This window comes from Ihubacter massiliensis (genome assembly GCF_024125305.1).
Classification (GTDB): domain Bacteria; phylum Bacillota; class Clostridia; order Peptostreptococcales; family Anaerovoracaceae; genus Hominibacterium; species Hominibacterium faecale.
Genome location: NZ_JAMXVH010000001.1, coordinates 2,760,676 through 2,991,361 on the forward strand (window position 1 = coordinate 2,760,676; position 230,686 = coordinate 2,991,361).

The window sequence follows — 230,686 nt, forward strand, 5'->3', positions numbered from 1 at the left end:
TGCCATAGTACAGTGCGGCTCCCCCGCCCCCTTTCTTCACCCTGACTGCTATCCTCCCAAAAACACAAATGCGCCGGACTTTCAACGCCCCTTGAAAAGCCCGGCACCCAAAACGTGCTTACTCACGCACCAACTGAAAATCCTTCCTTTCTGTCAGAAAAGATACTGAAATACCAAAAACAATAGCCCACACCGGCGCACCGATCCCCAGGATCGTAAGATGGGACAGCCCGACCACAAAAGCGGTCAAAGCCCCCAGCACAAACCGTTTTTCACCGAAAGCCGCAGTCAGCGAACTGGTCAAAAGCCCGATCATCGCCAGACCGCAGACAATATCGATGATCGCAGCAGGCAGCAGCGATACCAGACCGGTGACAATGCTTGCCAACAGCGCCACTGCTGCGGTTATCCCGCAGAGCACCATCGATCCGAAATATCGATGCTCTTTTTTCCCCGCGTTTTCACCCGCCAAAATGGCTATGGTAGGCCCGGCCAAAGAAATGGTATGACTCAAACCAAAAGAAACGATCATGGAACCAATCCCGCAAAAAGCGACGACTTCGTCCAGCGGCAGATCATACCCGTTAGCCTTCAGCACACCGTACCCCTTAAACAGATCCGATACCGCCATGATCACCAAAGGCAGGCTGACATAAACAAGGACGTTGAGGTTTACAACTGGAACAATCCCAACAGGCAGGCTCCACCCCAGCTCCAGCGATCCGGCCCCGCCGCCTTTCATAAGGCAGGCAGCTGCAATGGCCATAACCAACGCTGCAGCTTGGGGCGGCACCTTGGAAGAAACCAGATTGATCAGGAAATAGGCTGCCACAATACACCCGCCGGCCAGCGGCAGTTCCCCCACACCGTTTATCAAATTTAACCCATAGTTCATATACACCCCTGCAACCATGGCCAAAACAATGGGAATGGGTACATACTGGATGATCTTTCCGATCAGTTTCAGGCGGCCCATCAGAAACAAGGCAGCGCCCGCAGCCAAATAGCCGAACACCATCTCCCCCAGAGAAAACTCCTGGAGCAGCGGCCCCGCCACAGCTACCGCTGTAATGGACGGAACCGCGTAAACAGGCATTTTAAAGCGTCGGGAAAGATACACGCTCATAATTCCGCCGGCAAACATTCCGCACATGAGAAGAGAAGTAATTTCTACAGCCGTCAAACCCGCAGAAACTCCCATGGCCGTAAAGATGGGAACAGCCCCTGCGATCACAAAGATCAGCGCCGTCAAAACCGTACTGATGCTCTCAGAAGTCATCCGACTTTTCTTCAAAGATACGCCTCCTTTCCTCCCGGCCTCAGAATCATCTTTCAAAAACAATTTTGCCGTCCATGATGGTCATTTCCACTGCCGCATCCTTTATTTCCATAGGGGCAATGGCAAAGAGATTGCGATCCACCACAATAACGTCCGCCAGCTTTCCTTCTTCCAGCACTCCGATATCATCTCTACTGTATGCTCTGGCTGCGCCGCTGGTATAGGCAATCAATGTATCGTCCAGCCCTATGCACTCTTGAGGATTTACCCCTGTCGGATTGCCATCATCATCACATCTGGTAACAGCGGAATAGATATTGGGGAATGGATTATATTCCACCACCGGATAATCGGTGCCGAAGGCCAGCTGCCCGCCATGGTTGAGAATCGTCTTATGGGGCCATTCCCAACGGCACCGCTCTTCGCCCACCCGGCGGATCTTTTCATTGAAATCCAAGGTGAGGTGATAAGGCTGCATGGATGGAATCACATCCAGCTGTGCGAACCTAGGAATATCATCGGGATGGATGGTCTCAATATGCTCTACCGTATTGCGCAGTCCATGTCTGCCGTTCTTCTCTATGGAAGCCTGGAATAAATCCAGCGCCATGCGCACCGAACCGTCGGCGATGCAGTGCAGTCTTACCGGAAGGCCATAGCTGTTGGCCGCCGTCACATAACGCTTATTATCCTCCCAGGAAGCCAGGGGCACACCGATCCCGCAGGTTTCCGGCTTGTCCGCATAAGGTTCCAGCAGCAATCCGGTAAAAGTGGAGGTCACCCCATCGATAAAACCCTTGACTCCGGAAAACCGCAATTTTTCTGACGCGTACCTTTTCTGCATGTCCAAAGCCTTAGTAAAATCCGTATACCCGTCCATACGTCCGAATATATGGAGCCTCAGCGTAAGTTCATCATCTTCCTCCAGCCGCATGATGGAATCGTATTTTTTGTAAGTAGCTGCATCATAGTCATCTCCCATCATCTCGCTGGCAGACGTGATGCCGCAGGCGTTGAGACCGGCGATGAAATCCCGATTGATCTCTTTCATTATTTCCGGTTCTATGTCCATGATCTTATCCATAGCCGGCTTGTACGCCTCCGGCTCGAAGAGGAGGCCAGTCATCCGTCCCTCTTCATCCACGCCCACCGAACCGCTTTTGGGCTTCATATCAGGCGTGATGCCCGCTTCCGCAAGAGCCTTTGAATTGAGCCAGCAGGTATGGGCGTCTGCCGCCAGCAAATACACCGGCCGATCCGGAACTGCCGCATCCAGAGAAGCCTTTGTCGGCAGAGGTGCATCCTGCCAATTGGCAGGGAACCATCCCATTCCCCGAATTCTTTTTTCATCAGGATGCGCCAGAGCATACTGGCGTATCATCTCCGCGCATTCCTCCTCGGACTGAGACTGACTGATTTCCGTACACATATGGTCGCTGGACGAGATTGCCCCGGAAAAATAATGGGTATGGGCATCGACGAACGCCGGCATGACCAGTTTGTCACCGCAGTCAATAACCCGCGTATCCGCGCCGATCAGCTCCTCAGCCGCTTCCCCCGCGCAGAGAATTTGATTTCCCCGGATAGCCACCGCTCCTGAAAAGACCTTTTTATCACGGCCATTAAAAATAGCCTTGCTCTTTAATACTAAATCTGCTTTCATATCAAACCTCCTAAGTCATAATAAGTCCCGCAGCAGCAAAGAAAATCACTGCCAAAACCGCTGACCCCAAAACATACGGCGCCACGACCTTAATCTGGGTCATGTTGGAAATCCCCGTCCCTGCTGATGTCATAAATACCGCATCGGAATAGAAACAGAATTTGCTGCCAAAGGCCACGCCGGACATGATCGCCGCAACGACCAGCGCCGGGTCGATCCCCATGGTCGTGCTGAGCGGAACGAAAATGGGAATGGTGAGCAGAATCAGCACCCAGAAGCTGGCTGCTGCAAAGGCGACCAGACCAACGATGATAAATACAAAGGCCGGCACCAGAGCATACATGCTTTCCGGAATCATCCGCTGCATTCCGCCGATCAGGTATTCGGCAAACCCCATCTCCGTGTTGGCAATATTCAATACATATGCGAAACAAATGACGACTGCCAGCGGAGCCATTGAAGAGATACCTGCGAAAAGATTATCCATAAACTCTGTCAGCGTCATGATCTTCTGTACAAGATACAGGACCAGCTGTACCGCCAGCGCTATGAGAATTCCGCTTACTACATCATTATTACAGAGAAACATACCTGCGATCAAGGCAATAATAGGAATAAAAAAGTTCAGCGGCGAAGATGGTTTTACATCTCCATTGTCTTCATCACCCATATTGACGATGGAAGCGCCCACTTTTTCTTCCACCAGGAGCGGACCGCCCTCATCGACCCGCTGGTAAGCCTTTTTCAGCCGGCCCACTTTGGGAATGATCCCCAGTCCCACCAGCAGGCAGACCACAACAGCAACCAATGGGAAAAACATAAAGGGAATCGCCCGCAGATAGTCGCCAAAGCCCAGGCCCTGGTCTGCCATACAGCCTACAGCAAACGCCGCCCAGCTGGTAAACGGAATCAAGACGCAGACGCAGGCGCCCATCGAGTTTACTCCGTAAGCCAGATGTTCTCTTGGAATCCGGTTTCTGTCGGTCGTTTCTTTCATAGCAAAAGACACGGCCAGAACATTGAGGTAATCATCCACAAACATGATGATGCCCATGAGCCAGGTCAATAACATGGATTTTTTCCGCGTATTGGCGAACTTGCCTATAATATTGGAAAACCCCTGAAGTGCTCCTGATTTCTCAAAGAGCCTGATCATTCCTCCGAAGCCCAGAAGAATCATCAGCAGGAATTGGTAGGATTCATTGGAAATAGCCGAGTAGATCATTTGCAGATAATTGGGGAAAAAGTTTTGTTTATAGACCAATATTGCCCCCACCAGGGATGACAAGATAATCATCTCCGGCATTTTTTTCGTGATTAGTGCGCCAACAATTAGTACAAGGATTGGTATACAGGAAATTATCCCATACTCCATAGGTTCCACCTCCTCCGTTTGTTCGTATAAAGCTAAAACTGTTATGCATAGCCGCGACGCTGCAAATAAATAGTATCAAAAGTCAGAATATTTAAAAATTATTACTTTTGACCATTTTTTTGCCCTTTTGGACGGAAAAAAGTCCGTAAGGAGTAGGTTTTTAATTATTTAGGAGTATGGGCGGAGCAGTTATTACATTCCAGACGTCACATAATCGCGTGGAGACTGATTGTAATATGCTTTAAAGGTTTTATAAAAGTTGCTGCTGTTACTATAACCCAGCAGCCGTGAGATTTCTTCAATCGGTAGATTGGTCCCTCTTAAAAGAATGACCGCCCGCTCCATCCGCTGCTCTAACAGAATTTCGGAAAAGGATTTTCCGGTCTCACGATGCAGCAGGGTGGAAATATAGTTGGGGTGATAAGAAAATCGGTTAGCGATGTCTTTAAGCGTAACCGTATCAAAATGCTGGCTCATGTAATGAATAATTTTATCGGAAAGCCGGTCAGGAAGGAATTCATTGCTTGCCGCCGAATATTGCCGGGCAATCTGCATTAAAAAAGACAGCACCAGGGGTTTCAAAACGGCTTGTGTGTCCTCTTGCTTGTTTGCATATTCAATGACCATCATTTCAAGCAATACCCGGATGTTGCAATCGTCTTCTATTTTAAAATGAATGTACTCGTCCGAAAACTGATCGGTGGAAGGATCCAGAAGAAAATGAAAAAGTCTGGAATTTGCGGATAGCATTGGTTACAAATCAGGGCCGGAAAGAATTCCGGTTTTTACCGTAAGCTGTTTGCGCTGGTTTTACCCATCGCCTTTCAACAGTTTATGCTTGCAGCAGTAAACGCATCCGATGCGCTCATGCTTGGTTTTGTCAGCCAGGAGTCACTTTCGGCTGTATCGCTGGCCACGCAGATCACCTTTGTTTTTAATCTCTTTATGGGCGGCCTGACCATGGGAACAAGTATTCTAGCGGCACAGTATTATGGGAAGGGTGATACGCTTTCGATTGAAAAAATCTTTGCCTATGTTACGAAAGTGTCGTTTTTAATCTCCGCCGTTTTCTTTTTGGCCTCACTTTTTGTTCCCCAATTGCTGATGCGGATTTTTACGGCAGAACCCCGGCTTATTGCCGGAGGCATTCTTTATCTTCGCATTGCGGCCGCATCTTACCTGTTTACCGGCATCTCGCAAATCTATCTCTGCATTTTAAAGAATACCGGGCACGCCGTGAAAAGCATGATCATTGGCTCTACGGCTGTGGTAATCAATATTTTTTTGAACGCTGCGTTGATCTATGGCATCTTCTTTTCTCATAAAATGGGAATTTCCAGTGCAGCCCTTGCCACCTCTATTTCAAAATTGATCGAACTGGCCTGGGTCCATGGGGAGTCTTTACGGAAAAACCATGTACGCCTTCATGGAAAGTTCTGCTTTACTGGCGATCGAATTTTGTCAGGCGATTATTGGAGATACAGCCTGCCCATGCTTGGCGATTATCTGGTATGGGGCATGGGATTTACCATGTATTCTGTCATCATGGGACACTTGGGAAGCAATGCCGTTGCCGCCAGCTCCATTGCCAACATTGTAAAAAATCTCACAAGGGAGGTAGCATTATGAAGCATAACCCATTTATCCGTTCTGAGCTTTCTTTTCTCAAAATCCCCTGTCCTCATTTCTGAACCAACGTTTCCAGAAAATCACGGAAGGTCTGCAGCTGATGCTCATCCAGACGATCGAGCATATGAACGATATCCAGAATGGAATCGGCACTTTTGCGATCAATGCCTAAAAGAGTATCGACGCTCACATCTAAAGCGTGGCTGAGAAAAAACAAGTCGGTCAGATCCGGCTCAATGATGCCTGTCTCCCACTTCCCCACAGTACTGGCGCTGATTCCAATCTGTTCCGCCAGAGCCTGCTGGGTAATGCCTTTTTTCTCTCTGGCTGATTTTAGCTTTGCCGAGAAGGTTTTTCTGATATTCTTCGACTTTCCTTGTGACGAATCCCGAATGAGTGTATCGGCCGGCACTCCCAGAATATCGGAGATTTTAAGCAGTGTTTCAAAATCCGGCTGCCGTCCGGAATTTTCGTAGCCCCTGTAGGTTGTAGCCGGAATATTTAAAAGCTGGGCCATTTTCGTACCGGACAAGCCTGCAGCTTGACGAGCCTTCCTTAAATTTTTTTGAAATTGGTTTCTTTGCATAAGTTTTTCCTCACCGTTCATTTATCCAGATGCTACTTTAATAAAGTATAGAAAGAAAAGAAAATATAAAGGTATTAACGAAATATGCGTTTGTTATATTTACATATAACTCAAAACAGGTTAAAATATTGAGGAAAGAAGTAGCAATAAACAGAAAAAGTACAGACTAGGGTATACCTACAAACACTACTATTACACAATCCGGGGAGCCTGAGCTATGTTAGAAAAAAACGATATCATGCTGTTTGATTCCATCATTCATAAAATCTACAATATCGACGATTTCGATGAGATGCGGTTTTCTGTTCTGGAAGCCCTTCAGTTCCTGATTCCTTATGACGCAGGGACTTTTTTTCTGGCCTCATCAGAAACGCCGTATGAGCTGACCGACCCTGTGGCAATCAACGTGAGCGATCAGGATCTCCAGCTTTATCTGGAAGAGTATCAGGAGCTGGACTATACCAGGTGGACCTTTGCCGCCCCTTCCGGCAAAGCCTATCGGGAAACCGATCTGCTCCAGGACAAGATCCGGGTGGCCACCCCTTATTACAGGGCGCTCTTTTCCCCTACCGGGCTGCATTATTCCATGCTCCTTACCATCATTCACGAGGGGACTTTTTTAGGTGTGATTAATCTTTTCCGCCATCGGAAACACGGAGACTTTTCCGATAAAGATCTGTTTCTCTTCGGGCTTTTGGGAGATCATCTCAACTGTCTTTTGTTCCGTTCCATCTCTGCTTCCGCGCCAGTGCAGCGCAAACATTTTCTAGGAAACAAAAAACTGATCGATACGTATCATCTTACCCGGCGGGAAGCTGAAATTACCTCTATGCTGCTGGAAGGTTTTCAGCGGGAAGCCATCGCCGACCAGCTATGCATCAGCCCCAATACCTTAAAAAAGCATTTGGTCAACATTTACAAAAAGCTCAAGATCAGCAGCACGCTGGAGCTGTTCCGACTGTTCAAGTAATTTCTCTAATCCACCACATATGCACTTTTTTGAGAAACCTCTATACAAAATGTAGTGTTTGGGTGTATAATAAATTCGATTTGTTGTTTCATCACCCCAATTGCGGGCATATATAAATTATCAATTTCAGGAGGTGGGCTTACGTGAACGTAGCAGTTACAGGAAATGCTGATCCAAAAGAAGCACAAGCTTATGTGAATTATTTAGAGGAAAAGTATGGGAGAAAATTAGAGAGCCTGGATATTCAGGTTGACGGCGAATATGCGGATTTAAACTATAAGTTTTCCCACGTACCATTTGAACGGATTCGGCGCATTACCGGTTATCTTGTGGGAACCATGGATCATTGGAATGACGCCAAGACGGCCGAGGAAAAAGACCGGGTAAAGCATTCTCTGGGAGATACCAACCCGAAAGCCGCCATGGAACAGTTTTAAGATTCCTAAAAACAGCAATTTTGCTTCAAGCTTTATTCATCATCATAAAAAGGAACTGCCGGCATAATGCAAATGCGCCGGACAGTTCCTTTTATTTTTCTTCTTCAATCACTGCCAGCAGAGGCCGCTTTCCATCTGCTTCCATCTGCTCCCGTCCCCAATCAGTAATTGCCAGGACAGCCGGCACGGCGGCCTTCCCTTTACCGGTCAAATGGTATTCCACCCGAGGCGGCACTTCCTCAAAATCCACCCGCCGGATCAGTCCATCCTGCTCCAGCTCCTGCAGGGCGCGGGTCAGCACCGTATTGGTAATCCCTGCGTAGGCCTTGCGTATCTGACCGTAACGCACTCCCGGATACTGATGGATCAGCCAGATTAAAGGCATTTTCCACTTGCCTCCGATCCGGTCCATCGCGTACACAATGGGACAATGTCTGCTCATAGGATCGTTTTTCATTGCATCCTGCTCCTTTCTTTTCAATGTCTGCTCGTTGCAGGCAGGAACAAAAAAGTGCGTACTTGCGCACAGCCTTTTTTTCATCTATCTTTTATTATATAAACAATGCCGGCTGCCGTAAAGAAATAAAGGAGAAGAATATGAAATACGAAAAATTATTTTCACCCATAACCATAAATTCCCTGACACTGAAAAATCGCATCGTCCAGTCCCCTTCCCATATGATCTACACCACCTATGAAGGCTATGTTACCGATCGCTTTAAATCCTATTACTGGAAGCGGGCTGAAAATGAAATAGGCCTGATCATGACTGGCGGCTGCCGCTTTGACGACAGCGGCTGTGTCTACGGTATGATGAGCCTGTCAGATGACTCATTCATCCCGGGATACCGGGAATTCACAGACGGGTGCCACCAGCGGGGAGCGAAAGTAGGCGTTCAGCTATTCCATGCGGGGGCATATACAAAAAAAGAGAACTGTCTCAACGGAGCATATCCCATGGCGCCTTCTGCTGTTCGGTCCGGGTTTACCAGGGAAATTCCCCGGGAGATGACCCTGCAGGATATGGAGCAGCTCATCGAAAAATGGGCTGCCGCAGCTCTGAGAGCGCGGGAGGCGGGATTTGATCTGGTGGAAATTCTCTGCTCCGCCGGCTATCTTCTCTGCCAGTTCCTGTCCCCCCTTACCAATCAGCGCAATGACCAATACGGAGGCAGTTTTGAAAATCGCTGCCGCTTTCCGCTGGAAGTGATCGCGGCGCTCAGAAAAGCATTGGGGCCGGACTATCCCCTCACCTTGCGTCTGGCAGCAAACGATCTGGTTCCCGGCGGAAATAATCTTGAAGATGCGGTGCGATTTGCCAAACTGGCCGAACACGCAGGCATCGACGCCATCCACGTAACAGCCGGCTGGCATGAGTCCAAAGTTCCTCAGATCACCGGCGATGTCCCCAGAGGTAGTTTTGCTTATCTTTCCCAGGCAATAAAAGACGCCGTATCCATCCCGGTCATCGCAGCCAACCGCATCAATGACCCGGTCATTGCTGAAAAGCTAATCGCCCTGGAATCCTGCGACATGGTAGGGCTGTGCCGGGCGCTTGTGGCCGACCCCCGGTGGGCATCCAAAGCAAAAGCAGGCGAAGAATCTTTGATTCGCCGGTGCGTAGGCTGTAATCAAGGCTGTCTGGCCAACATCTTTCAGAACAAGCCGGTCCAATGTCTGGTAAACGGAACCGCCGGGCGGGAATCGGCGTTCACAGCCAGCCGGAGGTCTGTCAAAAAAAAGCTCTTGGTCATTGGCGGCGGTCCGGCCGGATGTACCTTTGCCATCGCTGCCGCTCAGCTGGGACATCAGGTGGCGCTTTGGGAAAAGACGGATTCCCTGGGCGGCCAGCTGACAGCAGCGGCTGCTCCTCCCGGGAAACACGAATTCAGCTTCCTGCCCGCCTACTATGCCGCTGCTCTCAAGCAGGCCGGCGTCGAAGTGCTGCTGGGACAATCGGTTGAAAAGGAAGCAATTTCTTCCACGAACGCAGATTCTATTATTGTTGCCTGCGGCAGCCACCCCAAGGCGCTGAACTTAGAAGGCCTGGATCCGCAAGCCCTTGTTTCTGCCCAGGACATCCTGCTGGGCCGCCGTATGGCAGGGCGGCGGGTCCTCATCGTCGGCGGCGGCTCAGTGGGCTGTGAAACGGCACAGTTTCTGGCCCGTGAAGGTTCTATTTCCCCCGACCAATTCTATTACTACAGTGCTCAAAAAGTGGAATCTCCGGAAAAAATCGCTTCGATGGCAAACTCCACTAGGCGGGATATCGCTATTATTGAGGCGCTCCCCCGGATCGGCGGCGGCTATGCGCCGGGGACAGGCTGGCCGGTGCTGGCGGATCTCAAACGTCTGGGCGTCCGCAGCTATACGGAGGCAAAGATTCTATCCATCAGAGATAACCGGCTCCGCCTGGAATATACCGTTCGGGACCGCAGGCTGGACCAAACTGAGACTTACCTCGCAGACCTGGAGTTTGATACCATCGTCTCTGCCATTGGTTCCAACCCCTGCACTCAAGTGTTTCAACAACTGCAGCAAGCCTTTCCAACGAAGGATATCCGCTCCCTGGGCGACTGCCAGCAAATCGGCACCGTACTCAGCGCCGTACAATCGGCCTGCGATCTGGCATTGAAAGTTTAAGAAAGTCTTTTGCAAAGCAAATGACCCGCTTTTTCAGCAAAGAGAAAGCGGGCCTTTCTATGTCAAGTACCGTTTTTCTTGTGTTTACACGCTAAAAATGCTATACTGTACTCGGTGTTTTAGCGAATAAAATAGGGAGGAGATTTTAATATATGAAAAACTATAACAGCCCTTTATCCGAACGGTATCCCAGCAAGGAAATGAAGTATCTTTTCTCTCCGGAAATGAAATTCAGAACCTGGAGAAAATTGTGGATCGCCCTCGCCGAAGCTGAAAAAGAGCTGGGGCTCGATATCACCCAGGAACAAATAAATGAGCTTAAGGCCCACGCCGATGATATCAACTACGATGAGGCCAGGCAGCGGGAAGCCATCGTGCGTCACGACGTCATGTCCCATGTGTATGCTTACGGTGTTCAATGTCCCAAGGCAAAGGGGATCATTCATCTGGGAGCAACATCTTGCTATGTGGGCGACAATACGGATCTGATCATCATGGCCGAAGGCCTCAAGCTGATCCGCACAAAGCTGATCAATGTCATCGCAAAGCTCTCACAGTTTGCAGATAACTATAAATCGCTGCCAACTCTGGGTTTCACCCATTTTCAGCCAGCTCAGCCAACGACGGTAGGAAAACGGGCAACCCTATGGATTCAAGACCTTCTTATGGATTTATCCGATGTGGAATACCTGCTAAGCACGCTGCGCCTCTTGGGCTCCAAAGGAACCACCGGCACCCAGGCCAGCTTCCTGGAGCTGTTTGACGGCAGCAGGGAAAAGGTAAAGCAGCTGGATCAGCTGATCGCGGAAAAAATGGGTTATGAAGGCTGCTACCCGGTTTCCGGGCAGACCTATTCCAGAAAAGTAGACAGCCGCGTTCTCAATGTACTCAGCGGAATCGCCCAGAGCGCCCATAAATTTTCCAATGATATCCGCCTCCTGCAGCACTTGAAAGAAGTCGAAGAACCCTTTGAAAAGAATCAGATCGGTTCTTCCGCCATGGCCTATAAGCGCAATCCTATGCGCAGTGAACGGATCGCGGCCCTGGCCAATTACGTTATGTCCGACGCTATGAACCCGGCGCTGACGGCTGCAACCCAGTGGTTCGAACGAACACTGGATGATTCGGCCAACAAGCGGCTCAGCATGTCGGAAGGCTTTCTGGCCGTTGACGGAATCCTGGAGCTGTACATCAATGTGGCATCGGGACTGGTCGTTTATCCAAAAGTCATCGAAGCCCGTCTGATGAGCGAGCTTCCTTTCATGGCTACGGAAAACATCCTCATGGACGCTGTCAAAGCCGGCGGCGACCGCCAGGAGCTCCACGAACGAATTCGCACCCATTCCATGGCCGCGGGCAAAGTGGTTAAGGAGGAAGGCAAAGAAAACGATCTGCTGGATCGAATCGCTGCTGACTCCGCCTTCAACATGACAAAAGACCAGCTGCAGAGCCTTATGAAGCCGGAAAATTTTGTAGGCTGCGCACCTGCCCAGACTTCCGAATTTCTGGAACAGATGGTCAACCCGGTACTTGAAAAAAATAAGCATTTGCTCGGCATTTCTGCCGAAATCAACGTATAACGCAAACGTTCGATAAAGCTCGGGCCGCATCAATTGCAGACCCGGCCCTCAGAACAGATAAAGGAGATAGTTTTAAATGGTAAAAGCAATAGTTGGCGCCAATTGGGGCGATGAAGGAAAAGGGAAAATCACGGATATGCTGGCAAAGGAATCGGATATTATTGTCCGTTTTCAGGGCGGAAGCAACGCAGGCCACACAATCGTCAACGATTACGGCAAATTTGCGCTCCACATGCTTCCATCAGGCGTCTTTTATGACCATACCACCTGTGTTCTCGGTAATGGCGTGGCGCTGAACATACCTTACCTTTTTAATGAAATCAAAGAAATCGTAGATCGGGGCGTTCCGGCGCCGAAAGTGCTGGTTTCCGATCGCGCACAGATTTTGATGCCTTATCATATTCTCTTCGATCAGTATGAAGAAGAGCGGCTGGGCGGCAAATCCTTCGGTTCCACCAAGTCGGGAATCGCACCCTGCTATTCTGACAAATATGCAAAGATCGGCTTTCAGGTCAATGAGCTGTTTATGAATGAAGCAGATCTGCGGGAAAAGCTGGACGGGATCTGCCAGCAGAAAAATATTATTCTGGAGCATTTATATCATAAACCGGCGCTGGATGTGGATGAGCTCTTTAACACCCTTTTGGAATATCGGGAAATGGTTCGCCCCTATGTATGCAATGTTTCTTCCTATTTATACGGCGCAATTAAGGAAGGAAAAAAGATCTTGCTGGAAGGCCAGCTGGGCGCCCTCAAGGATACGGATCACGGCATCTATCCTATGGTTACCTCATCTTCCACCCTGGCAGGATACGGCTCCATCGGCGCCGGAATCCCGCCTTACGAAATCAAGGAAGTAATGACGGTCGTCAAAGCTTATTCCAGTGCAGTAGGCGCGGGCGCTTTTGTCAGCGAACTCTTTGGAGAAGAAGCTGATGAACTGAGAAAGCGCGGCGGAGACGGCGGCGAATACGGCGCTACCACCGGCCGGCCCCGCAGAGTGGGCTGGTTTGACGCAGTAGCCACCCGCTACGGATGCAGAATGCAGGGCGCCACAGAGATTGCCCTCACTGTACTGGATCCGCTGGGATATTTGGACGAAGTTCCGATCTGCGTCGGATATGAAGTGGATGGAAACGTGACAAAAGAGTTTCCCCACACCACTGATCTGTACCGTGCAAAACCGATTTTAAAAAAGCTGCCCGGCTGGAAGAGCGACATTCGCGGGATACGGGAATTCGACCAGCTGCCTCAGGCATGCCAGAATTATGTCAACGAAATCGAAAAGGAAATCGGTTTTCCGATTACTTATGTTTCCAATGGGCCTGGCAGGGACGACATCATCAAACGTAAATCGCTCATACAGCTTTAACAGCAAAGGTTGGCGACCGCCCTATTACAAATTTTTAGGAGACTGAACGATGTATAAAGACGCGATCCGATCCGCCTGGGTTGAGATTAATTTGTCCAATCTGGACTACAATATTAAGAATATCAAAGCCAAAGTGGGGAATCATGCGGATATTATCGGTGTGATCAAAGCGGACGGCTACGGTCACGGCAGTGTGCAAACGGCAGAGGTGCTTCGCAGAAACGGGGTTAAGACCTTTGCTGTGGCCGCCCTTTCGGAGGCGATCAAACTTCGAGAAAGCGGGGCTGGTGAGGAAATCATTATCCTGGGCCTGACTCCCGACTTGTACGCGGATACCCTCATCACTTATGACCTCACACCGGTTGTGTGCAGTGCGTCCAATGCACAGGCTATATCACAGGCTGCGAAAAACGCAGGAAAAACGGTCGAAGGCCTGGTGGCCATCGATACCGGTATGGGGAGAATTGGCTATCTTCCTCAAGATCCTGACACCATTGGGGATATTAAAAGGATCGATTCGCTGGAACATTTTAAGATCAAGGGGATTTTTTCTCACTTCGCCACTGCTGATGCTTCGGATAAAACCTATGCAAAAGAGCAGGAGCGGCGATATAATGATTTTTGTGCCAAACTGACCGCCGCCGGAGTGAAGGTTCCTATGCGTACTTTTGCTAACAGTGCGTCTGTGATGGAATTGCCTTCTGTATACTATGACGCGGTACGCCCTGGGATTATCCTTTACGGCTGCTATCCCAGCGCAGAGGTGGATAAAAGCCAGCTTTCCATTAAGCCGGCCATGTCGGTAAAGGCAAATATTATTCATTTGAAGAAGGTGCCTGAAGGTACCACCATAAGCTACGGCAGAGCCTTTACCGCTGCCCGGGAAAGCCTGATCGCCACATTGGCCTTGGGTTATGCCGATGGACTTCCCCGTCCTTATTCGCAGGTAGGAAAGGTCATTGTCAATGGAATGTTGGCCCCAATTGCCGGAAATATCTGTATGGATCAGTGCATGGTCGATGTGACGGATGTACCGGATGTAAAGTTGGGGGATGAAGTGATCATCATGGGTTCTGACGGGCAGAACACGATTCTAGCAGATGATATCGGCGATGCTACTGGGACGATCAATTATGAGATTGTCTGTGCCTTTGGACAGCGCCTGCCGAAAGTCTATATTGAATAAAAACATAAACGGAGGTAAGATAAAAATGGGTAGGGGAACTAGAGAAAAAATAATGGAACTAGCAATCGATATGTTTAATGAAAAAGGCGCCACGAATGTGAGCACCGTTCAGCTTTCTCATGAAATGAACATCAGTCCGGGCAACCTTTACTATTATTTTGATAATAAAGAGCATCTGATCCGCACCATTTGGCTGGAAATGCTGACGCCAAAAATTGAAGAGCTTTTTAACCAAGCTGACCTTGAGACCAGTGAGGAAGGCTTGATGGATTTTTTTCTGCAGCTTTCACGGATCACATATGATTATCGATTCTTTTATCTGGAACTTTCCGCCATGCTGGTTAATGATCCGGAGCTGCGCCGACTATACAGGGAACAAGCGGACAAGCTGATGCAGCGAATCGACAAGATTATGCAGGCCTGGACAGAAAACGGAATCATGGATCCGATCGAACCTGTTGCAAAAAAAATGCTGATACAAAATTGTTGGACTTTGTCTCAGACCAGCATTACTTATGTTACAATTCTTGCTTACAGCGCATCGGCACAGGAAGCCTGTGATAACATCATTCAGCATCTATACGCTTTAATAAGGCCTTATTTCTCAGATAAAAGCCATGCTAAATTGCAGCAGCTCTTTGCTGAGAACAATCTGGACTTTCATAAATATGCACAGTAAAGATAAAGGAGCAACCTATGAAACATGTTAATACAAAAAAAATGACAGCGCTGGCGCTTGCTTTTCTTTTGATCCTGTCCTTATCCTCATGCGGCGGCGATCCTTCCGATGACGGAAGTGATGTCAATACGATCAACGTGACCATGAGTATTCTTTATCCGGAAAGCCAACAAAAGGAGAACTTGATAGACTATAGTATGCAGATTCAGGAGGATGCTACCGTAATGCAGATTCTAGAGTCCTATTCCAACCAGGAGGGTGTCAATATCGAGGTTAACACCTCCGATGCAGATGCCCCTTATGTGACTTCCATCAATGATGTGAATGCAGACGGCACAAGCCAGTGGGTTTGTGAAATGAACGGAAAGAAAAAAATAACCAAGGAAATCTCAGAATACGAAGTGAAAGACGGCGATAAAATCGTGTGGAAATACGAAGCACCATAAAAAATCGACAAAAAGTAACAAATTCTTAAATAAAATTAATATTTTTTGAATTTCTTCATAATCCCATCACAAAACATGGCTATAATTGAAAATGTAGATAGGGACATAGAAACATTGTTTCTATGCGAACTTTCCTTCTTTTATTGAATACACACAATACACACTTGTAAAACACCTTGGTCCCCCCAGGGTGTTTTACTTTTTTGGAAAAAGGAATTATTTGGTCAACCCATAACTTGCCGGAATTAAGTTTTGGGTAAATTTTTTAAAAAAAGTGAAATCTCTTTTCGCTTTTTTCCCGAACCCCCACACCCTATCCTCAAACCGCAACCGCCCCGCAGCAAAAACAACACAGGAGACTTCATATGATTTATTTTTTACAGGGCCTGACAATGGGACTGGCCTATGTAGCCCCCATTGGCCTGCAAAATCTTTTCGTCATCAATACGGCCTTGACGCAAACAAGAAGCCGTACATACATAACGGCTTTCATCGTCATTTTCTTCGATATTACATTAGCCCTAGCCTGTTTTTTTGGAGTAGGCGCTATCATGCAGCATTCCCGCCTGCTGTCCCTGATCGTCCTTCTGATCGGCAGCATCATCGTTATTTACATTGGAATCAGTCTGCTCAGAAGTAAAGATTCTATGGAAAAAGGACGGGATGTGGATATCCCCATACCAAAAGTCATTACAGCGGCCTGCGTCGTTACCTGGTTCAATCCACAAGCCCTGATTGATGGAAGTATGATGCTTGGAGCCTTCAAAGCTACCCTCCCCTCTGACCAATCAGCTGCGTTTATAATTGGTGTGGCCTGTGCTTCATGCTGCTGGTTCTTAGGTTTATCCACTGTCATCACCTGTTTCAGCGCCAAGATTACGCCCAAAGTCCTGAGAGTGATCAATTTGATCTGCGGAGCAGTCATTATCTTTTATGGGGTCAAGCTGGGCATCTCTTTTGTACAGCTTTTTTGGCAAATTTTTTAATTATTGGTTGACAAAAACAGCCCGAGCCGATAAGATGAATATAGAAATAAAAGGGAGTAGCCGGCGCCGTCAGGCGTTTACGACATCGTCAATCCCGATGAGGCCATCGCCTTATCCGGTTCGTAATGAAACAGCAAGACTTTTATTGCATGGTTTATATGCAGTAAAAGTCTTTTTTGATTGTATATATTCCCTGCAAGATCTGCAAAATAAGGTGGAGAAAGGAATTTATATGCAAGACTATTATAAAATGACAGGCCAGCAGGTCCGGGAGGCTGTCAACGGAACGGCAGAGCCGCTGAGCGACAGCCAGGTTCAGGCCAATGTTGAAAAATTCGGACCCAACGAACTGGCGGAAGAAAAGAAAAAATCAATTCTTCGTATTTTTCTGGAGCAATTTAAAGATTTTCTGGTCATCATCCTGATTGCGGCGGCCATTATTTCCGGAGCCCTCAACGATCTGGAAAGTGCGCTGGTTATTCTGGTCGTAATTACCATAAACGCAATTTTGGGAACCGTTCAGACCGTAAAGGCTGAGCAATCGCTCACTGCGTTAAAGGCCATGTCCGCGCCGGAAGCCAAGGTTCTCCGGGGCGGACGCGTGGTCCAAATTCCCTCCCGTGAAGTCACGGTAGGCGATCAGATTTTTCTGGAAGCCGGTGATTTCGTACCGGCTGATGGAAGATTGCTGGAAAACGCAGGCCTGAAAATAGATGAAAGTGCCCTGACAGGGGAGAGCCTGGGCGTGGAAAAAGATCTCGCGCCAATCGAGAAAGAAGCGGCATTGGGAGACCGGATCAACATGGTTTATTCTGGCAGCTTTGTCACTTACGGCCGAGGCTCCTTCCTTGTCACTTCAATTGGTATGGAGACCGAGGTGGGCAAAATTGCCACTCTGCTCAAGACCACATCAGAGAAAAAGACCCCGCTTCAAATCAATCTGGATAATTTCGGGAAAAAGCTTTCGATTTTAATTCTGATCTTTTGCGGAATCCTGTTCGGCCTCAGCGTTTATCGGGGAGAATCGGCTGGAAACGCCTTTCTCTTTGCGGTTGCTCTGGCTGTAGCCGCCATACCGGAAGCCCTCAGCTCCATCGTTACCATCGTCTTATCCTTTGGCACGCAAAAGATGGCCAAAGAACATGCCATAATACGAAAGCTGCAAGCCGTGGAAGGGCTGGGCAGCGTTTCGGTCATCTGTTCGGATAAAACAGGAACTTTGACCCAGAATAAAATGACTGTGGAAGATTATTACGTGGAAGGCCGGCGGATTCCGGCAGCGGAAATCGATACCGACGATCCGGCGCAGATGCAGCTTCTTGTTCACAGCGTGCTCTGCAATGACTCCACGATAGATGAAGAGAAAGAAATCGGCGATCCGACGGAGACCGCGCTCATTCATATTGCTTGCAAGGTGGGAAAAGATTATGCGGCCATACGGTCGGATTCCCCCCGCTTCAGCGAAATTCCCTTTGACAGCGACCGCAAGCTGATGTCCACATGCCATCAATTAGAAGGTAAATCACTCATGGTTACCAAGGGAGCCGTAGACGTTCTGCTCAAACGGATTTCCCATATTCAAGAGCATGGCAAGAGCCGGAGTGTTACTGACCAGGACCGCAGTGCGATCGAAGAACAGAATATGGAATTTTCACGAAACGGCCTGCGGGTGCTGGCCTTCGCATATAAAGAAGTGGCGGAAAACTTTGAGCCGGGGACTGAGGATGAAACAGACCTTACCTTCCTAGGCTTGATTGCGATGATGGATCCGCCGCGGGAAGAATCCATGGCTGCCGTAGCAGAATGTATTGACGCCGGTATCAAACCAGTGATGATTACAGGGGACCACAAGATAACGGCTGCTGCCATTGCAAAGCGGATCGGCATTTTGAAAGATGATTCCGAAGCTTGCGAGGGGGCTTCCATCGACCATATGTCCGACGAAGAGCTGAAGAGCTATGTCGAGAAAATTTCTGTTTATGCACGGGTTTCGCCTGAGCACAAAATCCGCATAGTCCGTGCCTGGCAGGAGAAGGGCAACATTGTAGCCATGACCGGAGACGGTGTCAACGACGCTCCGGCGCTCAAGCAGGCCGATATCGGCGTTGCCATGGGCATTACGGGCAGCGAAGTTTCCAAGGATGCGGCTTCCATGGTCCTGACCGATGATAATTTTGCCACCATTGTGAAAGCAGTGGAAAACGGCCGGAACATTTATCAGAATATCAAACATTCGATTCAGTTCCTGTTGTCCGGCAATTTTGGGGCGATTTTGGCAGTTTTGTATGCTTCCATCGCAGCGCTGCCGGTACCCTTTGCACCGGTCCATCTGCTGTTCATCAATCTGCTGACCGATAGCCTTCCGGCGATCGCTCTGGGGCTGGAACCTCATACCAAGGATTTGATGAAGGAAAAGCCGCGGCCTTCCAACGAATCGATTCTGACCAAATCCTTCCTGACTAGAATCGGCGCCGGCGGACTCTCCATTGGCATTACCACAATGATCGCCTTTCTGATCGGCTTCCACGGTGTATTTACTGCTGCCGGTGAGGGCAGCGCATTGCTGGGCAGCACCATGGCTTTCGGTACTTTATGCACAGCCAGATTGTTTCATGGGTTTAACTGCAAATCCAACAAACCGGTGGTCTTTACCTCCAAGGTATTCAATAACGTTTATCTCATCGCCGCCTTTTTCATCGGTCTCATACTCATCACCGCAGTATTGACCATTCCGGGGCTGCATGAAATCTTTAAGGTTCAGACACTGGCACTGCCCCAGCTGTTCACCGTATACGGGCTGGCCTTTATCAATATTCCGGTCATCCAGCTGTTCAAGCTGATTAAAATAAAAAACTAAGGGGTTTTATATAAAAAAAGATCCGGCATGGCGGCTGCCTTCCGGATCTTTTTTGCTGCCGTCTAAACTGATTAGCGTCCCAGCGCTATGGTTCCTGTGGCCGCTTTTTCAATAAAGGCCAGATCGTGTTCTACCAGCAGCATGGTCGGCTGCGCGGCCAGAATCAATTCTTCGATCTGCATTCTGGAAAAGAGATCGATATAATTAAAGGGTTCATCCCAGATATACAGATGAGCGCTCTGGCATAAGCTTCTGGCCAGCATGACTTTTTTCTTTTGCCCCCGGCTGAACACTTCCATGGGTTTGTCAAACTGTTCTTTGGAAAAATCCATCTTGTTGAGAATGGCCTTAAACCGGCTTTCGTCGATTTTCCACATGCGGGCATATTCCCTCAGAGTTCCTGTCAGCAACCCGGTTTCCTGAGGAACATAGGATATCATCAGCCTGCTGCCAATGTGCAGTTCCCCGGTATAATCCAGGGGTTCCCCTGTGATCAGCTTGAGGATACTGGTTTTTCCGCTGCCGTTGGGCCCTGTCAAAAGAATTCGCTCTCCCTGACAGATCTGTGCTGTTACTGGACCGCACACCGGCTGGTCCTGGTAGTATATGGCCAGATCATTCATCGTTATTAGGCTTTGAGTATGATATTGCAACGGTTCCAGTTTGAGAGAAAAGATTTTTTCCACATCTATAAGTAGGGTTTTCTTTTTCTGAATCGCTTTGTCTTTTCTGCTTTCAGCAGCTTTCGAGCGCTTCATCATCTTAGCGGCCTGATGCCCAATATAGCCTTTATCCGGCTTTAATCCAGATACTTTGTGCCCTTTTTTCGTTTTCTCAATTTTGTCCGACCATCCGGCCGTTTGGCGGGCAGCCTTTTCCAATTTATTAATCTCACGCACCTGCTTCTTATGCTCATCCCGCTCATAGGCATCCCGCTTTTGACGGTTCTCATACCAGGACGAAAAATTCCCTTTTTGAATCTCAATCGTTGCCCGATTAATGGCAAGAATATGGTCCGTACAAGCGTCCAGTAAGGTCCGATCATGGGAGACGAGAATGAAGCCCTGTTTTTTATTCAAATATGCGCCCACCTGCCTCCGGGCTTGAATATCCAAATGGTCCGTCGGCTCGTCAATTAAGAGAAAACAATTTTCCCGCGCGAAGAGCACCGCCAGCATAACCCGGGTTTTTTCGCCTCCGGACAAGGTCTGAATCGGCCGGTAAAGCAGTTCCTCTTCCGTTCCCATGAGGGAAAGCTCCCGCTGAACTTTCCATAACGGCACGCCTTCCGGAATCAGTTCCATGGCCATCCAAGTGTCCTCCTTGATCTCCATCGGAAAGTAAGCAAAATTTCCATCCGACGAAATCGTTCCGCTGTACGGGTATTCTCCCATCAGCAGTTTGAGAAGGGTCGTTTTTCCCTTCCCATTTCTTCCCACAAGTCCCAGCTTCCATGTGCTGTCCATGCGCAGGGATACCTGATGAAAGATCGTATCATCGCTGCCTTCGTAGGCAAACGTTAAGTTTGAAAGATTGATCAGTGACATGCTGCACCACCTCCTGTATGCAAAAAATCCGCAGGAAAGTCAATTCCTGCAGATCATAACAGCCATGCAGCGCCGCCGAATGGGCGGGCAGACACAGAGAGGCGGCACACCTTAACATTGGCGTTCCGCGCATATTATGAAAATGCGTTCAGATGGTAACTTTCCTGCTTACAGGCATAACAAAACAAGCACTGTCTCATTATGCATTCTAATGTTAGCAAGAAAAATTACGCATCTTTTCACCTCAATTCTTTTTTGTTACCAAAAGGCATTGTAACACACGCCGCCGATTTGGTCAACGATTTGCGTCTCTTTCTTTCAACAGATCCTTTGCCGCCGGAAGTCCATAGGCGGGGTCTGCCGCAAAGACGGCCCTTTTAATGGCCTCCGCAGTCACCTGGGCTGCCAGAGTTCCCACCCCGTTAATATCCGCCGTCACATCGCCTGTTGACAAAGCGTAGATGGTATCGCCATCCGCTTCCGTGTGGACCGGCCGAATGGCTCTGGCGTATCCATTCTGTGCCATGGCCGCAATTTTGTTCATCTGCCCTTTGTTGAACCTGGCGTTGGTGATCACAGCGCCGATGGTGGTGTTGCCGGTGAAGAGATCTTTCACTTGACCGCACTGCTTATACATTTCTTCTTCCGTAGAAAGGTAGCCGTCTTTCTCCTGGTTGAGCAGGCCCGCGATCTGCTGTCCAGTCCGGTAATCAAAGATATCCCCCAGGGCGTTGACTGCCACAATGGCTCCGATCTTCAACTCACCCAGCTGCACCGCATAGCTGCCGATCCCGCTCTTCATCATAAATTCCGTGCCTTTGTATTTGCCGACTGTAGCGCCGGTACCCGCGCCGTAGTTGCCATCCTGATAACTGCCGCTGCAGGCTCTGTATGCCATCGCCTTATCGGGGCGAACCCGTTTGCTTACCAGCTGCAGATCAAAGAGACAGGAACAGCAGACCAGAGGCACCTTGGCAACGCCTGTGTCCACGCCCACATTCTTTTGCTCCAGGTATTCCATGACGCCCCCTGCCGCATCCAATCCAAAGGCGCTGCCTCCGCTGAGCAGTATGGCATGGATCTTATCGGCGGCAGCAACCGGGTTAAGCAGCTCGGATTCCCTGCTGGCCGGGCCGCCGCCCCGCACGTCGATTCCTGCCGGCGCTCCCTTCTCACATAAGATCACAGTGCATCCAGTGGCATTTTCCCGGTCCTCTGCGCTTCCAATTTTTATATCTTCAATGTCTATAATTGATATTTCTTTCAAATTCATTCTCCTCGCATAGCTCCTTCCAGCTCACCTCTCCGCAGGAGTTCCAGTTTCATTTCCTGGTAGCCCCTCCCGTAGGCCACCAAATTCATCCCCGCGATACTGGCTGCGAAATTATTCATAATCTCTTCCTCCACAGTTGGATAATGCAGCTTGGGGAGTAATTTGGTGAGAGCACCCAGCATAACCATGTTGATGACAAACGGTTTTCCCATTTCCTCAGCAATTTGCGTAGCACGGACTCGGTAATAGGATGGATTGTCTGCATCCACCAGGGTGCTGTTGATCAATACGATAGCATCCGGTTTGACCGTGCCAATATAACGGTCGAATCCCATTTGATTAAAAGCGATGAACACATCCGCCCGGTCAACTTTCATGTAATCAATATTTTCATCCGATATCACCACTTCCGCCTTGCAGGCGCCGCCTCTTGCTTCTGGCCCGTAGCTTTGGGTCTGGGAAATATTGTAATCCTCTCCAAGTCCGTAGGCCTTGGCCAGCAGTACCGACGAAAGGATGACTCCCTGACCTCCCGCTCCTGCAAATCGCACATTGAGTCTCATGTATCCGCCTCCTCTTCCACATTGATCGCTCCATCCGGGCAGAGCCGCTCGCACATCCGGCAAAGGATGCAGTTTTCCGCTCCCAAAATATCCGGCATATTGGTGCCGTAATTGTTCCGCTTCTTAGAATGGATAAAAATTTTCTTGGGGCATACTGTCAGGCAAATATCGCATCCTTTGCAGCAAGCCTTATCCACTGTGATCATAGCCATGGCTCTATCCTCTCTTTATACCCTGGGAGATCAGCTTCTTGTTCACCTTCTGTATGTACTCCTCAGCGTTTTTATCATATTTCAGTGTGCCGATGGGGATCTTCCCCTCTGCGATTTCCTTTCCTTCTTTATATGAATCGGTTTTTTCTCTATAATATTTCAAGATTTTGGCCGGCTCTTTCTCTCCATAAACGCCCTTTCCGGCCTGCACCGGACATTGGCAGAGAACCTCGATGAAGGAAAATCCGCAGTGTTCCATTCCCTCGCGGATCGCTTTAGCCAGCTGCACCGGATGGGCGGTGGTCCACCTGGCTACGTAACTGGCGCCCATGGTCATTGCCAGCTTGCAGCCGTCGATGGGCTCGTCGATGCTGCCGAAAGGCGTCGTTTTGGTGATGGAGCCTTTGGGTGTGGAGGGGGATTTCTGGCCGCCGGTCATGCCATAGATATAGTTATTGGCCATAACCACGGTCAAATCGATATTCCTGGCTGACGCATGGAGTAAATGATTGCCGCCGATGGCCAGGCAGTCCCCGTCGCCGGTGAACACGAGAATTTTTTTGTCCGGCTGGGCCAGTTTGAGCCCCTGGGCAAAGGCCAGGGCCCTGCCGTGCATGGTATGCATGACATCCAGCTTATAATAGCAGGGAATCCAGGATGAGCAGCCGATTCCGCTGACACAGGCCACTTCCTCCTTGATTCCCAGCTTGTCAATGGCATCGATGGCTGCATACTGGATGATGCCATTGCCGCAGCCGGGGCAAAAAAGGGTGGGCAGCAATTCGGTTTTAATATACTTTTTATACAACTTATTCATGGACCCCCGCCTCCTTTAAAATTTCATCTAAAATTTCATGGGGCGTATGAATGTCGCCGCCGCTCTTGGGCATGGATATGACATGCTTATCTTTTAAAGCCCGTTCCACTTCCTGGCAATACTTACCCACATTCATTTCCGGCACGATGACCAGTTCCGTGTTTCGGGCCGCCCGCTTCAGCTCTTCTTCCGGGAACGGCCACAAAGTGTTGACTTTGACCAGCCCCACCTTAAGATGACTGTAATCAGTACGCATGGTGGCCGGCACACCCCGTTTGACCAAATCTCTAAATACCCGCAGCTTAGGCAGGATGCGCTCATCCTTAATTCCCCTGGCCAATTTAACCGCATCGGCCGCCGGCCGCGCTACCGATCCATAGGCGACGATGGCGATATCGGCGTCCTCCATACAGTAAGTTCGGATATCGGCGATTCGATCAGCGTTGTCCTGTATTTTTTTATTAATATTGCGGATGAATTGTCCGCTCTTCTCAGCCACGTGGCCGATCCTGCGTCCCCATTCATCGTGGAGCTGGCCTTCAACCAGAGAGTTCTGCCCTTGGAAAAAATCAGCGTGGGGCGAAACCACGTAGGTTCCTTTTCCGGTCTTAATATTCTTTGAGCCGTCGTGAATGGTAATCTTTTCTCTCATGTGCCCGACCACTTCATCGGACAGTAGGATAACGGGAGTGCGGAACTGTTCCGCCAGTTCAAAAGCCCGCACAGTAAAATCGTACATTTCCTGCACAGAAGAAGGGGAAAGGGCGATGATGCCATAGTCCCCATGGCTGCCGTATCTGGCCTGATAAACATCCTCCTGGGAGGATAAGGTGGGCTGTCCGGTGGAGGGTCCTCCCCGCTGTACGTTGACGATCACAATGGGCGTCTCGGTCACAGCCGCATAGCCGATGGCCTCCTGCATCAAGGTATATCCCGGACCGGAAGTCGCGGTCATGGCTTTTTTGCCGCCCCATCTGGCGCCAATGATTGCGCATGCGGATCCGATTTCATCCTCCATCTGAATGAAGGCCCCTCCTGCCTTCTGCATTTCTGAGGACATCAGTTCTATAATTTCTGTGGAAGGGGTGATGGGGTAGCCGGCAAAAAACCGGCATCCCGCATAGAGAGCTCCCTTTGCGCAGGCTTCATTTCCCTGCAGTACAACTTTTTTTGGATCGCTGGCGTTTAGTTCCATAACAAACCTCATTTCGCCTTTCAGATATCAGGGACGGCTCCGCTCCGTCATGGCAGAGCAGGTTCTTTTACTACTATATCACAACAAATGGTTTTCAATAACCTGTACGTCCGGTTTAAAGTCCTCAATCTGTAAATAATATTCGGCCGCGTCGAAAAGAGCCTGCATTGGAGTGAGTCCGATCAGCTCCGTTCCAATAACAGCGACGCCATAGCGGGCCGCTTCCGCTTTGACCAGTTCATTGACCCGATACAGGGGGGTCACTGTGAAATCGGTCATGTTGATGGATACCTGGGCGATGTTTCTGTCCTCCAGCATTACGCCCATGGCCTTTACACAATCCAGACCACCGCCGGATTTGCGGATGATCTTGGCGATTCTGCTGGCAATTTCCAGATTATCGGTTCCCAGATTGATGTTGTAGGCGATGAGCGGCGGCCTTGCTCCTACGCAAACGGCTCCGCCGGTGGGATGAATCCTCTGGCCGCCGAAATCCGGGATCCAATCCGGGTCCTTGACCTTATCGGCCATGCCCTCGAACTGTCCTTTGCGGACCTTGGCCAGATTCTCCCTGTGGGGCGCGGCAGCTGACCGCTCATATAAAAATACTGGAAGATCCGCCTCTTCAGCAATCCGTTTTCCCACTTTCTGAGAAAGAGCCACGCACTCCTCCATCGTTGCCTCTTTTATGGGGATGAAGGGCATCACGTCAACGCATCCCATGCGTGGGTGTTCACCGGTGTGTTTGGTCAGATCGATCAGTTCCACTGCTTTTTTCGCCAGTTTGACGCTGGCCTCTTCACACGCCTGGGGGCTTCCCATATAGGTTATGACGCTGCGGTTATGGCTGGGATCGGATGAATAATCCAGCAGGGTGCATCCCGGTGTGCTGCGGATCTGGTCCACACACGCTTCGATGACTGCCTGGTCTCTTCCTTCGCTGATGTTTGGTACGCTTTCGATAATCTTTGCCATTGTTTTCCTCTCCTTTTTATAACTGGTTTAAAATTTCATCATACAGCTCTCTTGCCATGGTCTGGGCATCGTCGTAGATCGTTTGTCCGCCCTTTTCGAAGGCTGCCGCCTTATCCTCGTCCTTGACCCCCGGCAGATTGATTTTTACGTTGAGCCAGGCTCCCTTGATCGCCGCCATCAGGTTTAGGATGGAAACACCCAGGTCGCTGGCCGCGTTGGGGTTGGATCTGCCCACCATGGTTTTTGCCAGCATCATACCCTCATACGCATATTGCATGACATTGTAAGGCACTTCGGTGGCCGCCAGGGTTGCATCGGCAATGGCCTTGCTTCTGGCCGCTTTTTCTTCCGGCGTAGTTTTGGGCATTTTGAAGGCGTTGGAAACCAGGTTAAAAGCATCCGTATCCTTGTCAATGGCAGCGGTCAGCTCTCGATACAGCTCACTGCCTCTGCGTTTGGCCGTCTGGCAGACATCCTGGTACTTAGCGTATTTTTCTTTGCCGATGGTCAAATCGGCGACCATCATGAACAGGCCCACTGCCTGGGCTCCGGCAAGGGCGCTGACCGATCCGCCTCCCGGCGCCGGTGCGTCCGATTTGAGTACATCCAGATATTCGCTGACTTTTAAGTCGATTAATTTCATCATACCAATTCTCCTTTTTTAATTACTTGCAGGGCCATGTTGGAACCGAAGCGGTAGCAGAGCATTTCCATGTCAGGCGCATCCCAAATAACCAGGTCGGCCTGTTTGCCCGCTTCCAGGGTTCCCACCTGACTGCCCCTCCCGATGGCGCAGGCCGGATTGATGGTCACTGCTGTCAGAATCTCCTCCGGTGTCATCTTGTATCTCAAGTATCCCAGATTCATTGCCAGCTGAAGGTTGAGGGACGGACAGGAACCCGGGTTAAAGTCGGAGGCGATGGCTACTGGAATTTCTCTTTGGATCAGCTCTCTGGCCGGCGCATAGCTTTTTCCCAGGTAAAAAGAGGTAGCGGGCAGGAGCATGGCTGTCGTCTTTGCCGCGGCCATGGCTTCCATTCCTTTTTCCCCGATGGCGATCAAATGCTCGGCAGAAATGGCTTCCATCTGTCCGGCCAGCTGGGAGCCGCCGATCTCTTCGATTTCATCGGCATGGATTTTCAGGCCCAGTCCGTTCTCCCGGGCGCACCTTAGATACCTGCGGCTCTGCTTTACGTCAAAGACCGAATCCTCGCAGAACACATCGCAGAATTCGGCCAGGCCGTGTTCCTTTACATAAGGAATCATTTCCCTGCACAAAAGGTCGATATAGGCATCGCCCCGTCCTTCATATTCCGGAGGCACCGCATGGGCTCCCATGAAGGTGGCAACTAAGTCCACCGGATGGGAGTCATTCAGCTCCCGGATCACCTGGAGCATCTTGACTTCCGTATCCAGATCCAGGCCGTAGCCGCTCTTGGCTTCGCAAGTGGTCACGCCCAGGCTCAGCATCTCATCCAAAAATCCTCTGCTCTTTTGATACAGTTCGTCTTTGGAAGCTTCTCTGGTTTTCTGAACCGTATCGAGTATTCCGCCTCCGGCGCGGAGGATATCCAGATACCCAGCCCCCTTCAGCTTGAGTGGTATCTCTGCCTGGCGGTATCCGCCGAACACCAGATGGGTGTGGCCTTCCACCAGGCCGGGGGTTACCAGATTGCCCTGGGCATCGATGACCACATCCGCCTCTTCCTGGGGCAGGGTCCCATTTGATGTAATCTCCTTGATCCGGTCGTCTTCAATCAAGACTGCCGCCTGATCCAGCTTTTGGTTCTCACCCTGCTTTGCTCCGTAATGGCTGCAGCTCCCCAGAGGGGTTTGCAGCCGCCCGATATTTTTTATCAATAGTTTGCTCATAAATGTCTCCTAATTGTCTCTTTTGCCTGGATCGGTGTGTTTGATGTGGCCCGCCAGCCCATAAAATTTACACGAATTCCACCAAAAATTTCCCATCTTCATTACGGTAAACCAAAAAGTGGTGGCAGCGCCGTACTTCATGGTAAAAATAGTATAGCACGCCGACCAATTGCTACGGCGCTGCCGAGAGCGATTTCTAAAATTGTCGAATTGATAAAAATACTATACATATTTCTTCACAACTCCGTTCACCAGCTGATCATCAGCGATATAGGGGATGGTGATATGGCCGCTGCCGCCATAATTTTCGTTGTATGCGACGGATGTTTCCAGAGCGTGCTGGTTTCTGGCCCAGTTTCTCCTGGCAACGCCGCCCATGACATCCCACATCATCGCCGAACGGATGATTTCATCCACGCGCTCGCTGCCGTCCAGAACCAGGCCGAATCCGCCGTTAATGGCCTTGCCGATTCCTACGCCGCCGCCGTTATGGAGCGCGCACAGGCTCATTCCCCTGGCCGCATTTCCGGCAAAGCACTGGACTGCCATATCCGCCATGACGTTGCTCCCGTCTTTAATGTTGGCCGTTTCCCGGAACGGGGAGTCTGTGCCGCTTACATCGTGATGGTCTCTGCCCAGCATGACCGGTCCAATTTTTCCTTCCCGCACCAACTGATTGAAACGAAGGGCAATCCTGGTCCTTCCTTCCGCGTCCTGATAGAGGATCCTGGCCTGGGTTCCAACCACCAGCTTATTGGCTTTGGCATCGCGGATCCAAACCCAGTTGTCCCGATCCTGGAACCGTCTATTGGGGTCGATGCAGTCCATGGCCGCTTGGTCGGTGGCATCCAAGTCCTCCGGTTTTCCCGACAGGCACACCCACCGGAACGGTCCGTATCCGTAGTCGAAGAGCATGGGGCCCATGATATCTTCCACATAGGACGGCCAGATAAACCCATCCTTTTCATCGTGTCCGTTCTTGGAGATTTCCTTTACGCCGGAATCATAGATGGCTTTCATGAAGGAGTTTCCGTAGTCAAAGAAATACGTGCCTTTTTGGGTCAGAGCCTTGATTGCGCGGAAATGTCTGTGGAGCGATGCATCTACTTTTCCGCAGAAAGCCTGTCTGTCCTCATGGAGCAATTGGGTTCTCTCTTCAAAAGTCAGCCCTGCGGGACAGTATCCGCCGTTATAAACATTATGACAGGAAGTCTGGTCGGAGAGAAGATCTATTTTGAAGTTTTTTTCAACAGCGGCTTCCAGCAGATCGACAATATTGCCGTGATAGGCGATGGAGATGCTTTCTTTGGCTGCCAGCTTTTCTGCGGCCAGCTGGAAAACTTGGGAAAGATCATCCAGAATCACATCCACCCAGCCCTGGTCATAGCGGGTCTGAATCCTGGAGCGATCCACTTCGGCGAAGATGCCCACGGCCCTGGCAATGTTGGCTGCTTTAGGCTGAGCGCCGCTCATGCCGCCCAGACCAGATGATACGAATAGATGGCCGGTCAAATCGCCTTGTTCCGGGACCCCCAGATATTTTCGCCCTGCGTTGAGGATGGTGTTGAAGGTGCCGTGAACGATGCCCTGGGGGCCAATGTACATCCAGCCTCCGGCTGTCATTTGCCCATAATTAGCCACGCCCATCTCTTCGGCAATCTCCCAGTCGTCCAGATTATCAAACATACCCACCATCAGGGAGTTGGTGAGTATGACCCGGGGCGCCGTGGGCTTTGAAGGGAACAGTCCCAGCGGATGTCCCGATTCCACCACCAGAGTCTGGTTTTCCGTCAGTTCCTCCAGATACTTTTTAATCAATCGGTATTGGAGCCAATTCTGACATGGCTGTCCGGTTTCACCGTAAGTAACCAGCTCATAGGGATACAATGCGATTTCAAAGTCCAGGTTATTGTCAATCATCACCTGAAAGGCTTTTCCTTCCAAACAGTTTCCTTTGTATTCATGGATGGGCTTTCCGTAAATTCGTCCCTGAGGCCGGTAGCGATAGGCGTAAATTCTGCCGTAGGTCACCAGCTCCTCCATGAATTCCGGCGCCAGGGTTTCATGGAGCTCTTCGGGCACGTAACGAAGGGCGTTTTTCAGCGCCAGCCTGGCCTGCTGCTCGGTCAGGCGAAAACCTCTGTCCGGCGCTCTTCGCCTTCCCTCTTCAAATTCGGGATATTCGGGCAAGGTATTGTCCAGTTTGATCGTCATTGCACCTGCAATGGTTTTATTATCCAACATAATTTCCTCCTATCTTATCTCAACGGCCCGGTTATCCGTTCCGCCGCTTCTGCGATTTCATTCTTCTTGATCATTTCATCGAATTTGACCAGCTCATCGTGCATGATCACATCCCGGTCCACAGGATCGACTGTTTTTCGTATGTGATCGTAAACGCTTCTTGTGGCCGGGGCCAGGCCGGCAATCCCCCGCTCGCCCCTCAGCCAGATGCCCTGGGAAGCGGCGAAGAGTTCGATCCCAAGCACCTTCTGTGCATTGTCCAGTATCATGGCCGCCGTCCTTGCGGCAGTGGTGCCCATACTCACGTGGTCCTCCTGATTGCCTGAGGAAGGGATCGAATCCACGCATGCGGGATGGGCGTATATTTTATTTTCGGAAACCATGGACGCTGCTGCATACTGAGCGATCATGAACCCGGAGCATACGCCGCCATGCTTGGTCAAGAAGGGTGCCAGCCCTTCAGACAGCTGGGGATTGATCAAGCGTTCGCTGCGCCGTTCGGAAACGCTGGCAAATTCCGATATGGCCATTTTCAGAAAATCAAAGGCGAGGGCCATGGGCTGTCCGTGGAAGTTTCCTCCTGATATAACCTCGTCCTCATCGGGGAAAATCAGCGGATTGTCAGTAACCGCATTGATCTCTCTGGTCACTGCTTCGTATACGTACTCGATGGCGTCGCGGGATGCACCGTGGATTTGAGGCACGCATCGCAGTGAGTAAGGATCCTGAACCTTGTTGGGATTCACGACCTTTGCGTTGCGGCTGCCTTCAAGGAGCAAAAGCAAGTTAGCCGCCGAATCCTGCTGGCCCTGGTGTCCCCTTACCTGATGCACCTTAGGATCATATGCTTTTTTAATTCCCCTCAGGGCTTCCGCTGTCATTGCAGCGGTAATATCAGCTGTTCTGGCAAGGTTTTGCGCATCCCAAAGGACGTTGATTCCAATGGCGGTCATCACCTGGGTGCCATTGATTAAAGCCAGACCTTCCTTGGCTGCCAGCTCTACCGGCTGTATGCCCGCCAGTTTCATCGCTTCTCTGCTGGGCAGAATCTGTCCCTGGTATTCCGCCTGGCCCTCGCCGATCAAAGTCAGCACCATGTGGGACAATGGCGCAAGGTCTCCGCTGGCGCCCAGCGAACCTTTTTCCGGAATCTGCGGATGAACGCCTTGATTGAGCATGGAAAGAAGCGTATCCAAGGTCTGAGGCCGAATCCCCGAGTTACCCCTTGCAAGGGCGTTGCAGCGCAGCAGCATTACGGCCCGCACTGCTTCTTTGGGCAGCATATCTCCCATTGCGCAAGTATGGCTGATAATGAGATTTCTCTGCAAATCGGCGGTCTCTTCTTTTGAAATCAAGGTATCGGAAAACTTTCCGAAACCAGTGGTCAGGCCGTAGATCACCGCCCCCTCTTCCAATTTTTTGTCCACGTAGTCCCGGGCCTTTTTTACCGCTGCCCTGGCCTCCAGGGAAAGCTCTACCGGTTCTCCTTTTCGCGCTACGCGGATCACTTCATCAACCGTCAAATTTTGTCCATCAATTACGATTGCCATAGTTTTTCTCCAATCTAATGTCCGTTTTAATTTTTACAAATTATTATAAATAAATATTCATAACCAATTTGTACAACATTTTCGATCATTTTTTCCTTTTCCAGCCTCATTATCCAAAGGCCTCAGCCTTTTCGCTGCGACTGCTTTTTCAGTCATTGGTAAGTATAGTATAATAAAAAAGCCGATTTTTTTCTACTGTTTTTTTAAGAATCCTTTGTATTTGTATGTTTTTAATTTGCGCAAATTACCGGCAGGTCTATAGCAAACTTGTTGTTTTCTTATATTATTGCGTTAAAACATTATCCCTTTACAGTGAATAATTATTAAAGTCAGACAATTCAGGAATTGTCTTTGGCCGCGGAGCAGCTTCTACGCAGACCTTGGGCATCCCTTGTACAAGCTGTAGCCTTGACTTTCAGTGATCCTCAGGCTTGGTTGAATCCAACAAGGTCCACAGTTGACATCCTCATCGGCTTCCTTTAAACTGTAAGATGCAGGCTGGGACGGGGAAGCGGCCTGACGATTTGTATGGCACAGTAACTTTAGCAGCGAGCGCAAAGAGGCTGTTGCATTAAAGCTAATTTGGCGCACGCGGCCGCCCCAAATCAATCCGGGGCAGAACTGGAGGAAATCGCCCATGACCGTGAAAGAATACGTTCTAAAAGCACTGGAAGAAAACAAAGGAAACTGCCTTTCCGGAGAAGCTCTGGCAGAAGAAATCGGAGTCTCCCGGGCAGCGGTGCACAAAGCCATAAAAGCGCTTCGGGAAGAAGGTTATGATATCGAAGCAGTAACCAACAGAGGGTACAGCCTGTCCGCCAGCAGCGACATGCTTTCCGCCCAGGGCATCGCCGCCCATCTGGCGCCTCCTTATAGGGATCTGCCGCTGCATGTATTTAAGACTGTGGATTCTACCAACAATGTGGCGAAAAAACTGGCTGTCGACGGCGCGGCCCACGGTACCGCAGTTCTTGCTTTTCATCAGAGCAGCGGCAAAGGGCGGCTGGGCCGCACCTTTATTTCACCTGCAAACACTGGCATCTATATGAGCGTCCTCTTAAAGCCGCTCTTTGATATGAGCAAATCGGTCCTCATCACCACAGCCGCTTCCGTTGCCGTCGTGAGAGCCATTGAAAAAGTCTGCGGCCTTGCTCCCCAAATCAAATGGGTTAACGATATTTATGTCAACGGAAAAAAAATATGCGGCATTCTGACCGAGGCGATCACTGGCTTTGAAACAGGACAGATCGAATATTTGATTGTCGGCATCGGCATCAACTGCAGCACCAAGGAGTTTCCTGAGGATTTGCTGGAAATTGCAGGTGCTTTAGAAGGGGCCTTTTCGAAAAACCAGCTGGCAGCAGAAGTGCTCAACCAGCTCCTGCCCCTTATGGATCATATGGAGGATCGCTCCTTTATCGATGACTACAAGATCCATTCCATGGTCATCGGAAAGACCGTTACCGTCTATAAAGGGGGGTATTCCCCGAAAACGTCCGGAAAGCAGGCGCGGGTTCTTAATATCGACCAAAATGGAGGGCTGGAAGTTCTCTATTCCTCCGGAGAGCGGGAAACCCTGTCTACCGGGGAAATCTCCATTCGAATGTGAGGAATCATACATGGAAAAATACTCGAAAACAGCCAACTTGATGCTCTGCGCGCTCTTTGCCGCTTTAACCGCGGTTTGTTCCTTTATTTCGATTCCCCTGCCGTTCACACCAGTGCCTGTCAATTTGGCCACACTGGCCGTTTTTCTGGCAGGCGGACTGCTGGGATACAAATATGGCACCATCAGTCAGCTGGTCTATATCGTTCTCGGCGCTGCCGGCGTCCCTGTTTTTCATAATTTTACAGGAGGCGTGGGGATTCTCGCCGGTCCCACAGGCGGATACATCATCGGCTATGCAGCCGCAGCTTTTTTGGCGGGAGCTGTCATCCACCTGGCGAAAAAAAAGGATTCTTTCCTGACCCTGGCAGGCGCCATGCTCGTCGGCCTGGCATCCTGTTATTTGCTGGGAACCATTTGGTTTATGGTGTCCAGCGGTTCAGGACTTTTTGTCTCCCTTGCCGCCTGCGTCATCCCTTTCCTCCCCGGTGACGGGCTGAAAATTGTCGCAGCTTGTCTTTTGATAAAAAAGCTCAGGCCTGTTCTTGCCAGGTCATTTGTGTTAAAATAAACTCATCTAAGAGAGGTGGGTATTTGGTGAGAAAACGAATAATAGCAGTTGCTGCTTTTGTTATCTTGGCAGGAGCGGGGCTTTTTTTGGTTCCCGGAATGCTGGGGGCTGCTTCTGATGATTCTGTTCCCGCGGAACAGCAAAGCAGCGCCGCAAAAATTTTAAAATCAATGACGCTGGAAGAAAAGGTGGGTCAGATGTTCCTTGTCTGCGTTTCAAGCAGTACGGCCAGCAAGGATGACATTGCCGCTTACCATCCGGGCGGCTACCTTTTTTTCGCGGACTTTTTCAAAAGCCGTGACTGGGATTCAGCCAAGGAGGCGATCGCTTCTTATCAGAAAGCGTCTGCGATCCCCATGCTGATGGCCGTGGATGAAGAAGGTGGAACGGTGGTGAGGGTGAGCAAGTTTCCGGCTTATAGGCCAGCCCCCTTTGATGCGCCGGGAGATATCTATCAAAGAGGCGGATTGGAAGGGCTCCGCGCAGATGCCAGGGAAAAATCAGACCTGCTGCTTTCTCTGGGGATTAACGTGAACCTGGCTCCGGTATGCGATATGACCGAGGATAAGGAGGACTTCATCTATCCCCGCACATTGGGCCAGGACAAAGGTAAGACTGCCGATTATGTGTCGGCGGTGGTCGAGGAGATGAATGCTAAAAAAATAGGCTCTGCTCTGAAACATTTTCCAGGGTATGGCGGAAACGCGGATACCCATACAGGAATTGCTGTGGACCATCGTTCCTATGAAGCCTTTGTCTCCGGGGATTTTTTGCCTTTTGAGGCGGGAATCGCCGCCGGAGCCCCCTGCGTACTCATGAGCCATAACATTGTCTCATGTATGGACGCGGACAAACCGGCATCCCTGTCCCAAAACGTGCATAACATCCTGAGAAAGGAATTGGCTTTTGATAAGGTGATCCTGACCGATGATCTGAGCATGGAAGGCGTACAGGGATATTGCGGCGGAGATAATATTGCCGTGGCTGCGGTGAACGCCGGCAACGATCTTCTTTGTACGGCTGACTATAAGGAGCAGATCCCTGCCGTCTGCCAGGCAGTGAAAAGCGGCAAAATTTCAATGGAGCAAATCGATCAGTCGGTTCTCCGGGTCCTGCAATGGAAAGAGGACCTGGGCTTACTGGATGACATATAATGTGGACAGGAGGGTCGCACAGTGGAAAAAAAGCAAATTGTAATAGGCTACGAAGATTTTCGGGAGTTGATTGAAAAAGGATATTATTATGTAGATAAAAGTCACATGATTAAGGAACTGTTGGACCGTACTGATAAGGTGAACCTGTTCACACGACCCAGACGATTTGGAAAAACATTGAACCTTAGTATGCTTCGCCGTTTTTTTGAATTTGAAATGGACGAGGATGGAGAGAAAATAGATAATAGGAACCTATTTGAAGGTCTTAAAATCAGCTCCTGCGGGCAAACCTATTTGTCCCATCAACAGCAATACCCAGTCATAAACCTATCCCTTAAATCTGCAAAGCAACCAAATTATAGTTTAGCATACACCATGTTAAAAAGAGAAATTGCGGCGGAATATGATCGGCATCGTTATGTACTGAGCTGCCAAAAGCTAACGGAAAAAGAAAAGGATCAATATCAAGGAATCATGGGCTTGGGAAAAGATCCGGCGCTTTATATTGATTCCCTTAAATTTTTATCCGCTTGTCTCTCAAAGTACCATAGCGAGAATGTAATCATCCTGATCGATGAATATGACGTTCCGTTAGAAAACGCATGGGCTTCAGGTTTCTATGAAGAGATGATTACATTTATTCGCTCCCTATTTGAGTCTGCTCTGAAGACGAACCCTCACCTGGAATTCGCAGTGATTACCGGATGCCTGCGCATAAGCAGGGAAAGCATTTTTACTGGCTTAAATAATTTGGCAATACACTCCATCTTAAGCCCTGGCTATACAGACGCTTTTGGATTCACGGAGAATGAGGTAAAACGGATGCTTACCTATTATGAACTAGAGGATAAATATCCGGAAGTGCAAAGCTGGTATGATGGCTATCGATTTGGTCAACAAGAAATCTATAATCCCTGGAGCATTATCAACTATGTGCAGGCTGCCACCATAGACCATGAATCCTTTCCAAAGGCATATTGGTCCAACACATCATCAAATAGTATCATTCGGGAACTAGTTGATGATGCGGACCTGGAGACAAAAGCAGAGATTGAGTCTCTAATTTCAGGCAATACGATTGAAAAACCAGTACACGAAGACATTACTTATGGGGAAATACATAAGTCAAAGGATAATCTCTGGAATTTCTTGTATTTTACCGGCTACTTGAAAAAAATAGATGAGCGTAAGGATGGAAGAAAAATATATCTTACATTGGCAATCCCAAACGAAGAAATCATATCCATTTACGAAGATACGATTCTGGCTTGGTTTGATGAAAAAGTTCAACAGACTGATTTATCCACTTTTTTTACTGCAATCGAGTCAGGCGACTGCAAAACCTTTGGCCGTATCCTTTCCGGATTATTACTGGAGACGATTAGTTTCTACGACTATACAGAAAATTATTACCATGGGTTTCTGGCCGGGCTGCTCAAGACTTCAAAAGAATATCGAGTTTATTCCAACCGGGAAAGTGGCACTGGGCGGCCAGACTTGATCATGAAGACACCTACTGTCAGGGATGGAACAGCCGTAATTTTTGAACTAAAAGTGACAGATGAATATCATAAGATGGACGAACTGTGTCATGCCGCGCTCAAACAAATTGCGGACCGGGATTTTGCGGCAGCATTAAGAGCCGAAGGATATCAAGAGATCAAGAAGTATGGTATATGTTTCTATCGAAAAGAGTGTTTGGTGGTAAAAGAGTAAATACCATCTAAATAACTACACGCGAGACCTGGATTTTAAATCCGGTTCTTTTCAGAAAAGCTTTAACAATGAGATGGGAAAGTTCCAACTGGCTGTTGGGTGCTTGAATCCTACACTTATATATTAGGAGGAGTGATTGTAAATGATCAAATATTGTCCTGCGTGCTACACAGAATTTGAAACAGAAGATCTCGTCTGCCCCCAGTGCGGAACCAGGCTGGAGGACCCTTTTACAGAGGATGAGGCGGATGAAATGCTGGAATTATTGTTGAACGAAATACGGGCATAGGCTGCCGGGGCGGCCTATGCTTGCAGCTGGGTTCTAGAAAAAGCACCTCAAGTCAGCGAGGCGCCGGATCCCGGAAAACTTCTGCGAAATTTTGCATTTTTTTCGCAAAGTTGTGGGGTTGCGGGGCCTGATCCCGGCAACTTGGCGGCCCAAGGAGCCTCCAGGCGAATTTGAAAGCGCCTGACCGTTGAAAACTGCGTAAATTTCACATTATTTTTTTGTTTTTTTCCCACATTCTCATCCCCTAAACTTTTTAACCCGCACATTCCCAATCCAAAAAACCATCCCCCTATACAAACAAACTCAAATATCGTTCCCCTGTGTCAGGAAGAAGGATAACGATGTTTTTCCCTGCGTTTTCAGTCCTCTGTGCCAACACCAAGCCTGCCTTTAATGCGGCTCCTGAAGAAATTCCCACAAAGAGGCCTTCTGTCAGAGCCAGCTCTTTCATCGTTTCAAAGGCATCCTCATCGGTCACTGTAATGATTTCATCGTAGATGGTGGTATCCAGAACCTGCGGCACGAAATTGGCGCCGATGCCTTGGATTTTATGAGGACCCGCCTTCCCCTCCGATAACAGCGGCGAAGAGGCCGGCTCAACGGCAACCACTTTGATCTGGGGATTCTTTTCCTTGAGAAATTTTCCTGTGCCGGTAATGGTTCCGCCTGTGCCCACGGCAGATACAAAGATGTCTGTCTTGCCATCGGTGTCTTTCCAAATCTCCGGTCCCGTGGTTTTATAATGGATTTCCCAGTTGGCCGGATTGACGAATTGACCGGCGATCATACTGCCGGGAATCTCTTTTTTCAGCTCCTCAGCTTTTTCCACAGCCCCCTGCATCCCCAGAGCTGCATCCGTCAGAACCAATTCCGCCCCATACGCCTTGAGCAGATTGCGCCGTTCCATGCTCATGCTTTCCGGCATGGTCATAATGGCCCGATAGCCCCTGGCCGCAGCCACCATCGCGATCCCCACCCCGGTATTTCCGCTGGTGGGCTCAATAATCGTCCCACCCGGCTTCAGCCGCCCTTCCTGCTCTGCTTCCAGAATCATATTGTAACCCACCCGGTCTTTGGCGCTTCCGCCGGGATTAAAATACTCCAGCTTGGCAATGAGAGCCGAGCCTGCGCCCGTTTTCTTCTGATAGCGGTTCAGCCTCAACAGAGGCGTTTTTCCGATCAACTCAGCAATATTGTTCTTAATTTCCATAACATCCTCCTAAAACGCTTCATACCTTACAATCTCGCTTTTTTCCAGGGTCAGAGTGTACCCATGTCCAGGATCGGGGATCCACTTAAAAAAATGCTCCCTTTGCCCGGGAAAACACACATCCATAATCGTAGCAATGGTTCCGCCATGGCAGACCATGACCGAAACGGCATCCCCTCCGCTGTGTCTGACCGACAGCTCCTTCAGCTGATGTTTTCCATGGAGAATCCGCAGACCTTCCTTGATTCTCATGGAAAACCCGGCGATGCTCTCTCCGCCGGGACTGGCCGCGCTGCCGCTTTTGTCGCTGATCCACCCCACATATTCGGGCACTTCCTTCAAGTCCTCATAGCTTTTCATCTCAAAATCGCCAAAGCCCATTTCCTTCAGCTCCGGGATCACCTCGTGCTCCCGATCCCCATAAATGAGCGCCAGCGTCTGCTCAGTTCGTTTGAGCCCGGTGGTATAAAAATCCCCTTCATCCGCCTGGGGATAGATTGCCTCTTTTACCAGCTTTTTCAGCTCCGCAACACCTTCATCCGCCAGGGGAATATCCGACGCGCCGTAATAGAGCCGCCTTTGATTCCCCTCGGTGATCCCATGCCTGATTAAATGTATCTGTGATTTCATAATTCCCCTCTTCATTTTAATGTTTGTCCCAGCCCGCAGAAAACACGGGTAACGCTGTCCGCTTCTTTTGCCAGGTAAATCATGGTCCTTCCCGTCATTTCCCGCAGCGCCCGAAGCTCCCGGTCAATCGGCACCACGCCTTGAGAAAGATCAGTGCAGATCACCGTCTTTGCACGCAGCTGGTCAATGTGCTCCCGCAGGTAATCCGCCGCTTCCACGCCCGCCCGAAGGCAGGCCAGCACAAAATCCTCCAGACCGTATATAGTATCCTTGGAAAAGTCCAGCTCAGCCCGTTTTTCATCGCATATATAAATTTCTTTTACTGAAAAGTTTTCTTTCGCATAATCAAGTTTCCCCTGATATGCTCCGCCAAATACAAAATTCATATCAAATCACTGCCAGCGAAATCACTGCCGCAAGTTCGCTCCAAACCAGAGCAAACCCGGCAACATCGCCGTTCATTCCTCCTAACTGCCGCCTCGCGTAAGCGCCGCTCAAAATGGATGCGCAGAATTCTGCCGCCGTCAAAGCGGCAAAGGTGCAAAAGAGCCCCGGGCCTCCCTCTGGATTCAGCTCCGCTTCCAGCAGCCCGCCGCCGCCGATTAAAAGCAGCGCCGCCAGGAGCCAAATCAGGCTGACTGCCCATTTAAACCTCCGTCCTTTGGAAGAAGCAAAGATCTTTTGATACTGGCTAGTGGACAAAGGCTGGTGGACGATGACCGCTCTTGCGGACATGGTTCTTGCGAGAACAGGAATCAGGATCAGGCTCCACATAATATGAGGGTTTTCCCGTTCCAGCGCCGAACTCATGGATGCATAAAACAGCAGAAACAGTAAAATTGCCGTGATAACCGCAAATGCTCCCACGTGGGAATCCTTGAGAATACGGCGTCGTTCTTCCAGCGGCCGCCTGGAGAGGATGGCATCATTGCAATCCATAAATCCATCCAGATGGATGAAACCGCTGACGACAAAGGGATATGCCGTCAATAGGGCGGCCGCCAGCGGCCTGGGAATACTCGCCGCATCAACCAGCAAAAACAATCCATACCACAGGATGCCCATGATAAGCCCGACCACCGGGAACATGACCAGCATATGGGGCCTTGCCTTTTCATCCCACTTTTTGCAGGGGCAGGGGATGGCGCAGAAATTCCCCCAAGCCATAAAAAAACCAGTTATTGCTTTCATTCTCATCCTACCTCTTAAAATAATGAAAGCTTCCGTATGAAACTTCCACTACTTGGTCGCAGATCCGGGCCAAACTCCGGTCGCACAAAGCCAGGCCGCTGCGATAGCTTTCCGTCAGATGCTCATAGCGGGCAGCATCCCCATAAATATAGTCGGACACAAAGATCGTATTTCCTGTCCGCTGCGCAAATTGGACCAGCTCCCTGCTCACCCGCCGGGGAGCATCTTCATCTGCCCCGCCCTGCTCGTCGAACATTTCATTGGACAAAAGGGCGGTCACGCTGTCCAGCAGAAAAACGCCGTCAGGATCAGCCTGCCCCAGAGCCTGTAGGATATTTTTCCCCTGCTCGATGGTGGCAAAGCCCCAGCCTTCCCGTTCCTTGAGATGGCGCTTGATCCGCTCCCGATCCTCCCCATCCGCGGGGATCATCGTCGCTAAATAATAAAGTGGCACCCCCAGCTCATCCGCCTGCTGCCTGGCCTGCTGCTGAGCGAAAAACGATTTGCCGTTTTTGCAGCCACCGCTGATAAACAAATTCATCAGAAACAATCCCCTCTGCGGATTTCTTCCAAATAATCATCGTTGATTTCAGCCTCTTCAAAGGTTGCCATCCGGTTCATAACCCCACACGCCCCCTCAATGATCTTGAAAGCCAGCGGGCACCCGCTGCCTTCGCCCAGGCGCATCTTCAGATCCAGATAGGGCATCAGCCCCAGACCTTCCATGGCTAAACGGTAACCCCTTTCATAAGAGCTGTGAGACGGGAACATATAGGAAACGCAGGCGGGGGCGATTCTGGATGCTGTCAGAGCCGCTACCGCCGATATGTAACCGTCGATCACCACTGGAAGCCGGCTGACCGCCGCTCCGAGAAATGCACCGGTCATGGCCGCCAGGTCAAAACCGCCCACTCGGGACAGCACCGAAAGAGGCGATAAGCCCCGACAGCGGCTCAGGGCCTCATCTACGATCTCTTTCTTACGGGCAAAGCTGCTATCCACGATGCCTCCGCCCTTACCAACTGTCTTTGCTGCCGATTCTCCGGTAAGCGCGGATAAAACCGCAGCGCTGGTGGTGGTATTTCCGATCCCCATTTCCCCAATGCCAAAGATATCGTAGCCTTTCTCTTTTACCGCTGCCGCCATCTCCAGCCCGATTTCCACGGCCCGCAATGTCTGTTCTTCGGTCATGGCGTTTTCCCTGGTCAAATTCCGCGTTCCCTTTGCAATCCTTCGATTGACGATCTTGTGGGTGTCGGAAAAAGGTGTTTCCGTATATAGATTCTGGGGAATCGATCCGTTTATCCCCACATCCACAATCAAAAGTTCGCTGCCAAAGCTTTCGCTAAGGGCCCCAACGCCGGTCAGCCTCCTGGTAAAGTTGATTGTCTGGGCCAAGGTAACGCTCTGAGGCGCTGAGGATACATTTTCTTCCACAACTCCGTTATCGGCACACATGACAACTACGCAGGTTTTTTCGATGTGGTTGTTCACCTTTCCCGTGACCCCGGCCATCTGAATGGAAATATCCTCTAAAAGCCCCAGGCTTCCAGGCGGTTTGGCCAGGCTTTGCTGACGGCTGCGCGCCTTTTCCATGGCCTCCTGGTTCAAAGGCGCAATCGTCTTGATCACATCTTGCAATTCTTGATTGGTCACTTCCAAACTCCTTCCTCATCCGCACCATGAGCAAAATCGCCGCAAAACCATACGGACGGCTCACTGCTTACAATTTTATCACAGCCAGCGCCTTTCGTACAGGTTTTCAACCTTGAAAACACTTGAAAGTTACCGGCAAACCCGATAGAATAATCTTGCATGTAAAAAAGTTTTCTTTGGAAACATTATTCGCGCTTCGCGCTCACTTTCACAAGGTAAACTTTTTTGAAATACAGGAAATGCTACGCAATCGATATTTCCTGTATTATGAAAAAACAAATTGACGATAAGGAAGGTTTTTATGAACAAAAAATTGCGCGGCAATCTTTTGCTGCTTTTAACGGCTCTGATCTGGGGTACGTCTTTTGTGGCTCAGCGGGCTGGAATGGACTATATCGAACCATTCACTTTTAATGGAATCCGCTCCCTGATCGGCGGCATTGTCTTAATCCCGGTTATTTTTTTCTTAGGAAAAATGAACCCAGCAGATGACAAGGAAGAATCCACAGAGGAAGAAAAGAAGGCGGAAAATAAGACGCTCATCCTGGGCGGAATTTCCTGCGGAGTCATTCTCTTCGTCGCCAGTTCCCTCCAGCAGTTCGGAGTCGTGTACACCACTGCCGGAAAAGCTGGATTTATCACAGCGCTTTATATTGTCATCGTACCCATACTCAGTTTTTTTATCGGCAAGAAAATTCGCCCCATCGTTTGGCTCTGCGTCCTTCTTTCACTGGCTGGACTGTATTTGCTGTGCATGAAGGACGGTCTGTCCATCAATAAAGGCGATTTTCTGGTACTGCTGTGTGCCTTTGGCTTTTCCATACATATTCTGGTCATCGATCATTTTTCGCCCAAAACCGATGGCGTGAAAATGTCGTGCATCCAGTTCTTTGTCTGCGGGATCATTTCGCTGGTGCCGATGGCCATCTTCGAAACCCCCGTTTGGTCCGACATTCTGGATTGCTGGTTTCCCATTTTATATACCGGCGCCATTTCCTGCGGGGTGGCTTATACGCTGCAAATTATCGCACAAAAGGATACGGATCCGACCATCGCGTCCCTTCTTTTAAGTTTGGAATCGGTGCTTGCGGCCATCTCCGGCGTACTGATTCTCCATGAACAGATTTCGCCCAGGGAACTGATCGGATGTATTGTTATGTTTGCTGCCATTATTATTGCTCAGCTGCCTTCCAAGACGGAACGGCTGTCAGCGAAAAATCATGAATAGAGAGGTGTTATTATGATCACAAGAGAAGAAGCGTTTGCATTACTGACAACATACAACAAGGAAGAATTCCACATTAAGCATGCCCTGACGGTGGAGGGTACCATGCGCTATTTTGCGGAAAAGCTGGGGTATGATCCCGAGTATTGGGGGCTGGTGGGACTGCTCCACGATATCGACTTTGAAATGTACCCGGACGAGCACTGTCAGAAAGCGCCGGAGCTGTTAAAAGAAGGCGGCCTGGATGAAGATTTTATCCGTTCGGTATGCTCCCACGGCTACGGCATCTGCTCCGATATCGAGCCGACCCACCAGATGGAAAAGGTTCTCTTTGCCACCGATGAATTGACAGGGCTGATCGGCGCCTGCGCCCTGATGCGTCCATCCAAAAGCGTCCAGGACATGGAGGTCAAATCCGTCAAGAAAAAGTTTAAAGATAAGAAGTTTGCTGCAGGCTGCTCCCGGGATGTGATTCGCCAGGGCGCGGAAATGCTGGGATGGGAGCTGGACGAGCTGTTCCAGGAAACTATTTTAGCCATGCGCACTTGCGAGCAGTAGGGGCTGCCATGATGAAGTATGAAGAAAAGCTGCTCTCACTGGAGCGGATTATAAAGGACTATGGGCAGATGGCCCTGGCCCTGTCCGGCGGCGTTGACAGCACATTTTTGCTTTTATTTTCAAAGAAAGTTTTGGGCGATCAGCTGATTGCCGTCACTGCCTCAGCCCCCAACTTCGCGCCCGATGAGATCGCTTATGCCCGTGAGCTTTGTCAAAAGGAGGGCATTCGCCATTTGATCGTCGATCTGGGTGCGGAAATCCTTTCCCAGTTCTCCCATAATCCCACGGACCGGTGCTATATCTGTAAAAAAGCTATTTTCAGCCAAGTGAAACAGCAGGTGGCCGCCCAGTTTCCCCATGCAGTCATTGTGGACGGTACTAATTTGGACGATATGAAGGACTACCGGCCCGGCCACAAAGCTCTGGCCGAGTTGAGCATCGCCAGTCCTTTAAAGGAGGCGGGACTGACCAAGGCGGAAATTCGGCGAGCTCTAAAGGAGCTGGGAGGCGATATCTGGGACAAGCCGGCCTTTGCCTGCCTGGCTTCCAGAATTCCCTATGGGGAAACGCTCACGCCGGAGAAGCTGGCAGCTGTATACAAGGCCGAATCAGTGCTGCGTGATCTGGGATTTCGCCAGGTGCGGGTGCGCTGCCATGGAAACCTGGCAAGAATCGAAGTGGCTCCTGAGGACCGCAAGAAATTCTTTGATTTGCAGTTTATGGACCGGGTGAGCGCTCTGGTCAAGGAAGCCGGTTTTTTCTATGTTACACTGGACTTGATCGGCTATCGCATGGGAAGTCTCAACGAAGAAATACAGGAATAGAGGTTAACAATTATGGAGATTTTTGATGAATTTGTAAAAACAATCGCCACACTGCGGGGAGAAAACGGCTGCCCCTGGGACATCAAGCAGACCCATGAAAGTCTGAAGGAATGCCTGATCGAAGAGTCGGGCGAGGTGATCCAGGCCATTGACAATAAAGATGACGCCAATCTCTGCGAGGAGCTGGGGGATCTGCTGCTGCAAGTGGTTATGCACGCACAGATCGCGGCGGAAGAAGGCCGCTTCACCATGGAAGATGTTGTCCGGGGCGTCAACGAAAAAATGATCCGCCGCCATCCCCATGTCTTTGGCGATGCCAAGGTGGAGTCTGTGGAAGAAGGGCTGTCTCTTTGGGAGCAGATTAAAAGACAGGAGAAGGAGATGAAATAGTTGCTTTTTGATAGCATTTATGCTATCACACCATTAAGAAATAACTCACTCGCTTTGGAGCATACTAAGAATGTATACAATCGAATTCTATGAAGAAAGCAATGGAGAATCCGACGTTTGGGAATTTCTTGAAGCATTGCGGCAAAAAGCATCCACAAATAAAGATGCCCGTATACAATATAAGCAGGCAGTTTTCTACATTCAGCTTCTGCAGGAGAATGGCACCCGCCTTCCGGAAAATGTTACGAAACACCTCGGGGATGGTATATGGGAACTGCGCTCCGGAAACAACCGTGTATTGTATACCTTCTTTGATAATAACACCTTTGTTCTTCGCCATCAGTTCCGCAAGAAATCGCAAAAGACACCTCGCCGCGAAATTGAAAAAGCCAAGATATCGAAGAAGCTGAAAATCTTGCCGCTATTGTAAGCGCAATGATAGAAACACGCAATGCACTTGGAATCAGCCAGAGGGAACTAGCTGCCATCTGTGGAATTCCTCAGTCTTCCGTTGCAAGAATTGAATCTTTCAAGACTATGCCAAACTTAGCTACCTTGCTGAAAATTTTGCAGCCGCTTGGTTTAAAGCTTACCGTATCCTCATCAAAGCAATCTGGAGGACGGTAATGGCAGTTATGCAGCCCGCCTATCGTCACTGACAGGGATACTTATGTTATAGTTCTTTCTTTTGCAAATTATATCTTGCTTGTAACGCAGCGTAACAAGTTATAATAAAAGCAGGGGGAATCGTTTATGCAAAAAGAAAGAGCGATACCCGAAGGGTATATGACTGTCGGAGAACTGGCAAAGAAAATGGGTACGACAGTCCGTACTTTACAATATTATGATCAAGAGGGAGTGCTTTCTCCATCGGCTGAAAGTATCGGAGGACGCAGATTGTATACTTACAAGGATATGATCCGTCTTCATCAGATACTTTCTTTAAAATCCTTAGGTTTTTCTTTAAGCGATATTAAAGACCGGCTCATATCATTGAATACGCCCGCTGAAGTCGCAGATATTCTCGCCCAGCAGGCTTCTGTTGTGAAAGAAAAGATCGAAGTTCTTTCCGAATCCTTAAATGCAATCGAAGCACTGAAAGAAGAAGTGCTGCAAATGCAAACCGTAGATTTCAAAAAGTACGCTGATATTATCATCAATTTGCAATTGGATAATGAATATTATTGGCTGATCAAGCATTTTGACAGCGATACCTTGGACCATATTCGCAGCCGCTTCGATATTGAAAGCGGCAGACTTTTTATGGATCGATTCAACCAGCTGAACGAGGATATTATAGCTCTCAAGAAGAGCGGCATTGCGCCGGATGACGAAAAGGCGCAGCGACTAGCGGAACAGTTTTGGAATATGGTTATGGAGTTCACCGATGGCGATCTGCGCATGCTGCCAAAGCTCATGAAGTTCGGAAACCTGAAAGGGGAAAATAGGGATTGGGTGCAAAAACAGACAATTGTTAATGAATATATTCAACCGGCATTGAATATCTATCTTTCGAAGATCGGAGTCAATCCTTTTAAGGAGGTACGGTGATGGATCATGCGATACAGGTTGAGAATTTGTACAAGAGCTATGGAAATGATCTTATACTTAAAGATTTGAATTTTCATGTGGAAATTGGGGAAATCTTTGGAATACTAGGTGTTAACGGCGCGGGAAAAACAACGCTTCTTGAATGTATGGAGGGACTTAGAAAATATGAGCGGGGAAAAGTCTCCGTAAACGGACAAGTAGGGATTCAACTGCAATCTGCCTCTCTGCCCGCCTGCATCAAACCTATGGAAGCGATCCATCTTTTCGCTAAATGGAAAAAAACAAAGGTTGGACCGTCGATTTTATCCGCACTTGGAATCGATGAACTGGCTAGAAAGCAATATTGCCAATTATCAACCGGGCAGAAACGCCGTCTGCATTTAGCTCTGGCTTTAATCGGAGATCCGGATATTCTTTTTCTCGATGAGCCGACGGCCGGGCTGGACGTAGAAGGACGGATTGCCTTGCACAATCAAATACGCCGGTTGAAGGAGCTGGGGAAAACGATTATTCTGGCCAGTCACGATATGGCAGAGATAGAGGCCTTATGCAGTCGAATCGCCATACTCAATCATGGCTGTATCGCTTTTTTAGGAACCGTCGATGAATTGACTGAGGAAGTCGGCACCCAGTATAATATCGAAATTATAACCGAGTGCGGCAAAGACGATTATACGGTTGATGATATTGGAGAGTCTCTGCCGGCCATATTGGAACAATATAAAAGTAAAAGCCTTACGATTCTGGATATAAAAATAAATCGAGGTTCTTTCCAGCAGCATTTTATTGAGGTAGCGAAAGGAGAATGACCGATGGGCGCATTTTTATATGGGATTGCTCTCCAATTCAGGTTGGATATCAGGAGTAAATCTTTATTAATTACTTGTTATATTGTTCCTCTCATGTTTTTTGCGATCATGGGCGGTATATTCACTTCATTAATGCCGGAGGCAAAGGACACATTAATTTCATCCATGACCGTCATGGGCGTATCTATGGGAGCTCTCATAGGCGTTCCGCCCTCGCTTGCAGAAATTTATGGATCTGATATTAAAAAAGTGTATAAAGCAAATGGAATGCCGCTGTGCTTTGGCTTGCTATCTTTAATACTGTCGGCATTTATTCATCTGCTGATTATGAGCAGTATCATCTACATCCTATCGCCCATTGCTTTTGATGCGCAAATTCCTTCTAATCTTCCACTTTACTTTGGAAATGTGATCGTTTTTATCCTTGTGTCGCTGAGCATAGCCTGCGTCTTGGGATTGTCCATCAAGAGCCAGGCAAAGCTAACCATGTTCAGCCAGTTAGTATTCTTACCCTCCATCATGCTGTCAGGCATTATGTTTCCAGCAAATTTACTCCCCGAATTTTTGCAAATTATTGGAAAGCTGCTGCCGGCAGCATGGAGCTATACCTCGCTTTCCAGCCAAGTATTCGAACTGAGCGACTTTATCCCATTAATGGTTATCTTTTCAATCGCAATTGCTCTTTGCGCAATCCTGCTAAAAAAGCTGCGTTCCGAGTAAAACGCAGCTTTCAGTTTGCTTTTAAAACATACACCTTGGCTCCTTATTCTCTTGTTGGAACCACTTCCATCCAATATCCGTCCGGGTCCTCAATGAAATAAACGCCAAAATTGGGATTTTCAAAGCAGACGCAGCCCATTTCTTTGTGATAAGCCAGAGCCGCATCGTAGTCGTCAACCCGAAAGCCCACATGAATCTCATTATCTCCCAGATCATATGGTTCTTTTCGATCTCTCATCCAGGTCAGCTCCAGCTGGCACGGATTTCCTTCTGTGGCTAAAAACACAATTTTGCTGGAACCATCCTGGGCCTCGATGGTCCGTACCGGCTTGAGGCCCAGCGCTCTTTCGTAAAAATCCAGCGATTTTTCCAAATCCAAAACGGTTATACAGCTATGATACATTTCAAATTTCATGTTCGTTCCCTCCTCGTTTTAACTAGTCAAATTATACCACGATTATTTGTCCCTCGGCCACAGATAATAGAACTATGAGTATATTTATTTTCACTGTCGGCGCTCTTGGCTATGGAGCACTGGAAGTCCTTTTCCGCGGGTTTACCCATTGGACGATGATGCTTACCGGAGGAGCCTGCCTGCTTACTCTATACTATTTGAACCTGCAATTTCATAAGGCGCCTCTAATGCTAAAAGCCGCTTGCGGAGCTTTGGTCATCACCCTTTATGAATTTGCAGTGGGATTGATTGTAAACCTTTGGTATCACTGGAACATCTGGGACTATTCTCAAATGCCCGGCAATGTATTGGGCCAGATATGCCCGCTGTTCACCCTGATCTGGTTTTTCCTGTGTCTGGGGATACTTCTTATTTCCAAAGGTCTGTATTATGGATACCGATTTTTTCGGCCTTAAATACAGGGTCCAATCCCTGTGCTTTCTGCTCCTGGTAATCCTTTAAAACTTTCAGGGCAATACCGCCCAGCAGTATGATCGCAATGATATTAACGGTTGCCATGCAGCCCATTATTACATCTGCGAGGCCCCAGGCAGTTTCCAGGTCATTCTGCGCGCCGACAAAAATCATCAGGATTGCCAGGATGCGGAAAATGAACATAAAAATCTTATTTTCACTAATAAATTTAATATTCGCCTCTGCATAAAAATAGTTTCCAATTAAAGATGTGAATGCAAAGAGGCAAATCGCTACTGTTACAAAATGGATACCAGCAGAACCGAACACAGAAGCAACTGACTGCTGGACCAGCGGAATGCCATTGAGTTCCCCGCCCACTGTGTACTGATTAGTCAGCAGAACGATAAACGCAGTGGTCGAGCAGAGGAGCAAGGTATCGATAAATACCGATAATACCTGTACCAGGCCCTGCTTGGCCGGATGGGATACATTGGCAGCGGCAGCCGCATTGGGCGCCGATCCCATACCTGCTTCGTTGGAAAAGAGGCCTCGTTTGATGCCCAGCACCACGCAGGAGCCGGCAAATCCGCCAAAGATCGAATCCCAGTCAAAAGCAGCCGCAGCCACTTCCTTCATTGCTTGAGGAAGATATGTGATATTGGCGAAAAAAATAATCAGTCCGATGATGATATAAAGCACTGCCATAATGGGTACCAGCACTGACGAAACTCGTCCAATTTTATGGGTCCCTCCAAAGAAGAGCACGGCGGCTCCAACAGCCAGGATGATGCCGATAACCATGGGAACATTAGACTGGGCAAAGTTGGGCACATAATATTCAAAGGCAGAACTGATATTGTACGACTGCAAACCGTTGAACCCAAAGGCGAACGTAAGGATCAGCAATATGGAAAAAATAATTCCCAGCCATCTGGCGCCCAAAGCCCGTTGAATATAGTAGGCCGGCCCGCCTTTAAAGATTTTGCCGTCCCGCTCTTTATAGACCTGTGCCAGGGTACTTTCGATGAAAGCTGATGCTCCTCCGATCACGGCCATGATCCACATCCAAAGCAGCGCCCCGGGGCCGCCCATAACAATAGCTGTTGAAACGCCGGCAATGTTTCCCGTTCCTACTCGGGAAGCTGTAGCGATCATCAATGCTTGGAAAGAGGATAAACTGCCCTCTTCATGGCTCTTTTCCCGAACGACCCTGAGGGAATCAGGGAACAGCCGAATCTGAACAAATCCCGTGCGAATGGTAAAGTACACTCCGACAATAATCAGCAAAATGATTAAAAACTTGCTGTACAGAAACTCATTTGCTATATTCAGAACCTCTGTAAATTGCTTCATTCTCTCACTCCTTTAAATTCTGGCAAAAAAATCTTTTACTGCAAACACTTTTCTTTTATAATGGTTCTAGGGGTAATAAAACCCACACGCCTTTAAATTTAACATAAATACATAGCATATTCAATCATGGAATTTTTATTGCCGCAAAGTGGAATATGCCAAGGCATCTATGTACAAGGAGAATACTTTATGACGAACTATAATTTTAAAAACTTACAAAACGGCAGCGATATCCGCGGAATTTCCCTAACCGGCGTTCCAGGACAGCTGCCAAATCTGACCGATACGGAAGCGGAAAGGCTGGCCAAAGGGTATCTACTCTGGTTGTGTAAAAAAACGGGCAAGAACACCGATACGATAACCATCTCCGTAGGACGTGATCCAAGGATGTCCGGCCAGCATTTGAAAAACGGATTGTTCATGGGGCTTGGACCTTACGGTGTCCGTATTCTCGACTGCGGTCTTTCTTCCACGCCGGCAATGTTCATGTCTACCGTCTTTCCTCAATACAACTGCGACGGTGCAATTATGATCACTGCCAGTCACTTGCCTTTTAACCGCAATGGCTTTAAATTCTTTGATAAAGAGGGCGGTCTTAACAAGAGCGATATTGCTCAGATCATTGAGTTTGCCCAATCAGATGAAAAACTATCCTCACTGGGTGAACCGGACTGGAACAGGCAGATTTTCGTTTTTGGCAAAAAGAGCTATCCCACTGAAGAAGCTGATCTGATGGATACCTATTGTTCTCATCTGCGAAGCATAATTCAAAAGGGAGTAAACCACCCCGATTTTTATGATAAACCCCTTACCGGTTTAAAAATTGTTGTTGATGCGGGCAACGGAAGCGGAGGCTTTTATCCGCGCAAGGTGCTGGCGCCCTTGGGTGCTGATATCAGTGCCAGCCAGTTTCTTTCACCGGATGGCAGCTTTCCCAATCATCCGCCCAATCCGGAGGATCGGCAGGCCATGGAGTCCGTTGCTCTAAAAACTATTTCAAGCGGTGCTGACCTGGGGCTCATCTTTGATACGGACGTTGACCGTTCGGCGGCAGTCGATCACCGCGGCCGCGAAATCGCTAGGAATGGAATCGTAGGGCTGGCTGCTGCGCTGATTGCAGAAGAGCATCCTGGAAGCACGGTTGTTACCGATAGTATAACCAGCGACCCCCTAACCGTATTCCTGGAAGAGGGGCTGGGGCTTAAACATTTGCGTTATAAACGCGGTTATAAGAATGTCATCAATAAAGCCATCGAGCTGAACGAGCAGGGAATTGACTGTCAGCTGGCCATCGAAACTTCAGGTCATGCGGCGCTCAAGGAAAACTATTTCCTCGATGACGGCGCTTATCTGGCCACGAAAATTGTTATTAAAACGGCCCAGCTGCATCTGGCCGGCAAAAATTTGGACAGCTTAATCGAAGGCCTTAAACAGCCGGAAGAAGCAATAGAAGTCCGGATTCCCATCACTGCCTCCGATTTTGCATCCTACGGTGATCAGGTCCTTGCCGATCTGAAGGCTTTTGCTGATCAGGATCCGGACATGACGGTGGTGTCTCCCAATTATGAAGGCGTGCGCATCGCCTTTGCGGGCGGTTGGTGTCTTCTCCGAAAGTCACTCCATGATCCGATTATGCCGCTGAATGCAGAGTCGGAAAGAAAGGGGGGCTGTGCGGAGATTCTGGAAAAGGTTCGAAGCTTTTTATCCGCTTATCAAGAGCTGGATCTATCCCCTATGAATTATTAAAAGAAGGTGGAATCATGAAAGATTTTGTGACTTGCGGGCAAATGAAAATCCTAGAGAAACGTGCTAACGCGGCAGGTCTGTCCTATTATGAGATGATGGAACGGGCGGGTACTGCCGCTGCCGAACTAATTGCCGCTAAATTTGCCGCCAAGTATGGAAAACCACTGTCTAAGGTAAAGATCATCCTCTTCTGCGGCAAAGGCAATAATGGCGGAGACGGCTTTGTCGCAGCCAGAAAATTTATGGAACAGGGCGCCTCCATTACCATTGTCCTGGTAGATGGCGCACCCACTGCTGATGATGCTGTCACCAATTTTTCTTTGATAAAGGATCAGGTCCAAATTATCGATATGACAAAGACTGAATCACCTTTTATGGAAATTCGAGGCAGACAGGATATTCTCGTGGATGCGATCTACGGGACCGGGTTCCACGGTAAATTGCGGCCCAATGCTTTAAAAGCCGCCGCTTTTATCAATCAATTCTCCGATAAAGCCTTGATCTGCGCCTTGGACATTCCGTCAGGTTTGGGCGGCGATGCCATTCAAAGGCAGCACATCGATGCCAACGCGGTGCAGGCGCATTTGACCGTAACCTTTCACAATAAGAAGCCGGTACATCTCAAGTCTTTTGCCAGGAAATACTGCGGCGAAACGTTCATTGCAGATATCGGCATCGATGAGGACGCGCTCTGGTAAACTGTTGCGGGTATATCGTATAACATTTTGACTTATTGTTGATATTAGTCTGTGTTTTAGCTCAACAATCGAGTTGTTCTCCTCGATTGTTGAGCCTAACTCTTAATGATCGCCTTACAGCAACGCCGTACAGATGGTAAAAATACTATACCTCCAGCTCCAGAACGACTGGGCAGTGGTCGCTGCCCATGACATCCGTCAGAATGGAAGCATCTTTCATCTTATCTTTCAGCTTTTCAGATACCAGAAAATAGTCGATCCGCCATCCGGCGTTATTCTTTCTGGCGTTAAAACGGTAGCTCCACCAGGAATAGATGCCTTCTGCTTGCGGATAGAAATAACGGAAACTATCGACAAATCCTGCGTCCTGCAAAATGGTCATTTTTTCCCGTTCCTCCGGTGTGAACCCTGCATTTTTCACATTGGTTTTTGGATTTTTCAGGTCAATTTCTTTATGAGCCACATTCATATCGCCGCAAATAATAACCGGCTTTTTTTGGTCAAGACCGCATACATAGGCGCGGAAGGCATCTTCCCATTCCATCCGGTAGCCCAAGCGCTTGAGCTCGTTCTGCGAGTTGGGCACGTACACATTAACCAAATAAAAGGTTTCATATTCCAATGTGATCACTCTGCCTTCATGATCGTGGGCATCGATCCCCAGTCCATAAGCTGCCGAGAGCGGTTTTTCTTTCGTAAAAATCGCAGTGCCTGAATATCCTTTTTTTTCTGCGGAGCACCAGTATTGATAATATCCTTCCACCGGCACCTCTGCCTGCCCTTCCTGCATCTTGGTTTCCTGAATACAAACGATGTCTCCATCTTGTTCCTTTATGATATCCACAAATCCTTTGCCCATACAGGCTCGGATTCCATTTACGTTCCATGATATGAGTTTCATTCTTTTTCTCCTTTGTTATTAATCGCCAGCTCCGCCAGGAAGCTGGAATGATTTCTATTATAGCACAAATTCTCATCCTGCATAGCGCCGGTGTGTGCGCAGCCGGACTGGCATCTGATTACGGGCCCGCAAGATTTCAGCCAAAACCAGTTCCAGACTGATACTTTTCCCCTCTTTGGCTTGGCAGAAGGCCACCTGAATATCCTAAACCCGGTGACTTTCAACCCGTTCTTTAACACTTCTCCCACTCCCTTCTTGCCCTCGAAGCCATCTGAGGTCCAAACTATCAGAAATAAATACGTTTTGCTGCTATTCCGACACTCCCGGCCGGCGGAGTCGCTGACCAGCGTTTTGCAAAGCCGCCGTTCTTATACCACAAAAAAGGTACACTCCAAAACATTCATAGGTTTTAGAATATACCTTTTCATAACTTCGTGTGATGCCCGGCTTATATCCCGGTGCATTGTTTCCGGATTTATCGAACCCCTTTTGGTCTCGTCTACGATGTCTTTATTGGGCGAGACAACTGCGTATTGAAACTTCTAAGTAATCGACTTTCCAGGCTCAAGCCGCCTCTGCCAAAGGACTTGTTCGGCCCCGCTAGAATTGATCTACCTTTGACTTCACATAGCTGTATGTCCGCGGCCGTTCGCTTTTCAGCCTGCTCGGATTCTCCGTATAGTTTTTAAAGGATTCGGCGAAGTACTCACCCGAACTCTGGGTTACATAGGCCTTGTCGCTATAGTTGTACTTGCTCTTCTCATCGTTATAAATATCCTTGAACTCGCTGGTGCTGTCCGCTCTTCCTGTCCGATAAGAGACAAAATGCCCCAGTTCATGGTAGACAACAGCATTGGCAGCCTTCAATTCAATGGTCTTAGTCGCAGAGCGGAAAACGCCGGAATAGCTTACCTTTGGATTAACCACAACTTTGTAGCCGCCGCTCTCAAAAGCGTTGAGAACATCTGGATCTGCCTTTGGCGCGATGCTTCTTATCTTCACTTCGCCGCCGGCAGCCGTAGTGGTCTGTGTCGTAGTCGTAGTCTTGATTGTCGTCTTAATCGTCGTTTTGATCTTTTTCTTTTTCGATTTCTTCTTGATTATCGTCTTTGTTGTCGTTACGACTGTCTTCTGAGTTTTTACCGTCTTTGTGCTGTATTTCTTAGTACTTGTGCTCTTCTTTGTCTTTTTCTTAGTCGTCGTTTTGCTCTTTTTGGCTTTTTTCTTTAATTTCTTAACCTGAGTTTTCTTTTTTACGGTTGTCTTTGTTGTGGTTTTAGAAACAGTGGCAGCCAAAGGCGGCGCGTCATCCTCAATGATCACAACCTGGCCGGAGATGATACAATCCGTTCCTGCCTCTTCATTGGGATTGGCGATGCAAAGTCCGATCATAGATACCATGATCAGAGCAATACAAACCTTCGTTAAAGCTTCTTTTTTTGTCGCACTCATAATTACACCCCTTCCTCTTCGGATGTAACCTTATTCTATACTTTTCCGCGCCTGTCTGTCAACACTTAAAAGCAAGAACTTTCAACGTTTCTAAGAATTTCACTGTAACCTTTTGTAATTCCGGTATCTCTGGGCATTACGGACAAGATTGGGCGCTCTTTTCTTACTCCTTTTTTCTCTTTTTATATTGCCCCAGAAGTCCGTCGTACCGTTTCCCGGTAATCCGGAATGCAAGCTCAAAGCTCAGCGTGAGAACAACCGTGATTGCGATAAAGATTCCGATAAAGACGACCCAATTTATCATCCGGTCTGCCGGAAACCAATGAAAGATCAAAGCAAAGGCTGTCAGCAGGATCAGAAACGGTATGATAAAAATAATCAGCCTGGTCGTATATTTGGCATTTTTAATCACCCAGCCCGGGTAAAAGGCAATCCCTTGGATCAGCGTGCCCAGCGCCGATAGGATTATCAATTGCAGCAATACCCATATATTGAGGCTATCTCCTCCCTGGGCAAGCGTAATTGCACCGTAAAGGCACACGCACCCTGTGAACATCATGCAGGCGTAATTTTTCCACGTTATTACTCCAGATATAAACTTTTTCATTTTCCATACCTCCTCATAAAAGTCCCAACTTTTCTTTAATCGTTGAGACATACTGCCGAGAAACGTTGAGATTCTCCCCATTGTTCATCTGCACCAGCATGCGGCCGCCGAAGTCCGGTCTCAAAGACTGAATTTGGTTAAAATTAATAATCGTGGATTTGGATGCCCTGAAAAAGTCGCTGCTGATCAGCTGTTCCTCCAGCTCGTACAGCCGCAGCGGCGTCTCATAGACCTCTTTGGATGTATAGAAAAATGTCTTTTTATCCACAGTGTCTATGTAAAGTATTTTCGAAGCTTCCAAGATATAGGTCCGGCCTTCCCTCATTCCAGTAATTTTTTTATCCGAAGCCCGTAGAAGTGCGATCACCTTAAGTATCTGGGGAGTGGTCTCCCTGCAGTTGATAATGACCTCTGTCTCCTGAAGCTCCTGATTTTCGTTGATTTGAATTTTCATAAGCCCTCCTTCCGAGATGGCCCTCTCTGTTTTCTAATACTATCTTATCCGGCAGTCCGTCCCCTTGCAAGGCAGTTTGCCTATGGTGCGCAGATTTCTTTCTAAGATGCAAAAAGACCGCCTACAAATATGTTTGTGGGCAGCCTTAAAGTCATTGCAACTTTATTCGGTTTTATTTCGTTCCGCCAGTTTTCGCTGAATCTCTTCAAAGCGCTCTTTGGTAATCGGATACCTGGAGAGCGCAATCATCGCCAGGATTAGAAATCCGGCCGGCAGGACCGTTACCGAATTCTGCACCCAGGTAAGGGCCGTCTCTGTCTGTACCTGCGCGCTGCCGTCAAATCCCGCCAGCTGCAAAACAATACCCAAAATCTGCGAACCCATGCCAGTGGCCAGAGCCTCCACCAGTCCCTGAAGAGAAACAATTGTCCCCTGACGTTTTTTTCCGTTTTCCAGCTCGTCGTATTCGCACACATCATAAATGATGGAAGGCATCAGCTGCCAATAGACAGAGGTGGACACCGCCACAAAGAAAACAAATACATAAAGCTGCCACATCGACTCCACACCGATGATTCTGGCAATGGTAACCGATACGGCTCCAATGACGAACACCCACATCAAAGCTGTCCGCTTGTCAGTGGCAGCGCTGATTTTGCGCATAATCAAAATAAGGACCAGACAGGCAAATGTACGATATAAGAACATCCCCGATACCTGTTCTGGGGAAAGACCCTGATTATATGTAAAGTAATAGACCAAATCCGAGGTAAACATGGCGTAACTCACAAGGGCGAAGAGACTGGTAAACAGCAGTGACTTCACTGGCTTGAGTTTGAGCACCTGCCAGTATTCCCGGAAAATTTTAACCAGATTGGGCCTGGGCAGGCCGGTCCGCTCCCCGCAGGGAGCAGACTGATCCGTATTCTTCGCCGCACGGGCGGTAATAAAAATCGACGCCATGGATGTAATCCCCACAATGGCCCCTGTGGCAGACCATGCTCCGGGCGTGGAGAGGCCCCTGTCTGTAAGGAAAGCCACGAGAATAGAAGGCATAACCATAGCCACCACATTGCCCAGCATGTTAAAAATCGAGGCATAGGACCGCAGCTCAGTGCGTTCGTTGTAGTCTTTGGTATATTCTGCTCCCAGAGCCAGATAGGGAACAAAGAAGCCTGTGTAAGACGTCCAGAAAATCAGCAGGATCGCCCCATAATAAAGGGGCTTGATCTGAGGCAGCAAATCCACCGCAGTAAAAAGCATATAGGTGGATGCGGCCATAGGCAGCGACATGATGACCATGAACGGTCTGCGCCGCCCCCATCTGGTCATGGCATGATCGCTGAGATAGCCAACGATTGGGTTGATCAGAGTATTCCACAGCGCTCCTACCACTGTGATCGTTCCTGCGAAAGCGGGTTCCACACCAGCGACTGTGGTAAGAAAAAACAGTAAAAACGCACTGATAAAACCATAAGATGCGGCATCTCCGTAAGCAGCTGAAGCATATTCAATTTTATTCCGAAATCTTAATTTTTCCATACCACTATAATACCCTATCGTGCTACCGGATAGTCAATGGGTTTTGCCATCTTTTTTTGTTGCATTTTCGCACATTCTAAAAATCAAACAACTTCAGCTGCTCCATATTGGGAGCGGATTTCTTTTTGAAAGCCTCTTTCACAGTCCGATGGTTTTCTGGTATTTCCGCCAAGAAAGGGGATGGCTGTCCGGATACGGACAAAATTAATTCCTCCTTAGCCCGGGTCATGCCCACATAAAAGAGCCGGCGCTCCTCCTGGATGTCCCCCTTCGCCATAGGAATAAAGTCTTCATTGACGCCGCATAGAAAAATCACAGGAAATTCCAGGCCCTTTGCTGCGTGAAGGGTCATGAGTCTGACCGCGCCTGAGTCGTACCGTTTGCCGGAAGCGCTTCGCTCCAAGTCCTGCTCCTCACCCAGCAGCAGCTGGTCTAAAAAGGTCCTCATATCATCATAAAAGACAGCCATGCCTGACAAACGCTCCAGGGGTTCATGAGAAGAAAGGCCTGTTTTCTCCGCCCAGGTCCGCAAGAGGGTTTCCGGCTTGGTTCCTTTTAGTTGGGGCAGCAGCAAGTCTTTTAGATATTGGCAAGTTTCTTGAAGATCAGTCTCAAAGATCCCTTTGCAAACCCGCTTCATCTGCTCCTCATAGGCCTTTGGCTCCAAAAGATAAAGGAAAAACCAGATCGCCGCCTGCACCGCCGGATCTTCTTGAAAGGGTTCTTTACCCGTGATGATGCAGGGTATGCTTTCTTTTTTCAAACATTGTTCCAGAAGCTTGGCCTGAAAATGGGTACGATAAAGAACCGCCATATCGCTGAAGCTTCGATGATGCTCCCTTGCGGATGCGAAATTCTGGGCGTCCATCATATCCATACCGCCAGTCATACGGTTAATTTCTTTGGCAATAAAAACGGCTTCCGCCATACGGCTTTCCGCTGTGACCAGCCGCACCTGCTGTCCGACGGCCCCACTTGCGAGCAGCGTTCTGGGTTGGCCGTCGTTATGGTCAATCACAGACAATGCACAGTCGATAATCTGAGGCGTGCTTCGGTAATTTTGGGTGAGGCGGATTCTGTCAATCTGGGAATATTCCTTTTCAATCCGGCCAAAGACGCCGGGATCGGATCCGCGAAAACCGTATATGGACTGATCCGGATCTCCGATGACAAAGAGGGTATCGGCCTGGGCGCTCCAGGCCCGAATCAGCTGATACTGGATCTCATTGATATCCTGCAGCTCATCCACCAGAATATGTCTGCCGGCGGAAAAGGCCGGATGCCGGGGAGATTGCTCCCAGCGCTTAAGCACCTCCAGCAGCAGATCGTCAAAGTCTAGAAGCCCCGTATCCTGAAGCCTGTTCGTATAGTCCTCGCATGCTTGGAGAATTTTTTTATCTTCCGGGAGCATCCCCATCTTATATGCAGAAACCTGGCGCAGCAGCTTGACCGGCGATACGGAAACCCCGCACGCCACTTTCGCCTGTCCGGCCAGCTCAAGCTGGATGGTTTCGTCCGCCAAAGCGGCAGCCAAGCCCGCCTGAATCAGCATTTCCCGGCAAATCCCATGGAAGGTTCCCACCCTCACAGACCTGCCCCGATTCGATCCCAGCTTTTCCACCAGCCGCAGCCGCATCTCCGCCGCCGCTTTATTGGTAAAGGTGACCGCTGTTATATCCGAAGGTTTCTGATCCAGTTTCTCAATCAAAAAGGCGATCCGCTCAATTAATGTATATGTCTTGCCTGTGCCGGGACCTGCAATCACCGCTGTCACAGACTGTTTTGTTTCGATAGCCGCTAGCTGCTCGCAATTGGCACCTTTATGAGACGGTTCTTCTTTTGCAGGCTCTTTTTGAGGCGCCGCCGCTGGCTTAAGTTTCTTTTTAGGCTTCTCTCCGGCCGGGAGGGGACATCCGGCAAAGAGGCTCATCTGCCCGCACAACTCCTCGATTTCCTCTTTTCCAATAATCTTGATCTTTCCATACTCTCCGTCATACCCGGGAATCCGCTCCACCTTGCCCTGGCGAAGCCGCCTGATGCCCTCTTCAATGCACGGACCTGCCATTCTGCCGATCTCCTCCAGGGGCATCTCCCGCAAGATCGTGAATTCCGTCCCCAACTCCTTGAGCATGGCCTCATACTGGCGCTGCACTTTCACGCTGGCCGCCGACTTGTCCGTGGACGCGGCGATGACCTCCGGCAGGGGTACCAGGCTTTCGAAATATCCGCCCTCCGGTTTATAGCAGCCCTCTTCCCGATCCGCCAGCTGCTGTACCCTATGGAGTACGCCGATGGTGATCTTTTTTCCGCATACCGGACACCTGCCGCCGTACTGATCGGTTTCCGCCGGGCTCAGGCTCAGCTCGCATTTCCGATGGCCGTCCATATGGTATTTGCCTTCCTCCGGGAAAAATTCAATGGTGCCGCAAAGCCCGCTGCCCTTCTCCAAAGCTTCCTTCATTCCCTCATAGGATAGGGGAATATCCAGCAAATTGGCTTCCCGCCCCAGTTTTGACGGGGAGTGGGCGTCGGAGTTGGACACCAGATTGTACCCATCCAGCGCCGACAGCTGCCAGTTCATCGGCGGATCGGAGGATAATCCCGTTTCCAGCGCATGAATGTATGGGGTCAAGTCGCCGAAGCATTCTCCAATGGTATCAAAACCGGAAAAAGCGCCGAACAGGGAGAAGTGAGGCGTCCAGATATGCGCCGGGATGAAGATGGCCTGCGGGCAGACATCCAGGGTGATCTCCAGCAAGTCTCTGCTGGAAAGGCCCAGTATAGGCCTGCCGTCGGAATGAATGTTTCCAATAGCCGCAAGCCTCCGTGACAATTGCTCCCCATCCTCCAGGCTTGGCAGCAAAATCAGATTATGCACCTTTCTCGTTTTCCCATCCTGCTTATAGATGGAGCTGATTTCACCGGAAAGAATGAAGCGGGGCTGTTTTTCATCAGCTGTCACAGCATCCCGGATTCGATATTCGTCCTTGAGTATATAAAGCCCATCCTCCGCAGGCAGAAGCTTTTCTTTCAGCTCCTGCCTCCAGGCCGGATGGGTAAAGTCTCCGGTCCCCAGGATATCGATGCCTTTCCTCCTGGCCCAAAGGTCAAGATGTTCCGGCACGCATTCTCTACTGGTCGCCCGTGAATATTTGGAATGAATATGTAAATCGGCAATGTACATGTTGCTTCACCTGCTTTTCCCAAGATGCTTTTATTATAAATCGCTCCTGGGAAATAGGGAAGCAAAATATTTCGCCAGTTCTATCCTCTGGTCGCTTTTCCGCTGATCTTCTCGATATCCAGCCTAAGAACATGCAGCTTTTCGAACGCGGAATTGATATAGTCCTCACCCGCTTTTAAATAGTCCGGTGACAGTTTTTTTAAAATGGCTGTGATCCCCTTTCTCTTTTCCTTTTGATCTTCCACCACCTGAACGGTTCCAAAGACGATGACCGACCTGTACTGGGTATTGAATTTCTCAGGCATCAGCTTTACTGAGTCTGTAACCGTCAGACAGGCGCTGCTGTTGGCTGCCAAGTTTTCCAGTCTGTGCCCTGTAAGTGCGCAGTGAAAATAGATGGCGCCATCCTGATAGACAAAATTCATCGGTGTTCCGTATGGCGTCTGGTCGGTACTGATTGTTGAAAGCACGCCGTATTCCGCTTTTTCCAAGACCTCCATCGACTCCTCACGAGTCATAGCTTTTTCACTTCTTCTCATACCTTTATCCATATTGATACCTCCTGTTTTTCTTGATTTCTTCTTGCCATGAGTATACAATGAAATTGGCTTTAACGTAAGCACCAATTTTCAAATTTTGACAGGATCCAATTACAAAAGGAACATTTATGTTATACATTGACCGCGACAGCGCATCGCCGCTCTACGAACAAATTTACGCCGCCTTTGTCCGTGAAATCCTTACAGGGGCCCTGGCCGCAGGAGACCGGCTTCCAGCTACCAGAAAACTGGCCGAAGAACTTTCCGTAGGAAGGAATACCGTGGATAAAGCCTATCAGCAGCTGGCCGCTGAGGGCTACATCGAATCCCGAATCGGCAGCGGATTTCTTGTGTGCAAAATCCCTCTCCAGCTGGATGCTGGAGCGCCGGCCCACAGCCGCAGTAGGGAGGAAGGGCCTTTATATAAGATGCCTGCCCGCTATGATTTTGCATACGGCTCTGTCGATAACTCCGTTTTTCCTCATGGGCAGTGGAGGAAAAGTGTGAATAATGCCTTGACCACAATGGAACTTAATCCGGCGATCCAATATCCCTGCCGCCAGGGAGAACCGGCTCTGCGCCTCGAAATTGCCCGCTATCTGCAGCGTTCCAGGGGAGTTGTCTGCGACCCGGACCAAATGGTCATAACCTGCGGTCAGCAGCATTCCATGGAAATGATCGCCAACATCTTTGAAAACACAGGGAAGCGGTTTGCTATGGAAGAACCGGGGTACGACGGCATTCGGGCGATTTTTGCCAACCATCGTTTTCAGCTCCAGCCGGTGCCGGTGGAGTCTGACGGCATTTCCATGACAGCTGTGGAAAAACTAGACACCGACCTTTTATATGTTACACCCTCTCATCAGTTCCCTACTGGCGCCGTTCTACCTGTCGGAAAGCGAAGGCAGCTGCTGTCATGGGCCCAGGAAACCAATACTTATCTGATCGAGGACGACTATGACAGTGAGCTGCGCTATTATACCAACCCCATACCGGCCCTCCAATCGCTGGACATCCACGATAGGACTATTTATACCGGTACCTTTTCCAAGTCCCTGGCTCCGTCCATGCGCACCGCCTATATTGTCTTTCCCAAGTCCTTGATCCCGGCCTACAAGGCTTATTATCAGCGGTATAATGCCCAGGTATCGCCGCTGCATCAGCTGGCTCTGGCAGACTTCATATCAGGCGGCCATTACGAGCGCCACATCAACCGGCTGCGCACGGTCTATCGGAAAAAGCAGGCTGCACTGCTTTTTGCCCTGGAGGAAATCTTCGGAGATTCGGTCTCGGTCTGCGGAGGCGGCGCCGGCATCCACCTTTTGCTGGATATAAAAAGCCCCTTCTCTCAGGATCAGCTGATTGAAAGGGCTGAAAGCATTGGCATTCGTTTTTATTCCACACAGATTCTTTATATTGATCCGCAAAACTGTCCACGCTCCCAGCTGCTGCTGGGGTTTCCAACCATTCCAGTAGAGGCCTTTACGTCCATACTGACAGAGCTGAAAAAGGTGTGGGAAATTTAAAACAGAAACAGTTCAGGCTCTTTCCGATGGGTAAACTTAGACTCTAGCATGGCTTTTATCTTGAGAATCGGTTCTGCGTCGATAATCTTGGCCTCCTCAGGACAGCACTTTACACAGGCGCTGCACAGAATGCAGCCCGAATCAACCACCCGCGGGTTTTCTTTATGAATAACCTGCATCGGACATTTTTTTACGCAGATTCCGCAGTTTGAACAGGCGTCCGTAGTCTTAGGAACAAAAGGCAGGTCAGGCATCGGGTCTTTATATGGGCGATTTCCCTTGATTTTGATTTCCGCTGTGCTGCCCTGCTCCAGCTTTTCTGCAAATTGGCGGCCGAATGCTTGAGCCTTCAGGATATCCGTTTCATCGGGCCGCCCGGCAGCCACCTTCTTGGAATAGGAATGTTCACCGATGAATGCTCCTGCGCCGATGACCGAGAATCCGGCTTTTGTAAGAATGTCCTGTCCTTCTACTAAGGCATCCTCATAATCCCGATTTCCATAGACCGCGGCCAGTACTGCCGCATTACCACTGCCCTTTAACCTGCGCAGCGGCGCCTGCAGCACCTCGGGAACTCTTCCTGCATATACCGGATAGCCCAGTACCAGTAAAGCATCCTCCTCAAACTCGTGCTCCCCGTCTCTAATTTCTTTCTCAGTTAAGTTTATAGTTTCCATTTCACATCCGAATTGGGCACAGATCGCACTTGATATGGCTTCTGCAATCTTTCTGCTGGTACCTGTTGGGCTAAAATACATTGTGATTACCCGTTTCATTTTATTTTCCTTTCCTTCGCTTAATTTTACAGGAGTCCTCAAAGAAGAGCGGGATTTAATTCTGCAGTCAGCAAGCCCGGCGGCCGCTGATCTCCTGTCTCAGCTTCTTGTGCCCACTGGCTTTTAATCAGAATCCGCCGCAGCCTTGCGATTGCTCTTTGATGGCGGCTTTTCACTGAACTCTCAGTCTCTCCGATGATCTGCGCAATTTCTTTTAACTTGTAGCCTTCATAATAATGGAGTCTAAGAAGCGTTAATGATGCCCGGCTAAGCTGTCTTAAAGCCTGAACCAGCTCTTCATGGCGAAAGCGCTCACTTAGTTCAGGTATAAAGCGTTCATATGCAGCATCATCGAAGATATCCTGGTTCTTTTCATCCATGCCTTCGATGGAAATCTTTGATTTGCTGCTTGTTCGAATCTCTTCCCAATAATGATTGAGCGTGTTCCTGGTAATCGTCCAAAGCCAAGCTTCCATTTTTTCGGTATCCCGAAGCTGGGACAGATGCCGCAGCGCGTTCATAAAAACTTCATGCAGTAAGTCTTCCCGGTCTTGCGGGCTGACCCCGTATATGGCCAAAATCCGATTAATACGATTATATTTGCTGCATAGTAAAGTTTCTTTTTCTTTCTCGTCCATATTTGCCTCCCTTTTTTACTTGATTCATCTTTTCTTAAAGTATAACCAACTAGAGAAACAAATGCTACCTAATAATTACGAGCAGTACCTGGCGGCTAGTTATCCGTTCCCCGTTTCCGATACAGCAGTATCAGAATGATAGCCGCAATTACGATCCAGGCCAAGATCACCGCCGCGTTCATCAGAGACTCCCCGGATGCCAGCTTCCCCGTCTGCAGCCGAAAGACCAAATCCAGCGTCGGCTGGCAAGGGGTAAAGGCCGCGATCTTATCAACCGTGCTGTTGATACCGCTAAAAACCGTCGGCAGCACGAAGAGCAGCATGACCGGAACTTCATACACGCCCGCATTCATCTGATCTCTGGCCAGGATGCCTACCGAAGCTCCCAGCAGGATTAGTGGTATTCCCCCGATGACAGTTATCACGATGTAAAGGGGCAGCAGGCCGATCTCAACCCCGGAGATCAGGAAAATGAGCGTATTGCTGATGAGCATGATCAGGCTGGTTACCAGCATTTTAGAGGTAAACACTTCGACGCCGCTCACATTGGAGAGCATCAGTGTCCGCAGGGTGAACTTTTCTTTTTCTTCGGCAATCGTGGTCGCCGTCAGCATCACTGAAATCATGGCCAGATTCAGCCCCAGGATCATATTCATCAAATATAGCGCACCCACACCCATATCCGCCAGCATATACTTATAAACTACAGCGAAGATCACCGGAATGATACAGCTTACAAACACCGCCATATTCTTAAAAAAGTCTGTAAAGTCCTTTTTAAATAAAACGCCAATTTTTCTCATTGAAATATCCATTTAAAACTCCCTCCCTGTTAACTGCAAAAAGATTTCTTCCAGGTTTGGTTCATTGCTGTGGATGGTCACACAGTCCCCTGCCTGAATCAGTTCCGCAATCCGTTTTGCGCCGGCTTCGTCTTTTTTTACTGTGATGTACTGTCGGTCTCTTTTCATAACACGGATCTCATCCCTGGCGAATTCCAGCTTCAAGTCCCGGGGAGCACCGCAGGCGATCAGTTTTCCTTGGTTGATGATCCCCACCCGATGGCAGAGCTTATCGGCTTCTTCCATGTTGTGGGTTGTGAGGAATATTGTTGTGCCGGTCTTGTTGAGCTGCAAAAGCAGCCGGTGGATCTCCTGGCTGGTGGCCGGATCCAGGCCGCTGGTAGGTTCATCTAAAAACAAGAGCCTTGGACGGTGTAATACCGCTGAGGCCAAAATTGCTCTCTGCTTCATACCTCGTGAACATTTTTTAAATACTTGTTTCCTCTGCTCTTTGAGTCCGACCCGCTGCAGTATGTCCTCTACCTGGCCGCGTCCAATGCCTCTCAGACCAGCGAAAAAGTTCAGATTATCCTGGATGCTCATCCGCTCATAAAGATTGCTGGTATCGGATAAAATTCCGATCTGGTCATAATCGCTGCGGGTTACCTGATCGATGTCCTTTCCCAGCAGGGAAATACTGCCCGACTTTCGTTTCAGCTGCTTGGTCAGCAGCTTAATGGTCGTGGTCTTACCGGCCCCGCTTGGCCCCAGGAAGCCGAAAATCTCCTTTTCTTTGACACCGAAGGTCAGGTTTTCGATGGCAAAGCCCAAATCAAACTGCAGGCAAACCTTTTTTAGTTCAATTAAATATTCCATACTTGTTCCTCCTTCTATCTTCTGAACCCGATTATGGGGGAAGCTTCCTTTCTTTGCAATAGCGCAGTAACCAGGGGAGTCGAATCTGGGACCAGGGGAGCCATAAGGCGACCAATGGAGCCTCTTCTCACCAGTTATAGGTTTTCCGCATCTGGGCGACTCGGCCTTTGGCCAGAGGAACCTGGCTGTGCTGGGGGTTATTCAGGCGCAGACTGTAGCTATTCTTGGTCCACTTTTCAATTTCTTCTACTTTTTGTACATTGACGATATAGGACCTATGGCAGCGGAAAAAACCGAAATCTTTCAGCATCTCCTCCAGTTCATCCATGGTATATCCAACCTGATAACTGGAATCTCTGACGGACAAAAAATTGGCTTTATTAAGGCTTTCAATAAAATCAATATCCTTTGGCTCAAAGAGCAGGGTTTTGCTTCCGGATTTGGCTGCTATCTTCTTATGGACGGCTCCATCGGAGGAGGCAGTCTCTTCTTCATCGGGGACTTGGACGTACCGTCCTTCTTCCTGATAGAAGGCCATTCCCGGAAGCAGCAGCGCATGGCGCAGGGAAGAAGTGGTGGTAACGAATTTAACTTCTGCTTCCGCTTGTTTTCCCATCCATTCCAAAATAACCTTTTGACTGAGGCCGTCCAGGTCGGAAATGGGATTTTCTAAAAAACACAGCCGATTTTCTGCCAAGCGAATCCTGGCAAAATTGACCCGCATGTGTTCGCTCACCGTACATTCCCGCAATTTTTTCCTTCGAATGTGCTCCAGCTGAAAATCCCGCATCGTTTCTTTGCAGCTCAAACGGCTTGCAGACAGCTTTTCGAAAAATTTCAGATATTCTCCCACCGTTTGGCGGTCATACCCCCTGTCTGTCCGCATAATATAGGATACGCCTCGCCTGCCGTAGAGCCGCAGAAACGTTTTGAAGATTTCTTTTTCCTCATCCTGACTGCATTCAATGTGGATTCCCTGAAAGATTGTTAGACTTTGTAATAAATCTTCAATATTGGTGTATTCCCTTGGCATTTTCCCAATCCTCCTTACATGTTCGCCTTATTGTATCACAAATTGGCGCTGCCAAAAACCTGGACGCATGCAAAACGGCTGCCGTTTTATGCAGCCGTCTTACCGGTACCGTAAGTCTCACTATTCTGGCCCAGGGGGTAGTGTTATAAAGTCGGGAGGCCGGACCTCGGAGCCCATCTTCCGTATCCCGGAAAAAGTTTCACCTTTTTTTAACGCAAAATCGTGGGTTTGCTGGGCTTGATCGTGGCAGCAAGTGGAAAGTCCATTCTGAAAAAAAATTTATCTGACAATCGACTTCGAGCGGCGGCTTGAGATCGCCCCAGGACGCCTCAGTGTTTTTCAGGCTGCCGCACTCAATGGAAAAAATACTACGCCTCGTGTCTACAGTAAAAGCGAATGGTTAGAATGATAAACAGCGGCAGCTGGATCGCAGCTGCGATCAGGATTACGTAAGGCGACCAGAACCCGGTGTCTCCCGCTGGCAAGAAATTCGTTCCCAGCAGCTCGAATAAGAAGCTGTGGGTCAGTCCGGCCCCGCCCGCGGGCATAAGGCAGCAGATCCATTGGATGATGCTGCCGCTGCCGATCGTTGAAACCAGTGACGGCAGAAAACAGAATACCAGCGCCAGAATCATGGAAACCATGGCGGTTTTGGTTTTGGACGAGATCATGAGAATGAAGCTGATCATCGCAAGGAAGATGAGCAGACCGGCTCCTGCCGTGAGTTTTTGCACGCCTCCTGCCGTCAGCGGAGCGATGACCGTCACATTATAAGTAAACTGGATGGAGGCTTTCAGGCTGTCCCAGCCAAAGGCCGTATTGACGATCAGCAGGTAGATGGTCATACAGATGATAAAGCAGAGCCCGGAAAGAAGGAAAGCGGAAAGAACTTTCGCTCCGGCCAGCCTCACCCTTCCATTCTTGGTGCAGCGAAGGATATCATCTGCTCCGGTCTGGTAATCCGATGAAAATACCGGAGCTGTCAAAATGCCGCAAAGGAGCATCAGCACGATCAGCAGCATCAGCACATAATCGGCGCTGTCACTGGTAGCATAACCGTAAAGAAAGGTAAAGGGCTTTTCAATTTGATCGTTGAGGGCAAGCGCCTTTTCCTGGATCAGAGGGCTCTTGGGATATTTGGAAGCAATCGCATCTGCCACGACCCCATCCCGTACCTGGTAAAAATTCCGGGCGTCTTTATCATCGATCTGGCTCAGCGATCTGGGCATTCCTTCTTTATCAAAATATACCTGCCGCAAGGATCCTAAAATCCGTTTAGCAGGATAACGCTCTTTCTCCTGGCTATCCGCCGGAATACCTTCCTCGTATGTCTTTTCAGCTTCCCGGTTAACACGGAATACATGCTCAATCTTTTCTGGGGTCAAGGGTCCTTCATAAGGTTCCATCATTTCCTTGTTTTTTTCAATGGCTTTAAATCCGGTGAGCGTTACTTCCTTCCCCTGTGCATCCTGGTAAGTATAGTTTGCATAGTGAATCACAGCCAGGGCCATGACTACTGAAAGGATCAGAGCCAGGGATAGAAGAATCTTGGGCATCCTGCTCTTGAGCACCTTTTTCATTTCCAATCTGATTAAACGAATCATTATGCACCCTCCTTTTCCGAAAACAGAAAGAGATACAAATCTTCCAGCCTCGGGGAAACGGACTGGGAGCCCGCAACCGCAGAAATATCCGACAAATAGCGGACGCGGACCCGCCCCGTATCCTCGTTGCGCACGTTGATGATATTGAGGCTGATTTCATAGCGGGGTAGATGTTCCGGCTCCAGGCTGGCTTCCCACACTTTTCCTTTCACCAGCTTTACCAATTCCTCTGTGGTGCCGATGTCGATAATTTTTCCATTCTTCATCAACGCGTTGCAGGTGGCGATGTATTCCACATCGGGCACGATGTGGGTTGAGATCACCACGATCCGGTCCTTTGCGAACTCGGACAGCAGATTGCGAAACCGGATCCGCTCTCCAGGGTCCAGACCGCTGGTGGGTTCATCTAAAATCAGCACTTCGGGTTCGTTGAGCAGTGCCTGGGCGATTCCCACCCTGCGCTGCATACCTCCAGAAAGCTTTCGAATCTGTTTATTTCGAATCTCTCGTAGGGTAAGTTTATCCATCAGCTCATCGATCTTACGAGCGGTATCTTTCTTTGACAGCCCCTTCAGCGCCGCCATATATTCCAGGTAATCCTTTACTCGAAATTCCGGGTAAAATCCGAAATTCTGAGGCAGGTAGCCGAAGATGTCCCGGTAGGCTCCGCCCAAATCTTTGATTTTAACCCCGTCATAAAGAATTTCTCCCTCAGTCGGAGTCAGAATCCCTGCGATCATTCGCATCAGCGTCGTTTTGCCGGCGCCATTGGCTCCCAGAAGCCCCCAGACTCCCGGCGTAATTTCAAGGGTAACGCCGTTAACAGCCGTCTTATCTTTATACGTTTTCTTTAAATTTCTGATTTCTAGTTTCATGATCGTCTCCTATTCGTTTACACGGATACGCCGTCCATGTGGGAAGGTTTTTTTATCAGGGCTCGTATCTGTATCGAAAGCCCTGCGATGATAACAATACACACGATGTTCCAAAGCATTGCCGCATCCGGCCCAAAAGCCCGGGGCGCCAGCTGGTGGAGCCCAAAGAGCGAGGCGATTATGAGGATGCTGAAGGCGCCGCAATAGAGAGGAAGAAATTTGTCGCAGGCCCTTCGAACCAGCAGCATAACTCCCATCCAAACGATGAAAAAGGGCAGCAGCATGTAGGAAGCTGTATTCAAAGGCATGGATAATTTTAAATGGGCCAAAGTAAAAAAGGCTGCCAGCATGATTAAATTGCCGGCCCCGGTAATAGCCAGCCGTGCGCAGAGAAGCCCGGAAAAAGACACCCTGGAGGCGGTTTCCATCTCATACATGCCCCATCTGGCTGACCGGCAGATATAAGGAATTCCTGTCATCGCTGTGACTGCGGACACCAGGCTGAAGGCAAACCCCAGAGAGCTGTAACTGCCCGAACCAGTCTTAAGCTGCAGATCCAGCACCAGGCAGAGCGCGATCAGCACTCCGGCCTGAAGCATCCAAACCCTGCCGGCGGTGAACCGGACCTGCCTCAGCAGGAAGGTTCCGAATCCGATCCGGCGGCGCTGTTTTTTCTGTGTGTAAACATCATGGGCCGCAGCGCAGGTCTCCTTCAAGGCTTGTTCTGACCAGTCTCCCCGGCCATAATTCATTAGTTCTTGTCTGATTTTTTTATTTAGATTCATCTTCGATCCCCCTTTTTTGGATCTCCATTTTTATTTTTTTCAGTGCGCTGCGCAGTCTGGATTGTACTGTGCGCAGAGGAAGCCCTGTTATCTCGGCGCACTCGCGAATCGTAAGGTCTTGTCCGAACCTGAGAACGACCAAGTTCTGCTGATCCTTTGGCAGCCGGCGGACCAGCTGAAGAAAATCCGCATTATGTTCCGCGTCTTCATATCCCGGTTCGCAGGCAGGCAGCTCTTCTGGCAGCTGGTCCATGGGAGGCCGTTTGCTCAGATCAATGCAAACGTTGACAGCGATCTTGTACAGATAGGCGCGGATTTTTCTGCCATAGCTTTTGCGGTCATAGTAGCGGACAAATTTAAGAAAGGTCTCCTGAGCCGCATCTTCAGCCGTCTGACGGCTGTCCGTATGCCACAAGCAATAACGGAAAATATCTCCGTAATAGTGAGTGATCAGCTGATCCAGACGCGTTAAATCGTCCTCTTCAATTTTTTTAAGCAGACTAGCCTCTCTGGTCACAACGGCTTCCTCCTGAAATCCTATCCTTTTTGTGCATGCACGCGTCATATGGCATGACAGATGCGGCCTCACCGCAGAGACTTTTTCACATCCATCATATTATATAACCTTTTCTCCCTTCAAAAATGATTAAATTCTGCAAAATTTTTTTCATATGAGCGTGGAAAAAAGACAAACAGTTTCCTTATCCACAGCATCTTTTCTGTTATTCACATTTTTATCCCATTGGTTTTGTGGATAAGTATATGCCTTTAACTTCTTAAATTTCAACGTTTCTATGTATTACTTCTTTTTTCTATCCACAGATTTTCCGTATCGCAAATGAACGTTGTTTCAAACATCTTAATAAAGGGCTGTTCAAATTGTTAATATCCGCATCAACTTTCAAAGATCTGCCTTTTCAGGTCATAAACAGACAGTTTTTGAACAGATTTTTGTTTTTTATCCCAAGGATAGATGTGGACAAATCATCCTCCTTATATATTGAAATTACAATGTTTTTGAGAATCTTGATTTTATTTTATCCACATAATTTCAACCTTTTTCCCAATGAAAGAGGCTGAACAAGAAAACGTTTCATGCTCAGCCCCTTTTGCCATCTGTGCGCCTGTTTCTCTGCGCACAAAATTTTTATAAGACCGCGGCTCTTTTCTTATTGGAAAGCCGGCGGTTTTCCTGCAATTCCGTCCAGAGTCGTATTTTTCGGAGAAGGCTCCGACATGCTAAAGTACATTTTAGCCGCCTGAGTGGTTCCGAAGTCTCTGTTGGAACCGGTATCCTGCACTTTGTTAAAGGCTTCTCTGAACATGGCGTTGTGAGCCTCTTCCCGATTGAGCAGGAAGTCGATGGTTTCCTTCACCTTTTTGTCGTCGATCTGGCGATACAGATATTCATACACCACCTTGGCCCGCTGCTCAGATGCGATGTTGGAGAGCAGGTCAGCGCAAAGATCGCCGGTTACAGACACATAATCTGCGGTCCACGAATAGCCGGAAGCGTTAATGAGCCCCGGATTTAATCCCAGCAGCACGTGGGTCTGGATTTCCCCGGCATCGGTCTTGGTGAAATCCACATCATGTCCATTGAGAAGATTGATGGTTTGGGCGACCATTTCCATATGGCCCAGTTCTTCAGCCGCAATGTCCATAAACAGATCTTTAATCTCCGGATCTTTGATACGGAAACTCTGGGACATATACTGCAGCGCCGCTTTCAATTCGCCGTTTGCTCCGCCCAGCTGCTCTTGCAGAAGCGCCGCATACTGCGGGTTTGGCCGTTCGACTGCCACTGGATGAAACAATGGTTTTTCATGTTTAAACATAAGATTACCTCCATTTTTTTATTCATTTTTAGCTTTCCCTAAAAAAACAAAAAAACTCCGGCCTGGTGTATTTACAAATTTTTTATGCGGTTTGTCCGCTTTTTTTGTTACAATAAAGAAATCGCGCTATATCTTTGTACAGGAGGTGAGATATACGTGGAACGTTTTAATGTATTGTGTGATGAAAATTATAAACGAATTTACCGCTACATCTATGTAATGACAAATAACCAAACCTTAACTGAAGATCTCGTGCAGGACGTTTTTTTGGCGGCTTATGAAAAGGGAGACCTGTTTTTGTCCCATGAAAAACCGGCGGCCTTTCTCTACAAAACAGCAAAGTTTTTGACCTGTTCTGCGCTGCGCAAAATTCAAGCTCGCGGAGAGGAGTCGCTAAGCGAAGGGATCCCTTCTTTGGATAAAGAGCCGGCAGAGATCCTGGCCTTGGAAGAAGACAGGCAGATCGATGAGATGGATCATGTTCCGGAAGTGTTAGGAAAGCTCAGCTTGGAACAAAAAGAGCTTTACAATCGCTACTATTTAAACCATGAACCAATGAAGGACATCGCCGCGTCTCTGGGATTAAAGGAACCGGCTCTGCGCATGCGTTACGTCCGTCTTAGAAAAGAGATCCGCAAAATTATTTCCGAAATTGATTTTCAAGAGTGTAAGGGAGGCTGTTATGAAAGAAAATATGAAAAGAAAACTGAATCAAGCTATTGATGACGGCGACATCGCTCTGGCCGATCAGCTGGCAGCGGATTTGGTCTCCATTGAGATACCCGATATGCCCCAGGACTTTGTCGGCAGAATCCAATCTTTATCCAAACATAAAAAAAATGAAAATGCTGCCTTACGAAAAAAGAAAAACCGCAGACGGCCTGTGGTTCTGGCAGCCGCTCTGGCAGCGCTGCTGGCCTTTGCCACCGTTGCATACGCGGCGGGATTGCTCTTTCCTGCTGTGGGATTTAACGATGGCACCGCCAATTCGGTCAACGCAGCGCTTGATTCCAATGAATACAAGGCCGCCAGCGACTATGCGTCTTATCTTAATCAAAACTACAAGACGCTGGAGAAGTCGGTATACGATCCGGTGGATTATCCCATCTACGCTGATGCAGATAAGGTGAAGGAACTATCCACAAAATATCATCTAAAGTATGCTTCCCGCAGGACGGATATCACGTCTTTGGACCAAGTAAAAGAGGCAATGAAGAAGAACCATATTCCTGATTTTCTAGGAACTTCCTTAGCAGGAGCGTTGCCTGATCCGACTCTTTTTGATAAAGAAACCGCTTTTATTTTTGACGACGGCAATTTCTTTGTTTCCTATGTTCTTCCAAGCAAAGATCAGACTTTAGGCAACACTCCGGTGTCCATTTCTTATACGCCTAAAGGATCCTTTCCCTGGAACGGATTCTGCCTGGCCCCCGGTGAAGGCACCGATCTGTTGAAGCAGGATCAGGCCTTTACTCATACGACTAAATCCGGTCAAGATTTTATCTGTGTTCCCAAAAAGGCGAATAATGACAGCAGTAAGATCATCGGCTACACTTGCTTTGCCGATACCGGCGGCGGCTATGTTACGGTTTCCATTGACCGGCTCACTTCAGAGGCTGATGAAAAAGAGTATCAGCGCTTGTGCAGTGCTATTGATGAAAAATTTGAGAAAACATCCCAAAGTGAGCTGGGTATTGATCTGGATGAGCTGCAAACCCGGGTCGTGACCCAGTGGACTGAGGCGGCATGGGATCATGATTATAAGGCTATGGAAAAAAGTTGTCTTGCTACCACCGACCCCAAAGAAGCGGATCGCCTATCTGCTCAGCTGGAAGCCAAGTACAGCACAGCTACGGCAGCGGAAAAAAAATTGTATCAGGCGTGGCAGGATAGCCTTAAACAATGTTGTGACGATTTCGATTGGGATTCGCCGGTGAGTGAGAAGGATTTGTCGGATATCCTTGGGAAACTGGCCTTGTAGTTTTTAGATGTTCGTGATTGAAGGGCGGCTGGAAAGATTCCAGCCGCCTAATTGCTATGATCGTGCCGGTTGTATCGCGGCTTAGCTGCCTTCCAAAAAAGTATTTTTGGCCGTTTCTATTCGAAATGCCCTGTTTTGGAAGCAATGTCCATATAGATTTGGCCTTTCGCGGCGTTTTAAGATAAATATTTGCGGGAAACTAGTCTGGCGGCGCGGAGTTAGTGCAAACTTTTGCGCATTTATTAAGGGATTTACCGCAAACAAGTTTCTGTCAGGAGTTTTGTAAAGAAGGATTTCCCCTTTTTATATAGACCTTGCTGCCTATTTGGGCCATTTCGAATAGAAACTGAGAAAAAAACTGAAATCGAGCTGTCATTTTGACTCCTGCATCACTGACGCAACTGCAATCACGACACCAGGCGCCTTCAAGCTCTGCGGCCGCTGCCAGCCGGCCGCCTTCTCAACCTCTAAATGTACTACGTCTCCCCATCCGGTCGTTATTCGAAAAATCCCCGGATATAGTCAGTATCCACAGCAGACCGCAGTTTATAATATGACGTCTGGTTTGTGCCGCTGTTTTCCACACTGAGAAACGTTTCATTTAACGATAAATAAAGCATACCTTCTTCCGCTGCGACCTCCCAGTCCACCACCGGTCCTCCTTCATAAGACCAGCGACCGCTGCTGAAAAGTTTATCTGCCTCCAGCCCCTTTATATAGGCAAGCAGCTCTTCACTGCAAGCATGCAGCGTATGCCCCTGGTCTTCTTCATCCTTCAGATTATCGTAATAAGAAAGAGCATAAACGTCTTCAGCGGCAGTGCCGGACAGAAGCAGGTCTCCAACCGTTCCCCGCTCGCTGGCCATGGCAATGCTGCCATAACTCATGCAGCATATAAGCATCATAACCACTAAAAGAAGGATACCCGCCCGGCGCCGGCGGCGCTGCATGACGCATTTCAGCCGATATCGCAGAGAACCAGCCGCGGCCGATAAGCAGGTGGTAAAGCCCCTGGAACTCCCGGCAGTATGCAAAAGCAGCTGGGCGTATCGCCGCCGCTCCTGGTCCCCGGCATCTTCCAAAACGATCTCATCGCAGGAAAGCTCCAGATCATCGCTGGCTTTGCGAATGGCGATCCATACCAGCGGATTGAACCAGCACATGGCCCTGCAAAAGCTCAAAAAAACTTTGGTATCCACGTCCCGCCGCTGGATGTGATGGAGTTCGTGGCGAAAAATGAGCCGCAGTTCATCCATCGTATAAAAGCGCTCCGGCAAAAGGGTTACCTGGCTTTTCGCAAACATGCCCATGGACAAAGGCGTGGTAATATCCGCGCTGGTCATAAGGCGCACTGACTTGCTGTAGCGAATGGCTCTTTTCTCCTCTTCCCACAGCTCCAGGATCCTTTTATCCTCAATCGGCCCGGCTCCTTTGAGCAGCTTGCGGCGGAAAACCAGGCCGAAAAGGATTTCTCCAGTAAATATGGCAGCAGCAAAAGTCATCCAAATATAGCCGAATACCTGCAGAACATTTCCCGGGATATAGAAGGTAAACAGCGGCACAAAGGCGCTGTCCGCCAATGTGACCGGCTGGTAAAAGAGCAGCACCGGCAGCAGCCATAGGGTCGCACAGGCTCTGGCGCTGAAATATCTGCGCAGTACCGGCAGCAGGATCATTAGAAAGAAAAAATACACACTCATACTGATAAAAATGTCCACCGCCAGCCGCATAAATTGTTTGATCTCGCCCACTCCGCCAAGTATAAAATCGGCCAGGAAGATAATCACAACAATCATAGGAAAGATCAGGGGCGTTATCCATACGACGGCTTCATCCGTGTCCCCGATCAGCTTTTGCGTTTGTCCATGTTCGATTCTCCATGAGCGGCGAAATCCGTAGGCAAGCATAGAGGCCAGAAAAACGGACCAGAAAATTCGAAGTCCCATCATCGTCATAATTCGCCCCTTTCCAGAAGATCATGAAGCTTTTTCAGTTCTTCCTTGCTGATTCCGCTGTCGCACAGGGCAGTGGCCAGTGTGGTCAGGGAGCCGCCGTAAAGCCGGTCCAAAAGGTTGCGGCTCTCCGAGGCCAGGTATTCCCGCTCCGTGACCAGTGGTGTGTAATAATTGGTACGGCCCTTTTTTTCAATGGCGAGGAAGTTCTTGTCGCACAGGCGGGTCAAAAGCGTAAGAATGGTGGTCGGCGCCAGCTGGTGCGATTCCTTCAGCTCGCTTTCAACGACCGCCCTTGAGACCGGAGGCGTGCTGCGCCAAACGATCTGCATGATCTCCAGCTCACTTTCCGGCAGTCTTTTCATATCACCCATTGTTATCCCTCCCTTCTGCAGGCATTAAAAAACATCTTCTACATCTGTAGTAATTATATACTACGTTTGTAGAAGATGTCAAGGACCACACCATTTTTTCCTATACACGCGCCAATTTTAAAAGTTTATTTTGCTGGCAGATACTTTAATCGTTCTTCCCCAAGTTTCGTAAGTGCATACTCAATTAACCCTTCGCCCTCACCAATTCAATCGCTTCTTTTCCAGTCAAGTGTTCAATATCGATCTCAACCATGCGCACCTGCTCAAATTGACTGTCTATTTCCTGCTTGCGGCCCTCTTCAAACTCCGGTGAATATTTCTCCGCCAAAAGCTCTATGGCCGCCCGTTTTTCCCCTTCGTCTTCCAGCACCCTTGCCTTTCCAAAGGCGATTGCGCTCCGAAAATAAGTGGTGTATTTTTCGGGAACGATCTGGTCCTGGTCGATGACGCAAAAAGACACTTTATGGTTCCTTGCAATGGCATCCATCTTATGGCCTTCCGCTGCACAGTGGAAAAAGATCTTTGAGTCTGCATACACATAGCTGAGGGGAACTGCGTATGGATATTCATCATCCCCTGCCGCGGCCAGCACGCCAGAAGTGCCTCTCTCCAAAATCGCCGCGCTTTCTCCAAACGATAACTCCTGATTCTTGCGTCTCATAGGTCGAAACATATGGATCACCTCTTTCTTATGTTTTGAATTATTATATCTCATTTAGCCCGGCAGGTACAAAAAAAATTTCCCACCCGACACCAAGGCAGTAATCGGAAAAAGTCCTTCGGCTGTATTCCAATGACGGATCCATTTCCTATAACAGGATAGCGGTGATTGTTTCAATTAGATAAAGAAACTGGTCGCACAGATTTTATCCGATGCGATCAGCTCCGTTCAAATTACCTATATGCAATTTTATTTATCAGAGGGTACTTGGGACAACTTATAGAGCCATAGCAGCATTGTAAGCCTCTGCGGTAGCCTGTTCAACAGTACGGGCGCTAATGCAGTCGCCCGCCTGTGCCCACTCTGGCACATCGCAGTCAGTAATGAAACTGTCAGCCAAAGCAGTACGTGCCTTCATGCCGGCAGCCAGAATAACAGTGTCGCATTTCGCAGTGCATTCTTTGCCTGCAGCATCGATGTAGGTTACACTATTTTTAGTCATTTTAATGCACTTCGCACCGCATATAGCGGTAAAGTTCGGATTTTCATCCAGCAGAATACGGATTTCATCGCCGCAGCTCTTGGAAGCATCCGGACACAGAGACTTCTGTATTTCGATGACAGACACATCCAAGCCCTTGTCGGCCAGATACAAAGCGGTTTCGCAGCCTACCTGCCCGCCGCCGATGATCACTACTGTCTTACCCAATTTATCTTCGCTGCAGTAAGCATCGGTAGCCACCATACCATTATCTGTGTTGTAGCCTGGAATTGGAAGCATGACAGGTTCCGCCCCCACTGCGATGATTACGGCATCATAGAGGTCATTTAACATTTCTGGCGCAGCCTCTGTCTTCAGTTTCACATCGATGGCACGTTTTCCTACCTGATGAATCAGATAATTTTTATAGCTGCATAGAGCATATTTGAATTCCACATATTCGGAGAATCCCAGAGCGCCGCCCAACTTGTCAGCCTTTTCATAAAGAGTAACTTTGTGCCCCCGGTCAAAGGCAGTGATAGCCGCTTTCATTCCTGCAGGTCCGCCTCCGATAACTGCCACCTTCTTCTGCTTTTTTGCTGCGGCGGGGAACATCTGCTGATGGATACTGTCAAAACCGATGAGCGGGTTAACCGCACAGCGGAACAGGTGCTCATAACAATCGGAGTCGTGACAGCGCATACACTTGATGCAAGGCACCACATCGTCAGCTCTGTTTTCCACGGCCTTGTGGATGGTTTCAGGATCTGCAATGAACTGACGGCAAACAGCTACAAAGTCACACTTACCTGCAGCAATAGCATCTTCAGCAGCCTGGAGACTTTCGAAGGCGCCGATCGCCGTAACAGGTTTGTGGATTTTTCCTGACTTTTTGAAAGCTTCAGCCAGCCACAGGTTCGGATGAGGACCCATATGCTGGCAAGGATGGGTCACGGTCATATATTTCTCAGTAACCATACCGCAGGAAGCCTGAATGATATCACAGTGCTCCTGGAAAATGGAAGCGATCCTGATGCCTTCTTCCAGATCGATGCCGCCTTCTTCAAACTCTGTAGCAGACATGCGGATTTCAAAGATCACCTTTCCCTTTGTAGCTTCACGGCATGCGTCCAGAATTTCCACCAGATAGCGGCAGCGGTTTTCTGTCGAGCCGCCGTATTCATCCGTACGACGATTTGTCAGAGGGGAAAGGAACTGTGCTAAAGGAATGGAGTGGCCAAAATGGAACAGGAACTGCTCATACCCGCATTCCATAAGGTTTTCACACATCTGTGCAGTAGCTTCCTTAAAACGCTCCATTTCCTCCTTTGTGATTTCCTGGGTAATCGGCTGCGACTGGAAAACCCGGTTGCCGTCGGAGCAGCCCAGAGGAGGACCCGGTCTCCAGGAGGCAGGAAGAAGTCCCATGATTTCCATGCCGGGACGTGCGCCGTGTGACTTAATACGCGCCGCAAGCAGCGTCAGTGCATTCTTGTGATTAAATGCGGAAGTGTCCCAAGCACAATGTTCGCCATCATCAAACACATCCGCAGCCTTTGTTCCGCCGCAGTATACTACAGCAGCGCCAGTCTTGGCACGATCTTCAAAGTAGGTCATGATTTCCTCATTTGGATATGGTTCTCCGTTGCTTGCGGAGTGAGGAGTAATCGGAGCAACAAAAATACGGTTTTTCAGAAGCTGGCCGCCAATACGAACAGGCGCCAGCACATGGGGAAACTGTTTATTCATAAATTTCACCTCTACTTTATAAAATATCCATGGCTGCACAGAAGCCTTCGTAAGTAGCCCATTTAACGATCCGCGCCTGTTTCGCATCTCCGACAGTAACAAACCATGGTGCGCTTGCCTTTAATGCCTCTACCGTTTCACGGTTTGCGCGGTTTCCGCATGCATAGATAACGGAATCATACTCCGCAAACCGTTCCTGCCCCTGAGCATCCAAGTACTTCACGCCCTTTTCGAGAATTTCTTTAACATGTACGTTGCATTCCCAGGTCATTCCTGCCTGTTTCATACGTGGAAGGAGCGCCTGCCGCTGTGAGAGACCCGAATCCATGCAGATGTCTTCCCGCATTTCCAGAATCTTGATTTCGACGCCCCATTGATCGGCGAAGAAATATCCGCTTTCGCATCCAATGGCGCCTCCGCCAACAATAACGGCTTTCCGGCCCAGCACGCTGAAATCCCTGTATACATCCACCGCATGAATGGCATGCTCGATACCTGGGATGGGCGGTACATAAGGATGGGAACCAACTGCACAGATCACTGCATCCGGTTTCATATCTTCAATGAAGTCCGGCGTCACTTCCGTGTTCAGACGAATTGCAACATCTGTGCGCTGACATCTTACTGCAAGAGAATCCCTGTAACGGCGCAATGATTCTTTATGATCATCCATATCGGTAAACCACAGCAGCCCGCCCAGCTTGCTATCTTTTTCACACAGCGTCACATCATGCCCGCGTTCTGCGGCAGTCAAAGCAGCATACATTCCGGCCGGCCCGCCGCCAACAACCAGGACTTTTCTCTTTCCTCCCGGCTTTGGTGCGTTTCGCCAACGCAGCTCCCTCTGTCCCCACGGATTTACGGCACAATGCCAGAGTTCCGGAATGGCCCGCTGGTCTGGGTCTGGCGGCAGCGGATTGAAGCAGGAGCACCTTAAACAAGGAGCTATTTCATTTTCCCGCCCCATCCGTGTTTTGTTTACAAAATCTGGATCCGCAAACTGCTGTCTTCCCAGTGCCACAAAATCGCACTTTCCCGATGCAATCGCTTCCTCGATCTGCTCCGGTCCATTGAAGCCGCCCACAGCCACCACAGGTACGTTAACGTGTTTTTTAATGACTTCTGCCAGATCCAGATTACAGCCATGTTCATCATACATAGACGAAAATGCCTTCGTCTCTACATGAGAGTGATAAATACCCGAAGTGACATGAATTAAATCCACATGGTCCTGAATTATTTTTGCAAATTCAACCCCGTCTTCCATTGTCATCCCGCCTTCAATTCGTTCAGAACCGGACATGCGGTATTCAATGAGAAAATTCCTGCCGCAGACCTCTTTGATCCGGTCACATACACGTACAGCGAAACGTGCCCGGTTTTCCATACTGCCTCCATATTCATCGTTTCGATGATTAAACAGCGGCGACATGAACTGGTTAAGAAGCCATCCATGCCCTCCATGAAGATTGACCATCTGAAATCCCAGGGATTTACACAGCCAGGCAGCTTCTGCCCATTTCTCAATAATCCGATCCATCTGCTCATACGTCATTTCTTCAACTTGGACGCCATCTTCACGAACAAATGCAGACGGGCCGATTGGATTTTTATTCCCGGCAATTGTATTGGGATGATTCATTGCACCTGTGTGATTTAACTGAATGGACGCGACTGCACCATGGGCTTTAACCGCCTCGGTCAGCACCATGATCGACTCCATATGGAATGTGGTCATGGAATTCTCCCAGACATTCAGTCCATGTTCATGTCGAGCGGCATAATCTGCATCGATAAAACTTTCAGTCACAGTCACGGCGGAGAACCCGCCCCGCGCCTTGGTTTCGTACGCGTCGATGCCTTCCGGTGTCGGATAGCCATGATCCACAATACGATTGGTGGTAATAGGCGCTGCAATAACACGGTTCTTAAATGTAACGTCTCCGATGGACATTGGTTGAAACATCATCGGGTATTTTTTACAATACATTTATATCATGCTCCTTTTTCAATTATGAAACCTGCTTCTGACTGTAGTCACGGTCTTCCAGATTGGCGTCCGGCAGCTTTCTCATGGTATACAGAATAACCAGAGCAACAGCAATCAGAACTGCAAATCCGATATAACCGGCTTTTGCAAATTCAGACTGCATGCCATGTGATTCATTTGGCATAGCCATATCATATAGGAGATTCATAATGGGAAGAACACTGGCCTGCAGGATCCCCTGAAATGTCATGATCCACTTGTTAGCAGCCTGATAACGACGACGTCCGTAAACATAGTTTGTGATCGCAGGGTGCAGAGTTGCACAGCCGCCTGTCATACAAGCAACGCCAAAGGCCCACACTAACATTAAGGCAGAGGATGCGCCGCTAGTCATATCCCATGGCATGATGATGAATGGGATTACACATATGAAAAAACCCACACATAAAATAATTGATGCATATATGGAACCAAGCTTATCGTCAATCCATCCTAAAATAAAGGACATTGGAATACCTAAAGCAGCGCCGATGGACAGATACAGCATTGGAGTTGTTCCTGCACCGAATCCGTCTCCAGCCATAACGTATCTTAACGCCATGGTCCCCATCATACCGGTAATAATCGCCTGTAAAATTCCGAATGCAATAATCAGCTTCCATGCCTGAACATCCCGCAGAATTTCACCCAGGGAAATATCGATGTCATTCTTGTCCCCATCTTCCGAAATCGGCGCATGATCCAGGCCATCCGGATATAAATTTATGTCTTCCGGCTTATCTCTTAAAAGGACTGCCGCTGCAATGGCAATTACTACCAGTGCACCGCCAAAGATCATGTAACCCTTGTCGATCCCTTGCATGCACAGTCTGCTGAGGAGGTTGATACCTGCTACGGAGAACAGTGGGGCGCCAATTGTAATCCAGCCCATCATGCGGCCGCGATACTTGATGTACCAGTTCGCGCACATCATGAAGCAGCCCATCTGTAATGGAACAACGGCACAGCGAACAATACACAGCAGAACAGTATAAAGGGTCAAATTTCCACTGCCGCCTGCTATACCTAAAAACATTGCAGCAACGCCTAAAACAACTGCAGACGGAAGCATGGTTTTCTTTACCCCAATCTTGAGCAGGGAAATACCGCAAAGCAGGTATAAGATAACCGTGATATAACCACCTATGTTGGAACCCAGATAAATCTGGCTGGTGGTCCATCCAGTTTCACTTAAAGCTACAGAAAGTACATTCAAATGGTCGTTCATGAATCCGGCATAGAAGAAGAATAAAATCAGTCCGAGTACACAAAACGCGACATGATGTCTAGCAAATCGCTTATTTTTTAACATTTTTTTCCTCCTAAATAATAACAATTACTATAAATTTTTTAATGCTGTGTTTATGATAAGTTTTGCCGGTATCACACCCTTTCGATCGCTATTTTGCCATGTACGTATCATGGCATAAATTCACGCGACATCCTATTACACATCAAAGGCTCGTGAGAACCCCTCTAAAACAGCGTTCATAATGGTCATTTCTTTGCCTGAGCAGTCTCCGATCGCGTAACTTCTTGGGATGATATTCAGCAATTCATCCGCTGCATCCTTATCGTAAGTCATTCCCAATGCGTTTACAGCAGAGTCACATATGATCGTATGTTCCGCCCCATCCTTATCTATGTAAACAACACCCTCCTCAGTAATAGCCTTCAGAGATGCTTCAAAGATGAAGGTAACATCCAGGCTCTGAAGAAGCGCCATGATCGACAGGTTAGCCGGACCTGGATTTCCCTTTAAGAACAGTTCCTCAGGGATCTTGTCAATTACAGTTACCTTCTTTCCGCCCTGTGCAAGCGCTATGGCCGTCTCTGTTCCGGTTAAACCTGCGCCGACAATCGTAACAGTATCGCCAACCGTCTTTCTTCCGGTATCCACATCGCCGGCCCAAATGAACGCTCTTTTTCCTGCCGTTGGAATATTCAGCTGAAGTGGGACTGCACCGGTACCAAGCAGAACCACATCCGGACTTTCCATCTTGATGATTTCTGGGGTTGCTTCTGTGTTAAGATGGATGACTGCGCCGGTGTTCATAGTTGTTTCAATCATCCAGTCTAAATATCTGCGCATATCGCCCTTGAACGGAAGCGCTGAGGCCGTATGCAGCATACCGCCAAGCCGGCTGTCCTTTTCATAGAGTACGACTTCATGTCCTAAGTCAGTCGGTCATTTTTTGCGGACAGTTCATACATGCTATCCTTTTCTGTTCTCTGCTCCTGCGTTTGCTCTCGTTTGATTTCTCCCTCCGTATCTTCTTGGCACAAGCAGGACAATACCTTGATGCACCAGAGCCCGGGACATATTCAACGCCGCACACCGTACAATTTTTAGCGGGCATTGCTGCCCACCGTTTTGTAGGTATGATATGTAATTCATCGACAAAGCCGATGAATTTATAGTAAATCTTGATTTCCTGCTTCACTGTTCCGTCTGCCATCTTCTCACGCTCCGAAACAAGTATCTTGTCTATGAGTGCGTTTATAACTGTTGCATCCAGTTCTTTTAAGCCTTGATAATTTCGGATAAGGGCGAGGAAGTCACGGATTCCCCGTGATTTCTCGTAGCTTTCATTAAGAGTTTCCGTCACCTCTTTCAGCCTTGCTTCAATTTCAAGCTGCTCTTTCTGGTATTTCCCCGACATCATCTCAAAATTCCGCTCGGTAATACGCTCCATGACCTTATCCTCGTAGAGAGAGGAAAACAGCCTGTCCAGTTCCGCAAGGCGTTTGTTCAGCTTCTTACGTTCTTTCTCTAATGCTTTCGCCCTGCTCTGGTCTGTTTCCGTGAGCCGCTTTTCTATGGCCCTGACCGCCTTTTCATCATTCACTGCCATATCCGCAAAACAGTTGATGTCGGCAAGAACGGCATTGAATAAATCCCTTGCTTCTATATTGTGGGCACTACACTCGCTTCTTCCGTTTCTTGCATAATTATTACATGAATACTGTACACAGTCGATAATCTCTGGGCGTTTCCTCCTGTGTACGTTCATTGCCCGCAGAGCACATCCGCAGTCCACACACTTGATAACGCCTGCAAAAATATTTACAAATCCTCCCTTGTTCTGTGGAAGCCTACGACTTGTAATAAGCTGTTGGACAATATCAAATTCCTCCTGCGTGACTATTCCCTCATGGGTATTGGGTATCACTTCCCATTCTTCGGGCAGCTTAGAGGGGCGTTTCTTGCTTTTCATATTGGCGGCAATCCGTTTGTAGCCTACAAGATTTCCCGCATATATCGGGCTTCTTAAAATGCTCCTCACGCTGTTCCCACTCCAAATATAGCGTTTGTCCTCGTTCCCCTCAAAATGACGTTCAAAGCCTGTTTCGCCACGCTCCGCCGCATAAGCGGCAGGGCGTAGGATATGCTGTTTATTAAGATGTCTGCAAATTTTGGCAACTCCATTCCCTTTTAATGCAAGGTCGAATATCTCTTTTACAACATGTGCCACTTTATCATCTATCAGCAGATGGTTGTGGTCGGCAGGGTCTTTGATATAGCCATAAGGGGCGGTAGTTCCCATGAATTTCCCCTGTTGAAACCTCGCCCGATATGCCGATTTTATCTTAACAGATATGTCAGCGGCATACATTTCGTTTAAAATGTTGCGGAAAGGCGTGATGTCCATAGCAGATTTATTCAAGGTATCTACGCCGTCATTGACCGCTATATACCTCACGTTATGCTCTGGGAAGAAAACTTCCAGATATAACCCACAATCAAGATAGTTTCTCCCCAGACGGGATAAATCTTTCGTAATCACGCAGTTTATCAGACCGCTTTCAATGTCTTTTATCATATTCTGGAAACTTGGTCTTTGGAAATTTGTACCAGAATAACCATCGTCCACATACGTTTTTGCTATGTGCCATCCCTGCTTTTTCACATAATCCGTGAGGATGGATTTCTGTGTCGCAATGCTCGCACTCTCGTTATCCGTACCATCGTCTTTAGATAAGCGGCAATAAATGCCGACTAAATAGATTTTCTTTTCTTCTTTGATTCCTGCCATACTGTAAAACCTCCGTATCTGTCCTATCTGTTTTCATGTCCCATTGCGTACATTCTAAGCGGACAGCCCCTCATTGTCGAAGGTGTCGCCCTCGGCAATCTTCTTCCGAATATCCTCGGAGATAATCGGGACAAACGCTTCTGTAACGGTCTGTGTGCCGACATATTCACGGCTGATTATCATCTGCACTGGTGCTTTTGGCACGATACGCTTTCTCTTTTTATCTGCTTTCTTATCCTCGCCCATACTTAAATCTTCCTTTCCAGACAGGGCAGGGAAGAGTTTGGAAATGTCCCCGCCCTGCCAATCAGATACCATTAATCCTCGCTGTTTAATTCTTTCTGTAATGCTTTAAGGAGTGCCGCCGCTTCATCAGCGTTCAGCGTGATTCCCTTGCCGCACTTTTCACGGTTCGGGGAAAAGCTGCGGATGTCATACTTCGGCTCTTTCCCATTCCATGAAATGAGATTGATTTCCTTTGTGTAGCCACTGTCGCCCGTAGACAATACTGCGATTTCCTTTACGATTTCATACTGGATTTCTCTCATTCTCCATACCTCAACTCTCTGTATTTACTTCCCGAAAAAAGAAGATTAGCGGCTGTCACGGTTGCGTTTCCTCTGCAACTCACGCTCCAAAAGTTTGATGATGGTTTCCTCCATCTGCTTCGGCGTTGTGTTCTTCGGAAAGTATTTTTTCAGCTTGCTTGTGTTGATTTTCAAGGTTTCTTTCTGGTTGCCCTTTTCCTCCGTCATAATCGCAAATATCGTATCCATGTCAAGCCGCCCGCTCTGGCTTAACTGTTTCATCCGCTGTGCCTGTGAGAGTGAGGGCGTTGCTTCTTCGCTCTCCATCGTGGCAAAGAGGTTTTCCTGCTCGTCTTTCTTCAAGAAGGACAGTTCCACCGCAGGCGTGAGGGCGATTTTCCCCTCGTCCACCATCTGCAAAATCGGCGGTATCAGTTCCGTCAGGCGGATAAAACGCTGCACGGTCATCCTGCCCACGCCGAAGCCCTGTGCCACCTTGTCGTCCGTCCGCAACTTCGTCACAACTTGTGACGAGGTTAAGTCTGTGCGGAAACCCTGCCGCTTCATGGCTTCGGATTTCATCTTGTAAGCAAACGCCCGCTCCGATGGCAGGATATTCTCACGCTGCAAATTGCTGTCTACAAGGGTGATGATGGCTCGGTCACGGTCTAAGGGCAGGACAAACGCAGGCACGGTATTTATCCCTGCAAGTTCAGAAGCACGGACACGCCGCTGTCCTGCAATCACTTCATAACCGTCCCCGTCCTCTTTCGGGCGTGTGATTATCGGCGTGACAATGCCAAATTCCTTGATGCTTTCCGCTAACTCTGACAGTGTTTCATCTTCTGCCACATGAAACGGATTGTCGGGGAACGGGTACAAGTCTTTGGTCTTTAACACCTTAAAATCCTGTTTCTTCATTCACATATCTACCTTTCTTTCGCTCTGCTTCTATGATTTTTCTGCAATTCTTCCAACACTTCGGGCGGTATTTTTGACAGCAGCCGCCCCATCTGCTCGTTGGTTCTCTGCAATTCAAATATCTTCTGATTCGCTTTCTGCACCTTTAGTTCCTGCTCGTACTTTTCATCACGCATACGCCCCGCATAGTCTGATTCCTGCCCAATTCTCTCTTTCAAACTGTCGATATACGCCTGCTGTTTCCCGATTTCCTTAGAGAATTTCTCCACGTCTGGCAGCCATGCAGAGAGTAAATCTAACGCTTTATCCCTTTTCTTCCCTGCGTTAAAGGCGTTGATGTCGGATAGGGCAGACACGATTTCTTCATACTGTTTATCAAGCCTGCCGCCTAATTTATAGAGCCATGTGGGGACGTGTTTCCGCTTGGTTTCCATTGAGGACTGCCCCCGTTCAAGCTGATTCCACCGTGAGGACATCCGCTCATGGTAGGCGGTCTGCCACTCGGATAATGATTTCTGGTTGCCTAAGATAGCTTTCGCTGACAGCTTATTGTCTGGCGTAATCGGCACAAAGCAGAGGTGCATATGGGGCGTTCTCTCGTCCATATGGACGACAGCGGAGAGGATATTCTGCTTTCCAACACGCTCCGAAATGAAGTCAAGAGCCGTCTGGAAATACGCTTTTTGTTCTTCGGGCGGTAACTGGTTCATAAATTCTGGTGAAGCTGTGATGAGCGTTTCCACCATCATCACGCTGTCTTTCCTTGTCCTGCACCCCGCTTCGGCTACCATGCGGTTAATCTCTTTCTTGTAGGTGTACTTTGGTGGTGCTATGAGATGGTAATTGTTTTTAGAGCGTTCCATATCTATATCTGGGTTGCTTTTGTAGGCTTCTTTCTTCCGCTCGTTGTGGCGTTCACAAGCCGCAACGCCGCCCGCTTTTCGTTTCTGGAAACGCAGGATTGCATAAGGCATAGGCGGATTCCTCCTTTCTTTCGGCGGGTGACCGTCCTTTGGGGTGACAGCGGTGACGGTGGTGACAGCAGTTTTGGGATACCCCCTGCCGACTGCCGCAACTGTCACCCTCACCCCCTGCATGACGGTCATGTCGATGATGACGGTGTTTTTGGGATACCCCCCTCGCAAGAGCCGTCACCGTCATGCCGCCATTCTTTTATCCGAAGCCGTAAGGCGTAGGATAGCAGGGCACAGCCCTGCCTTAAGGGAGTCCAGAGGGAACGTCTGGCACACGACTTTGCAGGGCAAAGTGTAGTGTGTTACACCCTGTAAACGCAGTCGGAAAAATCGGAATGATTTTTCTGACCGCAGGGGTGGTTTTACACGACCGAAAAGGGCGAGTAAATCTCACGCCTGCATTTTGCGTTTACGGGGTGTTCTCCCGTAGGGATGACAGCGGCAGGGTATCCTAAAATCACTGTCACCACCGTCACTGCTGTCACCCGCAGGGCAGAGCCGCCAGCTTTACATGGCTTTAAGCGTCAATGACAGTAACAGGGGGGTATCCTAATATCGCTGTCACCACCATCACCGCTGTCACCCGCCCTCCTTGCAAGGGCAATCCGCCTGCCGTCTTTCCTGCGGCTGTACTGGTAGCAGATACGGTTCTCGCTTAAAAATGTGGTGCGGTATTCATTCAGCCATTTCGTAATCACCGTGGGTATGGTTTCCGTTTCCCCCATAGCGGCTAACAGTTCCGTTGCCGTGCCTATCCATTCTTCCTTATCCCTCATAAAATCCACCAACCGAAAAAGGACATCTGGTATCGTTTCTTTCGCAAGCTGCTCCTGCGTTTTCCGCTCCACAAGCTCCCAACGGCAATCACGGAAACGCAGCGTGTATTCCTGATAAGGCGTGTCCCTGCCCGTCACATACAGCTTGGCGGTGTCAGACGCACGTTTCTCCTTTTCCAGAACAAAGGTAGCGTCCGCACTCCCCGTTAATCCTGTCGTCCCAGACACCTTGTTGAACACGTCGCTGTCATTCTGCTTTCGGATGTGGTGTACGACAATGACCGCCAGAGAGTGCCTGTCGGCAAAGTCTTTGATGAGGGAGATGTCCCCATAGTCGCTTGCATAGGCATTGTCTTTTGAAGCTGTACGGACTTTCTGCAAGGTATCAATGACAATGAGCCTGCTGTCTGGGTAATCTTTCAGATAATCTTCAAGCTGCACGATAAGACCGTCTGACAGCTTGCAGCTTGCCACGGCAAAGTGGAGCCGCCCGCTTGCTTCGTCCGTCAAACGAAATAACCTGTCCTGTATGCGGCAGAACGTGTCCTCAAGGCAGAGGTAAAGCACATCGCCCTCCATTGTCGGCATATCCCATAAAGGGATTCCCTGCGACACGCATAAGCATAGCTTCAGCATGAGCCAGCTTTTGCCTATCTTCTGTGAGCCGCAGAACAGCGATAAGCCTGTCGGGATAAGGCTGTCCACCACAAAGGATGGTTTCTCAAGCGGTTCATAAAGGAGCGTTTCGGCGTTGACTGTCTGTAACTTCTGCATGGCTTTCCTCCTTTCGGGCGGTGTCTTTGTTTTCGTTGCACATAGGCGTTGACCTCCTTAAAAATAGATTTACTCCCACGGAAAAAAGTGAGAGTATGTAATGCCGCCAATCCCACACAAATAAAAAACAGATTTCTTTTTCGGGCGGTGTCGGTCACGGTTGGAGATATTTCTTCAATTTCCGCCTTTACTTTCTCCTTTGCAATCGCAACAGATTTCTGTATTGCCGAAGCGGTGCAATGCTCCATAGCGGCGATTTGGTAAAAATTGAACTCATACTCGTAGTAGAGCAGGAAACGCCGCCTTTGTATCTCTGGAAGGCTCCCAACCGCCTTATAGAGCGTTTCATTCCGTTCTTCCTCAACCATGCGTTCATCAAGGCTCTTAGGCACACGCAACGCCCGTCTGTAAAGGGTTTCGTCCCATACCTCGTTAAACTCCCTGTGCCGCTCGTCCCATTAGAAAAGATTCCTGTTCCTGCGCTCCATCTGCCGAAACTCCATAAAGAACTGTTCCGACACTTCCAACTCGTGGGATTTGCCCTGCCCGTCCTTAAAGCTGATAAAATACCTTGTGCCGCTTTCCGTGGATTCCTCCCGAAGCGTGTATGCCTTAACCCTGTATGCCATCCTGTTGTCCTCCTGCAAAAAATGAGTGAGGGGATTTCCATCCCTCACCCAGTAGCCCGCAGGATGGCAGGCTGTTTTAGAAGCTATAAAATTTTCCGCAGCTTCTTCCGCAGATGGTCTAACCTCGCATAGATGGCACCAGTCGTCAAATGCACAAGCGGGGCAATCTCCTTTGTGGAATACCCCTGCATTTTCAGCAGGACGATTTTCAAGGTACGCCCGTCCACCGTGACTAATACTTGATAGAGATTTTCGCTCTCAATCTCTTCCAGTAACTCCGCAACCGTACCCACTTCCGCCTGCCGCTCCCTGCCTGCCATGTCCTCAAGATATTCCGCAACGTCATTCGTCCATCGGTAAAACCGCCTGTTGGAATTGAAGTCTGCCCTGTCCGCCATGCGTATCTGCTCAATGGTCGCTTCATCAACGCCGCACTCACGCAGCAGCTTTTCCTCCGCTTCTTTCCAGATACGCCATTTCCTGTCCTCCCGTCCGTGGTTGTATGCCATTCTTACTTCCTCCAATCAGAATTGATTGAGAGGGCAGAGAAAAGCCCCCTCATCTTCCCAAAGGAAAAAACAAGGGGGCTGAACGCCTTAAATTTTAATTTTCTATTATCTTTCTTAGTTTTATTAGGATTCTGGCTTTGCGTTTGTTTACAACGCTCTGGGTTATGCCCAACCTCGCCCCGACTTCACGCTCGGAAAGTCCGTCAAAAAAGATTGCCTGTATCAGCTCCTGTTCACTATCCGACAGCAAAGGCAGGGCGGCTTTCAGCCTGTCCACCATGACCGCATTGACAACGGTTTCTGCAATGTCCACCGCTTCATCAGTGATAAAGTCCAGAGGATTCCCCTCGCTGTCCGTAAATCCGTCGAGAGATAGCAGTCTATTCTTTGTATCTAATTTTTGCAGATAACGCCACCGTTCCTTGTCACGGTAGAAGTCTGTGTATTGCTCCCTCACGACTTCAAGCAGACAGCCTTGAATGGGGATAAACAGCTTGTCCATATAGGTCTGGTCGGATTCCCTGCAACGGCAGAACTCCGTGTAGGATAATTCCACATAGCCGCCACTTTCTCTGATATATACCTTTCTTGGTGCATATTTCACCATAAATACCTCCCATCTGAATTTTTGAAATGTAAAAAATCCAGATGGAGAGGCGGAGAACGACACCGCATATCAGAAACAGCCCTACGGCACTTTCCAACAAAAATCGACAAAAGAAAAACCGCAAAGGCTCTGTGACCTTTACGGTTATAGGAAATAGTAATTCTATTGTATGGAGATTGTACTTCTACTTTCAAGGTGAGAAGTACCGTTGCACTGGCAGAAATTTTTTTAACTGGTTTCCTGCCGTTCTCTGATATGCTATGTATTGATAAATTTTGCTTCGTATGAGCAGATAGATAACTGCCCGAAAAAAGGACATAAAAAAATCCCTCCAAATTTAAAAACAAATTCAGAGGGTAATTTAGGGTATAACAAAATAACCCACCCGAATATCGTTTTTTTTATTTGGTGAGTTTGTTCTTTCAAATACGAAACAAAAAGAGCCGATGATTCGTGAATTGTTCCACAATTTCATCGGCTCTGCGTCTTAAGCGTCTGGCTCTTTGATGACAGTTATCTTCAAGTTGTCAACTTTAATCAATCTTTCTTGTCTGCATTTTGGACAATAAAGGGGATAATTCTCCAAAACAGTGTCCTTCCTAATTTTATTACGGGTTTTGCTCCCACAAACAGGACACAATATCCATTCGCATTTCATCATAATTAGTCTCTAATCCTTTCAAATCTCATTTTATATGACTTTTGCAAGCTGTTAAGCTAACTTGTGGAACATATGCCGAACCTTATCTATACGGCTATTCGGGCGGCGGGGTTGGCAAATAAATTTACCAATAGCTGGCTGGTATCCTTTTAACTCTGTCAAGCAGACTCCCTGCCCATTTGTGAAATAAGTTAAATCGTTCCTGTATTCTTGAATACATCTAGCAGGGATTTCTCCTTTCAGAATGACCTCGTCATTCTTTATCTGAGTACTTACAATATCTGCACAATACCTTGGAGCATCATGATACGCCCGTGAGAGATATTCCTGCGGTGCATAAATTTCAAAGTGGAGATATGGCTCTAATAGTTCTGTCCCTGCTTTTTTTAAAGCCTGCTCCAATACGATAGGGGAAAGCAGCCGAAAGTCTGCGGGGGTACTTACAGGACTATAATACAATCCATATTCAAAACAGATTTTACAGTCTGTCACTTTCCATCCATACAGCCCCTGCTCGCAGCCATAAAGAACCCCCTCCATAACCGCATTTTGGAACGATTGATTTAAATATCCAAGTGAAACTCTGCTTTCATACTGCACTCCGCTTCCAATAGGGAGCGGCTCTATGGACAACCCGACAGAAGCCCAGAAAGGATTTGGCGGGACTTCTATGTGGATGGTATATTCTGCTTTTCTAAGCGGTCTTTCCATATATATAACAGTAGGCTCTTTTATTTCTGCCTCCACATGATATTTTTCCTCAAGGATGGCACAAATGACTTCCATCTGCACATTCCCCAAAAAAGAAAGTATAATCTCATGCGTTGTAGTATCCACATAATATTTTAAAAGAGGGTCGCCATCTGAAATTTCTGTAAGTGCCCCAAGCAATATTTCCCGCTGTTCAGATTTCTTTACTGCAATCGTTGTTTGGAGCATAGGGAGAGGATTTTCAATAAATTTTCTCTGCGGCAACAGTATTTCGTTCCCCAAAATACTGTTTAGCTGCAAAACATCATTTGGTAAAATTACAATATCACCAGAGCAGGCTGTATCGGATGAATATAATTCACCGTTTGTCGGAACACACATCTCTGTGATTTTTATTTTCTCTTTTTCAGATATTCTAATAACATCCCTCAAATGCAATGTTCCGCTATATATACGCACATAAACAAAACGCCGCCTTTTCTCTGAATATTCAATCTTAAAAACCTGCCCGCATAGTTCAGATTGACCTTCAGGCGTTGATGAATAAAATTTACTGGCAATTACTTCTATAAGCTGCCGAATCCCCAGATTGTTTTTAGCGCTTCCGTGATAAACGGGAAATAACGTTCCGTTTTGGAATCTCCTGTTTTCTTCCTGTTCCAGTTCTGACATTTTAAACGGTTTCCCTGACATATATTTCTCTAATAGTTCATCGTTTCCCATAATTACCGCATCCCACTGTTCCATATCGTCATTGTCCGTTACATTTATATGGGGATGCTGCCCAACCTTTTGCTTCACTATAATTTCCGAAGAAAGCTTTGCTTTCATTTCCCGATATACCATTGGCAAATCAATCCCCTCTTGGTCAATTTTATTGATGAAAAAAATTGTCGGAATCTTCATTATCTGTAGTGCATGAAACAGTATACGGGTCTGTGCCTGTATGCCATCCTTTGCAGAAACTAATAATACTGCTCCGTCTAATACGGATAAAGAACGGTATACTTCCGCCAAAAAATCCATATGGCCTGGCGTATCTATAATGTTGACTTTTACATCCTCCCACTGAAAAGATGTCACTGCTGTCTGGATAGTGATTCCCCTTTGACGCTCCAAATTCATTGTATCTGTCCTTGTTGTGCCTTCATCTACGCTCCCTAGTTCTGCAATTGCACCACTGGTATACAATAAACTTTCCGTTAATGTTGTCTTTCCTGCGTCAACGTGAGCCAGAATGCCTAAGTTAATTATTTTCATGTGATTTTCCTCCTATCAACACCCAAAAAAGGGCATAAAAATACCCAGTGATAAATACTCCTATCACTGGGTAAATAACTCCAATAGCCCCAAAACACTTATATGTTTTCGGGCATATAAAATTACATGATAAAAGTATTCTTAAACTGGGTACAAAAAACTAAGCCCCATATTAAAAGTGAAACGGGACTGCTACTTTTTGTTCCCACTATCAAATTGACAGTTTATTTAAGAATACCTTGCCGCATATTTATTAACTCCTTGTATAATACTGAATCTAATTATATTCCTTAACCCTTTATTTGTCAAGCTGACAAACTAAAGCAGAAAAAGCGGCAGGATTTCCCCCTGCCACTAATCATCTGTTTATGCAAAAATAATTTCCTTTTCCACAATCTCCCTCGCACAAGCCCTTATGTTATTGAGGCATCCTGTCCATTCTAAGGCGTTTTCTGCCTTTAGCTGTTCCGTTATGCCCTGTGCCTGTTTCATACCCTCTATGAGCCTTTCAAAGCGTTCCTGTGCCTGTCTGTTGATGTCGGCAAGGTAGGCGTTTAGCCTGCCGCTTGTAAGAAGATTGGTGTATGTAACTTTACGGTACTGTTTTAGATAATCTAAATGCCGTTGCCCCCAGATGCCTATTGCCTGTTCTTCTTCGGCGGGTACAGTTAAGCACGGTATCAAATAATCCCCTTGCCTTTCGTATTTGCCGCCCAGTTCCTCAAATAATGATTTTGCCATTGTCTGTTACCTCCACATTCTTTTTTATTTTGAATGTCCGCAAAATCCGTCCTACATCGCAGCAACGCTGGCAAGCTTCCATTCCTGCCGGTCCGCCTCCTACAATGAGGACTTTCTTCTTTAATGCTGTCGGTATGAACGGATATTGCAGTTCTCTTCCTACTGTAGGATTTACCGCACACTGAATTCCCTTGTATGCGGGCGGTTCGATTCTCGCACTGCAGCGGCAGCAGCGCAGGCAAGGTCTTATCTCAGCTTCTCTTCCCTGCTCGCCCTTTGTAAAGCAATCCGTGTCAGCAAGGCCGGCACGACCCATTCCAATGAGGTCTGCTTTTCCATCTTTCAAGATGCTTTCCGCTTCATCCAGCGTTGAAATAGAGCCTGCAATTGCAACCGGGATATTTACTTCTTTTTTTATACGCGCAGCGAATTCCACATTTGTCATATGGGGCAGCATATATGACTGGATCATATAATTTAAGCTTGGTAAGAACGGAATGAATCCCGCCGAAATGTTGATCATGTCCAGATATGGTTCTGCAGCCTTGACAAATGCCAGAACATCCTGAAAATCTTCTTCTACTGGACGGATTTCGTCCGGAACACCGGAACGTCCCGATACTCGCATATCAATGCAGATCTGATCGTGATATTGATCGTAAATCGCCTTTAAAACTTCCAACGGGAACCTCATACGGTTTTCCAGGGAGCCGCCGTATTCATCGGTTCTTGTATTAAAGTACGGAGACAGGAACTGCCCCATTAACCAGCCATGGGCACAGTGGAACGTAACCATATCAAATCCTGCTCTTACAAGTCTTCCTACTGCATCCACATAATTTTGCTTTACATGTTCCATCATAGCCTTATCCATGATTTCAACAGAACATCCCGCATAGCCCGGGTGCATATACGGCGGAACAGGAGACGGGCTGATCCCCTTTTCTCCATCCTTTAGAAGGACCGATTCTGCGCAAGCGCCGGCATGATTCAGTTCGATGCTGATTTTAGCTCCGAAACGATGAACCTCTTCTGCAATTACTGCCAGACCCGGAATGGACTTATCATCGCCGATATTCAACGCATTTACATGGTCGTAAGATCTTTCGTTATCCACATTGGTTTCACCAAATACAACCAGGCCCGCTCCATTTTTAGCCAGATGTGATGTGTAGGAAATGAGCTTTTGTGTAGTCCTCCCATCTGTATCAGCAAGGCAGCACAGCATTGGCGGAACCATAATGTGATTTTTTAATTTCATCCGTCCGATTTTCATTGGTTGATACAATTCGGAATATTTTGTTTTTATGTTCATGAATCAGTTGCTCCTTTCACAATCTCCGTTTAGGGTAAGCATCTCTGCCTAAATGGTATATAACGCCGCTTGCATGGTCAAATGCGAATTACGCATAGATGGCACACTAGTGTAATGTCCGGCTGATCATTTGGCAAATAGCTTGCCGGACACTACACTAACAAAAGAGCGGACACTCGCCAGAGTTGTCCGCTCTTCCTTGGTCACTGTCTTTGTTACACTTCCAGCGACTGAACGTACGCTTGCTGAATAGCAGTCCCCGTAGTTCCCACCTTAGCGCAGTCGCCAATGCGGTATACTTCCGGGGCTGCGTCATATAATTCTGCGTAAGCTGCCGTATTGGATTGCATACCAACGCTGTATACAACAGTATCGGCCTTTATAAGCTTTCTCTCTCCGCCTGTTTCTACAATTACCCCTTCGCCATTTATGGAAATACAGGCGGTCTCTGTCAATATTTTTACATTGTGTTCTTTAACGGCAAGTCTTATTTCTTCGGCATGGAGTCTGTTGGCATCAGCAAAAGCTGTGGATGTCATTTCGATAATAGTTACGTCTTTTCCTTTATCTGCGAGGAATAGTGCAGTTTCTACGCCGACTAGCCCTCCGCCGATTATGACAACCTTCGCGCCCACTTTTTCCATTTTATAATAGGTATCAATCGCACCCATTACCTTACTTCCGTTTATCCCCTTAATCTTGGGAATGATCGGAACAGCGCCGGCTGCCACGAAAAGCACATCTGGCTTAAGGCCAGAAATGTATGCCCTGTCTGCCTGGGTGTTCAGTCTTATATCAACGCCAAGCTTTTGGACCATATATGCCAGATGATTCTTCTGCGCTCTCAGATCGGATTTATGCGCGTCAAAATCCGTAAAGTTGAGCTGCCCACCAAGTTTCGCACGATTGTCTGCCAGTATGACTTCGTGGCCGCGTTTCTTCGCATTGATAGCAGCTTTCATTCCGGCGGGGCCTCCGCCCAATACTACGATGCGTTTGCTTTTAGGTGCAGATGGTACTTCAGCGGGATACCGGTTTTCTCTGCCCGTCCTTGGATTTACAGAACAGGAAAAATGCTTATGGGTATCCATGTGTCCTCTGCAGTGGAGACATCTTGTACAAGGGCTGATTTCATCATCCAAATTTCTGCGGGCCTTGACCGGAAAATACGGATCGGCAATCAGCGCACGGCACATGGCAACTACATCTGCTTTTTCCGCCGCCAGAACCTCTTCCGCCATCTGTGGACTGCTTATGGCGCCTACGGTAACAACCGGAATATCCACAGACTTTTTCATTGCTTCTGCAAGAAATACATTACATCCGTGTTCCTGGAAGATTCCGGGGTGTGCCTTCAGCGTCAGATCAAGCCGAGTATCAATTCCCCCGGAAACATGAACCAGGTCAATTTTATCCTGAATTGATCGTACGAAAGGAATGGTCTCATTTAAAGTCAGCCCTGCAGGATCATATTCCGTCCCGCTGATTCGATATTCAAGAATAAAATCTTTTCCCACGGCCTTGCGCACTGCATCAATAACCATTTTAGGGAATCTGGCTCTGTTTTCTTCGTTTCCACCATATTCATCTGTGCGCCGATTCACCATCGGAGACAGAAATTGCGCCAGAAGCCAGCCATGTCCGCCATGGAGAACAGCAGCCTTAAATCCGCATTTTTTGATGAAAGCGGCAGATTTTGCGAAGTTATCTGCCACTCGTTTCATCATGTCCTCGTCCATCTGAATGACTTGGACTCCATCTCCTCTCATGAAGCTAATGGACGAGATGGGAGAGCTCCCCGACAATTCCGGGTTGGCCATCCAGCCCGCATGGTTCAATTCGAAAGATGGTACTGCTCCGTACGCTTCGATATTAAACGCCAATTCCGCCAGAAACGGCATGTTTGGCTTGATCAGGCATAATCCTGGAAAAGCCGGCGCATGCTCCTGATCCACCGGCGTATCGCCCACAGTCACCTGCGCAGCCCCGCCCTTGGCCTTTTCACGATAGTAGCCTATTAAAGCATCCGTTGGTTTTCCGCCATCAATCACCTGGCTCATCATTGATGGCGACGCAAACAATCTGTTGCGGTATACTACATTTCCTACTTTTAAGGGTTCAAACAGTTTGGGGAATTTTAACTTATAGTCTTTCATGAAATCACCGTTATTCTGTTATTCGCTCAAAGATACCGGCCGCGCCCATTCCGCCTCCGATACACATGGTAACAAGGCCATATTTTTTCTGGTTGTCTTCTAAGTAATCCAGAGCCTTGGCAGTCAGGAACGCTCCAGTGGCGCCCATCGGGTGGCCCAGCGCGATTGCGCCGCCATATGGATTTACTTTTTCGGGATCCAACTTCAGCTTGCGGATGCAGTACAGGGACTGGGAAGCAAAGGCCTCATTGAGTTCAATGACATCCATGTCATCAATCTCCATTCCTGCACGTTCCATTGCTTTTGGTACAGCATACACAGGACCAACACCCATTTCCGCAGCGTCGCATCCGGCCACAGCAAAGCTAACCAGTCTGGCGATCGGCTTGATTCCAAGTGCCTTAGCTTTAGCCCTTTCCATAAGCACTACGAATGCCGCCGCATCTGAAGTCTGAGAGCTGGTTCCTGCAGTTACTGTACCTTCTTCAGGCGGAAGGAAACAAGGTTCCAATCCCGCCAGACTTTCAACGCTTGTATGATCACGAATTCCTTCGTCTTGGGTAATCATCTGCTCGGTGCCTTCAAAATTGATGCCCTTGACAGGAATGATGGAGGGCGCCAGTTTCCCCTCATCACGGGCTTTGCTGGCCCTAACGTGGGATTTCACGGCGAACTGATCCATTTCTTGTCTGGTAATCCCGTAGTGCGACGCTACGTTTTCTGCAGTAACGCCCATAGGCATATAGGCGCCCGGATCGTTTTTCAGCAACCATTCATCACAATCCTCTACCGGATATGGTGCAAAGGTACTGGTCATATCTTCGATCCCGCCTGCTACATACACATCGCCCTGACCTGCCAGAATCGCATTGCTGGCCGTAGCGATCGCCTGCAGGCTGGACGAACAAAATCTGTTGATGGTCTGCGCCGCTACGTTCTGCGGCAGTCCTGCTCTTGCGGCCAAAAGCTTTCCCATATTCATGGAAGTTTTCCCTGTCTGGACTGCACAGCCAACGAGTAGATCTTCGATCCCGGATCTGTTAAGCTGCGGGATCTTATTCAAAACGCCGTCCAGGGTCTGAGCCGCATATTCCAGAGGATGCATCCCCGAAAAACCGCCTTTTCTGGATTTGCATACCGGAGATCTTCCGTATGCAACAATTACTGCTTCTCTCATGTTTTCCTCCAATCTTCAGGTATTACCGTTCAAAGGGTTTCATTCCCAAAATTTGTCTCGCCTCTGCGGAAGTGGCAGGTTTCTTGCCAAATGTCTCTACCGCCTTAACTGCTCTTTCCACCAACATCTTGTTGGTAGCCATGATCTTCTGGCCGTTATCGTCTCTACCGAACACGACGTTGTCCTCCAGGCCAACGCGGATATTTCCTCCCAGCGCCAGTGCTGCATACATGATCGGCAGATGTGCGGCGCCTACACCGAATGCAGACCAGGTTGCGCCTTCCGGAATATGCTTGGTCAGGTACAGCAGATTTTCAACCGTTGCCGGCATACCGCCCAGAATGCCAAGGCAAAACTGATAGTGACGGTCCTGAGGCAGGTGGCCCTTCTTTGTGAAGTATTCCACAATATCCAGCATCCCAGTATCAAAGATTTCATATTCAGGTTTGATCCCGCGTTCCATATATACGTCGCCCAGTTCTTCAAGAAACTTCGGCGTGTTCATGAAAACGCCGCCCGGCATCCAGTTGAAGGAGCCGGCATCATATGAACCCATTTCGATGCCATCCAGCGTTTTCATGTGCTTCATTCTGATGGCGTTTCCTTCCGCATCGCCGCCGGATACTCTGGCGTCCCCGGAGGAGGTACAGTTGATGACAACGTCACAGTCCTCATATGTACGGATCAGGCGGATGGTTTCTCTGAACCGCTGCTCATCCATAGTACCCAGGCCCTGTTCATCACGCATGTGCAAATGAACGATGGCAGCACCCGCCTTCCAGCATTCATAAGCATCTTTGGCAATCTGTTCCGGAGTTTCCGGAATATTGTAGCCTGGAGGCGTTACAGCTCCGGTAAGCGCAGCAGTAACAATTACCTTATTATCTAAATTGCTCATTTTTATCTCCCTTTTCATCTAATTTCTTTCCATTTTCGTCAAGTTTAGTTGATTTTGCCGTCTGCATATTTCTTGTCGTTAATCAAAATTGTCAATCCCGCACCGATAATCGCCATAACGCCAAACAAGATGTAAGCGCCGCTCAGAGAGCCTGTAGTGGAAATGAAGAAGGCAAGCACTGCGAATGCACAGCAGCGGATAAATGTATAGATTGGACAAACCAGGCTGTATACCTTGGCAAAATTCATATGTCCAAATACACTGGAACATAAGGATACCGGCCAATTGGCGTTTCCGCCCAATGCGAATCCGATCATAAAGATGGAAATATATAATGGTATACTTCCGGGAACTACATTGAGGAATGCGGCAATACCGTACCATACCATGTAAATCGCAGTTGCTTTTTTTGTAGTAATCTTCTGATCCAGCACTCCCCATAAGTAACTGCCAACAATGCCGACACCAGCAGCCACGGACAATGCCGCTACAGCTTTTGGCTGTTCCCAGCCGATTTCAGAACTGGTCAGCCGGGTTACCATCTGGCTTACAATTCCTACCGTAATCATCATGGTTATGCCCAGTACGAGAGAAATCAGCCACATTTCCTTATTCAGCAGCAGCTTCTTATAAGTCCATGGAGATACATATGCATTTGCTTCTTTGCGATACTGCTGTATTTCATCCGCACTCATCGGCAAATTGTCAGGGGTCATCCCTGCATCTTCCGGCTTATTCGGAAGCACGAAACAGAATCCAATCAAAGCCGCGATTACAACGCCCAGAATCAATGTGGTATTGCCCATGCCGCCAAATGCAGCAGTCATCATGGACAGAAGCGGAACCATAGCCAGAGTGCACAGATTGTTACCCATGGTTGCCCAGCCTAACGCCAAACCTTTTTTACGGGGGAAATACATTGCCAGATAGGCGCCGCCGCTTACCCATGCGGCTCCGGTCGCAAAGGTGGACATTAAAGTCAAAGCGATGAAGTACTGGGTTGGGCTCTGCGCATGGCCATACCATATATACGAAGCAGCAGCAATCAGAAGGCTTATAATTGTAATCAACTTAGCTCCAAATTTATCAGTAAGGACACTTAATACGAGTACACCGATAACACTGATGAAACCTGCCGGTGTGCTGTATGCCAAAAGCTGTGCGTAGTCCCATCCGTTTTCCCCTGCGATGACAGGGATTACAATATTTAATCCGTCATTGGTCAATGCGGAGCAGAACATCAGCATTAAGCCAACGAAGATGATCAGAAGCCAACCTTTCGCTCCAAAATTACTCTTCGTATAAAATTTCTCGTTTATTTCTTTCATAAATTCGTTCCTTTCTCCAATCATGGATTACTGAATGATTCTCTTCAGCAGATGATTGCTTCGCTCTATAAATTCTGCCATCTCCTGTGCCTGAAGGGATTCCTGTCCCAGTCTGGCCAGATCGTACAGATGGGCTGCAATCAGCTTTTTTTCCTCCTGCCGCTCACAGGAAAACATATAGTCAACTACCATATTGCTCATATTCAGAAGCAGAACGTCCTTTCCCTGTTTAAAGCGGCTGATGTCAATTCCTTTGGTCTCATACAGCTCAAGGGTATCTCTTACCCTGCGTTCCTCTTCGTCGATTATCATGATGGAGGAGACTGTATCGGTCATTAGGCACCCGAGTTTGACTTCAATCTGCTTGTCGCCAAACAGCGGTGCAAAAAGCTCTGACGCAGCCGCGCTGTACTTTTCCATTTCTGCAGCCATCGCCTCTTCTGCCTCTGCATCTTTTAAGGCTTTATAGCAATCGGAGTCGATGCGGTTAAAATGCAGGTCTGCATGCAGGCTTTCCTGCTTTCTGATGTATGGCGTATCCACTACATGGGTCATATACAGTGCATTCATTCCCGCATTCTGAAACATCTTGATGTAATGAGCCTGCTGGATGTCATCGGAAATATAATACACCGTATTTTCGTGACTTTCACTGATTTCTTCCAGATGCTCTGCCATTGTCACATATTTGCCTATCAAATCCTTAAAAAGTATGAATTTGCTGATATAGCTGCTGAACAGCTTGTCTTTGAGACAGCTGAACTTGATAAACGGATTGAGGTCCTCCCAGATGCTTTCATAGAACGCACGCTCACACTCGAACGTGCCATAGAACTTGTATGCGACCTGCTCGGTGATGTATCTCTGAATCTTTTCGACATTCTCACCTTCCTGAAGCGCAGAGCGGGAAACCATCAGCGGCGCATTCTCACAGTCTATGATCCCGTTCTGGAAAAACAGATAACTGGGAATTAAGCTCTTGGCCTGATCGGTGATATAAACCTGCTTGCAGTAGAGCTTCATGGCGCCATCGATGGACTGTTCCATCTGTTCCTTTGTACGAATATAAATAATTCCTTTTACGCCCAGCTCTTCATTATAGAGGTGAATCCAAAGCTTCGGTTCTTTTTCGATTCCAAAGGCCTTTTTGTAGAATTCCACATAGTCTTTCTTCGTGCAGTTTTCCGGGTTTCTTGTCCAGAGCGGGCTGCAGTCATTTACAACGTTGGCAGCTGCCATTTCCTCCTGCGTATTGCCAACAACCTGCACTTCAATCGGTATGGAAAAAAAGGCAAAATATTTTTTGATCACTTCCTCCAAGTATTCCCGGTTCATGTATTGGGAAGTTTCATTCAGGTGCAGGATTACATCTGTACCGACTTTCGTGCGGGTTCCTTCCTCCATTGTAAACTTCATGTCGGAGGTGCAGTCCCAGTAAACGGCTTTCGCATTTTTTTTATAAGATAGCGAAGAAATACTTATATGGTCAGCAGCCATGAATGCAGAGTAAAATCCCAGTCCGAAATGACCGATCATTTGTTTACTATTGCCCTGCTTATATCTGTTCAGGAAATCGGTTGCTCCGGAAAACGCGATCTGGTTGATATACCGATCGATTTCCTCCATATCCATTCCCAGCCCGTTATCCGAGAAAATCAGCCGGGCGCTTTTCTGATCGATGGTAATTTGGATTTTAGCCTCTTTAAAAGCCGCGGCCTTTTCCAAATTGACCAGTTTTTTTCTCTTGCTGATAGCATCCGCACCATTTGAAATCAGTTCGCGAACGAAAATATCCGCTTCTGTGTACAGCCACTTTTTTATAATCGGAAATATGTTCTCACTGTTTACAGATAAACACCCATTCTTGCGTTCCATGTCACTGCTCCTGTTATCAATATGGCGGGCAAGTACATCTCGCCCGCCATCACTAGAATCATTTTATTTCAGGCATTTCCTTTACTTCAAAACACCCTTTTCTCTTGCAGCTTCTGCATACATATCTCTGGAATCGATATCGGAGTGCAGCATTGAAGTGTTGCAGAAGTCGCCGAACATTTCAGTACCGAACGTCATATCCAGATCGTCCACGATTCTCTGCTTCCAAGGTCTTCTGGCTACCTGAGCAGTTAATCTTCTGATGGTTCTGTGCTGCGCCATAATCACGTCAGCAATTTCGTAAGCTCTGTCGATCAGTTTGTCCTTAGGGACAACTTCGCTTACTAAACCGTACTTTAAGCAGGTTTCAGCGTCCATCATTTCGTTCATGAACATGGCATAAACAGCTCTTCTGGTTCCCATCAGTTCGAAGAAGCAGCTGTGGATACCATCGCCGGGAACGATACCGTTACAATAGTGAGGGTCAGAGATTACAGCATCGTCTGCCATAATGCAGATATCACACATCAGCGCCAGTTCGGAATGGCCGCCTCTGCCAATCAATGCACCAATGGTAGGAACCTCTACGTCCTGAATCATGGCAATAAGCATTCTTCTGCCGTCGATGAACATGTGATCGTATCTCGTGCCGGCAGGGTCAGTCTTTTCAGGAGCCCAGCTTTCATCCTCGAACACGCTGATCCAGTTGTCGCCGGTACCGGTGAAGATGATACATTCCGTTTCTCTGTCAGTACCCAGTAATCTCCACATCTTACCGATGGCGTCGTGCAGTTCCATACTCCACAGCTGAGATTCGCCCTTGGTGTGCATCCTTACCAGAACTACGCCGTCCTCTCTTCTTTCCATGATAAAGTGTTCCTTGAACATTTCCTTCAGTTCATCAAATGTAGGCCAGCCTACGAATTGTGTGTTTGTAGCCATTTTATTATCCTCCTTAACAGCTTAAATAATTTTACAGGCATTCCGCCTTACCGTGAATTAAGCATAGCAACGATGCCATGCATTGTCGAATGCAAAATCTGCATAAAAACGGTTGTCCCAGCTTTCGATTTGGACAGCCGGCTGCAATACATGCAATTTTAAAAATAGCCTAAGCTTCTTTGATAAAGAAGTTCATGGCCAGCGTAATAATACCCAGTACGATCACCATAATAAATGTAGTATTGTAGCTGCCTCCCGCCATATCCAGCAGCCTGGCCGACAGCAATGGACCTGCAATGGATGCAGGGATCAGGCAAAGATTACAGATCGCAAAATTTGAGGCATAATGCCTTTCCCCGTATAATGTGCGAATGAGGGATGCAGAAATCGTAATGCCACCGCCATAACAGATCCCCATAATGAGCATCCCCGCCAGAGCTACTGCTCCGGCAGCAATGCGGTCCCCGGAAAAAAGCAGTACTCCTGCCAGTATCATCAGCATATTGTTAAGATACATTGTGAATTTCCATCCGCTCTTATCCATAATGCTGCCGATCAGCAGTCTTCCGCAGCCATTGAACACAGAAATAACCAGTCCGAGCACAGCCGCGTATCCGAAATATACTGCGATGGACGATGCGGAATTGATGATCAGCATTCCTCCGGCTGAAACGCAGATATTCCAAAAGAAATACATCCAGAATGTTTTTCTGCGCAGCATTTCCTTCGTAGAATATTCCTTGTTGATCGGATCCCATGCCGCCCCGGCAGCTGCCGTTTTCATTTCTGAAGGTTTATGGATAAAGGGTATTGCGAGAACCATGATCAAGATCATCAATATGGCAAAGATGCGGAAGGTCATGGCAACTCCCACATGCCCGATCAGGATGTCTGCCACATTGCCCAGAAGCAGGGCGCCGAAACCCATTCCCATCAGAAGCATACCGGATACCAGACCCACATTCTTCGCCCATGGCTGAATATTGGACAGCACCGTATTATATGCGATTCCGATGCCTGTCCCAGTACAAACTCCGTAACAAATATACATTTGGTACAATGCCGTCCTACCCTCTTCGGGAAGCAGCGACATCCCCAAAAAACCAAGTCCTACCAGTACAGCTGCCAGCGCCATTTCCATGCGGGAAGTAACTTTCTTAGATAAAGTTCCGGCAAGCAGTCCGCCCAAACAGAAAGAGATCATCATAATGGTAAAGTTCAGCGTGATCTGTGTCTGTGACCATTCTATATAGACACCTTGAAGAGCCACCTTAAAATAAGTCCACGCATACATGGCACCGAGGAAAAACATGGTGACGGTTCCCGCTCCGATACACATGTAACCATTGTTAAACAAGGATTTTCTATCTTTCATCACCGCTTCCTCTATTCTGTTCTTACTTTCAGGTTTTCTGAAATGATCAATGCAGGCTCAGTCACTTTCTGAATATCTTCAACGGTATACCCTTCTGCAATTTCTTCCAGGATCATTCCCTGCTCAGAAACGCGGATCACGCTAAGCTCCGTTACGATCAGATCCACCTTTTTCACAGCAGTGGCCGGAAGCGTAAGCCTTTTGATAATTTTAGCGCTTCCGTCCTTCTGCGTGTGCGTCGTAGCAACGATTACTTTTTTGGAGCCCATAACCAAATCCATGGCGCCGCCCATGCCGGGAACCCGCTTGCCTGGGATCTTGTGGCTGGCAAAGGATCCGTCTTCTGCCACTTCAAGCACGCCAAGCACTGTAACGTCCACATGACCGCCGCGGATAATTCCAAAGGATGTGGCACTGTCAAAGAAGCAGCCATATGGATTCACATCTACACACTTACAGCCTGAGTTAATCACATTGGCGTCCATGCTTTCTTCTGGCACCATGCCGCCCATGCCCAGAATACCATTTTCAGACTGGAAACAAACCGTATATTCAGGAGCAATATAGTTGGCAACCAGTTCAGGCATACCAATACCCAGATTTACAACATCGCCGTCATTGATTTCCTGTGCAACTCGTCTTGCGATACTATCTTTTAAACTCAACAGGCTCACCTCCCACAATATAGTCAACAAAGATCCCTGGTGTAACAATATTTTCTTTCTCCAGTTCTCCGATTTTCACAACTTTTTCTGCCGCTGCCACAACCAAATCTGCAGCAGTCGCCATAACAGGGTTAAAGTTTCTGGTGGTACCTTTATATGTAGTGTTGCCGAATTCGTCCACAACAGAGCCGCGGATCACCGCCATATCAGCATGGATTGGCTTTTCAACTAGATACGTTTCACCATCGATCACGATGGTTTCTTTGCCTTCCGCAACTTCTGTACCAAGACCGGTTTTGGTAAGAACGCCGCCCAGTCCGGCACCGGCAGCTCTGATGGATTCAGCTAAAGTTCCCTGCGGCACAAGCTGTACCTCCAATTCACCTGAATTGTATTTTTCTCCAGTCTGGGGATTCATTCCGATGTGTGATGCAATCAGCTTCTTTATCTGATTATTGGCAATTAAAAGCGAGATTCCTTCGCCAGGATGTGTGGAATCGTTGGAAATGATGGTCAGGTTTTTCACCCCTGATTCCAGAATTCCCTGAATCAGAACATCCGGAACGCCGCATCCGGCAAAACCTCCGACCATAATACGCATATCATCCTTAAGAAAAGATTTGAAGGTCTCTATGTCTATTATTTTCTTTTTCATACGCATTGCTCCTGTCCTCTTATATTTTTATATTTTAAGATTAACAAAGCAACTATGCATTGTCGAATGCGTAATCTGCATGAAAAGACGCAAAAAAAAACCGAAAGCCTGAATGATCAGACCTTCAGCTTCTGCTGCGATTGCAGTCGCAAAATCAGCTGTTGGCAAGCTCGATGCACTTGCTGATAAACGACTCCATTCCCGGCTTCACATTTTTCTTGTTATATAAAATAACATAATTCATTGCATCATCAATGCCCTCGACCTCAATGCTTTTTATATTATCGGACGGATTTCTCTCCACAAGCAATCTCGGCAAAATTCCGATCCCATTCTCAAGGGATACCTCCATCACCATGCTCTCATAATTATTGCAAAAGATCGGCTCCGTCATCTTCTTCTGCCCGATCTGTACCAGCAGGCGAGCGATAAATTCCGGCTGGGCCAGCTTGCTGCTTTTCCACAAGACCAAAGGCTTGGAATATAAATCCTCGATCACAACATGCGCTTTACCGCATAATTCGTCCTCATCATGTACGATAAAGGCAACCTTGTCTTTGAAAAACGGCTTTTTCACGATCTCCTCTGGAATCGTTTTTGTTAAATGGTCCAACGTTATCGCTGCGTCAATGTCTCCGTTTTCAACTGCCGTATTCACTTCTTCAGGCTGAAGAGATATGAAGGACAGCTGCAGGCTCGGGTATTCGGTTCTTAAAGTCCGGATCATTCTCCGCTCATGGAGTCCAAGTATATTAAACGGCATTCCGATGATAAGTTTCCCGGCTTTTCCTATGCTGATGTTTTCAATCTTACTATGCAGGGCATTTATACGCCTCAAAATTTCCTGTCCTTCTTCATAAAAGATTTCACCAGCTTGCGTTAATTCCAAAATTCTGGAATTTCTCTTAAATAATGGCATTCCCAGCTCGCTTTCCAGCTCTGAAATTTTCCGGCTGACGGTGGACTGATTTGTATATAGATGGGTTGCGGCAGCTGTAAAGCTTCCATGTTTCACGATTTCAAAAAAACATTCAAACTGTTTAGTATCCATGCTTCACCTCTACTTTTGGAAATGCACTATCTTATAACAATATTAACATATATTCACCAGCCACACAACGCAGCAGGTATAAAATAACCCGCTTGAATGCCTTTATACTAATTTCTGCACAAATAGCTCATTTCTGCGGCCGGGCCATCTAAAAACCCCTTCCGGATAGCTCCCGGAAGGGGTTTGATGATAGTTCGAATTGCGGTGCAGTTCTTAACGTTTTGAGAACTGGCTTGCTCTTCTGGCTTTTTTGAGTCCGTATTTCTTTCTTTCCTTCATCCTTGAATCTCTTGTCAGGAATCCGGCAGCTTTCAGCGGCGCTCTGTAGGCGTCTCTGTCCGCTTCGCACAGTGCTCTTGAAATACCATGTCTCAGAGCTCCGGCCTGTCCGGTGTATCCGCCGCCGCTCACGGTAGCGATTACGTCAAACTTGCCTTCGCAGCCTGCGATTTCGAAAGGCCGTTTAACTTCTCTTTTTACGATTTCCATTGCCAGATAATCGTCCAGAGGTTTTCCGTTTACTGTCACGTTTCCAGTACCAGGGATTAATCTCACTCTAGCAACTGAAGACTTTCTTCTTCCTGTTCCGTAATATTGCGTTTTTGCCATTGTTCAATTCCTCCCTTCTCTAAATATCCAAAACTTCCGGCTTCTGCGCTGCGTGATCGTGTTCCGGTCCCGCATAAACCTTCAGTTTCTTGTACATCTGTCTGCCGAGTTTGCCGTTTGGCATCATGCCTTTGATCGCATGTCTTACCACTTCAGTCGGATGTTTTTCCATTAACTGCTCGAAAGTGACCTCTCTCAGACCGCCCGGATATCCGGTATGTCTCTTGTAGATCTTTTCTTTTCTCTTCTTGCCTGTCACTTCCACTTTGTCAGCATTGACGATGATCACATAATCACCGCAGTCAACGTGAGGTGTGTAAGTCGGTTTGTTCTTTCCTCTTAAAATAGCCGCGACCTGCGAAGCCATTCTGCCGAGGTTCTTGCCTTCTGCGTCTACAACGTACCATTTACGTTCAACTTCATGAGGCTTTGCGATAAATGAACTCATTTTCCTTTTCCTTTCTACCTACTGGGATCCCTGCGGGATCTGGTTCGGCTCTGTCTACTCGAATTCTAAAGAATTGGTTTCGACGAACTAAAACGATTTTTAGCCGCGCTCGCTCCGGACGGCTCTCCCATCCTGCTCGCGCGAAAAACGTGCCACTGTTTGCGACACGAGGATATTTTACACTTACTGGGCCTGAAAGTCAAAGGTTTTTGCACCTTTTGGGCATTTTCTTTTCCTTTCAGGCCCAATTACCGCAAATCGGACTAAAATCAGGCCATATCGTCACGGAGCACATCGATAATATTTTCTTTTTTGATGCGGCTGATGGCATAGAGCATGGTGATAAAAATGACCAGGAACACCCCGGCTATACTGATGCCCATGCTGCTCCATGGGAAGATGAATTCCAGATCCAGCCCGCCCGCTGCCATCACCTTGTAAATCAGAAAGGAGAGGACCGCTGCGATGGGAAGTCCCAGCAGCAGGGTGCGCATGCCATAAAAGGCGCATTCAAAATTCATCATTTTCTGGAAATCCCGATCAGACATTCCCACAGAACGAAGCATAGCCAGTTCCCGCCTGCGTAGTCTGATATTAGTGGAAATGGTATTGAACACATTGGCAATGGCAATCAGCGAAATCATGATAATAAAAACGTATGCGAACAGATTTACCACAAAGAGCAAGCTGCGGTTTTGCTCAAATATTTTATGCACATTGTAAAGGGTATATTTGGATGCAAGTCCCGCACCCTGGATCATCTTTTCCATTTCCGCCGTCGACTGAGCCGGGTTCTTTGAGAGGAACGTCAATCCCATCTGATTTTGGACCCCGGCACTATCGAATCGATCCTTTAACTGATAAGGAGCCACTGCGATAAAAACATACGGCTTTACCTCAGAAGGATCTGTTGGCAGCGTATCCGACGGGATGGTATCGACAAAGGTGATGCTCACATCCTGTCCCTGCTTTGCCTGGGGCTTACCGTCTTTTTCAGGCGCAATGCGCACGTCAATTGAGTTTTTTGCGAACAAATCGATCAGGGAATTCTTTTCATCCTGCTTCTGCCTGTCATTTTTCACCTTGGCAGCAGCGATCAATTTGGCGTTTTCCCCGGTATATTCTGTTGGAGACAAGCCCAGGCTTTTGATAAAATCCAGATATATGCTGTCCTCAATGAATTGGATATCCATGGACAGATCAACCGTTTCCTTTGTCCCATCAAGTCCGGCAGCTTTTTGAGACCCCTGGGAAAAATCCCCGGCTGCGGCCGGACATCTGTACTTTAAAATGCTCTGATAAGAACTTTCGTAAACACCTCCCGCAGTCCGAAGCCGGTCATAAAGTCCAAATAACTCGTCGTCATTTCCATTTTGTGTATAGAGACAGATATCATAGTCGCTGTTTACCGCCGACCGCTCCGCTCCCTGCTTCAGATGAGCACCGAACGTTCCTGCCGAAACGAACAGAACCACGCTCAAAGTGAGAGAGAGGACAATGCTCCGATAACGCCCCTTGTTGCGTTTAAAGTTTTTCAAAGCCAGTGTGCCCTCCAAACCGTAAAGCCGCTGCGCCAGCTTTGATGTTTTAACGGCTTTTGGGTCCACTTTCACCTCATTGGTCTGCCGAATGTTCTCCATCACAGGAGTGCCGGCAGCTTTCTTAGCCGGGATATAAGCGGAAATCAAAATGGTAATCATGCTCACCACCGCCGCAGCGATAATGGCCGGAACGGACACCATCAGTTTCAAAGGTACGCTGCTGTAAGCAAAGCTGGCAAAGTTTTTGGAGATTATGGAAATGACCAGGCTGATGCTGCCGATTCCCGCCAGCACGCCGATGGGTATGCCCACCGCGCCGATGCAAAATCCTTCAAAGAGCACCGAGTTTCGCAGCTGTCTGGCTGTAGCTCCTACCGATGATAAGATTCCGAACTGCCGCGTGCGTTCATTCAGGGAAATGTTGAAGGAATTATAGATCAAAAAGATCGAGCCGATCATGATCATAACGACCAGAATTCCCACCACTGAATACAAAAGCATATTGAACAAGTTGTCGTTTGAGAGACCCATGAACCGCAGCACATCGTCGTTAAAGACGCAGGCATGGCTTCCGGCCGCGCTGGCTGCATAATCCCGGGTTCCCTTGGGATTGTCCAGGGTGACAAAGACACTGAGACTGCCTGCTGGGTGCGCCGAGTCCGCCGCAGTAATCAGGGTATAGCCCGGTGAGGAAAACTCTTCAAAAGCCGGTCTTTCGCAGATTCCGACGATTTTGTAAGTCCTTTGGTCATTTGTTTCCAGATGTTCTCTGACCGCATTCTTCTCATTGCCAGCAGCGTACGGGTCGTGCTGGCCCAACTCCTTTACGCCCGCTTCCCGATCGCCGACAGCCAGGGACAAGGTATCGCCCACTTCGTATTTCACGCCTCCGTTTGAAGCCACGTGGGCAGGAAGAACAACTTCCCCGCTGTTTTCAGGCATCCGCCCGGAAAGAAGATCAATCGGCAGGGTATCAAAGGCTTCCTTAGAAAATCCCGCCACAAACAAATACGGTTTTTCCGGGTTTTTTCCGCCCTTGAGCGCTGCATAGCCAATATTTTCAATGGCCGCGGTATTTTTAACTTCTTGATCTTTGGCCTGTTCCTTGACAAAAGCGTCATTTACGTCCAGAAACTCCACATGCCAATCTCCGTATTTCTCCATTGCGCCCTTTACCATATAGGTTTGCAAAGAGACGGCAAACGCGGCAACCGCCGTAATCATGGCGGCGGATAGAATCACGCCGATCACCGTTACGATGGTACGGGTCGGACTCTTTTTCATGCCTTGGAGGGCAACTTTATTAAAGATGTTCATAGCCGTACCGCCTGCCTCTCGTCCCGCACGACTTTTCCGTCCGCGATGGAAATAATGCGGTCTGCCTGCAGAGCAATGTTCTCATCATGGGTAACCAGGATCAGGGTTTGGCCGTATTTTCGATTGCTCAGCTTGAGCAGGCTTATGATTTCCTGTCCGTTCTTGCTGTCCAAGCTGCCGGTTGGCTCATCGGCAAGGCAGACCTGCGGGGCGTTCATCAGAGCCCGCCCGATGGAAACTCGCTGCTGCTGGCCTCCCGAAAGCTGATTGGGCAAATGGTTCCTCCGATCCTGCAGACCCAAAAGCTCCAGCAGATCGCTAAGCCGCTCCTGGTTTACCTTGCGCTTATCCATCAGGATGGGCAGGGTAATGTTTTCCACCACATTGAGGGTTGGAATGAGATTGTGAAACTGGTAAATCAGCCCCACCTGACGACGGCGGAAAACAGCCAGCTTTTCATTGTTCTGAGCATAAACGTCCTGTCCGTCCAGGTACACTTTGCCGCCTGTGGGCACATCCACGCCGCCGATGATGTGCAGCAAGGTGGATTTGCCCGATCCTGACGAACCGATGATGGCAGTAAATTCCCCCTTTTGGATTGTCAGTGAAACGTGGTCCAGGGCGATCACTTGGTTGGCGCCCTTGCCGTAGACCTTACTTAGATTTTCAATTCTTAAAAAGTCCATTATGTGAGTCTCCTTTCTCTTGGTTTACCCATATAATAGAACCTTAAACTTACATCTCCGTGACTTTCAAGTGAGAGATCCGTCACTTTGGAAAACGGATGATGAAAACCGCCCCTCCTTTGGGATGATTCTTGGCTGTAATCGCTCCGCCCTGGCGCGTAAGGATGGTCTTGCAGAGGGCCAGCCCAATGCCATATCCGGCTGCGTTTTCGCTTTTTCCCCGGTAAAACCGGTCAAACAGATGAAGCAAGTCCTCTTTCTCAAAGCCTTTGCCGCTGTCGCGGATGGTAATCTGGGCAAACAGCGGGTTATCTGCGCAATAAATCTGAATTGTCCCCTTTTCCCCAGCGCTTTCCATGCAGTTTTTGATAATGTTCTGAACCGCTTCTGAAAGCCAGCCGCCATCTCCTTCAATCACCATTCCTTCAGGCACGTCCACCGTCAGATCGATATCGCGCAGCTCCATGGAAATGGCCAGCGGCCGGACGGCGGCGGAGATCATTTCTCTCACATCCACCTGCTGGCACTGAAAGACAACAACCCCTGCATCCAGGCGGGACAGCTTTAATAAGGAAGTGAGCAGCCAGTCCATCTGCACCAGGAGTTCTTCTGTTTCCCGCACAAAGGCTTTCCGCTCCTTTTCATCCGTGCAATTGTCCAGCAAGGATAAAATCAGGTTTACCGAGGTCAGCGGGGTGCGGAGCTGGTGGGCGATGTCGGCCAGGGATTCGGCAAGATGTGCCTTTTCTTTTTTTAAAATATCGTTCTGCTCCCGAATCCGCAGCGTCATTTTTTGGATTTCGCTGCTGAGGATGGAAAGCTCCCCCTCTTCCGAATCGCTGATAAACAGATGCTCCGCATTATGAAGCACCTGATCGATCTGGTCGGAGATTCGAGCTATGTTTTGATACCGGGCTTTGGTAAACACACAAAAAGCCGTCGCAAAAGCAGCGGCTCCGCCCAGGAAAAGGATTCCCGCGGCCGCCTTTATGGAAAATCCCAGCGCTGTAAAAATGGCGGCGATCAGGGTAAACACCAGGGCGAACCTGCGAAATTCTCTATTCCGAAGCATATCCGTCCCCCAGTCTGTAACCGGTCCCGCGAACAGTGAGGATGATCTGCGGGTTTGCCGGGTCCCTTTCGATCTTTTCCCGCAGGCGCTTGATGTAGACCGTCAGTGTGTTGTCATTGACGAATTCGCCGGCTGCATCCCATAGTTCGTCCAGCAGCCTGCCTCTGGTAATAATGCTCTTGGGATTGCTGATAAAGATCAGCAGCAGGCGGTACTCCAGGGCGGAAAGAAACACCTCACTGCCGTCCTTTCGAACAACGCCGCTGGCCGTATCCACATGAAGTCCTCCGATCTCAACCTCCGATCCGGGGCGTCCCCTTTTCCGCAGAGCCGTCTTGATTCTGGCAATCAGCTCGCGGGGGCGAAAGGGCTTTGTGATATAATCATCCGCTCCCATATTGAGCCCGGTAACCACGCTGGCTTCGTCGCCGGAAGCCGTCAGAAAAATCACGGGAATGTCCTGGGACGCCTTAATTTCCGTGCAAACGGTGAAGCCGTTGCCATCGGGCAGGGAGATGTCCACAAGGGCCAGATCAAACTTATTTTCCTCCAGTGCCTCCAGGGCTTCTCCGCGCGAGCCGGCGCAGGTAACCGTAAAGCCCTCGGAGCGGAGCAGCAGCATTAGATTTTTGGAAATGGCCTTGTCGTCCTCGACTAAAAAAATTCGTGGCATTGGATCCCTCCTTACATGATTTTGCAGCACCTCTTCAGACGATTACTTCTTTATGTGCAGATTCTGATTGTGCAGCTTTTTTTTCATCCAAAAGCAGATTTCTGAGGAACGCTTCAAGGTACTCCGTTGTCCCGTAAATACCTTGCTGCAGGTCGGTATAGTTGGCGCGAACAAGGGCATTTCTGAAATACCACGCATGTTCTGCAAAGATATCATTTGCCGCTGAAAAGCCAAGTGTTCTCAGATACTTAATAAAGAACACGGCCGTTGTTCGCGTATTGCCCTCTCCGAAAATATGGATTTGCCACAGCCTTGAAACAAACACCGCAAGATGAATATTCCCTCAAACAGTTTGCAGTGGATTGAAATATACTCGTTTGGCGAAAACGAAAACGCCGTTTCAGAAAGTATGTTCTTTTCAGAAGTGCTTCAAACCATTTTATACATGCAGTTTATCATAAAATCACAATTCAATCACACAATTATTGATAATTCTGTGTGCATCATCACACTTTTATAAGTTTTCATGTGACAGCCCTGTTTACAGGAGTGAAGATAGGCCGCCCGGCGCTTCGGGAAAAAACTGAAACAAACTTTCGCTTTTTACGCAAGTTCCAACGACCAGGCGCTGTCAAATTCGCTATGAGGCCGCGAGGACCGCAAGCTGCCGGGATCAGGCCCTGCAAACCCACAACTTTGCGTAAAGAATGCAAATTTTTACAGAAGTTTTCCGCAATGCCAGGCTGCGGCGGCTTGGAGATAGGCTGTGGGATCTTCGGGAAAAAACTGAAACAAACTTTCAATTTTTACGCAAGTTTCAACGATTTGGCGCTGTCAAATTCGCTATGAGGCCACAAGGACCGCAAGCTGCCGGGATCAGGCCCTGCAAACCTACAACTTTGCGTAAAAAATGCAGATTTTTACAGAAGTTTTCCGCAATGCCAGGCTGCGGCGGCTTGGAGATAGGCTGTGGGTTCTTCGGGAAAAAACTGAAACAAACTTTCGCTTTTTACGCAAGTTCCAACGACCAGGTGCTGTCAAATTCGCAGCGAGGCCACGAGGACCGTAAGCTGCCGGGATCAGGCCCTGCAAGCCTACAACTTTGCGTAAAGAATGCAAATTTTTACAGGAGTTTTCCGCAATGCCAGGCTGCGGCGGCTTGGAGATAGGCTGTGGGTTCTTCGGGAAAAAACTGAAACAAACTTTCGCTTTTTACGCAAGTTCCAACGATCTGGCGCTGTCAAATTCGCAGCGAGGCCACGAGGACCGTAAGCTGCCGAGATCAGGTCCTGCAAGCCTACAACTTTGCGTAAAAAATGCAAATTTTTACAGGAGTTTTCCGCAATGCCAGGCTGCAACGGCTTGGAGATAGGCTGTGGGTTCTTCGGGAAAAAACTGAAACAAACTTTCGCTTTTTACGCAAGTTCCAACGATCTGGCGCTGTCAAATTCGCAGCGAGGCCACGAGGACCGTAAGCTGCCGGGATCAGGCCCTGCAAGCCTACAACTTTGCGTAAAGAATGCAAATTTTTACAGGAGTTTTCCGCAATGCCAGGCTGCGGCGGCTTGGAGATAGGCTGTGGGTTCTTCGGGAAAAAACTGAAACAAACTTTCGCTTTTTACGCAAGTTCCAACGATCTGGCGCTGTCAAATTCGCAGCGAGGCCACGAGGACCGTAAGCTGCCGAGATCAGGCCCCGCAAACCCACTGCTTTGCGTAAAAAGCGAAAACTTCCAATAAAATTTTCCCAATTTAAGCCAAGGCACGGCAAAGACGGAACTGCAAAAGTCCCGTCTCATTTCAACAGATTTTCAACACTTTATATCCCCGAATATACAGTTTTTCCATCCATCACCGTCAACACAACGGAGGCATCCTTGATTTCACTGGCATCCGCTGCGAACAGATTCCGGTCCACCACTGCAAGATCCGCCAGCTTTCCTTCCTGCAGGGCTCCGATATCCTCCCTTCCATACGCCCTCGCCGCCCCGGATGTATAAGCTTTCAATGCTTCCGCCAGACTGATGCGTTCTTGCGGATTGACCCCTGCGGGCTGTCCCTGATCGTCCATCCGGGTGACAGCCGCATAGATCGATGGAAACGGATTAAAATCCACCACCGGATAATCGGTGCCAAAGGCCAGCTGGCCGCCCTCATCCAAAATGGAACGGTGAGGCCATTCCCATCTGCAGCGGGCTTCTCCGATGCGGCTGATTTTTTCATTCTGATCCAGAACCAGATGGTAAGGCTGCATGGAAGGGATCACGCCCAGCCGGGCAAAGCGGGGAAGGTCTTGAGGATGGATGCTTTCAATATGTTCAATGGTGTTCACCTGGCCGTGGTTTCCATTGGCTTTCAGCGATCCTTCATACAGGTCCAGTGCCATACGAACCGCGCCGTCTCCGATACAATGAAGCCTCACGCCAAGCCCCGCCTTGTTGGCCGCCGTAACGGATGCCTGGTTTTCCTCAAAGGGAGCACCCGGCACCCCCTCCCCGCAGGTCTGAGGCCGATCGGAATAAGGCTCCAGCAGCAGACCCGTATAGGTGGAAGTGACCCCATCAAGAAACCCCTTTACTCCCGACAGCCGCAGCTTTTCCGAGCAGTACCTGGCCTGCAGTTTCTTAGCTTTTTCAAAGTCCGTATAGCCATCCAAACGGGTATAAATGTGCAGACGGCAGGTGAGTTCTCCAGCCTCTTCCATTTCCTTTATGATCGCATAATTCCGATTTGCCGCCTCGTTGTAATCATCGGCGGACATTTCGCTGATGGAGGTAACACCGCAGGCATTGATGCGGGATAGGAATGTTTTATGAAACTGTTTCATCTCTTGGGCATCAAAATCCATGACTTTGGCCATCGCAGGACTAAAGGCTTCCGGCTCAAAGAGCAGTCCACTCAGCTCACCGTTTTCAAATTTACCGACAGACCCGCTCCTGGGACGCAAATCTTCCGTAATCCCCGCTTCTTCCAGGGCCTTGCTGTTGAGCCAAAAGGTGTGGACATCCGCGGAAATGAGATAGACCGGCTTGTCTGTAAAAATTGCGTCTAAAGATCGTTTATCCGGAAGGGGCGCATCGTTCCAGTTGGCCGGAAACCAGCCCATTCCCAGAATGCGCTTTTCCTCCGGGTGTCGGGCGGCAAAGGCTTTCACCATCCGCAGACATTCCTCTTCAGATGCGGCCTTTGCGATTTCCGTACACATACGGCCGCTTTCTGCGATCGCTCCCAGGAAATAATGGACGTGGGCGTCTACAAAACCCGGAAGAATCAGCTTGTCTCCATAGTCCAAAACCACATCGCAGTCATATTGGGAAAGGTCCGTTTCTCCCACTGAGAGGATGCGGTTTCCTTTTATGATCACCGAGCCGGAGATGGGAGCATCATCAAGTCCCGTAAAGATGGTCCTGCTTTTCAAAATCAAATCTGCTTTCACTTGCTTTCCACTCCTTCATTGTCCGGGCAATATTTTCTTTTTTTAGTGGTACTGAAGCCACGGATCACAGCTACCACTGCCAGAATAGCCGCCATGATCAGCCATGGAATCTGATAGGAACCGAAATGTTCGTACAAGGCTCCCAGCCCGGCGGCTCCAAAGGCTCCGCCGATTCCAACGAACATGTTGACATATCCGATGAGCCTGGGCATATCCTTTTCGCCGTACATGTAGTTCATCAAAAGCGGGGAAATGATATTGATGCTGGCAACACCGAAGATATAGAAGGCGCTGTACACGATGACCGCGCTCTTGGAAACGCTGAGAAGGGACAGTCCCACAGCAGATCCGGCAAAGCACAGGGCACTGCCTACTGCAGCGATGGACAGACGCCACCGATCGCAGATCCATCCTACTACGGGTCCTGTTACCACCATGATCAGGGAAAGGATAGAGGTGATGGCCGTGGCCTGGGGCGCGGAGAATCCGGCAATTACCATGGTGGGAATGCCGTGCTGTAAAATGGAGCTGGACGCGATCACAGCCAGGCTGCATGAAATCAGCACCAGCCAGGTAATGGGCCTGCGAATAGCGACGCTGAAAGCAATTCCTCTGGTTCCCGAAGCTTGCAGCTGCTCCCTTTCTGCGTCTTCCACATCACCGATTCGTTTTAGACCCTTTTTCTCCGGACTCCAGACGACCAGCTTTGCTGCGATTAAAACGGCAATTGCCACACATACAGCCAGGACGATGTATCCTGCGCGCCATCCCATTTTGCCGATCACCAAATTGAGGATATTGAGCTCTGCGATGTAAACCAGTGTCATACCGGTGAGCAGCAGGCTGATCGCCCTGCCCTTTGCTTTTTCGCCAAACCAGTTGGACACCAGCAGCTGGCATGGAGTCATGGTCATGGCAGCAAAGCAAAAGCCCTGAGGCACGGCAAAGATATAAAACATGGTCAGACTTTTAGCTGAAGCGAACCCAATAAAGGAAATGACCCCGATGATTCCCGCGGTGATCATGATTTTTTTAATCCGCTTTTCGTCCAAGAATTTTGAGACAATGGCCAGGGTAATGATTCCGGTGATGGACATGATGGTCAGGTAAAAGGAATAGGCTGCCACCGAAAGGCCCAGGTCCTGGGTGACCGGCAGCATAAAGACGCCGGTCACGGACACAATGCCGCTGTAAACCAGACCGGTAATAATGGCACCGGTGATGACGATCCACCATCCGTAATAAAATTTTCCGTTTTCATCTTTGAACGAGAATGATTTCATAATACTTACCTCCTATTTCTGTTTATATACAATCGTTCCATCCACCATAGTCAAGCAAATCCGCGCTTTTAAAAGCTCCCTGGGCTCCAGTTGGAAGAGGTTTTCGCTGAAAACGGCTATGTCGGCCAGCTTTCCCTCCTCCAGGGTGCCCAGCTGCTGCTCTGCATGAAGGCAGTAAGCGCTGCCATAGGTGTACGCCCGAAGTGCCTGCGCTAACGTGATATTTTCCCGAATCGGCTCTTCCACCTGCTGTCCCTCTTCATCGCACCTTGTTACAGCAAAATAGGCATTCGGCAATGGCTGGAAAGGCGCCACCGGATAATCGGTGCCGAAAGCTGCATTGGCGCCGATTTCCAGCAGGGACCTGACTGCATATTGGTATCTTGCCCGTTCTTCGCCCAGCTTATCTTTCAAACCGCTGCCGATGGCCATTAAATGAACCGGCTGCATGGAAGCGGTAACATCCAGCTTGGCAAATCGCTTAATATCGGATTCTTGGAGCGTTTCCACGTGTTCGATGGAATTTCTCACCGGCAGCGGTCCGTTGGCCTGACGGGAAGCTTCATATGCATCCAGAGCCATTCTCACGGCCCCCTCGCCAGTACAGTGGAGCTTGACGCCAAGACCGCACCCATTGGCAGCGGTGACCTGCCTCTTGTAATGTTCAAACGGGTAAAAGGAAGCGCCTGCTCCGTCCGCCTGATCCGCATATGGGCTTAGCAGCAGCGCCGTATGGTTTCCATGAACGCCGTCCACAAATGCTTTCAGACCGGCCACGCGCAATTTATTCGAATGAAACCGCTGCCGGTATTCCTCAATTGTGGTGAAGTCCGGCGATGTCCCCAGGCTGGGATAAAGATGGAGCCGTATATCCAGATTTCCCTCCTTTTCCAGATCCCCAACGATCTCCAATTCTTCGCTAACAGGACCCGGCTCCGGGAGCACGGTGATGTCGGTGGTGCTGGTGATTCCATGGCTGGAAAGCTGGCGGATAAAGTCCACAATCAGCTCCCGTTTCTGCCCTTCCGGCAGGGCCTGAGCCGCCGCCGCACAGGGCGCGCAGGCATCCATCTCATGGAGCAGGCCGTTAGGCTCGCCCGTTTCATCCACCTCGATGGAGCCGAAAAGCAGCTTTCTGTTGGGATCGACCCGGCATTCTTCCAGGGCTTTTGAGTTGAGCCAAAAGGAATGTCCGTCAGCGCACATCAGGTAAACAGGCCTGTCCGGGCAAATTTGATCCAGCATGTTCTTGTGGGGCGGCTCCCCATCTTCCCAGCTTGGAATAAACCATCCCATTCCTGTAATCGTTTTGTAGTCGGGATGCTCTTCTGCAAATTTTCTGATTACCGACACGCATTGGCGGGCGGATTTGCAGGCGAAGAGTTCTCTGCACATGTACTTGCTGTTTTGAAAAATGCCGTCAAAAAAGTGCATATGTGCATCGATCAGTCCCGGCATGATGAGCCCGCCGCCGCAATCGATAACCTGGGTATGGCTGTCAATAAAATTCTGCTCATCCGCGTCTCCCCGGCCGACTTTGATGATTCGCCGGCCTTTGACTGCAAGAAAACCTGCGAAGGGTTCATCCGCAACCGCATCAAAGATTGCGGCTCCTTTCAATATGTAATCTGCTCTCTCCATAATTGCTTCCTCGTTTCCTTTGTAATGTTCAACGAATTCGTTTAATTAAAGTTTAAATCTTTTGAAAATTTTTAAAACACTTAGAATCTGTATTTTTCTACTACCGGTCGTACCTCTTTTTTACCAGAATACTTCGATGGAAGTATAAGGGGTATTGAAATTTGCTGCATAATGAAAAAAGCCCCCTGTAGTCTTTCGTAACTACTTTAGGGCTTAAATAGTCTTTGGGTATTCGCGCAAGAAATATGCACTTTATTTTAATTGAGGTAACGAACATTACAAAAGTAAAAAATAGGTGGAACCCCGGTCTGAATGAAGGATGCACCCCCTCAGTTTCTCTTTCCCGATTCACCTCTTCGCGTCTTTCAGAGCCTCGATGACCAGTTCCTGATCGTTATGGGGACTAACGGCCACCCCTACGATCGTTCGACCGTACAAGTCCATAATTGCCGCTAAATACAGCCAGCCTTCTTCCGTTGCGATCTAGGTCGTGTCGCTGACGAATTTCCGGTTTGTTCGTTCTGGCGCGATTCTTCTTGCTCCCATGGAGCACCTGCTGGCAAGAAAGCTCTCCAGAAGGTTATGATAAATCTTCTCGTTTTCTTCTTCTCTTGGACTGACCTTTACCATATTATCAGTGCCTTGTCCCTTGGTGTCCGTTTTTTGGGGTCCACATTAGTTTTGACTGTACCCAATGAAACGGAAAACCACTGGCTGACTTCCTCCATTTTGGGCAATGGGTCTTTGTATCGATATGTACCGAACTCAATCTGCGCTGCCAGAAGGCCGTATATGATTTGATGTAATTCCATCACTTTATCCAAGTCTAAATCGCGAATACCCCATCTGTGCTGTCTGAAGCAAGCGATTTTCCCAGTATCAAGGTTTAAAGTTCACAAAAACCTCGCCCGCTTCTGCCCCTGAAAAACTCAGCTTTAAAGCCGCGGAAGTGTAGAAACCTACAATGAGAAAGGCAATAATGTGAATTATCCGACAATTGTAAAAGCTTTTTTTCAGAGCTAGAATGAAGAGAATTAAAAGGAGGTGAAACAGCGATGAATTCAAACAATATCACAAATGCGCCCTACCCAAAATTGATCGTCGATCTGAAAAAACTCAGGCACAATATTGACGTGGTTTTGGAAAATTGTAATCAGGCAAACATTAGCGTCTGCGGAGCCATTAAAGGATTTAACGGCCTTCCAAAAGCCGTAGAAGAATTTGCCCAAGCCGGCTTTTCCCAGTTGGGAACATCCCGCATGCGGACGATAAAAGAACTTACCATGCTGGGCCTAAATGCCAAGTACCTGCTCCTTCGAGTGCCGATGCTCAGTGAAGCAGACGATGTGGTAAAATATGCGGATATTAGCCTGAATAGTGATCTGCAGGTGATCCGGGCGCTGAATGATGCGGCCGCGAAAGCTGGGACGTCCCACGAGGTGATTCTTATGGCTGATCTGGGCGATTTGCGCGAAGGGTTCTGGGACCAGGAAGAACTGGCCAGCTGCGCGGAGGTTATCGAAACAGAGCTGGACCATATCGTTCTCAAAGGTGTGGGAACAAATCTGGGATGCTATGGGTCCATCAAGCCCACTGTCGCGAAAATGAATGACCTCATATCCATCGCAGAGCTTGTGGAAACACGAATCAGTCGAAAGCTGGACATCATTTCGGGCGGAGCGACCAGTTCCTACGTCCTTGTCCTGGATCAATCCATGCCGGAGAGAATCAACCATCTGAGGATCGGAGAAGGAATCCTGAATAACTACGATTTACCGGAAATATGGGGCCTTGATATAGAAAACATGTACCAGGATGTCTTTACCTTCCAGGCTGAAGTCATTGAGGTAAGGAATAAACCGTCCCACCCGGTCGGTGAAATATGCATCGATTCTTTCGGCAGAAAGCCTGAGTACAAGGACAGGGGCATTCGAAAGAGAGCACTTTTGGCGGCAGGCAAGCTGGACTTTACCCTTGATGATAAAATATTCCCCAAGCTGGAAGGAGCCGCGGTAATCGGCTCCAGCAGCGACCACATGATTCTCGACATTGAAGACTGCAAAGAAGAAGTCAAAGTTGGAGATATCGTCACATTTCATATCAGCTATCCCTCAATGATGTATTTGAGCAATGATCCATATGTGAATGTAATTTATAAGTGAAAGGAGGAAAAAAATGAAACCACTTTTAATAATTGTGAAGCTTTCACCCATATTTCTTCTCTGCGGTTTGGTAATGAAAGGCTTTGATACCCTGATGGCTGCCCCGATCGCTCTGCTTTACGCGGCAATCATTTGCTGGCTTACCACGAAGCGGAAAGTGATGGATATATTGGAGAGCGCATTAGGCGGCGTAAAAGATGCCATGATGGTCTTTTTCATTTTTATGCTGGCCTACGCAGTCGCGACATTCTTTATGACCACAGGCGTTGGTGCCAGCGTTATTCTAGCGGCAATTAAAATGGGCGTCAGCGGCCGGAGCATCGCCGTCGTAGCCTTTCTGGTCAGCTGCGTGTTATCGATGGCAACCGGGACTTCCTGGGGGACCTTTGCGGCAACCATTCCAATTTTTATGTGGCTCGGCCATATTGTGGGCGGCGATCCGGTAATGACCATGTGCGCATGCGCCGGCGGAGCGGCGTTTGGTGATAACGTAGCGCTCATCTCCGATACAACCATTATGACATGCGCCATCCAGAAGGTTGAGGTCGTTGATCGGTTTAACAAGCAATTGGCATGGTCCCTTACAAACGTAGCCCTTGCATCCGTTCTCTTCTACATCGTCGGAATCGTAAAAGGATTGCCCACGGAGGCGGCTGAGGCATCCAACGCGATATCTGATATCCCTGCGGCTGCATGGAGTACGCTGGAAGAAGAAAGGCCCGCGGCGGTTGAACTTCTCCATCAAGTCGAAGGAGGCAGTATCCCGATTTGGATGATCATTCCCATCATCATAATCATTGCTATGGCAGTGCTGCACTTCCCTACCCTCGTTTGTCTGGCTTCCGGAATTATCAGCGCGGCAGTCATGGGCGCATTTATCGGAACCATTACCTCCTTCACTGAATTTACGCAGATGATGTACGATTCATTTGCCGATGCAGGAAGCTGGATTCTGATCATGGTTATGTGGGTTATTTTCTTTGGCGGAGTCATGCGGGAGATGGGCGCCTTTGAACCGTTAGCCAAACTGTGCATGATGCTTTCAAGAAAGGTCCGCCATTTGATGTTCTGGAATGCGGTTCTTTGTATCATCGGCAATATGCTCTTGTCCGACGACCAGGCGCAGATGGCGACCATGGGGCCCGTTATTAAAAATATTGTTGACGAAGGCGTTGAGGGCAGCGAAGAGGATTTGTACGATCTCAGATGCAGAAACGCGATGTACGGCGATGCCATCGGGGTCCTTGCAGGCGAACTGATTCCCTGGCATGTATGCAATATCTATTATGTAGGACTGGCGGGAGCCGTCTATCCACTGGTTAAGTTCGGGGCCTTTGATCTGATTCCGCTCAATTTCTTTGCATGGATTTCGGTGCTTTCACTGCTCGTTCTCACACTTACAGGGTTAGATCGAATCTTCCCCAAATTTGGAATCCCCAAGGAACCTGCAGTAAGGCTTAAAAAATATGCAAATGAAAAAATAGCTGAAAGGAGTTGATATGATAACGGTTCAGGATATCATGGCGGACCCGCTGTTCAAAGGGTTTCGAATCGTTGCAGGCCATAAAGGGCTGTATAATGAAGTTCTGGGGACAGGAATCTTTGACTGGGAAGAGCCGGAAGACATGGCGAGGACCTTTTCCAGGAGAGAATTCATAATCACCACATTGAGTGAAGCCAAATACAGGCCCGACAATTTGCTGCGAAGATTCAAGGCACTTTTGGAAAATCACGCATCTGTCGTATGTATAAAAACCCTTTTTTATAAGTCCGTGCCAAAGGAAATCATCCGATTGGCAAACGAAAAACATGTTCCCATATTTTTATTTGAAGACACTTACACGGATGACATTATCTTTGTTGTCAGAAACGCCCTTCAGGAAGATGTGGTAAGAGATGTTGCGGCGGAAAAGATCGAAGAGCTTCTTTGGAGTGAAGAGCCATCCCGCGAGGACTCCGCAAAGGCTATGAACAGGGTCAGTCCCTTCCTTTATGAACATTATCTCTGCATGTATGCAACGCCAAGATATCACAAAGACCAGAGGATCGGCACTCTGGTCGTGGAGCAGTGTGAACAAGCCAGAGAATATTTCCAAACCCAGTGTTCAAATTTTGAAAACAGCTTTTCTGCTGCAATCAAGCTTAGAGATTCCTTTCTTATTATTTTCTCTATGAAAGCAGAAGCAGGTGATCAGTCGGTTTTTCAATGTGCGGAAAAAATTCTTTCGGCGCTGGCCATGAGAAAAAAACTATTTATCGGTTTTAGCGATGTCCATCATAAGCATAATGAGTTTAGCTTTGCGCTGAAAGAAAGCATGTACGCCAACATATCGGCTTCCGTGGACAGAGAGGCCGTGCTCAGATATTGTGATCTTGGAATGGATTCGCTTCTGATTCCAATTTGCAATCATAGCTGGATCCGGACGGTCTATGAAGGGGAGGTAGATAAACTCAACAAGTACGACAGAAAACATAATGCACGGCTGTTTGAAACTCTGATGACCTATGCGGAAAGCGAGGGAAGCATCTCTCTGACTGCGGCAAAGATGCTCCGGCACGAAAATACGATTCGGCACAGGCTGGAGCGGATAAGATCGATCATTGGAACGGACAAGCCGGAAGATGCTTATGTGCATATGTATCTCTTAGCAAGACTCTATAAGATATTGCAGGTAATGATAAATCTATAAGGAGAAAGAAATGAAAAAGAATTTTAAATTTGACGTGGACTACATCAGGGAGCAGTTCCCGGCATTGGCGAAAACAGTAAACGGATATCACGAAGCATTTCTGGACGGCCCCGGAGGGACACAGGTGCCGCGCAGAGTCGCCAGGGCCGTATGCGACTATCTGTTTTACTACAACGCCAACGAAGAAGGCGCATTCCGAACATCCGTCAAGAGCGACGAACTGGTTGTAAACTGCAGGAAAATTTTTGCTGAGTTCTTTAACTGCGACCCCTGCGAAGTTGCTTTCGGTGAAAACACTTCATCCAATAACTTTAAGATGGCCTTTTGTTTCGCAAGGATGTTTGAGCCCGGAGATGAAATTTTAATTACCAACATCGATCATGAAGCGAACCGGTCGCCATGGAGACTTTTGGAGCAGCTGGGTTTTGTCGTTAAGGTTGTCGATATTCATCCTGAAACAATAACACTGGATTTTGAAGATTTCAAGTCAAAGCTTTCCCATAAGACCAAAATCTTTGCCATCAACTGGGCCGCCAACTCATGCGGGACGATTACAGATGTTAAAAAATTTATCGCCGAGGCTCATAAGTACGGAGCGATTACGATCGTAGACTCTGTACACTACGCGCCTCACAAGCTCATTGACGTGAAAGAGATCGACACCGATATTTTACAGTGTTCCGCCTATAAATACTTTGGCCCCCACCTTGGCGTTACATACTGTAAAAAGGAACTGGGCGACAAGCTGAATTCAACCAGAGTCCAGGCATATGATAATACCCGGATGCCGCTCAAGCTTGAAACCGGCACCCTAGCCATGGAGCTTGTAAACGGCGCAGCAGAAGCAGTTAAATTCATCGCAGACGCAGGGAAACATCACATGAATCAGTTGGAAGATGAGGTTAAGAATTATTCGGGCCTGAGAAAAGAAATCGCAGCAGGCATGAAGGCCTTCGAATATTATGAGGACGAACTGGCGGATGCGCTTAGGGCAAAGCTAACGGATATCGCAGGGCTCAAAATTTACGGCCCGGGAGAAGGGGCTCCAAGAACACCCACTGTTTCCTTCCGGATCGAAGGCGTCCATGCCCATGACATTGCCGCTGCCCTTGCTGATAAGGGGCTTAATGTCTGGGATGGAGACTACTATGCCATCGCCACCATAAGAGATGTTCTGGGACTTGAACCGGTCGGCGGGCTTGTCCGAGTCGGATTCGCGCCATATAACCTCATGTCTGAGGTTGACCGGGTGTATGAAGTGGTAAAGGAGTTTGGAAGATAAGAGAAAGGATTCCTGCCTCCATCTGACACCTAGAATTGCACTAATTTGCGTCAAAAATCCCGTTTTCATTACGGTAAACCAACAGCACCGGCAACCCACCGCCTTCACACCGCCGCCCGGACATTTTCACCCTTGCGGCTTCTTTAGTCGTTTCAGCAGTTCCACCCGGTTGTTAATGCTGAGCTTGCTAAAAATATTGCTGATATGTTTTTTCAGAGTGTTTTTGGAGATGGAAATTTCCTGGCAGATTTCACTGTCTGTCAGGCCTTTGCTCCACAGATCAATGACTTCCAGCTCACGATCGGTAACTGCGTAAGCTTTTTTTAGAGCATACAGGGAGGGACTGAATTCCTGGTTCAAGATCTGCGGTTTCCTTTGCTTCCAAAGCCAGAGGTTGAGATGGGACTTTAAAAGATTCAGGATCAGGATTTCTTTGTCTGAAAACTCCTCTCCCTGTCCTGTCCGGTAAAGGCTCAGGGAGCCAAGGGGCCTCCCCTCATATCCCAAACCGGTGAACAGAGAATATTGAATGTTTTTCGGTTTCCAAGTCCGCTGATAGTATTCGGTCTCTTCGATTTCCCGATTTAGAACATAGTCGCTCACTCTGATGGCAGAATGTTTTGGGTCGGAAAGCAGGGACCATAAGGGCCGAAAAGGATCGATCGGCTCCAATTCCCGGATATAGAATTCCAGCTCTTCCCTGGATAGCCCCACGCCTACAGGCCGGGCAGGCTTTCCCTCTTCCTCTAGGTAAAAGGACGCATAATCAAATCGGATCAGCGTTTGCAGCAGGGTCAGAAACTCCTTTCTCATTTGATCCACATCGTCATGGGTATGAACTTTTAATGTGATCTCATGAACAAAGTTCCATTCATTGTTTAAAAGTGTTTCAGCCATTTTCAAATTCTCTCCCATCGGGCTTGTAATGCAAAATCAGCCGTCCGGCAGGAACTTCCTTCCCCGGACGGCTGATTGTTATTTATACTAACTCAACGACCAGTTTCTTCTTCTTTCCTTTTTCAACCAGCAGTTTTCCATCCTTAAAGGTGTCAGCTGTAATCATCATCTTTTTGTCCGTCACCTTTTCGCCGTCCAGCTTCAGTCCGCCCTGTTCGATGGTCATGAAGCCTTCCCGGTTGCTGGGCACAAGCCCCAGTTCCTTGATGAAAGTAACGACGCCGATGCCTTCACCCGCCAGGTCTTCTGCCGCTTTCTGCACGGTTGGAATGTTTTCCAGGGATCCGCCGCCGCCAAAGGCCGCACGAGCGCCCTCCTGAGCTTTCTTTGCTTCTTCCTCGCCGTGAACCAGCTCGGTAACCTGGTAAGCCAGAATTTCTTTCGCTTTATTCAGCTCAGCTCCTTTTAGAGCGGCCAGAGCGCGAACTTCATCCATGGGCAGGAAGGTCAGCATGCGCAGGCATTTTTCCACATCTGCGTCAGCGACATTTCTCCAGTACTGGTAGAATTCATAGGGAGACGTTTTTTCCGCATTGAGCCACAGAGCGCCTTTCTGAGTCTTGCCCATTTTCTTGCCTTCACTGGTGGTCAGCAGGGAAAAGGTCATTCCGTAAACCTGTTTGTCGCAAGCTTTTCTGGTCAGCTCGATACCGCCCAGCACGTTGGACCACTGGTCATTTCCGCCGAACTGCATCTTGACGCCGAAGTCCCTGGCCATAACCATGAAGTCGTAGCTCTGCATCAGCATATAGTTGAACTCCAGGAAGGACAGGCCCTTTTCCATTCTCTGCTTAAAGCACTCGGCCCGCAGCATGTTGTTGACGCTGAAATGGCAGCCGATCTCACGGATAAACTCAATATAGTTGAGGGGCAGCAGCCAGGATGCGTTATTGACGCAGACCGCTTTTCCCGGCTCAGGCGTCTTATTCTCTTTTCCCGGGCTATATACGCCGTTGTTGCCGCTGTACTGCCACTCTTCATCAAAATCGATAAATTTCTCGAAAAGTTTTTTAAAGCAGCTGCAGTTGTCCTGAATGGTGTCCGGCGTCATCATCTGCCGCATATCCGTGCGGCCGGAAGGGTCGCCTACCATTCCCGTGCCTCCGCCGATGAGAACCACCGGCGTATGGCCGTACTTCTGCATGTACATCATGATGATGACCTGCATGAAATGCCCTACGTGCAGGCAGTCGGCCGTCGGGTCGAAGCCGATATAAAATTTTATCTTTTCTTTTCCCAGCAGCTCCCGAATGGCTTCGTCATCGGTGGTCTGCTCGATAAAGCCTCTTTCTTTTAATACATCATATACGTTGGTATGTTGGCTAACATGATCAGGTATAAAATTCATTCTTTTCCTCCAGTTACTTTGTTCCGTACAGCCGGTCCCCCGCATCTCCCAGGCCTGGAACAATGTATGCGTGTTCATTTAATTTTTCGTCCTTGGCGGCGATGAAGATATCAACGTCGGGATGGGCCTTCTGAAGCACTTCGATGCCTTCCGGAGCCGCGATCAGGCACATGAAGATGATCTTTTTACCGCCTCTTGCCTTGATGAAATCGATGGCTGCGGCCGCGCTTCCTCCAGTGGCCAGCATCGGGTCCACAACGAAAATCTCTCTCTTTTCAATATCATTGGGGAGTTTGCAGTAATATTCAACCGGTTCATGGGTATCCGGATCTCTGTATAATCCGATGTGTCCAACTTTCGCATTGGGTACCAGCGCCAGCATTCCGTCTACCATGCCCAGTCCTGCTCTCAGGATCGGTATAATGGCGATGTCCTCGCCTTTTAACATATTGACCATTGTATCGCAAATAGGCGTTGTAATTTTCACTTCCTCCAGCGGAAGCTTTCTCGTAGCTTCATAGCCCATCAGCATGGCGATTTCTTTAACCAGTTCGCGAAAATCTTTGACGCTTGTTTCCGATTGTCTTATCATTGCTGTTTTGTGCTGAATTAACGGATGATCGAATACATATACATTACCCATTTTTTTACCTCCCTGCAAGACCTGTTAAAGTCCTCTTGTGCTTGAATTAATTTATCAACTGCATCGAGTACATTTCAACAGGCTCTTTCTGGCTGCGTCCTGTCGAAATGATTTCTTTATCTGAATGCGGTATCCCGCATTAGTAACGATTGAGCATATCGACACGGCGCTGATGGCGTCCGCCTTCGAACTCCGTATCCAGCCAGGCGGCCGTGATCGCCAGCCCGGTCTCGGTATCGGTTATTCTCCCGCCCATGGCGAGAATATTGGAATCGTTGTGCTTCCTGGTCAGTTCGGCCATAGTCACATTGGTGCACAGGGAGCAGCGGATTCCTTTCACTTTGTTGGCAGCGATTGAAATTCCAATGCCAGTGCCGCAGCATACGATGCCCCGGTCGGCTTTTCCCTGAGCAACCGCTTCGCCGCAGGCATATCCAAAGGCTGGATAATCCACCGATTCTTCAGAATCGGTCCCCAGATCCAGGACCTCGATTCCCCTCTCTTGCAGATATTTTTTTACTTCTTCTTTTAACTGGTAACCGCCGTGGTCGCTGGCAATGGCTATTTTCATCGGCCTTTCTCCTTTATTCTATACTCTTACAATATTGTATCCCGCTGATTTGAGCATTCGGTTCATGACTGCAAAGCCCACACCGTCGGTGTCACTCATGGCTCCCGCCAGGATCAAATCTACTTCCTGCTTGTCCAATTCTCGCAGCTTTGCGAAGAAGTCATGGGCTGCCTCGATAAAGGCTCTTTCTTCAAAGAGAATGACCCCGACTTTATTTCCAATTCGCTCGTTGAGAACGCGCAGCCGTTCAATCTCGGTTTTCACTTTGTCCCGGCTGCCTTCGATGATGGTCATATCCGCCTTGGGCGCATAATGCTTGTACTTCATTCCCGGGGACTTGGGTTTAAATTCCTCGTCGCTCACATCCCGGGGCCGATTGACGTACAGCGCCGGATCCACCGCCACTTTTTTGCCGATGGCTGCTTCGATGTTCTCTGCAGTAATGACCCCTGGCCGAAGAATTGTCGGCGTATCGCCGGTCACGTCCAAGACTGTGGATTCAATGCCGACTCTGCAGTCGGGGCCCTTTATGATGGCGTCAACCTTGCCCTGCAGATCCTCGATCACATGCTCTGCCTTGGTGGGACTGGGCTTCCCCGATAGATTGGCGCTGGGAGCCGCAATAGGGCATCCGGACCAGGTGATCAGATCCAGTGCGATTTTGCTGTCGGGCATGCGAACGCCCACAGTGTCCAGGCCGCCGGTGGTTCTGTCCGGAACGCAGGACTTGCGCTTGACCACCAGGGTCAGAGGACCGGGCCAGAAGTTCTCGATCAGGGCTACGATATCCGGGCTGAGCCTGGGCGTCAGTTGTCCGATATCGCTGGCTCTGCCGATATGAACGATCATTGGATTGTCGCTGGGACGGCCCTTTGCCTCATAGACCTTGGCAACCGCCTGGGCGTTGAGCGCATCGGCGCCCAATCCATATACGGTTTCCGTCGGGAAAGCGACCAGCCCTCCGTTTTTAATAATATCCGCCGCTATTTTTATATCTTTCTCAGTTAATAGTTTCGTATCCATTAGAAATTCTTCATCTTTTCCGCCTGGTCGCTGGTGATCAGGCCATCAATAATTTCGTCCAAATCGCCGTCCAGAATATAGTCCAGCTTGTAGAGGGTGACGCCGGTTCTGTGTTCGGAAACCCGGCCCTGGGGGAAGTTGTAGGTACGGATTCGTTCGCTCCGGTCACCGCTTCCAACCTGACTCTTTCTCTGGGCGGAAATTTCGTCGTTCTGCTCCTGCATTTTCAAATCGTACAATCTGGATTTGAGAACCTTGAAGGCTTTATCTTTATTTTTAATCTGCGATTTTTCGTCCTGACAGGTTACAACAAGTCCGGTGGGCTCGTGGGTCAGCCGGACAGCGGAGTCCGTCGTGTTTACACATTGTCCGCCGTTTCCAGATGCGCGGTACACGTCTACCCGCACATCATTGGGATTGAGATCCACTTCCACGTCGTCCACCTCAGGCAGCACCGCCACCGTAGCCGCCGACGTATGAACTCTGCCGCTGGATTCGGTCTCGGGTACTCGCTGGACGCGATGGGCGCCGCTTTCGTATTTAAGCCTGGAATAAGCGCCTTTGCCCTTGATGAGCATAACCGCTTCCTTGATGCCGCCAAGACCGGTATCGTTGATTTCCATCAATTCGGTTTTCCAGCCCTTTCTTTCCGCGTACCTGCTGTACATGCGCAAAAGGTCGCTGCCAAAGAGAGCCGCCTCTTCGCCGCCGGTTCCGGCGCGGACTTCCAGGATTACGTTTTTCTCATCGTTGGGGTCCTTGGGCAGCAGCAAGACCTTCAAATCTTCTTCCTGCTGGCCGATGGTCTCTTCCAGCTCGGAGATTTCCATCTTGGCCAGTTCCCGCATTTCCTCGTCGCTCTCTTCCAGCATTTCCTTGGCGTCAGCCAGCTCGGATTTTGCCTTTTTATACTCTTTGTATTTTTTTACGATGGGTTCCATTTCCCCCATCTCTTTCACATACTTCTGCCAAACCGGCTGATTGTTAATGATGGCCGGATCGGAAACCTTCTGTGAAAGCTCTTCATATTTTTCCAAAATGAAGTCTAATTTATCAAACATGTTTAACTCCCGCGATTCTGTATTTTTTGGGCTTTCAAGCCTACTACTTCAACTTAATATTATAGCACCATATGGAAAAAAAACAAACCAAAAATTTGATTATCTTCGATCATTCTCAACTTTTTTATCAATTATGCATATTTCTCCCGCCTGCGGCGTTTTTTATACGGCCGCATTGACAGCTCTTTCCGGCTTTTATACAATAGAGCCATCTTTGAAAATGAGGCGAAGGAAATGATACATAACCAAATAAACGGCGCGCCCATGCCGCCGGAAAAGATAAACGCATATTTGAAGCGGATCGGAATGCCGGCTCCGGAAAGCCTGGATCTATCCTATCTTTCCCGTTTGCAATGGGCCCATATGCAGCACATCCCCTACGAAAACCTGGATATCATGGCAAACAAAAAAACGTCCCTGGAAAGGGAAGTTCTATATGGGAAAATGATCCGAGGCAGCCGGGGAGGCGTCTGTTCGGAGATCAATACCTTGTACAACTGGCTGCTGGAGTCCCTGGGCTTTGAAGTGGTCAGCTACATCTCCCGCATCATCGCCAAAACGCTGCCCATTCAGCCACAGAGCCATCGGGTGATGGGCGTGAAGCTGGACGGCAGGATTTATCTCACTGATGCCGGGTTTAACTATGAGCATCACCGAATCCCCTTGCTCCTTGAGGAAAACCTGGTCCAGTCGGATGGAGAATGCGAGTACAAGCTGGTCCGCGATGAATTCTGGGGCTGGGTGATGTGGCAGAACCGGCCGGGCCATGGATGGCGCAGAAAGCTGGGCTTCACCGAGGAGCCGCATATTGATCTGGATTTTGTGCCCGCCACCTTCTATGCAGAGGCTCATCCCGATTCCAGGATCAATAAAGGGACGAAAGTTTCTTTGTACATAGACGGCTGTTTTTATGCCCTTCGCTCCGGGTCCTTTCTCAAAGAGCGGGGCGGTGTGGAGGAAATCATCGAGGCCGATCTCACAAAGGAGCGGGAGAAAGCGCTGCTGGCGGAGGTCTTTCATCTTTAGGTTGGTGCCGCGTTTGCAATCCGCCTTCGCGGTGCATTGGCTTCAATCGGGAAAACTTTATAGAAAGTTTTCTGTTTTTACGCAGAGTTGTGGGTTTGCGAGGCCTGATAGTAAGAAAAAGCAGGCTTTGCTGCCTCTGGCTGAGTTTGAGGGGGCGCAATCGTTGAAAAATGCGTAAAAACTAAAATTTATTTTAATTTATTTCCGAAAAACCGCAGCGCTGGAAATTAAAAAATATGCTGCTGGGCGTACCACAAAAAGGCTGCTGCATGAAAAGCGATTAGCTTCACGCAGCAGCCCAATGTCCGAACGATTCTTTTAAAATGTTTTCTTTAATCTTCTTTTGGAATCGGGTCACACTTCTTTCCAACCAGGAACAAAACAGCGCCCAGAGCCAGCATGGCTACACCGCCCCAGCGAGCGATCTTAATCATTCCCCAGAAATTGCTCATGATGCCGGAGCCGTAGGTTTCCAGAGAATAATCAGGTCCCCATGACCCTTCGTACCATACCAGAAAGAAGGACCCCAGGAAAGCAATGATGCCAAACAGAAGGAAAAAGATTCCAAATCTTCCGATGTCGCCCTTGGCCAGCTTGGTCTTGGGGTTGATCGGATTTCCTTCCGGGTCGGTTTTGCTCAGACCGCCATAAATCCATTTGAAGATGGGGTAGAAGATGACAACCGCAATGATAGCGATGAATCCCAGAAGGAAATATTCAGTTCCGTTTACCAGGAAGCTGATAATTCCTACGATCAGCGGTCCTCCGCATATGTAAAGGGGAGCCAGTTTTCCTTTCATATAGTACAGATTTCCTCTTTTTTCAACCGGATAATCCTTTCTGATCTTGACATATGCAAAGCTGAGGCCCACATACAAAACGAACAGAACCGGCGACAAGATGGTAACCAGGATTTCAAAGTTCAGGTTTACCAGCACCAGGTTGAGCGCTGCCAGGATCAGGATCGGCCAGACAGGCACTCTTCTCTTCTTGGAAACAGTGGATAAGAATTTGGGACAAAGATTATCCTGACACAATACAATAAAGCTCCTTGATGCCGCGGTAATCGCTGCGTTGAAAATCGCACATTGGGCGATAACGGCAACGATCATGAAAGCCGCGCCTGCCCAAGGTCCTACATGCTGGTACAGTACCGATGAATAGTCGATGCTGACGCCCCATTCGGTCCACGGTCCCGTAGATACGATACCGCCCAAGGTAGGCAGAATGTAGCTGAGGGCGATGACAACGATGCCGATTTTCATTCCTTTAGGGATAATCTGCGGATTTTCAATCTCGCCGCCCAGGAAGGAAACCGCCACATAACCGCAGTACATCCAAACGCCGATGGCAATTCCGGTTCCCCAGCTGGACAGAGCGTTCTGTCCCTGGATAACGATTGGGTCCATAGGATTATACTGCCAATTGGCCATACCTACGAAAGCCACAGCCGCAAAAGCGATCAGAATAATGATACTGAAAATCGTACTGGCTGTACTTACCTCTTCCAGTCCCATCAAATTGACGATGGTAAAAATAATGATGATTGCTGCTTTAATGGCAAAAGACATCAGGGGCGTAAGATTTACGAAAAGCCCGATATAGTCCGCGGCCAGCACGACATAAGCCGCTCCGGTCAAATACATGGCCAGGGAAATCCAAAATCCGAATGAAAATCCCCAGAATTCGCCGAAGGCCATCTTGGCCCAAACATATGGGCCGGATTCTACCGGAGCCAGGTTTGTAAGCTCTGAGCAATAAAGCCCGATGGGCATGGCCCATAGAATTGGAATCAACACTAGCAGAATCAATGTAAGTCCCGGGCCTGCCGATGAAATCATTGACTCGATACCAAACGCACCGCCCGCGCACGCGCAATAAATGAAGAACGTCATGGCTGCCAGCGTGAAGGTCTTTTTCTTTAACCCAGGTGTGGCATCAAGTAGTACCTGTCCCCCTGTGTAACCTTTTTTGGACATCGTTTGTCTCCTTTCAACATGATTAAAATAATAAAATGATTGCCCGATCATTCAAAAATTCGAATGATCGATATACATAACCAAACTGGTTTGTAACTGTAATAAATGTCCACTACGCTTTGTAAGTGGTTACTCCGTCCATAATCGTCTCGCAAACCTTGACTTTATGAATGTTTTCTGGAGGTATCTCTAAAATATTTTCTTCCAGGATCACAAAATCAGCATATTTACCCGCTTCGATGGATCCAATGACATCTTCCATATGCATCTGATAGGCATTATTGATGGTAAATCCTTCGATGGCCTCTTTCACAGTCGCGGCTTCGCCGCTGGGTTCCAGCACCGGAGCCTCCGGCTGTCCGTACATTTTTCTAGTTACGCACATTTCAATGCTTTTAAGAGGCTGCCTGCCGTATTCGTCCACCGGGAAGTCGCTCCCCAATGCCATGCGGGCGCCGCTGTCGATAATGCTCCTCATGCGGAAGGTTTCATTGTTGATGTGACCCAGCACTTTATCCATCAATGGATTGCCATACATCCATACACCTGTGGAATTAGCAATTATGTTGTATTTGCCGAACAGCGGTATGTCATCGGGCGCAATATACTGAGAATGGGAGCATGTGATGCGGCAATCGTCATAACCTGCTTCTCTTACCGCCTTAGCCATTGCGATCACCGACTTGGCCGCCACATCCCCGATGGCATGCATATTGATATTCAGACCGGCTTTCGCCGCTTTTACGCCCACCTCAGCGGACAGCTTTTCATCCATGAGGGGTTTAACCACAGAGCCGTCTTCCGGGTAGGGCTCACTGATGGCCGCTGAGCGGCTTTCCATGGTACCGTCATTTATGATCTTGAGAAAGTTCATTCTGAACTTATCATCGTTGTAAATCTTCTGTGCCTTCAAAAGTTCGGAAATTCGAAAATCTACCATCTGCGTATCATCCACGTGGCAGGTGCAGCCCACAAATCGCTGCAAATATCTGCCGCTGCCTTTTATGGCATCCAGAGCTTCGAAATACTGCTTCTCCAAGTAAGTATACATTCCCATATCCGCAGTGCCTGTAACGCCCATGGCCGCATAGTCCTCAGAGTTTTTGGCCATGAGGTTGATCACGCTTTCTTCATCAAAGAAGTCGATCTTGCTCATAATCATCGCTTGAGGCTGACCTTCCACAATATGACCTGCCGGATTTCCTTCCGCGTCTCTTGAAAAATAATGAAGTCCTGGCACAGGATCGGGCGTGTCTTTGGTAATTCCCGCAGCCTCAAAGCATTTGCTGTTTCCCCAAGCCTCATGAGCGCCGCTTCCCAGGAAAAACATCGGTTTATCCATACAGATGGCGTCCAAAAGTTCCTTGCGCGGCCCTTTCTCATCGAAAATCCATTCCGCATAGCCCAGGCCGAAATAAGTTTTGTTATCGGGATGCTCTTCCACATATCGTTTAATCTCTGCAAGGCACTCATCCAGGGTCCAATCGATATCGAATACGACTCCAGACAGCACATGGGCCGCCATCACCGGGTGGCAATGTCCGTCGATGAACCCGGGCAGCATCATTTTGCCCTTCAAATCGCAGACTTGCGTGTTGGCATCGCAAAATGCGTCCGCACCGGCCTGATCGCCTGCGTAAACGATTTTATTGCCGCGGGTAACCACGGCTTCGACCCACTCGCAATCCTTGTTTACTGTGAAGATCCTGCCGTTTGTGTAAAGTTTATCTGCGCTCATGATATCCTCCTTTTATAATAATCATTTAAATTTTTTAAAAATTTCAACTTTTCATTTATTATATTATCTTGCCTAGGGGTTAGGTCAAGGTGTTTTTTCAGGTATTTTCTAAAAAACGCAAAGTAATACTTTACATTTGTGCTATAATGTCCCTCAGTAGTTGTCGTTTTAGGGTGGGGGTGCGTCATGAAAATCGGGGAGTTCTCGAAAAAGTTCAATGTTTCTGTTTCTACGGTCCGTCATTATATCAATCTTGGGCTGCTGGTGCCTGAAAAAGATGGATTCCAATACCGATTTACTGCTTCTGATTGTAAGGAGATGGAAATTATCATTTCTATGAAGGATGCCGGATTCAAGCTGAATGAATTGAATAAATATCTGAGTATCTTCCGTTTTTACAACAAGGACGATTACTTTCTCTATGAAAAGCTTGTGGAATACTTGAATGATAAAAAGAATCGTTTGTATGAGGAACGCAATCAAATTAATACCTATATCCGGATGATCAATAAGAAAATCAAAGAAATAGAAGCCGATCACATCTATTCGGCGGGCAAGACCGTATATACGGCTATGCCTGAACAGAACGGCCAGCTGCCAGGCTTTCCTCTCAGCGCGGTCACTTTGCTTTATTGTCCTCACTGCCAATGCAAGCTCACACTTTCCAATGTGGATATTTGCGGTGATTCAATTGTGAGCGGCATTCTGACCTGCAGCTGCGGATATCATGCAGCGATTCGAAACGGAGTGGTGTTTACTGAGAATTTAAAGGATTTGGAGAATGACCCCAAGTTCCTGGAATGTTATTTTGGTGAAGAAAATCTAATCACTAATGAGGATGGGATGCTTTTAATGGGGATGAAAGAGCACAGCAATGAGTATCTGACCAACTTATATAAAAGCAGTCTCTGGATATATAATGCGCTGTCCAGCTACGATTTTCGCGGAAAAACGATCCTTTTTCCGGATCTGTCCTGCCAGTATTTATACAGCCGCCATAACGGAGAGAATGCCCGTAATTGCATCTTCCTGGTTACGGCTTTATCCGAACGATCAATCCGCTCCATGAGGCAGCATATCGCAAATGCCAATCCCAATCTAAAGGTGGCGTATATCATCAATCAAAATGGACGTCTGCCCCTTAAAAATGGCTGCATCGATGTCATAATCGACTACATGGGTTCCTGTAATTTGGGATTCTTTCAGAAAACTCACTATTTGGATACGGTTATCCCTTATATCGCGCCGGATGCACTAGCGGTAGGTACAGCAGAATATTATTGCCCCGGCAGTCCTTCCATTAGGAGAATTCACGAGCTATATTCCAATGCGGCCGCTGATGTCTTTACCTTCGATTTTGTCAAAACGACCTTGGAGAAAAATGACTTTATCATGGAAAAAATCGAAAAAATAAGCAAGGGGTACAACCCCGGCCGATTTTTTGAATATCATATCGCCGGGGACACCAGAACCAACATCGTCTATCTTGCTAAACGCAGGATTCTATAGCCGTTTTGGTTGGATTGAACGTACCTTGCCTCGATGTATCTTTTGATTGCTAGCTCTTATATACGGTTTTGCCGTCCATAATTGTTTCACATACTTTAACCTTATGGATTTCGGACAGCGGAACATCAAAGATGTTCTTTTCCAGGATAACCAAATCTGCATATTTACCTGCTTCTATGGAGCCGAGCCTATCATCCATGTGCATCTGGTAAGCATTATTTATGGTGTAGCTTTCGATCCCGTCCTTGACGGAAAGCTTTTCTTCGTAAGGTTTCAGCACCGGCAGCTCGGGATGATTGAACAGCTGTCTCGTGCATCCCATTTCAATGCCTTTGAGGGGTTCTCTTCCGAATTCATCCACCGGAAAGTCGGAGCCCTGTCCCATGCGGCAGCCGCCTTTTATCATGGTTTTGATCCTGAATGTATGATTCTGTCTGTCGCCGATTACTTTTTCCATGTCCGGGTTTCCGTAATGCCATACGCAGGTAGTGTTGGCGATCACATTGTATTTGCCGAACAGCTCCAGCTCTTCGTCCTTCACATAATCGCAGTGGGAATTGGTAATGCGGCAATCTTCGTACCCCGCTTCCCGGACTGCCTTTGCCATGGCCAGAGTCCCGCTGATGGCTTCGTCGCCGATGCCGTGGACATTGATATTCAGCCCTTCCTTTGCGGCCTCCACGCCCAGCTGTGCGATTTCTTCTCTTGTAAAAAGCGGCTTTACCATGCTGCCGTCCTCGTCATAAGGCTGGCTCAGGGCTGCGGATCTGGTTTCAAGGGTTCCGTCATTAATGATTTTCAGGAAGTTAATTCTGAATTGATCGGTGTCATAGGTTTCTTTATACCTTCTAAGCCTGGGCATCACGATTTCCACATCGCTCTTTTCGGAAACCATGCGGCCGCAGCCGACGAATCTCTGTTTGTAAGAGCCTTTTTCAATCATTTCCGGCACAGTCTCAAAATAGGCTGGCATAACAAATTCCGGCGCGCCCATGTCGCAGGTCGATGTGACGCCCATGGCCGCATAGCCGTCAGAGGCCGCTGCCAGCACTTCTTCGATCTTGTCCGCATCAAAGAAATTTATGTTTTCCATAATCATATTCTGCGTGGCCATCTCCAGCAGGTGGCCGGTGGGATTTCCCTCCCCGTCTCTGTGGAAATAATGAAATCCTGGGATGGGATCCGGCGTATCTCTGGTGATTCCCGCCAGTTCCAGTGCCTTTGTGTTGACCCATGCCTCGTGGGCGCTGCTGCCGAGAATCATCATCGGCTTATCTGGGCAGATGGCATCCAGCAGTTCTTTCTTTGGTCCTGTTTCATCGAACATCCACTCCGCGTACCCGATGCCAAAATAAGTGTCGCTTTCAGGATGTTCTTTCACAAACCGCTGGATTTCCGCCAGACATTCCTCCGGGCTCCATTCGATCTGAAGATATACGCCGCAAAGGTAATGGGCTGCCATCACAGGGTGGCAGTGGCCGTCGATGAAACCTGGCAGCATCATCTTTCCTTCCAGATCGCAAATCTTCGTATTCTCGTCGCATAGCGCTTCCGCTCCGTCCCTATCCCCCACGTAAACAATCCTGTTTCCTTCTACGGCGACGGCCTGCGCCCACTCCTGGTCCTTGTTCACTGTGTAAATTTTGCCGTTTATAAATAGTTTATCCGCGCTCATTTTTTCCTCCTCTTTTTTTCAATCCCGGGCTCTCTTGGAAATATCTTATAATTGTCAGCCGCCGGACCGCCCAACGCCTTTTCATGAAATCTATCACAGAGCCCGCCTTGTTATGCTAATTTTTTAAAAATTTTTACTATTTAATTAATTATAGTATCTTCTCTAGGGGTTAAGTCAAGATGTATTTTGATTTGTTTTTGTGAAAAATCTGAAGTGATGCTTTAGGTTTTGGGGAAATGAGGCGGCGCTCGTTGAGCCGCCGCCAGGTTGGCGGGGAGGCGAGATGCGCAATTCGGTTTATTATCGTGATCTTCCTTTCCTACATTGCGTTACGAGGTGGCCGCAAAAGTATGAATATCGCAGGATTTCCGGCTGGTTTCTGATAGTCTGCTGATTCACCAGCTATAAGTAAAGGTTTTCCTGGGAATATAATTTTCCTTCCGTTTTCCCTCTTCTCCACAAAAAAATAACCACCTCCCAGCGCTATGCTCCCCTGCATCTCTGCAGAAAACAGCGCCCAAAAGATGGCTATCATAATAATCAATTTGCTTTGAACTAGTCCAATTTGTACTTGTTCTTGAACTTCTCAACACGTCCACCACGATTGATGAACTTCTGCTGACCTGTAAAGAATGGATGACACTCTGAGCAAACGTCCAAACGGATTTCTTCCTGTGTGGACTTTGTAACAAATGTGTTACCGCATGCGCAAGTTACTTTACATTCCTTATAGTCAGGATGGATTCCTTCCTTCATGCTTCTCACCTCTTTCCTGCTCGGGTCTTACCACCCTTTGCAAAATTACTGATATACAGCTTATATAATATACCACAGCTGGCTCTGAAAAACAAGTTTTTTTTTGCAATCCTTTCATTCGTCAAGGCAAGACATAGTGATGTTCATTTTAAATTATTACTTATTACGAATCAAGACTAAATTTATTGTCTATATTGCAGATTTAATGTATAGTAATGGAAAAGAGCCTTACCGAAGAGTGGTGACCGGCTGTACATCTTTCAAGGAGGTGGTTTCATGACCAAATCTAATGAAAGGAGAGGCAGCCATCGTGTTTGAGCTATTGTCGTTATTATTTACGGCTATCGGCATGATGTTTAGCTATGCTTCATACATAGCTAACAAAATCCGGTAAAGTAAAAACCACTCATTGCTCTGCCAAGCTGAGTGGTTTTTCAAATCATTCGTTATAGTTTTGGTGAGCCGGTTATCACTGGCTCTCTTTCTATTTTTATTATACACCAAATTTACAGAAAGACAACAAAAATTTTCATTGCCAATATACTCCGCCCCGCCTAATCCCGGTTCATCACTTTCCGCTCAAAGCGATCGGCGTCGGCGAACTTTCCGATGACTAAAATGGCGTCATCCTCTGTCAGCATCTCGTCCTGACTGGCGCCTGGCAAAGTTATATTGGGCTCTTTCTCCAGCGCGATTAAATTTAAGTCATATTTATCCAAATGCAGATCCCGAATCGTTTTGCCATAAAGATGCTTGTTGACTTTAATCTCCGAGATCACATAGTCATCGTTGAGCCGCATCATATCCAGCGCCTTCGATCCCAGCAAAACAGCAGCCAGACGGGTAGCCGTCTCCATTTCCGGATGAACCACTTCCGCGCCGATCCGCTCCAGTATGATTCCGTGCTCCACGCTGTCAGCCTTGGCGATGACCCTGGGCACGCCCAAATTTAAAACATTGAGAGTGGTCAAAAGGCTTACGTCCACCTTCTCACCAATACAAACCACAACCGTCTCGCATTCTCCAATACCTGTCTCTTCAAGGGCGTCCTTGGTCAGCTTTCCCAGCCTGAACGCATCCTGAACATGATTTCGGATCAGCCGCAGTTTATTTTCATCGCCATCAATAGCAATTACCTCGGCGCCTGACTCCGCCAGCGTTTTTGCTAGCGCCAGGCCGAAACGGCCTAACCCTATGATCCCGAACCCGGATCTTCTTCCTTCCTTCATCCTAACTAACCTCCTTATCCGATCGTCACATCTTCTTCCGAATAGGTAACGGCCGGGGCATCTCTATTGAGCCAAATCGTCGCAATTGTCAAAGGCCCCAGTCTTCCTACAAACATGGTTATAGAAATAATAATCTTGCTTGCCGCGCACAGGGAAGGGGTAATTCCCGTAGAAAGCCCCGTAGTCGCATATCCGCTGATGATCTCAAAAAAGATCTGCTGAAAGGTGAATTCCGGCTCCAGAACACAAACAAGAAAGGTACTGAATATAATCACGCCCACCGCCATGGCGAAAACCGTGAATGCCTTCATCACAACCGCCTCTGGGATCTTTCGTTTAAAAACCGTACAGTGCTTATTAAAAATAACACTGCGCGCCTTCTGAAATAAAACAAAAATCGTAGTTGTTTTCACACCGCCTCCCGTTGATCCCGGAGACGCCCCAATGAACATTAGTACCATCAGAACCAACAAGCCGGCCTTGCTCATAGCGCCGATCTCAACACTGGCAAATCCCGCCGTCCGTGCGGATACACTTTGAAAAAAAGCGTCCAGCCAGGTAAAGGAACTGCCTTCCGTAAATTTGAGCAGAACCGTTCCGCCTGCCAAAAGAATCAGCGTTGTGGAAAGAACCACTTTCGTCTGCAGTGACCATCTTCTAGGGGATTTACCTGAAACCATCTCGCTGATCACAAAAAAACCCAGCCCTCCGAAAATGATCAAACCGCTGGTCACCAGGCAAAGCCACACATCGGAATGGTATCCGGTCAGACTTTGAAAATTGCCCAGCACATCAAAGCCGGCATTGTTAAAGGCCGCGATGGAGTGAAACAGGCTTACCCCAATAGCATCCCCGGTGGAAAAATCTTTGGAAAACGATATATAACTGCACACTGCCCCTAAAAGCTCAAAGGCTACCGTCACATACAATACAGCCCTCACCACCACAGTCAGCCCCTTTCCCGAAGAAAGGTTGAGAGATTCTTTAATCAGCCGCTGCTTTCCGATACCAAACCGGCCGCCTGCGCTCAAAATGACAATTACACCGATGGAGGTAATACCCAGGCCCCCGATTTGTATCAGCGCCGCCAAGACCACCTGTCCGAACAAGCTGAAAGATGTTCCTGCATCGACACTGACCAGCCCTGTTACGCATACGGCGCTAGTAGAAGTAAACAAGCTGTCCACAAAGGAAATGCCCCTGTCTGTCGCAGAGGCAGCAGGCAGCATGAGAAGAACCGTCCCCAATAATATTACGCATAAAAACCCAAGAACGACCATCCTCCTGGGCTTCAACCTTTTCGATTTCATGTTCGTTTGACCTCTCCTTAAAGTCTATTTCTGGCAGACGGGATTATTATAGCACAATATGGGCAAATAAAACATATTTGCCCATGTAATTTATTCCTATTATGTACTTAAAAGTCCTTCCCTATTCCGGCATCTGGATTTTATCCAAAATCCCATTGAGCTTAGCCATTGTAATGCCATAGTTGGTGATGGCTACCCCTGCGGCCTGGGCTTCCGAAATCCGAGAGAGAAGATGCCGTCTGTTGAACATACAAGCTCCGCAATGTATGATTAAATCGTATTTGCTTAAATCCGAAGGAAACTTTGCTCCGGCTGTCATATCGATCTGCAGATTTTCTCCAAAACGATTTCGCAGCATGCGCGGAATTTTCTCCCGGCCGATATCCTCTTCCAACGGCGCATGGGTACAAGCCTCAGCGATCAGTACCTTGGAACGAGCCGTTAAGTTGTCTATAGCCGCTGCTCCTTCTGCGAAAACATGGATATCCCCTTTATAAGCGGCAAAGAGAACAGAGAATGATGTCAGGCGGCTTTCTCTGGGTTTATGTTCGAACACTTCCTTAAAGCACTGAGAATCGGTAATAATCAGCCCAGGCGCGCGTCCCAGTGCTTTAAGGCTTCGAATGAACCCATCGGCAGTCGTACATACGGTAGTGCACTTATTATCCAAAAGCTCGCGGATCGTCTGCACCTGCGGCAGAATCAGCCGCCCCTTCGGCGCCTGAATATCTTGAGGCATGACCAGCATAACCAGTTCACCATGTTTAACCAAGTCCCCCAAAATTCGTTTTCTCTTGAAGTCTTCCGGCACCGCCTTTTCAATCGCCTCCTTAATCTCGTCCATCCCTTCTCTTCTAAGGGCACTTACAAAAATAGGGTCAATCTCCATTTCTTCCTTTATGGCCTTTGCCAGCGAACTTTCTCCATAAATCTCGTCAGCCTTTCCGATCACCGGGATTACCGGAATTCCTGCTGCCTCCAGTTTTTGTACCCAGCGTTTTTCTTTGCTGAAATCTACGTCTTCAAAGAGCATAACAGCCACATCGGTCTGACTAATTATTTCACTGGTTTTTTCAACCCGCAGCAGCCCCAGTTCTCCATCATCATCATCAAATCCGGCAGTATCAATGAATACAACCGGTCCGATGGGATGCAGCTCCATAGCTTTGAACACCGGGTCTGTCGTCGTTCCCGGCCGGTCGGATACCAAAGAAATATTCTGACCGGTCAAAGCATTGATCAGCGAAGATTTTCCTGTATTTCTCTTTCCGAAAATGGCAACATGCAGTCTGTCCGCTCTCGGTGTTTCATTTAAACTCATCATATCCTCCTAAAAGTTACAGTCTGAAATCGCGGCGCCCCTCATGGATATCGCCGAGGTGTTCCCTCACGACTTCTCTCACCTTTTCGTTGGGGATCATTTCCAACCTCTTGGCAATGATCTCCTCGCCTTTGGCTTTCGTCTCCGGTGAAGCATAGTCTTCCAGATATTCCTTTAAGGTCATCAGCGCATTAGGCTGACAGATATTCGCGATTTGCCCGTTCTTTACCAGGCTCATAAAACGGTCACCCGTCCGGCCTTCCCGATAGCAAGCTGTGCAGAAGCTGGGTACGTGTCCTTCATCGATCAGCCAGTCAACCACTTGGTTCAGCGTTCTTGTATCGCTGACTTCGAACTGGGCGGAATTATCCTCTTCCGCTTCTTCCTCCACATATCCGCCCACGCTGGTACGGCTGCCGCCGCTGAGCTGGGATACTCCCAGATGAAGGGCTGCTGCACGCATTTCTTTGCTCTCTCTTGTGGACATGATAATTCCCGTGTAAGGAACTGCGATTCTAAGTAAGGCAATAATCCGCTTAAAGATTTCATCGGGTACCCCGTTGTCAAATGCATCCGGATCGATATCGTCTGCCGTACGCACCCGCGGCACGCTGATCGTATGGGGTCCGCATCCGAAGGTGTCTTCCAAATGCTTGGCGTGCATCAGAATTCCCACAAAATCATATTTATATAAGTTAAGCCCGAAGAGAACACCGCAGCCCACATCATCGATGCCTGCTTCCATGGCCCGGTCCATGGCTTCGGTATGATAAGCATAATCGCTCTTTGGTCCCGATGGATGAAGGTCTTCATACGCTTCTTTGTTATAGGTTTCCTGGAAGAGGATGTAGGTGCCGATTCCTGCTTCCTTGAGCTTTTTATAGTTTTCCACGGTGGTAGCGGCAATGTTGACGTTCACCCTGCGGATGGCGCCATTTTTATGTTTGATTCCATAAATGGTTTTTATGGATTCTAGTACATACTCAATCGGGTTCATCTTGGGGTCTTCGCCGGTTTCTAGTGCCAGCCTCTTATGACCCATATCCTGCAGGGCCGTTACTTCCTGCACGATTTCTTCCTGCGTCAGTTTTTTGCGGCGAATGTGCTTATTCTGTCCGTGATAAGGGCAGTATTTGCAGCCGTTAATACAGTAATTGGAAAGGTACAGCGGAGCAAACATCACAATACGGTTGCCGTAAAACTTCTCTTTGATCCGCTCGGCCAGGCTGAAAATCTCCTGGTGAATTTGGGGATCTTCACATTCCAGGAGCAGGGCGGCTTCCTCATAGCTAAGTCCCTTACAGTCTTCCGCTCTCTTCAGAATCCGGCGCATGGCGTCCAGATCGTCTTTATGCTCTTTGGCGTATTCCAGGGTGCGTTTAATTTCTGCATCATCGATAAATTCAGTTGCGATTTTGGATTTACTGTTGTACATGGTTCTTCCTTCCTTTTTTCTAGAGGGGAATTCTTCCCAGCCCTCTAATCTGCTCCTCTAATAAATTCCTGTCTTTTTGAATATCGGTTTTCTCCAGCTTTGCCGGATAGATTTGGTATGCCTCTTTATAAGGATCCGGCGTTACTTTTTTCATGATGACGTTAGCCCCGCAGGCAAAGGCGTTTTCTTTTTCCTTTTGATTAATCACGCCCAGGGAAGTGGTCACTGGCAGGTTGGCTTTGGGCAGAACCAGCCTGGCCAGGGCCACCGCCCGCTTGGTCAGTTCCGGACTTCCTTCTTTTTCATTCCAAAGGGGCGTATCCGGGTGGGGAATAAAGGGGCCGATTCCCGCCATTTTGCAATGAAGCTGCTTTAGCAGCAAGAGATCATCGGCAATGGTCTTTAGGCTTTGCCCGGGCAGACCAATCATAAATCCGCTGCCTGTCTCATACCCAAGACGATCGATGGTCCGCAGGCATTCAATCCGATCTTCTAAGGTGCCGCACGGATGAAGCTTTCGATAGAGAATCGGATCGGCTGTTTCATGTTTTAAAAGATAGCGATCAGCGCCGCATTCCTTCAGGTACGCCAGCTCGCTGGAGGTGAGCTCGCCGCAGCTAAGGGTCACGGCCGCTCCCATTTGCTTGATTGCTTTGACGATTTGACCCATCGTCTCTTTATGGAAGCACGGATCTTCCCCGGACTGTAAAACAATAGTACGGTATCCTGCCGACACCGCCTGCCTTGCGGTTTCCACAATCTCCTCCGGGGACATGCGGTAGCGGATGATGCTTTTGTTGGTGCTGTTTATTCCGCAGTATCTGCATTTTCTTCCGCAGATGTTGGAAAACTCGATGATGGCTCTGATCTGTACTTCATCGCCCACATTTTCCCGCCTCACCTGGTCGGCTCTTTCATAGACCGGGCCGAAATCCTCCAGGGCCAGCAATCTTACCAACTCGTTTTTGTCCATAACTTACTCCATTCAATCAAAAAATCTCTGCCCAGGCTATGGCTGTACAGAGATTGTTCCTTTTATACATATGCCACCGCCTTTCCATAAGAATCCCTTCTTTCTGGTTCAGTACGATTTATATTTCTGTCCCTTTGAAATCGGTTAATCCCTTTTTCTCAGGTGTAATATGATTTTACCACAAAAATGGAAATTCAACCACCTCATTTTCAGTACAATGTTGCTGCATATACGACCCGATCATGCCCTGCCAGGTCCTTCACCACATTGACTTTGGTAAACTTCCTTGTCGCTCTAATCAGCTCGGACACGTCTTTTGCCTGGTCATGGCCGATTTCCAGCGCCAGGATTCCTTTTTTGCGCAGACGGGCCGGCGCTCCTGCGATGATCCTGCGATAGAAGTCCAGACCGTCCTCTCCTCCGTCCAAAGCCATCAGAGGCTCAAAGGATTTTACTTCATCCTGTAAAATGGGAATCATATGGGTGCGGATGTAAGGCGGGTTGGAAACGATCATATCAAATCGTTTCTTGGCCACCGCTTCATAAAGGTCGCCCTGCGCAAAACGGATTTTTACCCGGTTTTTCTCTGCATTAAATCTGGCTGTCTCAAGGGCCGGTCCGCTGTAATCGCTGGCGGTCACTTTTATGTTTTGGCAGATCCGGGCCAGGGAGATGCCGACAGCGCCGCTTCCGCAGCAAAGATCCAGCACTCTCCAGCTCCTTCTGCCTGGGATGCGGGGGTTATCTCCCCGTAGAATCTTCGCGGCCTCTTCAACTAGGATCTCTGTATCCTGTCGGGGAATCAGAACATCGGAATTTACCTGAAAGGTCAAGCCCATGAATTCCTGCGATCCGGTAATATGCTGCAAAGGGATCCGCTTTTCCCTCTGGCTGATAAGATCAAAGTATCTGCGCTGCAAATCCGGATCCACCGGCCTGTTGGAAGCCAGAAACAGATCCACCCGATCCTGTCCGGTCAAATAATAATACAGGAGTTCCGCATCCAGCCAGGGATCCATGCAGTGGGCCTCGATGAGCCTGATCTCTCCAGCCTTTATCATTTCTCTAACGAGCATGTATCGTCTTCCTTCTCTCCTTCATTTTCTTTCGTTTGCGCCTCCTCTTTTTCAAGGGGTCTGCCGTCCTTATCGCACAAGCCTTCAAAGCAAGGCGTTTCGGGGTCAACCATCACCGCTTTCATGGCTGCAATCGCCACTTCCAGCTGCTCCTTGTCCGGTTCGGAGGTTGTCAGCTTCTGCAAGTACAGTCCTGGCAGGCTGAGAACCTTGACCAGCCAGTTATCGCTGCGGCCCGCCCATCTGAGAAGCTCATATGAAAGGCCGGCGATCACTGGAATGAGCAGCAGCCTTGAGGCAATCCTCCAGAACAGATTGGGCCATCCTAAAAGGGAAAACAGTACCAGGCTGATTACCATGACAAACATGAGAAAGCTGGTTCCGCATCTGGGGTGAAGGGTGTAAAAGCTCTGACAGTTTTCCGGCGTCAGCTCCAGTCCGTTTTCAAAGCAATGGATGCACTTATGCTCAGCTCCATGATAGCGGAATACAGTCTGGATATCCTGCATTTTGGAAATCGCCAGCACATAGATGATAAAGAGCAGAATACGAAGAACGCCTTCTACCAGATTGAGCAGGATGCCGCTGTCGGTAAAGTGCCCCAGCCAATTGACCGCTGCCGTGGGCAGGATGATAAAGATGCCGACGGTCAAAAGCAGAGCGATCACTACGGAGGCGTAAAGCATCACATTCCATGCCCCCTTTTCACCGAACCGTTTTTCCAGCCACAGACTCAATTTATCATCTTCATATTCCACTGCATCGGGGCCGTCATAACCTTCCAGGACCTCTGCCGAATACATCAGCGTCTTTGTTCCTGTCACCAGGGAAGACACAAAGACGCCCACCCCTCTAAGGATCGGAATCTTCATCCATTTGGCAGGTTTTTTCAATTTCTCAGTTTTGAGGTGTATTGATTTATTGGGAAAGCGCACGGCAACTGCTGTTCGGTCCTCCCCCTTCATCATGATCCCGTCTAAAACGGCCTGTCCTCCCACCTTTGTCGGACAGGCGTCTTTTACAAATATTCGTTTCAGATCCATGTTTACCCCTCAAGCCTTACCTTCCTGATTACCTGGATAAAGTCCCGATTGTTTTTGGTATGTGCCAGATTATCGATGATAGTCTCTGTCACATCCTGGGTGCTGCCGTTTGACAGGGCTCTGCGCATGGCCCATACGGCCCCCAGCTCTTCCTGGTTCATCAGCAGGTCTTCTCTTCTTGTTCCCGATTTGTTGAGATCGATGGCCGGGAAAATCCGTTTTTCGGAAAGCTTTCGATCCAGATGCAGCTCCATATTTCCGGTGCCTTTAAATTCCTCGAAGATAACGTCGTCCATGCGGCTTCCAGTCTCCACCAGGGCAGTAGCCAGAATGGTGATGCTGCCGCCTTCTTCCATGTTTCTTGCGGCGCCGAAGAATTTTTTCGGCTTGTGAAGCGCTCCCGGATCCAGTCCACCTGACAGCGTTCTTCCCGATGCCGGTACCACCAGGTTGTAGGCTCTGGCCAATCTGGTGATGCTGTCCAGCAGGATAACAACATCTTTTCCGTGTTCCACCAGGCGCTGAGCGCGGGCCAGCACCATTTCTGCTACCTTGACGTGATGCTGGGGCAGCTCGTCGAAGGTGGAATAGATCACTTCACCGCCCTGGAGCGAGCGTTTCATATCCGTAACTTCCTCCGGCCGTTCATCCACCAAAAGCACGATCATTTCAACATCGGGATATTTTTTTTCAATGCTGTTGGCCACCTTTTTCAAAAGCACCGTCTTACCCGCTTTGGGAGGCGCTACAATCAGGCCCCTCTGCCCTTTTCCGATGGGGGCGATTAAGTCGATGAGGCGCATGGACAGATCTCTAGTTCCATCTTCCAGCGTCAATCTTTGGTTGGGAAAGATCGGCGTCAAATCTTCAAAATGAGGGCGCTTTATTGCCACTCCCGGTTCGTCTCCATTGACCGTTACCACGTAGAGCAGTGCGCCGAACCGTTCTCCTTCATTGGGTTTCCTTGAGATTCCGCGGATTTTATCACCTGTTTTCAGATTGAATCTGCGGATCTGAGCAGGGGACACGTAGATGTCCTTGTCGCTGGTGAGGAAGTTGGAAAATCGCAGAAAGCCGAATCCCCCTTCGGCCAGCTCCAGGATGCCCTCTACTTCCGGCCGGTCCTCTTTATCCGGTACAATTTTTCGTTCGTTTTTTCTCGGTCTGGTTTCTCCAGTTTCTTCTTCTGGCGGAGCGGTCGCTTCCGTTGCTTTCTCAGTTTCCTTTTCTTTCAGCTGCTTTGGTTCAGCCTTGGGCTTGGGCGCTTTAGCCCTCTTCCCGTCCCTGCCCTTTTCGTTCCCAGGCTTTGCCGTGTTCTTATTGGTTCTTTCTTTGGTTTTAGGTTTTTCCTCCGGCTTCTCTGCTTTGGCCTCCGGCTGGGCAGGCTCCTGCATGAGAGCAGCAATCAGTTCCGCTTTCCGCATGGAATCGCAGCCTTTCATTCCCAGATTCTTTGCCATTTCCCTCAGTTCGGCCACTTTCTTTCCCTTTAGCGTCTTTTCTTCCATAAATCACATTTCTACGCACATCCGAACGGTGCGTTCCTTTCTTGCTTTTGTCATCCTGTTTTGGTGATTTCACTAGATTTCGTGTAAATAGATAAAACAGATAAGATTTTGAGACATTCTAATATTAATAATATATACCAATTCGAGAATTGGTACAATGGTTTTCTTGCGTTAGAAGGAAAAATATGCCGGGGCTGGGGGTTGTGAGCAGAAGCCGGGCCGGAAGGCGGCCACTTGGGGTGTTGAGGTGTGGCCCGGGATGAATAAGGGCCGGGCGGGGCGGAATTATCGTGATCTTGCCTTTTCGGTGCGGTTCACGATGAAATTTTTTCTGGAGAGGCTTCGGCTGGGGCGAAAGCTGCAGCGAGGCGGTTTAGTACGGCTGGAGCGGAACGGGAAACTTGAGGAGCTGCAGTTGATTGGGGGGGTGCGGCCGTCGAGGGATCGGCGCGGCGCATAGAATCAAAAAGAGACTGAACACAAAATGAACAGTCTCTTTTTCGTTGCTTTATATTTATGCGATTGTTTATGTATCGGTTTATTTGCTGTAGTCGTAGAAACCAATGCCGGTCTTTCTACCCAGCTTGTTGGCTCTAACCATTTTTCTCAGCAGCGGATGCGGTCTGTATTTGGTGTCGCCGAATTCGCTGTACAGGGTTTCCATGATAGCAAGGCATACGTCCAGTCCAATCAAATCGCCCAGTGCAAGAGGTCCCATCGGGTGGTTGGCGCCCAGCTGCATTGCAGTGTCGATTCCTTCCACATCAGCAACTCCGTCTGCAAGAATTCCGATTCCTTCGTTTACCATCGGGATCAGGATTCTGTTTACTACGAATCCAGGAGCTTCCGCTACATCTACCGGTGTCTTTTTCAGTGACTTGGTCAGCTCGATGATGGTTTCTCTCGTTTCTTCGGATGTGGTCAGTCCCTTAACAATTTCTACCAGCTTCATGGCAGGTACCGGGTTGAAAAAGTGCATTCCGATGATTTTGTCCGGTCTGTTGGTTGCCGCAGCGATTTCTGTGATGGACAGTGCAGAAGTATTAGTAGCGATGATTGTATCCGGCTTGCACAGTTCGTCCAGTTCCTGGAAGAGTGCTTTCTTTGCTTCCATGTTTTCTGTGGCAGCTTCGATGATCAGATCAGCGTCCTTAACGATGCTGATATCTGTTGATCCATGTACTCTGCTAAGGATTTCATCTTTGTCAGCAGCTGTAATCTTTTCTTTCTTTACCATTTTGTCCAGATTCTTTGTAACAGTAGCAAGTCCGTTATCAACGGAAGTCTGTCTTCTGGCTCTCAGTACAACTTCGTATCCGTTCTGAGCAAGAACCTGAATAATTCCGGCACCCATTGTGCCTGTTCCTAATACTCCTACTTTTTTCATTGTATGTCCTCCTTGTAGTGTAACAATCCGCCTTCTCGGAGCCGATTGTTAAAAAATTAACTTTATCCTCATGGTATATTATATACCACACACTCATCTATTGTAAACTATTTTTGCCTTCTTTGCATTAGGAAATTTCTTTTTTCATTTCTTTTTTATATGCTTCCACGCCCGGCTGGTCGAAGGGGTTTACTTCCATCAGCATTGCGGTAAGAGCGCAGGTGGTTTCAAAGAAGTAGATCAGCTGGCCTAGATGATAGGCGTCAAGCTTTGGAATGTCAATGCGGACCATGGGGATCTGCGCCCCGCTGTGAGCCTGGATGACGCCCTTGACCGCCGCCTTATTGAGCTGGTTCAGCGTCTTTCCCGCCAGCGGCCCCGATGGAATGGTCAGATCGACGTCCGCTTCCATCACATTGAGTACCGTTTCAAAGAAAACCTGGTTTCCCTGCTGCAAAAACTGCCCGATGGAATGAAGGTCGGTGGTCAATTCCAGACCGGACGGAAAGAGGCCGGTTCCGTTTTTGCCTTCGCTCTCTCCGTAAAGCTGCTTCATCCATGAAACAAAGGATTTGAGCCTGGGTTCAAAGTACTGAATCCCTTCAATGACTTTTCCTTTTTGCAGGAGCAAATACCTTGCGATGGCATAGTCCTTGGCGTCAAAATCCCAGTCCGTAGAAAGAGCCGCAGCCGCAGCGCCGTCCAGCATGGCCTTGACGTCGGCTCCCGCAGCCGCGATGGGAAGCAGTCCCACAGGAGTCAGAACCGAGTAGCGGCCGCCGATGTCAGAGGGAACAGAAAAGCTGATATAACCTTCCTTCTCCACTTCTTCCCGCAAAGCGCCTTTTTCCGGATCGGTTATCACATAGATCCGTTTTCTCGCTTCTGCTTCTCCATATGTACGAATCAGCTCTTTTTTGAAAATGCTGAATGCGGCGGCCGTCTCTACCGTAGTGCCGGATTTGGAAATCACGCAGAGGCAGACTTCTTTTCTGCCCATTTCCTCCAGCAGCTGTGCATGGTAGGCAGCGCTTAGATTGGTTCCCGCAAACTTCACCTCCGGCGCGCCGGGTTCTTTGGGAAGGGCCTCGATCGCAGCTTTCGCGCCGAGGTAGGAGCCGCCGATGCCGATTACAATCAAAAGCTCGCACTGGAGGCCAATGGCGTCGGAAACAGCCAAAAGGCTTTCCAGCTCTTGTTTATCATACTCCATAGGCAGTTTTACCCACCCTGTAAAATCTTCTTTTCCTGACCATAGCCTTTCCAGGGCCTCATCGGCCTTTTCTCTTTTGCGGTCTATATCCCCTTGTACCAAACAGCTTCTGGAAACGTCTATCTTTATATCCATAGAAAACCTCCTTTATCCCTATCCTTTTTATTGTAATCTGCCTGTTCCTGTTATTCAAGAAAATGTTTTCCTGATTTATCTTCAAGTCACTCAAAAAACAGTATTAATTTGTGTTTTTTCCCTATTATTCTGTCACCTCTTTCGGCTTTTGACCAAAAAAAAGACAATGCGACTTTGCGGTCCTTGCAATTCATTGTCTTCATAGCTTTATAACGATAAATTGATTTCACGTTATTTAATTATTCTATTACACATTAACGGAAAGAAAGGTAAGGTAAAAAATGAAAAGAAAATGTCTATTTCTCGTTATTGCATTAGTGCTGGTGTTTGGATCGGTCAGTGTGGTCAGTGCGTACTCGTGGAGTGCTACCGTAAATGCCAACCGCACAAGTAATACGTCTGCTCGTGTATCCGCAGATATTACTTATACAACAACTGTAGATTCCGCTACTAACAAAATTACCCTTCAGGAGAAATATAACGGTTCTTGGAGAACCGCTACTGGTGTTCCTGTAAAAACTGTATCTCGGACAAAATCCAATGTACGTTCTTTGTCCTTGCCATATACTTTTACTCTTGTAAAGGGCAAAGTATATCGGGCAAAAGCGGATTTTACAAGTAAAAAGGGGAGTTCCACAATAACTAAAACATTTTATAGTAACGTCTTTTAAATTTATTTAATGCCTTAAATTTTAATTTAAGGCATTTCTATATTATTCAACATTTTTATTATATCCTCTTTGCTAATATCTCCATTAATATTTAGTTGTCCATTCGTAAGGTAAACCGTTGCTAAGATTGGTTCATTTTTATTGTTTGATAGGTATACTTTTCCTAAATTGCACTCTATAATTTCAAAGTTTCCTTTAGCCCTCGTTACCTTTGAATCGTCTCCATTATACTGTCTTTGGTTTATGTATAGTTCTAAGTTATTATTCTTAAAAGTAGTCCCTGCAGAAAACCCATCCTCTTCGTAAATTTCTACATTTATTTTATCAAAATTATACCCATCAGGGATATATTTAGGAATAGCCAATTTAGGCGCTACTTTTCTTAAATCTTCAACTTTATTCCAATCTGTTTCCTCATATGCGGTAATTCCACTATCGCCCTGGATTTCCCCTTCATTAATCACAATCTCTCCATCCCCTGTCTCAACCCGCTGTTCCGTATTTTTGTCGGCGTCGACCGGAACTACTGTTTCCGGCCACGCCATATAAACCACCGCTGCACACACAATTACCGCAACTGCCGCTACACTAGCACACCTCGCCGCTCGTTTTCTGCGCTTTTTTTATCTGCAGCGTCCAAAGCTTTGAGCTCCTCTACCGTAATCGACACTTCCGGGATTTCCTCCATATCATCAGATAGGGCCTTTACCAATGCGTTCTCAACTGCGCTTCTTGCCGTCGTTCTTTCATCCTTATTTTTCTCAGCCATGTTCTTTCCTTTCTTTACGGTGTTACCCCTTTATCTGTAGTTGCCACTGCGGTGTACTTAATAGGTTTATTATAATTCAATCTAATGTTCTATGCAATTCTTTCAAATGCTTCGATACGGATCACTCTTCCTTGCCGACAATTCCTTCCACATAATATCTTGCAATCTGCTCCATACATTTCAACTGTTCTACCGAGCAGGCCGAGAGCGGACCCATAATATTTTCCTTAATTCTCTCTATTTCCGGATCTGCAGTATCTGTGGCGGCCTTGTCTCCAGCCAGAATATAATCAGCACTCAAATTCAAAATCTGCGTCAACCGATATAAGGTTTGAATAGATACCCCTTTATCTCCATATTCAATATCTGCTACAAACTTACTGGAGACGCCTAATTTGGCTGCCAGCTGCCCCCTGGTCATATGAATCGCTTCACGCTGCGTCCGGATCCGCCGCCCCATTTTCTTAAGATCGATCTCCTTTAAACTGGTCTTTTTCTTCATTCTTCTCCTCCCAGGAACTGTTTCCACTCACAGTTACAATTATCTCTACTTATAGTCTAGTGTTCTCAGCTCCCGCGGAAATAAACTATTGGTGTAATTAAGTATATCTTTAAAGAGAATTTTTGGAAAATTTTATATCATTTGTCGAAAGTTGCGTCTTTTTGTCTAAATTTGTAGTCTATAATATCGTGTTTTTTGAACCCTAAATTACGGAAAGAAGGTGTTTATGAAAATCGATGATCATTTAAGACTTTCCAGGAACTTAAAAACATTGAGAAGGACTGTCCGGCTCAACCAAGCAGAGCTGGCCGCAAAAATCGGATTATGCAGATCTTCTTACAGCCTGCTCGAGCAGGGTGAACGGCTGCCGGATCTCAATACACTTTACTCCCTTTCTCAATTTTATCATGTGGAGATGGATGCTTTGGTAAAATGTGATGTGCAATCGATTTTAAGCGATTACTTTCTGCACCAGAACATTACCAAGGACGAACACCAACTTCTGAATCTTTATTCAAAGCTTTCGGAAGTATCAAAAGGACAACTCCTGGAACGGGCGGAAGAGCTGGCCCGGCTGGACATTCGGAAAAGACAAGAGGCTCTGCAGGTGGATTATTAACACCAAAAAAATTAAAGCCGGTACTCATATTATGAGGCCGGCTTTCATAATATTGCATTTAGGTTTATATCGTTGAGAGGAAGAAGGTGACACATGGCCACATACAACTTTCCGGACAGAAATGCACTTCGTCTTTTTGAGCAGGGCGATTATATCTTTTGCTATCAAAGTTTTGGCGCCCACAAGGATCGAAAGGACGGCCAAAGCGGTTACCGATTTACGGTCTGGGCTCCAGGCGCAAGAAGTGTACGGGTCATCGGCGACTTCGACGATTGGCAGGGACGGGAAACCTCCATGCGGCAACTAGAGGAAAGCGGGGTATGGGAAACCTTTGTTCCACATGCAAAAGAAGGCATGCTGTACAAATACTTAATTGAGACGCCCTCCGGCGGCCTGCTGTATAAAGCAGACCCTTTCGCCTTTTATGCCGAAAAGCGGCCGGGAACGGCATCCAGACTGACAGACCTTTCATACACGTGGTGCGACTCCAGCTGGATGGCACAGCGAAAAAAACAATCTCATTTTAAAAAGCCCCTGAACATCTATGAGGTCCACCTTGGTTCTTGGAAGCAGAAGCGAGGCATACAAGAGGGGGAGGAACCGGTCTTTTATACTTACCGGGAGCTGGCCAAAGAGCTGACCGATTATGTGAAAGAAATGGGGTACACCCATGTGGAATTGATGCCGGTAATGGAGCATCCCTTCGACGGTTCTTGGGGCTACCAAATCACCGGCTATTATGCCCCTACCAGCCGCTATGGACCGCCGCAGGATTTCAAATATCTGATCGATTGCCTGCATCAGGCCGGCATCGGCGTGATCTTGGATTGGGTTCCAGGCCATTTCTGCCGAGACGGACATGGGCTCTGCAGCTTCTGCGGCTCAAAGTTATATGAATCCCAGGAACACGCCCACTGGGGTACGTTTAATTTTGACTACAGCAGACCGCAAGTAGCTAATTTTCTTATCAGCAACGCCGTTTTTTGGCTGGAGGAATATCATGCTGACGGGCTGCGGGTGGACGGCGTCAGCAGTCTGCTCTATCTCAACTATGGAATCGATAAGCCCAGCCTAAAGCGATATAACGAGCGGGGAGGCGAAGAAAATCTCCACGCACAGGCCTTCCTGCAAAAGCTCAATCAAACCGTAGGCCAGCTCTTTCCCGATGCCTTTACCATCGCAGAAGAAAGTACAGCCTGGCCCCTGGTTACCTATCCGCCGGAAGAAGGCGGCCTGGGCTTTCATTACAAATGGGATATGGGCTGGATGAACGACACCCTCAAATACTGCTCACTGGACTTTCCTTTCCGCGACGGCAGCCATAACCTGCTGACCTTTTCCATGATGTATGCGTTTAATGAAAACTTTATCCTGCCCTTGTCACACGATGAAGTGGTCCATGGTAAAGCTTCTTTAATCGGCCGCATGCCGGGCGATTACTGGCGGCAATTTGCGGGGCTGAGACTCTTGCTCCTTTATCAAATGTGCCACAGCGGCGCCAAACTTAACTTTATGGGCAGTGAATTCGGCCAATTCATCGAGTGGCGATTCTACGAAGGACTGGAATGGTTCCTGCTGGACTATGAAGCCCATGCAAAACATCAGCAATATGTAAAAGCGCTGAACCACTGTTATCTTCGTCAGTCCGCCCTTTGGAAAGAAAACTATACTTGGAACGGTTATCAATGGATCGATGCTGATAATTGCCGGCAAAGTATTTTGATATTTAAACGGCAGGGTGAGAAAAAAACGGATTTTGCTATCATCCTCCTCAACTTTCAGCCTCAAACCTATAAAGACTTTAAGATCGGCGTACCGGAGCCGGGCATCTACCGGGAGGTATTCAATTCAGACGATAAAGATTTCGGGGGAAGCGGCTGCGTCAACCGCCGTCTCCTAAGAACAAGAAAAGGCGAGTACCACGGGCAGAAGCAGTATCTATCGATCTTAGTTCCTCCGGTCGGCGGGATGATCCTTACTTACTGTCCGCCAAAAAAAGGATCGGAGGAATTAAAGGAGGATAACAAGAATTATGTTTGCAAGCAAGGATGACTTTAAGGAACAATATCTGGCGGAATTTACTAAAACCATGGCAAAGCCCTTTGAAGAGTGCACCAAGCGGGAAAGATACGAAGTACTGGCAAAAATGATCTGCAGCCGAGCAGCAAAGCTTCACACTGAAACCAGGCTGCGGCACATAAGCCAGCAGCGAAAGCAGGTCTATTATTTTTCCATGGAGTTTCTCATCGGCAGGCTGCTGAACAACTACCTGATTAACTTGGGAATCGAAGAAACAGTTCGTCGAGGACTCAAAGAACTGGGAGAGGATTTGGATCAGCTTCTTCCCATGGAGCCGGACCCTGGCTTGGGCAACGGAGGACTGGGACGGCTGGCAGCCTGTTTTTTGGATTCCATGGCCTACCTGGATCTTGCGGGGATGGGTATGGGCGCCCGTTATCGATTCGGACTATTCAAACAGACCATTGAGGACGGCCGTCAGACCGAAGAACCGGATCCCTGGCTGGTCAACGGGTATCCCTGGGAGATCCGCAATTCGGATAGCGCCGTTTCCGTACACTTTGGCGGTAAGGTGGAACGGACCTATGAAGATGGTAAAATCAATTTTGAGCACACGGCTTATCAGACCGTCCTGGCCGTTCCTTACGATGTACCCATTGTGGGATATGACGGCAAAACTGTAAACATGCTGCGGCTCTGGCAAGCCGAACCAGCAGAGGAAAAGATTGACCTTGCTGCTTTTAACAACGGTAAATACAGTGAAGCAGTCCGTGAGCGGAATGAGATTGAAGCGATCACAGCCATCCTTTATCCCGACGACAGTACACCTGCCGGAAAAGAACTGCGCTTAAAACAGGAATATTTTCTCACCGCTGCCGGAATCGCTTCCATCATTGATAACTATAAGCATCAATACGGCGCAGATAACTGGCGCGCCTTTTCAGACCGCACAGCCATCCATACCAACGATACCCATCCGGCGCTGTGTGTTCCGGAGCTGATGCGGATTCTCCTGGATCAAGAAAACCTGGAATGGGATGATGCCTGGGACATTGTAACAAAAACAATTTCTTTTACCAATCATACGATCATGCCCGAGGCTCTGGAAAAGTGGCCCATTGATCTCATACAGCGATTGCTGCCGCGGGTCTACATGATTATCGAGGAAATCGACCGACGTTACCGCGAAAATATTGACCGCAGCCAAGCAGATTGGCAGGACCGGACCCGTTCCTCTGCGATCCTCTGGGACGGCCAGGTGCGCATGGCCAATTTATCCATTATCGGCAGCCATTCCGTCAACGGCGTAGCCTCCATTCATACCAATATTCTTAAACACGATGTTTTTCAGACCTTTTATCAGGAGAGCCCCGATAAATTCAATAATAAAACCAATGGGGTCAGCCACAGGCGCTTTCTTCTAGAGGCCAATCCAGCTCTAGGCAGGCTGATCACCACTTCAATCGGACCGGAGTGGATTTCCAATGCCTATCATTTGGAAAATCTGCTCCCCTATGCCAATGACGATTTGTTTCTGAATCAGCTGGAAAAAATCAAATATGTCCAAAAGTGCCGTCTGGCGGAATATATCAAAGAACATAACGGAATTACCGTCGATCCGGCATCCATCTTTGATGTACAGGTAAAGCGAATTCACGCATATAAACGCCAGCTGCTCAATATGATTAAAATTATATACCTTTATAATCGGCTGAAAAAAGAACCGGATCTGGACCTCCATCCCCATACCTTTCTTTTCTCAGGAAAAGCAGCCCAAAGCTATGAGTTCGCCAAGGAAGTGATCCGTCTGATTCATGCGATGGCGGATGTGGTCAATCATGATGCGCAGATAGGCGGAAAGCTGAAGGTCGTTTTTCTTGAGAATTTGAGCGTCAGCATCGGCCAGCTGATCTATCCGGCCGCCGATATCAGCGAACAGATTTCCACTGCCGGAAAAGAGGCCAGCGGCACCGGTAATATGAAATTCATGTTCAACGGCGCCCTCACCCTGGGAACCATGGATGGGGCCAATGTGGAGATTCATCAGCTTGTAGGCGATGATAACATGTTTCTTTTCGGCCTTACTTCCAGTCAGGTCACGGATCTTCGGGGGAACTATCGTTCTTTGGACATTTGCGAGCATTCTTCTGCACTCATGGAAATCATCGACCAACTGGTCAATGGATTTTTTGGCTCCGATAAGGACGCCTTTTGGAGTATACACGATGCCCTCATCCGCTACAACGACGAATATTTTGTACTTGCGGACTTTGAGGATTACATGAGGGCCTTCTTTGAGGCAGACCAGGCTTACACTGACAGGCGGCGCTGGAACAAAATGGCCCTTACCAATATCGCAATGGCCGGGCATTTCAGCAGCGATCGCACGATTTCCCAATATGCGAAAGAAATCTGGAAGATAAAATAAAAGGTCGTATCGTTTAAGTACTTGTTTACTAAGGAGGGTTTATTATGCGAAAGCAAGAATGCGTAGCGATGCTGCTGGCCGGCGGGCAAGGCAGCCGATTGGGCGCGCTGACCAGAAATATTGCCAAGCCGGCTGTAGCTTTTGGCGGAAAATATAGAATCATTGACTTCAGCCTGTCCAATTGTACCAATTCCAACATCAATACGGTGGGCGTGCTGACACAGTATAAACCTTTGCTGCTCAATTCCTACATTGGTACCGGCGCCGCCTGGGATCTGGATGATGCTTACGGAGGCGTATTCGTGCTGCCGCCCTACGCCACCGAGGCAGGCGGTCAATGGTACCAGGGAACTGCAGATGCCATCTTTCAAAACATAGATTTTATTGATAACTACGATCCTCAATACGTTTTAATTATTTCTGGCGATCATCTTTATAAAATGGATTACAGCTTAATGCTGGAAGAACACAAGCAGACCGGAGCCGACCTGACCATTTCCGTAATGAAAGTGGCCTGGGAAGACGCCTGCCGATTCGGCATTCTGACTGCCGATGAGAAGCATCAAATCGTCAAATTTTCCGAAAAACCGAAGAATCCCGACAGCAACCTGGCCTCCATGGGCATTTATATGTTTAATTGGAAGGTTCTAAAAGAGGCCCTTATAGGGGATCATCAAAATTCCCGCTCCGACCATGATTTTGGCAAGAATGTGATTCCCATGCTCCTAAATCAGGGCAAAAGGCTCTGTGCCTATACCTTTTCCGGCTACTGGCAGGATGTGGGAACAATCGACAGCTATTATCATACAAACATGGAGCTTCTCAATCCCCAGTCCCAGTTTAATATCTTTGAAGAGGATATGCGAATCTTCAGTAATTCCAATATTTATCCGCCCCATTACATCGGCCGCGGCGCTGTGGTGGAAAACAGCCTCATCTGCAATGGCAGCCGCATTTTGGGTGATGTAAAAAATTCCATTCTCAGCTTTGAGGTCTCCATTGAGGCGGGAGCCAGTGTATCCGATTCCATTCTCCTGCCCGGCGCGTCCGTGAAAAAAGGCGCCCAGGTATTCCGGACCATTGTCGGCGAACATGCCGTAGTAGGGGAGGACGCTGTCTGCGGAAACAGAAAAGGACAGGAAATCACGGTCATCGGCGACAATCAGACCGTGTTCAAGCAACAGGAAGGAGGAAGCCATGAATAAGGTTATCGGACTGATTACCACCAATTATACCAACGGCCATTTCGGCCCCCTGGCCCAGAACCGGCCGGCAGCTACCATTCCCTTTGGAGGCAGATACCGGCTGGTGGATTTTCCTCTCTCCAACATGGTTCATTCCGGAGTTCGTTCTGTGGGCATCACCACTTCTCACTGCTACCGCTCCATCATCGACCATCTGGGAGATGGAAAGTACTGGTCTTTAGATCGAAAATCAGGAGGCCTGTTTTTCCTGCCGGGTTCCATCTATGGATTAAAGCGGTTTGAAGGAAAGTTCCTGCTGCGGGACTTTATTGACAATCGTCCGTATCTTGCTCGGGCCAATGGGCATCTGGTCGTTGTAAGCGCTAGCAATAAGATCTATAACATGGACCTCCAGCCGCTGATTCGCCAGCATCGCCAATCGGGCGCCCAGATCACCATGGTTTACAAAGAGATCGCAGACGCCCATATGAAGCAGGGCCCCTTCCTCGATCTGGGACAGGACGGCAGGCTGGTGGGAATCCGCAGGCAGACAGCCGGTCACGCCGCCTGGTTCATGGACTGTTTTGTCATTAACCAAGAAGATCTGCTGGCCTTGATGGATTGGTATGAAACCATGAGCTATGTTGATCTCATGGAAATTATTTATGAAAATATAATTGATATGAAAATCGATTCCTATCGTTTTGACGGCTATGTGGGTGCAGTTGACAGCACTTATGACTATATGCGCTGCTCGCTGGATTTGCTCAAGCCCGAAATCAGCGACGAATTATTCAATAACGGCCGCAAAATTTTTACAAAGGTGCAGGACTCGCCGCCGTCCAAATATCGATCTGGATCCCATGTGTCCAATTCGCTGATTGCAAACGGCTGTGTCATCGAAGGAACTGTCGAAAACAGCATCCTCTCAAGGAGCGTCCGCATCGGCAGGGGAGCAGTGGTCAAAAACTGTGTGATCATGCAGCAGAGCAATATTAAAACCGGCGCCTTTATGGAAAATGTGATCTGCGACAAATTCGTGCGGATTAACGAGGATACCCGCCTCAGCGGCAACCGCTATACGCCGCTGGTAATCGAAAAAAGTAAAGAAGTTTAGAGCAAAGGAATTCAATATGACCAACAAAAGCAACCATTCGCAAAAGACAAGTCCGATCAAAGTTCTATACGCCATATTCGAAGCCGACCCTTTTATTAAAACAGGCGGCTTGGGAGATGTAGGAGGATCCCTTCCCGCTGCCTTATGCAAAACCGGCGTGCAGGTAAGGGTCATCCTGCCCAAGCTGGCCTCAATCCCGCAGGAATTTAAAAGCAGGATGATCACCATTACCCAGTTTGAAGTTCCGCTGGGCTGGCGGCGGCAGTACTGCGGCATCCAAATGCTGCGGGAAAAAGGCGTCACCTATTATTTTGTGGACAACGAATATTACTTTAAGCGGTCCGGACCTTACGGCTATGAGGATGATGGTGAGCGTACCGCTTTTTTCTGCAAGTCAGTACTGGAGTGCCTCCAGCATCTCCCGGATTTTTTTCCAGATATCCTCCACTGCAATGATTGGCATACGGCTCTAATTCCGGTATTCCTCCGTGAACAATACATGGAAGCCCCAAAATATACGCGGCTACGCACCGTATTTTCTGTACATAATCTTAAATTTCAAGGTATTTTTCCCAAGTCGATGCTGGCTGATGTCCTGGGGCTTGCCCATAGCAGATCCGCCTCTGACCAGCTGGCCTTTGAGGGGAGTATTAACTATCTTCAGGGAGCCCTTTATTACAGCGACCGGCTCACCACAGTCAGTCCTACCTATGCCAAAGAAATCCGCACTGCATATTACGGAGAGCACATGGAAGAAATCTTTCGACGACGAAGCTCCGTTCTCACTGGAATTCTCAATGGAATCGACCAATCAAAGTATTCTCCGGCTAAAGATCGATGCCTTTATGAAAGGTATCGGCCGTCTTCCTTTCAGCAGGGAAAGGCCGCCAACAAACGTGCTCTTCAGGAAGAACTGGGGCTAAAAAGGGATGAAAGCATACCGCTTCTTGTCATCATCAGCCGTCTGACTGAGCAGAAAGGCCTCGATCTGGTCCTGGGAATTCTCGATGAGCTCCTCTGTGAGCGAGTCCAGCTGGCTGTCCTGGGAGTTGGGGATGCCAAATACGAGGATGCTTTCCGCGGCTATCAGGCCCGCATGCCTCAGAAAGTTCGGGCCTGCATGACTTTTGACGCTCCCATGTCATCTAAATTTTATGCTGCTGCTGATATTCTGTTGATGCCGTCCAAGTTCGAACCTTGCGGCCTGTCACAAATGGCAGCTATGCGTTATGGCACGATTCCCATAGTACGGGAAACCGGAGGGCTGGCGGACAGCGTCATCGCCTATAACCAATATGAGGATACCGGCGACGGATTCAGCTTTGCCAACTATAATGCTCATGAACTGCTGTTTACCATCAAGAGCGCCTTGGATCTTTACACCAACCGCAGAGCGTCTTGGGATGCTCTGGCAGTGCGCGCTATGAAAAAAAATTTTTCCTGGAAAGCTTCGGCAGAAAAATATGCTGCCCTTTACCGGGATTTAATCCATCTATAAAAGGAATGATTTATGAACGTTTATCACAATTCACAGGATCCGGCTTATCGGTCTCCAAAAGGCGCTGTAGCTGCAGGAACGCGCATTTGTCTTTCCCTGGCGGTGGAAGGGGAGTGTCCGTGCCCCGGCTGCTTCTTGTACTTGTATATGGACGGGACGAATGCTGAGCCTGCTGCAATGGAAGGTGTGCGGCACTCCCGGAATCTGCAGCTTTTTTCCATAGAAATCGTCGCTTCTGCCAGCCCGGCATTATGCTGGTATTATTTTTCTATAACCGGCACCGACGGATCTCCCCTTTATTATGGGAACAATCCCCAGCAGCTCGGCGGAGAAGGCCTCCTGTACGACCATATTCCGCCGCCCTTTCAGATTACCGTCTATGCGCCGTCTTCCGTTCCTGACTGGTATACTCATTCCATTCTTTATCAAATTTTTCCTGATCGATTTGCCCGAGATGACGCCTGGCTTTCCAGACAGGCCGATGCCGCCGCCGAGCCATTCGCAGAGACTTTCCCTTCGCGGCTGATTCAGCAGAACTGGTACGATCAGCCCTTTTATAGCCGGAATACAAAGGGAGAAGTAATTCGCTGGCCTTTTTTCGGCGGCAGCCTGGAAGGAATTCGCAGCCGGCTCTTGTATTTAAAAAGCTTGGGGGCGGGAACCATCTATCTCAATCCTATTTTTTTGGCACGCAGCAATCACAAATACGATACGGCCGACTACCTGCGCATTGATCCGTCCTTTGGCAGCCTGGAGGAGTTTTCCCGCCTAATCCGAGATGGGGAGCGCCTGGGAATCCGCTTCATACTGGACGGGGTTTTCAACCACACCGGCGCCGACAGTAAATACTTCAACCGCTTTGGCCGCTACCGAGAGCCCGGCGCTTGCCAGGGGCCGCAATCGCTTTATTACGATTGGTATTCCTTTACCAGTTTTCCCGATGAGTATGCCAGCTGGTGGGGGGTTGCCGATCTTCCCGCGGTTAATAAAAGCAATTCCTCCTATCAGGAATTTATCTTCGGCGGCAGAGACAGTGTCATCCGCCGCTGGCTGAATGAGGGGGCAGGCGGCTGGCGACTGGATGTGGCTGACGAGCTTCCCGATTCCTTCATTGCCGGCATCAAAAAAGCCATGGAGGATTATGATCCCAAGGGCGTCCTCATCGGGGAAGTGTGGGAGGATGCCAGCAACAAGATCAGCTATGGGCAGCGGCGGCGGTATTTTCTGGGAGGAGAGCTGGACGCGGTGATGAACTATCCCTTGCGCGGTCTTCTAATGGATTACATGTGCGGCCGGTGTTCTGCGGAAAACGCAGTGCGCCGCCTTTTGAGCCTGGCTGAAAATTATCCGCCTCAGAACTTCTACGCGTCATTTAATCTCCTTGGAAGCCACGATCAGCCTCGTATTCTCACTGTGCTGGGCGATGCTCCCCAGGATTTGGAATACGACAAGAAGGAGGGATACCGACTGTCAAAGGATAAATATGCCCTGGCAAAGCAGCGGCTGAAGCTTATCAGTCTGCTCCAGTTCATTCTGCCGGGAGTTCCCGCTGTCTACTATGGGGATGAGGCTGGCTGTCAGGGATACGAAGATCCTTATAACCGGGGCACCTATCCCTGGGGCCGGGAGGACCAGGAACTGCTGGCACATTATCGGATGCTGGCTGCTTTGAGAAAGCAGTATGCCTTTCTTGCTGATGGAGACTACCGGTTTTCCTGGGAAGGGGAACATGTTTTTATATGTACCAGGTGGGAAAAAGGGGACGGCCGCAGGCTAATCGCCGCTGTTAATCGTCATATCTTTGGAGCGGTCTCTTTTCAATTGTCCCTGCCCGAAAAAACGACCTATGTACTGGAGCTTCTTACTTCGAGGGTCTTTTATCCAAAGGATGGCAGCCTCTTAGTTAATCTGCCGCCGCTATCGGCCATGGTCCTCGACTGCCGTACCAATCCGCCCCAAAAGCGTTCGCTGAAGCGGCGGGCAGGCGTGTTATGCCACATCTCGTCCATACCTTCGGCAAAGATGGACTCTGGAGCAAAGCAGTTTATTGATTATCTGTCCGATTGCGGTCAGAAATTATGGCAGATCCTGCCCCTCAACCCCGCGGGAGGGGAGGGAGATTCGCCCTATTCCAGCCCAGCAGTCTTTGCGGGAGATGAGCGTCTTATGGATGAGGATGCTCCCCTGGATTGGGACCGTTATCAAGCCTTTTGCCGCCAGGAAGCCTTTTGGCTGGAGGACTTTGCGCTATATATGGTGTTAAAGGAAGAGTTTTCGGATTTACCCTGGCAGAAATGGCCTCAGCCCGAGCGGGATCGAACGAACCTGGATTCTTGGAAACAGCAGGCGGGACAGCGGCTGGAAGCAATCCGCCGCCGTCAGTTCTGCTTTTGGTCCCAGTGGGAACATTTAAAGACCTATGCCAATAAAAAAGGAATCTCGGTCATCGGGGATCTGCCCTTCAGTCCCGGGACCGACAGCGCCGATACCTGGGCCCACAGGGACTTGTTTCTCCTTGGGGATGACGGTCTCCCACTGGCTTATGTCGGGGCGCCCGCCGATGAATTTTGCCCGGACGGACAGAGTTGGGGTAATCCATTATGTGATTGGGATCGGATGAAAAAGGAAGACTATTGGTGGTGGCGCCGGCGCATTTCCCAGGCAATGAGGCATTATGACTATATTCGCTGCGACCACTTTCGAGGATTTTCAGCTGCTTACGCCATTCCTCCTGGTAAAGCAGCCTGCGAGGGCGTATGGCTTCCCGGTCCGGGCGAGGATTTTTTCCGCTGTTTAACAAAGCATCTGGGTCAGCTGCCCCTTTTAGCGGAGGATTTAGGTTGTCTGGACATCCAGGTTAAAAACCTGCTCCATCTTTGCCGATATCCGGGGATGATGGTCTATCAGTTTTCTCATGGCGAAATGGAGTGCCTGCCCGATAAGGCGGCGGCAGAAAAACTTTACTATACCGGCACCCACGACAACCGGACTCTCGCCGCATGGTGCGCAGAAAATACTACCCAGCCCCGGGGAAGTGATGCTATAATAGAGTCATTATATAAAGGCAATGGCGCCTGGATCATCACGCCTCTTCAAGATTTGCTGGGGCTGGGGGATGAAAGCCGGATGAATGTGCCGGGCCGGGCACTTGGCAATTGGACCTGGCAGGCCCAGCCCTCTCAGTTGACACAGGAGCTGGCAGCAAAAGTGCGAAGATGGGCGTTAGACAGTGGCAGATAGCCTGGCTGCGTAAAGGGCCGCTCCCAGCGATGGGGCGGTTTCATCCAGGATGAGACGGATGGGGATCTCCTCCAGGAGATCTCGTACCCGGCCCTTATCTAGAAATGCGTTCAAAAAAGCATTCTGGTCCAGCAGAGGATGGATCTTTGGAAGAATGCCGCCGCTGAGATAAATGCCCCCCGATGCCATGAAGATCAAGCCAAAGTTACCGCAGGCAGAACCTAGGATCTGAGAAAACACCGTCATGGTTTCCATGGCATCGGGTTCTTGCTTGAAAGCTTTGTCAGTGATCTGCGCAGGGCTCAGGCCCCAGGCACCGGTCAGTGCACCATAGATATTGACAAGTCCCTGGCCGGATAGCAGCCGTTCACAGCTGAGACGGCCATATTGCTTGTGCAGTGTATCGCAGATTTGCTGCTGGCGCAGGTCTCCGGGAGCAAAATCCATATGGCCGCCTTCTGATGGCAGTACTTCCCCTACAGGGGTAATCACACAGACCCCCAGGCCGGTTCCCAGAGAGAGGACTGCCTTTGCGCCTTTTTGGGGAGAGCCTTCTTTTAAAGATAAGAGCTGCCCCGTCGCAATGGCAGGCAATGCGTATCCCACCGCTGCAAGATCGTTCATGAGTATAATCGTCGGGATTTGGGGAAGCGCATTTTTCAGGGAGTCCCGATCAATACGCAGCCCCGTGCCGGTCAGTTCCACCGTCTGCCTGTGGACGGGGCCAGCGGCTGCAATGCAGAGGCATTCCACGGTCCTGCCGCAGGCCAGCTGGGATATGAGACGGCCAAGGTCATCGATTGATGCGGTGGGGATCCGCTGTCTCTCCGCCGGCCGGCCGTCCTCCCAGAAGGTGCATAAGGTTTTGGTTCCGCCAATATCCATTGTCATGATCATAGGTAAGGCCTCCGTGTCTTAATTATATTCAGTATATCACAGATCAACTCAGGAAGTGAGGGAAATGCTATGTTAAATAAAGAAGTCGAAGACCGTTATCAGCAGTGGCTTACCAGCCCGTATTTTGACGAAGCTACGAAGGCGGAGCTCAAGGCTATAACCGATGAAAAGGATATCGAGGATCGCTTTTACTGCGATCTGGAGTTTGGAACTGGAGGCATGCGCGGTATGCTTGGAGCCGGAACCAATCGTATGAATCTATATCTGATCCGTAAACTGACAGCCAGCTTTGCCCGCGTCATTGCAGACCACGGCGAAGATGCGAAAAATCGGGGAGTAGCAATCGCTTATGATTCCCGCCGGTTTTCAGAGGATTTTGCTATGGAGACGGCCCTGGTACTTGCAGCTCATGGTATTCGGGCATACTTGTTTGAATCTCTCCGTTCAACACCGGAATTATCCTTTACCATTCGCCACAAGCATGCCATTGCCGGCGTCATGATCACCGCCAGCCATAATCCAAAAGAATACAACGGTTATAAGGTCTACTGGGAGGACGGCGCCCAGCTTCCTCCGGCCCAAGCCGATGAGATCATGGCCAAGATGGACGAGTGCGGATGGGATGTTTCTGTCCTTTCCCGCGAGGAAGCCCTTGCTTCAGGGCTGTTGGAAATGATCGGCCAGGAGGTGGACGATTGTTATATGACTTGCGTCCAGGAGCAGCTGCTCCATCCCCAGCTGGATCAGCAGAAGGGCTGCGGACTGAAGATCGTTTACACCCCGCTCCACGGCGCTGGCCGGGTTTTTGTTGAGCGCATCCTTTCCCAGAACGGATTTTCCCAGATCTTTACTGTCCCTGAACAAGCTGAGCCCGATTCGGAATTTTCTACGGTTCACGTTCCCAATCCGGAAGATGAAGGTGCATGGGAACTTGCTTTGACCTATGCTAAAGAACTGCAGGCCGATCTGCTGCTGGCTACGGATCCGGATTCGGACCGTCTGGGAGTTCAGTGCAGGACCAGCAAAGGGGAATACCAGCATTTGACTGGCAATCAGGTAGGAGTCATTTTAGCCAATTACATCATTGGATCGCAAAAAGCGGAAAAGGGCCTGCCCGCAGATGGTATCATGCTGCAAAGCATCGTTTCCACTGCCCTGACCGAAAAGCTGGCGGAGGAACTGGCCGTACCACTGAAAAAGGTACCGGTCGGCTTTAAATTTATCGGGGAACAGATTAAAGAGATGGAAGAGACGGGCAAAGGAAGTTTTTTGTTTGGCTTTGAGGAAAGTCTGGGTTATCTCAAAGGCACATACGCCAGGGACAAGGATGCGGTCCTGGGCGCTGCACTTGTAGCGGAAGCCGCGCTCTATTATCAGGAGATCGAGGGAAAGACATTGACCGATGTTCTGGACGGACTCTTTGATACCTACGGCTATTTCCTCGATGAACAGGTTGCTTGTACGCTCATGGGAAAAGACGGAAAAGAACGGATCGACCAGATTATGAAGTTCTTAGCAGCCGATGATCGCTGCCGGATCGGCGGCCAAAAAATCATCAGCCGGGAATATTATGACAGAGGCAAGCAGTTAAAAAACGGCTGCATGCTGGATTTGGATTTTCCAAAGGTCAACATCGTCGGACTGACTTTTGAAAACGGCGGATTCATCAAAGCCAGACCGTCGGGCACGGAACCCAAGATTCGCTTTTATTTCTGTGTCGCCGGCAACGGCCGCCGGGATGCGGAGGAAACTCTGGAGCGGACAAAGAAGGATTTCTTTTCCTTGATCGAGCAGCTTTTGTGACATATTGACCAAATTGTTGAGATTTTTCCAACGGCTACAGGCTGCAATTCCTGACAAATGCTTTGTTATACAGGGTGATTTCCATTTGGGCAGCGTTCCGAAATCAGGTTCTAGGCCTGGAGGCCATGGCCCAGGGCCGGGAAAATTTTTATAAAATTTTTTATTTTTTACGCAGAGCAATGGGTTTGCGGGGCCCGATCTTGACAGAGAGTGAAGACTTCTGCTTCAAGCCGGATTTGAGGTGGATCAATCGTTGAAAACAGCCGACCGGCATCAGAATCCGATTCTGACCCTTAGCGCCAAAATTCTTACAAAAAAATTCGGCTGAGCAGCTGAATGGACAGGGGTATGGTAATAACCGAGATCAGGGTGCTCAGAAAAAGGATCTTGCTGGACATGGTCTGATCCTCCCCTTCCTGTTCCGCCAGCATGGATACCATAGCAGCCGCCGGGAAGCAGCAGCCCAGCACCAGCATCGCCTTGATCAGCGGGTCGATGGGCAGGAAAACAGCCAGGCCAAAGGTCAAAAGCGGCAGCAGAAACAACTTGTTGACCGTCGCCTCGATCACAATATGATCTTTGATAATCTCCAGCAAATTGCAGTTTGCCAGGGTGGACCCGATGAAGATCATGGCCATGGGCGTTGAAACATTTCCGATATACAGCAGATATTCATCCACCGGCTCGGGCAGACCCACATGGGTAATGCTGATTAAAAAGCCTGCTGCCAGAGCAATAATGTTGGGGTTGAGCAGAACCTTGAGAACCGCACGGGCTGCAGCCCGGGGCGTCCGCTTTCTCACCTCGTCCTTATTGCGCCTCATCAGCCGCACGCCGTAAGCGAAAAAGAAAAAGTTCATTGCAGCATTGTGGGCCAGCATCAAAAATAGCCCTTCTTCCCCAAAGAAGATCAGGGTAATGGGAAAGCCCATGAATCCATTATTAGGGCAGAAAGAGGAAAACTCCACAATATGGGAGAATTCCCGAGGGGTCTTGCGCAGTCTGCAGTACCAGTACATATATGCGGCGTAAAGGAAAAAGCAGACCAGCGTCAGAATCAGCATCAATAAAAAGTTGAAAATCAGCCGTCTGTCCATGGTGAGGGTCCCCAGATTATGTACGATCATACAGGGGTATGCAAAATAGACGATGAACTTATTAAGTCCATGGTTCATGTTATCGTCTAAAAAATTGATTTTTCGCAGAAAATATCCTGTGAACAAAATCGCAAACAAGACAAAATATTTGGCGTACATACTCGTTCTTCTCCCTAATAGAATCCGGTCTATTTCTTAAATGGCACAAAGGTTCCAGACGCAGTGGCCACGATTTTTCCGCTCTGCTTTTCCCGTGCAATGCAGGTGGCACGGATCAGTGTCTTGCCCATACTAGTAATCTGCGTGGTAAAAATAAACGCTCCGCTGAGAAAAGGCCGGATAAAGCTGACTTGAAGATCGGCGGTAGAAACACTGCCTTGTTTTTGAAATGCGGCAGCGCTGACACCCATCGCCGTGTCAAACATGGATGCGATGGCGCCTCCATGAATTTCATTTCTTTGATTCCGCTCCCATTCTTGTGTACAAAACAAGATGTCGGCAATCATCTCATCTTCGTCTGCCCCCAAAAAGTACGGGTCCAGCATATTGTTCAATCTGACCTCTTTTGGATGTTTGATATAATTTAAAATTTCTTGAAAACGTTCTTCCATATATATAAAATCCTCCTTTAAATTGTTTCCTGTCGTTTTGTCCGCTTTTTGCGTACTCTCTATTATAAAACAAAAACCCTGATCGGACCACTATTTCTTTTGCAATCCCGGCGAAAGCAAAGAGAATGTCTCCACTCTTTTTCCGTGAGGCATTCTCCTTGACTGAATATTGTTAATGTTAAAAGAAGGAACGATTATTAGAAATACAACTGGCCTGCTGACTTGCAGTAGTCCTGAAACTCTTCTCTAAGCTGGTCCCTGAATTTTGGATGGGCGATGTTAATCAAAGCTTCGGCCCTCTGCTTGATGGTCTTGCCAAACAGATAGGCGATTCCATATTCGGTAACCACATAATGTACATCCTGTCTGGTCGTTGTCACTGGGGTTCCTGGCTTGAGTACGGCGGAAATTCTCGAAATTTCACCGCCCTTAGCCGTTGACGGCAGGGCAATGATCGGCTTGCCGTTCTTTGCCTGTTCTGCGCCTCTGAGGAAATCCAGCTGGCCGCCTACACCGCTGAAAGTCTTGGATCCAATGGCATCGGCCACGACCTGACCCATCAAATCTACTTCCAGAGCCGAGTTAATGGCAACCATGTTATCATTTTTTGCGATCACCGCCACATCATTGGTATAGTCCACAGGCATCAGCTGAATCATATTGTTGTTATCTACATATTCGTACAGCTCTTTTGTACCCTGTACAAAGGTAGAAATGATCTTGCCCCGGTTGATGGATTTTCTTCTGCCGTTGACGATACCTGCCTTTACCAGCGGGATCAGGTTGTCGGAAAACACTTCCGTATGAATGCCCAAATCTTTTTTGTCTTCCAAAAATTTGAGAATGGCGTTGGGAATGGTCCCCTGACCCATTTGAAGCGTAGCTCCATCCTCGATTAAAGTCGATATATTATATCCAATTTTCTCTGCAACCGGATCATCACTGCTGATCAGCGGAATCTCATAGATATCCTCGTCGTATTCGACAAAATAATCAATATCCGATACATGTACCAGCGTATCTCCGCACAGATGAGGCATATTCTGGTTTACCTGGGCAATGGCCACTCTGGCCTTTTCAATAGCTACCCGTGTCTGGTCGCAGGAGGTTCCCATATTGACATAGCCGTTTTCATCCGGCGGCGTCACCTGAACCAGCGCGATATCACAGGGCAGGATCCCTTCCCGGATCGCCCTTGGCTGGGCGTAGAAATGGATGGGCAGGAACTCGCCCCGGCCCTCCTGGATGCACTTGCGGTTATTCTTTCCGCAGAAAAAGCTTACGTTTACAAAGGCGTCTTTGTATTCCGGCGCTGCGTAAGGCGCATCGCCGATGTTAAGGCCCTGAGTAATTCTCACGCCTTCCAGCTGATCTTTGCGTTCCAGCAGCTTGTTGATCAGGTACTGCGGCTCTGCCGCAGCATGAGCGGGAACGACGCTGTCGCCCGATTTTACATGGCTCAGCGCTTCTTCTGCGCTGACGGTTCTTTCTTTATATATCGTTTTCCAGTCCATCTTCTTTTTTGTATCCTTTCTGTCTCATGCTGTTCAACGCATAGCTAGTGTTACCAGTCCTGTCGTGGAAATTTCGCCCTTATTATATACGACAGCTTCACAGGTAACCACGGCTTTGGGTTCATTTACCTTAACGATCTTTGCTTCTATTTCAATTTTGTCGCCCGGTTCGATCTTTCTCTTGAATTTCACCTGATCGATGCCGATGAACAGAGGCACCTTGCCTGCGTATTTTTCCATGGACAAAAGCAGCACATCGGCAGTCTGGGCCATGGATTCCACGGTCAATACTCCCGGCATAACCGGCTCACCCGGAAAATGTCCGCGGAAAAAATCCAGTTCCGGATCCAGGTAAAACGCCGTCTTAATCATTTCACCCGGCACCATTTCTAAAACTTCATCGATTAAAAGCATCGGTTCCCTATGGGGGATGACTTCTTTGATCTGATCTTTGTTCATTGTGATTGTTTCCATTTTATTTCTCCTCTTTATGGCTGATTTCATATGCAAAGACTGCCGCGCCGATGGCTCCCACCGCTTGACAATGGGGGACAACCGCCACATCGCAGCCCATTTCCTTTGACATACATCTTACCATATCCTGGTTGAGGGCGACACCGCCAGTCATAGCCACTTTTGGTTCATAGCCTACTCTTCCAGCCATACCCATGACCCGTTTGGCAATAGCCATATGGGCCCCTCTGGCAACATCTTCCACCTTTTCTCCCGCCGAAAGCCTGGAAATGACTTCACTCTCGGCGAATACGGTGCATACGTTACTGATCGATATTTCTTTCGTGGATTTTTCGGCAAGAGATGAAAGCTCATCAATTCCGCAGCCCAGGACTCTGGCCATTACTTCCAGGAACCGGCCTGTTCCGGCAGCACACTTTTCATTCATAACAAAGTTCGCTACCTGGCCGTTTTCACCCAGCTTGATGGCTTTTGCATCCTGGCCCCCGATGTCAATGATGGTATGAATGTCATCCATCAAGAAGCCCGCGCCCTTTGCATGACAGGTAATTTCTGTAATCTGCTTGTCCGCGCCTTTTAAGTTGATTCTGCCGTATCCCGTAGCGACAATATATAAAATATCCTCTCTGCTGACGCCGGCCTGCTCCATTGCATCTTTTATTACATCTTCATACGCATTCGTCCCGGTTCCCAGGTTGAGAACCGAAACAGCAGCAATCTGTTTTTGTTCGTCAAGAATGGCAACTTTTGATGAAGATGAGCCAATATCAATTCCTAAATACATGGTATTTTTCCTTCCACATTTATTTGATCGGTTAAATGAGCATTTCTGTGAAGCTCTGGACTCTGGTCCGAATCTGTTCAAAAGAGTCGATCTGCTGATCAATTTCCAGGTACAGCATCGGAATACCCGCGGCTTCCAGCTCCTTCTTATAAATCGGGTAATCGAACTCCTCCGGATCGCAGAATTTCATCATAAAGATCACAACTGCATCAGCCTTCTTCTCTTTTACCAGGTCAATGAGCATTTGGCCTCTTGTCTTTTCTGCTTCATAGAGGAAGGTATCCCCTTTTTGATCACAGATTCTGCCGGCCATTTTTTCAAAAAAACTTCCCTGGCTTCTTCCCGGCGTGCGGAACTGTCTCGATTCCTGGGCCAGGTCGTCGGCCGCAAAGGCAACCTGATTTTCTTCAAAGATATCAAGCAGCTCAACCGGTTCTGCCAAAAGGCCGGTTGCTACCACCCGGTTTCCTGCAAAGGGTTTCTTTTCCTCTGCGTTAAGTCCGGCAATGATATCCCGGATGTCCCGCATATATGCCTTCTTATCCATAAAGTATCCGGCTTTTATGATGAGATGCCGCGTTTTGGCCCCGATAATGTGAGGATACTCGGCTGCTGCGTCCGTGAATTCCCGCATCGTTTTCCGATACTCCTCATAAAGTTCCCAGGCGGCCTCCAAGTCGTCGCTGCTGACGGGCTTGCCTGTTAGTTTTTCCAGCTCTCCTTTTACCCGCTGCAGTTCTTCTACGATGTAGGTAAAGCCTGCATCGATATTGCGGTTCTGCGGATAAACGATGGGCACGATGGGTACCTGGGGCACCGCTACCTTCCAGTTTTCGCAGATGCATTTCAACGTATCGCAGAAGGTGGGAAGGATAATTCCTTTGAGCATATTATAGGTGCCTTTCATCCCATATTCGATATTGGATCGCATGATGGAGCAGCAAAAGCTCTGTAAATAGCGATCCGCCAGCTTCAGCTCTGTTTTTCCTCCCCACATGCCTATGGGCAGAAGCCCCGCTGCGTAGATGATTTCCTCCGGCGTATAGATGGGGAAGCATCCGAAGGCGTCTTTTCCGGTTTCTTTGATCTGTTCCGTAACCGTCTTAGCCGGATGAAGAGCAGCCTGCTCTAATTTTTTGACCGTATCCTGATAGCTCATCTTAACCCCTCCTCTTTGCTTCCTTATTTTTTTCCATCATTTCAACTAAGGCCTGAATCCTCGTTTCGTACTGTGCTTCGGAAAAGTTTCTGGGGTCGGTCTGATCTCCATCAAATACAACGGAGGGGACTCCTGTAGCCTCGGCCACTCTCCGCTGTACCTCGTACTGTCTGAAGTCCATCAGCTTGCAGCTTCGATTGGAGTGATAGACGATCCCGTCCACGCTGAAATCTTCTACGAGCGTTTTCATATTATTCGTATCATAGTCCAGGTTACGGTTGGCGTAGTTGGATGCATAAGCCTTTGCCATACCGGAAAGATCGTTGGTTTCATAACGAACGTTCCAGGACTCAGGATAAGTGGACGTCACCATATTGATGCCGTATTTTTTCAGCGTCTTGAAGGTCACGGCCAAGTGAGGCCAGCATGCGATGCCGTCCCAGATCACCCGGTATACTTCCTCTGCGGAATTCCACGGCCCTTTGCCGGCTTTGGCCTTGGCTTCCATCTCATCGTGCCACAGCTTGAAAAGCTTGTGTCCGTCTTCGTTGCCCCTCATGCAGACGATCATGGCCATGTAATTAAACATATCAAAGCCATTGAGGGGCGATGGTTTTACTTTGGCCCAGTCAGTCGCCTTTTTCCACCATTCACAGGTGGCGTTGGAAAGCTCCATAACCTGGCCGAATTTATCGTAATCAAATTTTTTCTTTGTAAAGTCCTCTAATTGTTTAATGGCGTGTTCGATCTGTCCCCGCATATACTTTACACTGTGCTCGGGCACTTCGTACGTATGGTTAAAGGGCATATCAAACATAATCAACGGAATGTTGAGCTTTTTCGCAAGATTTTCATACCACTTGATAACCGTATTGCAGATATTGCTGCAGCAGAAAATCAGATCCGGCAGCGGTATATCCTGTGCCTCTGCGTGCTGAATATCCGCATATCCCATATTGACTCTTGCATAAGAACAGATATCCGCCGAATAGCCTTCCGCTTCGGAATGTTCGATAAAGGGCAGCGCCTCTTTTCTTGCTCCGATAGCCGCAGCATGGTTCTCCGGATAAACGGTGGTAAGGTCCATTGTTTCAAGCAGCTCCTGCGGGCAGATTGAAGTGGCCCAGACAACGGGTCTGCCTTCTTTTTTCGCCTGCAGAGCGCCTTCATAGTGTTTTGCCACCAAATGATTGAGCATTTCTTTTGATGTCATAGGTTTGCCATCCATCATGTCTCCTCCTCTTAACTATTTATTCTGAAAGTCCGGTTTTCTCTTTTCAAGAAATGCACGCATGCCTTCTTTCTGATCTTGGGTTGTGAAGAGTTTTGCCCAGTTGGCGGCCTCAATCTCAATGCCTTTGTTATGACTTTGCTCTTCCTGTCCGGCCTTGATCGTCTTCTTTGCCATAGCCATTGCGATGGGAGCCCGTTTTGCCAGCTTCTTTGCCAGTTTCATCGCTTCATCCAAAACATGATCGTCCTCGGCCACCCGGTTAACAAGGCCCATGGACAGAGCCTTTTGTGCTGTTATCACATCGCCGGTAAAGATCAGTTCTTTCGCTCTGGCCTCTCCAATAATTCTGGGAACGCGGATGGTACCGCCGGCTCCGGGCATGATCCCCAGTGTAATTTCCGGGAAACCCATCTTGGCGCCCTCACCGGCAATGCGGATATCCGCAGTCATGGCCAGCTCCATACCGCCGCCCAGCGCATAGCCTTCAATAGCGGCAATGACCGGTATACTCAGATCCGCAATCTTGTTGTAGGTGGGTGAAAAGAGGAAAGCCCGTGCTTCCTCTTCGTTGCACTCGACCATTTTCTTGATATCTGCACCTGCGGCAAAGTTTTTTTCACTGTGAAGAATCAGGCAGCGAATCTCCTTATCCTTCATCACCTCTTCTACCAGCTCATCCATTTCATCGATAATGCTCCGGCTGAGAGCGTTGAGAGCTTCCGGCCTGTTTACTCGGATAATGGCAATATTTTCTTCTCTTTTTAATAATACCTGTGCCATGCTCTCTTCCTCCTATTTCTCGTAATTATAAAAGCCGGCGCCTGACTTTCTGCCCAGTCTTCCCGAGTCCACCAGCCTTTGAATGACAGGGCTGGGTCTGAACCTTTCCCCATATCCCTCAAAGAGGATTTGGTCGACGCTCTGATTCAGGTCATGGCCGGTGATATCAAGCAGTGCAAAAATGCCCATCGGGTGGCCCAATCCATATTTACAAATCTTATCTACATCTTCCGGCGTGCAGACGCCTTCTTCTACCAGTCTGCATGCCTCCAGGTAAAAGCAGTGGAATAAGCGGTTAAGCCCGAAGCCTACCACGTCCTTCACTTTTACCGGTTCTTTCTCAATGTACAAAAGCAGCTCTTTGGTGATATCTACGGTTTCGTCATCGGTGAGCAGCGCCGGTATGATTTCTACCAATTTCATCACACTGGCCGGCGAGTTAAAGTGGGTTCCAATGAACTTCCCTCTTCTGCTTTCGCTGACAGCTGATGCCAATTTTGTGATGGAGATGCTGGAAGTGTTGCTGGCAATAATGGTACTTTCTTTGCAGATCCTATCCAGCTGTTTATAGATGCCCTGTTTGATCTCCAGGTTTTCCAGAACAGCTTCTATGATAAAATCGCAGTCCGCCATATCGGAAAGATCCCCCGTTGGCGTAACCTTTTCCAGGGCAGCTGCTTTGGCCGCTTCATCGATCTTGCCCTTCTTTATGCTCTTATCCAGCACTGCGGCTTGTTTTTCTTTTCCTTTTTCTGCAATTTCCTTAGAAGTGTCGCTGAGAACGGTCTCAATCCCGGCCCGCGCAAAGCACAGGGCGATTTCCGCACCCATCATGCCGGCGCCTACAACTCCTGCTTTTTTTATATCCATGTCTTTGTTCCTCCTGCTTCTTATTTGCAATTCTCCACGATCATTGCCATTCCCTGACCGCCTCCGATGCAGAGCGTGGCCAGACCGTATCTTGCATCCCTCCGCTTCATCTCATAAATCAGGGTTGTCAGGATTCTGGTGCCGCTGTTTGCGAGAGCATGACCGTGGGCAATCGCTCCGCCATTGACATTGACCCGTTCCTTGTAAAAATCCGTGTCCATGCCGATCCCCAATTCTTTCAGGCATCCCAGGCTCTGGGCGGCGAACGCTTCATTGAGCTCCACCAGGTCCATATCTTCCAGGGTCAGAGCGGCTTTTTCCAACGCTTTTTTAACGGCCGATACAGGTCCGATTCCCATGATTCTGGGATCGCAGCCCGTCGCACTCATGCTGAGGATTTTTACCAAAGGTTTTTTTCCCAGTTCCCTGGCTTTTTCCTCTGACATGACAACGACTGCGGAGGCACCGTCGTTCATGCCGGAGGAGTTTCCTGCTGTAACCAGGCCGCCGTCCCGTTTAAAAGCGGGCTTCAGTTTGGCCAGACTTTCCATTGTTGTATCCGGTGTGTTATGTTCATCCTCGTCGACGATAAAATTGCCTTTTCGGTCTTGTACCTCGAAAGGAACGATCTCCTCTTTGAATTTGCCCGCAGCTTTTGCCTCGGCCATTTTTCTTTGGCTGTCAACGGAAAAAGCATCCATCTCTTCCCTTGTAATTCCGTATTTTTCAGCAACGTTTTCTGCTGTCAGTCCCATGTTGAGACCCGGATATTTTTTAGATGATACCATGGTCACACCGTGGTTGAAGGTATCAAACAGTGGTTTGTCTCCCAGCCTGAAGGGTTTGTATCGGGCTGATGGATCAAGGTAGAAGGGCAGCCTTGACATGACCTCTACCCCGCCTGCCATGACGATATCCGCTTCGCCTGCCGCGATCTCATAGCAAGCACTAACCACTGCCTGCAATGAAGATGCGCACTGACGGTCGACGACATAGGCAGGAACTTCTTCAGGGACTCCCGCAACCAGAGCTGCACATCTGGATACGTTGGGCGTGTATCCGTATACATCGCCCATGATTACTTGATCCAGATCCCCCAGTTCTATATCCGATCTCTTTGCCGCAGCTGTGATGGCCGCAGCGCACAGATCCTGAGCTTCAACTGTCTTTAAGCTTCCCAGATAAGCTCCTACGGCTGTTCTTGCCGCACCTGTTATTACGCATGGTTTCATTGTTTTCCTCCCTTAAATTGTTACGCCTGATCCCAGGCTTCGATGATTTCCGGAATGACCTTCTTCAGATCGCCGCAGACCGCGTAGTCAGCCAGCTGCATCATCGGCGCTTCCGGATCCTTATTAATGGCCACGATGATATCCGAGGTCTGCATTCCAGCCAGATGCTGGATGGCCCCCGATATCCCGCAGGCGAAATAGATGTTCGGCTTCACGGTGGTGCCCGTCTGTCCAACCTGATGCGACTGATCGATCCATCCGGAATCTACGGCTGCACGAGAGGCGCCCACCACGCCGCCGACCTTCTTAGCAAAGGCTTCGATTAATTCAAACCCGGAGGCATCCCCCAGGCCTCGTCCCCCGGAGCAGATGATCTTGGCATCGGTCAGGGATACCAGCTCCTTGGCCTCCTTGACCACGTCCAGGATCTCCACCTTTATGTCCGCTTTGCTCAGCTGGGGCTGTATCCGCACCACTTCGCTCTTCAGGCTCAGGTCCTTTTCCAGCTTCTCCATGACCCCCGGGCGGACCGTGGCCATCTGCGGCCGGGTTCTGGGGGTGACGATGGTGGCCATCAGGTTGCCCCCGAAGGCCGGACGGGTCTGCTTGAGGCCTTTGTCCCCGTCACCTGCGCTAAGGCCCGCCAGGCTGGCGGTGGTGTTCTTCTCCAGGTAGTCCATGTAGTCGCCCGTGTCGATGTCCAGTCTGGTGCAGTCGGCGGTCAGGCCGGTGTCCAGTCTGGCCGCGATCCGCGGCGCCAGGTCCCGTCCGATGTGGGTGGCTCCAAAGAGCACGATCTCCGGCTTGCGCTCCTCAATGGCCTGGGTGATCACCTTGGCGTATCCGTCGGTGGTGTAATGGGCCAGCAGGGGATCATCGATCTGATAGATCCGGTCCGCTCCATAGGCGGTCAGCTCTTCTGCCAGGTGGTCCGTTTCATGGCCCACCAGCACGGCGCACACTTTGGCGTCCCCGCTGATCTCCCGAGACAGCCTGCGCCCTTCTCCCAACAGCTCCAGCGCCACGTTCATCAGCTTGCCGCCCCTCTGCTCGGTGTATACCCACACGTCCTTGTATTCGCTAAACTTTGTCATCGTTTCCTTCCTCCCTATATGATGTGTTTCTTTCTCAGTTCCGTAAGCAGGTTCTCCGCCAGCTCCCTGGGCGTGTCCCCGTCCACGGCCATGCCGGCTCCTTTGGGCTTGGGCGTGAAGGAACGGAACACGTTGGTCGGGGAGGCCTTCAGCCCCACCACGCTCTGGTCCACTCCGATGTCCTGGGCGCTCCAGACCTTGACCTGGGTCTTGGCCGCCTTCAGGATGCCCGGTACCGACATGTATCTTGGAACGTTCAGCTCCTTGATGGCCGTCAGCACGCAGGGAAGCGTCAGCTTCAGCTTCTCATAGCCGTCCTCCAGGGCCCGCTTGACGATGACCGCTTCTTCCTCCAGCTGGAATTCCTTCACGTAGGTCACCTGCGGCAGGCCCAGCTTTTCGGCGATCTGGGGCCCCACCTGGGCCGTGTCCCCGTCGATGGCCTGTCTGCCGGCGAAGATCAGGTCATAGTCCCCGATCTTTTTGATGCCCGCCGCCAGGGCGTTGGAGGTGGCCCAGGTGTCCGAGCCTCCCAGGGCCCGGTCCGACAGCAGGATCGCATCATCCGCTCCCATGGCCAGGCATTCCTGCAGCATCTCTTTGGCCTGAGGCGGCCCCATGGTCAGAGCGATGACCTCCGTGCCCGGATGGGCGTCCTTGATAGCCAGGGCCTGTTCCAGCGCGTTGGCGTCGTCGTAGTTCAAAATGCTGGGCACCCCGTCCCGAATCAGCGTCCCCGTCTCCGGGTTGATCTTGATCTGGTTGGTGTTGGGTACTTGTTTTACGCATACGATGATTCTCATGTTCCTTCGTCCTCCCTATTTAAAGATGTCTCCGGAAATCACCATTTTCATGACTTCCGACGTGCCTTCGTATATCTCCGTGATCTTCTGGTCCCGGTACATCCGTTCCACCGGGTAGTCCTTGATGTATCCGTAGCCTCCGTGGAACTGGACCGCTTTGTCCACCACATAAGACGCCGTCTCCGAGCAGGACAGCTTGGCCTGGGCCGCGGAGGCGGTGCTTGGCAGCCCCCGGTCTCTCCGGTTGGCCGCGTTGTAGAGTAGGAACCGGCTTCCGTCGATGCGGGTTTTCATGTCCGCCATCTCGAAGGCCAGCGCCTGGAACCGGTCCAGACTGCGTCCGAACTGCTTTCGCTGCTTCATGTATTCGACGGTCTGGTCGAAAGCGCCCTGGGCGATGCCCAGCGCCTGGGCCGCGATCCCCAGCCGGCCCACGTCCAGCGAGCTCATGGCCACCTTGAAGCCTTTGCCCAGCTGGCCCAGCAGGTTTTCCTTGGGCACGATGCAGTCCTCGAACACCAGCTCCGCCGCGATGCTCCCCCGGATGCCCATCTTGTTTTCTTTCTTGCCCCGGGAAAAGCCCGGCATTCCTTTTTCCACGATGAAGGCGCTGATGCCCTTGTTTCCTTTGCTCTTGTCGGTCATGGCCATCACCACGTAGACGTCGGCGATTCCGCCGCCTGAGATGAAGATCTTGCTTCCGTTGAGCAGCCAGTGGTCTCCCATGTCCTTGGCCGTGGTCTGCTGCATGGCCGCGTCGGTTCCCGCGTTGGGCTCGGTCAGGCCGAAGGCTCCCAGGTGCTCCCCGGACAGCAGCTTGGGCAGGTATTTTTCCTTCTGCTCTTCGGTGCCATAGGTGAAGATGGGCCAGCAGCACAGGGCGTTGTGGGTCTGGACGATGACGCCGTGGGAGGCGTCCACCTTGGAGATCTCCTCCACCGCCATGATGTAGGTCAGGTAGTCCGACCCCGCCCCGCCGTACTCGGCTGGAAAGGGCATGCCCATGATCCCCAGCTCGCCCAGCTTTGCCACCGTTTCATAGGGGTATTTGGCTTCCGCGTCGATTTCCTCGCTGATGGGCGCGATTTCCGTCTCCGCGAACTCCTTCAGCATTTTTTTTACCATCTCTTGTTCTCTTGAATAACTGAATTCCATTTGTCTTCCTCCTGTATGGTGTGGAATTTTCCATTCTATTTCCGTAAATGGAACTTTACCTGGTTACTTATATATCAAGAAGCGTGCCAAAGTGGTAAAATTTATACATCAATTTTTTTATCGTTGAAATTTCAACGATTATTTCTACCGGACAATCCTTTTGAAAGCAGTGACATCATCTGGTTTGCTTGATGCAAAATTTGGATTGATGCGCAAGAGCATCAATCCATGATGCAAAAAAATGTTCCGCAAATGAACTTTGATATCATCTGCGGAGCATTTTTTTCGCTTTGTATTAAATTAAGTTGGGAAGGAACAACGCTACCTGCGGTACGTAGGTTGTGATCAGAAGTACAATCACACAAGCGATAAAGAATGGGACCATGAACGGCAGTACCTGGTCCATACTCACTTTGCCCACCCGGCAGCCGACGAACAGGTTGGCGGCAAAGGGCGGCGTGATCATTCCGATTTCCAGGTTCAGCAGCATGATTCCCGCAAAGTGAATCGGGTCCACACCAAAGGATGTGGCTACCGGAATGAGAATCGGCCCTAAAAGCAGGATGCTGCTGTTGGTCTCCATAAACATACCGACAATAATCAGCAGGATATTTAAGATCAGCAAAAAAATGATCTTGGAGTCGGTCAGAGAAAGCATAGCATCGGTCAGCATTGCCGGAATTCTGGTAAACGTAATCATTTTTCCGGCAACCGCCGCAAATACGTTGAGCATGGCAATGGTCGCCGATGTTACACCTGCTTCCAGAACCAGCGTACGGAATTTTTTCTCCGGCCATTTTTTCTTGAAAATGGGCAGGATGATCCATCCCACGATCAGCCCGTAGGCCACTGCAACCGCTCCCGCTTCCGTAGCAGTAAAGATGCCTCCGTAGATTCCGTAGAAAATGATAACCGGCATCAGCAGAGCAAGCAGAGACGACCAGGTCGCCTTTCCGATTCCTGCGAAATAGCTTCCCACTCTGAAGGGTTCTTTTACCTTTTCCTGCTTTCTTCCGTACTTAAAATAGTTGATGAGGATGTACGCCAGCCCAAGCATAATCCCCGGCCCCACTGTGCAGAGCCATACCTTCATAAGATTCTGGCCCGACATCATGGCATAGAGGATGCCGGGGATGCTGGGCGGAATCAGGATTCCCAGAAAACCGCAGGCACTGATGAGGGCGGTCCCGTATTTGTGGTCATACCCTTCTTTGTCCAGCTCCGGCAGCATCATGCCGCCGATACCGGTGATGGTAGCCAGAGATGAGCCGGTGATCGCGCCAAACAGCATACAGGTCACAACCGTTACCGCCCCGGCGGCTCCCCGCAGCCTGCCGATGAAGGACTTGGCAAAATTCATGATGGCGCTGGAAATGCCGGTGGCCGCCATCAAGTCTCCGGCAAAAATGAACGCCGGGATTGCCAGCCAGGTGAACACGTTGAGCGAATTGGACACAGCCATAGGAACGGAATCCAGATTGACTCCCGCATAAAGCATGGTTACCACCGAACCGATACCCATTGCAAATGGAATCGGTACACGAATTAAGGCCAGCCCTAAAAATACCAGCAGAAAAATTCCCAAATAGATCATGATAATTCGCCCCCTTTCGCCGCACCGTCTTTCTTAAAGGACATTGCCGTTTCGATGCCATTCATGATGTAATGGAAAATAATAAGTATCCCCGATGCCAATACGGGAACAAAGACGATCCACATCGGCCATTCATTAGCCGTTGACAACATGGCCTTTTCCTTGACCTCCGCTGTATAGCCCAACACGCCATAGCTGATAAAGGTCCAAAATACCGCACAAATTCCATCGGCTGTCAGGTCGAGAACCTTCAGCACGCTCTCTTCTCGGTTCGGGTTCTTTAATAGCTTTTTAAGAATGATGGGAATGATGTTGATACAAATATGTTCGTTCTCCCGCACAGCAACGATTGCTCCGGTATAGCTGACCGCCACATAGATAAAGCGGACCAGCTCCTCGGACCAGGCCAGCGGAAAATGAAAACAGTATCTGCAGGCTACCTGAATGACCAGCAGTCCCAGCATAACGATAAACCCAATCCAAGTAATCTGCTTTTCCACCCAGCAAACTCTGTCACTAATGGCAGTGATTTGGTTTTTCTTCTCCATGATTAACCTCCATATTCATATGATAAATAATTCCGGGACCCAGCTTCTGCAGGTATCCCTTGCGCAGTATATTCATACATTTTCTTATGAAAGTCAAGTGCTAAAAAACAGGTTTTTTATTCTCATATTTTAGGACTAGTCTTATAATCATCCTCTCAAACTTTTATTAATTTCATTGAAATTTCAGCAATGTTCGTTTTTCTTGTTTTGTTTCGTTTATAACTTCTTTCTATTTATATTTTTACTATATTAAGAATAATTATTCTTAATATAGCAGTCCTCAGGACTAAAAAAAGAAACTACCAAACGGGTTTTCCGCATGATAGTTTCTTTCATTCTGTCGATTCATTCTAGCAAATTATACATGTTGAATTAGCATAAAGCTTATTTCAGACCTGCTTCTTCCAGAATCTTATTTACAGCATCCTGATCGAAGTTCTTTGTAACTTCTTTATCCTGCCATACTTTTTCAGCTGCAGCTCTCATAGCCTTGTCCAGTTCAGGAGTAACCTCAATAATTTCACTGGTTTCCGCCATTGCTTTACCGTCTGCCTCATATTCCGCACGAACTAATTCTTTAACCTTTTCCGCATAAGCCGCACCGCATTCTTTGATGACCTTCTGCTGATCTTCAGGCAGGCTTTCCAGTTTTGCGGTATTAAATCCAACTAATGCCGGAGCAAACGCGTGATTGGTCTCAGTCATATACTTCTGGAACTGATTCAGCCCTGCCGTATAAGTAAGGATCGGACCATTATCCTGGCCGTCTACGACTTTCTGCTGCAGTGCGGACGGCAGATCGTTGAATGCGATGGAAGTTGGGGTAGTTCCCAAATTCTCAAAGAATTTGAGATACATTGGAGCTTCAGGAACTCTCATTTTCATACCCTTCAAGTCTTCTACTTTTTTAATCGGATGCTTGGAGTTTGTCATCCATCTAAAGTCGCAGTCTGTCCATCCTAATACGGTAATGCCCTGTTCTTCAACCAGCTTTGTGCAAGACTCGCTCATCCAGCCGTTATAGAAGTTCTTGTCTACTTCATCGAAAGAAGTCATCAGATACGGCAGGTTAACAAATCCCAGCTTTGTAACTACCGCATCCACACCAACTGTTGAGTCAATCTGCATATCCAGTGTACCGGAAGCCGCTGCCTCAACATGTTCCTTGTCGGAACCATGTACACCGCCGAAGTCCAGCGCTACCTCAATCGCTCCTCCTGATTTTTCCTCAACATCCTTTTTAAATTCTTCCGCCGCTTTGTACCATGGGTGAGTTGTGGCTACTGTGGACCCAAAGTGGATCACCGTCTTGTCGCCGGAGTCGGAATCGCCGCCGCCGCCACATCCAGCGAAAGCGAATACCATCAATAAAGATAATACCAATGCTACTACTTTTTTTATTTCGTGTTTCTCCTTTTCTAAAAATTTACACTCAAATCCATCATGTATATTGCCTATTAATATTGCAAAAGCCGTACCAGTTGTATAAAATTTAACAAATATATTCGGATTATTTGAAGGATTGATCAGTCAAACCTTGAAAAGTCAGCATCCTAAATTTTACAGAATCATCCTGTCCGCTTGACACAGACTTTCTTTATTCTTCACAAAGCCCTCACTTTTGATGCACCTCGGCATCGACTTGTAATTCTGCATCAGATGATTGTTAATTTTCAGAATTTTTTATTTTATCCAGGTGAAACCTTTTGTTTTCATAAAGCGGCGGTAATCTTCCGTGGACATCCATAAATCCTTTTTCAAGTAGCGGCAGCCATAATACCACTGGTACGGCCCTATTAGATCCGCCTTTTTTAAATATTCTCTGCAAACAGCGCCATAGTTCTCTCCTTGGTCCTGCTGGGCGGTCCTTGCAATCTGTTCTGCTGCCCTTTCATTAAAAGGCATACGCCAGTCTTTGTATTTCTCATCAAAGGCCCGAAGCAAAATCTCAATTGGAAGATCTTGATACTGATTTGTGTGAACGAGTACTTCCGCCGGATATTTAGGGCTTGGTTTCCCTGAAAATCTGGGATATCCTGCACATACCATGATTACTGGCATTACATATTGGGGCAGATTCAGCAGTTCTGACACCCTTTCCATGTAATGAATGATATTCCCTATGTATACTGTTCCCAGGCCTTTTTCTTCTGCTGCCAGGCAAAAGGTCTGGGCGCAGATGACAGCGTCAGCCATATACATCATAAATTGAATGAACTGGGATTCAGACTGACTGGGCGAAGGCCTCTTTTGAATAATGCGCTTTTCTCTGCGCAAGTCAATGCAAAAGATCAGTCCTGCCGGAGCATTGGCGATAAATTGCTGAGGGCCGCTCAACTCTGCCAATTGTTTCTTAATCGACTTCTGTTCAACTACAATAATTGAATAATTTTGAAACCCACTGGATGAAGGGGCCTTTACGGCGGTTTCCAACAGCTCCTCCAAGTCTTCTTTTAATACCGGTCGTTTAGAAAAAGCCCTGCAGCTGCATCGGCGCTCCATGATGCTTTTAATCTGATCCGCCTTTCCTGTCTCCATAACCATACAAACTTATAGCCCTCTGTAGCAGGCTCCATAGGGTTTGGCTTTTATAAACGTTCCCTGCCCTTTTTTCCCTGTGAAGCGGGCATTTTCTACGACGACCTTTCCTCTCAGCAGAACGGTTTCCGGACGTCCAATCTGTTCTCTGCCTTCAAAAATATTATAATCGATTCCATTGGGATTATCTCTCTGCCTGACCACCCCTTTGTATTGGGGATCGAAAATCACCAAATCCGCATCAGAACCGATGCCAATGTGCCCTTTTCTGGGATAAATTCCATTGATCTTTGCAGGGTTAGTGGCACAGATTTCCACGAACTTGGTCTTGCTGATCCTTCCTTTAGCTACACCATTGGTCCATACCATATTTAGGCGGTCACCGGCTCCTGGAGCTCCGTTGGGCACCTTTGTAAAATCATCTTTTCCCGCCAGTTTCATTTCTTTCAGACTGATGCCGCAGTGATCGGAAGATACGGCGCTTAGGAGTCCACTGTCCAGCGCTTCCCACAGAGCCTCACAATCCTTTTCGTCCCTGAGCGCCGGCGAACATATGTATTTTGCCGCTTCCATAAAATCCGGATTATCCAGAGCAGCTTTTGTCGTCACCAGATAGTGGGTGCAGGTCTCTCCATATACGTTAAGTCGCCCGCTTTTTGCTATGCGCAGTTCTTCTAACGCTTCTTCACAGGTCATATGAACGATAAACAAAGGAGCCGCCGCTGCTTTTGCCAGGTAAATCGCCCGCCTGGCTGCTTCGGATTCGGAGACCGGCGGTCTGCTCAAGTAGTGGTACTTGGGCGCCGTATTGCCGCTGCGCACGCATTCATCTCTGAGAAATTCAATAATTTCGCCGTTTTCTGCGTGGACAAAGGTCGTTACTCCGACATTTTTACTTTTCTCCAGAATCCGCATTAAAGTTCCATCATCAGCGTGGAGATAAGAACCTGGGTATGCCATAAAAACCTTGATTGTGGAAATTCCATATTCAGGAAGTTTTTCTACTTCATCAAAAATTGCCGGCTTGACATCGGTCACCAATGCATGCAGCGCATAATCCACACAAATCTTTCCTTCTGCCCTGTGTTTTTTTCGATATTCAGCCGAATCAATCAACCCCATCCCCTCTTCCTGGGGAACAAACTCGACAAAGGTCGTTGTCCCTCCTACGATTGCATTGTCCGTGGTCTCGTAACCCGCTGTATTCTTATCTCCCACAGTACCTTGGGCGTCGTAATGGGTATGTTGATCAACGCCCCCAGGAAAAACCAGTTTTCCTGATGCGTCAATTATTTTATCGACTTTTACGCAGCTTGCTGCCAAATCCTTTCCTATATCGACAATTTTTTCTTCTTCAATGAGGATATCTCCTTCAAATTCTTCATATGCAGTGATAATTGTCCCGTTTTTAATTAGTGTTTTCATTTCGTCTCTCCTTGTCTTTTTCTGAAGAGCTCAAATCCCCTCAGTTCTTTCTTTTCCGGATAACCCCAGCTGTTTTGTTTGCTTGTATTAAGACCCATTCCCACGAAAGCTTCCGCAAACTTCACGGCCGGTACTACCCCATCAATTACAGGAATGCCCAAGTCCTTCTCCAATTCTTTCGCGAAATCCACAAAGCCGGCGCATCCCAATACGATGCTTTCAGCGCCGTCTCTTTCGAGGGCACATTTACTTTCTCTGTGCAGAGCCCTGCGTCCTTTTTCCGGATCCCGTTCAAATTCCAAAACGCTGAGTCCTGTAGCGCGGACAGACCGGCACGCCCGCTCGGCTCCATATTGCAGAATCAAATCTTCCGTAATTTTTTTAGACCGTTCCAGAACCGATATTACGGAAAAGGACGGAGCTGCCATTTTCACAGCAGCTATCGCAGCTTCCGCGATACCCAGCACCGGCTTTTGCGTGCATTCCTTCGCCGCCTGCAGCCCCGGATCTCCGAAACATGCGATCACATAGGCATCCATCCCGTCTTTTTCTCCCTGATAGATTTCTTGTATTACGCCGGGGACCGCCAAATAATCATCGACAAAACACTCAATGCTTGCAGGCCCCCACTCAGGTGTAGCAGCATAAATTTCCGTCCCGGGAAAAGCGCAAGCGGCGGCGGCCTTTTCTATTGCATCGGTCATACTCGTTGTGGTATTGGGATTGATTACTTTGATTTTCATTTATAGTCCTCTCTCTTTATTCAGCTCCAGAAGATTGTTCAGCAGCACATTGGCTCCATCCGCCATGCTTTTCATACTGCTGTATTCGTCCTTGCAATGACTAATCCCGCCGCTGCTGGGAATAAAGATTAGCGCAGAAGGCGTAATCAATGCCATATTGATCAAATCGTGTCCCGCCCCGCTGAACATTTCCAGTTTTGTAAGCTTTAGTCTTTTAACGCTTTCGCGGGTCGTATCCTGCAGCCGCTGATCGCACTGGGTTGGAGGTTGATTCACGTACTCTTCTATTTCCAAACTATCGGCATACTGATCCTGCAGCTCACGGATTAACCGCTGCATAAGTTCCATATCCGGACCCCGCAGATCGATCGTGAAGCGGACTTCTCCGGGAATAATATTATAGCTGCCTGGTGAGGCTTCAATCTGCCCAACGGTACATACCATTTCCGGGTGGCTTTTCACTTCATCCAAAAGCTGCAGGATAATCCGGCAGCTGCCTTCCATCGCATCCCTGCGCAGGTTCATCGGCGTCGTTCCCGCATGATTGGCAAGACCCTTTACTCTGGCCTGGTACCTGAGAATTCCAACAATTCCTTTAGCTACGCCGATCTCTTTTTTTTCATATTCCAAAACGGCGCCCTGTTCAATATGTAACTCAAAATATGCCTGATAGTCCCTGCCCGAATTAGCGCATGCGGCCAAATCACAATCTGAGATACCATACTCTTTCATCTGCTCATGCATACCATGTTCGATGGACATTCCTATAAAACACTTACTTCCAAACGTACCACCGACAGCAGTTCCTTCTTCATCAATGAAAGCAATAACCTCCATCGGAAACCTTAACCGTATCTTTTTTTCCGTAAGTGTTTTGACGCATTCGATGGCTGCAAGAACGCCATAGGCCCCATCATAGATACCGCCCTCCGGTACTGAATCGATATGCGATCCCATGGCAACGATCTTTTCACCGGGCACGGTACCATCCAAGCTACCAATCAGATTTCCTACAGGATCGATGCGGGTTTTCATTCCCGCATCTTCCATCCATGCTTTGACCAAGTCTCTTCCTTTTTCATATTCGGGCGAATATGCAATTCGAGTCGTTCCCCGCCCTTCTTGAAATCCGATTTTCCCTAAATCTTGTATATTATTTTCCAGTCTTTTTTCGTCAACTTTCAGCATACTGCTTTGATCTCTCTTTCCTATTTGATTTCTGGCTGCGGATATTTTTTTACAATCCACGTTTTCATAAGAATGTAGTATACAATTCCTCCTATCACCAGACCTACAAAGAAAACATAGTCCCAGAAAGGAATGCTGACTACCAGCCCTATGATGTTCGCAATCACGCCTGCCGGATTGATATTATTCCAGTACTTATATTGACCCCCAAAATGATAGAGCTCTTCCACATTCAACTGGCGTTTTCTCAGAATGTAGTAATCGACGATCAATATCCCGGAAATGGGCGCTAACAGATAGCCGATCGCCGTAATGACGGTAAGGATATTGCCGCCTACGGCCCATGGCCGGATTACCAGCCCCAATGTGCCGGCGATCAGAACGCCCAGGGCAAAATTGATTTTTTTCGGCACCAGGGACATGAACGCATATGCCGCGGGATAGAGGTTGCCTGTATCATTGGTAGCCCAGGTAGCCAGCAGCACAAAGATTAGACAGATAACCAGCATAATTTCATTCTGTGGTCCGATTACTTTGACCATAATGGAAATTGGGTTCCATTCGCCGGTCAATGCGACGCCAATAGCCCCGATCGTTCCAAAGAACGCAGATACCGGAACCAGGCCGACCCACTGAGCGATCATATACTTTTTGGTGGACTTCCAGAAATCTTTTGTGTCCTCTTCCTCTACCTTGCATTCTCTGGTGATGTCTGAGATGCTCAGCGCCATTGTGATCCATCCGCCGATGTAGACTAAGATCGCGCTGACCCATGTATACGAGCCTTCACCAGTACCGGTCATCTGAAATACGCTTCCGATTGTTACGTGGTTTTTTGTCAGCAATGCGTAAAGCATGTAGATCATGACCGCCAGCAGCAGCGGGCTGGCTAAGTTACTGAGCCGCGATACTGCGGATATTCCGAAGCAAGTATGAATGATCTGTATAGCCCCCATCAAAAGGATAAAGAGCGTTATGTTGGAAAATCCCCATACAGTGCTGGTCAGAGCGTTGATCGCTTCCGCCCCTACCCAGGTCTGATAGCCGAACCAGAACAAGCCGGGGATCCCCCTGAAAAAGGTGGGAAAAATCGACCCCAGATAGCCAAAGCTGGGCCGCAGGGAAACGGAAAACGGTATTCCGTATTTAATGCCCATATCCTGCGTAAACCACATCAGTACACATAGCAAGGTATGAGCAATGATTAAAATGACAAAGATTTCCCCAACGGTTAATGAATCAAATAAGTCCGCAGATTCAATAAATAATACGAGGGAAACGGCCATGGCAAACCAGATGGCAATCATACGGAAGGGTGTTACTTTTCTTTCTTTATACGGTCTGGGAGCAAAGTCTTTACCTCCTGCATGCTTCTCCGTAAATCGTTTTAAATTCATAGAATTCTCCTTTCCTGAAATTCTATCTGCATTAACGGTCAAGCGCTTTATTTACAAGGTTGCGGGGGATCTGACCCCGCAGTGCCCGGACAACCTCTTTTGCAGGTGTGGATTGCAGAATTTCCTGAGATTTTTTTGAATACCACCCAATATGCGGGGTAAGAACCACATTCTCCATGTCCAGCAGAGGGTTATCAGATGCTATCGGTTCTGTTTCCAACACGTCCAATGCCGCGCAGCCAATTTCTTTCTGCCTAAGCGCATTGATCAAATGGTCCTCGCAAATGAGCCCGCCCCTGGCCACGTTGATCAGCCCTGCGGTAGGTTTCATTATTTTAAAGGTATCTTTGTTGAACATATGATAAGTATCATCGGTCAGAGGCGCATGGAGGGAAATGTAGTCGGCTCCGCAGATCAATTCTTCAAAGGATTTTGGCCGGACTCCTGAATTTACCATGACCTCTGGCGGTACAAATTTATCGTATGCCCAGATCTCTTTGCATAAAGGTTTTACTTTTTCAATGTAAGCTTGGGCGATTTTCCCAAATCCGATTACACCCACGATTTGTTCCTTTAACCCTGAAAAGGGGAGTCCGCATTGGTAGCCCCATTTCCCTTCCCGGGTCCAGCGGTCAAAGCGGCCGGTCTTCTGAACAAGCTCCAAAAGCAGCGCCAGCGCATGGGTCGAAACCTCCTGACTGCAATAATCATTTACATTTGTTACGAAAATTCCTCTGTCCGTAGCCGCCTTTATATCAATTCCATCGTATCCGGTCGCATATCGGGCGATGATTTTGCATTTGTCCAGCTGGCCGATTACCTCTTTCGTTATCTTGGCGTACTGGACGATCATTGCATCGCAGTCTTTCGCCACCCGAATAATATCTTCTGCGTCTTTGACCTGATAATCATAAAGGTCGGCGTCAATTTCCTTGAGAATTCTCCGCTCGTGATCGATTGTTTCATATTCTCTGTCTGTAATTACAACTTTATACGTTCCCATATTTTCCTACTTTCTTCCAAACTCTTTTTCCAGCCGCAAAAGCATTTCTTCAATGTCTTCCCGGCCCGCGCAGAAGGAGATCCGCAGAAAACCTTCCCCGTCTTTTCCAAAGCTGCTGCCAGGAGCCATTGTAATCCTTGTTCGATCGAGAATCATCATTGCCGCAGACAGGGAATCCATCCCCATTTCTTCGATATTGGCAAAGACGTAAAAGGCTCCCTGTGGCTTTATACAGGAAAAGCCGGCAATATGGTTCAGCCCTTCGGTCAGTAAATTTCTGCACGTTTCGTATGCTGCTTTCATTGTTTTTATTTCGTCCTGCGGACCTGTCAGAGCAGCGACCGCTCCCTGCTGGGCAGCTGCGTTTACGCAGGAGGAAACGCTTTCCTGAAATTTTGTCATTCCCCGAATTACTTCTTCCGGTCCGGACGCATATCCTACCCGCCAGCCGGTCATGCAGTACGTCTTTGAAAAACTGTTGATGGTTACCGTCCGCGCCGCCATTTTGGGCAGGCTGGCAAAGCTCACATGTTTCTGTTCATCGTAGATAAACTTTTCGTAGGGTTCATCCGCTAAAACTGCCAGATCGTATTTTTCTGCGATTTTAGCTATTTCGTACAGTTCCGATTCTGGAATAACGGTTCCCGTGGGATTTGCAGGCGTGTTGAGGATCAAAACTCTGCTTTTCTCCGTAAGGGCCTCTTCAATAGCCTGTGCCCTGGGGCAAAATCGATCCTCTTCTTTCGTTTTAACGGTCACATTATTGAGACCTGCGATGCCCAGGTGTCCATAGTAATTGGTCCACCCCGGCGCCGGGATCAGCACATCATCACCTGGATCGGCCAGCGTCAGTAATGCTAAGAGAATTGCCTCACCGGCGCCTGTGGTACATATGATGTTTTTCTCCGGATCAACGTCCAGGTGGTTCTCTCGTTTCAGCTTGTCCGCAATCGCTTGTCTCAGCTTCAGGACCCCCGCATTATGGGTATACTTGGTGCATCCCTCTAAAAGGGCCTTGCGCGCGGCTTCTACAATATGCTCCGGTGTCTGAAACCCCGGCTCGCCAATACAAAAATTGAGCACATTTTCGTATTTGACCGCTGCGTTATACATGAGGCGAATTCCCGATGAGGGCGTATTCAACGCTTTTTTACTAATCATAACTACCTTCCCATCCAGCCGCCGTCTACGGTCAGGATTGTTCCATTCACATAATCAGATGCCTTTGATGCCAGAAAGATCAGTGCTCCGGAAAGATCGCCGGGCGTCCCATACCTTCCTGCTGGAACCCGTTCTAAAATTTGCCCGTTTCGAACGGGATCCGCTTTTATTGCTGCGATATTGTCCGTATCCATGTATCCTGGCGCAATGGCATTTACATTGATGCCTCTTTGTGCCCACTCGTTGGACAAAGCTTTGGTAAGCTGCGCGATACCACCCTTGCTGGCCGCATAGGCGGGGACTGTATAGCCGCCGGAAAAACTCAGCAAAGATGCTGTGTTAATGATTTTTCCCCTTCCTTTTTTCAGCATCTCCTTTCCAGCAAGCTGGCATAGAATAAAGGGTGCGGTGAGATTAACCATGAGAATTCGATCCCAATCCCTCAGCGGGAAATCCTCGCTTTTATGGCGAATCTGCATCCCTGCGTTATTTACTAAAATATCCACTGATCCCATATGGTCTATGGCCTGGTAAAATGCTCTTTCTACCGCATCCGCATTCTGAAAATCCGCCTTAACCGCATAGACCTTTCCATCCTTTCCGGACAGTTCTTCAGCAGCGCTGAAAATACGGTCGTTGGTTCCCGTTATGGTTACTTGGGCCCCGGCTTGATACAGTGTCTTTGCCATTTCCCTGCCCAGTCCCCGGCTTCCTCCGGTGACGATTGCCTTTTTTTCTCTTATATCAAACAACTCATTCATTCCTGATCATGCTCCTTTTCCACGTTCACCATTGCCTCTAAAATCAAATCGGGCGTAACTTTAAAGGGCATATGTTTTACCAGCGGGCTTGCCTCGCAGACTGCCTGGGAAATTTCCTTTAGCAGCGTCTCGTCTTTTGCGTCAATGCCCAGATCCTCCAGACATAGCGGCAGTTTGACCTTTTTATAAAAATTTACTGCTTCCTGCCATTCCTCTTTGGACGCCTTTTCCGCTTGCAGCTGCACCAGCGTCCCATATGCGACCCCCACTCCGTGGCTCACAGGGAATGGCACGAGAACTGCGCTCATTCCGTTATACACTCCGTGGGAAATGGCGCATCCATTGTTTTCAAACCCAACGCCGCTCAGGTATATGTTTGCTTCCACACAGTTTTCCAGAGCTTCGCAATATTGCTTTTTTCTCACTGCGTTCCAAGCGTCTTCACCATATTGGAGAAGAAGTTCTTTGCATAGCTTGGTCAGAGCAAAGGCAGTCTCCGTTCCCATGTTATCCTCACTATTGGTCGTTCCTGAGGCCCGGCAGGCTCTGGCTTCATAGTAAGTAGCGAACGCATCGCCGATTCCTGCTGCCAGTGACTTTTCAGATGCTTCCAAGATAATCTGCGTATCGACAAGCACCACATCCGGGTTTCGTTTCATTTTTTCTGCAGCTGCGAACCTGCCTTCTTCATCATAGACGACCGACATGGCGCTGCATGGTGCGTCTGACGCAGCAGATGTGGGAATGAGAATTAATGGACATTGCTGCATGTCCGCAGCTTTCTTGGCTGTATCCAGTACTTTTCCGCCGCCGGCCCCAATCAGACCGTGACTCTTATGTTCCTGTACTAACTTCCCGATGCGCTGGGCTTCCTCTGCTGTGGATTCTCCTCCGAAGCAAGCAAATCGGACGCGGCACGTTCCTTCTAAAGCAGTCTGGATGATCGGCTCCATAAAGTCCTTGGTAGATGGCCCCAACATAACGGTAAAGTCTGTGCCAAAGGGTTTTATGTACTTGGACAGATTCCTGAGGATATGCCGTCCCTGATAATATTTTCCTGGCGCTGTCAAACTTTTCATTTGCTATCTCCTTTCTGTTTTTTTAAATCTATCAGAATATTTTGCCTGCAACAATTCCTCCCGCAGCGGATTTTTCTTTTACCAAAAAAGAAAATAATCAGACAATGATGTCCGATTATTATCCTTTTTGATATTTTTTTAACCCCTAAGTATACCCTGGTTTATAGTTCGTCCAAATCCAGCTTGCTTGTTGACAACGGCAGGCACTGCAAAAGCTGTACCCGATTGCTCACATTCATTTTTCCGTAGATGCTTTGGAAATGTTTTTTCACCGTATGGATGCTCACATTCATTTTCTCTCCGATCTCCACATTGGTGTAGCCCTCTACGGCATAGCGGAAGATCTCACCTTCTCTTTCGGTCAGCTGATACTTTTTGCAGATTTTTTCGTGGTACCCCTTTGCGTAAAAGTATCTCGTATCGCCTTTCTTCGCTTCATAGGACAGCCTGTAAGCGAAATGTTTCTGCAGCTGATCCAGAACAAAAAGGTCTCTTTCGGAAAAATCCGCTTTTTCCCTTTTCCGATACAGTTTGATGATCCCTACCGGGTCTTCTTTAAACACGATGCAAAGGCCCGCGGCATGATAAAAATTGTTTGGAATATAAAAGTTCTTGTAAACCCTGGTCTCCTGTCTTTTTTCCTCAGAAATGAGGTCGGACTCGCGGAATGCTGTATTTTTCCCGCTGTAGACGATCCATCTCGTCAGATCGGATTCCAAAGTTTCTTCCTTCCAGATCTTCAGATATTTTGCCTCCAGCCCATTTCCAAAGGTATTTTGCAGCTGGTAAGTTCCCTTATTGCTTTCAATCAAGGAAAATACCGCCCCGTCATATTCGATTAGAAATTTCATCCACGATAAAATCTTCTCCTGCATCTCATCCAGAGAATAGATATATGAGATGTTATAAGCAACTTCGTTCAGCAGCATCCATTCATTTTCTTCCAAATAAGCCATCTGCTTCCTCCTCCCGTAAAGAATAAAAGGAGCCCCTGCCCGTGTTTTAAGGGGCGGAGGCCTGATATTTCAGTTACAATCCATATTTCTGAAGCTTTCGAACTACCGTTGACTGATTCACTTTCAGTTTGTCGGCAATCTCTCTGGTGGTATTGCACGTTTCCTTTGCTCTCTGGAACATGAGCTTTTCCAGGGCCTCGGTTGCTTCGTTCAACGACAGATTCTCGCTGCTTTCCAGCACAGTCCCAACCATTTTCTGAGAAGGGCTGCGCATTTCCTGTGTAACCCAGGGCAAATCCTCCGTCTGCAAGTAATCGTTGTTACTGACGATGACCATATTTTCAATCACATTCTTCAGCTGGCGCACATTGCCCACCCACGGGTATTTTTCCAGTTCTTTGGTCACCTCGTAGGTCAACAGCTTTTCCTGATTATAAAGCTCATTGTAGCGGTGAAGGAACAGGGATGCCAGAGGCATGATATCATCGACCCGTTTGCGAAGAGGCGGAACATCGATCTGAACCACGTTAAGCCTGTAATAAAGATCCTCCCGGAAGGTTCCTTCCTCAACCATCAGGGCCAAATCCCGGTTGGTGGCAGCGATAATTCTCACATCAATATTCCTGGCTTCCAGAGCTCCCACACGGCGCACTTCCTTTGATTCCAGGAAACGAAGCAGCTTTACCTGGAAATCCAGCGGAGTTTCTCCAATTTCGTCTAAAAAGACCGTGCCGCCGTCCGCTGCTTCCAGCAGGCCCTCTTTGCCGGACTGCATGGCCCCGGTAAAGGCGCCTTTTTCGTAGCCGAACAACTCCGACTCCAGCAGATTGGCCGGGATTGCCCCGCAGTTTAAAACAATAAAGGGTTTTTCACTGCGCAAGCTATTATTGTGTATATATTTTGCCACTTCCTCTTTTCCGACTCCAGACTCTCCAAGAATCAGCACAGTCGCGTGAAAATTAGCGACCTTTTCTGCCAGTGAAAGAACGCTGCGCATTTCCTGGCTGGCGGCCAGTATTGGGTTCTTTCCTTTGTTCTCCATATACCCTGCCAGCTCCGAATAGTTTTCCAGATACATTTTTCCCATTTCCCGGGAGCGCTGCAGTTCTTCGGTCAATTCATAGATTTCTGTAATGTCTCTGGCATTGATGACGATTTTTTTAATATCCCCTTTTTTATTGAACACGGGACGTCCGGTGACGATAATGTGGCGGCCCGATTTTACCGTCTGCCTCTTGGACACCGGCTGTTTTTGTTCCGCCACAATATAAGCCACAGAATTGGGCATCCACACCGGATTGATCAGATCCTTCATGGTCTTGCCTTCCATGTCCTTTTTCTTAATCTCCGCTACCCGTTCATAAGAGCTGTTGACGTAGAGAATCTTTCCATCGGCGTCTGTTACCAAAATTCCATCAAAAGATCCTTCGAGAATTTCCTCCAGTTCACGGGTCATTTCCTTTTGGTAGGAAAGCTCGGACCGGAGAAGTTTATTCTCATAAATGTCCAGAATTAAATATACCGTATCCTTCTGTCCATTATCCGCATCCATTTGAAAGGGCAGCACATAATAATATTTATCATTAATATCAATTTTAAAGATCCGTTCATCCAGCTTATCCATAATTTTAAACTCGGGAATGACATCTTCCAGTTTTTTATTAATTGCAGAGTCGCTGTCGATCCCCCAAAAGACTTCCACGGATCGATTCATCAATTTTATTCTGTTTTTCTGATCCGTTACAATGATTCCATTGGGGCTGCTGCTGATGATATCTTTAAAAAGTCTTTGATCCTTTGAGTCCGGCATATGTATACACCTCTTTTCGCGTGATTGTCCTCACCAATTATACCATACCCGCCGCATTTTTAGACAAAAATTCAGAGTTTACACAATTTTCCGGCTTGCTTCCCGTCAAAACCCGCGCCACCTCTTTTGCCACTGCCGATTGGAGTCTTTCCTGTGCCGCCTGAGAGTACCAGGCAATATGGGGCGTTAAAATTACATTATCGAAAGTAAGCAAAGGGTTATCTCTGTTTGGAGGCTCCTTTTCCATAACATCGAGAGCAGTGCCCGCGATTTGTCCTTCCCGCAGCGCCCGGAAAAGATCCTCTTCACACACCAGCGATCCTCTGGCCACATTGATCAGGCACGCTTCCTTCTTCATTTTTTCAAAGGTACTCTTGTTGAACATGTGGTAATTCTCTTTTGTAAGAGGCGCATGGAGAGAAATGAAATCCGCATTGGCAAGGATCGCTTCTCTGCTTTTGAGAACAAGCCCTTCTTTTTTCAACTCTTCAGCCGATGCATGCTTGCTGTCAATCCATATTTGATCGCACAAAGGCTTGAGTTTTCTGGCGCAGGCCCTGGCGATCTTTCCGTATCCGATCAGCCCCACCACCTTTTCTTTCAAGCCGGCACAGGGAAGTCCTTTACGGTAGTTCCACTGGCCCTCTTTGATCCATCGGCTGTACTTAGCCGTTTTCTGGCTCAGCTCCAAAATCAGGGCCAGCGCATGGGTAGATACTTCTTCGGTACAGTAGTCCCTCACATTGGTGACATAGATTCCCCGTTCACCCGCCGCCTTTAAATCGATTCCATCTACTCCTGTTGCGTAGCGGGCTATAATCTTGCACCGCTTCAGCCCGCTGATTAAAGATGCGGGCACTTTGGCATATTGGACAATCAGTGCGTCACAGTCAGCAGCGACCTTGAGAATATCCGCTTCATCCTTATACTGGTAGTCGAATACCTCTGCCCCCGCTGCTTGTAAAATTCGTTTTTCCTGGTCGATTTGTTCGTATTCTCGATCTGTAATCACAACTTTGAACGGTCTCATTATCATTTCTCCTCTTTCTTACAATTCCATATCCCTCAGCTGTCTGAGCGCGGTAAAGATCTTTTCCTGGGTTACTTCAAAGGGCATATTATGTGCTTTGGAATCCGGCGCTACAGAAGCCTTTGCGATTTTATCCAGTAAAAGATCATCCGCATCAGTAATTCCAATGTGCTGAAAAGACAGGGGCAGCCCCACTTTTCGATAAAAGGTTACCGCCTGGTTCCATTCGGCCTGGTTCCATCGTCCGCTTTCGTTATATTCCATAATCAGCTGAGTCAGCGTGCCCAGGGCGACGCCCTCTCCATGGAGCGCCGCAAAGGGCTTAACAACCGCCGTCATTCCGTTTTGGACGGCATGAGCCGCGGCGCATCCGTTGTTTTCAAATCCGATGCCGCTAAGAAAAATATTGGCTTCCACCACATTTTCCACGGCCTGGGTATCCCGCTTAGCCTCCACATCCCGTTTGGCCTGATATCCATATTTCAACAACAGGTCCCGGCAAAGCTCCGCCAGGGTCAGGGAAGTATGCATGCGAATGCCCCCTGTGTAATTCTGGACTCCCGCTCTTTCGCAGGCCCTTGCTTCATAGTAGGTAGCAAAAGCATCACCCATTCCGGAAATCAGAAGGCGCACCGGAGCCTTGGAAATTATTTCTGTATCCACCAGGACCACCTGCGGCCCGCTCTTAAGCTTCTGTACTTTGTGAAAAGCGCCTTCCTCGCTGTACAATACGGCCATGCTGCTGCAAGGCGCATCCGTAGCGGCCGACGTAGGCGCTATGACAACTGGAAGCCCGCAAGTATCTCCAACCAGCTTTGCCGCATCAATCGCTTTGCCGCCGCCTACGCCGATTATACCGCTGCAGTTTTCCTCATGGATAAGCGCCGTCAATCTGGCTACTTCCCCTAAAGTCGTTTCCCCGTTGAAGTGGATAAACACACACGAATTTCCTGCGTCTCGAAAGCCTTCTTCAATTCGTTCTTCAACGAGTTCTTTGACCAGACGGTCCGCTATGATCGCAAAACGCCTGCCTAAATGGGACACATACCGATAGCTTTGGGATAGCAATGCGCTTCCCTGATAATATCTTGCAGGGGCTGTTAAACTTTTCGCCATGTTACATCCCTTTCCTTCTTTGCTTTTGATGCAGCATCGCATCAAGCTCCATAGCCGCATCACCTATTTGTGCATCAAGCACTTATTTTTTCCCAATGTTTTTGAGGGAGAATCGCGCCGGCGCCTGCAGGTATGAAGCAGGTCCGGCGCTGTACATTTACATCGAAACCCTGTTCTATCATAATCAGAACGCTGTTTCTCGATTATATAAAAAGCAAATTCTATGCCAACTACTGTCTTTTGGCATAGCCCTTGCTTAATTATGTTCTTAAAGAAATTGAGCAACCCGTTTTGAAAGGAAGGACACGTTTATGAAATGCATGAAATTATACCCAAACGATACCGTCGCACTTGCTACGCAAGAATTAAAAAAGGGAGATACGGTCGAGATCAACAATGAAACCATTGTGCTTCTGGATGATATTCCAAACGCCCACAAGATTGCCTTACAAGACTTTGCCGCAGGCGAAGGCATCCGCAAGTACGATAACATCATCGGATACGCTTCCCGCCCTATTAAAAAAGGGGAATGGGTCCACGAGCATAACGAAGCGACCGGGCTGGGAAAATCAAAGGAATACACCTATGACTTTGATCCCCAGACCACGATTATGCCTGGAAGTTCTGATGAAACATTTATGGGCTATCTGAGAAGAGACGGCAGTGCTGGAATCCGCAATTATCTTGCTGTAATTCCAACCGTCTTTTGTGCCAATGGACCTTTAGAGCATCTGTCCGAGATAGCAAAGGAAAAGTATCCCATGACCGATAATTTTGACGGCATCTTTCCCCTCACCCACCCTTACGGCTGTAGTCAGACCGGCTATGATCTGGAATTAACCTGCAAAATCCTTTCCGGCGTGATTCAAAACGCTAATTTCGGTGCTGTGCTCATCGTCAGCTTAGGCTGTGAAATCACTGATCCTGTGGAGTTAAAAAAATATATGGGCGATTACGATGAGAGCCGGATTAAAATTCTTTCTCTGCAAAATTGTGAGGATGAGTTCGAAACCGGAATGGCGCTCATCGACGAGCTGATGGAAAACGTCCTAAGTGACCGCCGTCAGCCTCTTACCTTTGACAAATTGCACATCGCTATGAACTGCGGCGGCTCCGACGGATATTCGGGTATTACCGCCAACACCCTCCTTGGAACGCTGTGCGATACGATGGTAAAAAAGGGAGCTACGATGAATATGACCGAGGTTCCTGAAATGATGGGGGCCGAACATCTGCTGATGAATCGCGCCATAAACGAGGATGTGTTCCACGATATCGTCGACTTGATTCACAACTATGAAGACTACTTCGCCAAATATGGAGAAAAAGCCAGCGATAATCCCACCCAGGGAAACAAGGCCGGCGGACTCACTACGCTGGAAGAAAAGTCTCTGGGGTGCACACAAAAAGGTGGACATTGCGCAGTTACGGAAGTTCTCAAATACGGAGACCGGGCTACGAAAAACGGGTTTATTCTCGTCAGCGGCCCGGGCAACGATCTTGTCTGCGTAACTGGCCAAATTGCCAGCGGCGCGGTTTTGACCATTTTCACCACCGGACGGGGTACTCCATGTGGGTTTGCTGGACCCACTTTCCGGCTGTCTTCCAATACAGCTCTGGCTAAAAAGAAACCCCACTGGATCGACTACGATGCCGGCCGTCTCCTGTCAGCATCTACTTCTGAGGCTGTAGATGCACTCAACCAGGAGCTGTACGATGCGATTATGTCCACAGTAAACGGAGACTATCGGACCTGCAATGAAAAGAACGGCTATTATCAAATGGGCATCTTGCGGGATGGTGTAACGTTATAAAGGGTCAGGCCTCTATTCTGGAGCATGAAAGGGTTCCGATTAAATCGATAACAAACCATGCAGGAAAAAACACCTGTCGAACCCGATCGGCAAGTGTTTTTTCTAGTGTAAATCATGGAAAGAATTTATTCCAGAACTCTTGCGAGTCCATAGAATGCTTGTTATAGCGGCGCGGGGGCAGCGGCCGACGCCGGACAAAAGGTCAATATACATGTGGTTGAGGCAAACTGCTGCCCTATCTATGTTCTAAGTTTAGACGACACGGAATTGTAAAGGTTCTCCCTTGATATGCGCCGCCGCATTCTGTGCGCATATGACACTTACCGCGCCGATTGCTTCTTGTGAATACATTCCTATATGGGGCGTTATCAGCACATGATCCAGCCCGGCGAGCGGGTTATCCGTTCTCAGAGGTTCTTCTTCCAGCACATCCAGCGCTGCTCCCGCCAATTTTTTCGTGGATAGGGCCGCTGCCAGAGCCTGTTCATCCACGATACCGCCTCTGGAGGTATTGATGATAAAGGCTCCCTTTTGCATCTTGCCCATGGCTTCTGCTGAAAGGAGGTGATACGTCTCTTTCGTTAAAGGAAGATGAGCGGAAAGAATCTGGCTTTCTGTCAGAACCTGTTCCCGATCAGTCAGGGTTACAAATCCATTATACTTGTCGGGAAGTTGTTCCAGGTAGGGGTCATAGGCCAGAATCTTCATGGAAAATCCCCTCGCCCGGTCGGCCACCTTTCTGGCAATAGCGCCGAAGCCTAAGAGACCCAGAGTTTTGGAAAACACATCACATCCGGTAACGGTTTTCCACGCCCCCCTGCGAACCATACGATCCGCATAAGAAATCTTTCTCGACAAGTCCAGGATCAGACCCATTGTCAAATCCGCTACAGCATCAGCATTGGTCCCCGGCACATTGCACACTTTTATTCCGGCTGCTTTCGCATCTTCTATGGGTATGTTATCCAGTCCGGTCCCATGCTTTAGGATCAGTTCCAAGTTTGTACACATATTCAGCACTGAAGCGGGGAAATCATGTCCGCCGATTACAAGAACCTGGCAGTCGCAGACTCGGTTTTTAAATTCCTGCAAACAAAAATTTTGATTGTAAAAATTCACCTCATAGCCGGATTTCTTCAAAATCTGCAAGGGCTCTTCGCTGACCTGCCCGAAGGATCTGGAGGTAATCAAAAGTTTCTTTTTCATGCGCTTCTCCTCGATTCAATAATTTTTTCAAGGCCCTTAACAGAGAACGGCCTTTGGTCCTGTTCACAAAGCCAATGTATTTTGGAAACAAGGCTGCTTTCCGCGAAGAGGCAGTCGTAAAGCTGATGCATAAACGCGTTTCCAATTAAAATTATGTTTTTACAGTCCGGCCAAACATTGGCGCAATAGTATTCGATCGATTGGCGTATTCCTCCGTTTATGACGCCTTCGGCAAAGGAAAACCGCTCTTCCGGAGTACCCTGATTGAATATGCGCATGGCATGAGCGATATAGATCGCGCGATTAAAGCCAAAGTTCTTCAAACAGGTATACCCTTTTTTAACCATTTCTTCAACCAACCGGGTTTCTTCCGCAAGAATCGGCGATAAAATAGTCTCTTCTTTAAGGGCATGGAAGAGCTCTCCCGTAAAATTAGAAAGGATTCCTTTTATCATGTTTTGCTTTACATAAGCTACATGGGTGTGGGATCCGGGCAAGATGATCGCCGAACCGCCTGAAAGTCCTTTTAGTTCTTCCAGAGCGCCGATGATCTGGATTTCTTCACCTCGCATGTTATTGACAAACGTGAAGTCAAAGCTTTCGGTCCTCAATCCGGGTACGAGAATGATTTCCCGGTTAAAATACTGCTCTTCCCAGTAAGGGTAAAGGTCCCGGGAAAAGGTTTTTACATCAATCGGCACTTGGCAATGGGGAACCTCTTTCAACCCGTAGGGAGAGGTAACCATCCCCGATGCATAAATCTGGTCTACGTCCCCATCAGTAAGCCTGCAGGAATCCAGCAGTTCATCATATAGATCTTTCATCGCCCTTCGCAAAGCCAGGCTGCTGCCGGATATGGCCGAATCTTTTGATCCAATGGATTTTTTTCGCCAGTAAAGGAGCTGGCAGCGAGAATCTAAAAGATAGATTCTCGTATTGGATGTCCCTGAGTCAAAATACACGGTGAAAAATTTTTTTCTACTTTCCATAAGCTTAACCCGTCTGGCAATCTGTAAGTGCCGCTGTATATTTCCCGGCAATCCTGGTAATAACATTAAATTGTTTTTCCTCCACAAGGGCGGGACTGGCCAGTTTTCCGCCGCAGCCCACCCCTAATGCGCCGGCACGAATAAAGGAGGCACAGTTTTCCGTGCTGATCCCGCCCACAGCAAGCAGCGGAATCTGCTTGAGCGGTCCTCTCAGGGCCGTTATATAATCCGGACCTAAGATTCCCGCCGGAAAAACCTTAACCAAATCAGCTCCCCAGAAAGAGGCTGCGGCTACTTCTGTAGGCGTCATGGCCCCTGGAATTGAAAGTTTATCCATTTTTTTCGTTCTTCGGATTACGTCCGCATCCACATTGGGAGAAATGATATATTCCGCCCCGGCTTTTACTGCCAGCTCCACCTGGTTTCCTGACATGACAGTTCCCGCTCCAACAAAGAGTTTTTCATCAAATTGGGTTCGGATTCGTTCTATGGCGGCCAGATTATCTTTCAGATCAGCTGCCGCTTGATCGAACGTTACCTCTATGCAGGTAATCCCACCCTGATACAGCGCTTGTGCCAGATCCGTAATTTGATGGGAGGAAATTCCTCTAACAATCGCGATAATCCTGCTGTTTTTGATCTCCTGTAATATTTGTTCTTTCATAGTTTGTTCACCTCATTACCGCAACAATCTTGCCAGCCACATGGCGATCCTTCAACTGCCTTAGTCCCTCGGGAATATCCTGCATTCCGATTGTTTGGACAGCTGGCAATTTAATTTGGGACTCCAGCAGCATCTGGGCATAGCGATCTCCAATTTCCGCCAGTTTTCGTTGAGCTCGATCATCGCCGTTAAGATGCGCTCCTCCCAAGGCCACCTCATGAATAGACAGCCCCTTTTCATAAAAGCGCAGTCTGGTAAAATCCGGGTGCTCTACCACGGCAACTAATTCACCGCTGAATGCCAGCAAATCAATGTCTTTTGTAGCCGTTTGGCTATCAACTGTATTTACAACATAGTCCACGCCCCGTCCATGGGTCAGTTCTTCAATTCGTTTTCGTATATCTTCTGTTTGATAATGAATAATTTCATCAGCGCCCAGTCCTTTCACGTATTGGTCATTCTTCGGGGAACAAGTGGTAAAGACTTTAGCCCCCAGATGTTTTGCCAGTTGAATTCCATAGCCTCCCACACCCCCGGCGCCTCCGTGTATTAATATGGTTTTGCTTTGATCCAATTTAAGCTTTTCCACAACCGCCTGATATGCCGTGTATCCAGAGCAGGGCAATGCAGCTGCCGATGTGAAATCAACTTCCTCTGGCAGTTTGCTTGCCGTATGAGCCGTAGTACAGGCATACTCGGCAAAACCGCCGTTGCATTCGGCCAGACTTCCATGGTAAAAAACTCGATCTCCCTCCTTAAATCCTGCCGCCTGGCTCCCCACTGCATCTACAATACCCGCAACGTCAAGCCCTAGAACGGGAGGCTGCTTCCATTGAACATCGCCCCACCCCTCCGCTAGTTTATAATCGACCGGGTTAAGCCCGGCGGCCATAACACGAACTCTGATTTCTTGAGCTGTCGGCTGGGGAATTTCCCGTTTCTCTGTATATAGGAGATTTTTTAAATCCCCGGTCTTTGTAAGTACGATTGCTTTCATGGCTCACCATCCTATTTTAAATTTATCCTGATCTGCACATAGAGGCAGCATATTTTCCGATACCTGTATCTTTACCAAATGCAGGGTATCCTGAATCTTTACTACCCTGGCATGATTGACATCAATGCCGCTGCAGGTCTGAATCGCTGCCCGCAGCCCTTCTTCTTCATCTTTTACAATAATGGGCATTCGCCCTGCTTCTGGATTTCCCGAAGCAATACAGTTGGTATAGGTTGAGGAAAGTTCTACCATCCCCTGAGCGTCTTTGGTTATAAAGTCGGCGACACCGCAGCCAGTGGCATTGTTATGGGTCCCCTCCGATAACCCTAGAACCAAAATTCGTTTAATCCGGGGGCCGTCAAAATTTTCGATTTTACCCACCGATCTGCGGCCTGTAATATTGGGATCCATCCCGGCGCCGGTGATATCTTTGCCGATTTGTTCAACCACTAGCACATCAATTTCATCAAATTGCAGCCTGGGCATCAAACTTTTACTGATCGATAGCAGCTGAGGCTCACGCTTGAGTATGTCATCTCCCGGCACTGCTTCAACTAGATAGGTTTCTTCGTGGCCATTTTCAATAATGGCTACGCCGAAAGGAATCTTTAATTTTTCCAGCATGACTGCTGCTGTTTGGGGGATTAGCTCAGGAAATTGATCGAATCCTTCTTGGTGCAGTCTGGAACATCCATTATGTTTGCCGCCGCCTATGGCCAGCATTTTGCAAAGTCCGCTCTCAATGGGTCCGTCAAAATCCGTATGGACCTTCACTCTTCCCACAGGCACAATACCGTCGGCCTCGAAAGCTCTGCGATCTATATGTACGGGAACTCCCCCCGGAGTCCTGCCGATTATTTCCGTCTCCATTGAAGCGATGACAGGAACGTTCATCGTTCTTTCATCGATCCCATATCCTTCGAGAATTTTTTTCTGTTCTTCGGCGATCCCTCCTCCGTGGCTGCCCATAGCCGGTATGATGAAAGGCTCCGCCCCCAGCAGAATCAGGTTATCGATGGTTGTCTTAACAATTTCGGCTAAATTGGATATTCCCCGGCTTCCTACCAGGAGGGCAATGCACTGCCCCGGCCGGATTGCTGCTCGTATCTCATCTTTTTGAAACTCCCTGTTTACCCAAGCCGTAAGATCCTCCAGCTTCTGATTTGGAAACAGCTGGGTGACGGGATGCATTTTAGGAAGTTTGATCTCATATGCACTTTTTGGTAATATGGACATCATTTCACCTCGTCTCTTAGTTCTTTCTTTTTTTCCCAGTGTAGGAGGGATAGGGCACAAAAATCTGCTTGCGGTCAAAAGCATCATATAGGTCCTTTTTTGTCTCATAGCTAACCTGAGGCAGCTGGATCGCCCTTTCATAAGCCGCAGTCAGCTCTTCTCGTTTTATAAACACTTCCACAGCAAAGGTCTTGCGCAGCATTGCTGCAAAAATTTCCGCCCGTTTATCGGTGGGCGAATCGGCTAAATGGTTCATTGCTTTTCTCAGCATATTGACCGAAAGCAACAGCCATACACTGAGAAAAACAAACAAGTAAGGCAGTATTGCCGCAAGTCCCAAATAGAGTCCTGCCTTCTTCATGCACACGATCAGCAAAAGCGACACGGCCAAAACAATGGTTAGTATAATAGTTTGCAGTTTATTCATACGTTTACCTCATTGGATTCTACAAATTAAAATGATCCCCATAGGTCTTATAAACCCTCATTTTCTTTCCGAACACCCGATATCGCATGAGCCACAGAGGCCGGTAGATAATCCGGCAGTCTTTCAGTTCGATATCGTATTCCCTCCAGGATTTCAAGTTTTTAGGAAGAATTTTGAACAAAAGCTCTTTCCTGGCTGTCTCCGTAATGTTTTCAATATTGGGTTCTTGATAAGCGACATACTCGTCCTCCAGCAGAATTTCCCTGGGCCCGAAGTCAGCTAAATCCGTAAAAGACTTCATTCTGCCTGTGCCCAACTCCATACTGATATACACATCCTGCATGCGCTTGGCTTTTTTTGTCTTTCCCACATTGGCAATATGAAACTCCATCACTGCGAACGGCACATAAAGAAGCAGCCGTTGTTCAATGTCATACGTTCTTTTCAAAAACCTGGTCACAATCATGCCTTTAATGATCTGGGACAATTCTTTTTCTGCATTGGCCTTATCTTTTACCAGCTCTGTTGCCAGAATTTGTCTCATAGCGCACCTCTTTTACGCAAGACGCGCCTTTTGGCACGCCTTGCTGCTTATTAGATTAAAACCAAATGGTATGTTTCCATACGCGGCAGGTTTCTCCCTCTTTAAAATTACCTTCATAAATGCGGTCCTCCGTCAGACCGACGGTTCCGGCCTCTGATTCCGGGAGGATTCCCAAGATTTTCGCTCTGCACGATTTGGAACCGCTCCAGCCGATGGAGGCATATATAAATTCTCCGACGGATGCCTCGATCTCCTTCAAATCCTTTTGTGTCAGCCAGGCACCCACGATCGCGTCCGGCTCCTCATGTTTTTTTATTTTTAAAGAAATTTTCTTAATTGCCATCGTTTACTCCTTTCCTTTATTTCTCAACGATTTCTTTAATTTCTTCCGTTGAAAGGTCAATATAGCCTTTTCCGCCCTTAGCTATGGAAGCCCAATAAATTTCTTCCAATTTGGAGGACGGCTGGGCGAAGTAAACCATGCCGTAGTATTCCTCGTCCGACTTTTCCTGTTTGTGCCAGATCAGCTGGCCGATTACCAGCGCTGCCAAAGCCCAGACGGTTCCCGCCAGCGAATTGTACCAGCTGCATCCTGGGGTACCGTATGTACCAAAGCAGAAAGGTTTGAGGAATACATCCGGGATAAAGATGGCCAGCATAACGCCTACGATACTGGCTAAAATCACCAGTGTAGCTGTGTTGGAATGGATCTTCTTGGTCACAATACCTAAAATAGCCGCTATTACCATGCCCGGCATTACCGCAGATGTCACGCTGTAGAGCGCGGTCATCAGGGAATCGAACTGCATAAAGTATTTTGCAAAGACAAAGGGCACTACGACCGCAACGATCACCGACGAAATTCTGGATACCAGCAGATAATGTTTATCCGACTTTTTATCCCAAATCTGCATATAAATATCGTTTACAAAGATTGTTACTCCTGAGTTAATATAGGTGCTTCCCGTCGACATCATCGCCGACAGCAGGAAGGCCACAATAACACCCAATACGCCGGGCTGGGCGATGAGTCCCACCAGTACCAGGAAAGATGCGCTGGTGTCGGCAGGAGCCGCAACAACGCCCTGTTCAGCAAGGGATCTTAAAATAATTCCAGGCATTCCTGTAAAGAGCACGCCGATGGGCATCAGGATTCCCATAAATACACCTGTAACCAGTCTGGCCTGATTGAGGGTTCTGGCAGCGAGGATCTTTTGAATATTGCCCTGGTGGGCGAAGTACCAGGCAGCCGTAATGGCAAAAGCGCCGCCGAAAAACATGCCCAGCTGAGGATAATTGGGATCCAGCAGCGGCGTAAACAGGCTTCGATGGCCTGTTGGCAGGTTGGTCATCATCTCCGTAAAGCCGCCGGCCATCTTGACTCCGCTGAATACGATGAATCCTCCTCCTACGAAAATCAGCACCGCCTGCAGGGTGTCGGTAATCATAACCGCCATGATGCCCCCTGCCGTAGTATAAATAGCTGTAATAATTGAAATAGCCATCATTCCGATGAACACATCCAGCCCGAACATCGTGTTGAGCATAACGCCTACTGCATAAGCATTAAAGGACATTAGCGCCAGCATGAAAATGAGCATTGCAATGGAGCTGACGACCCTTGTCTTTTTATCGAATCGCCGTTCCATGTATTCCGGTACGGAATAAATACCGGATAAGAAATAAATAGGGACTCCGACGGCCAGAAATAATACCGCCCATCCACAGTCATCCAAATACATCTGGAATGCGGCGAATCCGGCGTCGTATCCGGTCTGGGAATAAGATACGATGTCCTGAGCGCTGATTAATACGGTCATAAATGCCAGAGAGCAGATCCACCACGGTAATTTTTTGCTTGCTACAAAGAATTCTCCCTGGTTTTTTACTCTTCTGCCAAAGAACAAACCAATTCCGATAACGACTATAATATAAAGCGCGATAATAACCCAATCGATCTGATGCAAGGTAAATACTTTTGTTTCCACTTTTTCATCACTCCTTCCTAGATTAGCCTAAAGTATTGTCTCATGAAGCGGGAACATCTGCGGGAACACAAAATGCCAGATAGCTTCACCGATTGGGAATACCAGACAGATCCAAATAACAATCGCCAAAACAACTTTACCGCCCGGCTTTTTTGCCGAAAAGTCACCGGCTTTCCATAAAATAATAAATCCAATAATTGCGAGTGGAATATGCATGGCATATTCCACAAGCCAAGGTCCTATTTGCTCATATATAGGTGTCATATTTCTCCTCCTTAACTTTTTTACCTATTTTTACGCTCCGTTATATAAGAAACCGCCGTCCACTGGAATGGTGACTCCTGTCACATAGTTCCCTGCATCCGATGCCAAATAGACCGCGCAGGCGCCCAGCTCTTCCACGTCTCCCCAATCGCCCATAGGGATTTTGTTTTTAATGGTTTCAAAGAGTTCTTTATCATCCTGTACCGGCTGGGTCAGTTCTGTCTTGAACCAGCCCGGCGCGATTCCGTTCACCTGAATGTTGTACGGCGCGTATTCCAGCGCCGCTGCCTTGGTAAACTGAATGACCGCTCCCTTGCTGGCCGTGTAAGCCGGCGCAGCCACCAAGCCCAGGAAGGACGCCATGGACGCTACATTGATGATCTTGCCTTTTTTGTTTTTGATCATTTCGTTTCCGAAAATCTTTGTCGCCAGAAATACAGAGTCAGCGTTGACCGACATGACTTTTCGCCAGTCTTCAAATTTATAATCTTTGATATAGCCTCTCTGTTCCACCCCCTGGGAGTTGACCAGGATATCGATTCTTCCGAACTTTTGGATCACTTCGTCTCTCAGACGGATCAGGTCCTTTTCCTTTGTGGAATCCACAGATGTATGCAGGCTTTCTCTTCCCATACCTTCGATTTCTTCCACTACTTTTTTTGCATTGTCTTTGTTTCTGCTGGCAGGTACTACGGCCGCACCATGGTCGGCAAGGGTCAGTGCAATTCCCCTGCCGATTCCACGGGTTCCTCCGAGAACAACAGCCACTTTTCCCGTCAGATCAAAGCTTATTTTCTTATAAGCCATCTCCTTCTCCTCTCATATAGCAGCTACTTTTTCAGCGTAAGCGCCTTTTGGTACAACTTTTCAAAATCTTCTACTGTAGTCTCCCTTGGATTGGTGGACCGGTCTCCGCCCTTCATAGCTTCCTCGGATAATTTTTCGATATCATCCGGGGTAACGTTCCAATCGGAAAGGGGCGGAATTGGAAGGGAGTCTAAAAGCTCATAGACCGTATCAACCGCCAGCTTGGCAGCCTGGATGGTATCCATGCCCGATGTATCCTTGCCAAAGAGTCCTGCGATTTCGGCGATCTTATCCGGGTTGGAATAAAGATTAAATTCCATCGTTACCGGCAGACAGATGGCGTTGCCCACACCGTGAGGTACGCCGAACATGGCTCCCAGAGGATGGGCCATGGAGTGGGCAATTCCCAAAATGGTGTTGATAAAGCCCATTCCGGCCATGGTGCTTCCCATCATCATGTCGTAGCGAGCATCCTTATCGAATTCACCCTTAAAGGTGGCTCTCTGCAAAGAGCCTGCGATCAGCTTGATAGCCTTTGCCAGAATAGCGTCTGAAATGGGATCGCTGGCTCTGGAAATAAAGCCTTCGATCGCATGGGTCAGAGCATCCATGCCGGTTGCGGCTGTAAACAGCGGCGGCAGGGAGGCCGTCAGTTCCGGATCGCAGATGGCCAGAGATGCGATATTATAGGAGCCTCCAATGGCCATTTTCCATTCTTTTTCCACGTCCGTTACCACAGCAAAGCAGGTAACTTCCGCTCCTGTGCCTGCTGCTGTCGGAATGGCTATTACTGGCAGCGGCGCATTGGGGAACAGATCGCAGCCCTCGTAGTCGCGGATATTTCCTCCATTGGTAACCATGACCGCCGCGGCTTTGGCCGGGTCGATGGAGCTTCCGCCGCCCAAACCGATGAGCATATCCGCCTCTTTTGCAAGCGCCGTGACTTTTTCCACTGTTTCCACAGACGGGTTGGCCTCACATTTGTCGAAGATGGAATACTGGATTCCCGCATCACTGAGGGAATCGATGACCTTCTGGGCCACTCCGAACTTCACCAGTCCTTCGTCCGTGCAAACGACGACTTTTTTACCGCCTAGGCGCTTTACTTCGCTTCCCACCTTTTTAACTGCTCCGTTTCCAAAGATGATGGAACCGGCCGGACTCCAGTTAAAAATGGAATCGTGCCCTTTGAACAGGTCATAATCCAGCGGCAGTTGTGCAACTTGTCTAAACATACTTCTCCTCCGTTTCTTTACTCTTTATTTTGAGAACGCCATTATTTATAAGCGTTTCTGAGTACAATTGATTTTACCTGACTCATCTCTTCCAGGGTATAGGTACCGCCTTCCGCGCCGATGCCGCTCATCTTGTATCCGCCGAAAGGCTGTCCCGGAGCCCGGTAGCATCCGCCGCCGTTTACGACACAGCATCCGGCTTCCATGGTCTTTGCTATATGCATACCCTTATTGATGTCGTTGGTGATGACACCGCCGGACAGGCCGTACATGGAAGCGTTGGAGATTTCGCAGGCTTCTTCCACCGTGTCAAAGCCGATGATCGGCCAAACTGGTCCGAAAATTTCCATATCCAGCGCGACATCCAGATTCTTCGTTACTTCAATGACGGTCGGTTCGATAAAGGTCCGGTCAAACCGTTTGCCCCCAAGCAGCAGTTTGCCGCCCTGTTTGATGGTTTCGTTGATATATCCTTCTACTTCGATGGCCGCCTGTTCGCTGACCTGGGGTCCATAGGTGCTTTCCGGGTCGAACTGATTTCCCGGCTTTTCCTTTTTCAGCGCTTTGATCAGTTTTTCTGTAAACGGAGCTTTGATGGAGTTCTGTACTAGAATTCGTTTGCTTGCGCAGCACACCTGCCCCGAGCAGTAGGCTCTTCCTCCCACCACTTCTGCTACCGCATAGTCCATATCCGCGTCCTCTAAAACGATCAGCGCGTCGTTGCCGCCCAGTTCCAGAGATACTCTGGTCAGGTTTTCGGCACAATTCTTTGCGATTTGAGTACCTACGGCCGTACTGCCGGTAAAGGTAACCGCATCCACATCTTTGCTGGTAGTAATCCAGGTACCCACTTTGCCGCCGCTTCCTGTAATAAAGTTTACGGCTTTTGGCTCAACGCCCGCATCCAGCAGCAGGCCCGCCATCTTCAGGTTGCAAAGCGGTGTCTCCGTCGCCGGTTTAATGACAACTGCATTTCCCATCAAAAGAGCCGGTACAACCTTGTGGCAGAACAGCTCAAAGGGGAAGTTGAACGGCAGGATACATGCTACCACCCCGTGGGGCTCTCTTACGGTGATCATCATATCCGCCTCATTGGAGTAGTGGTCTCCCGCCGGATAGGATTCGCCTTTTAACGTTCTCGCCGCATCGCAGAAATGTTCGATGAGACTGGCGGCATTGAGGACTTCCGCCTCAGCATGGGCGACAGTTTTGCCCATTTCTTTCGCTGCCAGCTGTACAAAGGCATCTTTTTCGCCGATGAACAAATCATGGAACTTTCTCAGGGTATCAATTCTCATGTGCAGAGGAATTTTCTCCCAAAGTTTTTGTCCCTCTTTTGCCGCCGCTACCGCCTTTTTTACATCTTCCTCGGTTGCCATTGGAATGGTTTCGATGACATTCATCGTGCCCGGATCCAACACGTCTTTGACCGCTTTGTCAGAAGCGTCTACATAGTTCCCTCCGATAATCATTTGCATAAATCAATTCCTCCTTATTCTTGTTTTGTATCCATATACAAACGCAAGGGCTATGCCAAAATATTCAGAATTGATTTTTATAATAAAAAGAGCTTGAAAATTCAAGCTCTTAAAATAATTTTTTTATTTATACACCCTAGATCAGAAAAGCAGCCGCTCATTCTTTCCCGGGAAAAGTGTCCGTAATTCGAACAAGTCTGTCGGATTCCGGTCATTTCTGCGGCTCCGGCGGGAGAAGAATACATTTAAAGAAATCATCCGGTTTTTCCTTGTAAATGTTTCTAATAAAGTCTCCTCCCTGGGAGAGGGGAACAAGATGAGAAATCGCATAATCGACACGGATGGCACCGCTGGAAATCAGCTCCAAAACCTGAGGAAATTCACCGCTGAAGGCACAGGAGCCTTTTACTGTAAGCTCCTGAGTCACCACTTTGGAAATATTGAGGGGAAGGCATTTTCCAGGTTGGCTAAGGTAACGAAGATCCCCCCTTTTTGCAGGCATTGGACTGCCTGACAAAAAGTAGACTGTGCTCCGGCCGCATCCAGCGCTTTGGCGGCTCCCCGGCCGCAGGTAATCGATATAGTTACATTGTCCGGCAGCTTATAGACGATATGTTCGGGAAGGGCGATGTACTGACAGAAAGCGCCATGCTGCCGGTACTCTTGGCAGGATACCCCCAGAACTCTGCGGTTGTCGCATAAGTTGACTCTTCCGCTGCGGCAGAACCGGCAGGTCCCGCAATAGATGGTAGAGTCAAACGTAACGCGATCCCCCTTGGCGAATCGCGTTGCTTTGCTTCCTGTCTCTTCTATAATTCCGCTGGCTTCGTGTCCCATGACGATGGGAGGTCGGCGTCTTCCCGTGCTTCCGTCGCTGCCGGCGATGTCGCTGCCGCAAACGGATACCGCTTTGATCCGAATTAAAACCTCATTTTTTGCCGGCACGGGTTTGGGCACATCCCCATAGACAAATTGCATTTTGTCCTTCAGAATCAGAGCTTTCATGTTTTCCCCTCTTTCTGGCGGATGCGGCCGATGGAATCCGCCGTCACAATGGCTGCTTTCAGCGTATGCCAGTCAACGCCGAAGGGCATGTTGTGGGAAATGCCGATTTCACTGCTGGCTTTGGCCGCAGTTTCCAGTTCCTCATCCGTCAGAGACAGCCCCAGATGGGAAAGGGTTGTAGGTAGTCCGATGCTTTCGAAAAAGCCATATACCTGATTCAGCTCCCCGGCGGGAACATTTTCTGCAATCAGCTGGACCAGGGTTCCAAAGGCGACGCATTCTCCGTGGAGATACGTCCCTTTTTTCATCTGAGTAAATCCGTTGTATATTCCGTGGGCAATGGCGCAGCCATTGCTTTCAAAGCCTACGCCGCTCAGATAAATGTTGGCTTCGACGACATTTTCCAAAGCCTTTGTAACGCATTTGTTTTCTGCCGCCAGCTTGGCATAAGATCCGTTCTCCAGCAGAATTTCTCTGCAAAGGGAGGCCAGGGCAAAAGCAGTGTTGGTGCCTTTCCCCTGAAACATATTATCTGCATCTGCATTTCTGCAGGCGCGGGCTTCGTAAAAGGTGGCGAAGGCGTCTCCGATCCCAGATATCAGCAATCTCACCGGCGCGTTTGCTATCATCTGCGTATCTACGAAAACCAAATCCGGGTTTTGGGTGAGAAAGAAATCATACAGCCACTCCCCCTTATCGGAATACATGACCGCTAACGAGCTGCAGGGCGCATCGGTGGATGCTGCTGTGGGGATGACGATGGTTTTAAGGCCGGCCTTGCAGGCCGCCGCCTTTGCCGTATCGATGGTTTTGCCCCCTCCGCAGCCGGCTATGGCTCCGCATTCATGACGGGCGGCAAGATCAACGATACGCTGTACTTCCGTTTCGGTACTCTCTCCGGAAAACCGTTCAAATTGAAATACGATCTCCGCCTCTGCAGCGCTTTTTTCCATTTTTTCTTTTATCAGCGGATATACGAATGGGTCGGTCAGAATCAGAATTTTTTTGCTGTATGGGGAAAAATAGCTCCCGGCCTTTTGAAGAAGATCCCTTCCCTGTATGTATTTGGAAGGTGATCCCAAAATGTTAACCTGCATGGTTGATCCACCTCTCTTTCCTTTCTATGCTCAATATGCTCCCTCTTTGTTGGTGATGTACTGGAGGAATACGGCCAGCACAATAATCAAACCCTTGATGATCTGCTGGGGGTAAGCCGCGATACTGAGAAGGGTCATGACGTTGGTAATCAGCCCCAGAACCAGTACGCCGATGATTGTATTGCCCACGCTGCCTTTTCCGCCCATCAGGCTGGCTCCGCCGATTACGCAGGCTGCGATGGCATCCAGTTCCATTCCTGTGGAAACGGCCGGCGATGCGACCGCTACGCGGGAGGTGAGGATAAATCCGCCCAATGCGCAGAGCATTCCGCAGATGGCATAGGCGAAGAATTTATATTTATTTACGTTGATTCCTGCCAGTCGAACAGCTGTCTCGTTGCTGCCGGAGGCAATGACCAGACGGCCGAAAACCGTATTGCGCATGACAAGCCACATGAGAACGATGACTACGATGATCAAAACCACCGGCCAGGGAAGTCCGATTCCCGGTATGCCCTGGCTTCCAAACTTTACCATCATCGCTGAGGTATCATATTCGGATGACAGACGTATGGGCTGCCCGTTGGACGTCATGTAGGCGGCTCCTCTGATAATGGTCATGGTGGCCAGTGTGGCAACAAAAGGAGCCATTTTCAGTACCACTACAAAGGCCCCGGACATACAGCCTATTAAAAAACCGATTCCCAGAACCGCAATCAGTATGACGATCATGGAGGCGCCGGAAACCATGCCGGCATTTTGAATCATGATCGCCGTGATCATGCCTCCCATGGCAGTAACGGAGCCGACGGAAAGGTCGATGCCTCCGGTCAGGACCACCAGGAGCATGCCCAGGGTCGCCAATGTCATGGGAACCAGCTGTCTGAGCAGATTAAAGATATTTGTCACTGTAAAGAACGCATCCGACAAAATGGTAGAAGCGATAATCAGTGCGATCAAAATTAAAACAGCGTTGTATTTCAGTAGTATGTTCTTTACGTTTATCTGTCTGTTGTTCAATCTTTCTTCCATGTTTAAGACACCCCCATTGATAAATTAATTAATGTTTGTTCGGTCAACTGCTGCTTTTCCACCTCTCCGGCGATTTTTCCGTGACGCATCACATATACCCGGTCGCTCATACCGATGATTTCCGGCATTTCCGAGGAAATCATGATAACTGCCGCGCCTTGTTCGGCCAGGGTGTTCATGACTTTATATATTTCAACCTTAGCGCCTACATCGACTCCTCTCGTGGGTTCATCGAATATGATCACTTTCGAATTGGAGATCATCCATTTCATAAGGGCTACTTTCTGCTGGTTTCCTCCGGAAAGGGAGGATGCTTTGCTTTTGTAAGATCTGGCTTTGATGTTCAGCATGCCGATCATTTCTTCCACTTTTTTATTCTCTTTTGGATGGTCCAATATGCCTACAGCCGATGTAAAATCCTGCAGAGAACTCATGGTTCCGTTTACCTTGATGGGCATATCCAGGAGCAGTCCCTGCTGTTTTCGGTCTTCCGGCACCATTCCGATGCCGTTTTTAATAGCCTTCTTGGGTGTATTGATCTTGACGCTTTTTGCTTCCAGTCGGATCTCCCCCTCTTCCAGCTTGTCGGCTCCGAATACGGCCCGCATTGTTTCCGTGCGGCCGGCTCCCACAAGTCCGGCAAAGCCGACGACTTCTCCGGCTTTTACATGAAAAGTCACGCCGTTGACCATTTTTCCGCAGATGAGGTTTTCTGCCTCCAGTACGGTTTCTCCGATCGCCGCGTTCCGCTCAGGAAACAGCTCGGAAAGATCTCTGCCGATCATCATGGTTACCAGCTGTTTTTCTGTAATATCCTTTACATGTACGGTGTCGACGTTTTTCCCATCCTTGAGAACGGTGATGCGGCTGCATATGCGAAAGATCTCTTCCAGCCGGTGAGAGATATAAATGACACATACGCCCGAATCCCGCAGTTTATAAATGACATCGAACAGCTTTTCCACTTCCCGGTTTGTCAGCACGGCGGTGGGCTCATCGAAAACCATGACTTTTGCGTTTCTTGAGATGGCTTTGCAGATTTCGACGATCTGCTGATAGGCGACGGTTAATTCGGCCACTTTTTTATTGACGTCAATGTCTCCGAAGCCCATCTTTTCCAGCACTTCCTCCGCCCTCTTTTTCAATTTTTTTCTATCCACCAGCGCCTTTCCTTCTCCCAGGCTGTCAATGAAGATATTTTCTGCCACAGTCAGGTCTTTTGCCAGGGCAAATTCCTGGTAGATGACGGATATTCCGCAGTCCTGCCCCTGCTTGGGATTGGTGATTTGTTCTTTTTTTCCGTCTATGTATATGGTTCCTTCATCCTTGTCGTATGCTCCGGCAAGACATTTCATCAGCGTGGATTTTCCGGCGCCGTTTTCTCCGATCAGAGCATGGATCTCACCGGATAGGGCGCAGAAATTAACCTTATCCAAAGCAGCCACGCCGCCGAAGGATTTGCTGATTTCATCCATCCTTATCATCTCTCTTTGATTGCTCATGATGCTCTCCTCTTTCCTATAACGGTAGTTCTCTTTTGGAATACAGGCCCGAAGGCATATCCTCCGGGCCTATTGGTTCAAATAAGATAGATTTGCTTATTTGGACGGAACCCATTCTTCATAATAAGTACCGTCTTCGATCGCTTTGATGACTTCGGGAACCGTCAGCACTTCCAGCGGAGCTGTTTTGTGATACAGGTTTTCCTTATCGTCATCCCAGTAAGTATCCATGGTATCTCTGTTGATGTTAAAAGCTTTGAACGCGGTCAGCATGGGCAGGTTGTTGGCATCCCATTTGTTGGTCCCCTCTGCCAGTTCTTTTATGAAATTGATGGTTTCCATAGCAAAGGCCTGGCCGTTATGGGGGCCGTCACACAGGAGCGTCCCGTCTTTTACCTTTTCCAGCTCGGTCTTCATTCCGTTTCCTGGGCATGCTACCAGGACTTTATCGGTGAGACCGTAATTTTTCAGTGCCTGAGCTGCTCCCAGCCCCTGGAAATCGTTTTCTCCGATAAAGAGGTTTAGCTTATCTTGGTTGGCTGCGATGATTGGTTCGGCCACATCGATTCCGCCTTCAAAGGTCCAGTTTCCTTCACCTGATCCCAAGCAGGCCATGTTCCATTTTTCTGATTCAAAGGTTCCTTTTTTCCTTAAATCGTTAAACAGCTTTGTGGCGTCCAGGGTTGCTTGTTCCATGGTGTATTCAACACCTCTCTGCTGGGCCCGTTCATAGATCATGCCGCTGAGCATGCCGTTTACGCGGGTTTCAGCTGTGGAGTTTCCCATGATGCCAACAACGATACCCATGTTGATCTGTTCCTCTTTATCAAACTGACTGGCTGTATATTTTCCAGCCGAATAGCCGACGGAAAAGATATTGGCATTGATGGTGGTTACCACGGGAGCGCCGAAAATTTCAGAACCGAATCCGATACATGGAATACCCGCTTTGACTGCACGTTCAATGTCCGCTGCGATTCCGGTTACATCCACCGGGTCAATAACGATTACGTCCACGCCTCTGGAAATATAGGAATCGATATGGGCGCTCTGCTTGGAAAGTTCAAAATCTGCCACATCAAAATAGAGGGTATACCCATATTTTTTTGCCCATTTTTCGGCAGATTCTTTTACTGATACGAACCAGGGATCTCCCTGGGTCTGCTCTGTCCAGCCGATCACTACGTGCTTTGGATCTTTGGGTTTAAATGGCAGTGCCTTATCAATGTTAGAACGATCTTCCAAAGATGTGGGATCGAGAAAGCCGGAAAGGCATGTGTCAGGAAGCATGCCGTAGAGTTCGGTTTTCGCCTCATCGGCGCTTAGCTCTTTCTCTGCAGTTCCTTCCTCACTGCCTCCGCAACCGGCCAGGCAGGTAACCATTAACCCGATTACCATTAAAATTGCCAGGATTCTCATTTTTCTCTTGCTCATTTTACTTCTCCTTTCATTGTTTGCTGCTAGCCATTGCTTCATATTGTCTGTTTCCATTATTAAGCGCAAAATATGTGCCAAAATATTCTGAATAATTTTTCATAAAAAAAGAAAGCTTGCGCTTTCAAGCTTTCTTTTCATTTATATTTTTATTCATTGAATAGAAGTTGCCACCCCGTTCTATGAGCAGTCACGTTCCATTGTACGAAAATCGGACAAAATGTCGGAATTCGGTCACTTTTTTAAATACTCTGATAACTCAGTGTTGTTTTTTAACTTTTGATAGAGGGTGCTTCTGGCGATCCCTAGGGCCTTAGCCGCAGCGCTCAGGTTGCCATTGGCCCGTTCAATCTCATTTTTTATGATCTCGATTTCAACTTCTTTCAGCCGGGTATTGCGCAGATGGTTATTTCTTGTTTTGTTAACCATACGGTCCGGAAGCATGGACGTATTTATTTCTTCCCCTTCCTTGGACATGGCGATTACGCCTTCCAGGATATTTCTCAGTTCTCTTACATTTCCCTTCCAGTCGTAATTCTCCAGCATATCGTAAAAGCTCTTGGGAATGCTCAATTTGTTCAACCCCATATCCTTTTTCAGCCGCTCAATATAGTGGTCGGCCAGCAGGCGGATATCTCCGTTCCTTTTGCGCAGGGGCGGTATCTTCAGGGTAATGGTGTTGATTCGGTAATATAAATCCTCGCGGAACCTACCCTGCTCCGCTTCCAGATAGAGATCGCTCTTGCTGGCGGAAATAATCCTGATATCAATGGGTATTTCCTTGTTTGACCCCACCCTCGTCACTTTAAAGGTGGAAAGAACCCGCAGCAATTTTATTTGGACGTCCAAGGGCATGCTCTCCACTTCATCTAAAAAGAGAGTTCCTCCTGAGGCGGCCTCCAGCTTGCCCGAACGCCCTCCCCGGCTGGCGCCGGTAAAGGATCCTCCTTCATAGCCAAAAAGTTCACTTTCGATCAGTTCCCGGGGAATAGCCCCGCAGTTAATGCCGATAAAAGGCCCGGATTTCCGCCGGCTTTCATTGTGAATGGATTGAGCCAGCACTTCCTTGCCAGTTCCGCTTTCTCCCCATAAGAGAATCGGTGCGTCGATCTTGGCCACCTGCTTGGCGATCTCCTTCAGCTCTTTTATCTCCTTGCACTGGCCGATCAGATTGTCAAAGGTATATTCGGTAGAAGACGGCTCTTTCTTTGTCGTTCTGCTCTTCAGTTCCGCTTCTATGGCATCGACGATGGAAATTACAATGCCCAGGGTATGTTCCTGATAGTCCTCTTTTCTTCCCGTTAAGGACATGGCCCCGATGATCTCTCCATCTGCCCCGTGGATGGGAGCTCCGGAACAGGTATATTTTTTATGTACTAGATTATAATGTTCTTCTCCCCAAAAAACCATGGGTTTTTTCTCTTGCAGACAAGTCCCGATGGCATTTGTACCCACATACCGTTCATTTCTGCTGGCGCCGACGACCAGAGAGGGATCGTACTCGTACTGGCTCAGCAGATCTTTATCGCTGATAATATCCAGCAAATATCCCCGATCGTCACTGATAAAGATATAATACCCTGTCGGCTTTATCACATCATAGATCTTATTCAAATGCTTTCTCGCCGTTTCGATCAATACGGCGTTTTCTTGAACAAGTTTTTTTCTTTCCTTTTCATCTAACTTTTTAATTTTCACAGGTGAATTATATTCGATTTCAAACTGCCTCGATCTCACCCATGAATCATATATTTCCGGGCGGATAAACGAATAATCATAAGGTTCATTGCGAACAAAATGTTGAAAAGCTTCAATCAGCTGTTTCTCGTATTCTTCATTGAAGTTTAACAAAACATTCACCGCCTTTCTCTGTCTGGTGGGTATATTAACTGAAATAAAGGTTGTTGGTAATATATTCCGGATCACTGGTTACATCAATCCCCAAGGCTTTGATTGTCTGCTCATCCCTCTCGCTGAGAATTGCGGTGCAGTGGGCCTGACAGCCTCTCAGGCAGGGAAGTTTGCTCAAGGCTACTTCTGCGGACGGGTTGGTCGCGGCGGAAATGGTCAGGGCGCTGAGAATTTCTTCGCAGTGAAGGCTTGTCTTTTCATGAAGAAGGATATCCGTCTTCATATCCTGGATCCCCTTTAAGACGTTTGGGGAAATGAGGTGGATGTCGTCGGCCATTCCGCAGAGAATTTTTATTGCATTGAGTACGGCAGCGGCAGCGGCTACCATTCTCCTGGAGCTTCGGCCTGTCACAATGCTGCCGCCGGGCAGTTCTAAGGACATGACGACGACGTTCTCATATCGCTCATTACAGTTCCGTTTGTATTCTGCATAATCTCTGGCTGGCTTGACCACCTTCCGGTCCTCAACCTTCAGGTCCAGCTCGTCCATTAACAGCTTGGACCGCTCCAGCGCGCCGTCATCGATTTTTCCCTTTTTATAATCGCACAGCGCGGTCAGATATCTTCGGATGATTTCCTGGCAGGCTGCTTCTTTGACAGCCTCGTCATCGATGATGCTAAACCCGGCCCTGTTGACGCCCATGTCGGTGGGACTCTTGTATTCCGACTCTTCACCAGTGATCTTTTCTATGATCCTCTTGACGACTGGGAAAACTTCCAGGTCCCGATTATAGTTTACCGCCATTTCCCCATATGCTTCCAGGTGGAAGGAGTCGATCATATTCACGTCTTTCAGATCGGCGGTCGCGGCTTCATAGGCGATATTCACCGGGTGCTTGAGCGGAATGCTCCAGATGGGAAATGTTTCAAATTTTGCGTAACGCACTTTTGTTCCCCGTTTATAATCGTGATACAACTGGGAAAGACAGGTCGCCAGCTTTCCGCTGCCGCCGCCCGGTCCGGTTACCACAACCAGGGGTTTTGTCACTTGGATATAGGGATTGGCGCCGTACCCTTCATCGCTTACAATGGTATCCACATCTGTGGGATAGCCTTTGGTAAATCTATGTTTGTACGTTTTAATGCCCCGACGGTCCAATTTGTTTAAAAACATATCGACTGCGGGGGCATCGTCTTCATAGCGGGTCACGACTACACTATTGATGGCTAGGTCGTATTTTCGAAACATATCGATGAGCCGGAGAACTTCCAGATCGTAGGTAATTCCAAAATCAGCACGCGTCTTGCTGGTCGTGATATCGCCTGAGTAGATGCAAATAATAATCTCTGCTTGGTCCTTCATTTTCTGGAGCAATTTAATTTTGGCATTTTCATCAAAACCGGGGAGTACCCGCATGGCATGTTTATCATGCACTAATTTTCCCCCAAACTCCAGATAAAGCCTTTCGCTTTCTCCCTCGTTGATCCGTTTCAAAATATACTTGGATTGTTCTTCTATATACTTTTCTGCGTCAAATCCTATCTTCGTCATCACGTTCCTCTCCTTCTACAGAAAAACAATCGCGCCAACCACGCTGGTCACTACCATTGCTGCTATAATTGCAATCGCAATTATCCGAATCGTTTTTTGCTTCATCATAATACAAAAAGCCTCCTCATTTTCCACGTTTATTTACATCAGTTCAATATTTAATTTATTTCTGCCTTCTGCCAGACCCTTTAAACTAATATGGTAGTCAATATCCAGCTGTCCCGTTCCTTCCGCTGTTACGCTGTTTTCCACGTGATTTGTGAGAACCTCCATCGCAATAGCTCCGAAAGGTGTGTCATAATAGCCGGTATAGCGTTTTCCTTTTTCGAATTCGATTTCCGTATCTATACCGACGTTTTTTCCAACCCTTTTCATCTTTATGGTTCCGTTTTTCAGTTTAAGGCGGGTCCTGCATCCGGGCATTCCGGAAATTTCGCTTTCATCATAGATGAGATAAAGGGCATCTCCTTTTTCGTACAGCTTGCCTTCGGTAATAAATTCCAGCTGATCTTCTTCCAGATCAGCCGTTATCTGTGTTCCAATAATTTTCATCATAATATTCTTCATTCAGTCAGCTCCTCCAACATCTTTTCCAATTCTTCTTTGTTAAAATGATATTCTTTCAGACAAAACTGGCACTGCAGCTCTGCCTGCCCGTCTTCTTCGATTATCTCCGTCAAATCCTTTTTACCAATGGACATAAGCGCCCGTTCAAGGCGGGGCTTGCTGCAATCGCAGCGCCAGGTGATATCCCTGGTCTCCAGCTTTTGAATCTGATACTGCTGCGGCATTTCGTTGAATATGCGCGCGGACAGCTCCATAACCATCCCTTCTTCACTCTTTCCGGCGGATGTCTTGTTCACTTCATCAATCAGAGTTGTCAGCGGAGGCAGGTTTTCAATCATGTCCTCCAGCGCGGATACGGCTCCTTCCTCTGCTCCCGGCATCATTTGAATAATCATTCCGCCCGCTGCTCCTACATGATAGTCCCTTTCTATTTTTACGCCCAAAGCGACGGAAGTATTCTGCTGCTCGGAAATAAAAAAGTAAGCTGCCAAGTCCTCGGCGATTTCTCCGCTGACCAGGGCAATGGTTCCCATGTAGGGCTCTTTTAAGCCCAGGTCTTTGATTACGGTCAATTCTCCTATTCCCAGCGATCCGCCTACATCCAGTTTTCCTTTTTCCGTAAGGGGTAAATCCACGTCTGGGTTAGCAATGTATCCTTTTACCTTTCCCGTTCCATCCGCTGTGGCTAAAATCTGTTTGGCTGGTCCCTCCCCCTTGAACTGGAGGGTAAGCTTGTCCTGCGGGTTTTTCAGCATAATGCCCATAAGACCGGCTGCTGTCAGGACTCTTCCCAGCCCTGCTGCGGCCAGCGGCGTTGTCATGTGTATATTGCGCGCCTCTTCGACCATATCTGTAGTAATTGCCAGATATACCCGGTAAGATCCGCTTTTATCCATTGCGATTAATGTATTGCTCATCTTCCTTATACCTCTTTTTTTATCTTTTCCTTTCAATTCTATCATAGTTGTAAGAAATTATTAATAACTTTATTTTAGATTTACACGGTTTCGACACAAAAAAACCATAAAGTCCGTGTATATTAATCTCAATAAAAGGACAAAACGGATAAAGGGAGGAAAAATCAATGGATAACAATTTTGAAAATAATGAATATAGATACACCAGCGGCCCAAACCCCGGACAGTTGATCCCAACAGAGGATCGTGATCCGGGAGGCGCACCGGGAATGGGTCCCAGGTCATCGAAAAAGAAAAAAGAGAAAAAAAGCAAGCCAGTACAGCTCACCAGAACTAGCCTTACTGCAATCATTCTGGTATGTGTCCTGCTCTCCAGCGCATTCGGCTTTGGAGGGGCCATGCTGGCCAATGACGCCGGCCTCTCGTCTCAATATTCGGCAGGCAAAGAAAATACCACCAATGCCAAGACGACTGGCTTTAATCTGGAGGATGCCACGGGCAGTTCAATGACGGTCCAGGAAATAACGGCTAAAGCACAGGATTCTGTGGTGGAGATCAAGACAGAATCCGTTCAGGCCGATGCGTGGATGCAGCAATATGTCACAGAGGGGGCCGGCAGCGGTGTCATTATTAAAAGCAATGGATATATTATTACCAATAATCATGTAATCGCAGGAGCGAATAAAATAACAGTAACGACCAGCGACAAGAAGGAATATGAAGCAAAGCTGGTTGGTACTGATGCAGATACAGATGTAGCGGTCCTCAAAATTAATGCAAGTAATTTGACAGCCGTCACTATGGGCAATAGTGACCAGTTGAACGTAGGTGATTTGGCGGTAGCGATCGGCAATCCCCTGGGTGAGCTGGGCGGCACAGTTACGGCTGGAATCATAAGCGCCCTGGACCGCTCCATCAGCATTGATGGAAAGACAATGTCCCTATTACAGACCGATACCTCCATCAACCCGGGTAATTCGGGAGGCGGATTGTTCAACCAGTATGGTCAGCTGGTGGGCGTAGTTGTCGCTAAGTCCTCCGGTTCTGATGTGGAGGGCCTTGGATTTGCGATTCCCATTAATCGAGCCGCAGAAGTAGCCAGCCAGTTGATGAAAGGCGGTTATGTAAAAGGAAAGCCTTCTACGGGGATGTCCTATGTGGATATGTCTCAGCAGCAGGGAAATAACGGATTTTTCGGCGGCGGACAGCAAAGCGCTGCGGGAGGCGTTTATATTCAGGAAGTAACCGGATCCAATGCTAAGAAGGCTGGCTTCCAGCAGGGAGATCTGGTCTACTCGGTGGATGGAAAAGAAATTGATAACATCGATACCCTTTCATCGATTATTACCTCACATAAGGTGGGCGATACGGTAAAATATATTGTACTTCGCGATGGACAGTCAAAAGAAATTAAACTTAAACTAGAAGAGAAAACTTCCTCTTAATAAGTAATAATAAGATATGCGAAAAGACCGAGCTGCGGAAGCAATTCGGTCTTTTCGTATTTATTATACCTTTTTTAAACATCTTTGCCGGGTCCGTTGATAATTTCCATTAACTTGGATTTAATCTCAATCTGCTGATCCTCTGTGTACCCCAGCTCATCCATCGCTTCTTGGTCTTCCTCAATCAAGCACAGGGGTGGAAATAAGACGCACCACCAGTTTTGTCCTTTTCCTTCGCCTAGTGTAAGATTCAGAGCTTCGTAGTTTCCAGCTGGAAAATACATATCTCCATAGGTTTTGGCCGGTATCCATCGAACACCTAAATCCGCTTCCGCTCCATATTCTTTGCCATTTTCTTCAATTACTTTTGCCGCTGTCTTTTCCATATCCTTCAGATGATTTTCTAAATAGCTGCGGGACTGTTCAATATCTTGGCTTTTTTCCAGGCTGCCTACTTCTTTAATAATCTGGTCCCTCACTTTTAATTTGAGATTTTGATCATCAGCGCTGTCGCTGTTGGCAATTACGTGCAAACGAATGATTCCGCTGTATTGATTGGACGGTTCATCCTCATATGTATAAAAAAGGACGAATCCCATTACGATAACCAGAATTAGGCTTAAAATGCATTTTTCTTTTAGATCGATATTTTTCATAAAAAATCCTCCTTGTATGTTCATTCTTCACCAAGGAGAATTTTTTTATACACGACCGAATAAAACTTTTTTATTTTACGATTAGTAAACGACTTCCTTCCTGGAGATTAATAGGATCATTCAATTCATTGATCTTCTTGATAGACTCTATACTGGTTTTGTACTTCTTAGCTATTTTCCATAGACTGTCATTTTTTCTTGTTATGTAAATAACCATAGAGGAAGGTCTTTTATTCTGTTTATTTTCAAGGAAGCATGGATTTTTTATTAATTTCAGCGCCGTTTCTTTTATGGCGGATACTTCAAGCTGCAGGCTGGCATTGATTTCTGCCTGCTTGCTGTTCACCTTATCCGACCAGAGATCCTTTATTCCAATTTGACAATCTATTTTCATGCCTTCTTCGGCTGCTGGAATATCAATCGAACCCCTGAAAGGAATATCCTGTTTTATTGCAAATACTTGTTTTTCCGAGTCCTCCGGTATACATAAGACAGTTCCTTCTAAAATTCCCTCGACCGTTACTCGGCCTTGTTCGGCCCTGGATTTTTGTTCTTTTATACGTCCGTTGACATAAAGAATTTTTCCTAACTGCCCATTTCTTTCCGCAACATCTACAATTTCTCTTGCTGATATCTCTGTAGTTCCTGTTCCCAGGACTGCTTCTATCATTTTTTCTGTATAATCATAAGTAGTATCTTTGACACTATGATATAAATCTGACACTACTTCTTTTTCCAGATTTTGGTATATTTCAACCGATGTGTTAACGCTTCCTTTTAAAATAAAACAATCTTCTTCTTCCTCGCTGATTGTCACTTCCAGCTCTTTGTCATTAAAGGATACTTTGCTCATAGCCAAGTTATCTTCTTTATTCATAAGTATGAACTGGGTAAAATCGGCCTTCCCTTGGTAAAAAGCAGGTTTTTGTATTACCTCTCCGTCTTTTTCTTCTTCACCTAAATAAAGAATATTAACACGCACCGCAGCATTAATGACCATTTTTTCTGAAGTTGTTTGTTTATGATTTTCCACCACATTGATGTCACTTTTCAGAATTTTAATCGGCCTCGGGCTCCCCTCTTTAACCTTTAAATCTTCTGCAATCTCCAAAGATTCTTCTTTTCGAAGAGCAACATGGCTCATTTTGACGGTTTCTTTTAATAGTTCCAACTGTTCCCCGCGCAGATTTTCGAAGAGTTGTAATTCTTTTTCCGCGTATTCTTTCAGGAAAAGCCCCAGAGTAATTTTAGCTCGGAATTTGCGCTCATTAATTACAGAATAATCAATTCGTTCGATTTTAGATTCAATGACCAAATGAGATAAAGGTGAGGCTGTCACCTGCCAGTCTGTTTTGAAAGGAAGCCTGGACTGAATGATGGCCACAGATTCATCCTCTTTTCCATCAGGCAGATAAATTGTCTGTAATCCTACCTCTCCTGTAACTTTTATGCTGTCATCATCTCCCTGTCCGACTTGTATTTCTTTGCTGGATAAAAATGCCTTCCCATCCATCGATAAAATTGAGATTAAATCTGGCTTAATATCTGGAACAAGTATATCTTCTTCTACAAAGATTTTTGTTTCAAGATTTTGGGCCACGGCTGTTATCTTTAATTCATTATAAACGGCCTGACCCGCCAGTGGCGTAATTTTAACTGGTTCTGCTGCTGTTTCAGAACTTTCCTTTATCTCTTCTTCGCCTAAAAATACCGGCTCTAGTTCTTCCTCTTGTTTATGTTCTATAACTTTTTCCGGCAAAATCTGTTTTGGTAATCCCTGTTTGTTGTCTTTTTCCGTTGCATCGAAAGATTTTTCTTCCGATATTTGTTCTTGATCCGGTTTGTTCGCAGCAGTTTCCTCTAAAACAGGAAGATCCTGTGAAAATTCTTCCTCCTTTTCGGTACTTGCTTTTCCTTCCTCACGTGCAGGTACTAAAAGTCTATCATAAGGAGTTGGATCAAAGCCGTCGTTTATCTGTGCTGTATCGGTATTTTCGTCGGCTGTTTTTGCTGGTTGTAAGGCAAATTCAGGTATTTTTTCATCATAGGTCATGGTTGTTCCCCCTCTGTCTTCCTATACATATTCTTGTTATATTGTATTCGAGGGCAAAAGGGTTCATACCATTTTTTTTACAGACTATTTTTTGTGATAAGAAGAGACCGACAAAACCTTTTAACGATCAATGTATCTTTTTACGACGAAGAGTTCGTAAAAAACAGGAGCGGTTTTGTCAATCATGCTATCCGCTCCTGTTTTATTCTTTATAATTATTGCAGTTTCATGCTTCTGATTCTTGATCTAAATTTCTACATTCCAGCTTTCCGCCGCATTGGCACCGGTACTGGCTGAGATTTGTAATCAGTTTTGATCTCTTTTGTCTGTAGAATTTCTTGCTGCATTTTTTACAAACAAT

The 230,686-nt window shown here is 48.3% G+C and carries 209 protein-coding genes and 1 pseudogene (2 of these 210 running past the window's edge); 48 read left to right on the forward strand and 162 right to left on the reverse strand.

What is annotated here, in order from left to right:
* The 5 genes from NIA71_RS12825 to NIA71_RS12845 all read right to left on the reverse strand — a co-directional run.
* Positions 1-40, reverse strand: the beginning of a protein-coding gene (locus NIA71_RS12825) for a hypothetical protein (protein WP_253020586.1). Its footprint begins 143 nt before the window's first position; 40 of the gene's 183 nt are visible here — the first part of the coding sequence; its start codon is at positions 38-40; the stop codon falls past the left edge of the window.
* 78 nt (positions 41-118) lie between these two features.
* On the reverse strand, positions 119-1,294 hold the full coding sequence (locus NIA71_RS12830; RefSeq protein ID WP_253020587.1) for a benzoate/H(+) symporter BenE family transporter: 1,176 nt from the start codon (positions 1,292-1,294) through the stop codon (positions 119-121).
* A gap of 31 nt (positions 1,295-1,325) precedes the next feature.
* Complete coding sequence (locus NIA71_RS12835) at positions 1,326-2,942, reverse strand: amidohydrolase (protein WP_253020588.1); 1,617 nt, start codon at positions 2,940-2,942, stop codon at positions 1,326-1,328.
* 10 nt (positions 2,943-2,952) lie between these two features.
* Entirely contained in the window at positions 2,953-4,317 is a 1,365-nt protein-coding gene (locus tag NIA71_RS12840; RefSeq protein WP_253020589.1) for a Na+/H+ antiporter NhaC family protein, read from the reverse strand.
* Positions 4,318-4,509: 192 nt separating this feature from the next.
* Positions 4,510-4,947: a helix-turn-helix transcriptional regulator gene (locus NIA71_RS12845; protein WP_253020590.1), complete on the reverse strand. Its 438-nt coding sequence runs from the start codon at positions 4,945-4,947 to the stop codon at positions 4,510-4,512.
* Between the two features lie 186 nt (positions 4,948-5,133).
* Between NIA71_RS12845 and NIA71_RS12850 the strand changes: the two genes are divergently transcribed.
* The gene (locus NIA71_RS12850; protein ID WP_269478384.1) at positions 5,134-5,946 is read left to right on the forward strand and encodes an MATE family efflux transporter; all 813 of its coding nucleotides are present in this window, start codon (positions 5,134-5,136) and stop codon (positions 5,944-5,946) included.
* Between the two features lie 52 nt (positions 5,947-5,998).
* Here the strand turns inward: NIA71_RS12850 and NIA71_RS12855 are convergent, their stop codons facing one another.
* The gene (locus NIA71_RS12855; protein WP_253020592.1) at positions 5,999-6,532 is read right to left on the reverse strand and encodes a helix-turn-helix domain-containing protein; all 534 of its coding nucleotides are present in this window, start codon (positions 6,530-6,532) and stop codon (positions 5,999-6,001) included.
* A gap of 217 nt (positions 6,533-6,749) precedes the next feature.
* Between NIA71_RS12855 and NIA71_RS12860 the strand changes: the two genes are divergently transcribed.
* A complete protein-coding gene (locus NIA71_RS12860) occupies positions 6,750-7,502 on the forward strand; it encodes a LuxR C-terminal-related transcriptional regulator (RefSeq protein ID WP_253020593.1) in 753 nt (250 codons plus the stop codon).
* Between the two features lie 143 nt (positions 7,503-7,645).
* On the forward strand, positions 7,646-7,939 hold the full coding sequence (nrdD, locus tag NIA71_RS12865) for an anaerobic ribonucleoside-triphosphate reductase (RefSeq protein ID WP_148398754.1): 294 nt from the start codon (positions 7,646-7,648) through the stop codon (positions 7,937-7,939).
* 91 nt (positions 7,940-8,030) lie between these two features.
* On the opposite strand, the gene NIA71_RS12870 is transcribed toward nrdD, so the two are convergent.
* Complete coding sequence (locus NIA71_RS12870) at positions 8,031-8,396, reverse strand: winged helix-turn-helix transcriptional regulator (protein ID WP_253020594.1); 366 nt, start codon at positions 8,394-8,396, stop codon at positions 8,031-8,033.
* A gap of 140 nt (positions 8,397-8,536) precedes the next feature.
* Here NIA71_RS12870 and NIA71_RS12875 point away from each other — a divergent pair, with 140 nt between their 5' ends.
* The 8 genes from NIA71_RS12875 (at position 8,537) to NIA71_RS12910 (ending at position 19,688) form a co-directional block, all read left to right on the forward strand.
* A complete protein-coding gene (locus NIA71_RS12875) occupies positions 8,537-10,582 on the forward strand; it encodes an FAD-dependent oxidoreductase (protein ID WP_253020595.1) in 2,046 nt (681 codons plus the stop codon).
* A 152-nt stretch (positions 10,583-10,734) separates the two neighbouring features.
* Positions 10,735-12,162, forward strand: a complete 1,428-nt coding sequence (gene purB, locus NIA71_RS12880; RefSeq protein ID WP_253020596.1) for an adenylosuccinate lyase — start codon at positions 10,735-10,737, stop codon at positions 12,160-12,162.
* Between the two features lie 76 nt (positions 12,163-12,238).
* Complete coding sequence (locus NIA71_RS12885) at positions 12,239-13,534, forward strand: adenylosuccinate synthase (RefSeq protein ID WP_148398760.1); 1,296 nt, start codon at positions 12,239-12,241, stop codon at positions 13,532-13,534.
* A 49-nt stretch (positions 13,535-13,583) separates the two neighbouring features.
* Complete coding sequence (gene alr, locus NIA71_RS12890) at positions 13,584-14,720, forward strand: alanine racemase (protein ID WP_148398762.1); 1,137 nt, start codon at positions 13,584-13,586, stop codon at positions 14,718-14,720.
* 52 nt (positions 14,721-14,772) lie between these two features.
* A complete protein-coding gene (locus tag NIA71_RS12895) occupies positions 14,773-15,399 on the forward strand; it encodes a TetR/AcrR family transcriptional regulator (RefSeq protein ID WP_253020597.1) in 627 nt (208 codons plus the stop codon).
* Between the two features lie 17 nt (positions 15,400-15,416).
* On the forward strand, positions 15,417-15,845 hold the full coding sequence (locus NIA71_RS12900) for a DUF4430 domain-containing protein (protein WP_148398766.1): 429 nt from the start codon (positions 15,417-15,419) through the stop codon (positions 15,843-15,845).
* A gap of 365 nt (positions 15,846-16,210) precedes the next feature.
* The gene (locus tag NIA71_RS12905) at positions 16,211-16,831 is read left to right on the forward strand and encodes a LysE/ArgO family amino acid transporter (protein ID WP_253020598.1); all 621 of its coding nucleotides are present in this window, start codon (positions 16,211-16,213) and stop codon (positions 16,829-16,831) included.
* Between the two features lie 232 nt (positions 16,832-17,063).
* Positions 17,064-19,688 carry a cation-translocating P-type ATPase gene (locus NIA71_RS12910; protein WP_253020599.1) on the forward strand — a complete coding sequence of 875 codons (2,625 nt, stop codon included), beginning with the start codon at positions 17,064-17,066 and terminating at the stop codon, positions 19,686-19,688.
* 71 nt (positions 19,689-19,759) lie between these two features.
* On the opposite strand, the gene abc-f is transcribed toward NIA71_RS12910, so the two are convergent.
* The 11 genes from abc-f to hutH form a co-directional block, all read right to left on the reverse strand.
* Positions 19,760-21,235, reverse strand: a complete 1,476-nt coding sequence (abc-f, locus tag NIA71_RS12915) for a ribosomal protection-like ABC-F family protein (protein WP_253020600.1) — start codon at positions 21,233-21,235, stop codon at positions 19,760-19,762.
* Between the two features lie 295 nt (positions 21,236-21,530).
* Positions 21,531-22,502: a P1 family peptidase gene (locus NIA71_RS12920; protein WP_253020601.1), complete on the reverse strand. Its 972-nt coding sequence runs from the start codon at positions 22,500-22,502 to the stop codon at positions 21,531-21,533.
* A gap of 2 nt (positions 22,503-22,504) precedes the next feature.
* Positions 22,505-23,071, reverse strand: a complete 567-nt coding sequence (locus NIA71_RS12925) for a 2-oxoacid:acceptor oxidoreductase family protein (protein ID WP_148398346.1) — start codon at positions 23,069-23,071, stop codon at positions 22,505-22,507.
* Positions 23,068-23,283 (reverse strand): 4Fe-4S dicluster domain-containing protein, encoded by a 216-nt coding sequence (locus NIA71_RS12930; RefSeq protein WP_148398344.1) that lies wholly within the window; start codon positions 23,281-23,283, stop codon positions 23,068-23,070. Before NIA71_RS12930 ends, NIA71_RS12925 begins: the two co-directional genes overlap by 4 nt.
* A 4-nt stretch (positions 23,284-23,287) precedes the next feature.
* Entirely contained in the window at positions 23,288-24,100 is an 813-nt protein-coding gene (locus NIA71_RS12935; RefSeq protein ID WP_148398342.1) for a thiamine pyrophosphate-dependent enzyme, read from the reverse strand.
* Positions 24,093-25,295 (reverse strand): 2-oxoacid:acceptor oxidoreductase subunit alpha, encoded by a 1,203-nt coding sequence (locus NIA71_RS12940; RefSeq protein ID WP_148398340.1) that lies wholly within the window; start codon positions 25,293-25,295, stop codon positions 24,093-24,095. The genes NIA71_RS12935 and NIA71_RS12940 overlap by 8 nt, the downstream gene beginning before the upstream one ends.
* A 78-nt stretch (positions 25,296-25,373) precedes the next feature.
* On the reverse strand, positions 25,374-26,270 hold the full coding sequence (gene ftcD, locus NIA71_RS12945; RefSeq protein WP_148398338.1) for a glutamate formimidoyltransferase: 897 nt from the start codon (positions 26,268-26,270) through the stop codon (positions 25,374-25,376).
* Positions 26,271-26,286: 16 nt separating this feature from the next.
* Positions 26,287-26,916 (reverse strand): cyclodeaminase/cyclohydrolase family protein, encoded by a 630-nt coding sequence (locus tag NIA71_RS12950; RefSeq protein WP_253020602.1) that lies wholly within the window; start codon positions 26,914-26,916, stop codon positions 26,287-26,289.
* A complete protein-coding gene (gene hutI / locus NIA71_RS12955) occupies positions 26,913-28,142 on the reverse strand; it encodes an imidazolonepropionase (RefSeq protein WP_148398334.1) in 1,230 nt (409 codons plus the stop codon). Before hutI ends, NIA71_RS12950 begins: the two co-directional genes overlap by 4 nt.
* Before the next feature lie 222 nt (positions 28,143-28,364).
* A complete protein-coding gene (locus NIA71_RS12960; RefSeq protein ID WP_148398332.1) occupies positions 28,365-30,386 on the reverse strand; it encodes a urocanate hydratase in 2,022 nt (673 codons plus the stop codon).
* 14 nt (positions 30,387-30,400) lie between these two features.
* Positions 30,401-31,936 (reverse strand): histidine ammonia-lyase, encoded by a 1,536-nt coding sequence (hutH, locus tag NIA71_RS12965; protein WP_253020603.1) that lies wholly within the window; start codon positions 31,934-31,936, stop codon positions 30,401-30,403.
* Between the two features lie 637 nt (positions 31,937-32,573).
* Between hutH and NIA71_RS12970 the strand changes: the two genes are divergently transcribed.
* The 5 genes from NIA71_RS12970 to NIA71_RS12990 all read left to right on the forward strand — a co-directional run bounded on the left by NIA71_RS12970 (position 32,574) and on the right by NIA71_RS12990 (position 37,272).
* The gene (locus NIA71_RS12970; RefSeq protein WP_253020604.1) at positions 32,574-33,545 is read left to right on the forward strand and encodes a biotin--[acetyl-CoA-carboxylase] ligase; all 972 of its coding nucleotides are present in this window, start codon (positions 32,574-32,576) and stop codon (positions 33,543-33,545) included.
* Positions 33,546-33,555: 10 nt separating this feature from the next.
* The gene (locus tag NIA71_RS12975; RefSeq protein ID WP_148398327.1) at positions 33,556-34,113 is read left to right on the forward strand and encodes a biotin transporter BioY; all 558 of its coding nucleotides are present in this window, start codon (positions 33,556-33,558) and stop codon (positions 34,111-34,113) included.
* A 26-nt stretch (positions 34,114-34,139) separates the two neighbouring features.
* Entirely contained in the window at positions 34,140-35,267 is a 1,128-nt protein-coding gene (locus NIA71_RS12980) for a glycoside hydrolase family 3 N-terminal domain-containing protein (protein WP_253020605.1), read from the forward strand.
* Between the two features lie 21 nt (positions 35,268-35,288).
* Complete coding sequence (locus NIA71_RS12985; protein ID WP_253020606.1) at positions 35,289-36,983, forward strand: AAA family ATPase; 1,695 nt, start codon at positions 35,289-35,291, stop codon at positions 36,981-36,983.
* Positions 36,984-37,125: 142 nt separating this feature from the next.
* A complete protein-coding gene (locus NIA71_RS12990) occupies positions 37,126-37,272 on the forward strand; it encodes a hypothetical protein (protein ID WP_253020607.1) in 147 nt (48 codons plus the stop codon).
* Positions 37,273-37,561: 289 nt separating this feature from the next.
* Here the strand turns inward: NIA71_RS12990 and cysK are convergent, their stop codons facing one another.
* The 6 genes from cysK to cobT are packed head-to-tail and all read right to left on the reverse strand — an operon-like array spanning position 37,562 to position 41,965.
* Positions 37,562-38,482 (reverse strand): cysteine synthase A, encoded by a 921-nt coding sequence (cysK, locus tag NIA71_RS12995; protein WP_253020608.1) that lies wholly within the window; start codon positions 38,480-38,482, stop codon positions 37,562-37,564.
* Between the two features lie 9 nt (positions 38,483-38,491).
* The gene (locus NIA71_RS13000) at positions 38,492-39,112 is read right to left on the reverse strand and encodes a histidine phosphatase family protein (RefSeq protein WP_253020609.1); all 621 of its coding nucleotides are present in this window, start codon (positions 39,110-39,112) and stop codon (positions 38,492-38,494) included.
* A gap of 11 nt (positions 39,113-39,123) precedes the next feature.
* Positions 39,124-39,498, reverse strand: coding sequence for a hypothetical protein (locus NIA71_RS13005; RefSeq protein WP_148398317.1), 375 nt, complete (start codon positions 39,496-39,498; stop codon positions 39,124-39,126).
* Between the two features lies 1 nt (position 39,499).
* Complete coding sequence (locus tag NIA71_RS13010) at positions 39,500-40,303, reverse strand: adenosylcobinamide-GDP ribazoletransferase (RefSeq protein ID WP_253020610.1); 804 nt, start codon at positions 40,301-40,303, stop codon at positions 39,500-39,502.
* Positions 40,304-40,310: 7 nt separating this feature from the next.
* On the reverse strand, positions 40,311-40,844 hold the full coding sequence (locus tag NIA71_RS13015; protein WP_148398313.1) for a bifunctional adenosylcobinamide kinase/adenosylcobinamide-phosphate guanylyltransferase: 534 nt from the start codon (positions 40,842-40,844) through the stop codon (positions 40,311-40,313).
* A complete protein-coding gene (gene cobT / locus NIA71_RS13020; RefSeq protein ID WP_253020611.1) occupies positions 40,844-41,965 on the reverse strand; it encodes a nicotinate-nucleotide--dimethylbenzimidazole phosphoribosyltransferase in 1,122 nt (373 codons plus the stop codon). The genes NIA71_RS13015 and cobT overlap by 1 nt, the downstream gene beginning before the upstream one ends.
* 295 nt (positions 41,966-42,260) lie before the next feature.
* Here cobT and NIA71_RS13025 point away from each other — a divergent pair, with 295 nt between their 5' ends.
* The 9 genes from NIA71_RS13025 to NIA71_RS13065 all read left to right on the forward strand — a co-directional run bounded on the left by NIA71_RS13025 (position 42,261) and on the right by NIA71_RS13065 (position 48,036).
* A complete protein-coding gene (locus tag NIA71_RS13025; protein ID WP_253020612.1) occupies positions 42,261-43,187 on the forward strand; it encodes a DMT family transporter in 927 nt (308 codons plus the stop codon).
* Between the two features lie 12 nt (positions 43,188-43,199).
* The gene (locus NIA71_RS13030; RefSeq protein WP_253020613.1) at positions 43,200-43,742 is read left to right on the forward strand and encodes an HDIG domain-containing metalloprotein; all 543 of its coding nucleotides are present in this window, start codon (positions 43,200-43,202) and stop codon (positions 43,740-43,742) included.
* 8 nt (positions 43,743-43,750) lie between these two features.
* A complete protein-coding gene (larE, locus tag NIA71_RS13035; protein ID WP_332108549.1) occupies positions 43,751-44,566 on the forward strand; it encodes an ATP-dependent sacrificial sulfur transferase LarE in 816 nt (271 codons plus the stop codon).
* Positions 44,567-44,578: 12 nt separating this feature from the next.
* Entirely contained in the window at positions 44,579-44,956 is a 378-nt protein-coding gene (locus NIA71_RS13040; RefSeq protein WP_148398305.1) for a MazG family protein, read from the forward strand.
* Positions 44,957-45,026: 70 nt separating this feature from the next.
* Entirely contained in the window at positions 45,027-45,386 is a 360-nt protein-coding gene (locus NIA71_RS13045; protein WP_241361636.1) for a type II toxin-antitoxin system RelE/ParE family toxin, read from the forward strand.
* 5 nt (positions 45,387-45,391) lie between these two features.
* On the forward strand, positions 45,392-45,583 hold the full coding sequence (locus NIA71_RS13050; RefSeq protein WP_148398302.1) for a helix-turn-helix domain-containing protein: 192 nt from the start codon (positions 45,392-45,394) through the stop codon (positions 45,581-45,583).
* Positions 45,584-45,709: 126 nt separating this feature from the next.
* Positions 45,710-46,507 carry a MerR family transcriptional regulator gene (locus NIA71_RS13055; RefSeq protein WP_253020614.1) on the forward strand — a complete coding sequence of 266 codons (798 nt, stop codon included), beginning with the start codon at positions 45,710-45,712 and terminating at the stop codon, positions 46,505-46,507.
* Complete coding sequence (locus NIA71_RS13060; RefSeq protein ID WP_148398298.1) at positions 46,507-47,316, forward strand: ABC transporter ATP-binding protein; 810 nt, start codon at positions 46,507-46,509, stop codon at positions 47,314-47,316. Before NIA71_RS13055 ends, NIA71_RS13060 begins: the two co-directional genes overlap by 1 nt.
* Before the next feature lie 3 nt (positions 47,317-47,319).
* Positions 47,320-48,036: an ABC transporter permease gene (locus tag NIA71_RS13065; protein WP_253020615.1), complete on the forward strand. Its 717-nt coding sequence runs from the start codon at positions 47,320-47,322 to the stop codon at positions 48,034-48,036.
* Between the two features lie 43 nt (positions 48,037-48,079).
* On the opposite strand, the gene NIA71_RS13070 is transcribed toward NIA71_RS13065, so the two are convergent.
* On the reverse strand, positions 48,080-48,451 hold the full coding sequence (locus NIA71_RS13070) for a VOC family protein (RefSeq protein ID WP_148398295.1): 372 nt from the start codon (positions 48,449-48,451) through the stop codon (positions 48,080-48,082).
* Between the two features lie 74 nt (positions 48,452-48,525).
* Here NIA71_RS13070 and NIA71_RS13075 point away from each other — a divergent pair, with 74 nt between their 5' ends.
* The gene (locus NIA71_RS13075; RefSeq protein ID WP_148398294.1) at positions 48,526-48,906 is read left to right on the forward strand and encodes a putative ABC transporter permease; all 381 of its coding nucleotides are present in this window, start codon (positions 48,526-48,528) and stop codon (positions 48,904-48,906) included.
* On the opposite strand, the gene NIA71_RS13080 is transcribed toward NIA71_RS13075, so the two are convergent.
* A complete protein-coding gene (locus NIA71_RS13080; RefSeq protein ID WP_148398292.1) occupies positions 48,860-50,260 on the reverse strand; it encodes an alanine/glycine:cation symporter family protein in 1,401 nt (466 codons plus the stop codon). The two genes, NIA71_RS13075 and NIA71_RS13080, sit on opposite strands and share 47 nt — an antisense overlap.
* 189 nt (positions 50,261-50,449) lie before the next feature.
* Between NIA71_RS13080 and NIA71_RS13085 the strand changes: the two genes are divergently transcribed.
* Positions 50,450-52,006, forward strand: coding sequence for a phosphomannomutase/phosphoglucomutase (locus tag NIA71_RS13085; protein WP_148398290.1), 1,557 nt, complete (start codon positions 50,450-50,452; stop codon positions 52,004-52,006).
* A gap of 14 nt (positions 52,007-52,020) precedes the next feature.
* Positions 52,021-52,704 carry an NAD(P)H-hydrate epimerase gene (locus NIA71_RS13090; RefSeq protein WP_148398288.1) on the forward strand — a complete coding sequence of 228 codons (684 nt, stop codon included), beginning with the start codon at positions 52,021-52,023 and terminating at the stop codon, positions 52,702-52,704.
* A 145-nt stretch (positions 52,705-52,849) separates the two neighbouring features.
* Here NIA71_RS13090 and NIA71_RS13095 read toward each other — a convergent pair whose 3' ends face one another.
* The 7 genes from NIA71_RS13095 to NIA71_RS13125 form a co-directional block, all read right to left on the reverse strand.
* The gene (locus tag NIA71_RS13095; protein ID WP_253020616.1) at positions 52,850-53,605 is read right to left on the reverse strand and encodes an exodeoxyribonuclease III; all 756 of its coding nucleotides are present in this window, start codon (positions 53,603-53,605) and stop codon (positions 52,850-52,852) included.
* 600 nt (positions 53,606-54,205) lie between these two features.
* Positions 54,206-55,057, reverse strand: coding sequence for an anthrax toxin lethal factor-related metalloendopeptidase (locus tag NIA71_RS13100; protein ID WP_253020617.1), 852 nt, complete (start codon positions 55,055-55,057; stop codon positions 54,206-54,208).
* A gap of 163 nt (positions 55,058-55,220) precedes the next feature.
* Positions 55,221-55,664 carry a hypothetical protein gene (locus NIA71_RS13105; RefSeq protein ID WP_148398282.1) on the reverse strand — a complete coding sequence of 148 codons (444 nt, stop codon included), beginning with the start codon at positions 55,662-55,664 and terminating at the stop codon, positions 55,221-55,223.
* Between the two features lie 13 nt (positions 55,665-55,677).
* The gene (locus NIA71_RS13110) at positions 55,678-56,118 is read right to left on the reverse strand and encodes a LytTR family DNA-binding domain-containing protein (protein ID WP_148398280.1); all 441 of its coding nucleotides are present in this window, start codon (positions 56,116-56,118) and stop codon (positions 55,678-55,680) included.
* Between the two features lie 162 nt (positions 56,119-56,280).
* Entirely contained in the window at positions 56,281-57,660 is a 1,380-nt protein-coding gene (locus NIA71_RS13115) for an MFS transporter (protein WP_148398278.1), read from the reverse strand.
* Between the two features lie 76 nt (positions 57,661-57,736).
* A complete protein-coding gene (locus NIA71_RS13120; RefSeq protein ID WP_253020618.1) occupies positions 57,737-60,844 on the reverse strand; it encodes a UvrD-helicase domain-containing protein in 3,108 nt (1,035 codons plus the stop codon).
* An 80-nt stretch (positions 60,845-60,924) separates the two neighbouring features.
* Positions 60,925-61,395 carry a pyridoxamine 5'-phosphate oxidase family protein gene (locus tag NIA71_RS13125; protein ID WP_253020619.1) on the reverse strand — a complete coding sequence of 157 codons (471 nt, stop codon included), beginning with the start codon at positions 61,393-61,395 and terminating at the stop codon, positions 60,925-60,927.
* Positions 61,396-61,511: 116 nt separating this feature from the next.
* Between NIA71_RS13125 and NIA71_RS13130 the strand changes: the two genes are divergently transcribed.
* Positions 61,512-62,909, forward strand: coding sequence for a PLP-dependent aminotransferase family protein (locus NIA71_RS13130; protein WP_253020620.1), 1,398 nt, complete (start codon positions 61,512-61,514; stop codon positions 62,907-62,909).
* Here NIA71_RS13130 and NIA71_RS13135 read toward each other — a convergent pair.
* From NIA71_RS13135 to NIA71_RS13180, 10 genes are all read right to left on the reverse strand, one after another.
* Complete coding sequence (locus tag NIA71_RS13135) at positions 62,906-63,685, reverse strand: EFR1 family ferrodoxin (protein ID WP_253020621.1); 780 nt, start codon at positions 63,683-63,685, stop codon at positions 62,906-62,908. The two genes, NIA71_RS13130 and NIA71_RS13135, sit on opposite strands and share 4 nt — an antisense overlap.
* A 38-nt stretch (positions 63,686-63,723) precedes the next feature.
* On the reverse strand, positions 63,724-64,323 hold the full coding sequence (locus tag NIA71_RS13140; protein ID WP_253020622.1) for an RNA polymerase sigma factor: 600 nt from the start codon (positions 64,321-64,323) through the stop codon (positions 63,724-63,726).
* 95 nt (positions 64,324-64,418) lie between these two features.
* Positions 64,419-65,138, reverse strand: a complete 720-nt coding sequence (locus NIA71_RS13145) for an ABC transporter permease (protein WP_148398266.1) — start codon at positions 65,136-65,138, stop codon at positions 64,419-64,421.
* Complete coding sequence (locus NIA71_RS13150; RefSeq protein ID WP_148398264.1) at positions 65,139-65,981, reverse strand: ABC transporter ATP-binding protein; 843 nt, start codon at positions 65,979-65,981, stop codon at positions 65,139-65,141.
* Positions 65,982-66,108: 127 nt separating this feature from the next.
* On the reverse strand, positions 66,109-67,014 hold the full coding sequence (locus tag NIA71_RS13155) for a LytR/AlgR family response regulator transcription factor (RefSeq protein WP_253020623.1): 906 nt from the start codon (positions 67,012-67,014) through the stop codon (positions 66,109-66,111).
* Positions 67,015-67,382: 368 nt separating this feature from the next.
* Entirely contained in the window at positions 67,383-68,618 is a 1,236-nt protein-coding gene (locus tag NIA71_RS13160) for an ABC transporter permease subunit (RefSeq protein WP_253020624.1), read from the reverse strand.
* Complete coding sequence (locus NIA71_RS13165; protein WP_253020625.1) at positions 68,618-69,493, reverse strand: ABC transporter ATP-binding protein; 876 nt, start codon at positions 69,491-69,493, stop codon at positions 68,618-68,620. The genes NIA71_RS13160 and NIA71_RS13165 overlap by 1 nt, the downstream gene beginning before the upstream one ends.
* 17 nt (positions 69,494-69,510) lie before the next feature.
* On the reverse strand, positions 69,511-70,278 hold the full coding sequence (locus tag NIA71_RS13170; RefSeq protein ID WP_148398257.1) for a hypothetical protein: 768 nt from the start codon (positions 70,276-70,278) through the stop codon (positions 69,511-69,513).
* A complete protein-coding gene (locus NIA71_RS13175; protein ID WP_253020626.1) occupies positions 70,265-70,795 on the reverse strand; it encodes an RNA polymerase sigma factor in 531 nt (176 codons plus the stop codon). Before NIA71_RS13175 ends, NIA71_RS13170 begins: the two co-directional genes overlap by 14 nt.
* Before the next feature lie 652 nt (positions 70,796-71,447).
* On the reverse strand, positions 71,448-72,116 hold the full coding sequence (locus NIA71_RS13180; RefSeq protein ID WP_148398253.1) for a manganese catalase family protein: 669 nt from the start codon (positions 72,114-72,116) through the stop codon (positions 71,448-71,450).
* Between the two features lie 156 nt (positions 72,117-72,272).
* Here NIA71_RS13180 and NIA71_RS13185 point away from each other — a divergent pair, with 156 nt between their 5' ends.
* A complete protein-coding gene (locus NIA71_RS13185; RefSeq protein ID WP_253020627.1) occupies positions 72,273-72,839 on the forward strand; it encodes an RNA polymerase sigma factor in 567 nt (188 codons plus the stop codon).
* Positions 72,799-74,097, forward strand: a complete 1,299-nt coding sequence (locus NIA71_RS13190) for a hypothetical protein (protein WP_253020628.1) — start codon at positions 72,799-72,801, stop codon at positions 74,095-74,097. Before NIA71_RS13185 ends, NIA71_RS13190 begins: the two co-directional genes overlap by 41 nt.
* A gap of 497 nt (positions 74,098-74,594) precedes the next feature.
* On the opposite strand, the gene NIA71_RS13195 is transcribed toward NIA71_RS13190, so the two are convergent.
* The 41 genes and pseudogenes from NIA71_RS13195 to NIA71_RS13400 form a co-directional block, all read right to left on the reverse strand.
* On the reverse strand, positions 74,595-76,052 hold the full coding sequence (locus tag NIA71_RS13195; protein WP_253020629.1) for a M56 family metallopeptidase: 1,458 nt from the start codon (positions 76,050-76,052) through the stop codon (positions 74,595-74,597).
* Complete coding sequence (locus NIA71_RS13200) at positions 76,049-76,423, reverse strand: BlaI/MecI/CopY family transcriptional regulator (RefSeq protein WP_148398246.1); 375 nt, start codon at positions 76,421-76,423, stop codon at positions 76,049-76,051. The genes NIA71_RS13195 and NIA71_RS13200 overlap by 4 nt, the downstream gene beginning before the upstream one ends.
* 184 nt (positions 76,424-76,607) lie before the next feature.
* Complete coding sequence (locus NIA71_RS13205) at positions 76,608-77,096, reverse strand: pyridoxamine 5'-phosphate oxidase family protein (protein ID WP_253020630.1); 489 nt, start codon at positions 77,094-77,096, stop codon at positions 76,608-76,610.
* A 265-nt stretch (positions 77,097-77,361) separates the two neighbouring features.
* Positions 77,362-79,314, reverse strand: coding sequence for an FAD-dependent oxidoreductase (locus NIA71_RS13210; protein WP_253020631.1), 1,953 nt, complete (start codon positions 79,312-79,314; stop codon positions 77,362-77,364).
* Positions 79,315-79,330: 16 nt separating this feature from the next.
* On the reverse strand, positions 79,331-81,304 hold the full coding sequence (locus tag NIA71_RS13215) for an FAD-dependent oxidoreductase (RefSeq protein ID WP_253020632.1): 1,974 nt from the start codon (positions 81,302-81,304) through the stop codon (positions 79,331-79,333).
* A 22-nt stretch (positions 81,305-81,326) separates the two neighbouring features.
* On the reverse strand, positions 81,327-82,655 hold the full coding sequence (locus NIA71_RS13220) for an MFS transporter (protein WP_253020633.1): 1,329 nt from the start codon (positions 82,653-82,655) through the stop codon (positions 81,327-81,329).
* Between the two features lie 135 nt (positions 82,656-82,790).
* A complete protein-coding gene (locus NIA71_RS13225) occupies positions 82,791-83,474 on the reverse strand; it encodes an FAD-dependent oxidoreductase (protein ID WP_253020634.1) in 684 nt (227 codons plus the stop codon).
* A 49-nt stretch (positions 83,475-83,523) separates the two neighbouring features.
* Positions 83,524-85,380, reverse strand: a complete 1,857-nt coding sequence (locus tag NIA71_RS13230; RefSeq protein ID WP_001820670.1) for a recombinase family protein — start codon at positions 85,378-85,380, stop codon at positions 83,524-83,526.
* A 54-nt stretch (positions 85,381-85,434) separates the two neighbouring features.
* Positions 85,435-85,626, reverse strand: a complete 192-nt coding sequence (locus NIA71_RS13235) for a hypothetical protein (protein WP_001820669.1) — start codon at positions 85,624-85,626, stop codon at positions 85,435-85,437.
* Between the two features lie 71 nt (positions 85,627-85,697).
* Complete coding sequence (locus NIA71_RS13240) at positions 85,698-85,928, reverse strand: YdbC family protein (protein WP_001206986.1); 231 nt, start codon at positions 85,926-85,928, stop codon at positions 85,698-85,700.
* A 45-nt stretch (positions 85,929-85,973) separates the two neighbouring features.
* The gene (locus NIA71_RS13245; protein ID WP_000743700.1) at positions 85,974-86,828 is read right to left on the reverse strand and encodes a ParB/RepB/Spo0J family partition protein; all 855 of its coding nucleotides are present in this window, start codon (positions 86,826-86,828) and stop codon (positions 85,974-85,976) included.
* An 8-nt stretch (positions 86,829-86,836) separates the two neighbouring features.
* On the reverse strand, positions 86,837-87,802 hold the full coding sequence (gene mobV, locus NIA71_RS13250; protein ID WP_001820668.1) for a MobV family relaxase: 966 nt from the start codon (positions 87,800-87,802) through the stop codon (positions 86,837-86,839).
* 524 nt (positions 87,803-88,326) lie between these two features.
* Positions 88,327-89,352: an AAA family ATPase gene (locus tag NIA71_RS13255; protein WP_001170964.1), complete on the reverse strand. Its 1,026-nt coding sequence runs from the start codon at positions 89,350-89,352 to the stop codon at positions 88,327-88,329.
* Positions 89,353-89,506: 154 nt separating this feature from the next.
* Positions 89,507-89,981 (reverse strand): annotated as a pseudogene (locus NIA71_RS13260) (RNA polymerase sigma factor).
* A gap of 83 nt (positions 89,982-90,064) precedes the next feature.
* Positions 90,065-90,490: a sigma-70 family RNA polymerase sigma factor gene (locus tag NIA71_RS13265; RefSeq protein ID WP_000323895.1), complete on the reverse strand. Its 426-nt coding sequence runs from the start codon at positions 90,488-90,490 to the stop codon at positions 90,065-90,067.
* A 94-nt stretch (positions 90,491-90,584) separates the two neighbouring features.
* Positions 90,585-91,097 (reverse strand): sigma-70 family RNA polymerase sigma factor, encoded by a 513-nt coding sequence (locus NIA71_RS13270; RefSeq protein ID WP_000241709.1) that lies wholly within the window; start codon positions 91,095-91,097, stop codon positions 90,585-90,587.
* Positions 91,098-91,584: 487 nt separating this feature from the next.
* Positions 91,585-91,758 carry a cysteine-rich KTR domain-containing protein gene (locus NIA71_RS13275; RefSeq protein ID WP_002779755.1) on the reverse strand — a complete coding sequence of 58 codons (174 nt, stop codon included), beginning with the start codon at positions 91,756-91,758 and terminating at the stop codon, positions 91,585-91,587.
* Positions 91,759-91,809: 51 nt separating this feature from the next.
* Positions 91,810-93,729 (reverse strand): tetracycline resistance ribosomal protection protein Tet(O), encoded by a 1,920-nt coding sequence (gene tet(O) / locus NIA71_RS13280; protein ID WP_000691758.1) that lies wholly within the window; start codon positions 93,727-93,729, stop codon positions 91,810-91,812.
* Between the two features lie 366 nt (positions 93,730-94,095).
* A complete protein-coding gene (locus NIA71_RS13285) occupies positions 94,096-94,470 on the reverse strand; it encodes a TnpV protein (RefSeq protein ID WP_001129922.1) in 375 nt (124 codons plus the stop codon).
* A complete protein-coding gene (locus NIA71_RS13290) occupies positions 94,451-95,785 on the reverse strand; it encodes a hypothetical protein (RefSeq protein ID WP_253020635.1) in 1,335 nt (444 codons plus the stop codon). The genes NIA71_RS13285 and NIA71_RS13290 overlap by 20 nt, the downstream gene beginning before the upstream one ends.
* Before the next feature lie 215 nt (positions 95,786-96,000).
* The gene (locus NIA71_RS13295; RefSeq protein WP_253020636.1) at positions 96,001-97,941 is read right to left on the reverse strand and encodes an FAD-dependent oxidoreductase; all 1,941 of its coding nucleotides are present in this window, start codon (positions 97,939-97,941) and stop codon (positions 96,001-96,003) included.
* Between the two features lie 10 nt (positions 97,942-97,951).
* On the reverse strand, positions 97,952-99,118 hold the full coding sequence (locus NIA71_RS13300) for a thiolase family protein (RefSeq protein ID WP_253020637.1): 1,167 nt from the start codon (positions 99,116-99,118) through the stop codon (positions 97,952-97,954).
* 22 nt (positions 99,119-99,140) lie between these two features.
* Entirely contained in the window at positions 99,141-100,016 is an 876-nt protein-coding gene (locus tag NIA71_RS13305; protein WP_253020638.1) for a 3-keto-5-aminohexanoate cleavage protein, read from the reverse strand.
* A 44-nt stretch (positions 100,017-100,060) separates the two neighbouring features.
* Positions 100,061-101,344 (reverse strand): MFS transporter, encoded by a 1,284-nt coding sequence (locus tag NIA71_RS13310; protein ID WP_253020639.1) that lies wholly within the window; start codon positions 101,342-101,344, stop codon positions 100,061-100,063.
* 27 nt (positions 101,345-101,371) lie between these two features.
* On the reverse strand, positions 101,372-103,219 hold the full coding sequence (gene htpG, locus NIA71_RS13315; RefSeq protein ID WP_253020640.1) for a molecular chaperone HtpG: 1,848 nt from the start codon (positions 103,217-103,219) through the stop codon (positions 101,372-101,374).
* An 81-nt stretch (positions 103,220-103,300) separates the two neighbouring features.
* Entirely contained in the window at positions 103,301-104,161 is an 861-nt protein-coding gene (locus NIA71_RS13320; protein ID WP_253020641.1) for an enoyl-CoA hydratase/isomerase family protein, read from the reverse strand.
* Positions 104,162-104,330: 169 nt separating this feature from the next.
* A complete protein-coding gene (locus NIA71_RS13325) occupies positions 104,331-105,536 on the reverse strand; it encodes an MFS transporter (protein ID WP_253020642.1) in 1,206 nt (401 codons plus the stop codon).
* Positions 105,537-105,547: 11 nt separating this feature from the next.
* Positions 105,548-106,210: a 3-oxoacid CoA-transferase subunit B gene (locus tag NIA71_RS13330; RefSeq protein ID WP_269478385.1), complete on the reverse strand. Its 663-nt coding sequence runs from the start codon at positions 106,208-106,210 to the stop codon at positions 105,548-105,550.
* Positions 106,185-106,856, reverse strand: a complete 672-nt coding sequence (locus tag NIA71_RS13335; RefSeq protein ID WP_253020643.1) for a CoA transferase subunit A — start codon at positions 106,854-106,856, stop codon at positions 106,185-106,187. The genes NIA71_RS13330 and NIA71_RS13335 overlap by 26 nt, the downstream gene beginning before the upstream one ends.
* A gap of 154 nt (positions 106,857-107,010) precedes the next feature.
* Positions 107,011-107,907 carry a LysR family transcriptional regulator gene (locus NIA71_RS13340; RefSeq protein ID WP_253020644.1) on the reverse strand — a complete coding sequence of 299 codons (897 nt, stop codon included), beginning with the start codon at positions 107,905-107,907 and terminating at the stop codon, positions 107,011-107,013.
* 213 nt (positions 107,908-108,120) lie between these two features.
* A complete protein-coding gene (rpsI, locus tag NIA71_RS13345; RefSeq protein ID WP_148398240.1) occupies positions 108,121-108,516 on the reverse strand; it encodes a 30S ribosomal protein S9 in 396 nt (131 codons plus the stop codon).
* A gap of 19 nt (positions 108,517-108,535) precedes the next feature.
* Positions 108,536-108,964: a 50S ribosomal protein L13 gene (gene rplM, locus NIA71_RS13350; protein WP_148398238.1), complete on the reverse strand. Its 429-nt coding sequence runs from the start codon at positions 108,962-108,964 to the stop codon at positions 108,536-108,538.
* Positions 108,965-109,233: 269 nt separating this feature from the next.
* Positions 109,234-111,822: an ABC transporter permease gene (locus NIA71_RS13355; RefSeq protein ID WP_253020645.1), complete on the reverse strand. Its 2,589-nt coding sequence runs from the start codon at positions 111,820-111,822 to the stop codon at positions 109,234-109,236.
* Positions 111,819-112,508 (reverse strand): ABC transporter ATP-binding protein, encoded by a 690-nt coding sequence (locus tag NIA71_RS13360; protein ID WP_148398235.1) that lies wholly within the window; start codon positions 112,506-112,508, stop codon positions 111,819-111,821. Before NIA71_RS13360 ends, NIA71_RS13355 begins: the two co-directional genes overlap by 4 nt.
* Before the next feature lie 82 nt (positions 112,509-112,590).
* Positions 112,591-113,580 carry a sensor histidine kinase gene (locus NIA71_RS13365; protein ID WP_253020646.1) on the reverse strand — a complete coding sequence of 330 codons (990 nt, stop codon included), beginning with the start codon at positions 113,578-113,580 and terminating at the stop codon, positions 112,591-112,593.
* The gene (locus NIA71_RS13370) at positions 113,567-114,253 is read right to left on the reverse strand and encodes a response regulator transcription factor (protein ID WP_148398231.1); all 687 of its coding nucleotides are present in this window, start codon (positions 114,251-114,253) and stop codon (positions 113,567-113,569) included. The genes NIA71_RS13365 and NIA71_RS13370 overlap by 14 nt, the downstream gene beginning before the upstream one ends.
* A gap of 1,818 nt (positions 114,254-116,071) precedes the next feature.
* Positions 116,072-117,688 (reverse strand): amidohydrolase, encoded by a 1,617-nt coding sequence (locus NIA71_RS13380; RefSeq protein ID WP_253020647.1) that lies wholly within the window; start codon positions 117,686-117,688, stop codon positions 116,072-116,074.
* Complete coding sequence (locus tag NIA71_RS13385; protein ID WP_253020648.1) at positions 117,685-118,971, reverse strand: MFS transporter; 1,287 nt, start codon at positions 118,969-118,971, stop codon at positions 117,685-117,687. The genes NIA71_RS13380 and NIA71_RS13385 overlap by 4 nt, the downstream gene beginning before the upstream one ends.
* 12 nt (positions 118,972-118,983) lie before the next feature.
* A complete protein-coding gene (locus NIA71_RS13390; protein ID WP_253020649.1) occupies positions 118,984-120,612 on the reverse strand; it encodes an amidohydrolase in 1,629 nt (542 codons plus the stop codon).
* A gap of 483 nt (positions 120,613-121,095) precedes the next feature.
* Positions 121,096-121,242 carry a hypothetical protein gene (locus NIA71_RS13395; protein WP_253020650.1) on the reverse strand — a complete coding sequence of 49 codons (147 nt, stop codon included), beginning with the start codon at positions 121,240-121,242 and terminating at the stop codon, positions 121,096-121,098.
* On the reverse strand, positions 121,236-121,424 hold the full coding sequence (locus NIA71_RS13400; RefSeq protein ID WP_253020651.1) for a hypothetical protein: 189 nt from the start codon (positions 121,422-121,424) through the stop codon (positions 121,236-121,238). The genes NIA71_RS13395 and NIA71_RS13400 overlap by 7 nt, the downstream gene beginning before the upstream one ends.
* A gap of 243 nt (positions 121,425-121,667) precedes the next feature.
* On the opposite strand from NIA71_RS13400, the gene NIA71_RS13405 reads away from it, so the two are divergent.
* Genes NIA71_RS13405 through NIA71_RS13420 form a run of 4 tightly spaced genes read left to right on the forward strand, consistent with a single transcriptional unit; the run spans position 121,668 to position 126,746 of the window.
* Positions 121,668-122,774, forward strand: a complete 1,107-nt coding sequence (locus NIA71_RS13405) for an alanine/ornithine racemase family PLP-dependent enzyme (RefSeq protein ID WP_253020652.1) — start codon at positions 121,668-121,670, stop codon at positions 122,772-122,774.
* 13 nt (positions 122,775-122,787) lie between these two features.
* On the forward strand, positions 122,788-124,272 hold the full coding sequence (locus NIA71_RS13410) for a Na+/H+ antiporter NhaC family protein (RefSeq protein ID WP_148398224.1): 1,485 nt from the start codon (positions 122,788-122,790) through the stop codon (positions 124,270-124,272).
* 1 nt (position 124,273) lies between these two features.
* Positions 124,274-125,464, forward strand: coding sequence for a PucR family transcriptional regulator (locus NIA71_RS13415; protein ID WP_253020653.1), 1,191 nt, complete (start codon positions 124,274-124,276; stop codon positions 125,462-125,464).
* Positions 125,465-125,474: 10 nt separating this feature from the next.
* Positions 125,475-126,746: a cysteine desulfurase-like protein gene (locus NIA71_RS13420; protein WP_253020654.1), complete on the forward strand. Its 1,272-nt coding sequence runs from the start codon at positions 125,475-125,477 to the stop codon at positions 126,744-126,746.
* A gap of 126 nt (positions 126,747-126,872) precedes the next feature.
* Here the strand turns inward: NIA71_RS13420 and NIA71_RS13425 are convergent, their stop codons facing one another.
* The 6 genes from NIA71_RS13425 to prfA form a co-directional block, all read right to left on the reverse strand.
* Entirely contained in the window at positions 126,873-127,643 is a 771-nt protein-coding gene (locus tag NIA71_RS13425) for a response regulator transcription factor (protein WP_253020655.1), read from the reverse strand.
* 82 nt (positions 127,644-127,725) lie between these two features.
* Positions 127,726-129,051 carry a tyrosine--tRNA ligase gene (gene tyrS / locus NIA71_RS13430; protein ID WP_148398087.1) on the reverse strand — a complete coding sequence of 442 codons (1,326 nt, stop codon included), beginning with the start codon at positions 129,049-129,051 and terminating at the stop codon, positions 127,726-127,728.
* A 13-nt stretch (positions 129,052-129,064) separates the two neighbouring features.
* A complete protein-coding gene (gene upp, locus NIA71_RS13435) occupies positions 129,065-129,694 on the reverse strand; it encodes a uracil phosphoribosyltransferase (protein WP_253020656.1) in 630 nt (209 codons plus the stop codon).
* Between the two features lie 139 nt (positions 129,695-129,833).
* Positions 129,834-130,265 (reverse strand): ribose 5-phosphate isomerase B, encoded by a 432-nt coding sequence (rpiB, locus tag NIA71_RS13440; RefSeq protein WP_148398089.1) that lies wholly within the window; start codon positions 130,263-130,265, stop codon positions 129,834-129,836.
* 18 nt (positions 130,266-130,283) lie between these two features.
* A complete protein-coding gene (locus NIA71_RS13445) occupies positions 130,284-131,288 on the reverse strand; it encodes an L-threonylcarbamoyladenylate synthase (RefSeq protein WP_253020657.1) in 1,005 nt (334 codons plus the stop codon).
* Complete coding sequence (gene prfA, locus NIA71_RS13450; protein ID WP_148398091.1) at positions 131,288-132,349, reverse strand: peptide chain release factor 1; 1,062 nt, start codon at positions 132,347-132,349, stop codon at positions 131,288-131,290. Before prfA ends, NIA71_RS13445 begins: the two co-directional genes overlap by 1 nt.
* A gap of 234 nt (positions 132,350-132,583) precedes the next feature.
* Between prfA and NIA71_RS13455 the strand changes: the two genes are divergently transcribed.
* Entirely contained in the window at positions 132,584-133,375 is a 792-nt protein-coding gene (locus tag NIA71_RS13455; RefSeq protein WP_253020658.1) for an arylamine N-acetyltransferase family protein, read from the forward strand.
* A gap of 332 nt (positions 133,376-133,707) precedes the next feature.
* Here the strand turns inward: NIA71_RS13455 and NIA71_RS13460 are convergent, their stop codons facing one another.
* A complete protein-coding gene (locus NIA71_RS13460; protein ID WP_253020659.1) occupies positions 133,708-135,354 on the reverse strand; it encodes an APC family permease in 1,647 nt (548 codons plus the stop codon).
* A 112-nt stretch (positions 135,355-135,466) separates the two neighbouring features.
* On the reverse strand, positions 135,467-137,092 hold the full coding sequence (locus tag NIA71_RS13465; protein ID WP_253020660.1) for an amidohydrolase: 1,626 nt from the start codon (positions 137,090-137,092) through the stop codon (positions 135,467-135,469).
* Positions 137,093-137,278: 186 nt separating this feature from the next.
* Here NIA71_RS13465 and NIA71_RS13470 point away from each other — a divergent pair, with 186 nt between their 5' ends.
* A complete protein-coding gene (locus NIA71_RS13470; RefSeq protein ID WP_253020661.1) occupies positions 137,279-138,601 on the forward strand; it encodes a MerR family transcriptional regulator in 1,323 nt (440 codons plus the stop codon).
* A gap of 49 nt (positions 138,602-138,650) precedes the next feature.
* On the opposite strand, the gene NIA71_RS13475 is transcribed toward NIA71_RS13470, so the two are convergent.
* From NIA71_RS13475 to NIA71_RS13530, 12 genes are all read right to left on the reverse strand, one after another.
* Entirely contained in the window at positions 138,651-140,276 is a 1,626-nt protein-coding gene (locus NIA71_RS13475) for an amidohydrolase (RefSeq protein WP_253020662.1), read from the reverse strand.
* A gap of 555 nt (positions 140,277-140,831) precedes the next feature.
* Positions 140,832-141,032: a 50S ribosomal protein L31 gene (rpmE, locus tag NIA71_RS13480; RefSeq protein ID WP_148398149.1), complete on the reverse strand. Its 201-nt coding sequence runs from the start codon at positions 141,030-141,032 to the stop codon at positions 140,832-140,834.
* Between the two features lie 554 nt (positions 141,033-141,586).
* Complete coding sequence (locus NIA71_RS13485; protein ID WP_148398120.1) at positions 141,587-142,261, reverse strand: potassium channel family protein; 675 nt, start codon at positions 142,259-142,261, stop codon at positions 141,587-141,589.
* Positions 142,262-142,275: 14 nt separating this feature from the next.
* On the reverse strand, positions 142,276-143,571 hold the full coding sequence (locus NIA71_RS13490) for a TrkH family potassium uptake protein (protein WP_253020663.1): 1,296 nt from the start codon (positions 143,569-143,571) through the stop codon (positions 142,276-142,278).
* A gap of 121 nt (positions 143,572-143,692) precedes the next feature.
* Complete coding sequence (hydF, locus tag NIA71_RS13495) at positions 143,693-144,892, reverse strand: [FeFe] hydrogenase H-cluster maturation GTPase HydF (protein WP_148398150.1); 1,200 nt, start codon at positions 144,890-144,892, stop codon at positions 143,693-143,695.
* A 16-nt stretch (positions 144,893-144,908) separates the two neighbouring features.
* Positions 144,909-146,327: a [FeFe] hydrogenase H-cluster radical SAM maturase HydG gene (gene hydG, locus NIA71_RS13500; RefSeq protein ID WP_148398122.1), complete on the reverse strand. Its 1,419-nt coding sequence runs from the start codon at positions 146,325-146,327 to the stop codon at positions 144,909-144,911.
* A 19-nt stretch (positions 146,328-146,346) separates the two neighbouring features.
* On the reverse strand, positions 146,347-147,300 hold the full coding sequence (gene hydE / locus NIA71_RS13505) for a [FeFe] hydrogenase H-cluster radical SAM maturase HydE (RefSeq protein ID WP_253020664.1): 954 nt from the start codon (positions 147,298-147,300) through the stop codon (positions 146,347-146,349).
* Between the two features lie 209 nt (positions 147,301-147,509).
* Complete coding sequence (gene prmC, locus NIA71_RS13510) at positions 147,510-148,376, reverse strand: peptide chain release factor N(5)-glutamine methyltransferase (RefSeq protein ID WP_253020665.1); 867 nt, start codon at positions 148,374-148,376, stop codon at positions 147,510-147,512.
* Positions 148,358-149,419 (reverse strand): DUF1385 domain-containing protein, encoded by a 1,062-nt coding sequence (locus tag NIA71_RS13515; RefSeq protein ID WP_148398125.1) that lies wholly within the window; start codon positions 149,417-149,419, stop codon positions 148,358-148,360. The genes prmC and NIA71_RS13515 overlap by 19 nt, the downstream gene beginning before the upstream one ends.
* 2 nt (positions 149,420-149,421) lie before the next feature.
* Complete coding sequence (gene rho, locus NIA71_RS13520) at positions 149,422-150,927, reverse strand: transcription termination factor Rho (protein WP_253020666.1); 1,506 nt, start codon at positions 150,925-150,927, stop codon at positions 149,422-149,424.
* A gap of 538 nt (positions 150,928-151,465) precedes the next feature.
* Entirely contained in the window at positions 151,466-152,314 is an 849-nt protein-coding gene (locus NIA71_RS13525) for a 3-hydroxybutyryl-CoA dehydrogenase (RefSeq protein ID WP_148398127.1), read from the reverse strand.
* A gap of 127 nt (positions 152,315-152,441) precedes the next feature.
* On the reverse strand, positions 152,442-153,662 hold the full coding sequence (locus NIA71_RS13530; RefSeq protein ID WP_253020667.1) for a glucose-6-phosphate isomerase: 1,221 nt from the start codon (positions 153,660-153,662) through the stop codon (positions 152,442-152,444).
* Between the two features lie 281 nt (positions 153,663-153,943).
* Between NIA71_RS13530 and NIA71_RS13535 the strand changes: the two genes are divergently transcribed.
* Positions 153,944-154,333, forward strand: a complete 390-nt coding sequence (locus tag NIA71_RS13535) for a hypothetical protein (protein ID WP_253020668.1) — start codon at positions 153,944-153,946, stop codon at positions 154,331-154,333.
* Between the two features lie 26 nt (positions 154,334-154,359).
* Here NIA71_RS13535 and NIA71_RS13540 read toward each other — a convergent pair whose 3' ends face one another.
* The 3 genes from NIA71_RS13540 to NIA71_RS13550 all read right to left on the reverse strand — a co-directional run bounded on the left by NIA71_RS13540 (position 154,360) and on the right by NIA71_RS13550 (position 155,604).
* Positions 154,360-154,797 carry a DUF4367 domain-containing protein gene (locus NIA71_RS13540; protein WP_253020669.1) on the reverse strand — a complete coding sequence of 146 codons (438 nt, stop codon included), beginning with the start codon at positions 154,795-154,797 and terminating at the stop codon, positions 154,360-154,362.
* Positions 154,798-154,916: 119 nt separating this feature from the next.
* On the reverse strand, positions 154,917-155,102 hold the full coding sequence (locus NIA71_RS13545; protein ID WP_253020670.1) for a hypothetical protein: 186 nt from the start codon (positions 155,100-155,102) through the stop codon (positions 154,917-154,919).
* A gap of 121 nt (positions 155,103-155,223) precedes the next feature.
* Positions 155,224-155,604, reverse strand: a complete 381-nt coding sequence (locus NIA71_RS13550; RefSeq protein ID WP_148398130.1) for a helix-turn-helix domain-containing protein — start codon at positions 155,602-155,604, stop codon at positions 155,224-155,226.
* A 226-nt stretch (positions 155,605-155,830) separates the two neighbouring features.
* Between NIA71_RS13550 and NIA71_RS13555 the strand changes: the two genes are divergently transcribed.
* The 7 genes from NIA71_RS13555 (at position 155,831) to NIA71_RS13585 (ending at position 167,709) form a co-directional block, all read left to right on the forward strand.
* Positions 155,831-156,223 (forward strand): helix-turn-helix domain-containing protein, encoded by a 393-nt coding sequence (locus NIA71_RS13555; RefSeq protein ID WP_148398131.1) that lies wholly within the window; start codon positions 155,831-155,833, stop codon positions 156,221-156,223.
* Between the two features lie 93 nt (positions 156,224-156,316).
* The gene (gene glgB / locus NIA71_RS13560) at positions 156,317-158,275 is read left to right on the forward strand and encodes a 1,4-alpha-glucan branching protein GlgB (protein WP_253020671.1); all 1,959 of its coding nucleotides are present in this window, start codon (positions 156,317-156,319) and stop codon (positions 158,273-158,275) included.
* A complete protein-coding gene (locus NIA71_RS13565) occupies positions 158,256-160,670 on the forward strand; it encodes a glycogen/starch/alpha-glucan phosphorylase (RefSeq protein ID WP_253020672.1) in 2,415 nt (804 codons plus the stop codon). Before glgB ends, NIA71_RS13565 begins: the two co-directional genes overlap by 20 nt.
* A 44-nt stretch (positions 160,671-160,714) precedes the next feature.
* On the forward strand, positions 160,715-161,875 hold the full coding sequence (locus NIA71_RS13570; RefSeq protein ID WP_227755604.1) for a glucose-1-phosphate adenylyltransferase: 1,161 nt from the start codon (positions 160,715-160,717) through the stop codon (positions 161,873-161,875).
* A complete protein-coding gene (gene glgD, locus NIA71_RS13575) occupies positions 161,868-162,971 on the forward strand; it encodes a glucose-1-phosphate adenylyltransferase subunit GlgD (protein WP_148398135.1) in 1,104 nt (367 codons plus the stop codon). The genes NIA71_RS13570 and glgD overlap by 8 nt, the downstream gene beginning before the upstream one ends.
* 16 nt (positions 162,972-162,987) lie before the next feature.
* On the forward strand, positions 162,988-164,469 hold the full coding sequence (gene glgA, locus NIA71_RS13580) for a glycogen synthase GlgA (protein WP_227755605.1): 1,482 nt from the start codon (positions 162,988-162,990) through the stop codon (positions 164,467-164,469).
* Positions 164,470-164,481: 12 nt separating this feature from the next.
* Complete coding sequence (locus tag NIA71_RS13585; RefSeq protein WP_253020673.1) at positions 164,482-167,709, forward strand: 4-alpha-glucanotransferase; 3,228 nt, start codon at positions 164,482-164,484, stop codon at positions 167,707-167,709.
* On the opposite strand, the gene NIA71_RS13590 is transcribed toward NIA71_RS13585, so the two are convergent.
* The gene (locus tag NIA71_RS13590) at positions 167,692-168,606 is read right to left on the reverse strand and encodes a glucokinase (protein WP_253020674.1); all 915 of its coding nucleotides are present in this window, start codon (positions 168,604-168,606) and stop codon (positions 167,692-167,694) included. The genes NIA71_RS13585 and NIA71_RS13590 overlap by 18 nt on opposite strands.
* Before the next feature lie 69 nt (positions 168,607-168,675).
* On the opposite strand from NIA71_RS13590, the gene NIA71_RS13595 reads away from it, so the two are divergent.
* Positions 168,676-170,409 carry a phospho-sugar mutase gene (locus NIA71_RS13595; protein WP_148398138.1) on the forward strand — a complete coding sequence of 578 codons (1,734 nt, stop codon included), beginning with the start codon at positions 168,676-168,678 and terminating at the stop codon, positions 170,407-170,409.
* Positions 170,410-170,717: 308 nt separating this feature from the next.
* Here NIA71_RS13595 and NIA71_RS13600 read toward each other — a convergent pair whose 3' ends face one another.
* From NIA71_RS13600 to NIA71_RS13740, 29 genes are all read right to left on the reverse strand, one after another.
* Positions 170,718-171,665 carry an AEC family transporter gene (locus tag NIA71_RS13600; RefSeq protein WP_148398139.1) on the reverse strand — a complete coding sequence of 316 codons (948 nt, stop codon included), beginning with the start codon at positions 171,663-171,665 and terminating at the stop codon, positions 170,718-170,720.
* Positions 171,666-171,694: 29 nt separating this feature from the next.
* Positions 171,695-172,117, reverse strand: a complete 423-nt coding sequence (locus NIA71_RS13605; RefSeq protein WP_148398140.1) for a PaaI family thioesterase — start codon at positions 172,115-172,117, stop codon at positions 171,695-171,697.
* Positions 172,118-172,314: 197 nt separating this feature from the next.
* Positions 172,315-173,631 (reverse strand): acetyl-CoA hydrolase/transferase family protein, encoded by a 1,317-nt coding sequence (locus NIA71_RS13610; RefSeq protein WP_148398141.1) that lies wholly within the window; start codon positions 173,629-173,631, stop codon positions 172,315-172,317.
* Between the two features lie 33 nt (positions 173,632-173,664).
* Positions 173,665-174,105, reverse strand: coding sequence for a 3-hydroxyacyl-ACP dehydratase FabZ (fabZ, locus tag NIA71_RS13615; protein ID WP_253020675.1), 441 nt, complete (start codon positions 174,103-174,105; stop codon positions 173,665-173,667).
* Position 174,106: 1 nt separating this feature from the next.
* The gene (locus tag NIA71_RS13620; protein ID WP_253020676.1) at positions 174,107-174,889 is read right to left on the reverse strand and encodes an acyl-CoA dehydratase activase; all 783 of its coding nucleotides are present in this window, start codon (positions 174,887-174,889) and stop codon (positions 174,107-174,109) included.
* Positions 174,890-174,920: 31 nt separating this feature from the next.
* Positions 174,921-176,048, reverse strand: a complete 1,128-nt coding sequence (locus NIA71_RS13625) for a 2-hydroxyacyl-CoA dehydratase subunit D (RefSeq protein WP_253020677.1) — start codon at positions 176,046-176,048, stop codon at positions 174,921-174,923.
* Position 176,049: 1 nt separating this feature from the next.
* Positions 176,050-177,279 (reverse strand): 2-hydroxyacyl-CoA dehydratase subunit D, encoded by a 1,230-nt coding sequence (locus tag NIA71_RS13630; RefSeq protein ID WP_269478356.1) that lies wholly within the window; start codon positions 177,277-177,279, stop codon positions 176,050-176,052.
* A 15-nt stretch (positions 177,280-177,294) separates the two neighbouring features.
* The gene (locus NIA71_RS13635) at positions 177,295-178,062 is read right to left on the reverse strand and encodes an enoyl-CoA hydratase/isomerase family protein (protein ID WP_253020678.1); all 768 of its coding nucleotides are present in this window, start codon (positions 178,060-178,062) and stop codon (positions 177,295-177,297) included.
* Between the two features lie 12 nt (positions 178,063-178,074).
* Entirely contained in the window at positions 178,075-178,932 is an 858-nt protein-coding gene (locus tag NIA71_RS13640; protein WP_253020679.1) for a 3-hydroxyacyl-CoA dehydrogenase family protein, read from the reverse strand.
* Positions 178,933-178,952: 20 nt separating this feature from the next.
* Entirely contained in the window at positions 178,953-180,164 is a 1,212-nt protein-coding gene (locus NIA71_RS13645) for a thiolase family protein (protein ID WP_253020680.1), read from the reverse strand.
* 20 nt (positions 180,165-180,184) lie between these two features.
* Positions 180,185-181,258, reverse strand: a complete 1,074-nt coding sequence (locus NIA71_RS13650; protein WP_253020681.1) for an electron transfer flavoprotein subunit alpha/FixB family protein — start codon at positions 181,256-181,258, stop codon at positions 180,185-180,187.
* A 14-nt stretch (positions 181,259-181,272) separates the two neighbouring features.
* Positions 181,273-182,061 carry an electron transfer flavoprotein subunit beta gene (gene etfB / locus NIA71_RS13655; protein WP_253020682.1) on the reverse strand — a complete coding sequence of 263 codons (789 nt, stop codon included), beginning with the start codon at positions 182,059-182,061 and terminating at the stop codon, positions 181,273-181,275.
* A 15-nt stretch (positions 182,062-182,076) separates the two neighbouring features.
* The gene (locus NIA71_RS13660; RefSeq protein WP_253020683.1) at positions 182,077-183,216 is read right to left on the reverse strand and encodes an acyl-CoA dehydrogenase; all 1,140 of its coding nucleotides are present in this window, start codon (positions 183,214-183,216) and stop codon (positions 182,077-182,079) included.
* A 295-nt stretch (positions 183,217-183,511) separates the two neighbouring features.
* Complete coding sequence (locus NIA71_RS13665) at positions 183,512-184,810, reverse strand: TRAP transporter large permease (protein WP_148398218.1); 1,299 nt, start codon at positions 184,808-184,810, stop codon at positions 183,512-183,514.
* Positions 184,807-185,358, reverse strand: a complete 552-nt coding sequence (locus NIA71_RS13670; RefSeq protein ID WP_148398217.1) for a TRAP transporter small permease — start codon at positions 185,356-185,358, stop codon at positions 184,807-184,809. The genes NIA71_RS13665 and NIA71_RS13670 overlap by 4 nt, the downstream gene beginning before the upstream one ends.
* A gap of 384 nt (positions 185,359-185,742) precedes the next feature.
* Positions 185,743-186,741: a TRAP transporter substrate-binding protein gene (locus tag NIA71_RS13675; RefSeq protein ID WP_148398216.1), complete on the reverse strand. Its 999-nt coding sequence runs from the start codon at positions 186,739-186,741 to the stop codon at positions 185,743-185,745.
* A 300-nt stretch (positions 186,742-187,041) separates the two neighbouring features.
* Positions 187,042-187,902, reverse strand: a complete 861-nt coding sequence (locus NIA71_RS13680) for a nitroreductase family protein (RefSeq protein WP_148398215.1) — start codon at positions 187,900-187,902, stop codon at positions 187,042-187,044.
* Positions 187,903-187,908: 6 nt separating this feature from the next.
* The gene (gene hydA, locus NIA71_RS13685) at positions 187,909-189,321 is read right to left on the reverse strand and encodes a dihydropyrimidinase (protein WP_148398214.1); all 1,413 of its coding nucleotides are present in this window, start codon (positions 189,319-189,321) and stop codon (positions 187,909-187,911) included.
* Positions 189,318-190,064: an aspartate/glutamate racemase family protein gene (locus NIA71_RS13690; RefSeq protein ID WP_148398213.1), complete on the reverse strand. Its 747-nt coding sequence runs from the start codon at positions 190,062-190,064 to the stop codon at positions 189,318-189,320. The genes hydA and NIA71_RS13690 overlap by 4 nt, the downstream gene beginning before the upstream one ends.
* Positions 190,065-191,252: a M20 family metallo-hydrolase gene (locus tag NIA71_RS13695; protein WP_148398212.1), complete on the reverse strand. Its 1,188-nt coding sequence runs from the start codon at positions 191,250-191,252 to the stop codon at positions 190,065-190,067.
* Between the two features lie 20 nt (positions 191,253-191,272).
* Positions 191,273-192,649, reverse strand: a complete 1,377-nt coding sequence (locus NIA71_RS13700; RefSeq protein ID WP_148398211.1) for a cytosine permease — start codon at positions 192,647-192,649, stop codon at positions 191,273-191,275.
* 31 nt (positions 192,650-192,680) lie between these two features.
* Entirely contained in the window at positions 192,681-193,652 is a 972-nt protein-coding gene (locus tag NIA71_RS13705) for a C-terminal binding protein (RefSeq protein WP_148398210.1), read from the reverse strand.
* A gap of 6 nt (positions 193,653-193,658) precedes the next feature.
* The gene (locus NIA71_RS13710; RefSeq protein ID WP_253020684.1) at positions 193,659-194,813 is read right to left on the reverse strand and encodes a pyridoxal phosphate-dependent aminotransferase; all 1,155 of its coding nucleotides are present in this window, start codon (positions 194,811-194,813) and stop codon (positions 193,659-193,661) included.
* Positions 194,814-194,815: 2 nt separating this feature from the next.
* Positions 194,816-195,574: an SDR family NAD(P)-dependent oxidoreductase gene (locus NIA71_RS13715; RefSeq protein ID WP_148398209.1), complete on the reverse strand. Its 759-nt coding sequence runs from the start codon at positions 195,572-195,574 to the stop codon at positions 194,816-194,818.
* Positions 195,571-196,653, reverse strand: coding sequence for a glycerol dehydrogenase (locus tag NIA71_RS13720; protein ID WP_148398208.1), 1,083 nt, complete (start codon positions 196,651-196,653; stop codon positions 195,571-195,573). Before NIA71_RS13720 ends, NIA71_RS13715 begins: the two co-directional genes overlap by 4 nt.
* 161 nt (positions 196,654-196,814) lie before the next feature.
* Complete coding sequence (locus tag NIA71_RS13725) at positions 196,815-197,609, reverse strand: response regulator transcription factor (RefSeq protein WP_148398207.1); 795 nt, start codon at positions 197,607-197,609, stop codon at positions 196,815-196,817.
* 73 nt (positions 197,610-197,682) lie between these two features.
* Positions 197,683-199,419, reverse strand: a complete 1,737-nt coding sequence (locus NIA71_RS13730) for a sigma-54 interaction domain-containing protein (RefSeq protein ID WP_148398206.1) — start codon at positions 199,417-199,419, stop codon at positions 197,683-197,685.
* 37 nt (positions 199,420-199,456) lie between these two features.
* A complete protein-coding gene (locus tag NIA71_RS13735; protein ID WP_253020685.1) occupies positions 199,457-200,449 on the reverse strand; it encodes a C-terminal binding protein in 993 nt (330 codons plus the stop codon).
* Positions 200,450-200,467: 18 nt separating this feature from the next.
* Positions 200,468-201,565: a glycerol dehydrogenase gene (locus NIA71_RS13740; RefSeq protein ID WP_253020686.1), complete on the reverse strand. Its 1,098-nt coding sequence runs from the start codon at positions 201,563-201,565 to the stop codon at positions 200,468-200,470.
* A gap of 311 nt (positions 201,566-201,876) precedes the next feature.
* Here NIA71_RS13740 and NIA71_RS13745 point away from each other — a divergent pair, with 311 nt between their 5' ends.
* The gene (locus NIA71_RS13745) at positions 201,877-203,379 is read left to right on the forward strand and encodes a UxaA family hydrolase (RefSeq protein WP_253020687.1); all 1,503 of its coding nucleotides are present in this window, start codon (positions 201,877-201,879) and stop codon (positions 203,377-203,379) included.
* A gap of 252 nt (positions 203,380-203,631) precedes the next feature.
* On the opposite strand, the gene NIA71_RS13750 is transcribed toward NIA71_RS13745, so the two are convergent.
* From NIA71_RS13750 to hslO, 22 genes are all read right to left on the reverse strand, one after another.
* Positions 203,632-204,585, reverse strand: coding sequence for a phosphoglycerate dehydrogenase (locus tag NIA71_RS13750; protein ID WP_253020688.1), 954 nt, complete (start codon positions 204,583-204,585; stop codon positions 203,632-203,634).
* Positions 204,582-205,574, reverse strand: a complete 993-nt coding sequence (locus tag NIA71_RS13755; RefSeq protein ID WP_253020689.1) for a 2-dehydro-3-deoxygalactonokinase — start codon at positions 205,572-205,574, stop codon at positions 204,582-204,584. The genes NIA71_RS13750 and NIA71_RS13755 overlap by 4 nt, the downstream gene beginning before the upstream one ends.
* A 4-nt stretch (positions 205,575-205,578) precedes the next feature.
* Complete coding sequence (locus NIA71_RS13760; RefSeq protein ID WP_253020690.1) at positions 205,579-206,238, reverse strand: bifunctional 4-hydroxy-2-oxoglutarate aldolase/2-dehydro-3-deoxy-phosphogluconate aldolase; 660 nt, start codon at positions 206,236-206,238, stop codon at positions 205,579-205,581.
* Positions 206,239-206,245: 7 nt separating this feature from the next.
* Complete coding sequence (locus NIA71_RS13765) at positions 206,246-207,235, reverse strand: zinc-binding dehydrogenase (RefSeq protein ID WP_253020691.1); 990 nt, start codon at positions 207,233-207,235, stop codon at positions 206,246-206,248.
* 3 nt (positions 207,236-207,238) lie between these two features.
* A complete protein-coding gene (locus NIA71_RS13770; protein ID WP_253020692.1) occupies positions 207,239-208,474 on the reverse strand; it encodes a lactate racemase domain-containing protein in 1,236 nt (411 codons plus the stop codon).
* Between the two features lie 13 nt (positions 208,475-208,487).
* Positions 208,488-208,898: a hypothetical protein gene (locus NIA71_RS13775; RefSeq protein ID WP_253020693.1), complete on the reverse strand. Its 411-nt coding sequence runs from the start codon at positions 208,896-208,898 to the stop codon at positions 208,488-208,490.
* Positions 208,899-208,917: 19 nt separating this feature from the next.
* Positions 208,918-209,442, reverse strand: coding sequence for a hypothetical protein (locus NIA71_RS13780; RefSeq protein WP_253020694.1), 525 nt, complete (start codon positions 209,440-209,442; stop codon positions 208,918-208,920).
* A gap of 55 nt (positions 209,443-209,497) precedes the next feature.
* Positions 209,498-209,785: a hypothetical protein gene (locus tag NIA71_RS13785; protein WP_253020695.1), complete on the reverse strand. Its 288-nt coding sequence runs from the start codon at positions 209,783-209,785 to the stop codon at positions 209,498-209,500.
* 16 nt (positions 209,786-209,801) lie between these two features.
* The gene (locus NIA71_RS13790; protein WP_253020696.1) at positions 209,802-211,430 is read right to left on the reverse strand and encodes a sodium:solute symporter family protein; all 1,629 of its coding nucleotides are present in this window, start codon (positions 211,428-211,430) and stop codon (positions 209,802-209,804) included.
* A gap of 27 nt (positions 211,431-211,457) precedes the next feature.
* The gene (locus NIA71_RS13795; protein WP_148398195.1) at positions 211,458-211,694 is read right to left on the reverse strand and encodes a hypothetical protein; all 237 of its coding nucleotides are present in this window, start codon (positions 211,692-211,694) and stop codon (positions 211,458-211,460) included.
* A 30-nt stretch (positions 211,695-211,724) separates the two neighbouring features.
* Positions 211,725-212,501: an SDR family NAD(P)-dependent oxidoreductase gene (locus tag NIA71_RS13800; protein WP_253020697.1), complete on the reverse strand. Its 777-nt coding sequence runs from the start codon at positions 212,499-212,501 to the stop codon at positions 211,725-211,727.
* A 23-nt stretch (positions 212,502-212,524) separates the two neighbouring features.
* Complete coding sequence (locus tag NIA71_RS13805) at positions 212,525-213,736, reverse strand: iron-containing alcohol dehydrogenase (RefSeq protein ID WP_253020698.1); 1,212 nt, start codon at positions 213,734-213,736, stop codon at positions 212,525-212,527.
* A gap of 41 nt (positions 213,737-213,777) precedes the next feature.
* Positions 213,778-215,214 (reverse strand): aldehyde dehydrogenase family protein, encoded by a 1,437-nt coding sequence (locus NIA71_RS13810; RefSeq protein ID WP_253020699.1) that lies wholly within the window; start codon positions 215,212-215,214, stop codon positions 213,778-213,780.
* A 423-nt stretch (positions 215,215-215,637) separates the two neighbouring features.
* Complete coding sequence (locus tag NIA71_RS13815) at positions 215,638-216,219, reverse strand: alcohol dehydrogenase catalytic domain-containing protein (protein WP_253020700.1); 582 nt, start codon at positions 216,217-216,219, stop codon at positions 215,638-215,640.
* Positions 216,216-217,316 carry a glycerol dehydrogenase gene (locus tag NIA71_RS13820; RefSeq protein ID WP_253020701.1) on the reverse strand — a complete coding sequence of 367 codons (1,101 nt, stop codon included), beginning with the start codon at positions 217,314-217,316 and terminating at the stop codon, positions 216,216-216,218. The genes NIA71_RS13815 and NIA71_RS13820 overlap by 4 nt, the downstream gene beginning before the upstream one ends.
* 30 nt (positions 217,317-217,346) lie before the next feature.
* Positions 217,347-218,348: an ABC transporter permease gene (locus NIA71_RS13825; RefSeq protein WP_253020702.1), complete on the reverse strand. Its 1,002-nt coding sequence runs from the start codon at positions 218,346-218,348 to the stop codon at positions 217,347-217,349.
* 2 nt (positions 218,349-218,350) lie between these two features.
* Positions 218,351-219,850, reverse strand: a complete 1,500-nt coding sequence (locus tag NIA71_RS13830; RefSeq protein WP_253020703.1) for a sugar ABC transporter ATP-binding protein — start codon at positions 219,848-219,850, stop codon at positions 218,351-218,353.
* A gap of 96 nt (positions 219,851-219,946) precedes the next feature.
* Positions 219,947-221,284 (reverse strand): sugar ABC transporter substrate-binding protein, encoded by a 1,338-nt coding sequence (locus NIA71_RS13835; RefSeq protein WP_253020704.1) that lies wholly within the window; start codon positions 221,282-221,284, stop codon positions 219,947-219,949.
* Positions 221,285-221,518: 234 nt separating this feature from the next.
* Positions 221,519-223,135, reverse strand: coding sequence for a sigma-54-dependent Fis family transcriptional regulator (locus tag NIA71_RS13840; RefSeq protein ID WP_253020705.1), 1,617 nt, complete (start codon positions 223,133-223,135; stop codon positions 221,519-221,521).
* Positions 223,136-223,169: 34 nt separating this feature from the next.
* Complete coding sequence (locus NIA71_RS13845; protein WP_148398185.1) at positions 223,170-224,687, reverse strand: DUF1846 domain-containing protein; 1,518 nt, start codon at positions 224,685-224,687, stop codon at positions 223,170-223,172.
* 141 nt (positions 224,688-224,828) lie between these two features.
* Positions 224,829-225,254, reverse strand: a complete 426-nt coding sequence (locus tag NIA71_RS13850; protein ID WP_148398184.1) for a DUF1934 domain-containing protein — start codon at positions 225,252-225,254, stop codon at positions 224,829-224,831.
* Complete coding sequence (hslO, locus tag NIA71_RS13855; protein WP_148398183.1) at positions 225,251-226,171, reverse strand: Hsp33 family molecular chaperone HslO; 921 nt, start codon at positions 226,169-226,171, stop codon at positions 225,251-225,253. Before hslO ends, NIA71_RS13850 begins: the two co-directional genes overlap by 4 nt.
* 167 nt (positions 226,172-226,338) lie before the next feature.
* On the opposite strand from hslO, the gene NIA71_RS13860 reads away from it, so the two are divergent.
* A complete protein-coding gene (locus tag NIA71_RS13860) occupies positions 226,339-227,616 on the forward strand; it encodes a S1C family serine protease (protein ID WP_148398182.1) in 1,278 nt (425 codons plus the stop codon).
* Between the two features lie 74 nt (positions 227,617-227,690).
* On the opposite strand, the gene spoIIR is transcribed toward NIA71_RS13860, so the two are convergent.
* The 3 genes from spoIIR to NIA71_RS13875 form a co-directional block, all read right to left on the reverse strand.
* Positions 227,691-228,272 (reverse strand): stage II sporulation protein R, encoded by a 582-nt coding sequence (gene spoIIR / locus NIA71_RS13865; RefSeq protein WP_253020706.1) that lies wholly within the window; start codon positions 228,270-228,272, stop codon positions 227,691-227,693.
* 70 nt (positions 228,273-228,342) lie between these two features.
* The gene (locus NIA71_RS13870; RefSeq protein WP_253020707.1) at positions 228,343-230,325 is read right to left on the reverse strand and encodes a DUF3794 and LysM peptidoglycan-binding domain-containing protein; all 1,983 of its coding nucleotides are present in this window, start codon (positions 230,323-230,325) and stop codon (positions 228,343-228,345) included.
* Between the two features lie 226 nt (positions 230,326-230,551).
* Positions 230,552-230,686, reverse strand: partial view of a SprT-like domain-containing protein gene (locus tag NIA71_RS13875; protein ID WP_269477933.1) — the final stretch only. It continues 396 nt past the right edge of the window; only the last 135 of its 531 coding nucleotides appear in the window; the start codon falls outside the window, past its right edge; it ends in the stop codon at positions 230,552-230,554.

Coding starts and splice junctions, on each gene's coding strand:
- NIA71_RS13360 (WP_148398235.1), bottom strand. CDS start 112,508: ATGGACTTTTTAAGAATTGAAAATCTAAGTAAGGTCTACGGCAAGGGC.
- NIA71_RS13605 (WP_148398140.1), bottom strand. CDS start 172,117: ATGGAAGAACGTTTTCAAGAAATTTTAAATTATATCAAACATCCAAAA.
- NIA71_RS13455 (WP_253020658.1), top strand. CDS start 132,584: ATGATACATAACCAAATAAACGGCGCGCCCATGCCGCCGGAAAAGATA.
- NIA71_RS13180 (WP_148398253.1), bottom strand. CDS start 72,116: ATGTTTAAACATGAAAAACCATTGTTTCATCCAGTGGCAGTCGAACGG.
- purB (WP_253020596.1), top strand. CDS start 10,735: ATGAAAAACTATAACAGCCCTTTATCCGAACGGTATCCCAGCAAGGAA.
- NIA71_RS13075 (WP_148398294.1), top strand. CDS start 48,526: ATGAGTATATTTATTTTCACTGTCGGCGCTCTTGGCTATGGAGCACTG.
- NIA71_RS13015 (WP_148398313.1), bottom strand. CDS start 40,844: ATGAATTTGTTTATCAGCGGTGGCTGCAAAAACGGCAAATCGTTTTTC.
- glgD (WP_148398135.1), top strand. CDS start 161,868: ATGAATAAGGTTATCGGACTGATTACCACCAATTATACCAACGGCCAT.
- NIA71_RS13760 (WP_253020690.1), bottom strand. CDS start 206,238: ATGAAAGAACAAATATTACAGGAGATCAAAAACAGCAGGATTATCGCG.
- NIA71_RS13290 (WP_253020635.1), bottom strand. CDS start 95,785: ATGAACATAAAAACAAAATATTCCGAATTGTATCAACCAATGAAAATC.
- NIA71_RS12940 (WP_148398340.1), bottom strand. CDS start 25,295: ATGGAACTAAACGCCAGCGATCCAAAAAAAGTTGTACTGCAGGGAAAT.
- NIA71_RS13340 (WP_253020644.1), bottom strand. CDS start 107,907: ATGGATACTAAACAGTTTGAATGTTTTTTTGAAATCGTGAAACATGGA.
- NIA71_RS13285 (WP_001129922.1), bottom strand. CDS start 94,470: ATGGCAAAATCATTATTTGAGGAACTGGGCGGCAAATACGAAAGGCAA.
- NIA71_RS13735 (WP_253020685.1), bottom strand. CDS start 200,449: ATGAGACCGTTCAAAGTTGTGATTACAGATCGAGAATACGAACAAATC.
- NIA71_RS13275 (WP_002779755.1), bottom strand. CDS start 91,758: ATGATGAAATGCGAATGGATATTGTGTCCTGTTTGTGGGAGCAAAACC.
- glgB (WP_253020671.1), top strand. CDS start 156,317: ATGGCCACATACAACTTTCCGGACAGAAATGCACTTCGTCTTTTTGAG.
- tyrS (WP_148398087.1), bottom strand. CDS start 129,051: ATGAATTTTATACCTGATCATGTTAGCCAACATACCAACGTATATGAT.
- NIA71_RS13785 (WP_253020695.1), bottom strand. CDS start 209,785: ATGGCAATTAAGAAAATTTCTTTAAAAATAAAAAAACATGAGGAGCCG.
- prfA (WP_148398091.1), bottom strand. CDS start 132,349: ATGTTTGATAAATTAGACTTCATTTTGGAAAAATATGAAGAGCTTTCA.
- NIA71_RS13405 (WP_253020652.1), top strand. CDS start 121,668: ATGAATTCAAACAATATCACAAATGCGCCCTACCCAAAATTGATCGTC.
- NIA71_RS13725 (WP_148398207.1), bottom strand. CDS start 197,609: ATGGCTTATTTGGAAGAAAATGAATGGATGCTGCTGAACGAAGTTGCT.
- NIA71_RS13010 (WP_253020610.1), bottom strand. CDS start 40,303: ATGAAAGCAATAACTGGTTTTTTTATGGCTTGGGGGAATTTCTGCGCC.
- etfB (WP_253020682.1), bottom strand. CDS start 182,061: ATGAGAATCATCGTATGCGTAAAACAAGTACCCAACACCAACCAGATC.
- NIA71_RS13270 (WP_000241709.1), bottom strand. CDS start 91,097: ATGGTGAAATATGCACCAAGAAAGGTATATATCAGAGAAAGTGGCGGC.
- NIA71_RS13730 (WP_148398206.1), bottom strand. CDS start 199,419: ATGCCGGACTCAAAGGATCAAAGACTTTTTAAAGATATCATCAGCAGC.
- NIA71_RS13550 (WP_148398130.1), bottom strand. CDS start 155,604: ATGAAGAAAAAGACCAGTTTAAAGGAGATCGATCTTAAGAAAATGGGG.
- NIA71_RS12860 (WP_253020593.1), top strand. CDS start 6,750: ATGTTAGAAAAAAACGATATCATGCTGTTTGATTCCATCATTCATAAA.
- rpmE (WP_148398149.1), bottom strand. CDS start 141,032: ATGAAGGAAGGAATCCATCCTGACTATAAGGAATGTAAAGTAACTTGC.
- NIA71_RS12970 (WP_253020604.1), top strand. CDS start 32,574: ATGACCGTGAAAGAATACGTTCTAAAAGCACTGGAAGAAAACAAAGGA.
- cysK (WP_253020608.1), bottom strand. CDS start 38,482: ATGGAAATTAAGAACAATATTGCTGAGTTGATCGGAAAAACGCCTCTG.
- NIA71_RS13490 (WP_253020663.1), bottom strand. CDS start 143,571: ATGAAATCGAAAAGGTTGAAGCCCAGGAGGATGGTCGTTCTTGGGTTT.
- NIA71_RS13530 (WP_253020667.1), bottom strand. CDS start 153,662: ATGGATATAAAGATAGACGTTTCCAGAAGCTGTTTGGTACAAGGGGAT.
- NIA71_RS13125 (WP_253020619.1), bottom strand. CDS start 61,395: ATGGATAAAGGTATGAGAAGAAGTGAAAAAGCTATGACTCGTGAGGAG.
- NIA71_RS12950 (WP_253020602.1), bottom strand. CDS start 26,916: ATGATGAAATTAATCGACTTAAAAGTCAGCGAATATCTGGATGTACTC.
- NIA71_RS12925 (WP_148398346.1), bottom strand. CDS start 23,071: ATGAGACTCAATGTGCGATTTGCAGGAGCGGGAGGTCAGGGAGTCATC.
- NIA71_RS13565 (WP_253020672.1), top strand. CDS start 158,256: ATGTTTGCAAGCAAGGATGACTTTAAGGAACAATATCTGGCGGAATTT.
- NIA71_RS13850 (WP_148398184.1), bottom strand. CDS start 225,254: ATGAAGAATATTATGATGAAAATTATTGGAACACAGATAACGGCTGAT.
- NIA71_RS12960 (WP_148398332.1), bottom strand. CDS start 30,386: ATGTTGGATAATAAAACCATTGCAGGTGCAATGACGATCAAACTGGAC.
- NIA71_RS12870 (WP_253020594.1), bottom strand. CDS start 8,396: ATGAAAAACGATCCTATGAGCAGACATTGTCCCATTGTGTACGCGATG.
- fabZ (WP_253020675.1), bottom strand. CDS start 174,105: ATGGAAACAATCACAATGAACAAAGATCAGATCAAAGAAGTCATCCCC.
- alr (WP_148398762.1), top strand. CDS start 13,584: ATGTATAAAGACGCGATCCGATCCGCCTGGGTTGAGATTAATTTGTCC.
- NIA71_RS13040 (WP_148398305.1), top strand. CDS start 44,579: ATGGAGATTTTTGATGAATTTGTAAAAACAATCGCCACACTGCGGGGA.
- NIA71_RS13155 (WP_253020623.1), bottom strand. CDS start 67,014: ATGCCAAGGGAATACACCAATATTGAAGATTTATTACAAAGTCTAACA.
- NIA71_RS12885 (WP_148398760.1), top strand. CDS start 12,239: ATGGTAAAAGCAATAGTTGGCGCCAATTGGGGCGATGAAGGAAAAGGG.
- NIA71_RS13070 (WP_148398295.1), bottom strand. CDS start 48,451: ATGAAATTTGAAATGTATCATAGCTGTATAACCGTTTTGGATTTGGAA.
- NIA71_RS13005 (WP_148398317.1), bottom strand. CDS start 39,498: ATGAATTTTGTATTTGGCGGAGCATATCAGGGGAAACTTGATTATGCG.
- NIA71_RS13525 (WP_148398127.1), bottom strand. CDS start 152,314: ATGAAAAAAGTAGGAGTATTAGGAACAGGCACAATGGGTGCCGGAATT.
- NIA71_RS13065 (WP_253020615.1), top strand. CDS start 47,320: ATGGGCGCATTTTTATATGGGATTGCTCTCCAATTCAGGTTGGATATC.
- NIA71_RS13690 (WP_148398213.1), bottom strand. CDS start 190,064: ATGAAAATCAAAGTAATCAATCCCAATACCACAACGAGTATGACCGAT.
- NIA71_RS13545 (WP_253020670.1), bottom strand. CDS start 155,102: ATGGCTGAGAAAAATAAGGATGAAAGAACGACGGCAAGAAGCGCAGTT.
- NIA71_RS13805 (WP_253020698.1), bottom strand. CDS start 213,736: ATGTTTAGACAAGTTGCACAACTGCCGCTGGATTATGACCTGTTCAAA.
- NIA71_RS13515 (WP_148398125.1), bottom strand. CDS start 149,419: ATGGATCTGAAACGAATATTTGTAAAAGACGCCTGTCCGACAAAGGTG.
- NIA71_RS13230 (WP_001820670.1), bottom strand. CDS start 85,380: ATGGCAGGAATCAAAGAAGAAAAGAAAATCTATTTAGTCGGCATTTAT.
- NIA71_RS13060 (WP_148398298.1), top strand. CDS start 46,507: ATGGATCATGCGATACAGGTTGAGAATTTGTACAAGAGCTATGGAAAT.
- NIA71_RS13720 (WP_148398208.1), bottom strand. CDS start 196,653: ATGAAAAGTTTGACAGCGCCAGGAAAATATTATCAGGGACGGCATATC.
- NIA71_RS13695 (WP_148398212.1), bottom strand. CDS start 191,252: ATGCTGAAAGTTGACGAAAAAAGACTGGAAAATAATATACAAGATTTA.
- NIA71_RS13030 (WP_253020613.1), top strand. CDS start 43,200: ATGATCACAAGAGAAGAAGCGTTTGCATTACTGACAACATACAACAAG.
- NIA71_RS13145 (WP_148398266.1), bottom strand. CDS start 65,138: ATGGATATTTCAATGAGAAAAATTGGCGTTTTATTTAAAAAGGACTTT.
- NIA71_RS13465 (WP_253020660.1), bottom strand. CDS start 137,092: ATGAGCGCAGATAAACTTTACACAAACGGCAGGATCTTCACAGTAAAC.
- NIA71_RS13195 (WP_253020629.1), bottom strand. CDS start 76,052: ATGACGATGATGGGACTTCGAATTTTCTGGTCCGTTTTTCTGGCCTCT.
- NIA71_RS13680 (WP_148398215.1), bottom strand. CDS start 187,902: ATGGTTATGGAGACAGGAAAGGCGGATCAGATTAAAAGCATCATGGAG.
- NIA71_RS13705 (WP_148398210.1), bottom strand. CDS start 193,652: ATGGGAACGTATAAAGTTGTAATTACAGACAGAGAATATGAAACAATC.
- rplM (WP_148398238.1), bottom strand. CDS start 108,964: ATGAGTTCATTTATCGCAAAGCCTCATGAAGTTGAACGTAAATGGTAC.
- NIA71_RS13780 (WP_253020694.1), bottom strand. CDS start 209,442: ATGAGACAAATTCTGGCAACAGAGCTGGTAAAAGATAAGGCCAATGCA.
- NIA71_RS13025 (WP_253020612.1), top strand. CDS start 42,261: ATGAACAAAAAATTGCGCGGCAATCTTTTGCTGCTTTTAACGGCTCTG.
- NIA71_RS12835 (WP_253020588.1), bottom strand. CDS start 2,942: ATGAAAGCAGATTTAGTATTAAAGAGCAAGGCTATTTTTAATGGCCGT.
- hslO (WP_148398183.1), bottom strand. CDS start 226,171: ATGAGCAATACATTAATCGCAATGGATAAAAGCGGATCTTACCGGGTA.
- hydA (WP_148398214.1), bottom strand. CDS start 189,321: ATGAAAACACTAATTAAAAACGGGACAATTATCACTGCATATGAAGAA.
- NIA71_RS13800 (WP_253020697.1), bottom strand. CDS start 212,501: ATGGCTTATAAGAAAATAAGCTTTGATCTGACGGGAAAAGTGGCTGTT.
- NIA71_RS13225 (WP_253020634.1), bottom strand. CDS start 83,474: ATGCTGCATACGGCCTCAGCGCTTCCGTTCAAGGGCGATATGCGCAGA.
- NIA71_RS12895 (WP_253020597.1), top strand. CDS start 14,773: ATGGAACTAGCAATCGATATGTTTAATGAAAAAGGCGCCACGAATGTG.
- NIA71_RS13835 (WP_253020704.1), bottom strand. CDS start 221,284: ATGAGCAAGAGAAAAATGAGAATCCTGGCAATTTTAATGGTAATCGGG.
- NIA71_RS13600 (WP_148398139.1), bottom strand. CDS start 171,665: ATGTACGCCAAATATTTTGTCTTGTTTGCGATTTTGTTCACAGGATAT.
- NIA71_RS13470 (WP_253020661.1), top strand. CDS start 137,279: ATGAAAATCGGGGAGTTCTCGAAAAAGTTCAATGTTTCTGTTTCTACG.
- NIA71_RS13160 (WP_253020624.1), bottom strand. CDS start 68,618: ATGATTCGTTTAATCAGATTGGAAATGAAAAAGGTGCTCAAGAGCAGG.
- NIA71_RS12840 (WP_253020589.1), bottom strand. CDS start 4,317: ATGGAGTATGGGATAATTTCCTGTATACCAATCCTTGTACTAATTGTT.
- NIA71_RS13665 (WP_148398218.1), bottom strand. CDS start 184,810: ATGATCTATTTGGGAATTTTTCTGCTGGTATTTTTAGGGCTGGCCTTA.
- NIA71_RS13265 (WP_000323895.1), bottom strand. CDS start 90,490: ATGGCATACAACCACGGACGGGAGGACAGGAAATGGCGTATCTGGAAA.
- NIA71_RS13625 (WP_253020677.1), bottom strand. CDS start 176,048: ATGAGCTATCAGGATACGGTCAAAAAATTAGAGCAGGCTGCTCTTCAT.
- NIA71_RS13775 (WP_253020693.1), bottom strand. CDS start 208,898: ATGAATAAACTGCAAACTATTATACTAACCATTGTTTTGGCCGTGTCG.
- NIA71_RS13445 (WP_253020657.1), bottom strand. CDS start 131,288: ATGGATACGAAACTATTAACTGAGAAAGATATAAAAATAGCGGCGGAT.
- htpG (WP_253020640.1), bottom strand. CDS start 103,219: ATGGAACGCAAGAATGGGTGTTTATCTGTAAACAGTGAGAACATATTT.
- upp (WP_253020656.1), bottom strand. CDS start 129,694: ATGGGTAATGTATATGTATTCGATCATCCGTTAATTCAGCACAAAACA.
- NIA71_RS13355 (WP_253020645.1), bottom strand. CDS start 111,822: ATGAACATCTTTAATAAAGTTGCCCTCCAAGGCATGAAAAAGAGTCCG.
- NIA71_RS13700 (WP_148398211.1), bottom strand. CDS start 192,649: ATGAATTTAAAACGATTTACGGAGAAGCATGCAGGAGGTAAAGACTTT.
- NIA71_RS13425 (WP_253020655.1), bottom strand. CDS start 127,643: ATGGCTGAAACACTTTTAAACAATGAATGGAACTTTGTTCATGAGATC.
- NIA71_RS13085 (WP_148398290.1), top strand. CDS start 50,450: ATGACGAACTATAATTTTAAAAACTTACAAAACGGCAGCGATATCCGC.
- NIA71_RS13620 (WP_253020676.1), bottom strand. CDS start 174,889: ATGTATTTAGGAATTGATATTGGCTCATCTTCATCAAAAGTTGCCATT.
- NIA71_RS13135 (WP_253020621.1), bottom strand. CDS start 63,685: ATGAAACGGGTAATCACAATGTATTTTAGCCCAACAGGTACCAGCAGA.
- NIA71_RS13750 (WP_253020688.1), bottom strand. CDS start 204,585: ATGAAAAAGAAACTTTTGATTACCTCCAGATCCTTCGGGCAGGTCAGC.
- NIA71_RS13635 (WP_253020678.1), bottom strand. CDS start 178,062: ATGGCACAGGTATTATTAAAAAGAGAAGAAAATATTGCCATTATCCGA.
- NIA71_RS12975 (WP_148398327.1), top strand. CDS start 33,556: ATGGAAAAATACTCGAAAACAGCCAACTTGATGCTCTGCGCGCTCTTT.
- NIA71_RS13305 (WP_253020638.1), bottom strand. CDS start 100,016: ATGAGCAATTTAGATAATAAGGTAATTGTTACTGCTGCGCTTACCGGA.
- NIA71_RS13385 (WP_253020648.1), bottom strand. CDS start 118,971: ATGAAATCATTCTCGTTCAAAGATGAAAACGGAAAATTTTATTACGGA.
- NIA71_RS13555 (WP_148398131.1), top strand. CDS start 155,831: ATGAAAATCGATGATCATTTAAGACTTTCCAGGAACTTAAAAACATTG.
- NIA71_RS13170 (WP_148398257.1), bottom strand. CDS start 70,278: ATGAATCTAAATAAAAAAATCAGACAAGAACTAATGAATTATGGCCGG.
- NIA71_RS13610 (WP_148398141.1), bottom strand. CDS start 173,631: ATGGACTGGAAAACGATATATAAAGAAAGAACCGTCAGCGCAGAAGAA.
- NIA71_RS12875 (WP_253020595.1), top strand. CDS start 8,537: ATGAAATACGAAAAATTATTTTCACCCATAACCATAAATTCCCTGACA.
- NIA71_RS13870 (WP_253020707.1), bottom strand. CDS start 230,325: ATGACCTATGATGAAAAAATACCTGAATTTGCCTTACAACCAGCAAAA.
- rho (WP_253020666.1), bottom strand. CDS start 150,927: ATGGAAGAAAAGACGCTAAAGGGAAAGAAAGTGGCCGAACTGAGGGAA.
- NIA71_RS13590 (WP_253020674.1), bottom strand. CDS start 168,606: ATGATCATGACAATGGATATTGGCGGAACCAAAACCTTATGCACCTTC.
- NIA71_RS13390 (WP_253020649.1), bottom strand. CDS start 120,612: ATGGAGAGAGCAGATTACATATTGAAAGGAGCCGCAATCTTTGATGCG.
- NIA71_RS13120 (WP_253020618.1), bottom strand. CDS start 60,844: ATGTACATTGCCGATTTACATATTCATTCCAAATATTCACGGGCGACC.
- NIA71_RS13820 (WP_253020701.1), bottom strand. CDS start 217,316: ATGCAGGTTAACATTTTGGGATCACCTTCCAAATACATACAGGGAAGG.
- NIA71_RS13130 (WP_253020620.1), top strand. CDS start 61,512: ATGTTATACATTGACCGCGACAGCGCATCGCCGCTCTACGAACAAATT.
- NIA71_RS13640 (WP_253020679.1), bottom strand. CDS start 178,932: ATGGATATAAAAAAAGCAGGAGTTGTAGGCGCCGGCATGATGGGTGCG.
- NIA71_RS13045 (WP_241361636.1), top strand. CDS start 45,027: ATGTATACAATCGAATTCTATGAAGAAAGCAATGGAGAATCCGACGTT.
- NIA71_RS13410 (WP_148398224.1), top strand. CDS start 122,788: ATGAAACCACTTTTAATAATTGTGAAGCTTTCACCCATATTTCTTCTC.
- NIA71_RS13740 (WP_253020686.1), bottom strand. CDS start 201,565: ATGGCGAAAAGTTTAACAGCCCCTGCAAGATATTATCAGGGAAGCGCA.
- NIA71_RS13080 (WP_148398292.1), bottom strand. CDS start 50,260: ATGAAGCAATTTACAGAGGTTCTGAATATAGCAAATGAGTTTCTGTAC.
- NIA71_RS12905 (WP_253020598.1), top strand. CDS start 16,211: ATGATTTATTTTTTACAGGGCCTGACAATGGGACTGGCCTATGTAGCC.
- NIA71_RS13660 (WP_253020683.1), bottom strand. CDS start 183,216: ATGGAATTCAGTTATTCAAGAGAACAAGAGATGGTAAAAAAAATGCTG.
- rpiB (WP_148398089.1), bottom strand. CDS start 130,265: ATGAAAATAGCCATTGCCAGCGACCACGGCGGTTACCAGTTAAAAGAA.
- NIA71_RS13645 (WP_253020680.1), bottom strand. CDS start 180,164: ATGAAACCATGCGTAATAACAGGTGCGGCAAGAACAGCCGTAGGAGCT.
- mobV (WP_001820668.1), bottom strand. CDS start 87,802: ATGCCTTATGCAATCCTGCGTTTCCAGAAACGAAAAGCGGGCGGCGTT.
- NIA71_RS13745 (WP_253020687.1), top strand. CDS start 201,877: ATGAAATGCATGAAATTATACCCAAACGATACCGTCGCACTTGCTACG.
- NIA71_RS13815 (WP_253020700.1), bottom strand. CDS start 216,219: ATGAAAGCTCTGATTCTGAAGGACAAAATGCAATTTGTCTATGGGGAT.
- NIA71_RS13365 (WP_253020646.1), bottom strand. CDS start 113,580: ATGCTTCGGAATAGAGAATTTCGCAGGTTCGCCCTGGTGTTTACCCTG.
- NIA71_RS13860 (WP_148398182.1), top strand. CDS start 226,339: ATGGATAACAATTTTGAAAATAATGAATATAGATACACCAGCGGCCCA.
- NIA71_RS13150 (WP_148398264.1), bottom strand. CDS start 65,981: ATGGAATATTTAATTGAACTAAAAAAGGTTTGCCTGCAGTTTGATTTG.
- NIA71_RS13370 (WP_148398231.1), bottom strand. CDS start 114,253: ATGCCACGAATTTTTTTAGTCGAGGACGACAAGGCCATTTCCAAAAAT.
- NIA71_RS13715 (WP_148398209.1), bottom strand. CDS start 195,574: ATGAATGAGTTGTTTGATATAAGAGAAAAAAAGGCAATCGTCACCGGA.
- ftcD (WP_148398338.1), bottom strand. CDS start 26,270: ATGGCAAAGATTATCGAAAGCGTACCAAACATCAGCGAAGGAAGAGAC.
- NIA71_RS13710 (WP_253020684.1), bottom strand. CDS start 194,813: ATGATTAGTAAAAAAGCGTTGAATACGCCCTCATCGGGAATTCGCCTC.
- NIA71_RS13825 (WP_253020702.1), bottom strand. CDS start 218,348: ATGGAAGAAAGATTGAACAACAGACAGATAAACGTAAAGAACATACTA.
- NIA71_RS13055 (WP_253020614.1), top strand. CDS start 45,710: ATGCAAAAAGAAAGAGCGATACCCGAAGGGTATATGACTGTCGGAGAA.
- rpsI (WP_148398240.1), bottom strand. CDS start 108,516: ATGGCAAAAACGCAATATTACGGAACAGGAAGAAGAAAGTCTTCAGTT.
- NIA71_RS13115 (WP_148398278.1), bottom strand. CDS start 57,660: ATGGAAAAATTAAGATTTCGGAATAAAATTGAATATGCTTCAGCTGCT.
- NIA71_RS13845 (WP_148398185.1), bottom strand. CDS start 224,687: ATGACGAAGATAGGATTTGACGCAGAAAAGTATATAGAAGAACAATCC.
- NIA71_RS13595 (WP_148398138.1), top strand. CDS start 168,676: ATGTTAAATAAAGAAGTCGAAGACCGTTATCAGCAGTGGCTTACCAGC.
- NIA71_RS13140 (WP_253020622.1), bottom strand. CDS start 64,323: ATGGACGAGAAAGAAAAAGAAACTTTACTATGCAGCAAATATAATCGT.
- NIA71_RS13415 (WP_253020653.1), top strand. CDS start 124,274: ATGATAACGGTTCAGGATATCATGGCGGACCCGCTGTTCAAAGGGTTT.
- NIA71_RS13235 (WP_001820669.1), bottom strand. CDS start 85,626: ATGGGCGAGGATAAGAAAGCAGATAAAAAGAGAAAGCGTATCGTGCCA.
- hutH (WP_253020603.1), bottom strand. CDS start 31,936: ATGGCAATCGTAATTGATGGACAAAATTTGACGGTTGATGAAGTGATC.
- NIA71_RS13420 (WP_253020654.1), top strand. CDS start 125,475: ATGAAAAAGAATTTTAAATTTGACGTGGACTACATCAGGGAGCAGTTC.
- NIA71_RS13325 (WP_253020642.1), bottom strand. CDS start 105,536: ATGAAAGATAGAAAATCCTTGTTTAACAATGGTTACATGTGTATCGGA.
- larE (WP_332108549.1), top strand. CDS start 43,751: ATGATGAAGTATGAAGAAAAGCTGCTCTCACTGGAGCGGATTATAAAG.
- NIA71_RS13295 (WP_253020636.1), bottom strand. CDS start 97,941: ATGAAAGACTATAAGTTAAAATTCCCCAAACTGTTTGAACCCTTAAAA.
- NIA71_RS13770 (WP_253020692.1), bottom strand. CDS start 208,474: ATGATGTCCATATTACCAAAAAGTGCATATGAGATCAAACTTCCTAAA.
- NIA71_RS12910 (WP_253020599.1), top strand. CDS start 17,064: ATGCAAGACTATTATAAAATGACAGGCCAGCAGGTCCGGGAGGCTGTC.
- NIA71_RS13335 (WP_253020643.1), bottom strand. CDS start 106,856: ATGAAAAAGAAAATAATAGACATAGAGACCTTCAAATCTTTTCTTAAG.
- NIA71_RS13650 (WP_253020681.1), bottom strand. CDS start 181,258: ATGACAAAGTTTAGCGAATACAAGGACGTGTGGGTATACACCGAGCAG.
- NIA71_RS13205 (WP_253020630.1), bottom strand. CDS start 77,096: ATGTTTCGACCTATGAGACGCAAGAATCAGGAGTTATCGTTTGGAGAA.
- NIA71_RS13310 (WP_253020639.1), bottom strand. CDS start 101,344: ATGAAAGAAATAAACGAGAAATTTTATACGAAGAGTAATTTTGGAGCG.
- NIA71_RS13200 (WP_148398246.1), bottom strand. CDS start 76,423: ATGGGTGATATGAAAAGACTGCCGGAAAGTGAGCTGGAGATCATGCAG.
- NIA71_RS13475 (WP_253020662.1), bottom strand. CDS start 140,276: ATGAGCGCGGATAAACTATTTATAAACGGCAAAATTTACACAGTGAAC.
- NIA71_RS13215 (WP_253020632.1), bottom strand. CDS start 81,304: ATGTATTGTAAAAAATACCCGATGATGTTTCAACCAATGTCCATCGGA.
- NIA71_RS13755 (WP_253020689.1), bottom strand. CDS start 205,574: ATGGAAAGTAGAAAAAAATTTTTCACCGTGTATTTTGACTCAGGGACA.
- NIA71_RS13210 (WP_253020631.1), bottom strand. CDS start 79,314: ATGAATAAACAGTTTCCCCATGTGCTGGCGCCTGTTCGTATTGGCGGC.
- NIA71_RS13255 (WP_001170964.1), bottom strand. CDS start 89,352: ATGCAGAAGTTACAGACAGTCAACGCCGAAACGCTCCTTTATGAACCG.
- prmC (WP_253020665.1), bottom strand. CDS start 148,376: ATGCTCGTTAGAGAAATGATAAAGGCTGGAGAGATCAGGCTCATCGAG.
- NIA71_RS13400 (WP_253020651.1), bottom strand. CDS start 121,424: ATGGAATTACATCAAATCATATACGGCCTTCTGGCAGCGCAGATTGAG.
- NIA71_RS13460 (WP_253020659.1), bottom strand. CDS start 135,354: ATGTCCAAAAAAGGTTACACAGGGGGACAGGTACTACTTGATGCCACA.
- NIA71_RS12990 (WP_253020607.1), top strand. CDS start 37,126: ATGATCAAATATTGTCCTGCGTGCTACACAGAATTTGAAACAGAAGAT.
- NIA71_RS13000 (WP_253020609.1), bottom strand. CDS start 39,112: ATGAAATCACAGATACATTTAATCAGGCATGGGATCACCGAGGGGAAT.
- NIA71_RS13110 (WP_148398280.1), bottom strand. CDS start 56,118: ATGAAAATTCAAATCAACGAAAATCAGGAGCTTCAGGAGACAGAGGTC.
- NIA71_RS13190 (WP_253020628.1), top strand. CDS start 72,799: ATGAAAGAAAATATGAAAAGAAAACTGAATCAAGCTATTGATGACGGC.
- glgA (WP_227755605.1), top strand. CDS start 162,988: ATGACCAACAAAAGCAACCATTCGCAAAAGACAAGTCCGATCAAAGTT.
- NIA71_RS13795 (WP_148398195.1), bottom strand. CDS start 211,694: ATGACACCTATATATGAGCAAATAGGACCTTGGCTTGTGGAATATGCC.
- NIA71_RS13105 (WP_148398282.1), bottom strand. CDS start 55,664: ATGAAAAAGTTTATATCTGGAGTAATAACGTGGAAAAATTACGCCTGC.
- NIA71_RS13670 (WP_148398217.1), bottom strand. CDS start 185,358: ATGGAGAAGAAAAACCAAATCACTGCCATTAGTGACAGAGTTTGCTGG.
- NIA71_RS13570 (WP_227755604.1), top strand. CDS start 160,715: ATGCGAAAGCAAGAATGCGTAGCGATGCTGCTGGCCGGCGGGCAAGGC.
- hydG (WP_148398122.1), bottom strand. CDS start 146,327: ATGTACAACAGTAAATCCAAAATCGCAACTGAATTTATCGATGATGCA.
- NIA71_RS13585 (WP_253020673.1), top strand. CDS start 164,482: ATGAACGTTTATCACAATTCACAGGATCCGGCTTATCGGTCTCCAAAA.
- NIA71_RS13245 (WP_000743700.1), bottom strand. CDS start 86,828: ATGAAGAAACAGGATTTTAAGGTGTTAAAGACCAAAGACTTGTACCCG.
- NIA71_RS13240 (WP_001206986.1), bottom strand. CDS start 85,928: ATGAGAGAAATCCAGTATGAAATCGTAAAGGAAATCGCAGTATTGTCT.
- NIA71_RS13300 (WP_253020637.1), bottom strand. CDS start 99,118: ATGAGAGAAGCAGTAATTGTTGCATACGGAAGATCTCCGGTATGCAAA.
- NIA71_RS13320 (WP_253020641.1), bottom strand. CDS start 104,161: ATGGCTACAAACACACAATTCGTAGGCTGGCCTACATTTGATGAACTG.
- NIA71_RS13100 (WP_253020617.1), bottom strand. CDS start 55,057: ATGAGTGCGACAAAAAAAGAAGCTTTAACGAAGGTTTGTATTGCTCTG.
- NIA71_RS13395 (WP_253020650.1), bottom strand. CDS start 121,242: ATGGTAAAGGTCAGTCCAAGAGAAGAAGAAAACGAGAAGATTTATCAT.
- NIA71_RS13095 (WP_253020616.1), bottom strand. CDS start 53,605: ATGAAACTCATATCATGGAACGTAAATGGAATCCGAGCCTGTATGGGC.
- NIA71_RS13165 (WP_253020625.1), bottom strand. CDS start 69,493: ATGAAACTAGAAATCAGAAATTTAAAGAAAACGTATAAAGATAAGACG.
- NIA71_RS13830 (WP_253020703.1), bottom strand. CDS start 219,850: ATGAGCAATCAAAGAGAGATGATAAGGATGGATGAAATCAGCAAATCC.
- NIA71_RS12845 (WP_253020590.1), bottom strand. CDS start 4,947: ATGATGGTCATTGAATATGCAAACAAGCAAGAGGACACACAAGCCGTT.
- NIA71_RS13050 (WP_148398302.1), top strand. CDS start 45,392: ATGATAGAAACACGCAATGCACTTGGAATCAGCCAGAGGGAACTAGCT.
- NIA71_RS13810 (WP_253020699.1), bottom strand. CDS start 215,214: ATGCAAATGATTATCGGAGGGAACTATGTAGACGCTTCTGACAAAGCG.
- hutI (WP_148398334.1), bottom strand. CDS start 28,142: ATGAGCAAACTATTGATAAAAAATATCGGGCGGCTGCAAACCCCTCTG.
- NIA71_RS13765 (WP_253020691.1), bottom strand. CDS start 207,235: ATGAAAGCAATCGTACTTACAAAGACCGGGGATTTAAAAAATCTCCTA.
- abc-f (WP_253020600.1), bottom strand. CDS start 21,235: ATGTCACTGATCAATCTTTCAAACTTAACGTTTGCCTACGAAGGCAGC.
- spoIIR (WP_253020706.1), bottom strand. CDS start 228,272: ATGAAAAATATCGATCTAAAAGAAAAATGCATTTTAAGCCTAATTCTG.
- NIA71_RS13535 (WP_253020668.1), top strand. CDS start 153,944: ATGAAAAGAAAATGTCTATTTCTCGTTATTGCATTAGTGCTGGTGTTT.
- NIA71_RS12930 (WP_148398344.1), bottom strand. CDS start 23,283: ATGGCTATGATCACAGTGGATAAGGCTTGCTGCAAAGGATGCGATATT.
- NIA71_RS13485 (WP_148398120.1), bottom strand. CDS start 142,261: ATGAAGGAAGGAAGAAGATCCGGGTTCGGGATCATAGGGTTAGGCCGT.
- NIA71_RS13090 (WP_148398288.1), top strand. CDS start 52,021: ATGAAAGATTTTGTGACTTGCGGGCAAATGAAAATCCTAGAGAAACGT.
- NIA71_RS12900 (WP_148398766.1), top strand. CDS start 15,417: ATGAAACATGTTAATACAAAAAAAATGACAGCGCTGGCGCTTGCTTTT.
- NIA71_RS13630 (WP_269478356.1), bottom strand. CDS start 177,279: ATGATGGATGGCAAACCTATGACATCAAAAGAAATGCTCAATCATTTG.
- hydF (WP_148398150.1), bottom strand. CDS start 144,892: ATGAGTTTAAATGAAACACCGAGAGCGGACAGACTGCATGTTGCCATT.
- NIA71_RS12935 (WP_148398342.1), bottom strand. CDS start 24,100: ATGAATAAGTTGTATAAAAAGTATATTAAAACCGAATTGCTGCCCACC.
- NIA71_RS12855 (WP_253020592.1), bottom strand. CDS start 6,532: ATGCAAAGAAACCAATTTCAAAAAAATTTAAGGAAGGCTCGTCAAGCT.
- NIA71_RS13220 (WP_253020633.1), bottom strand. CDS start 82,655: ATGTTAAAAAATAAGCGATTTGCTAGACATCATGTCGCGTTTTGTGTA.
- hydE (WP_253020664.1), bottom strand. CDS start 147,300: ATGGACAAAAACGAGTTGGTAAGATTGCTGGCCCTGGAGGATTTCGGC.